Source organism: Micromonospora echinospora, from assembly GCF_014203425.1.
GTDB classification, from domain to species: Bacteria; Actinomycetota; Actinomycetes; order Mycobacteriales; family Micromonosporaceae; genus Micromonospora; species Micromonospora echinospora_A.
Window position 1 is genome coordinate 687826 of the sequence record NZ_JACHJC010000001.1, and the last position, 223516, is coordinate 911341.

Here is a 223516-nt window from a genome sequence, read left to right on the forward strand (position 1 = left end):
ATGATTGACATGGCCTCCGCGCCGCCGGCCCAGAGCGCGTTGACCACCGCCTGGACATCGCCCTGGTGCACGACCAGGTCGTCGTTGCTGGCGCCCTTGGGTAGCGGCTGGTCGGGCCGGCGGTCGGCGTCGTTCAGCTCGACCGTCACGCCGCTGCCGGTGAGCGCTGTGAACCCGGCGGCCTGCCGGCTCGCGGCGGCCCGGTCCCGCTCGGTCTTGATCGGCCCGTCGGCGCCGGCCAGCGCGGCGGTCTGCTCCTCCACCTCGGTGCGGAGCCGGGCGGCCTTCGCCTCACTCGCCGCGACCTGCTCGCGGCGGTCCTCGATCAGCTGGGTGAGCTGAGGGCGCCGGTCCTCGCGCAGCGACGTGCCGCCCGCGGTGGTGGCGGTGGTGGTGAAGAGCAGCCCGGCCGCGGCGGCGATCAGGGGTACGCCGATCGACCAGCCCGGGCGGCGCTGGCGGGCGCGCCGGGGCAGCAGGGCGGCTACCGCGCGGCGGAGGGCCTTCTGCCAGGAGGCGGCGCCGGACGTGTACTCCACCGGGCGTTCCCTTTCCCGTCGTCTCGTTGCGGCTCGCGCCGATGCGAACCGACCTGATCGACCCGGAAAGTCCGCTCTTTCCGGTTACTGAGTGCACCGGCCTGGCCCCATTCGTGGCCTGGACGGTCCGTCGGGACTACGCTAGCTGTCGAACATTATTGGCCATGGACCGTCGCCCTCGCGCCCGGTTGTCAGGCCGGACGAGGTCGTACCCCCCTCTGGAGAGCGTCGTGCCCAAGTCTCAGGTCCGTAAGAAGAAGGTGTACACCCCGCCCACGGACGTTCGTCCGACGGCGACGGCGTCGACGCGCAAGCCTAGCCCGGTCTGGCTGCCGGTCACGGCGGTCGCGCTGATCGTGGTCGGCATCGGGTGGCTGGTGCTCTACTACCTGTCCGAGCAGGCCTACCCGGTCGCCACCTGGGGTTACTGGAACCTCGCTGTCGGCTTCGGCGCGATGGTCTCCTCGCTGATCCTGCTGTCCCGCTGGCGGTGAGCCGGCTGCCCGTCGACCCGGCGTAGGTCACGCCACGCCGCCCCTGCCAGGCGCTTCGTCGCCGCTGCACCTAAGGTGTGCGCAGGGCGGCGTGGCCTGGTGCGAGAAGACTCACGTTACTGCTGGGTAACCTTGCGCGTAGGCTGCACGGACAAGCAGCAGACCGGGAGGCCAACTCGATGGGCAGCGTCCAGATCGTCACCACGATCCTCGCGGCCGCCATCACCGCTGTCGCGGTGTGGCTTGCGGTGCGCGCGGTCATGAAGATGACCGCCGTCATCCGGCTCGGCCAGCCCGCGCCGGAGCGCTTCGGCGACAAGGGCGCGCGTACGAAGACGATGCTGGTGGAGACCGCAGGCCACACCCGCATGCTGAAGTGGAGCGTGGTCGGCGCCGCCCACTGGTTCGTGATGGTCGGCTTCATCGTCCTGTCGCTGCTGGTGCTGGAGGCCTACTTCGAGGTGGTCTCGACCGGTGGCGGGCTGCCGATCATCGGGCACTGGACGATCTTCGGTCTGGTCACCGAGTGGATCGGCATCCTCGGTCTGGCCGGCATCCTGGTGCTGATGGCGATCCGCCTGCGCAACCGTCCCGGTCGCGCGGAGAACCGGTCCCGGTTCACCGGTTCGAGCATGTGGCAGGGCTACTTCGTCGAGTGGGTCGTCCTGCTGGTCCTGATCTTCGGGTTCGTGATCCGGGGCTTCAAGGTCGCCACCGACCACTTCGAGTACCCGGTCTGGGCCGCCCCGCTCAGCCACGCGATCGGCTCGGTGCTCCCGAACTGGGAGGCCGGCGTCAGCGTGGCCGCCCTCATCAAGATCTGCATCTCGATGACCTGGCTCATCGTGATCTCGCTGAACGTGACCATGGGCGTGGCCTGGCACCGCTTCCTGGCCTTCCCGAACATCTTCTTCAAGCGCGACCCGGAGAAGCCGGCCGGCTCCGGCCTCGGCCCGCTGCGCCCGATGACCAGCGAGGGCAAGCCGCTCGACTTCGAGGAGGCCGACCCGGAGAAGGACCAGTTCGGTGTCGCCCAGGTCGAGCAGTTCAGCTGGAAGGGCCTGCTCGACTTCAGCACCTGCACCGAGTGCGGCCGCTGCCAGTCACAGTGCCCCGCCTGGAACACCGGCAAGCCGCTGTCGCCGAAGCTGCTGGTGCTGAGCCTGCGCGACCACGCGTACGCCAAGGCGCCGTACCTGCTGGCCGGTGGCGGCAAGGACCTCACCGGCGAGGAGAAGGCGACGCAGGAGCAGCTGGCCGGCGTCGACGTGCTCGCCATGGCCGAGGCCGACCGGCCCCTGATCGGCACCGCCGAGGAGGGCGGCGTCATCGACCCGGACGTGCTCTGGTCCTGCACCACCTGCGGCGCGTGCGTCGAGCAGTGCCCGGTGGACATCGAGCACGTGGACCACATCGTCGACATGCGCCGCTACCAGGTGCTGATCGAGTCGAGCTTCCCGTCCGAGGCCGGCGTCATGCTCCGCAACCTGGAGAACAAGGGCAACCCGTGGGGCGCCCCGCAGAACACCCGCGAGGACTGGACCAAGGGCCTCGGGTTCGAGGTGCCGCGGGTCGGCGAGGTCGACGACTTCGAGTACCTGTTCTGGGTCGGCTGCGCCGGCGCGTTCGAGGACCGGGCCAAGAAGACCACCCGCGCGGTCGCCACGCTGCTCAACGAGGCCGGTGTCAAGTTCGCCATCCTCGGTGAGGGCGAGACCTGCTCCGGTGACCCGGCCCGCCGCATCGGCAACGAGTTCGTCTACCAGATGCTCGCCCAGCAGAACGTCGAGACGCTGAACGAGGCGTTCGAGGGCCGGGAGAAGAGCAAGCGGAAGATCGTCGCCACCTGCCCGCACTGCTTCAACACGCTCGGCAACGAGTACGGCCAGCTCGGCGGCGAGTTCGAGGTCGTGCACCACACCCAGTTGCTGGCCCACCTGGTCAGCGCCGGCAAGCTCACCCCGGTGCAGCCGGTGGACGGCGGCGTGACCTACCACGACCCGTGCTACCTGGGCCGCCACAACCGGATCTTCGCCGCCCCGCGCGAGGTGCTCGGCAGTGCCATCGGAGATGGCCGCGGTGGCGCAGCCTCGGATTCCGGTGCAGGCCGCGACAGCGGCCTCGTCGAGATGCCGCGCAACAGCGAGCGCTCCTTCTGCTGCGGCGCCGGCGGCGCCCGGATGTGGATGGAGGAGAAGATCGGCAAGCGGATCAACGTGGACCGGGTCGAGGAGGCCATGTCCACCGGGGCGAAGACCATCGCGGTCGGCTGCCCGTTCTGCTCGACGATGCTGAACGACGGCGTGAACGGCAAGGGCGCGGGCGAGCAGGTCGAGGTGGTCGACGTGGCCAGCGTGCTGCTGCGCTCGGTCAAGCCGGAGGCCCCGGCCGGTGAGCCCGAGGTCGCGCCGAGCGCGAGCTGAGGCGTACCCCGGCAGAAGTCGGACCACGACGGCGGCGGCACCCCTGCGGTGCCGCCGCCGTCGCGTTCAGCTGGTCGTGGTGGTCATGATGGCAGCGCTCGTCCCGGCCGTCATCGCGACCAGCAGCGCGGCCTGCATCTCCTCGATCGCCTTCTTGACGGCGGCCGACGCCCAGTCACCCGCCGCGATCTCGTCCATCCGGGCCTTGACCCGCTCCTTCGGCAGCTCGCGGAAGACCTTGCGGTCCAGGCCGACCGCGCGGGTCAGCGTGAGCAGCGCGGCGGTCCGGGCGTCGACCGGGCCGTCGGTGGTGAGCGCCGCCGCCATCCGCTCCCGGGCCGCCGTCTCCACCGCCGGTTCCGCGCCGGTCGGCGAGGGATAGCGGGTACGCGGGAAGACCAGCAGCACCCGGTCGGACTCCCGGCGCAGCACCCCCGCGGCCACCAGCCCGTCGAGCACCCGCTCCGGCAGGCCCCTGGCCAGCTTGCCGATCCAGTCCTTCGGCTTGCGTGGGCGGCCGGAGCCGACAGTCGCCAGCGCCTCGTCCAGCAGCGGCACGCCGGTCGGCGCGGGATCGGTCACCACGAGCCGCTTGTCCGCCACCTCGACGCGCCGGGCGAGCGCCAGTTCCAGCAGCACCGCCCCGGCGAGGCCGTAGCCGAGGTGCGGACTGCCGAGGCGGCTCGTGCCGCTGTCGTCGTACGCGAGCAGGACCAGTTCGTCGGTGAGCAGCAGACCGTCCATGCGTTCCACGCTACGGGGGGCCCACCATCGGCGCTCGCGTGCCACAATCACGCCCATCGACGGCCTTCTCCTTCTGACGCTGTTGCCCCTGGCCGGTTTCGTGCTGCTGACCGCGGGCAACGCCTTCTTCGTCGCGGCCGAGTTCGCCCTCGTCACGGTGGACCGGGCGGAGATCGACAGGCGCGCCGACGAGGGCGACGGCCGGGCCGCCACGGTACGCCGCGCGCTGCGCGAACTGTCCTTCCAGCTCTCCGGCGCGCAACTCGGCATCACCCTCACCGCGTTGCTCACCGGCTACCTCGCCGAGCCCGCGCTGGCCCGGATCTTCGCCCCGCTGCTGCATCCGCTCGGCGGCGCGGAACGCTTCTCCGGCCTGCTCGCGCTGGCCCTGGCCACGCTCATCTCGATGCTCTTCGGCGAGCTGGTGCCGAAGAACCTGGCGCTGGCCCGGCCGATGCCGGCGGCGCTCGCCACCGCCGCGCCGATGCGCGCGTTCTCCCGCACGTTCGGGTGGCTGATCCGGCTGCTGAACGAGTCCGCCAACCGGCTGGTGCGCCGCCTCGGCGTGGAACCGCAGGAGGAGCTGGCCAGCGCCCGCTCCCCGGAGGAGCTGGGTCTGCTCGCGGCCATCTCGGCGCGGGCCGGCGCGCTGCCGCCGGACACCGCGATGCTGCTGCGGCGCACGATCCGCTTCGGCGACAAGCGGGCCGCCGAGGCGATGACGCCCCGGGTGGACGTCACCGCGCTGCGGGCCACCGCGTCCGTCGCCGACCTGCTGGACCTCTCCCGGCAGACCGGCCGGACCCGGTTCCCGGTCTACGAGGAGACGCTCGACCTGGTCACCGGCGTCGCCGGGGTGCCCGACGCACTGGGCGTCCCGCTGGCCCGCCGGGCCGCCACCTCGGTAGCCGCGGTGGCCCGGGAACCGGTGTACGTGCCGGAGAGCCTCAACCTGAACGGCGTGCTGGCCGCGCTCAAGGCCGCCGGGGCGGACCTGGCGATCGTGGTGGACGAGTACGGCGGCACCGACGGCGTGGTGACAGTGGAGGACCTGGTCGAGGAACTGGTCGGGGAGATCGCCGACGAGTTCGACCCGGACGCGGTCGACGACGCCGGGCCGGTGGAGCTGACCGTGCCGGGCGGCGAGCGGACCGTCCTGGCCGACGGCGTGCTGCGCGCCGACGAACTGGTCGAGCAGACCGGGTTCCGGCTGCCCGACGGGCCGTACGAGACGCTGGGCGGCTTCCTGATGGCGCGGCTGGGCCGCATCCCGGTGCCGGGCGAGACGGTCGACGAGGCCGGGTACGAGTTCACGGTGGTGGAGGTCGACCGGCACCGGATCGAACAGGTGCGGGTGGTGCGCCCCGAGGAGCCCGACGACGGTGCCTGAGCTACTTGTCGCGGTGGTGCTGCTGCTCGGCAACGCGTTCTTCGTGGGCAGCGAGTTCGCGCTGATCGCCTCCCGGCGTACGGTGATCGAGCCGCTGGCGGCGACGTCGAAGCGGGCCCGGTGGGCGCTGGCAGCGATGAACCAGATCCCGCTGATGATCGCCGGGGCGCAACTCGGCATCACGGTCTGCTCCCTCGGCCTCGGCGCGATCGCCGAGCCGGCGCTGGCCCACCTGCTGGAAGGGCCGTTCGCCGCGCTCGGGCTGCCCGCCTCGGCGGTGCACCCGGTGACCTTCGTCATCGCGCTGGCAGTGGTGGTGTTCCTGCACACGGTGGTCGGCGAGATGGTGCCGAAGAACATCACGCTGGCCGGTCCGGAGCCCTCGGCGCTCTGGCTCGGCCCGGCGATGCTGGCGTTCTGCCTGGTCACCAAGCCGCTGCTGCTGGCGATGAAGTGGGCGTCCCGGCAGGTCCTGCGGTGGTGGCGGGTGGAGGCGACCGACGCGGTGAAGACCGTGTTCACGGCCGAGGAACTGGCCGGGCTGGTCTCGCAGGCGCGTACCGAGGGGTTGCTGGACGCCGAGGAACACGCCCGGATCACCGGCGCGCTGGCCCTGCACAGCCGTACGGCGGCGGACGCGCTGCAACCCTGGTCCACGGTCACCACAGTGGCCGAGGACGTCTCCCCGGCGTCGCTGGAGGTGCTGGCGACCCACACCGGCCGGTCCCGCTTCCCGGTGGTGCAGCGGACCACCCGCCGGGTGCTCGGTTTCGTGCACGTGAAGGACGTGCTCGGGTACGCCGGCGCGAGCCGCCGGGCGCCGGTGCCGGCCGATGTCTACCGGCCGCTGGCGGTGGTGCCGCCGGACCGTACGCTCGCCGACCTGCTGCTCGCGATGCGCCGTGAACGCCGCCACATGGTGCTGGTCAGCGACGGACGGCGGCCGATGGGTGTGGTCACGCTCGACGATGTATTGACAGCCATCGTCGGGAGATGAAATGAATACCCTTTGTGTGCAACCGATTGCGGATACGTGATTGAACAAACGGTCGCCTTGATTCCACCGGACGCCTTCCCTAATGTGGGGCACCGACCGCTGTGGGTCGTCTGCCTCGAATCTTCCCTCTCGCGAGGCGCCCGGCGGTCGGTTGCAAAGGAGTCCGTGCCGGTGGCAACCACGCCCCCTCAACGTCACGCCCCGAGCGCTCCACCCGGCCGGCGGGCCGGGTTCCAACGGATGGCACGCCGTCTGGTCACCCTGGTGGCGGCCGCCGCGGTCGGTGCCGGGATGCTGACGGCTCCGGCGCACGCGGCGCCGTCGGTGGACGAGATCGACGCGCAGATCGACAAGCAGTGGGAGCAGCTCGAACCCACCATCGAGCAGTTCAACAAGGTCCGCTCGCAGCTTCGCGCCAACCAGAAGAAGTCCAAGGCGCTGAAGGACAAGATGGTGCCGCTGGAGCTGGCCTCCACGCTCGCCATGAACAAGGTCGGCGACATCGCGGCCCGCTACTACATCCAGGGCCCGTCGCAGGAGCTGGGCGCGCTGCTGGTGAGCACCAAGCCGGGCACGCTGGCCGAGCAGCTGGTCATGCTGGACCGGATCGCCGACGACCAGCGCCGCCAGATCGCCGGTGTGCTCAAGGTGCGGGACGAGTACAACAGGCAGAAGGAGAAGCTCGACGCGCTGATCGAGCTGGAGACCAAGCAGCAGAACGATCTCGCGGCGAAGAAGAAGCAGATCGACTCGGAGATCAAGCGGCTCACCGCCATGCTGCCGGTGACCTCGATCCGCCCGGCGGGCTGCCCGAAGATCGACGGCGTGGTGAGCAGCGCCGCGCGGACCGCGATCGCGACGGCGTGCGCCCAGGTCGGCGACCCGTACGTGTGGGGCGCCACCGGCCCGAACTCGTTCGACTGCTCCGGCCTCACGCAGTACGCGTACAAGGCGGCGGGCATCTCGCTGACCCACTTCACCGGCGCGCAGTGGAACGAGGGCCGCAAGGTGTCCCGCTCCGAGGCACGCCCCGGTGACCTGGTCTTCTTCGGCTCCGATCTGCATCACGTCGGGCTCTATCTCGGCAACGGGGTGATGGTGCACGCGCCCCGGACAGGCAAACCGGTCCAGGTGTCGAGCATCAACACCCAGCCGCTGGCCGGCTTCGTCCGGGTCACCTGACCTCGGTCACACCGAAAGGCCCCCGGTCCGCAGGGACCGGGGGCCTTCGCGTTCTCGTGGAAAGGTCAGCGCGGCGCGCCGACCGGGGACGGCAGGATCAGCACGTCGTCCAGGTTCACGAACATGATCCGGTGGCCGAACTGGACCTGCACGTACCGGTTCTTCCCGCGTACCACGGTCCGGTCACCCGGGGCGGAACCGTCGAACGAGACCGCCCGGTAGTACTCGCCGGGCAGCACCCCGCCCACCGCGTACCGCTGGCCGGCGGCGAACGTGTACTGCAGCGGCGAGATGGTCTGGTACGGGATGGTGTCCGGGTAGGCGGCCTGCTCCGGGTAGGCGCGGCCGTACACCGGGATGGTGGCCTTGCCGGGCCGCGGGGTCACCACGAAGCCGGTCGCCCACTTGGCAGTGGGCGCGGAGGCCGGGTTGAGGAACCACGCCTTCTGGCCGAGGTACCAGATCGCCGTCCAGTCGCCCTGCCGGCCGGCGAGCGCGTACGTCTGGCCGGCGGAGGCGCGGGCGCCGTGGTCGGAGATGTACATCGTGTCCGGCGTGCCGTCCGGGCGCAGCCCGAGGTCGTTGACGAGCGGGGCGTCCGGGCTCGGCGCGGTCCGCAGGACCACCGCCGAGGAACCGCGCGACGGGCACGGCTCGGCCGGCGGCCGGGGCGTCGGGACGCCGGGCGGCTGCTGGTTGCAGCCGACGAACGCGGGCCGGTTGGTGGCGAAGTCCGGGTCGATGGTGACCAGGCCGGTCCGCGCCGTGCCGGTGCCGCGGAACGGCGCCTTCATCAGGTCGAAGTAGTGCGACCAGTCCCAGTACGGTCCCGGGTCCCAGTGCATGCCGCCCACCGCGCCGGCGTTGATGCCGGGCACGTTGTCGTGGCCGATGATGTGCTGCCGGTCCATCGGGATGCCGAACTTCAGTGCCAGGTGGCGGACCAGCTTGGCGGAGGTGCGGTACATCGCCTCGGTGTACCAGGTGCCCTGGCCGGCGAAGCCCTCGTGCTCCAGGCCGATGGACTTGGCGTTGACGTACCAGTTGCCGGCGTGCCAGCCGACGTCCTTGGTCTTGATGTGCTGGGCGATGTAGCCGTCCACCGAGCGCAGCGTGTAGTGCCAGCCCAGGTAGTCGGCCCGCTTCACCAGGTCGACGCTCGGGCCGAAGTAGCCCTCGGTGTCGTGGATGACGATGTACTCGATCTTCTGCTGCTTCGGCCGGTCGCCCAGGTCGTGGTTGCCGTAGTCGCCCGGGTCGTCGCTGAGCTGCTCGTAGGGCGCGGGAATCCACTCGCAGGCCAGCCGGACCGGGCACTCCAGCCCGTCCGGCCGTTCGGCGTTGCGCAGACCGAGCCGGGCCAGCCGGGAGCGGTCCGGCTTCGCGGCGGTGGCGGCGAGCGTGACCCGCTGGCCGTCGTCGGTGGTCCGGGTGGCGCCTTGGCCGAGCTGGTCGTAGACCTCGTCGGCGAAGGCCGCCGCCGCGTCGGAGGTGTCCGCGCCGGAGTAGCGGGCCACCGCGGCGTACCAGGCCGCCGGGTCGGTGCCGGCACCGACCGGCCCGCCCAGTGCCTTCTGGTACGACGCCAGCAGCGCCGCGCCACCGCGGATGTTCGCCGCCGGGTCGGTCCGCAGCGTGCCCGCGTCGAGCCCGGTGAGCGCGGCGGCGGCGTCGAGCGTCTGGAGCGAGGCGCTCGGCAACGAGGTCTCCCGCTTCGGCGCGGCGGCCGTGGCCGGGTCGAGTTTCAGCGGGCGGGAGTCGTCGCCGCGCGGGTCCTCGTCCTCGTCGACATGGGCGCTGCCCGGTGTGGCGAGGATGTGCGCGGCGTCGGTCAGGTGCATCGGGCCGTAGCCGCCGCTGGTGCTGGGCTGACCCGGGTGGGTGTCCCACCGGGACTCCAGATAGGAGACACCGAGCAGAACGTTCTGCGGCACGCCGTACTCGGCCGCGGCCGCAGCGTACTGTTGTTGGCGGTCGCCGGCGGGCGCTGTCGCGTCCGGCGCGGCGACCACCGGGCCGGTGGTCGCCAGCGCGGTGGCGGTCGCCACGGCGGCGGCGAGCAGTATCCGTCTGCCCGACGGCAGGGCGGAGAGGTGCATCGAACCTCCTGGACAGGGATGGGGGTCACTGCATTCTCACCCTCACTCCGCGCACCCGCGAGGGTCAATACCTTTCCGCCAGGTAATCAAGATTGAAAGAAAACTTCACCTCCGCGCGGGGGTGCGGCCGTCATCGCGTACGGAGTGTCACGTCGCCGGAAGTTGCGGATCGATAACGGTGGTCCCTACTCTGGTCAAGCGTCGGCCGCATGTCTCACCGTCCAACCCGGTCGGTGACGGTCCGACACCGCCGAGTCGCCCACGGGCGAGCCGGGGAACCAGGTACCTGGGGTGAATCCGCAGCGCTGCTGCGGTAGGGCGGCTCCCTTCCCGCCCGAATCCGTCAGCTAACCCGGTAGGCGGTACGGAAGAAGGAGTACGGACGCCCGGTGGCACTCCATGCCCCGCGGCCGTCGTCGAACCGGTCGGTCGACCGGTCCAGCGTCGCGCCGCGTTCCCGCTGGTCCCGCTTCACCACAGCCCTCGCCGCGCTGGTCGGCACCGCCGTCGTTCTGACCGGCGGCGCCACTGCGGCACACGCCGAGCCCTCGGTCGCCGAGATCGAGGCCCAGATCGACCGCGACTGGAACAAGCTCGAACCGGTCATCGAGCAGGTGAACGCCGTACGCGAGCAGCTCGCCGCACGGCGCAAGCAGGCCGACGCGCTCGGCCGGCAGATCGCACCCCTCCAGGCCCGGGTGGACGCCGCTCTCGGCCAGGTCGGCGGCCTCGCCGCCGACGCCTACAAGGGCGACAACCTCTCCACAGTCAACGTGCTGCTCGGCAGCCGCTCGCCCGGTGAACTGGTCAACGGCCTGGAACTGCTCGACCGCTTCGCGCACCGGCAGCACGAGCAGGTGCGTTCCGTCGCCGCGCTGCGCGACGAGCTGGCGGCGAAGAAGAAGCCGCTGGACGAGATGATCGCCGGGCTGGCGCGCACCGAGGCCCAGCTCGCGGCGAAGAAGAAGCAGATCGACGCCGAGATCGCCAAGCTGCAGAAGCTGCGGCTCAAGGTGTACGGCAAGGGTGGCGGCGGCCCGCTGCGCCCGGCGCCCTGCCCGGCCGGCTATCCCGGCGGCCCGGCCGGGGCGGCGGTGAAGTTCGCCTGCGCCCAGATCGGCAAGATCTACGTCTGGGGCGCAGCCGGCCCGGACCACTTCGACTGCTCGGGCCTCACCCTGGCGGCCTGGGCCAAGGGCGGAGTCTCGCTGCCGCACAACGCGCGCCAGCAGCACGCCGTGACGAAACGGATCAGCCGCGCCGACCTGCGCGCCGGTGACCTCGTCTTCTACTACAGCGACCTGCACCACGTGGCGATGTACGTGGGTGACGGCTGGGTGGTGCACGCCTCCCAGTCCGGCAAGCCCATCACGATGAAGCGGGTCGACGACGGCGACATCAACAGCTACGGCCGCGTGTAAGGAAGGGCCCCCTGTTAACGCCTCCGGCAGAGGAGGGGGCCCTTCTTAACAACTGCGGGCGCCGTCAGCGCGTCGGCCAGGTGCGCCAGCTCTGCCAGGACCGGCTCGGCGTCGGGCCGCGCTGCCCCTGGTAACGCGAGCCGTAGACGGCCGAGCCGTACGGGTGCTCGGCCGGCGAGGAGAGCCGGAAGATGCAGAGCTGGCCGATCTTCATGCCGGGCCAGAGCGTGATCGGCAGGTTCGCCACGTTCGACAGCTCCAGCGTGACGTGACCGGAGAAGCCCGGGTCGATGAAGCCGGCGGTCGAGTGGGTCAGCAGACCCAGCCGGCCCAGGCTCGACTTGCCCTCCAGCCGGCCGGCGAGCTGGTCGCCCAGCGAGATCACCTCGAGCGTGGAGGCGAGCACGAACTCGCCCGGGTGCAGCACGAACGGCTGCCCCTCCGGCACCTCCACCATCGAGGTCAGGTCGTCCTGCTGGATCGACGGGTCGATGTGTGTGTAGAGATGGTTGTTGAACACCCGGAACAGCCGGTCCAGGCGTACGTCGATGCTCGACGGCTGCACCAGCGTGGGCTCGAAGGGCTCCAGCGCAAGCGTGCCGGCCTTGATCTCGGAGACCAGGTCGCGGTCGGAGAGCAGCATCGGAACACCATAGCGACCGGTATGGGTGACCTGCGTGTCGCACTACATCTTCGTACACGTGTTCGATAGGATGTCCGCATGGCTTCCTGGTCCGAATTCGCCGCCGACGAGCCCCGCCTCGCCGACGAGATCCGCCTCCTGATGCAGCAGTACGGGCCGGGCTTCGGCTACCTCGCCACGGTCCGCGCCGACGGCGGCCCCCGCGTCCACCCGGTTTCCCCGGTGATCACCGACGACGGCCTCTGGTGCTTCGTCATCGACTCGCCGAAGCGCCGCGACCTCGAACGCGACGGCCGCTACGCGCTGCACTCGTTCCCGCCGGAGGAGAGCGACGACGAGGCGTACATCGCGGGGCGCGCGCGGCCGGTGACCGACCCGGCCACAGTGGCCCACCTGGCCCGGATCGCGCGGGCGTCGCCGCAGGGTGACTGGCGGCTGTTCGAGTTCACCGTCGAGGCGGCGATGCTGACCCGGCGCGACCCGGTGGCCCAGCCCGGCGCCGCCCCGCCGCAGGTGCGGGTGTGGCTCGACCCGCTCGGGGCCGAACCGGCCCGGCGTGAGCCGGTAGCCGCCGAGGGCCGGCGCGGGCGGCACGGCTTCGACACCCGCCGCCCGGCCGCCTGACCAGAGCCCCGAAACGAGCGGTGCCGGCCCGTCCGAGGACAGGGCCGGCACCGGTACGTGGTGCGAGAAGGTCAGGCTGCGCGGTAGGCGTTCCACGCGGTGAGCATGCGGCTCGCCTGTCCGGCGGTGAACTGGTACATGCAGGAGTCGTACGTGTAGTCCATGAAGTTGGTGATCGGGTCCTTGCCGGTGGCCGAGCAGGTGTCACGGCCGGTAGGGCACTGGTACGCCGGGGACGCCTCGGCCGGGGTGTCGGAGACGCTGTCGCCGGAGCCGGAGCAGCCGCCCTGGAAGGTGTGGTAGAGGTTCAGCCAGTGGCCGACCTCGTGCGTGCCGGTGTCGCCCTGGTTGTAGTTGGTCGACGTGCCGCCGGGCAGCGACTCGCTGAGCACTACCACGCCGTCCATCTTGTCCAGCGTCCGCTTCGGGAACGTGGCCCAGCCCAGCAGGCTGTCGCTCAGCTCGCCGAGGTAGATGTTCAGCGTGTTCTTGCCGCCCTGACGCAGCGAGGTCTTCATCGAGCGCTCGGCGGAGGAGCCCTGCACGATCGGGTACCACGACGGGTTCGTCACCCGGTTGATCTTCGTGAGCTGGAACCCGAAGGCGGTGGCCGCGCCGCCGGTCGAGCCCGCGTACGACTGGTTCAGCACGGTGATCTGCTGGTTGATCATCGAGTCCGGGATGTTGCCGCCGGCCCGGGTGCTGTTCTCCTGGATGACGTGCACGACGACCGGGATCGTCACGGTGGCCAGCGGGGTGACGGCGCCGGCCCGGAAGTTGGTCCGCTCGCGCTGCGCCGCGGCGAGGTCGGCTTCCCGGTCCTGGACCTGCTTGGCGGTCAGGTGGTTGGGGTCGAGCTTGGCGTTGCCGCCCTTCGCGACGCGGGCGTTCGAGTGCTCGTCGGCGTGGGCGTCAGCAGGCTCGGCGCAGACGCCGGCCGGGGCGGCCGAGAAGGCCGAAGCAGCGGGGACGACGCCGACGGCGGCGGTGCTGAGCAGCAGCGCGAGGGTCGACGTCGCGACACCGGCGGTACGCCGGGTCAGCAGGTTGGGACGGAGTCCCATGGGCCCACCTCTTTCTGACGGCGTGCCAGGGGGTGTGTCACGCCGGTGCGGAAACGTGGGCCAGACGTTACATCTCATCGACGCATTTGAGAACGCCCATATGTTGCCGACGTGCAACTTCGCGCCCGGCGACCCCGGTGTGTGCTTGATCCACTCCAGTTCGGGGAGATGGCGGGGTCAACCGCCCGCCGACGCCGCCACCTCGCCGAGGTGGCGCGCGCACCTGACTGCACGGGGGTGGTGACCTTCAGGTAGAGTGGTGCCGCCTGCGGGTGTAGTTCAATGGCAGAACATCAGCTTCCCAAGCTGACAGTGCGGGTTCGATTCCCGTCACCCGCTCCGGGTTGAGGCCCAGGTCAGGACACGTTTCCGACCTGGGCCTCATTCATGCCGGTCACTTCTTGGTCTTGCCGTGCCCCTTGCGTGCCCGATCGCGGCTCTTCTTGATCTGGTCGCTGAGGCCGCCGGCGATGTGCTGGTCACGCTCCTGGGCGGTGTGCTGGTAGATCAGCGCGGCGCGGGTCGAGGCGTGGCCCATGCGGGCCATCAGGTCGGCGAGGCTGGCCCCGGTTCGTGAGGCGAGCGTGTTGCCGGTGTGCCGCAGGTCGTGGAAGTGGAAGCCCGGCAGGCCAACCGCCGCCACGGATGCCCGCCAGTTGCAGGTCCGTTGGAAGTTGGAGCGGCGCAGGACCGCGCCGGTAGCGCCGGTGAAGACGAGCGCGTCCTGGTCCTCGTCGACGAAGTCGTCCAGGTGTGCGCGGACCTCGCGGCGGATCGCCGCCGGGATGGTGACGGTGCGCAGGCCGGCATCGGTTTTGGGCGGGCCGAAAGTCAGGGTGCCGTCCTGGCGCTCGACCAGAGTCGCGCGGACCGTCAGGGTCCGACAGCGCGGGTCGAAGTCGCGGCGGCGAAGGGCGGCCAGCTCTCCGTAGCGGAGGCTGGCGAAGGCGGCCAGCAGGATGAGGACGCGGAGGCGTCGAGGCACGAGGTCGGCGAGCTGGAAGACCTGGGCGACGGTGGCGGTCGGTCGTTCGGCCGGCCGTTCGATGCCCGCGCCTTGGATGCGGCAGGGGTTGCGTTGGATCAGTTCGTCGTCAACGGCGGTGTTCAGCACGGCGCGGAGAAGGCGATACGCCTTGGCCGTCATGGTGGGGCTGACTCCCTCGGTTACGAGGTCAGCACGCCAGGCCCGGATGGCACCGGGGGTGAGGTCGGTGAGGAAGTAGTCGCCGAGTCTCGGCGCGATGTACTTGCGGTGGAGCCAGCGATAAAGATCGAGGGTGCGAGGTCGCAGACCCGGCCGGTGGTCGATCCACTCGGTCAGGTAGTCGCTGAGGGAGATCCGGCCGAGGTCCGGGTTGCGCCAGGTGCCCCGGATCATGTCCGCCTCGATCGCGGTGAGCCATCGGTTGGCGTCTGTCTCGGTAGCGAAGGTGCGGGGCGCAGGTCGGTCGATGCCGTTGGGATCGGGGTAGCGAGCTTGGAAGCGGCCGGACGGCAGTTTACGGACGCGGCCGAAGCGGCGCTTCTTAGGCGGCATAACGGGTTTCTCCCTTCGTGTACGTGAGGACCGGTCGGATGGGTTCGACCTGCCCTTGTTGGATGTAGTCGGCCACGTCGTCAGGGTCGAACCGGACGTACTTGCCGACCTTGTAGAAGCGGATGCGGCGCTCGGCGACGATGCGGCGCACGAAACGCACTCCCGTGCCGAGGCGTTGCGCGGCTTGCTCGACGGTGAGCATGTCGACGTCATGGGGTTCGTTCAGGGCGATCTCCTTCCAGACCGATCAAGCAGCGGCCGGCACGATGCCGGTCGAGGTGCCGAGTTCGTGGGCGAGCTCTTCGCGTCCGGCGGCGTGTCGTGCGCGGGCGAGAGCGGCGGCGGTGTTGGCGAGCAGGGCGTCTCCGGTGGTGTGCCAGCCGACGCCGGCGAAGGTGAGGGTGCCGACGATGAGGGTGGTGTCGTCGAGGTGGTCGACCGCCCGGATGGGTTCGCCGGCGCCCTGGTCGTGGTCCTCGCTGCGGCGGTAGGTGACGCGGGTGTCGCGCAGGAGTTGGAAGGTGACGGAGTAGCGGCGGGCTTTGGTGAGGAAGTGGCCGCCGAAGCCGAGCATGTGTGCCCACCGCCGCAGCCGGGCGTAGGGGTTGCCGTTGGCTGGTTTCGTCGATTCGGCGTCAAGGCTGGCTTGACGGTGGGCGATGCAGACGGGGCAGGCGGGATAGCGGGTGTGGGTGCCGCAGTCGGGGCAATCCCAGCGGTCGACGAAGCCGGGGCGGGGCCGGAGGTCGCGGGGCCGCTCGGACAGCGGGGCGGGGGTGTGGGTGGGTCGGCCGATGCGCCAGCAGGCGTCGATAAGGCGGGCGGTGTGGTCGCCGTCGGGGTCGGCGTAGTCGCCGATGCTGTCGGCGTCGAGGCGGGTGGAGCGGTGTCCGGTGGCCTCGGTGCTTTTGGTGGCGTACTTGGCGAGGTAGCCGGCGACCATGCTGTCGGTAACCTCGCTGTGTCCGGTCAGCGTGATGACGCGAATGTCGAGCTGTGCGCCCCAGACGATGCGCCAGCCGGCGGGCCGGTCGGGGTGGCCGGGGGTGGTGTAGTCGACCTGGGCGGCGGCGTGGCGGATCGCATCGTCAAGGTCGGCGGCGGTGAACCCGGCCGGTGGGGGGATCACGGCGGCCGGGTCGTACGGGTCGACGCCGTCCAGGCGCACGAGAGCGTGGAAGTGGACCGCGCCGCGTGCTTGGAACTCGGCGGCCTTGCCGTGTGACAGCCGGACGGGGGGAACTTTGCGGATCTTCCCGGACGGGGTGACCAGCTCGACCGGGGGGATGCCGCGTCGGCGGGCGAGTTGGGCGAGCCACCGTTCCGCGGCTTGCTTGGTGCGGTGCCACAGCATGCCGGAGAACAGGTTCCACACGACCTGGTGGTCGTGGTCGTAGCAGTCGAGGCAGAACGGCTGTCCGAGGACGGTGTCTGCGGGTTCGTGGCGTGCCCAGCACACGGCGGGCCGCCCGTGGATGCACAAGCCGGCGTTGCGGCGGGCGTGGCAGGGGTCGGGCCGGCAGTCGCACCGCTTGCGGTTGGTGCAGGTGTGCCGACTGACCACGCGCGCGTGGACGGTGCCGAAGGACGGGGCGGTGAAGGTCGGGAAGACCGCCGGGTGCCGGGACACGGTTGCGGGGACGCCTTTGCCGCCGATGAGGCCGGCGCGCAGGAGTTGGTAGGCGTCGCGTTGGTAGGTCTGGGCGCAGGAGGGGCAGACGGTGGCGCGGCGGTTGCCGCACGCCTTGTAGATGGCGGCGTCGGGCATGGCGTCGGTGTGTCGGGCGTCGAGGAGCCTGCCGGTGGCGGGTTCGACGGTGTAGAGGCTGCCGGCCAGCCGGATGGGTCGGGTGCAGCCGGCAGCAGCGCGGACGTGTTCGATCCAGCCGAAGTAGTCGGGCTGCTGTGCACGTTGGAAGGCGGAGCCGGCGGCGGTGTAGCCAACGAAGGGGTTGGTGGTGTCGGCGTTCGAGCCCACACCCCGGGCCAGAGCGGTCCGGGGTGTGAGGTCCAGCGTCGAAACCATCAGGCGGCCTCACCAGTGAGGTGCCGAGTGGTGATGGTGTGTTGGGTGACGATGATCCGGCAGGCCCCGCACTGGCGGTCGGCCGGTTCGTGCCGGTAGCAGGGGATGACGGCGGTCGTGTCGCCGCAGCGGATGGTGACCGGGGTCCGGCAAGGACCGCCGGGGATGACGTCGATGACGGTCCTGCGGGTGTCGTAAGGGTGCGGCTCGTCCGGCCAGGCCGGGCAGGTGTGAGTGAAGTGCTGGATGTCGACGACGTGGATGGTCATCGGGCACCACCGGCGACGGGGGTGCCGTTGACGGCCGTGGTGTGGCCGTTGATGGAGTGCAGCAGTTCCCGGGCGATGGCCGGGGTGACGGAGAGCAGGGCGGCGAGTTCGTCGGCGGTGATGGGTCGGCCGTGGGTCTGCTCGTGCTGGCGGGTGGCGAAGCGGGCGGTGGGCACCAGGTGCGCGGGGACCTCCGGCCGGGCGGCCGGGATCGGGGTGAGCGCGGGTGTGGCGATGGCGACCGGCGCGGCGGCCGGCGGGGTGTCGACGACGGCCGGCGTCTCGACGGGTTCAGGGGTGGGTTCGGTGGTCTGCTCGGCCTTGTCCGCCAAGTCGCGGGCGGCGGTGAGCAGGGCGGCGGCTTCGGCTTGGATGGCCGCGAAGTCGGGTCGGATGCGTCCGGCGACGAGTTCCACGCCTATGACGAGGACGACGACCAGGGCGAAGACCAGGCGCAGGCCGAGGCTGCCGGGGGAGGCGAAGTTGATGGTTGCCGACAGCAGCGCGGCGCAGGCGAACACCACCAGGGCTCCACGCTTGGCGTCCTTGGCGATGCCGGAGGTGCGGACGACGGTGAGCATCGACACCATGGCGGCGTCGAAGATCAGCGGCACCAGGTAGGCGAAGTAGCCGGCCTTTTGGGTCCACAGGTAGTGGCCCTGGTGTAGGTAGCTGGTGGCGAGTGCGCCGAGCAGAACGAAGCGGTTGTACCGCTTGACGGAGGCGATTGCCTTGAGCATGGCGGGTACGGCGTTGCGGGCGTACTCGGCGGCGAACTGTTCGGTGACGGCGGCGGGGTCAGTGCTCGACATGGGGAGTCACCTCCGGTGCCGGGACGGTGTCGAGGGGGATGAGGTCGACTACGCCGGAGCAGTGGGCGCACATGATCGGGGCTAGGCCCTTGGCGGCGAGCTGGTCGCGGAAGCAGGGCAGGCAGGTGAAGTCGGCCGGGAACAGCCCGTCGCCCTCGCAGAGGGTGCAGGCACCGATGCAGACGGGGCAGGGCTTGTAGACCGGGCCGACGATGTCGTGGATGCCGGCAGGGCTACTGCCCTCGATGCACCAAAGGCACGGGTCCGACAGGTGGAAGCTCACGACGGGTTCCCTTCGTGGCAGTCGAAGCAGCAGCCGTAGCGGCGGGGGATGTAATAGGGCTGCACTTGGCCGCAGACGCGGCAGGTGCGGCGGGCGCGCAGTGCCTTGGCAATGGCGGCCCGCTGGGCCTCGGTGGCGGTGCGCTTGGGCGCAGCCAGGTCGAGGCGGTAGAGGTAGGCGACGCGCTTGCCGCGACGCCAGAGGATCTGGGCAACCGGGTAGTTGCCTCCGGGACGGAGGCCGGCGGCGCGCAGTTGCCGGCGGGTCGCCAGCCCTTGCGGGGCGAGGCGATAGCGGTAGGTGGGGAACTCTTCGTCAGTTCCCGCGAAGTGGTAGGTGGTGGTCACGGCTTCTCACCGCCCCAGCGCTGCTGGGCGGCTTGCTTGGAGATGCCAAGCCGGGTGCCGATCTCGGACCAGGAGTAGCCGAAGGCCCGCAGGCCGACGACGGCCTCACCGATGGCCTCGTCGAGGTTGGCCGACAGGGCGACCAGGTCGCGGAGGGCTTCGACGTCACCGGCGGCGACGCGGCGGCCGTGGGCGCGGATGATGCGCCGGGCGAACGCGGCGAAGGCGTCGTTCTCGACGACCTCGCGGCGCTTCTGACGGGGGATGCGCGTCAAGGACGCCTTGACGGTGAACATCAGTCCTCGCCTCCGTCGGTGTGGAGGCGGTCCCACTCGTCGGCAGCGGCCTCAAGGGCGGTGATGACCTGCTCGGCGGTGCGGCCGGGAATGTCGTTCCAGGAGTAGGGAAGGCAGCCGGAGTCGTCGTCGAGAACGAACCCGAGTTCGTCGGTCCAGTAGGCCGGCGTGTCGGTGTCGAGGTAGTCGGTGAACACGCGGACGGCGAAGAGGTAGTCGACCAGGGCGTCGGTGTCGAGCTGGGCGAATTGCTCGATGCGGTGGCCGGTGCAGGCGATGCCGATGGCCCCGACGGCGCAGGCCGGCGGGGTGGGGGTGTCGGTGGTGGCGTAGTAGCTGCCCTGGTGCCAGCCGTGCCGGCGCAGGTAGAGGGCAGCCATCCGCAGCAGGTCAGCAGTGGTGACTGGTGCGGCGGTGGGTGGGTTGTGGGTAGCCTTCATGGCAGCCACGTCCTTTCAGATGGGCTTGGTGGGTGGTCGGCAGGACCAGAGCTGCTGCCAGGCGGGACCTGGTCCTGTCGGCCGATTCAGGTGGTGCGCAGCCGCAGGTAGCGGCGTTGGCGGGTGTCGTCGCCGCCCATCGAGCGCGGGGCGGACAGGTAGACGAGTCGGCCGCTGGCCGAGGCGACCTGGACCATGGCGGCGATGTCCTCGGGACGCCCGACGATCCACAACTCGGTGAACTGGGCAGCCCGCTGGTTGTTGGCACGCGCGTAGGTACGCTCGCGGGTGGTCATGCCGCCATCTCCCATCCGGTCGGGTCGACGGCCGGGGTGCTGGTGCCGGCGGGGCGGCGGGTCCAGGCGGCGTAGTCGGCGATGTTGTAGATGTCGGTGTCGGTGAGGTAGGCCGCCTTGATGCGCCGGGGAACGCCGCCTTCGGCCAGGAGGTAGGCAGCGCCCTGGTTGGTGGGGGCGATGTCGGAGGCGGTGTAGCCCTGCTCGGCCCAGCCCTGGCCGAGGATGATGTTCGAGCTGTTCAGCGAGGTGCACCGGAACGCGGCCCGGTAGCCGAACAGGTCCCGCAGGCTGGCAGGGATGATGTCCCACGACGGCCGCTGCGTTGCGGCGACCACCGGCATGCCGCAGGCGCGGCCGAGGGAGACGAGGCCGCGCAGGAGGGTGGAGAACTCTTCCTGCTGGGCCTTGGTCCCCAGCACCGTAGAGAACATGGCGAGTTCGTCGATGACGGTGAGGATGACCGACATGCCGTCACCGGGGGCGAGCTTGCGGCGCCGGTTGGCGAGCAGCCAGGTGTAGCGGTTGGTCGCCACGACCAGGAGGCGGCGCAGCACGTCGATGCCCTGGTCGATGTCGGGGCCGATGAACGCATCGGCCAGGTCGCGCCAGGGGCCGAGTTCGACGAGCTTGGCGTCGAAGAGCACGAGGCGGGTGTTGTCGCACAGGACGCCGTGGCCGCAGATGTTGTTGACCAGGCCGGACTTCCCGCCTCCGGGCTCACCGGCGGCGAGCAGGTTGTGATAGACGACGTCGAGGTAGACGGGCTGGCCGAACTCGTCGATCCCGATGAACACCGGGTCGAACATCGACAGGCCAGCACCCACCGGCACCGCGTCGGCGGTGGTGGGAATCGTGGTGGTCATGGGATGCGCTCCTTAGGTGGGCGCGGAACCCCAACAGGTGGAGACTCCGCGCCCGTCGAGACAGTCAGTCGGAAGGGGTGCAGGTGTGCTCGCGCTGCGAGCCGTGGCAGCCGCAGGCGAGGTAGCCGCCGGTGTCGAGCAACGGAAGCTCGGGGCCGGTGTCGCAGTGGCCGTTGACGAGGCCGGACGAGTTGTGCTCGCGCACGTCCACGCCGCACTCGCGGGGGCAGGAGATGTAGTCGGATCGGTTCATCGGGGTTGCTCCCGTCAGATCCAGTCGGAGGTGTCGTCGTCCGGCAGGGACGACGCGGAGGAGGCCGCGGGCTTGCTGCCGTTGGCGGTCGTGGCCGGCTTCTTCGCCGGCTTGCCCTGGGCCGGGAGGGTGATCGTCGGGGTGTCGACGTCCGGCAGGTCCAGGGCGGTGGGCACCGTCAGCGGAGACGCCGAAACCGGCGCGGTCCGGTCGATCACGTCGACCAGCGGGGAGTTCACCTGAGCGTTGAGCACCTCGCGGCGCTTGATGTCGAACCGCAGGTACGCGGCGTTGCTCTCCCCGGCGCGCTCGATGAGCACGGTCGAGGCGTGGCAGGTGACCGCGATCTTGTCGAGGCGGGATTCCAGGTCCTTGGCCGACAGGCCAGGACGCAGGTACACCCAGACCCGCTCACCGACCGGCGTGGGACGAGCCCACAGGATTAGCGGCAGCGAGCCGGACTGGTTGGCGATGATGAACTGCGCGAAGCACACGCGCAGCCGGTGGCGCACCACGAGGCACCATCCCCATGCCTTGACCTGGCGGCGAACCGGGCCGATGGCGGCTGGAACGCCGACGACCAGGGCGACCACGAGCAGGGTCACCACGGTCGGGGTGTGGTTAGCGAGCTGCACCCAGCCGGTCAGCAGTCCGGCACTCAGCAGGGTTTCCGGGGTCCACCACCACAGCAGCCGGATGACCGGCCAGATCCGCACGAGCAGCCACATGAGGCCGCCGGTCGGAACGCCGATCAGGGCACCGACGAACAGGGCCACGATCGGGTGCCAGTAGGCGGCGGCTACCACGGCCGACAGGACGCCGACGATAACGGCGGTGAGGATGAACGCCATGCGGGCGTTACGCGCGGAGGAACGGTGAACCTTGGCCTCGATGACCGTCACCGTTCCGGTTGACTTGCCGCCGAAGCGGCGGGGGCTAGACTTGGACACGACGAGTCCTCCCAATGCCAGTTGGGTTGGATGAGTAGGCGGCACCGGGGTCGGCAGACGTAGGAGTCAGTACCGACCCCGGGCCATTTCTTCGGGGTTGTCGCCACTGCCAGGTGGCGACCGGACCGGGAGAAGTAGGAGTCAGAGACAACTCCCGGAACCGCATGAGGGTTGGTTCAGCGGACCATCAGGCCGCTTGCGCGGTGGCCACGGACACCGTGTGGCACACACAGCACGTCGTGCGATGGACTTACTTGGCCGCAGAACCGTTCTTCGGCTTCAGGGACACCGCCCGGAACGCGACGCCGTTACGCCCGTTGGTCGCCCACGGAATGGCCTCCAACTGCTCGACGGCCAGGAAGTCGCCCACCTTCACGTTCGGCTTCTCTCCCGCCGTGGTGATGGTGATGACCTCCCCGCCGTTCTCGTCGAGCACGAAGACCTGGGTGGACCACATGAGCCGGCCCGTGTTCTTCTCGGACTTCTGGTTGCCGTTCTGGTCGTTCTTCGGCTCCGGGTCCTTCGACGCCGTCACCTGCTTGCTCGTGGTGTCCACGTACAGCTTCACAACAGACCTCCTGTGTCTAGGCGCATCCCTTGTTGGATGACTGCCTCACCATCAAAGTACCAACTGAGTTGGTACTACGCCAGGTCATCAACGGACTTTCTTCCGGTGTTCTGCTGGCACTCACAACGATGACCTTCGTCGCGGTAGAACGACAGGTGTCACTGCGGTGACAGGTCGAAGTCCCCTCGCCATGTCCCCGAGCCGGAGCGATACTGGCTACATGGCTGATGTAGCTACTGACCTCGATCGACCCGTCTGGGCTTCCCGGCTGAGAGCTGAGCGCACTGCGCGAGGCTGGTCCCAAGGTGAGGCCGTGCGAGCGATGCGAGTGCACGCCGTCGAGCAGCTACCCGCCGACAGCACCCTCCTGCGAAACTGGAAGAGGTGGGAATCCGGGAGTTCGGAGCCTGACGCCTTCTACAAGGCGTTGATTGCGAAGACGTTCGGAACTGTCACGGCCGCCTTCTTCCCGCCCACCGTTTCCCGTGACGCTGATGCCGAGCTGATCGCCGGAACGGGCATGGAGACGGTCGAAATTCTTGCTCGTTTGCGAACTTCGGACGTCTCCAACGCGACCTTGGAAGCGCTTCGGATCACAGCCGATCGCCTTTGCAGCGAGTACCCGTACATGTCACCCGATCAGCTCCGGGCCGAAGGCCGATCGTGGTTGCGACGGATCACCGCTCTGATGGACCGCCGGCTAACTCTCGCTCAGCACCAGGAGGTGCTGACACTTGCGGGATGGGTAGCGTTGCTCGTCGGTTGCGTCGAGTACGACATGGGTCTACGCCGCATCGCCGAGGGAACCCGCAAAGCGGCGTTGACGCTCGGCGAGGAAGCGGGAAACGCGGCGGTGTCGGGCTGGGCGTATGAGATGCGGGCCTGGTACTCGCTCACACAGGGCGACTACCGAGGTGTCATCGCAGCGGCCGAGGCGGGCGAGTTGATCGCAGCCGGTAGTAGCGCAGCGGTGCAGCTCGCCGGCCAGCGTGCCAAGGCGTGGGCTCGACTTGGTGACAGGCGACAGGTAGAGATGGCTCTGGACAAGGGCCGGACGCTGCTTGAATCACTGCCATACCCGGAGAACACCGATCACCACTTTGTCGTAGACCCGGCAAAGTTCGACTTCTATGCGATGGACTGCTACCGGCTGGCAGGCGAGGATCGCCTAGCAGAGATGTACGCCGAGCAGGTCATGCAGTCGTCGATAGACCCCGACGGGACCGAACGTAAGCCAATGCGGATTGCGGAAGCGCGGGTCACGCTCGGAGTGGCCGCTGCCCGGGCGGGCGACCTCGAACGGGCCGTTGCTCACGGACGGCAGGCGCTTGAAGGCGACCGCAAGTCGTTGCCGTCTCTCCTGATGTGCTCGAAGGAACTCGCGACGCTTCTACGGGCGCGGTACCCGAAAGACCCGCAGGCGCTGTCGTACCTGGACGAACTTCGGACCCTCAGCGCGAGCTGACGCCGGAACCGCTCTCATCGGTGTTCACGGGGCTGGGGCGACCGCCGACGCCAGGACGCGGACGGCTCTCGTGCCAGGACACGATCCGGCTGGGACGCCACATGTGGGTACGCCCGACCGTCGCATCGGGCTCCGGCATCTGGCTCCGCTTGCGGTAGTTGGAAACGGTCGCCACCTTGACTCCGAGGTACGCAGCTACGTCGGAGGTCGTCCACCACTCCGCGGTTGTGTCTGGGCCAGCTCCCACGCTCATCATTCTGGCATTCCTTTCCGGTGTGGCACCTCCTACTTGCCGCTGTCGAACATGTGTACGATCCTCGCGTGGCAAAGGAGCTGGTCACACGCTGGTGGAACGGCACGTGGGGACGACTGACTCGACGTGATGTGTGGCTTGCCCGCGAAGTGCGGTGGCACGTTATCGCCAGGGCCGGCGACTCCGAGACGGGCAGGGTGCTCCGGTGGGAGTTCGACACCGAGGACGAGGCACGCCGGATGGCGCAGCGTCTCGTCCAGGCAGACGGCGGCCAGTGGCGAGAGCAGTCCCGCGATGTAGCCACGCAACCACCGGAGTAGAGGCCGGGCGGCCGGACTGCCGGCGATGTTGTGCAAAGTTTCTGTACGTCTTCAAGGCGGCCCGAGACGGGCCGCAAGCGCCGCCGCCTGGGCGCGCGTCCGTCGCTCCGCTGGCGCTCCGACTCCGGCCACGCAGGACGCCCGGCGGCTGGCGCGGGAAGCGGTGAGCCCGGGGCCGCCGCAGACGGTGGGGCCGAGGGTTGTTGGTGTTCGTGGGCCGGCAGCCGGCCGGGCCGCGCCCCGAGCGGCGCGGCGCAGCGAAGGGCACGCCGGGTCCGCGCGGCGGGTCGCGGCGGCGAGCTGGTCGCGGTTACCGCGCCTCCGGCGGGGGCGCAACGACTCCGAGATGGTCGGGGGTCCGTCGGCGGGTCGCGGTCCGTGGGTGGTTGCGCAGGGCCATCCCGCCAGCCGCCGACCCGGGCGAGCCGAGCAGACCACCGCCCGGCCCGCCAGCGTCCGAACGTGCGTCAAGGTCCGCTTGACGTGGCGGACCGGGCGGCGGCCCGCTCCCCAGAGGGCGGGTCGGCGGCAGACGGGATGGCAAACACTGCGTGGCTCGTGGGCGTGCCCGATGCGTGCCCGAAGACCGGGTTTACAGGGGTCAACACCACCGAAGGCAGCGCCGCAAGACTGACGCTCTGTAGTTGCTACCTCGTGGAGGATTGGTCGTTTGTCTACCGACAGTGACGATCAACCCGATTCCCAAGCTGACAGTGCGGGTTCGATTCCCGTCACCCGCTCCAACGTGAGGCCCCAGCTCAGGACAGGTTTCTGGCTGGGGCCTCAGTCGTTACTGCCGCTTCTTGTTGTGGCCGTGCCCGCTACCGCAGTGCTGCTGCAAGGTCGGCGGCGTTGTCGAACGCGGGTGCCGCCCTTTCGGATTCGTCTTCCGTGAGCGTGACGGACTGGGCGCGGGCCAGCATCTCGGCCGCAGTCTTCGGATCGTCCAGCACCATCGCGAGTTCGGCGCGGTAGACCAGGACCTCTACCTGCTCGACCGGGTCGTCGTCGGTTTGCGGGCGGGCCAAGGCGCTGTCGAGGATCCGAACGGCCTGTCCGACGCTTCCCCTGGAATCGGCCTGCACGACAGCATTCGCCAGAGCCTTGGCCAGCCGCCCGGCAGGCGTGGTGGCCGGCATGGGCGCGGTGGCGGCGTGCCGAAAGACGCGGATCCAGTTGCCGCCCGGGTCGATGACGCTGAACCCGCCCATCCCGTCGGCGTTCTTCCGCGCCCTGGGCCGGGTCATCCGCGGCGTTCCGGACACCAGTACCTTGCCGTACGCGGCGCGCATGCCGGCTGCGAATGCCCGGTGTAGTCCCTCGATGTCCGCGGTGAGTACGAGACAGGAGCCATAGGACTGCTCCGGGTCAAACCCGGGGATCTCGAAGAACTGCAGATTGAGGTCTTCCCGCTGCACCCCCACACACGCGTTGGGCTTGCGTTGCTTGTACGTGGTCCGGAAACCGAGAACTCCATAGAAGGTTTCGATGTCGTCAATGGATGCGCACGGAAGCAGGGGAACGGTCACCTCGTTGGTCATGCCTCCTTCCTAAGCGCCGCAGGGTGTCCGTCGCACATGGAAAGAGCCGATCATCGCCTTCGGTTATCCGATCGGCTGATGACCCAGAGCGCAACGTGGCCCGGCCGAACCATCGGCGGTGCCTTCCTGCCTGCCACATGTCTCGCCAGGATCAGGCGCCTGGATCTGCCGCGCCCCGCCAGATCGGCCGCCCGCTCTCGGTGGCGAAACGCCAAGCTCCGGAAACGCCTCGGGTTGCTGCCCGAACCCGGCCCTCCTCGGAGATCATCCGCACCAGTTCCGACTTTCCAGCCACCTGGCTCTGGAACACACGCCCGCCGAACACCGAGAGGTCCCTTGGTCGAAGCCGCCGCCCCGCGGAGCCTTGGCGGGTGCGGGATCATGCCTGTCATGACTTCGGAAGAGGTTCGCTGGTCAGATGTCGCCTGCTTCGTCGGGCGATCCGATTAAATTCCGTCGGCGCTCGCAGACCTCTCATCCCCCGACAAGCAGGTTCGCTCGAAAGCGCTCAGGTTGCTGACGCACGACCTTGTTTGGAACGAGAACGTCTGGGAAGCAACGCCATATGCAATTCGCGAAATCGTGCAACGCCTGGAGCGGCGTGAGATCGCAAACCCTGAAGAGGCGCTGGCGCTGCCGATGAGCGCACGTTCTGATCCGGAGCCATTCGTGGTTACACGTACCATCGGGACGTGCGACCTACTGAGCCGGTGCGCTCCGGTCCGCCCGCTTGGGACATCGCGGTCCCGGCACGACCGGGCCGGTTGGCGGGGGTCACCATGGCGGGGTTCAGCGATCGGGCTGACACTCCGGTCGAGGTCGAGGTGGTGCCGCATCCCGCTCTCATGGTGCTCTTCGACCTCGGTGACCAGCCGCTCGTCGTTGACGACGGCAGTGGGCAGCAACGGCGAGGCTCCGTCACCGCCGGGCTCGCGCCTCCCCACGGTGCTCGCGGACGAGGCCAGGCCGGAAGCTCCGTGTGCCTTCAGGTGCGGCTGTCGCCCGTGGTCGCGTACGCGGTCCTGAGCGGCGCGCCGGAGTTGAGTGGGGCCGTGACGACCCTTGACGACCTGTGGGGGCGTGACGCCGCGCGGGTCCAGGAGCAGTTGCGCGCCGCCCGGTCCTGGGACGACCGTTTCGCGATCGTCGAGGTGGCGCTGGTCCGACGTCACGACGCGAGCCGCGCGGTCGATGCGGAAGTGGCCTTCTGCTGGAGGCGGATGGTGGCGAGCCGGGGGCAGGTGCGGGTCGAGCGGCTGGCGGCTGAGGTCGGGTGGAGCCGCAAACGGCTGTGGGCCCGGTTCCGGTCCCAGATCGGTCTCACCCCCAAGCGGGCCGCGCAGCTCATCCGGTTCGATAGTGCGGCTCATCGCCTCGCCGCGGGTCACAGCGCCGCTGCGACGGCGGCGGACAGCGGTTACGCCGATCAGTCCCACCTGCATCGCGAGGTAATGACCTTCACCGGAGCGACGCCGGCGACAGTGGCGAGCGCGCCGTTCCTGGCCGTCGACGATGTCGCGTGGCCCGCCCGGGCCGGCTGACGTCCGTCCTGACATTCGTTCAATCCACCGGGACGCAACGGCTGTGACAGTGAGCTCACAGCGTCTGCATCCCGGAGGACACCATGAGAGGCAAGGCTCCACTGGGCACCCGGCTCCTGAGGGACAGCCAGGACTGGGAGGCTCTGACCGACGACGAGTTGATCGCCGCGCGCGACAAGGCGAACCGCGTGGCGTCGTCGCGTGCCGCCCGGGTCATCACCGGCCGGCCGGATCGCGGTGCGTATATCGAGCAGACCTCGATCGATCTTCCGGGCCGCCGCCTGATGCTGCGGGTTCACCGTCCGAAGGACGCCAGCGGACGCCTGCCGCTGGTTGTCTCGTTCCACGGCGGAGGTTTTTTCGCGGGCACCGCTGCGCAGAACGACTGGCTCAACAGCCACCTCGCGGCGCGGTGCCCCGCGGTGGTCGTCTCGGTGGAGTACCGCCTCGCTCCGGAGCACCCGCTGCCCCAGCCGATAGACGACGGCTATGACACTGTGGTCCGGCTCGTCGACGACGCCGCCCGGTGGGGCGTAGATCCCGCATCCGTCGCGGTCATGGGTGAGAGCGCGGGCGGCACGATCGCCGGACTTGTCGCCCTGCGTGCCCGTACGGACGGCCCACCGCTGCGCGCCCAGGCGCTGATCTACCCGGGCACGGACTGGACGGAGAGCATGACCGAGTACTCCTCGGTCACCGAGAACGCCGACAATCCCACGCTGTCGTTGTCCCGGCTGCGCGTCGCCCGCAAGTTGAGCGTGCCGCCCACCCTCGACCCGCGCAGCGTGTCGCCCGTCAAGTTCGACAGCCTTGCCGGACTGCCGCCGACACTGGTCGTCACCGCCGCGCTGGATCCGCTGGCCGACCATGGACGCCGCTACGTCGAGCGACTTCGCGAGGACGGCACCGACACCCACCTGACCTGCTACCCGAGGGCCACCCACACCTTCCTGAGCATTCCTGGCCTCGTGCCGGCCGCCCGGCCGGCGCGCCGCGAGATCGTCGCCTTCCTGCGCGGTCACCTTCATCCGGCGCCGTGAAGCGGGCGGCCGCCCGACGAATCAGGGGTTCAGGCTCGCCCACTGCGCCTGGGTGGGCAGCTCCCCGTGGTTGAGGCGGTCGGCTACCGCCTGCTTCGCGGCCCGGTCCAGCGTCTCGGGCAGCCGGTCGAACGACGCGGGCCAGACGTCGAGCAACGAGAAGATCTCCTGACCGTCGCGCACGGTCAGCAGCAGCATGCACCGCCAGTGCGGGCAGAACTCCGGCCGCCGGCCCGCCCTGTGCACCAGGAACGGGTGTAGGTAGTGCAGGGCGTGCGGGGCGGCGTGCTCCGCGAGCCAGCCGTGGCCGTGATTGCGGCTGAACCCGTACTCGATCGCCTGGCTGTCGAGTTGGATGAGCGTGGCGGTGTCGACCGCCTTGACGGTCCGGGGCACGGGAGACGGCACCCCGGAAGCATTCCATCGACCGGGCGGGCAGAGCGATGAGTCGCGGGCCGCAGCCGGGTCTGACGGGGGAAAGCAGCGGAAACCGGAGGAGCAGACCCATGGGTACGTTGATCGTGACCGAGTTCCTGACCCTCGACGGCGTGGCGCAGGCGCCCGGCGAGCCCGACGAGGACCGCGAGGGCGGCTTCAGCCACGGTGGCTGGCAGATGCCGCTGCTGGACGACAAGTCCGGCGCGGTGATGTTCCAGCGGGCGAGCAGCATGGATGCGCTGCTGCTGGGCCGCAAGACGTACGACATCTTCGCCGGCTACTGGCCCAAGGCGCCCGCGGACATCCCCTTCACCGGGCTGCTCAACGGCGTGCCCAAGTACGTGGCCAGCCGCACCCTGACCGAGCCGCTGGCCTGGGCGAACTCGACGCTGGTGAGCGGCGACCTGGCCGAGCGGGTGACCGAGATGAAGGCCCGCCACGACGAGATGCACGTGATCGGCAGCCTCGACCTGGTGCAGTCGCTGCTGCGCGCCGGCCTCGTGGACCGGCTCAACCTGTGGGTGTACCCGGTGCTGCTCGGCACCGGCAAGCGGCTGTTCGGCGAGGGGACGGTGCCGAGTGCGCTGCGGCTCACCGAGTCGGTCACCCACGCCCACGGCACGCTCCAGCTGACGTACGAGCCGGCCGGCGCGCCCGCCTACGGGGACGCGGCCGCGTAGCGCGCGTCGAGGTCGAGCACGTGCCGCAGGCCGGGCTCCCCGTCCAGCTCCACCGGACCGTCGGGTACGAATCCGGCACGCCGGAGCACCGCCAGGGAGGCCGGGTTCGCCAGTGCCGCCGAGGCGACCAGCCGGCGCAGCCCGTACTCGGTGCTGGCCAGTGCGCAGACGCGCCGTACGCCGTCCCGGGCGAGCCCGCGCCCGGCGGCGCGTTCGGCCACCCGGTAGCCCAGCTCGGCGCTGCCGCCTGCGACGTCGACCAGGTTGAACCGTCCGAGCACGGCGCCGTGGTCGCCGACCAGCACGTGGAAGTGGCAGGTGCCGCGGTCCTGCTCGTCCAGCAGGGCCGCGTGCCGGGCGGCGTACCGGGTGAAGAAGTCGTCGCCCCGGTCGGGTACGTACCGGGCGAAGTACGCACGGTTCTCCCGCTCGAACCGCAGCACGGCGGGTGCGTGGTGAGCGGCGAGTCGTTCCAGCTCCGGCATCGGGCCAGGTTAGGCGTCGGCCGGGTAGGAGCGCAGTTCGATTGTGTTGCCGTCCGGGTCGCGGACGTAGATCGAGGTGCCGGTGCCGCGCGCGCCGAAGCGCGGTACCGGGCCGGTCAGCACCGTGAAAACCCCGGAGCCGATCACCCGCTGCCAGTCGACCGGCTCGACCACCAGGCAGAAGTGGTCCACGTTGGACCCCGCCGGGTCGCCCTCGACCAGGTCGATGATGGTGCCGGCGTCGACCCGTACGGACGGGAAGGGCGCCTCGCCGGCCCGCCACCTGTCGACCCGCACCGGGGCCAGCCCGAGCGTGCCGCAGTAGAAGTCGAGGGAGCGCTCGACGTCGCTCACCGAGAGCACGAGATGGTCGAATCCGGTCACCGTCACGAGATCGTTCCGCATGCGTCAACCCTGGCCCGGCGCGGCGGCGGGGCCAACCCCCGATCGCACTACGATCGTTTACTCACGGGCAACGACGGAGGTGCCTTGTGCTGGAGCGGTACGAGATCGAGACGTTCCTGACGCTGGCCGGGGAACTGCACTTCGGGCGGACCGCCGAGCGGCTGCGGGTGAGCACCGGACGGGTCAGTCACGTGGTGCGCAAGCTGGAACGCCGCATCGGCGCGCCGCTGTTCGAGCGCACCAGCCGGGTCGTCCGGCTCACCCCGATCGGCGCCCGCCTGGCCGAGGAGATGCGCCCGCTGGTGGCCGGCATCGAGGAGGCGGTCCAGCGGGCCGTGGACGCCGGGCGCGGGCTCACCGGCGGGCTGCGGGTGGCGTACGTCGGCGAGTCGACAGCGCCGGTGCTGCTGCGCGCGGTGGCCCTGTTCACCGAGCGTCACCCGGACTGCGAGGTGCACGTGCACGAGGCACCGCTGGCCAGCACCCGGTCGAGCCTGCTGGACGGCACGATCGACGTGCTGATCGCCTCGTACCCCTTCGACGGGATGGCGAACGGCCCGGTGCTGCTGCGCGAGCGCCGGGTGCTCGCGGTGGCCGCTGATCATCCGCTGGCGGCCCAGGAGTCGGTGTCGCTGGAGGTGCTGGGTGACCATCCGGTGGTGCAGTACCCGGCGGTGACGTCGGCCGCGTTCAAGCAGGACCGCACGCCGGACCGCACCCCGTCGGGCCGTCCGGTGCCGAAGGGCCCGGTCGGCGGCAGCTTCTCCGAGATGCTGGCGCTCGTCGCGCTGGGGCGCGGCGTGCTGCCGGTGGGCGAGCAGGCCCGGCAGTTCTACGCCCGTCCGGACGTGGCCTACGTGCCGATCCACGACGCGCCGCCGATCTGTCGCGGCCCGGTGTGGCCGGCCGGGAACACCACGTCCCGGGTACGTGAGTTCGTCCGCGCGGCGGCCGACGCCAACCCGCTCCCGCCCGACGCGGCTTGACCCGGCCCCTGCGGCAAGGCCCAGCGTGGTCAGTGCCGGTCGCGGTGACCGGCACGAGGAGCGCGAGGGAGGACACGTGCGACTGCTGACCATCGGGGCGTTCGCCCGCGCGACCGGCCTGAGCGCCAAGGCGCTGCGCATCTACGACGACTGCGGGCTGCTGCCCCCGGCGGCGGTGGACCCGCACTCGGGCTACCGCTACTACGCGCCGGAGCAGGCGGACCGGGCGCGGCTGATCGCCGGGCTGCGCCGGGCCGGGATGCCGCTGGCCGAGATCCGTACCGTCTGCGGTCTGCCGCCCGCTGCCGCCGCCGAGGCGCTCGACGCCTGGTGGCGGCGGGTCAGCGCGGACACCGCGGCGCGCGGCCGGGCCGTCGCGCTCCTCGTCGACAGGCTCAGCGAGAGGGGCACCACCATGTCCGAGACGACCTTCCGGTACGCGACGCGCTGCGAGACCGGCGCGGTCCGCGACTCCAACGAGGACACCGCGTACGCGAGCGCCACGCTGCTCGCGGTCGCCGACGGCGTACGCGGTCCGGCCGGGTCCACCGCGAGTGCGGAGGCGGTGGACGCGCTGCGGCCGCTGGAGCAGGCGGACGAGTCGCAGGCCGATCTGCTCGCCGCGCTCGCCGACGCGGTCACCCGGGCCGACCGGGCGGTACGCGCGCACGCCACCGACGCCGATCAGCCCGCCACCACGCTCACCGCGATCGTGCGGCGCGGCACCCGGCTCGCGCTGGTGCACGTCGGGGACAGCCGGGCGTACCTGCTGCGCGGCGGCGAGCTGTCCCGGCTCACCCAGGACCACACGTACGTGCAGACGCTCGTGGACCAGGGCCGGCTCACCCCGGCCGAAGCCGGGACGCACCCGCAGCGGGCACTGCTGGCCCGGGCGCTCGGCGCGGGCGTCGAGGTGGAGGCGGATCTGGCGCTGCGTACCGCACTACCGGGCGACCGCTATCTGCTCTGTTCCGACGGCCTCTCCGCAGTGGTGGACCCGGGCGCGCTGCACGCCGCGCTGACGGAGGCGGACGATCCGGGGACCGCCGTCGAGCGCCTGGTCGAGCTGGCGTACGCGGCCGGCGCGCCGGACAACATCGCCTGCGTGGTCGCCGACCTGGCGGCGTGATCCCCGCGACCCGGGTCGGCATGTCCGACCCGGGTCGTACCCTGGCGATCATGCGAATCGGCATCGTGATCCTGCCCGACCAGCGCTGGTCGGAAGCGCGTCGGCGGTGGGCGCAGGTGGACGAGTGGGGCTTCGACCACGCCTGGACCTACGACCACCTGGGCTGGCGTGACCTGGTCGACGGCCCGTGGTTCGACTCGTGGACGACGCTCACCGCGGCGGCGGGCGTGACATCCCGCGTCAAGCTCGGGACGCTCGTCGCGTCGCCGAACTTCCGGCATCCGGCGGCGTTCGCCCGGCAGGTCACCGCGCTCGACGACGTGTCCGACGGCCGGGTGCTGCTCGGCCTGGGCGCGGGCGGCATCGGCTTCGACTCGGCGGTGCTCGGCGGGGAGACGCTGCCGCCCCGGCAGCGCGTCGACCGGTTCGCCGAGTTCACCGAGCTGCTCGACACGATCCTGCGGGAGGACGGCACGACCTGGCGCGGGGAGTGGTTCACCGCCGTGGACGCCCGCAACAACCCGGGGTGCGTCCAGCAGCCCCGGGTGCCGTTCGTGGTGGCCGCGAACGGTCCCCGCTCGATGCGGCTGGTCGCCCGGTTCGGGCAGGGCTGGGTCACCACCGGGCTCGGCGGCGACGACATCGAGGCGTGGTGGGGCACGGTGGCGGAGCTGTCCGACCGGATGACGCGGACGCTGGAGCAGGCCGGGCGCGACCCGGCGACGCTCGACCGCTACCTGTCGCTGGACTCCGCTCCGGTGTTCTCGCTCACCAGCGCCGACTTCCTCGCCGAGCAGGTGGCGCGGGCGGCCCGCCTGGGCTTCACCGACGTGGTGACGCACTGGCCCCGGGCCAGCAGCTGGTACGCCGGTGACGAGGCGGTGCTGGTGGAGGCGGCGGCGCTGCTGCCGGAGCTGCGCCGGGCCGGCTAAGGCGTGTTTCGTAACTCGGGGTTGGCCGGTTGAAGTCACGGCGTGGCGGTGATCGATAACTGAAGAGGTCTCCGGTACTTGGTACAACGACCAAGAAGCACCATGCACCGGAGACCTCGTGGCCACCTTAGCGGTGACGAGGCGGCATGACCTGACTGACGCGCAGTGGGCTGTCCTGGCCCCGTTGCTGCCTGCTGCGTCGTCTACCGGTCGGCCGCCGAAGTGGGAGAAACGGCAGCTCATCGACGGGATTCGGTGGCGGATCCGGATCGGTGCGCCGTGGCGAGACGTGCCAGCGGAGTACGCGCCCTGGCCGACGATCTACGGACTGTTCCGTCGGTGGCAGCGCGATGGCACGTGGGACCGAATCTTGTCAGCGTTGCAGGCGCAGGGCGACGCCCGGGGACGCATCGACTGGACGGTCAGCGTGGACTCGATGACCAGTCGCGCTCACCAGCACGCCGCAGGTGCCCGCACCGACGGTCATCTGCAGAAGGAACCACCCGGCGGGGTTCATGACGAGCCGGCCGATCACGGGCTGGGCCGCTCCCGTGGCGGGCTGACGACCAAGACGCATCTGGCCTGTGAGCAGGGCCAGAAAGTCTTGTCCCTGATCGTCACCGCCGGGCATCGCGGGGACAGCCCGCAGTTCATCCCGGTCCTGCGCCGCATCCGCGTGAACCGCCTCGGTGTCGGCCGGGCCAGGACCAGACCGATGCTGGTGCTGGCCGACAAGGCCTACACCAGCCGCGCCAACCGCAGATACCTGCGCTCTCGCGGGATCCGGGCGTGCATCCCGAGCAAGAAAGACCAGGACGCCCACCGCAAAGCCAAAGGCTCCCACGGCGGGCGCCCACCGGCGTTCGACCCGCAGCTCTACCGGCTACGCCACGCTGTCGAGAACGGCATCAACAGGCTCAAACGCCACCGCGGCGTCGCCACCCGCTATGACAAGTTGGCCGTCCGGTTCCACGCCGTCCTGACCATCACCATCATCACCGAATGGCTCTGACCGGCTTATGAAACACGCCTTAGGTGCCGACGCTGCCTTCGGTGGAGACCAGCCGGAACCGGAGGCAGACGATCCGGGTGTCGTCGGTGACCGGGGTGCCCTGCCGGGCCCAGTAGGCGCCGTGGCCCTCGCGCCACTCCTCGATCGACCGGTCGCCCTCGCCCTCGGCGCGGGCGAAGTCCCACGGCACGTCGGCGAAGCGCACCACCTCGACGCCGGTGACCTCCACGACGCCGACGAGCGCGTCGTTGTCGTCGACCAGGACCAGTCGCTCGCCGACGTACTCCAGTTCCTCGTTCTCGTCGTCGTACTCCTGGACCAGCCCGGCGGTGGCGGTCTTCACGCCGGAGAGCACGAGGGTGTTGAGTCGGGTGCGCAGCTCACCGGGCGTGCCGAGGGCGAGCGCGCGCAGTCCACCGATGCGGGGCCACATGCCGTGGACGCTACGGCACCGTCCCGCCTCACGGCAGTTCGTCGCCGGTGAGCAGGGCGCGCAGCCTCAGCCGCTCGCGTACCTCGGGCGGGCAGGTCGCCACCAGCGCCGCGGCACCGATCATGTCGGCTCCGGCGTCCCCGACGACCCGGCACAGCGCGTCCAGTTGCGCGCCGGTGTCGACCCAGTCGTCCACCAGCAGCACCCGGTCGCCGGGGCCGAGTCGCCGGCCGTCCACGCCGACCCGCAGCCGCCGTCCCCGGTAGTCGGGGGGTGTGTCGGCCCAGCGCGTCGGCCCGGCCCGGCGTCGCTCGCCACCGTCCTTGTACGCGGGCAGGAAACCGGCGCCGGCGGCGACCGCAACGAGCGGGCCGAGCAGCAGCCCGGTCACCTCGGGCGCGATGACGACGGTCGGGCGGGCGTCCGGAAAGAGCCCGGCCAGCGCGGGGCCGACCTGCGCGAGCACCTCGGGGTCACGCCACCAGCCGGAGATGTCGCTGACCAGGTGGGTGCTGCCCGGCCCGGGGTCGATCCACCGGAACAGCTCGACCAGGCGACGGTTCAGCACGGTTTCCATCCTCGCGGATCGGTGGGCCGTTCGGCCGATCGACTGTGGCGTGATCGGCTACACGTACCGGGGTAAATACGGGCATAGCACCATGATCACGTTGACTTCGGAAGTGCTTCTCTCGTTACGGTCCGGGCCGGTTTGTTCAGTTGACGAAAGGACCGGGCCGGTGGCTGCTAGGCACCTTCGTACCCGCAAGTTCTCCTCGCCCGCCGCCATCGCCGCGACCGCGGCGGTCGGCGTGGCGCTCGCGGTCGGCGGTACCGTCGGCGCCGTGCGGCTCACCTCCGCCGAGCCGCCCGCCGAGCAGGTCGCGGTCGAGGCCGTGCCCAGCACGCCCGCCCCCACCTCGGCCGCCCCCTCGCCGAGCGCGTCGCCCTCGCCGACGGCGAGCGTCAGCCCGTCGCCCAAGGCCACCGCGAGCCCGAAGTCGAGCCGTACCCAGGCGGCCTCCCGGAGCAAGGCCCGGACCGCCTCTCCGAAGCCGACGGCGAAGAAGACGAGCAGCCCGAAGGTCGTGGACAGCGGCTCGTGCGGCGCGTCCTTCTACGCCGAGGGCCAGATGACCGCGAACGGCGAGTCGTTCAACCCGAACGCGCTGACCGCCGCGCACAAGACGCTGCCGTTCAACACCAAGGTCCGGGTCACCAACCCGGACAACGGCAAGTCGGTGGTGGTGCGGATCAACGACCGGGGCCCGTTCATCGAGGGCCGCTGCCTGGACCTGTCCCGAGCCGCGTTCGCGTCCATCGCCGCCACCGGTCTCGGCCACATCCAGGTCCGGTACGAGGTCCTCGGCTGACCGTCCACTCGGCCAGAACTTCCACGGCCGACGGGCCAGGTTCATTCTCCCGTTCACGTCCATCAGGCATGCTGTCCGATGTACGCACGCAACCCTTCCAGCCGGGCCGCGGCCCGCTGAGCCCCGGATCCCGCGCCGGCCTCGGCGCGGCCCTCGGGCTGCTCGCGATCGTCGCCGCGGCGGAGCTTGCCGACGGTCGCCCGGCGCACTACCTCGCGATGATGGTCGTCGCGCCGTTCCTCGCGGCGGCGCTGGCGTCCTGGCGGGTGGTGCTCGCCGTGGGTGGGCTGGCCACCGCCGTCGGCGTCGCCTTCGCCCTGGCCGAGCGGGGCACCCCGCTGGTGACCGCCGTCAACGTGACGGCCATCGCGGTGGCGACGGCGGTCGCGGCGGCCACGGCTGCGGTACGCCAGCGGCAGGTGGACCGGATCGCGGAGCTGTCCCGGCTCGCCTCGGTCGCCCAGCAGGCGGTGCTGCGCCCGCTCGGCCCGCAGGTCGGCACGCTCGCGGTGGCCGCCCGGTACATCTCCTCCACGGCGACCGCCGAGATCGGCGGCGACCTGTACGAGGCGATGGACACCCCGTACGGCGTCCGCATGATCATCGGTGACGTCCGGGGGAAGGGGCTGGACGCGGTCCGCCTGGCCAGCATCGTGCTCGGTTCCTACCGGCACGTGGCGTACGAGCGGGCCGACCTGCGTGCGGTGGTGACCGACCTGGACCGGGCGGTGGCCCGCAACGTCGGCGACGAGGACTTCGTCACCGCGGCGCTGGTCGAGGAGCGCGGCGGCACGCTCACCATCGTCAACTGCGGGCACCCGCCGCCGTTGCTGCTGCGCCGGGGCAAGGTGATCCCGCTGGAGCCGCCCGCGCCCGCGCCGCCGCTCGGGTTCATGCCCGTGGTCCGGCCGCGGGTGGAGCGGCTGGAGCCGGGCGACCGGCTGCTGCTGTTCACCGACGGGCTGGGCGAGGCGCGGCGGGACGGGGAGTTCTTCCCCACCGCCGACCGGGCCTGGCGGCTGCTCGGCCACGGCACCGTCGCCGACGGGCTGGCCTCGCTGGAGACCGCCCTCGTCGAGTGGGTGCACGGCCGGCTCGACGACGACATCGCGCTGGTCCTGATGGAGTACGCCGGCCCGTACAGCGCCACCGCGACGCCGGTGCCGAGCTGGGAGGTCGGCGCCGCCGAGGGGTGAACGGGAAGTGTGTAATCGCTGTCACTTCCGAGATCCGCTTGTCGTTGCCTACCGACGAGTAATACAGTCTGGAGTTACTGATCGGTAACACCTGTCCGGAAGCGGGGCCAGCGAGCATGACCCACTACAAGAGCAACGTTCGGGACCTCGAGTTCAACCTGTTCGAGGTCTTCGGGGCGGACCGGACGTTCGGCCAGGCGCCGTTCACGGACCTGGACGTCGACACCGCCCGCAGCTTCCTTGCCGAGGTCGACCGCCTCGCCCGCGAGGATCTGGCCGCCAGCTACTCGGACAGCGACCGCAATCCACCGGTCTTCGACCCGGCGACGTTCACCGCGCCGCTGCCGGAGACGTTCAAGAAGTCGTACAAGGCGTTCATGGACTCGGAGTTCTGGCGCCTCGACCTGCCGGAGGTCCTGGGCGGCACCAACGCCCCGCGCGCCCTCTGGTGGTCGCTCGCCGAGCTGGTGCTCGGCGCCAACGCCCCGATCTGGATGTACGCCTCCGGCCCCTCCTTCGCCCACGTGCTGCACGTCGAGGGCACCGAGGAGCAGAAGAAGTGGGCCCGGCTGTTCATCGACAAGCAGTGGGGCTCGACCATGGTCCTCACCGAGCCGGACGCCGGCTCGGACGTGGGCGCCGGCCGCACCCGGGCGATCCAGCAGCCGGACGGCTCGTGGCACATCGAGGGCGTGAAGCGCTTCATCACCTCCGGTGAGCACGACCTGAGCGACAACATCGTCCACTACGTGCTGGCCCGTCCGGTCGGCGTCGAGGGCGTCGGCGGCCCGGGCACCAAGGGCCTGTCGCTGTTCGTCGTGCCGAAGTACCACTTCGACCCCGAGACCGGCGAGCTGGGCGAGCGCAACGGCGCCTTCGCCACGAACGTCGAGCACAAGATGGGTCTGAAGGTCTCGAACACCTGCGAGGTGACCTTCGGCGAGCACGGCGTACCGGCCAAGGGCTGGCTGCTGGGCGAGAAGCACGACGGCATCCGCCAGATGTTCATGATCATCGAGTACGCCCGGATGCTTGTCGGCACCAAGGCGATCGCCACGCTCTCCACCGGCTACCTGAACGCGCTGGAGTACGCCAAGAACCGGGTGCAGGGCGCCGACCTCACCCAGATGGCCGACAAGACCGCCCCCCGGGTGACCATCACCAACCACCCGGACGTGCGCCGCTCGCTGCTGCTGCAGAAGTCGTACGCCGAGGGCCTGCGCGCGCTGGTCTGCTACACCGCCAGCTGGCAGGACAAGGTGGCGGTCGCCGAGGCGGCCGGCGACGAGAAGGCCACCAAGCTGGCCAAGCGCGTCAACGACCTGCTTCTGCCGCTGGTCAAGGGCGTCGGTTCGGAGCGGGCGTACGAGCTGCTCGGTCACGAGGCGCTGCAGACCTTCGGCGGCTCCGGCTTCCTCCAGGACTACCCGCTGGAGCAGTACGTCCGGGACGCCAAGATCGACACCCTGTACGAGGGCACCACCGCGATCCAGAGCCTCGACCTGATCTTCCGGAAGATCGTCCGGGACAACGGCAAGGCCCTGATGGCGGTCGCCGCCGAGATCCAGGAGCACATCGCCTCCGAGGCCGGCAACGGTCAGCTCAAGGAGGAGCGGCAGGCGCTCGGCAAGGCGCTCGCCGAGATCCAGAACATCCTCGGCGTGATGACCGGCTGGCTGGGCGAGGCCCAGGGCGGCGACACCCGCGCCCTCTACAAGGTCGGCCTGAGCAGCCGCCGGTTCCTGCTCGCGATCGGCGACCTGGTGGTCGGCTGGCTGCTGCAGAAGCAGGCGGACGTGGCGCTCAAGGCGCTGGCCGGCGAGGTCTCCGCGGCCGACAAGTCCTTCTACACCGGCAAGGTCGCCGCCGCCCGGTTCTTCGCCCGCGAGGTGCTGCCCCGCATCGGCGCCGACCGGCGGATCATCGAGGGCACCGACCTGGAGATCATGGACCTCCCGGAGGAGATCTTCTGAGCCCTTCCGGGGCCTTTCTCCCCTGAAGCGTCACTCTCCCCCTCATGACGACGGCCGGCGGGCACCAGCCCGCCGGCCGTCGTCGTCAACGGGCCCGAGGTGGATAGGCGGGCCCGGTGGCGGGTAACCGTCGCGGACCACGACCGGAGTACGCCCAAGGCCATCGCACGGGGGAGTGCAGCGCACATGGGCATTGGTAGCGCCATCTTTCTCATCGCGCTCGGCGCGATCATGACCTTCGCCATCCGGGCCAACGTCTGGTGGATCGACCTGCGCGCGGTCGGCTGGGTCTTCATCCTGGCCGGGCTGGGCGTCCTGCTGACCACGCTGTGGTTCTGGCAGGACCGCCGCAAGCGGGCCCGTACGCTCATCGTGGAGGAGAACCGGCTCTCGCATCCGACCGCGATGATGCCGCCGCCGCCCGACCCGCCGCCGCCGACGGCCCCGCCGTCCTGACGCCGCGTCTCAGCGGCCGATCCGGTCCAGCTCGGCAAGATCGTCGCCGGAGAGGGACAGGCCGGCGCCCGCGACGTTCTCGCGCAGGTGCGCGACGGACTTCGTGCCGGGGATCAGCAGGATGTTCGGGGAGCGGCGCAGCAGCCAGGCCAGGGCGACGCCCATCGGCGTCGCCCCCAGGCGCTCGGCGACTGCCGACAGCGCCGAGGACTGCAGCGGCGTGAACCCGCCGAGCGGGAAGAACGGCACGTACGCGACGCCCTGACTGGCCAGGTCGTCGATCAGGTCGTCGTCGCCGCGGTGCGCCAGGTTGTACTGGTTCTGCACGCAGACGATCGGCGCGACGGTCTGTGCCTCGGCGACCTGTTCCCGTGTCACGTTGCTCAGGCCGAGGTGGCGGATCACGCCCTCCTGCTGGAGCGCGACGAGCGTTTCCAGCGCCTCGGCGAGCGAGCCGGGCTTCGGTCCTTCCGCGTCGCCGAGCCGGAGGTTGACCAGGTCGAGCGTCTGCACGCCCAGCGTCTCCAGGTTCTCCCGGATCTGCCGGCGCAGGCTCTCCGGGTCGCGTGCCGTGGGCCAGCCGCCCTGCTGGTCCCGGTCCGCGCCGACCTTGGTGACGACGTGCAGCGACTCCGGGTACGGGTGCAGCGCCTCCCGGATCAGCCGGTTGGTGACGTGTGGCCCGTAGGCCGCGCTGGTGTCGATGTGGGTGATGCCGAGCGCGACCGCCTCGCGCAGGACCGCGAGGGCGCCGTCGTGGTCGGCGGGCGGTCCCATGACCCAGGGGCCGGCGAGTTGCATCGCGCCGTAGCCGAACCGGGTGACGGTCAGGTCTCCCAGCGTCCAGGTGCCGCCGGGAAGGGTGGTGGGGGCCATGCGTGTACCTCTGGCTCTCGTCGTCCGTCACGGGCGCCGCCGGATCACGGTGCCCGGCCTCCACTATCGGGGTGTAACTTTCCAGCGGGAAGTAGGCACCTGAAAGTGCGTAGCTCACCGAGGCGGCAGGAGCACAGATGAGCAAGGCGGAGTACGACGCGTTCCTGGCCCAGTGCCCCAGCCGGCAACTGCTCGACCGGATCACCGACAAGTGGGTCGCGCTGGTGCTGGCCGCGTTGCGCAGCGACGGCTCGCACCGGTTCGGGGCGGACTGCGCGGGCGACCCGCGCCCGAGGCGATACTCCGAGCTGTTCCGCACGCTCCCCGGGGTCAGCCAGAAGATGCTCACCCAGACGCTGCGCGCCCTGGAACGCGACGGTCTGATCACCCGCACCGTGGAGCCGACAGTGCCGGTGACAGTCACCTACGAGCTGACCGACCTCGGGTTCTCCCTGCACGAGATGATCCGGGGCCTGAAGTCCTGGGCGGAGACGCACATGGACGACGTGCTCGCCAACCGGGCGGCGTACGACACCCGCGTCGGCTGAGCCTCAGGCGCGGGCGGTGTGGCGGCCGGTGATCGGCGCGTTTCCCGGCGCGAGGTCGGCCCAGCGGGTCGTCGGCCGGTGCACCACCAGGTCTGTGGTCCGCAGGCCGTCCGGGTCGGCCCGCTGCGGGTCGAGCAGTGCCGACAGCAGAGAGATCCCCGGGTTGTGGGCGACCAGCAGCACCGTGCCGGCGGTCGGCTCGACGGTCCACAGCAGCTCCAGCAGCTGATCCGGAAGCGCGTCGTACGCGGTCGCCTCGTACCGCACCGCGGGCGCCGAGCCCGCCGGACCGCCTTCCGCCGGGGAACCGCTCATGCCCATCGCCACGTCGTGCCAGGTCTGCCGGGTGCGCCGGGCCGGCGAGCAGAGGACCACGTCGGGAAGCAGCCCGTGCCGGGCCAGCCAGGCGCCGGCGGTGGCGGCGTCGGCGTGCCCCCGCGCCGTCAGCGACCGCTCCGCGTCCGGGGCGTCCCCGGACGGCTCGGCCTTGGCGTGCCGCAGCAGCACCAACGTCCGCTGCCCGTTCCTGCCGTCCGTCATACCGCCCAGCTTGCCTGATTGACGATCAAAGCGCCTGGGTATGTCGATGGGTGCCGCTACCTGATCCATGGCCGCGGCGGGCAGGAAACGCCAGCAGGACGCCAAGGAGGCGACGTCATGGGCATCGGTGCCAGCATCTTCCTCATCGCGCTCGGCGCGATCTTCGCGTTCGCCATCGACGCCAACCTGGGATGGCTGAACCTCAACGTGGTGGGCTGGGTGCTCATGCTCGCCGGCGTCGCCGGCCTGCTCACCACGCTCTACTTCTGGAACAGCCGCCGCCGCGTCGTGGCCGCCCCGGTTCGCGAGCGGGTCGTCGCCGAGCCGGTCGCGCCGGTCCGGGAGGACCGCGTCGTACGCGAGGAGTACCGCGAGGTGCGTGGTCCGGGCTCGGGCTACCCGGTCTGACCCGTACCCCCCGAACCCGAGGGCCCCGCAACGGCGCGGGGCCCTCGCGCGTGTCCGGGGCCCGTCAGGTCCTGGCGCGGCTCGGCCTCGGCTCAGGCGAACAACGCGAAGTAGATCGCGATGTGGTGGCAGATCGCCGCGACGAGCGTGCAGGCGTGGAAGAACTCGTGGTGGCCGAAGACCGTGGGCCACGGGTTCGGGCGGCGCAGCGCGTAGAAGACCGCGCCCACGCTGTAGATCGCGCCGCCCACGCTGAGCAGCACCAGCGCGGTGACGCCGCCGGAGTGCAGGATCTGCGGCAGCATGGCCACCGCGACCCAGCCGAGCGCGAGATAGAGCGGGGCGGAGACCCAGCGCGGCGCGTGCGGCCAGATCAGCTTGACCGCCACGCCCGCGATCGCGCCGCCCCAGACCAGGCTCAGCATGATCGTGGCCTGCCGGTTGTCCAGCAGCAGGGCGCAGAACGGCGTGTAGGTGCCGGCGATGAACACGAAGATCATCGAGTGGTCCATCCGGCGCATGATCTGGTAGCCGCGTTCGGACCAGACCCGCCGGTGGTAGAGCGCGCTGGTGCCGAAGAGCCCGCACACGGTGAGGCTGTAGATCAGACAGCTCACCAGTGGCGCCCAGCCGGGACGGCCGGCGGCGATCGAACAGAGCACGATGCCGCAGACGAGAGCGGCGAAGAACGCGTACGCGTGCAGCCAGCCGCGCATGCGCGGCTTCCCGATGTCGGCCGGCCGGAGCCGGAACGGTGCGGATGTGGTCACGTAAACAGGTTACGACGGCGTAGGTTACTTGCAAGTAGTGTGGACCGTCACCTCAGCCGGCGGGAGGATGACCGGATGCGGATCCGGCCGGTCGGGACCCATGCCCTGCTGCTCGACTGCGACGACCCCGAGCAGGTCGAGGCGTGGCGGGCCGAACTGTGGCACCGGCGCGCGAGCGGCGAGCTGACCGCCACCGAGATCGTCCCGGGCGCGGTCACCGTGCTGCTCGACGGCGTACCGGACCCGGAGGCGGCCGCCGCCCGGATCGCCGGCTGGCGTCCACGGGCCGCCGACTCCGGCGCAGCCACCGAGGAGGTCCGGGTGCCGACCGTGTACGACGGCGAGGACCTGCCTCGCGTCGCCGCCCACTGGGACACCGACGTGCCCGCTGTGGTCGACCGGTTGCGGCGTACCGAGTTCCGGGTCGCGTTCTGCGGGTTCGCGCCCGGGTTCGCGTACCTGACCGGGCTGCCGCCCGAGCTCGCAGTGCCCCGGCTCGCCACGCCGCGTACCCGGGTGCCGGCCGGCTCGGTCGCGCTCGCCGGCCCGTACGCGGGCATCTACCCCGCCGCGTCGCCCGGCGGCTGGCTGCTGGTCGGCCGGACCGACCTGCCGCTGTTCGACGTACGCGCCGACCCGCCGGCCCGGCTCACCCCCGGCACCCGGGTCCGGCTGGTCGACGCGCCGTGATCGAGGTGCTGCGGGCCGGGGCGCTCACCACAGTGCAGGACCAGGGCCGCCCCGGCTGGGCGCACCTCGGCGTGCCCCGCTCCGGCGCGCTCGACCCGGCCGCGCTGCGCCTGGCCAACCGCCTCGTCGGCAACGACGAGCACGCCGCCGGGCTGGAGATCACCATGACCGGCTGCGTGCTGCGCTTCACCCGGGCCGTAGCGGTCGCGCTCACCGGCGCCCCCGCCGAGGTGGTCGTCGAGTGGCCGCCGCCCGGCGCGCGGCGGCGTCCGGGGGACGTGGGACGGCCGCTGGCGCTGCCGGCCGGGGCGGTGCTGCGCGTCGGGCCGGCCCGGGCCGGGGTGCGCACCTGGCTGGCGGTGAGCGGCGGGATCACCGTCGAGGCGGTGCTCGGCAGCCGATCCACCGACACGCTCTCCGGGCTCGGGCCGCCACCGCTGCGCGACGGGGACCGGCTGCCGCTCGGCATCCCGGACGGTCCCCCGCCCCCTGTCGACCTCACCGTCACCGAGCCGTTGCCGGACGAACTGCGGCTGACCGTGCGTCCCGGCCCCCGGCAGGGCTGGTTCACCCCGCAGGCGCTGTCCCTGCTCTGCGGCAACGCGTACACGGTGAGCCCGGACAGCAACCGGGTCGGCGCGCGGCTGGCCGGCGCGGCACTGCCCCGCGCGGTGGCCGGCGAACTGCCCAGCGAAGGGCTGGTGCTCGGCGCGGTGCAGGTCCCGCCGGACGGCCAGCCGCTGGTCTTCCTCGCCGACCACCCCACCACCGGCGGTTACCCGGTCGTCGGGGTGGTGGACGACGTGACCCCGCTCGCCCAGGCCCGGCCAGGCGCTACGGTGACGTTCCATGGACCTCAACGCTGACCTCGGCGAGGGATTCGGAAGCTGGCGGCTCGGCGACGACCACGCGCTGCTCGACCTGATCAGTTCCGCGAACGTCGCATGCGGCTTCCACGCCGGCGACGCGCCCACCATGCACCGGGTCTGCGCCGCCGCCGCCGAACGCGGCGTCGCGGTCGGCGCGCAGGTCGGCTACCGGGACCTCGCCGGCTTCGGCCGGCGGCACATCGCGTACGACTTCGCCGAGCTGCGCGACGAGACGATCTACCAGCTCGGGGCGCTCGACGCCTTCTGCCGGCTGTACCGCACCCGGGTCCGCTACCTCAAACCGCACGGCGCGCTCTACCACGCGGCCGCCCGCGACGAGGCCCAGGCCGCCGCGCTGGTGGCCGCGATCAGCGGGTACGACCACGAGCTGCCCGTGCTCTGCCAGCCCGGCAGCGTGCTCGCGCAGCTCGCGACCGGCGCCGGGCTGCGGGTGGTGGCCGAGGGGTTCGCCGACCGCAACTACCTCCCGAACGGCACGCTGGTGCCGCGCAGCTCACCGGACGCGCTGGTGACCGACCCGGAGCAGGTCGCCGTCCGGGCGGTACGGATGGCTGTCGAGCAGACGCTCGTCGCTGTCGACGGGACGGTGATTCCCTGCCCGGTCGAGTCGATCTGCCTGCACGGGGACACGCCTGGTGCGGTGCGGTGCGCGGAGCTGGTGCGGGCCGCGCTTGTCGATGCCGGGGTCACGCTCACTCCGTTCGCGTGAAAGGAAGGGCCCCCTGTTAACGCCTCCGGTAGAGGAAGGGGCCCTTCTTAACACGCGCTGTCAGGCGTCCATGCCGCGTAGGACCAGCGGCACGCGGGTCGCGCCGCCGGTGACCACCCGGACCGGCACGCCCCAGTCCTGCCGCGTCAGGTGGCAGGCCGCGTGCTCCACGTCGGCGTCGCACGTCGCCGCCTGGGCGGTCACCTGGAGCACGCCCTGAGCCACGTCGCCGCTGACCACCAGCTTGCGGGACAGGTCGGTGGTGGTGCCCGCGCCCTCGACCAGCAGCTCCGGCGGGGACGCCGAGACCACCAGGCGGGTCGACGGCCCGTACGTCTCGTCGAGCTTCTGCCCCGGCGCCGGCGTGAAGATCACGTCCAGGGTCAGCTCCCCGGCCGTCACGTCGGTCGGCTTGCGCTCCAGCCGGTGCCGGGGGCCGTCCACCGTGTTCGCCCCGGCCGAGGTCAGCGCGCCCGGCGCCAGCCGGGTCAGCCGGTGCGCGGCCGACTCGACCACGAGCACGTCGCCCTCGCCGGTGAGCACCAGGTCGCTCGGCTCGGCCAGCCCGTCCGCGACGGTGCCCACCTGCCCGGTCTCCGGGTCGAAGCGGCGCACCGCCCCGTTGTACGTGTCGGCGATCAGCACCGAGCCGTCGGGCAGCGCGCACACGCCCAGCGGGTGCTGGAGCAACGCCTGGTCGGCAGGGCCGTCGACGTGCCCGAAGTCGAACAGGCCCTGACCGACGGCGGTGTGCATCACGCCGCCTTCGACCCAGCGGATCGCGCTGGTCTCGCTGTCGGCGATCCAGAGCCGCGAACCGTCGGCCGACACGGACAGACCGGACGGCTGCGCCATCCACACGTCCGGCAGCGGGCCGTCGCGCAGCGCCTCGACAGTGGTCCCGGCGTACATGCCGGCGGTCCGCTTGATCGGGTCGAACCACCAGAGCTGGTGAATGCCGGCCATGGCGACGATCACCCGGTCGTCGTACCAGGCCACGTCCCACGGGGACGAGAGGTCGACGGCGCGGGCGTCGTGCGCGTGGTCGTCGACGGTCGAGCGCCACTGCCGACCGGTGCCGGCCACGGTGACCACCTCGCCGGTGGACAGCCGTACGCCGCGCAGCAGGTGGTTGACCGTGTCCGCGATCACCACGTCGTAGCCGGCCACCTCGGCCACGTGCGGCGGCAGCAGGCAGACCCCTTGCGGCTCGGCGAACGTGGCGGCGGTGGCCGGGCCGTCCGTCCGGCCCCGGGAACCGGCGCCGATGCGGCGGACCACCGTCTCGCCGTCGGCGGCCAACTCGACCAGGGAGTGCCGGGCCGAGTCGCTGACCAGCAGGTTTCCGCCGTCGAGCGGCAGCGCCTTGCCGGGGAACCGCAGCACGGTGTCCGGCTCGGCCGGCGGCACATACGGGCCCTCGCCCCGGTGCAGCGTGCCCTTGGCCTCGTGGGCCGCTGTCAGCTGGTCGATCAGCCGGGCGAGACCTTCGGCGTGCCCTTCGCCGGCCATGGTGGCGACCACGTAGCCCTCCGGGTCGACCACGGCCAGGGTCGGCCACGCCTTGGCCGCGTACTGCTGCCACATGTCCATGTCGGCGTCGTCGAGCACCGGGTGGTGCACGCCGTACCGTTCGACGGCCGCGGCCAGCGCCGCCGGGTCCTTCTCGTGCTCGAACTTCGGCGAGTGCACCCCGATCACGACCAGGACGTCGCCGTACTTCTCTTCGAGTGGCCGCAGCTCGTCCAGCACGTGCAGGCAGTTGATGCAGCAGAAGGTCCAGAAATCCAACAGGACGATCTTGCCTCGCAGGTCGGCCAGCGTGACGGCCTTGCCGCCGGTGTTCAGCCAGGACCGGCCCCGCAGTTCCGGTGCCCGTACGCGTGCGCTCATGCCCCCATCGTGCCGCACCGGCCGGGCGCGCTCCCGGCGATCCCGGGGTGAACAGACGCACACCGAAACGGCGCGGAGCGCCCACCCCGGCGAGGGGTGGACGCTCCGGCGTACGTGCGGTTACTGGCCGGCGGGCTTCAGGCAGAGCACCCGGGTGGTACCGCCGCTGTCGACGGAGACCGTTGGCTGCGTCAGATCGGCGCACTTGTCCTTGTTGTCCACCTTCGACACCACGCTGAACGCGCCCTGCTCCCCGCAGTCGGCGGCCACGGCGGTCTCGCCGGACTGCTTGACGCAGGAGCCGACCGCCGGGTCGAAGCCCGCCGGCTTGTCGTCGCCGACCTTGCCGAGCAGCGTGAGCAGACCGAGCGGTACGGCGAGGATGAGCACCGCCGCGATCAGCACCGCGGCCAGCACCCGTCCGTTGCGTACCTTCGGCGGGGGCGCCTCGGTCTGCGGCTCGGCGGCGTCCGGCTTGAACGCGTCGAACCGGCCCTGCTCCGGCTCACCGGACGGTCCGTCCTGCGACCAGGCCGGCGGGGCCTGCTGCGGCGCCGGGAACGGGCTCGTGTCTCCCGGCCGGCCCTGGCCGGGCACTGCGACGGAGGCGCGCCCACCGGCCGACGGGCCGAACTGGTCCGGCTGGCCGCCGAACGGCTCGGGACGGCCGGCCGGGCTGCCGAACGCCTGGTGGCCGCCGGGAGAACCGAATGGATCCTGGTGGCCGCCGGGAGAACCGAACGGGTCCTGGCGGCCGCCCGGCGGGCCGAACGGGTCCTGGTGACCGCCCGGGGTGCCGTACGGGCTCTGCGGGCCGTCGAACGGGTCCCGGACCGCGCCGGGCTGCTCGCCGCCCGGGTGCACCCCGTTGGCGGGGCGGGTGTTCGCGGGCGGGTCCATGAAGGACGGCACACCGGCCGGGAACGGCGGCGGCGCGGCCGGCGACGACGGCGGCACGGCGGCGTACCCGTGCGGCCCGTCGGCGTCCTCGGCACGTGACTGCGGGCCGGGGAAGCCGTTGTCCGGGCCGAATCCGGACGGCCCGTCCTGGTCGGGGAAGCCGTGCCCGTCCCGCTCGGGCGCGTCCTCGGGCTCCGGGCGGGCCGGCCGGCCGTACACCCGGGGCTGCGGCGCCGGGGTGCCGGTCGGCAAGGGCTGGTCGGACGGCGGGGTGACCCGGCTGGTCACCGGGACCGACGCGCTGGCCGAGACCGGGCCGCCCTCCGGGGAGGTACGCGGGCCGGGCACGGACGCCGACTGCGGCTCGTCGTTGCCGGGGCGGGACGCGCCCCACGCGCCGTCGCCGCGCTCCGGCTCGTACCCCTGGGGTTCGGCCGGCGCGGGCGGGTGGTCGGCGGGCGACGACGCGGCAAGCGAGGCACCGGGCACCCGCTGCTGCTGTGCGGGCAGCGGCACGGCGTTGCCCGGCGAGATGCCCGGCGCGGGAGCGGGCTGGTACGCCGGCGCGGAGTCCTCGGAGCGGCCCCACGCCTCGGCGGGCGACCACGGCTCGGCGGCCGGTACGGCCGGGCGGTCGTCCTGGTTGCCGCCCCAGCCGGTGGGCGCGTCGGGAGCCGGTACGGAGACGCTCGCGCGGGCTGCCGGCGCCTCGGCCGGTGCGGCGGCGCCCCAGCCGGGCTGTGCCGGCTCCTCCGCCGGCCGCCCGGTCTCCTGACGCTGCGGCACGGACGCGGCGCCGCTCCAGGCGCCGGCCTGCTCCTCGGAGTCACGCTGCTGCGGTACGGCGGCGGCACCCCAGCCGCCGGGCTGCCGGCCCTGGTCCGGCTCGCCCCAGCCGCCCGGCTGCGCCGCCTCGGCCGGGTTGGCGGCGCGGCCCGCGGCCCAGCCACCGGAACGGTCCGGGTCGTCAGGGCGGACAGGCTCGTCCCAGCCACCTGCGCGGTTCTCGGGCTGCGGGGCGGGCCAGCCGCCGGAGCGGTGCCCCTCGTCGTGCTGCGGTCCTCCCGTCGGACGCCAGCCGCCGGAGCGGTGCGGGTCGTCCTCGGGAGCGGCGGAGCGGTTGTCCTGATCGGACTGCTCCGGAGTGGACCACGGAGTGTCCGGCCGGGTGGCGCCGGGCACCGAGACCGCGGCGGCGGCCCGGGCGGGCGGATCGGCCGGCGGCCAGGTGGCGCCGGTCTGCTGACCCGGGGGCGCCCAGGCCGGCTGGCTCTCGCGCGGCGTCCAGCCGCCGGAGCGGCCGGGGTCGTCGGCCGCGGCGGGCTGCTCGTCACGCGGGTTCCAGCCGCCGGAGCGGTTCGGGTCGTCCGGCGGCGCGGCGGCGGGGGGCCAGCCACCGGCGTGTCCCGGGGCGTCGTCGTGCTGCCCGCCGGTGGGCGCGAAGCCGCCGGAGCGGTGCGGGTCGTCCGGCGGGGCGGGCGTGACCCAGGTCTCGTTCGGCACGGTGGCCGGGGCGGGGACGTAACCGGTGCCGCGAGCGGCCGGGTCGCCGGACGGCGACCGGACCGGCTGCTCGCCGGAGCCCCACCCCTGGCGGTTCTGCTCCGCGGCCCAGGCCGGCGCCGTCGGCTCGGCAGGGCTGCCCGGCGGCGTGGCGGCCCAGGCGGGCGGCGCCGGGTCGGCGGAGCGGTCCGGGCGGGGCTGCTCGGGTGCGCCCCACGCGGGGCTGCCCTGGCCGGGGCCGGCCCAGGCGGGGGTGCCCTGGTCGGTGCCGCCCCAGGCGGGCTGCTGCCCGCGCTCGGCGGGCGGTGGGACCTGGGCGGTGGCCCGGCCGGTCACCGGCTGGCCCGCGGGCGGGGCCCACGGGGGTGGCTGTTCGTCGTTCGCGGCCCAGGCCGGTTGCGCGGGCCGACCGGCCGGCGGGGGCGGTGCCCAGCCGAGGTCGGGCGCGCCGTTGTACCCGTTGTCCTGCTGCGCCGGCTGATCGCCGTACGGCACCGGTCCGCCGGTGCCCGGCGACACCTCGCCCGGCTCCTGGCCGGGGCGGTGCGGAGCCTCGGACGTCATGGGTGCGCCTCCTCCATCACAGGTCGGCCGCCGATGCCGGTCGGGGGAACCGTCGGCATGGTTGCCGGCGTCGCCGGCGGGTACCGGCCGTGCGGGCTCCCCGCACCGTATCCGGTGGTTGCCCGGAGCCGCCCGGGGGAGCATCGGCCGTCACCGAAAGTCACCGGACGACGTCGATGAGTGTCACTTGCTCGCGTCGGCCCGGAACCACCGGTTGGCGACCGTGCCAACCGTACCGGGCGCTGCGGCGAGGTGGAATCCCGGTGCCGACCGATGCCGATACGCCGAAGACCCGCCCGGTGTCGGGCGGGTCTTCGGACTGGAGGAGGTGAGAAAGGTCTGTGGCGTCAGCTCATGTGACGCTGGGCGATGGCGAGAAGCTCCTCGCGGACCGCGGGCGAGTTCGCGGAGCGCAGGGCGTGCTCGATGGCACGGGCCCGGCGGTTGGCGTCGCGGCGGGTGCGGATTCGCTCGATCATGCTCATCTTGGGTCTCTCCTCCTGGCTATTCGGTTGTCAGCCCCTTGATGTCTCTATTTAAGCGCATCGGGCCGCCGATCGCCATCGATTATTAGGTGAGCTGAGCCACGTGCCTAAGGATCGTAGGTCCAGAGCGGCTTCGATCCTATGATTCGGTTCCCAAAACGGTCACGGCCGGTGTGCCGGGCGCTCACCCGTGGCACACCGGCCGTGACCGGAGCGGTGGTACGTCACGTCCAGGCGAGCAGCGCCGCCTCCGGGTCGGCGAGGAACTCCCCGATGTCGCGGAGGAACTTCGAGCCCAGCTCACCGTCGATGATGCGGTGGTCGAAGGAGAGGCCGAGCGTGGTCACCAGGCGCGGCTTCACCTTGCCCTTGTGCACCCACGGCTGCTCCCGTACCGCGCCGAAGGCGAGGATCGCCGACTCGCCCGGGGGCAGGATCGGCGTACCGGTGTCGACGCCGAAGACGCCGACGTTGGTGATGGTGAGCGTGCCGCCGGACATGTCCGCCGGGGACGTCTTACCCGACTTCGCGGTCTGCACCAGGTCGGTCATCGCGTCCGCCAGCTCGCGCAGCGAGAGCCGCCCGGCGTCCTTGATGTTCGGCACGATCAGGCCACGCTCGGTGGCCGCCGCGATGCCGAGGTTGACGTACTCCTTCACCACGATCTCGTCGCCGGCCCAGGTCGAGTTGACCATCGGGTGCCGCTTGACGGCCAGCAGCACCGCCTTGGCGACCAGCAGCAGCGGCGAGACCCGGACGTCGCGCCACTCGCGCCGGTCGCGGAGCCGGTCCAGCGCCTTCATCGCCCGGGTCACGTCGACGGTCAGGAACTCCGTCACGTGCGGGGCGGTGAACGCCGAGCGGGCCATGTTCTCCGCGGTGAGCTTGCGTACCCCCTTGACCGGGATGCGCTGCTCGCGGTCCGCGCCGAAGCTCGCGGCCGACATGGCCGGCGCCGCGACCGACTGCGGCTCGGCCGCCGCCGGGGTCGCGGTCGCCGCCCGCTGTACGTCCTCGCGGGTGATCGAGCCGAGCGGACCCGAGCCGGTCAGCGTGGCCAGGTCGATGCCCAGGTCCTTCGCCAGCTTGCGGACCGGCGGCTTGGCCAGCACCGGACCGGTGACCCGGCCGTTGCCGTTCACTGTCGGAGCGGTCGCCGGCGCGGGAGCGACCGGCGCGGGTGCCACCGGGGCAGCGGCCTGAGCCGGTGCCCCGGCCGGCGCGTCACCCTTGCGCGGGCGGCGCTTGGCCGGCGCGTTGCGCGGGCCGTAGCCGACGAGCACCGCGGTGCGCCCACCCGGGGCGACACCACCGATCAGACCCGGCTCGACCATGCCCTCGGCGGGCGCGACCTGGACCGCTGCCAGCGACGCGGCCGACGGCGTGGGCAGCTCCGACGCCGGGGTCGCGGTCGTCGACTCCTCGATCGGCCCGGCGCCCGGGTCGGTGTCGATCGCGATGATCGGCACGCCCACCTCGACAGTGGACCCCTCCGGGTGGAAGATCGCCTGCACCCGGCCGGCCCACTTCGCCGGGATCTCGACCGCCGCCTTCGCGGTCTCCACCTCGACGATCGGCTGGTTCAGCTCGATGTCGTCGCCGACCTTGACCAGCCAGGCGAGGATCTCGCCCTCGGTCAGGCCCTCGCCCAGGTCGGGAAGGTTGAACTCCTTGATCCGGGACATGCCGCTCACCAACCGAAGGTGCGGTCGACGGCGTCGAGCACCCGGTCCAGGTCGGGCAGGTACTCCTCCTCCACCCGGGCGGCCGGGTAGGGCGTGTCGAAGCCGGTCACCCGCAGCACCGGGGACTCCAGGGAGTAGAAGCACTCCTCGGTGATCCGGGCCGCGATCTCCGACCCGAGACCCAGGTTGCCCGGGGCCTCGTGCACGACCACGCAGCGGCCGGTGCGCCGCACCGACTCGTACACGGCGGTCAGGTCCAGCGGCGAGAGCGTCCGCAGGTCGATGACCTCCAGCTCGCGGCCGTCCTCGGCGGCGGCGGTGGCCGCGTCGAGCGCGGTGCGCACCATCGGGCCGTACGCCAGCACCGTCGCGTCCGTGCCGGGCCGCACGACCCGGGCCGAGTGCAGCGGGTACGCGTCGGCGATCGGCGCCTCCAGGTCCACCGGACCCTTCTCCCAGTAGCGCCGCTTCGGCTCCAGGAACACGATCGGGTCGTCCGAGGCGATCGCCTGCTGGATCATCACGTACGCGTCCTGCGGGTTCGCGCAGCTCACCACCTTGAGACCGGCGGTGTGCGCGAAGTACGCCTCGGGCGACTCGGAGTGGTGCTCGACAGCGCCGATGCCGCCGCCGAACGGGATGCGGATGACCATCGGGATCCGCACCTTGCCCTGCGAGCGGTAGTGCATCTTCGCCACCTGCGACACGATCTGGTCGTACGCGGGGTAGACGAAGCCGTCGAACTGGATCTCGCAGACCGGCCGGAAGCCACGGATGGCCAGGCCGACAGCGGTGCCGATGATGCCGGACTCGGCCAGCGGGGTGTCGATCACGCGCTGGTCGCCGAAGTCCTTCTGGAGGCCGTCGGTGATCCGGAACACGCCGCCGAGCTTGCCGACGTCCTCGCCCATGATGACGACCTTGGGGTCGTTCTCCAGGGCCCGCCGCAGGCCGGTGTTGAGCGCCTTGCCGAGGGTGAGCGTCTCCGTGGCCATCAGTGGGCGCTCCCCTCGAACGACTCCATGTACTGCGAGAACCGGGCCCGCTGCTCGTCCAGCTCGGGAGACCCGTTGGGGTAGACGTGGTCGAACATGCTGACCGGCTGCGGGTCGGGCATCGCGAGCACGCGCTCACGCAGGTGCACCGACTCGGTGCGGGCCTGCTCGTCGACCTCGGTGAAGAACGACTCGTCGGCGATCTTCTGCTTGGTCAGGAACGCCTTCATCCGGGCGATCGGATCCTTGGCCTGCCACGCCTCGACCTCGCTGGCGATGCGGTAGCGGGTCGGGTCGTCGGAGGTGGTGTGCGCGCCCATCCGGTAGGTGTACGCCTCGATCAGGCTCGGGCCCTGGCCGTTGCGCGCGTTGTCCAGCGCGTGCCGGGTCACCGCGTACGACGCGAGCACGTCGTTGCCGTCCACCCGGACGCCGGGGAAGCCGAACCCGCCGGCCCGGCGGTACAGCGGGACGCGGGTCTGCCGCTCCAGCGGCTCGGAGATGGCGTACTGGTTGTTCTGGCAGAAGAACACGAGCGGGGCGTTGAAGACGCTGGCCCAGACGAACGACTCGTTGACGTCGCCCTGGCTGGTGGCGCCGTCGCCGAAGTAGGCGATGACCGCCTCGCCGTCCTCGCCGCCGGTCTTGCCGTCCATGGCGACACCCATGGCGTACCCGGTCGCGTGCAGGGTCTGCGCCCCGATCACGATCGTGTACATGTTGAACTTGAACTCGTTCGGGTCCCAGCCGCCCTGGTCGACGCCGCGGAACAGGCCCAGCGGCATGATCGGGTCGATGCCACGGCAGTAGAGCACGCCGTGCTCACGGTAGGTCGGGAAGGCCATGTCCTGGGTACGCAGCGCCCGGCCGGAGCCGACCTGCGCCGCCTCCTGACCCAGCAGGCTGGCCCACAGGCCCAGTTCGCCCTGGCGCTGCAGGGCGGTGGCCTCGGCGTCGAGCTTGCGCACCAGGACGAGATCGCGGTAGAGCCCGCGGTACTCCTCGTCGGTGAAGTCGACGCGGTACTCGGTCCCGTCCGGGCCGAGCGCGGTCTCGATCCGCTCACCTTCCGGCGTGAGCAGCTGTACGAGTTCCGGTTCACCGGCCGCGGCGGCGCGCCTGGTGCGGGGTGCGGCCCGCTTGCTGCGGGCGGCGGCCCCGGGGTCGCCCTTTGCCATCCGTCTCTCCCTGTCTGTCTGCGCCGGCACCGGGGGTTACCCGAGCCGCGCACCTCGTGCGCCCGCCCCGGCTGATGCCGGGCCGGTCCCTGGCGACCGCGCCTGACCCCGGTGGGGGTTGCCGCGCGGCGTGAGCCCGGGATCCGTCGCGGACGGACCCAGGCCCGGGAGCGCCGGCGTCGTTCCGCACCAGCCGCGGGGTACGCGGAGGTGGCGGCTGCGTTGCCGTCGTGCCTGAATGATTGCAGAGGAGGTGAGCGGGCCCACAGTATGGCCTCCCCCACGAGCGAGGTTCCATCTGGTTCATGACGGATAGCCGTCTTTGTCGCCAGTGGTGCGATCGGCTGACGTACAAAATGTGTGTCGACACGCGGTTGCGACTGGTGAACTGAACGTCACTGGGTCAAGCTTGCAATGAGCTTTTGCGCGGCATTTGTCCGATATCCGCGCGGGCTCTCCCCGTCCCCGTCCGCGCGTGAGGAGTGTGCCGGTGTCCGAACCAGAGGGTCCCCCCGGCACGCCCTTCCTCGGCCGCCACCGGGCGCTGCCCGCCTCCCCGTACCGCCGGGTGATCGGCGCGCACCGCGCCCCCGGGGCGGGTGGACCCAGCCGGGGCTACCTGCTCACCGTGGCGCTGCTCGCCGGCACCGCGTCGATGCCGATCCTCGCCGCGGTCAGCACCGGATCGGCGACCGTGGGCAACAGCGCGCTCCCCGACACCAGCACCCCGTTCCTCCCGACGCCCTCGGTCGGGCCGGTGGTCATCCCGGTGCCCCAGGCGACCCAGCCCGCCGTGCCGTCCACGCCCACGCCCGCGGTCGACGTCACCTCCGTACCCCCGGCGCGGCCGGTGCTCCCGGCCGCGCCGAGCCTGCCCGACGACAGCGACCTGGCCGCCCGCCACCGCTCCCGGCCGGTGGCCGCGCCGCGGCCACCGGCCACGCCGGTCCGGCCCACCCCGGTCCGGCCGCCGCGCCCGTCCCCGGTGCCGTCGCCGTCACCGTCGCACTCGCCGTCCGACCCGGGTACGCCGACGCCCGAGCCGAGCCCCAGCCCTGAGCCGTCCGCCACGTCCGTCGAGCCGACGCCCTCGACGGGTTCGTCCGAGCCGTCCGGCCCATCGGGTACGTCCGGTCCCGCCGAGCCGTCGGGTCCTGCCGATCCGTCGGGTCCTGCCGATCCGTCCGGTCCCGCCGAGCCGTCCGCCACCTCCGCTACCTCCGAGCCGTCGGGTCCCGCCGAGTCGTAGGGTCCTGCCGGGCCCCGCCACCTCCGCTACTTCCGACGCCAGCCCGTCGGCTCCGTCCGAGCCGTAGGCCACCTCGTCCGGTTCCACCGCCGAGCCGACGTCACTCGCCGGCCGTTAGGGAGCGCGGTCTCGCGCCCGCACCCCTCATGATCGACACCACCCCGGCGTAGTGGTGCAGTCCCGACCGGCCCGATACAGCCACTTCGCCGAGATGGTGTCGATCAACGAGGTTGTGGGTCTTCCCGGGACATGCCCCTGCCATTGCGGCGGGGTGGTCCGGAGCGCGCAGACCACATGATCGACGCCATTACGCCGTGGTGGTGCGGTTCCGGCGGGCCCGATGCCGCCACCTCCCCGAGATGGTGGATCAACGAGGGGGAGGCCGGACAGGGCAGGCGCATGATCGACACCATTACGGCGTGGTGGTGTGGTCACGGCCGGCTTGAGGCAGCCACTTCGGGGAAGTGGTGGATCAACGCGGTCCGGGGGCATGCCCTCACGTCGGGCGGGGTGATCCGGCCAGCCTGCATGATCGACACCACTTCGGCGAAGTGGCTGGATCAGACCGGTTGCGACCACGCCACCTCGCCGAGGTGGCGGCGAGGTGGCGGCGATCATGCGGGCGCGACTGCCTAGGCCGGGTCGTCGGTCAGGCGGTGGCGGTTCGCCTCGATCCAGGCGTTGAGCGCCTCCGGGTCGTCCGGATCCACGCCGTCCGCCATGAGCTGGGCCACCGCCGCGGTAGCCGGACTGCGCCGCTCGCCGGTGCTGTAGAGCCGCGCGAACTCCGGGACCATCTCGGTGATCGCCTCGTCCGTCCGGGCGGCGGCCGGCTGCGACAGCCCGCGCTGCCGGGCCGCGTACGCCGCCCAGGCGCGCAGCACCCGGGGCAGCATGGCCGCGTCGTCCATGTCCAGCACGGCCCGCCGGTGCACCCAGTCGAGCAGGAACAGCTCGGCGACCATCGGGCTCCACCGCATCGGGTCGGCGTCCGGGAAGCTGGCCGCGTGGTCGAGCAGCAGGCCGAGGCAGAAGTGCAGCGAGGCCAGCTCGCCGTCGGCCACCTCGGGCAGGCCGAACCGGGCCGCCTCGGGCGAGTCGAGGAACGCGCGTACCAGACGGGTGCGCTCCTCGTCGGTGGGCGGCGGCACGACAGCCGGCCCGGCCGGCGGGGTCGGCCCGGGCAGTACGGCCAGCCGCGCGCCCACGAGCGCCCGGTCGGTGGCCAGTGAGCCCTGCGCGGGCAGCTCGGTGAGATCGTCGGTGACCGCCAGGTGGCGGCTCACCTCGGCGTGCATCCGGGCCGGGTCCTCGGTACGGAACCAGGTGAACTCGTCCTCGGTGCAGATCTCCCGGGCCTGCTCCACGATCCGGGCCGCCGGGCCGCCGACGAAGACGTCCTTGGTGATGCCGATGTTGTGGTCGACCAGCGCCACCAGCGCGTGCTCCGGCCCGCCCTGCTCCTCGTCGTCGTAGGCGAACGTGGCGAGGTAGGACGTCTGGTCGCCGTACACGTCGCCGTACGCCCAGGCGCCCGTGACGTGCACCCGGCCGAGCTGGGCGGTCCACGTCGGGGCGTACGCGCCGGGTCGGACCCGGGCGGCGCCCTCGGCGTCGGGCACCAGGGCGGCGAAGACGGCGCGCAGGGTGGTCGCGGCGGCGCTGCGCCGCCGGGACGTGGCGGCGAGGAAGCCGGTGACGAACTCGCGGACGGCCTGTTCCCGGTCGTGTTCCGCGACGGCGTAGACGCTGCCCAGCAACGCGGCGCCGAGCATCTCCGCGTCCAGGGCCGAGTCGAGCCTCGTCACGTCGCGCGCGGCGTGCAGCACCGCGTCGTAGGGGGTCTGTGGCGTGGCCATGCATCGACCCTACGCCGCGCGAGCCGCCCCCACACCGGTCAGCACGCCGGGTTCAGCGCCGCCCGGCCTCGCGCAGCGCGTCCCGGCCCGTGCCGTAGCGGGTCAGCACCGCCCACACCGGGTCCAGCACGTACTTCTCGCCGACGCTGCCCACCGAGGTGAGCAGGCGTCGCTCGGCCCGCGCCCGGGCCCGCCGGGCCGCCCATCCGACCACCGGCCGGGTCAGCGCCGCGATCAGCAGCCCGGCCAGCAGGCCACCGAGCAGCAGGACGGTGGGCCATGGCACCACGCCGAGCGTCGGGTGTTCCAGCGGCGGCAGGCCGAGCAGGCGCACCGCGTACCCGAGGAGCAGCCAGAGCAGGCCGGCCAGCGCGGTGAGGGTGACCACCCACTGGAGCACGCCGACCACCCGCCACCAGGCCGGCCGGCGGTCCATGCCCAGGTCGGTCGCGGCGACCGCGTGGTCGAGCGCGCCCGGCAGGTCGGCCTGCCGGGACCGGGCCGCGGCGGTCACCGCGGCCGGCCACGGCGTCGGCAGACCGGCGCCGTGCCGGTCGGCCACCGCGCGGATCGCCAGCGTCAGCGACGAGCGCTGCGCGGCCGTCGGATCGGGTACGGAGGTGGCCGCGACCAGGCTCTCCCCCGGCGCGTCCGGGTCCCGCCCGGGCAGGTGCAACCGGCGCAGCGGGTCCGGTCGCAGCTTGCGCCAGCTCCGCAGCAGCGGCCAGCCGGTGTTGCTGACGGCCCGGTGCCGGTACGCACCCTCGACCGCCTGAGCCACAGTCGGCACCCCGGCCGCCCCGGCCAGCGCCCGGGTCAGCTCCTGCGCCGAGGCGTCACCGGGCCTGGTGCTCGGCGGTTCCGGCCCGACGAGCGGTTCGAGATCGGCCACCACGGCGTCCACGTCGCCGGAGAGCCGGCGCAGGGCGGCCTGCCGTTCGGCGACCGTACGCTCCAGCTCGGCCCGCAGGCCGCTGAGCCCGTTTGGGTCCACCGCTACCGTCGGCAGCAACGGCACCCCGCCCAGCCCGTCCTCGTCGAGCAGCCGGCGCAGGTCGTCGAGGACCTTGGGCAGCTCGGTCGGGTGCAGCCGGTCGGCCTGGTTGAGCACCACGACCGTGACGTCCTTGTGCCTGTGGAATTCGCGCAGGTAGCTGGTGTGGATCACGCGGTCCGCGTATTTCTGTGGGTCGACCACCCAGACCACCAGGTCGACCAGGCCCAGCAGACGGTCCACCTCCAGCCGGTGGCCGTGCTGCACCGAGTCGAAGTCGGGCAGGTCGAGCAGGACGAGGCCGTGCAGCATCGACTCGTCGTCGCCGTCCAGCGGGCTCTCCCGGACGAACCGGTGCCGGGGCAGCACGCCGATCCAGTCGAGCAGCCGGACCGCGCCGTCCAGCGGACCCCACACGCAGGCGTGCGCGACGCCGGTGGTCGGCCGGCGCACCCCGACCGGGGAGAGGTCGAGCCGGGCCAGCGAGTTGAACAGGCTCGACTTGCCGCTGCCGGTCGCGCCGGCCAGCGCCACCACCGTGTGCCGCCCGGAGAGGGCGAGCCGGTCACCGGCCCGCTCGACCACCGTGTGTGCGGCGACCAACTGGGCGTCGGGCACGTCACCGTCCACCGCGCTCAGGAACCGCTGGATCGCCTGGAGGCGCTCGATCAGCACGTCCGGGTCGACCCGCTGCTCGCTGCGCAGCGCGTCACGCATCCGTCCGACGACGTTGCTCACGGTGCCTTCCTCGTTCGTGACTGCGGGGCTCGCAGGACCGGCTCACTCCTCGCGCTCACGGTGCCTTCCTTGCTCGCGGCTGCGGGGCTCGCAGGACCGGCTCACTCCTCGCGCTCACGGTGCCTTCCTTGCTCGCGGCTGCGGGGCTCGCAGGACCGGCTCACTCCTCGCGCTCACGGGCGACCGCCCTGCTCGGTGGCCGGGAACAGGCCGCTGCGGTGCCGGGCCCGCTCGACCTCCAGAGCGGCCCAGCGCAGCGCCGCGCCGGCGTTGTCGGCCGGGCGTTCGGCCTCGGTGCGGGCCAGGAAGCGCTCGGCCTCCTCGGCCATCAGCTTGCCGACCCGGTCGAGCAGGTCGACGCGGGCCTTGCGGGACAGGTTCCGCACCGCCTGGTCGCCGAAGATCGCCTGGAGCACTGTCTGCCCGGCGACCGCGGTGCCGGTGCCGGCCGCGACCTCCAGCCCGGTGGGGATGAACGCGGTGGAGGCGAACACGCCGATCATGACGACGAGGCCGGTGGCGTTCACCGCGTACGCCGCAGTGCGGGCCACGAAGCGCCGGTCGCCGCCCTCGACCCGGACCAGCTCCAGCACACCGCGCTGCCAGTCGCGGACCAGCTGCTCGGCCCGCTGCGGCAGGTCGGCCGAGGCGTGGGCCAGGTCCGGCTCCAGCAGCGCCGCGCCGGCCGGGTGCGCCTTCCAACCGGTGTACGCGTTCTCCGCCGCCTCGTCGGCCACCCCGCGCAGCAGCGTGACGAGCTGCGACTCGATCGCGGTACGCAGTTCCGCGGCGGGCGCGGGCCGCCCGGTGACCGCCGCGACGACCCGGTCCCGCAGCCGGCCGATCCGTGCCTCCAGGCCCCGGAAGAACTCGCCGGTGCCGATGAACTCCTGCCAGCGGGCCAGAACCTCGCCGCGCAGCAGCCGGCCGTCCCTGAGCCCCTGGTCGACTGTCCGTTCCGCGCCCCGGTACGCGGCCCGTACCCGCTCGTCCAGCGCGTCGGCGGCGGTGCACTGCTCGTCGGCGGCCTCGGCGAGCGCCTCCACCACCGGGTGCAGCGCGGCCAGCGCGCCGTCGAGCGTCTGCCGGACCACCGCGGCGCGGGCGTCGGCGTCGGCGGCGAGCCGGGTGAACCAGTCGCTGAGCGGCGCGGTGATCCGGTCCGGCAGCAGCCCCTGCCCGTCCACCCAGGTCTCCGGCAGGACGAACAGCGGCGCCGCGCCCAGTTCCTGCTCGGCGAGCATCTCGGACAGGTGGGCGGCGACCTCGTCGGCTGCCTCCGGGGGTACCCGGTCCAGCACCATCGCCACCGCCGTGCCCCGGGCGCGGGCGCTGCGCAGCAGCTCCCAGGGGACGGCGTCGGCGTACCGGGCGGCGGTGGTGACGAACAGCCAGAGGTCGGCGGCGGCGAGCAGCTGCCCGGCGAGCGCCCGGTTGGCGTCGACCACGGAGTCGATGTCGGGCGCGTCGAGGAAGGCCAGGCCGGGCGGGAGCGCCGGGGCGGTGACCAGGTGCAGGGTGCCCGGCTGCTCGCTCGGCTCGGTGGTACGGGTCAGGCCGGGCAGCAGCTCGCCCCGTCGGAACCAGGACGCGTCGCTGGGACTGCACACCAGCACCGGTGAGCGGGTGGTCGGGCGGAGCACCCCGGCCGCGCTGACCCGTGCCTGGACCAGGCTGTTGACGAGCGTCGACTTGCCCGCGCCGGTGGAGCCGCCGACGACCACCAGGAGCGGGGCGTCGAGCCGGGCCAGGCGGGGAAGCAGGTAGTCGTCGAGCTGGTCGGTGAGGCTCGTGGCGGCGTGCCGGGCCGGCTCGGCCGAGGGGAGGGCGAGCGGGAAGCGGGCCGTGCCGATCGCCGACCGCAGGCCGGTGAGCGCGGCGGGCAGGCCCTCCGCGGCTTGCGCAGGCTGGTCGGCGCCGGTGGTGGCTCCGGTGCGGGCTGCGACGGCGGGCGCGCCGGCACTGGTGGCGGAATCGCCATGCGTCGTCACCGCTAAAGCGTGCCCGACCGACGCAAGGTAAGACAACCGGGCAGTAGTAACGGTCGGGTTGCGCCGGGTCCGCTCAACCTCGACTTGCGGATTGGCGATGGCGTGGCAGTATTGAGTCAAGTTCACTCAACTTGTGGTGCGACCGCTTCCGGGCGGTCCCCCGGGCAGGCCGTCTGACCTGCTCACCCGTTACGAAGCGAGGAAGCGAACATGGCACGTGCGGTCGGCATCGACCTCGGCACGACGAACTCCTGCGTCAGCGTTCTCGAGGGCGGTGAGCCCACCGTCATCGCCAACGCAGAGGGCTCGCGTACGACTCCCTCGATCGTCGCGTTCGCCCGCAACGGCGAGGTGCTCGTCGGTGAGGTCGCCAAGCGCCAGGCGGTGACCAACCCCGACCGGACCATTCGCTCGGTCAAGCGGGAGATCGGCACCAACTGGACCGTCGACATCGACGGCAAGAAGTACACCCCGCAGGAGATCTCGGCCCGCACGCTGATGAAGCTGAAGCGGGACGCCGAGGCATACCTGGGCGAGCAGATCACCGACGCCGTGATCACCGTCCCGGCCTACTTCAACGACGGACAGCGCCAGGCCACCAAGGAGGCCGGTGAGATCGCCGGCTTCAACGTGCTGCGGATCGTGAACGAGCCGACCGCGGCCGCCCTGGCGTACGGCCTGGACAAGGGTTCCAAGGAGCAGACCGTCCTGGTCTTCGACCTCGGTGGCGGCACCTTCGACGTGTCGCTGCTGGAGCTGGCCGAGGGCGTGGTGGAGGTCAAGTCCACCAGCGGTGACAACCAGCTCGGCGGTGACGACTGGGACCAGCGCATCATCGACCATCTGGTGAAGACGTTCCGCGGCGAGCACGGCATCGACCTCTCGCAGGACAAGATGGCGTTGCAGCGGCTCAAGGAGGCGGCCGAGAAGGCCAAGATCGAGCTGTCCGCCGCCACCACCAGCAACATCAACCTGCCGTACATCACCGCCGGTTCGGCCGGCCCGCTGCACCTCGACGTGACGCTGAGCCGCGCCGAGTTCCAGCGCATGACGCAGGACCTGCTGGACCGCTGCAAGGGCCCGTTCGAGCAGGCCGTCAAGGACGCCGGGATCAAAATCTCCGACGTCGACCACGTCATCCTGGTCGGCGGCTCGACCCGGATGCCGGCCGTCACCGACCTGGTCAAGCAGCTCACCGGCCGTGACCCGAACAAGGGCGTCAACCCGGACGAGGTCGTCGCCGTCGGCGCCGCGCTCCAGGCCGGTGTGCTCAAGGGTGAGGTCAAGGACGTCCTGCTGCTCGACGTGACCCCGCTGAGCCTGGGCATCGAGACCAAGGGCGGCATCTTCACCAAGCTCATCGAACGCAACACCACCATCCCGACCAAGCGCTCCGAGGTCTTCACCACGGCCGACGACAACCAGCCGTCGGTGCTGATCCAGGTGTTCCAGGGCGAGCGGGAGATCGCCGCCTACAACAAGAAGCTCGGCACCTTCGAGCTGACCGGCCTCCCGCCGGCCCCGCGCGGCGTGCCGCAGATCGAGGTCACGTTCGACATCGACGCCAACGGCATCGTGAACGTGCACGCCAAGGACCTGGGCACCGGCAAGGAGCAGAAGATGACGATCACCGGCGGCTCCTCGCTGCCGAAGGACGACATCGAGCGGATGCGCCGGGACGCCGAGGAGCACGCCGACGAGGACAAGCGCCGCCGCGAGGAGGCCGAGACCCGCAACGTGGCCGAGGCGCTCCAGTGGCAGACCGAGAAGTTCCTCGCCGAGAGCGGCGACAAGCTGCCCAGCGAGAACCGTGACCAGCTCAACGAGGCACTCGGCGAGCTGCGCAGCGCGCTCGGCGGCCAGGACATCGAGAAGATCAAGTCCGCGCACGAGAAGCTGGCACAGGTCTCCCAGCAGGCCGGCTCGCTGCTCTACGCCCAGCAGCAGGAGGGCGAGCAGGCCGCGCCGGGCGGCGCGGCCGGGCCGGGCGCCGGCGCGGGTGCGGCCGGTGGCCCGAAGGCCGGTGGCGACGACGACGTGGTCGACGCGGAGATCGTGGACGAGGACAAGAAGTGACATCCGGTCCCGGACACGATGCGCACGGCAGAGGGATGAGGTAACCGCATGACGGACAAGCCACGTGCGGCCGACCCGGGTGCCACTGGGTCGGCGCCGGGCGCCGGCAAGCACGCCGGCGACGAACCCCGGGTCGTCATCCGCGACAAGCGCAAGCTCGGCAAGGTGACCGAGCAGCCGGCGAACAACGTCTCGGCGGCGGACGCCGCTGCCGACGCGCCCGCCGAAGGGCTGGTCGAGGAGGCCGAGGTCGTGGTCGACGAGATCGGCGGCGAGGCCGAGGTCAACGGGCCGACGGTGGTCGACTCCCCGGCCGAGCCGAGCGGGGAGACCGAGGCGAGCGCGCCGCTCGGCGCCGAGCTGGAGTCGCTCCGTACCGACCTGGAGGAGCGCACCCGCGACCTCCAGCGGGTCACGGCGGAGTACGCCAACTACCGCAAGCGGGTCGACCGGGACCGCAACCTGGTCCAGGAGCAGGCCACCGGTGCGGTGCTCAGCGCGCTGCTGCCGATCCTGGACGACCTGGACCGGGCCCGCGAGCACGGCGATCTGGTGGGCCCGTTCGGCAGCGTGGCCGAGCAGCTCACCGGCGCGCTGGGCAAGTTCGGCCTGACCGCCTTCGGCGAGAAGGGCGACCCGTTCGACCCGACCCGGCACGAGGCGGTGGCGCACCAGACCTCCGCCGACGTGACCGAGTCGACCTGCGTGCAGGTCATGCGCCGGGGTTACCAGCTCGGTGAGCGGCTGCTGCGGCCCGCCATGGTCGCGGTCGCGGACCCGGAGTAGTGCCGACCCGTGACGTCCCGCCCGCCCGCACCGGGCGGGCGGGACGGCCGGGCTTCGACCCGTGGAAGGGGGTGGACCGGTGAGTTCCAAGGACTGGATCGAGAAGGACTACTACGCCGCGCTGGGCGTGGAGAAGTCCGCCTCCTCGGACGAGATCAAGAAGGCGTACCGCAAGCTGGCCCGGGAGTCGCACCCGGACCACAACCCCGGTGACACCGGGGCCGAGGAGCGGTTCAAGACCGTCTCCGAGGCGTACGCGGTGCTGGGCGACGAGAAGAAGCGGCGCGAGTACGACGAGATGCGCTCGCTGTTCGGCTCGGGCGCCTTCCGGCGTAACGCCCGTGGCCCGGGCCAGCCGGGCGGCGCGCCGTTCGACGTCTCCGACCTGTTCGGCGGCGGGGCCGGCGGCGGCGACAACCGGTTCGGCGGTGGCGGTTTCACCGACCTGTTCAGCTCGATCTTCTCCGGCGGCGGCGGGGGCGGCGCGGCGCGTCCGCGCGGCCCGGCGCGTGGCCGGGACGTCGAGACCCAGGTGGCGCTGGACTTCTCCGACGCGGTCCGCGGCGTCACGCTGCCGCTGACGCTGCGCGCGCCCGGCGTCTGCGACACCTGCCACGGCAACGGCGCGAAGCCGGGTACGCAGCCGGCGCCCTGCCCGGTCTGCCACGGCGCCGGGGTGACCACGCGCAACCAGGGGTCGTTCAGCTTCTCCGAGCCGTGCCGCAACTGTCAGGGCGTCGGCACGATCGTCGAGGAGAAGTGCCCGGAGTGCCACGGCACCGGCGGGGTCACCAAGACCCGCACGCTCAACGTGCGCTTCCCCGCCGGGGTGGCCGACGGGCAGCGGATCCGGCTGGCCGGCCGGGGTGAGCCCGGCGAGCGGGGCGGTCCGGCGGGCGACCTGTTCGTGCAGGTGAAGGTCCGCCCGGACGAGCTGTTCGGACGCACCGGGGACGATCTGACCCTGAACGTCCCTATCACGTACGCCGAGGCGGTTCTCGGCACCGACCTGCGCGTCCCGACCCTGGACGGGACTGTGACGCTGCGGGTGCCACCGGGTACGCCGAGCGGGCGGGTGCTGCGCGCCCGCGGCATGGGCGTCGTACGCAAGGACGGCCGCGCCGGTGACCTGCTGGTCACGCTCGACGTGGTGGTCCCGGCGAAGGTCTCGGACGAGGCGCGGGCGGCGCTGGAGACCTTCGCAGCGCAGACTCCGCCCGCCGCGCGGGAACATCTCGACGCGCGGGTACGTCGATTCAGTTGACGGCGGCAGCGGAGGTGAGCGGGCATGTCGGAGGAGTACGTCGGCTCAGTTGACCCGGCCTACGAGGCCAAGGTCTTGATGATCTCGGTGGCTGCGCGGATGGCGGGGATGCACCCCCAGACGCTGCGCCAGTACGACCGGCTGGGCCTGGTGCAGGCGGGCCGGGCGTCCGGCGGTGGTCGCCGGTACAGCGTCCGGGACGTGGTGCTGCTGCGCGAGGTGCAGCGGCTCAGCCAGGACGACGGGATCAACCTGGCCGGGGTCAAGCGGATCATCGGGCTGGAGCGGCTGCTCGAAGAGGCGCAGCAGCGGGTGGCCCGCCTGGAGGCGGAGCTGGACGCCGCGTACCGGCGGATCGCCGAGCTGGAGTCGCTCGGTGGCTTTCCCCGCGGCGATCTCGTGCCGACCAACCGCACGTCCACCGCGCTCGTCGTGTGGCGACCGCGCCGCGCTCCCGACCGCTGACCTTCACCGGAAGGCCGGCGCGCCCCGCTCCCCCGGGGCTGCGCCGGCCTTCGTGCGTCCACGGTTCGGGGGCGCTCGGCGGAGGAAAGCCGGATGCGGCAGGGCGCTGTCGACTAGGCTCGCCGGTAGGGCTAAAACCCCTAAATCGGACGCCGAGCTGGCAGGGGGAGCCATGGCGGAACCGGCGAAGAAGGTGGCGGAACGCGCCGAGGAACGGCTGGAGAAGGTGGCCGAGAACGTCCGCGAGCGGTTCGATCGGGTCACCGAGGGACGCTTCAGCGACAAGGTCAAGGATGGGCGCTTCGCCGACCAGACGGACCACGGCGTGGACCGGGCCCGGGACGACGAGAGGCGCAAGAAGCAGGGCGGGGCGACCTGACGATCCGCCGACGAGCTGGGCCGGGATCCACGGGGGATCCCGGCCCGTTCGTGTGCTCGGGATCGCGGCCCGTTCGTGTTCCGGGGGGCGAGGTGTCAGAGGCGGCGGTTCTCGCGGACCAGGCCGCCTTCGCACCAGTCCCGGTAGACGAAGAGGTCCGGCCGGGCGAGCAGCACGCGGCTGTTGTGCGCCCAGTTGCGCATCAGGTCGTCACCGGCGCGTTCGGCCTGCTCGACCAGCTTGCGGAACCGGCGCTTGGGATGGGCGCGGAAGTTCGTCCGGATGCCGTCGGCGGCGTAGATGTAGAGGCAGTGCAGCGCGAACCGGCGGGCCGGGCAGCCCTGGTCCATCGCCAGGTCGAACAGCGTCTGCACCAGGCGGTCACCGGCGACCAGCAGGTCCCAGTCGGGCGGCATCGAGGTCAGCGGCACCGAATCCGGTTGATAGGCCCACGCCCGGAGTTCGGCGGGCGAGGGATCGACCGGATTGGCGAAGCCGTGGAACGTCTCTTCCTGCACGTTCACCGGCCGACCTTCCGCTTGCGCTGGCGGGGGCACCGGCCACCCGCGGACCCTGGCTGCTGGGGCGAAACGTTAACGCGGCTGAGCGGAGCAGTGGTAGACCTTCCGGGGATCAATTTGACAACGCCGGGCCGGATCTGCCCTACGGCGGACCCGGCCCGGCCCCGGTCAGTCTCCGGTCGGCGCGGGCAACGGCGCCGGCGTACGGGCGGCGGCTGCGGCGCGGGTGCGCAGCCACTGCTTGAACCACTGCGTGTCGGGCAGCCGGGCGAGCAGCGGACCGGTCACCACGGTGATCAACACGTACGCGGTGGCGAGCGCCGCCAGCTTCGGGTCCACCGGGTAGAGGGCGGAGACGGCCAGCCCGGCGATGACGATGGAGAACTCACCGCGCGGTGTCAGCGCCAGGCCGGTCCGCCAGCGACCGGGCTCGGCGATCCCGACCCGGCGGGCGGCCAGGTAACCGGTGGCCACCTTCGTCGCCATGGTGACCACTGCCAGCAGCAGCGCGGGCAGTAGCACCGGCGGCATGTCCAGCGGGTTGGTGACCAGCCCGAAGAACACGAAGAAGACCGCGGCGAAGAGATCCCGTAGCGGGGAGAGCAGTTCGGTGGCGTGGTGCGCCACCGGCCCGGACAGCGCGATGCCGACCAGGAACGCGCCGACGGCGGCGGAGACCTGGAGCTTGGCCGCGACGCCCGCGATGAGCAGGGTCAGGCCCAGCACCCCGAGCAGGAGCGCCTCCGGGTCCTTGGCGGACAGCGCGGCGGAGATCAGGTGGCCGTACCGGATCGCCACGGCCAGCACGACGACCACGGTGAACACCGCGATGGCGAGCGCGATGCCGCCCTTCATCAGGCCGACCCCGGCGAGCAGCGCGGTGACCAGCGGCAGGTAGAGGGCCATCGCCAGGTCCTCGATCACCAGGACGGAGAGGATCACCGGTGTCTCCCGGTTACCGACCCGGCCCAGGTCGCCGAGCACCTTGGCGATGACGCCCGAGGACGACACCCAGGTGACGCCCGCGAGCACCACGGCGGCGACCCAGCCCCAGCCGAGCAGCAGCGCGAACCCGAAGCCGGGCAGCGCGTTGAGCACCGCGTCGATCAGACCGGCGGGCGCGGCCGAGCGGAGGTTGCCCACCAGTTCGTTGGCGCTGTACTCCAGGCCGAGCATGACCAGCAGCAGGATCACGCCGATCTCGGCGCCGACGGCGAAGAACTCCTCGCTGGCGTTGAGCGGCAACAGGCCGCCGTGCCCGAAGGCGAGGCCGGCGAGCAGGTAGAGCGGGATGGGCGAGACGCCGAAGCGACGGCTCAGCCGGCCGAGCAGGCCGAGCAGGAGCAGCAGCGCACCGACCTCGATGAGCAGGATTGTGGTTTCGTGCATACGCGTCAGACGTCCGGGTCGGTCTCGGCGAGGATTGCGGTCACGCCGTCGAGCCCCTGGCGGGTCCCGACCACGACGACCACGTCGCCGGCTTCGAACCGGAAAGTGGGATCCGGCGAGACGTTCACCGTGCCCTGACGCAGCACGGCGACGATCGACGCACTGGTCCGGGCCCGCGCCTTGGTGTCACCCAGCCGCTTGTTGACGTACTTCGACCCGGCCGGGATGGCGATCTGCTCGGTCAGCAGCCCGGCGGCCTGCTCGCGCAGCCCGGAGAGCTGACCCAGCATCAGCGACGCGCCGAGGATGTCGGCGAGCGCCTCCGCCTCGTCGTCCGTGAGGGGGATGTCGTGTTGGCAGGAGTCGGGATCTTCCGGGTCGTACAGGACCAGGTCGCGACGGCCATTGCGGTGTGAGACCACTCCGAGCCGGCGGCCGGACTCCGTCATCAGGTCATGACGTACGCCGATACCCGGCAGGGCGGTCTGTTCGACACGTACTCGCACGCCGGTGAGGCTACCGCTGCCGCGCACGCGTTCTCGTCGGGGTCGATGTCTTTCAGTCGGCCCGGCGAGTGGTGACTCAGGTCACACAAGTGGAGTTGAGCGGAATAGACTCAACTCTGGTTGTGTCATGACCAGTGGACACGCCGATCCGGGGGAGCCCATGAACACGGAACGACTCACCACCAAGAGCCGCGAAGCCATCACCGGTGCCGTCGCGCTGGCGAACCAGCGCGGTCACGCCACCGTGGAGCCCTGGCACCTGCTGCTGTCACTGCTGGACACCGAGGGCTCGACCGCCGCGGGTCTGCTGCGCGCCGTCGGGGCCGACCCCGCCGAGCTGCGCCGCGTCGCTCTGCGCTCGGTCGACGCGCTGCCCGCCGCGCGCGGGTCGAGCATCGCCGAGCCGACGCTTGCGCGCGAGTTCGTCAACGCCATCGGCGCCGCCGAGCAGATCGCCCGGCCGCTGGGCGACGAGTACACCTCCACCGAGCACCTGCTGGCCGGGCTGGCCCGCGTCGGCGGCGCGGTCTCGGTCGCGCTGAAGAACTCCGGCGCCACCGAGGAGAACCTGGTCGCCGCGTTCCCGACCGTCCGGGGCGGGGACCGCCGGGTCACCACCGCCGACCCGGAGCAGACCTACCAGGCCCTGGCCAAGTACGGCGTGGACCTCACCGCCAGCGCCCGCGACGGCAAGATCGACCCGGTGATCGGCCGGGACTCGGAGATCCGCCGCGTGATCCAGGTGCTGTCCCGGCGTACCAAGAACAACCCGGTGCTGATCGGCGAGCCGGGCGTCGGCAAGACCGCGATCGTGGAGGGCCTGGCCCAGCGGATCGTGGCCGGCGACGTACCCGAGTCGCTGCGGGACAAGAAGCTCGTCTCGCTCGACCTCGGCGCGATGGTCGCCGGCGCGTCCTACCGCGGCCAGTTCGAGGAGCGGCTGAAGTCCGTGCTGGAGGAGATCAAGAACTCCGACGGCCAGGTCATCACGTTCCTCGACGAGCTGCACACAGTGGTCGGCGCGGGCAAGGGCGAGGGCTCGATGGACGCCGGCAACATGCTCAAGCCGATGCTGGCCCGCGGCGAGCTGCGGATGGTCGGCGCGACCACGCTCGACGAGTACCGCGAGCACATCGAGAAGGACCCGGCCCTGGAGCGCCGCTTCCAGCCGGTGCTGGTCGGCGAGCCGACCATCGAGGACACCATCGGCATCCTGCGCGGGCTCAAGGAGCGCTACGAGGTGCACCACGGCGTACGGATCACCGACGCCGCGCTGGTCGCCGCCGCCGCGCTCTCCGACCGCTACATCACCGACCGGTTCCTGCCGGACAAGGCGATCGACCTGGTCGACGAGTCCGCGTCCCGGCTACGCATGGAGATCGACTCGCGCCCGGTCGAGGTGGACGAGATCGAGCGGGCGGTACGCCGCCTGGAGATCGAGGAGATGGCGCTGGCCAAGGAGCCGGACGCCGCGTCCGCCGAGCGCCTGGAGCGGCTGCGCAAGGAGCTGGCCGACAAGCGCGAGCAGCTCACCGCGCTCTCCGAGCGCTGGCAGACCGAGAAGAGCCACATCACCAAGCTCTCCACCGCCAAGGAGGAGCTGGAGCGCCTCGGCGGCGAGGCCGAGCGGGCCGAGCGCGACGGCGAGCTGGAACGCGCCGCCGAGCTGCGGTACGGCCGGATCCCCGCGCTGCGGACCGAGCTGAAGCAGGCCGAGGAGGAACTGGCCCGGCTCCAGGCCGACGGCGCGATGCTCAAGGAGGAGGTCGGCGCGGACGACATCGCCGCGGTGGTCGCCGCCTGGACCGGCATCCCCGCCGGCCGGCTGCTGGAAGGCGAGACCGCCAAGCTGCTGCGGATGGAGGAGTCGCTGCGCGCCCGCGTGGTCGGCCAGGCCGAGGCGGTCGGCGCGGTCTCCGACGCGGTCCGCCGTGCCCGGGCCGGCGTCGCCGATCCGGACCGGCCGACCGGCAGCTTCCTGTTCCTCGGTCCGACCGGCGTCGGCAAGACCGAGCTGGCAAAGGCGCTCGCCGAGTTCCTCTTCGACGACGAGCGGGCCATGGTCCGCATCGACATGAGTGAGTACGGCGAGAAGCACTCGGTGGCCCGCCTGGTCGGCGCCCCGCCCGGGTACGTCGGCTACGAGGAGGGCGGCCAGCTCACCGAGGCGGTACGCCGCCGCCCGTACTCGGTGATCCTGCTGGACGAGGTGGAGAAGGCACACCCCGACGTCTTCGACGTACTGCTCCAGGTGCTCGACGACGGCCGGCTCACCGACGGTCAGGGCCGTACGGTCGACTTCCGCAACGCGATCCTGATCCTCACCTCGAACCTGGGCTCGTCGGTGATCAGCGACCTGACGCTGACCGAGAACGAGCGCCGGGAGGGCGTGCTCGCGGTGGTCCGGTCCCACTTCAAGCCCGAGTTCCTCAACCGGCTCGACGACATCGTGGTGTTCGCCGCGCTCCAGGGCGAGGACCTGCGGTCGATCGTGGACATCCAGCTCGACCGGATGCGAACCCGTCTTGCGGACCGCCGGTTGGCACTGGACGTCAGCGACTCCGCACGCACCTGGCTGGCCGAGCACGGGTACGACCCGATCTACGGCGCCCGCCCGCTGCGCCGGCTGGTGCAGTCGGCGATCGGCGACCAGCTCGCCAAGGCGCTGCTGTCCGGCGACATCCGCGACGGCGACACGGTGCGCGTCGACCTGTCCGACACGAAGGAGTCCCTGGCGGTCACCGCCGCCTGACCCGCTCCACCCCGCGAAGGCCCGGCCCCTCAAGGCCGGGCCTTCGCCGTCCCTCGCGCCCCCGCCCCCGACCCCGCGCCCCGCCTGCGCCCGCGCGTCGTGCGGTGTTAATAGGGGGCCCTTCCTCTACCGGAGGCGTTAATAAGGGGCCCTTCCTTGCACTCGGGAGGGGTGAGGGGTGAGCGGCGTGGGCACATAGTGGGGTATGAGCGGGACGTGGGAGCGGGAACTGGACGAGGCGGCGCGGGAACTCGACCGCGCGGACACTCTCGCCTTCGGCGGGGTGGGGCTGGCGGGGCAGATGCTGCCCGCGACCGAGGCGTACCGGCGGCTGGAGCAGGGGTTGCGGGAGCACCCGGAGGCGGCCCGCAAGCGGGTCGACAAGCTGCTCCGCAAGGGTTCGCCGGCCGGCCGGGCGTACGCGGCGACGCTGCTGGAGGCGGTCGACCCGGCCGCCGGGCGGGCGGCGTGGACCCGGCTGCGCGACGACGACGGCGAGTTCACCACGTTCTCCGGCTGCCTGATGGGCCGGGCCACGCTGGGCGAGTATGCGGCCGACCGGCTCGCCGGCCATGCAGGTAACTGAGCGAACACTCAGCGTCTAGGGCTTCAGCAAGCTTGTCTGCGGTTGTTACCGTTCCCGCCGAGCATGTTGGGGGAGGCGGTCGTGAACGGTTCGTTGGCGTACGTGGTGACCACGCTGGGGTGCCTCGTCGGGGTGGCCGGTGTGGTGATCGCCGTGATTGCGATGCGGAGATCCCGGTCCGCGTCCGGCCCGAAGACGAAGGCGGCGCCGGGTGACCCGTTCCGGGACCGGGACGCGGACGCGCTGCGTGGTGACCCGCGCGCGCTCAAGCCCGGCGACATCGTCGAGATCCGCGCCGTGCCGTACACGGTGCGCGGCTCGGTGCACCTGGTCGAGGGCGGCTGGAGCTGGGCGGAGCACCTGCTCGACGACGCGGGCGGGGTGAAGCGCTGGCTCTCCGTCGAGTCCGACCCGGATCTGGAGCTGGTGCTCTGGACCAGCGAGCCGGGGGCCACCGTGACGCCGGGCGCCCCGACGCTGGAGATGGCCGGCCGCCGCTACAACTGGGACGAGTCCGGCCAGGCCCGGTACACCGCGACCGAGGGCACCGGCCTCGATCCGCACGGCACCATGCGCTACTACGACTACCAGGCGCCCGGGGGCGCGCGGCTGTCGTTCGAGGCGTACGGGGAGGCCGGCTGGGAGGTCAACCTCGGTGAGGAGCTGCGCCACGCCGAGGTGATGATCTACCCGCAGGGCGGCCCGGAGACGGTGCGCTGACGTGCTCGTCTGCCTGGATGCGCCCTACGTCGACACCAGCGCCGCCGACCTGAGCCTGGCCCTCGGCGGCCCGGAGCTGCCGGCGCTCGCCGTACGCGACATCGACCTGCCCGGGCTGCCCCGGCTGCGGCTGCGCCTGCTCGGCGCCTCCCACCAGGTGATGCTCGGCAGGCTCACCGAGACGGTCGCCTGCCTGCCCGGCCGCCCGCCGCACCTGCCGGACGCGCTGCACGACGAAACTGCCGGCTACCGGTTCATGGCCACTGTGCTCCGGCCGGACGGCGACGGCCTGCGTACCCGGGTCGCGGCGCTGCGCGCCGAGCTGGCCGAGGACCCGTACGCGCTGATCGGGGTCTTCCCCGGCGACGAGGACGCGGTCACCGCGCTCTCCGTCCGGCCCCGCCCGCCGGACGGTCTGCTCGCCTGGCGTACCTGGCACGTCTACCCCCAGACGAACGAGCTGGTCCTGACCGAGACCGTGGTGGAGGAGCTGTGACATACCGACGGTGGTTCGTGGTGGGCGTGGCGGTCGCCGTCGTCGGCGCGCTCGTCGCCGCCTTCACGATCTTCTACGGCAACTTCTCGCCCCGGGGCTACGTGGAGGACAACTTCTCCCGCGCCTCCGGGCGGGACATCGGCTCGAACGCGATCGCGTACACCTCCAGGAAGACACCGAGCGAGGTGTCGAAGCAGATCACCGACGCATGGAGGCCGGCCGACCAGTACGTCGACGGCAGCGGCGTCTACCTGCGCTACGACGACGACTCGGTGGTGATCCTCCCGCTCGCCGTCGGCTCGGTGATCCTGCTGGAGAAGATGACCACCGCCTACCCCCGCTACCACACCGTCGTCGGCAACAGCTGGGGCTGGGGCCGAGGCAGCACGGTGCGGGGCGGCGGCCCCGGTTCCGGTAAGTAGCCCCCTTCGCCCCCTCACCCTGGAGTCTTCTGTGCAGCATCTCGTCACCGATCTGCTGGTCACCCTCGCGTACGGCGTGGTCGGCGTCGTTCTGATGGCCATCGGTTACGTCCTGGTCGACGTGGCCACCCCGGGCAAGCTTCACGAGCTGATCTGGGTCGAGCGCAACCGCAACGCGGCGCTGTTGCTCTCGTCGAACCTGGTCGGGGTGGGCACCATCGTGGTGGCCGCGATCGTGGCCAGCGACAACGATTTCAGGCTTGGGCTGATCGGCGCGGGCGCGTACGGCATCCTCGGCCTGGTGATCATGGCGGTGGCGTTCATGCTGCTCGACGCCGCCACTCCGGGCAAGCTCGGTGAGCTGCTGGTCGACCCGGAGCCGCACCCGGCGGTGTGGGTCTCGGCCACCGTGCACCTCGCCACGGGCGCGATCATCGCAGCCGCAATCATCTGATGGACGGCTGGAGCGCCACGCCGCCAGAGCAGAAGGAGAAGCTCAAGAAGGCGTTCTTCTGGGTCGTGACGGTGATCGTGGTCGCCATCTGCCTCATCGGCAACTTCGGCACCGACTCGGACACCTCCGTCCCCGCCCCGACGGCCGACGAGCGCTCCGGCACGGTGCCGATCCTCAAGGCGGCCACCGACAGCCAGGGCATCTGCTACGGCTGGAGGCTGTCCACCCGGTGGGACGACGTGAGCGTCGGCTCCAACCACGGTGACGGCGTGCCCGTCCCCGGCGCGCCGGGCTGCACGCGCTGGATCGAGGTGACCACGATGGTCAGGTACTCCTCCATGACGAGCGAGAACGACGAGGACTCCGTCGTCGTCTCGATCGAGGGTTCGGACGACATCAGGTACGCCGACCGCACCGCGATCGAAACCGGGCTGGGCCGCTTCGGGCTGGACCCGGACGCGTTCCTCGACGACCCGGGCTGGGCCGTCACCCGGGCCGCCACGATCCTGCCGCTGCTCGCCGCCGAGCGAGGGCTCGCCGGACCGGCGGCGGCGCCCACCGCCGGGCCGTCCACCGTCGCCGCGCCGCTGCCGGACGCCGGCAACGACTTCTGGCGGGACCGGTGGCTCTACATCCTCAGCTCCGTCGGGTTGTTCCTGCTCGCCGCGCTGTTCATCGCCGTGGGCGTGCGGCAGCGCCGCAGCCACCGGGGACGGGTGCCCGCGCAGCGCGCCGGGGCGGGAGCCGCCGGACGTACCTGGACGGGACAGTGACCGCCGACGTGGCCGCACGGCCGCGGTGGCGCCTGGCCCGCGCGGCGGTCCTGCTCGCGGTCTTCGTCTGCGCGGCCTGCGGCCTGGTGTACGAGCTGGCGCTGGTCGCGCTCGGCAGCTACCTGATCGGCGACACGGTCGGCCAGGCGTCGATCGTGCTCGGCGTGATGGTCTTCGCGATGGGCGTCGGCGCGCTGGTGGCGAAGCCGTTGCAGTCCCGGGCGGTGGTCTCGTTCGCGGTGATCGAGCTGACGCTGGCGCTGCTCGGCGGCCTGTCCGTGCTCGGCCTCTACGCCGCGTTCGCCTGGCTCGACCTGTACGGCCCGGCGCTCGTCGGTACCGCGTTCGTGCTCGGCCTGCTGATCGGCGCGGAGATCCCGCTGCTCATGGTGATGCTGCAACGCATCCGGGAGCAGTCCGCGGGCAGCGCGGTGGCCGATCTGTTCGCCGCCGACTACGTGGGCGCGCTGCTCGGCGGGCTCGCCTTCCCGTTCCTGCTGATCCCGGTCTTCGGCCAGCTCAAGGGCGCGCTCGTGGTGGGCGCGGTGAACGCGGTCGCCGGTGTGGTGCTCGTCTTCACCGTGTTCCGCGCCGAACTCAGCCGGCGGGCGCGGGCCGCGCTGGGCGCGGCCACCGTCGTGGTCGGCCTGCTCCTCGGGTACGCGTGGGTGACCGCCCACGACTTCGAGGTGACCACCCGCCAGCAGCTCTACCGTGACCCGGTGGTGCACGCCGAGCGCAGCCGCTACCAGGAGATCGTGCTGACCCGCTCGGTGCGCGAGCCCGGCCACGCCGCCACCGACCTGCGGCTGTTCCTCAACGGCGACCTCCAGTTCAGCTCGATCGACGAGTACCGCTACCACGAGGCGCTCGTGCACCCGGCGATGCGCGGGGCGCACGGCGACGTGCTGGTGCTCGGCGCCGGGGACGGGCTGGCCGCGCGGGAGATCCTCAAGTACCCGGACGTGCGCTCGGTGACGCTCGTCGACCTCGACCCGGCCGTGGTCGAGCTGGCCCGCCGCGAACCGCAGCTGCGCGAGCTGAACGGCGGCTCGCTCACCGACCCCCGGGTACGGGTGCTGAACCTGGACGCGTTCGCGTGGCTGCGTACCGCCACGGACCGCTTCGACGTGGTGATCGCCGACCTGCCCGACCCGGACGAGACGGCCACCGCGAAGCTCTACACGATCGAGTTCTACACGCTGATCCGGCCGGTGCTGGCCCCCGGCGGGCGGCTCGTGGTGCAGTCCGGCTCGCCCTACTTCGCGCCCCGGTCGTACTGGTCGATCGAGCGGTCGATCCGCGAGGCCGGTTTCGCCACCGTGCCGTACCACGTCGACGTGCCGAGCTTCGGCGACTGGGGCTTCGTGCTCGCCGCGTCGGGGGGCGTCGCGCCGGAGCTGGCGCTGCCGGACGACCCGCCGCCGCTGCGCTTCCTCACCCCGGCGGTGCTGGCCGCCGCCGCCGCGTTCCCCGCCGACCGGGCCCGGCTGGACGTGCCGGCCAACACGTTGTTGCGGCCCAGGGTGCTGGACTACGCCCGCGAGGAGTGGCGCGGCTACTAGGTTTCGGGGCATGCCACCCGAATCGCCGCGCTACCGGCCGGGGATCGGCTGGCTGGTCCGCCGGCTGCCGACCCGGGCGATCCAGGCGGCGTCCTACCTCCAGGCGTTCGTGCTCTCCGGCGTGGTCACCGTGCTGGCCGTGCGCGCGTACCTGAAGGCCACCGACTATCCGCAGCTCGGCGGCGGCGGACTGCACATCGCGCACGTGCTCTGGGGCGGTCTGCTGCTCGCCGTGGGCCTGGGGATCCCGCTGGTCTTCCTCGGCGGCGGCGCCCGTACCGGCGGCGCGATCGTCGGCGGCATCGGGTTCGGGCTGTTCATCGACGAGGTGGGCAAGTTCGTCACCACCGGCACTGACTACTTCTACGCCCCCGCCGCCGCCATTATCTACGTCGCGTTCGCGTTGCTGGTCCTGCTCACCCAGGCGGTACGCGGGCGCACCGGCCGATCCCGCCTCACCCCCGCCGAGCGCACCGCCAACGCGCTGGACGTGGTGCTCAGCGGCCTGCCCGCCGGGCTGACCGACAGGCGGCGGATCGCCGTGCTGCGTCTCGTGCAGGGCACCGGACCGGCCACCGAGACCGCAATGGCGCACCTGCTGGACGCCGTACCCCACCGGGAACCGCCGCCGGTGCGGGTCTGGCAGCGCGCGGCGGACCGGGCCCGACGTCTCGCCGCCTGGGCGGCCGGACGCCGCTGGCTGGTCTGGCCGGTGGTGGTCTACCTGGTGGTGGAGCCGGTGCTCACAGTTGTCGCGGTGGTCCTGGACGGCGTCACCGGCCACCTGGACCAGGAACGGGAGTGGGGCGCGGTGCTCGGCGTCAGCGCCACCGCGCTGATCACCGCCGTGCTCGGCCTCTGGGCCGCCTGGCTGCTGCGGCGGAACCGGGCCGAGGCGTTCCGGCTGTTCAAGCTGGCGCTCCTGGTCGACCTGCTGTTCGGGCAGGTCTTCAACTTCACCGTCAACCAGTTCGGCGCGGTCTCCGCGGTCGCGCTCGACCTGGCGCTGCTCGGCGTGGTCACCGCCGAGCACCGACGGCTGCGCCGCGCCGAGGACCGGTGAGCCGGTCCGGCGTGCTGACCTGGTGCGAGATCGCTACGGTGGTCACCTGATCCAGGAAGGGAGAATCATGGCCGATGCTCCGGGCACCGCGCCCCGCGTGCGTCCCAGTGTGGTGACGCTTTCCAGTTGGCTGCTCATTCTCGTCGCCGTGATCCAGGTGGTGAACCTGATCGTGGCGCTGTCCGTCGTGGGCACCGTCCGCGACGTCCTCACCGACGCGTACGCGGGCACCTCGGCCGAGGGCGCCGCCGACATCGCGTACGTGTTCAGCATCGCCACGGCGATCCTGTCGCTGCTGTTCGCGGCCGGGCTCGTCGTGCTCGCGCTGCTGAACAACAGGGGCAAGAACGCCTCCCGGATCACCACCTGGGTGCTGGGCGGCATCCTGTTCTGCTGCACCGGCGGCGGGCTGCTCACCGGCCTCACCGGTGGCATGACCGGCGGCGGCACCACTGGTGACATGCCCAGCCCGGACGAGATCCAGCGCCGGCTCGACGACGCTCTGCCGTCCTGGTACACGCCGGTCAACCTGCTGCTGGGCCTGGTGGCGCTGCTCGCCCTGCTGGCCGCGCTGATCCTGCTGGCGCTGCCGAAGGCGAACGAGTTCTTCCGCAAGCGCAAGGCCGGCTGGGAGCCACCGGTACCGGGCGGCGCGTACCCGGCGGCCCCGGGGCACCCGGGTGAGCCGTCGTACCCGTCGTACCCGGGCCCGACCGGCGACCCGGCGTACCCCCCGGCTCCCGGCACCCCACCGCCGTCCACGCCGGGCGGTCAGCCGCCGTCGGCCGGTCAGCCGCCGTCGGCCGGTCAGCCGCCGTCGGCCGGTCAGCCGCCGGCCGGGCCGGGCGGTCAGCCGGGCGAGCGCCGCGACCCGGAGCCGCCGCCCGGAAGTTGACGTCCGGATTGCGGCGACGCCGACGATCCCTCCGAGTAGGTTGCAACCCGACGCCTACCGGAGGGATCAGTCGTGTCGTACCCCGATCGGGCCGCACCCCGGCGGCCGGGCACGGTCCTCGCCGCGGTGGCGGTGCTGCTGGCAATGGCGGTCGGCGCCGTGGCGTACGCGGTGGCCAACCTCGCCGTCACCGGCGGCACGGTGGAGCGGTTCCGGGCCGCCGCGGCGGACGAGACCGGCGCGAGCGGCGGCGACATCGACCAGGTGGCCGGCCTGCTGCGCGCCTCGACCTACCTGGCCGCCGTGTTCGGCGTGCTGGCCGCGCTGCTGCTGGTCGGGCTGGCGCTCGGCCTGCTCGCCGGCCGGTCCGGCGCCCGCGTGGGAACCTGGGTCGTCGCCGGCACCGGCCTGCTCTGCGGCTGTTGCGGGCTGGCGTTGCTGGTCGGCCAGCGGGCCGCCCCGCTGCAACTCGGTCCCGAGGACCGGATCACCGCCGACCTGCTGGGGCTGGTTGGTGACGCGTACCCGGCGTGGTGGATTCCGGTGAACGCGGCGGTGTCGGTGGCGCAGATCCTGGGCTACCTGGTGGTCGCCGGGCTGCTCACGTTGCCGTCGGCCGGCGCGTTCCTGCGTCGCGGCACCGGACCGGCCCGGCCGTCCGGCTACGGCGTCACCGTGTCCGGCGCGCCCGCCTCCGGGCCGACGCCCTGGGGACCGCCGCCCGGCCTGCACCAGCCGTCCGCGCCGCCGGCGCCTCCGGCGTCCGCCCCGCCCGCGTCGCCGCCCCCGTCCGCTCCGCCGTGGGCGCCACCGCCGGCGACCTCGCCGCCCCCGTCCGCTCCGCCCGCGCCGCCGAGCGGGTTCCCGCCGCCTCCCGAGGACCGCCCATGACAGGTGAAACCCACCCCTCCCGGCGCCGCGCCCTGGTGACCGGCGCCAGCCTGGGCATCGGCGAGGCGTTCGCCCGGCGGCTCGCCGCCGACGGCTGGGACCTCGTCCTGGTGGCCCGGGACGCCGCCCGGCTCGACGCGCTGGCGACCGAGCTGACCGGCCGGCACGGCGGCGACGCGGAGACGATCGCGGCCGATCTGTCCACCGAGGACGGTTGCGCGACGGTCGAGCGCCGGCTGGCCGACGGCCCGCGGGTCGACCTGCTGGTGAACAACGCGGGGATCAGCCTGAACACCTCGTTCGTCCGCTCGCCGGTGGCCGAGGAGGCGCGGCTGGTCCGGCTCAACGTGCTCGCGGTGCTGCGCCTGACCCACGCCGCGCTCGGTCCGATGATCGAACAAGGTGACGGGGCAGTGATAAATGTCTCTTCCGTTGCGGGCTTCGGTGTCCCCATGCCGGGATCCACGTACTCGGCCAGCAAGGCGTGGGTGACGAATTTCAGCGAGTCGATCGGCCAGTCCGTCGCGCCGCTCGGCGTACGGGTGATGGCGCTCTGCCCCGGCTACACCCGCACCGGCAACCACGAGCGGGCCGGCATCGACATGTCGCGCCTGCCCGCCTGGGCCTGGCTGCGCGCCGACGATGTGGTCGCCGAAGGGCTCCGTGACCTGCATAAAGGCAAGTTTGTGAGTGTCCCGGACTGGAAGTACAAGGTCGCGGTGGCCGGGTTGCGGTACGTGCCGAAGCGCCTGCTGCGGGGCTTCAACCGGGACACCCGGGGCGCGGTCGACCGGCGACGCGGCTGAGCGGTGTGGGCCGGATCGGCGGCCGGCCGGGATGGACGGTCGCGCAGCGTAGCCGCTCATCGCCACCCATCGGTCGCCCACTGGGTTGACCAGGGCGGACCCCAAGCACGGCGCTCAGACTTGCGAAGTACGCTCTTGGGCCATGGGCGACCGCGACGACCTGCGCAAATTCATCAGTGACCTGGCTGTGGTCCACGGCCGGGTCGTGCTCTCGTCGGGTCGCGAGGCGGACTGGTACGTGGATCTGCGCCGGGTCACGCTCCATCACGAAGCGGCTCCGTTGATCGGTCGGGTCATGCTCGACCTGACCGCCGACTGGGCGTACGACGCGGTCGGTGGGCTGACCCTGGGCGCCGATCCGGTGGCCGCCGCCATGTTGCACGCCTCGGCCGGCACCGACGACGCGGTGGACGCGTTCGTGGTCCGCAAGGAGGGCAAGGCGCACGGCCTTCAGCGCCGGATCGAAGGTCCGGACGTGGCCGGTCGTCGGGTCCTGGCGGTCGAGGACACCTCCACCACTGGCGGAAGTGTGTTGACGGCGGTCGAGGCATTACGCGAGGCGGGGGCCGAAGTGGTGGGTGTGGCGGTTATTGTTGATCGAGGCGCCGGCGACGCGGTGCGAGCCGCCGGATTGCCCTATCGGGCGGCCTATACGTTGGCTGACCTCGGCCTTGTGGCGTAAAAGTCTGCCGATTCGGATCTGCTGATATGCAGGCGGATCGATGCTGCTGGTGGAAGGATGGAATACGTGGGAACTGCGTTGGCTGAAATGACCATGCCTCAGATCTCGCCGCTTGCCGGCGAGCCGATCGAACGCGCCGACGCCGAGCGGCTCGCGGGGGTCCTCAAGGCCCTCGCGGACCCCGCACGGCTGCGGCTGCTCAGCCTGATCCAGTCGGCTCCCGAGGGGGAGGCGTGCGTGTGTGACCTCACCGCGCCGCTCGGCCTCTCGCAGCCGACGGTCAGCCACCACCTGCGAATCCTCACCGAGGCCGGCTTGCTGGAGCGGGAGAAGCGCGGGGTCTGGGCGTACTACCGGCTGGTGCCGTCCGCGATCGCCACGATCGCGGATCTGCTCACCCCGCCGCGGAAGCGGGCCACCAAGAAGGCTCGCTGAAACCTTCGGGCCGACCCGACGAGGGTCGTCCCGGCCGGGTGCCCGGTGGCGTGCGAGGGGTGGCGCCATCAGCGCACGATGACGGCTGCGGCCGTTTGTGTGACCCGGTTCGATGATTCATGCCGAAAGCCGGTCCTCGCCCGAGGGCCGGCTTTCGGTGTCTGAACGCGCTCAGCGGCGGTGCTGCCCGCCGTCTCCGTGGCCGGGCCGGTGCTCCTCGATGCCCTCGCGAGCCGCCTCCACAGTGCCGGCCACGGTCGCCGCGGTGATCACCGCGACCGCCTCGCCGCGCTTGCGCGCCCGCCGGTCCCGCAGGAACTCGAAGAAGATCGGCAGCACCGAGATCACGATGATCAACGCGACCACCGGCAGGATGTACCTGTCGATCTTGTCGCCGATGGCGTCGTAGATCTGCCGGGCCAGCAGGTAGCCGATCAGCAGGATGCCGTCCACCCAGAGGACCGCGCCCACCACGTTCCACACGAAGAACTGGCGGGCCGGCATGCCGAGCACCCCGGCCACCGGGTTGAGGAACGTCCGCACGATCGGGATGAACCGGGCCAGCACCACCGCCTTCGCCGGCCCGAACCGCTGGAAGTAGTACTCCGCCTTCTCCACGTACTCCCGCTTGAACAGCCGGGAGTTGGGCTTCTCGAACATGCGGCGGCCGTACCGGGCGCCGAGCCAGTGCCCGAGCTGCGCGCCGACGATGGCGCAGAGCGGCCCGCCGATCATCAGACCGGCCAGGGACAGGCGGGTGCCGTCGCCGAAGATGGCGTCGGCCACCGGGGAGGCGGCCACCCCGGCCAGGAACAGAAGCGAGTCGCCCGGGAAGAAGAAGCCGACCAGGAGCCCGGTCTCGGCGAACAGAATGACCCAGACGCCGATCATGCCGAAGGTGTGGATGAGGTCCTTCGGATCGAGCGGGTTCAGAGCCACGCTCTCGGAGAACATCCGTGTCTTCTCTGCTGTGTCCACGGCCACACAGGGTACCCCGGCCCGGTCCGGCATTTCGGCCGGACCGGGCGTCCTCGTCAGAGGCGGGGATCGACGGGCTCGGACTCGCAGGCGAGGATCGCGAACACCAGCTCGTGGCGACGCCAGAGCGGCGCGTCCTCGGCCAGCGCGTCCAGGGCGGCCAGGCCCAGGCCGTGCTCGCGCAGCGCGAGCCCGCGCTTGCGGCCCAGCGAGCGACGGCGCAGCGCGGCGAGCTGACCCGCCTCCGTGTAGCCGGGACCGTAGATGATCCGCAGGTACTCGCGGCCCCGGCACTTGATCCCCGGCTGCAGCAGCGAGCCCTTCGGGCCACGGGCGGCCAGGCCTGCGTACGGCTTCACCACCATGCCCTCGCCGCCGGCCGCGGTGAGCGCCAGCCACCACTCGGTCGCCTCCGCCACCGCCGCCTCGTCGGCCAGCTCCACCACCCGCCGACGGGTCGGCGTGAAGAACTCCGGGTCGGCGGCGCAGAGCCGGTCGGCCAGCGCCAGGTGCCAGCCGTGGTCGCGGTCGGCGTAGCTCACCCCGGCCCCGGCCAGCACCGCGAACGGCGCCAGCGTCACCCCGCGCAGCCCGTCGGTCGGCCGGACGTACGCCCGGTACGCCGCCGAGTAGGCGGTGACCTCGGCGGCCCGGTCGGCCATCCGGGCGTGCAGCCCGTCCACCGGCAGCCCGCGCCCGGCGGCGGTGTCCAGCGCGGCGAGCACCGCCGGCAGCGCCGCCCGCCCCGCCGCGCCGACCCCGGCGTACTGCTCGCGGATCAGCCCGCTCGCCTTCGCCGACCAGGGCAGCAGCTCGGCGTCGAGCAGCAGCCAGTCGGTGCCCAGCTCGGCCCAGAGACCGGCGGCGGTGACCGCGGCGCGCACCCGCGCCAGCAGCTCGCCGTCGAGCGGCGGGTCGAAGAACGGCCTACCGGTACGGGTGTGCACCACCCCGCCGTCGAACCGGCCCGGCTCCCGCTCCACGAGCACAACCGCTCGCGAGCCCATGTGCTTCTCCTCGCAGACCACCCGGTCGACACCGGCAGCCCGGTAGTCGGCGAACGCCTCGGCCGGGTGCTCCAGGAACCCCTCGACTGTCGACGTGGAGCAGGGCGCCATGGTCGGCGGCAGCCACACCAGCCGGCCCGGGTCGACGGCGAACCGGCTCATCACCTCCAGCGCGGCGGCGGCGTTCTCGGCCGGCACTGTCAGCGACCCGTACTGGTGGGTCACGTGGCGTCGCCCGGTCACGTCGGCCAGGTCCAGCACGGTGTCCGGCCGCGTCGGCGCGACCGGGACCAGCGGCCGGGCCGGGGCGTACCACTCCTTCACCGCCGGTACGGCGACCAGCTCCTTCTCCGGGTAGCGCAGCGCGGTGAGCTTCCCGCCGAACACGCAACCGGTGTCCAGGCAGATGGTGTTGTTCACCCACTCCGGCTCGGGAGTCGGCGTGTGCCCGTACACGACCATGGCCGAGCCCCGGTAGTCCCGCGCCCATGGGTAACGCACCGGCAGGCCGTACTCGTCGGTCTCGCCGGTGGTCTCGCCGTACAGCGCGAACGACCGCACCCGGCCGGACGCCCGCCCGTGGTACGCCTCCTTCAGTCCGGCGTGCGCCACCACCAGCCGGCCGCCGTCGAGCACGAAGTGGCTGACCAGTCCGTCGATGAACGTCTCCACCCCGGCGACGAACTCCGGCGGCTCGGTGGCGAGCTGCTCCATCGTCTCGGCCAGGCCGTGGGTCAGCCGGACGTCCCGGCCGCGCAGCTTGCGCAGCAGCTTCTGCTCGTGGTTGCCCGGCACGCAGATCGCGTGGCCGGCCGCCACCATGCCCATCACCAGGCGGAGCACGCCGGGCGAGTCCGGGCCGCGGTCCACCAGGTCACCGACGAACACCGCGGTACGCCCCGACGGGTGCGCCGCGTCCACCGGGCGGCCCGCGTCGTCGCGGCGCAGCACGTAGCCGAGCCGGGACAGCAGCGCCTCCAGCTCGGCACGGCAGCCGTGCACGTCCCCGACCACGTCGAACGGCCCGGTCAGCTCGCGCCGGTCGTTGAACATCTTCTCGTAGCGGATCTCCGCGGCGTCGATCTCCTCCACCCCGCGCAGCACGTGCACCTTGCGGAAGCCCTCGCGGGCCAGCCGCCCGAAAGACTGCCGCAGGTCGCGGCGCATCCGGTTGAGCACCTGCCGGCCGAACGTGCGGTCGGCGCGAGCCTCGGTACGCTCCCAGGCCACCGCCTCCGGCACGTCCAGCACGATCGCCACCGGCAGCACGTCGTGTTCCCGGGCGACCCGGATCAGCCCGGCGCGGGCGTGCGGCTGGAGGTTCGTCGCGTCGACCACTGTCAGCAGTCCCCGCCGCAGCCGGATGGCGGCGACGTGGTGCAGCGCGTCGAACGCGTCGGCGGACGCCGACTGGTCGTTCTCGTCGTCGGCGACCAGCCCACGGAACGTGTCCGAGGAGAGCACCTGGCTGGGCGCGAAGTGCCGCCGGGCGAACGTCGACTTGCCGGAGCCGGAGACGCCGACGAGCGCCACCAGTGCCAGCTCGGGGATGTCCAGGACGGTCATCGGTTCGTCGCCTCCTTCCGGTCGTTGCTGGTGTTCTCATCGCGGTCGGCGCGGGTGAGCACCGCCATCTGGGTCGGCGCGCCCACCTCCGGGTCGTCGTCGCCGACACCGCCGAGCACCGCCGTGTAGCCGTGCGCCGCCGCCACCCGCTCCACCCAGGCGGCGAACTCGGCACGGGACCACTCGAACCGGTGGTCCGCGTGCCGGAACCGGCCCGGCCCGAGCCCCTCGTAGCGGACGTTGTACTCGACGTTCGGGGTGGTCACCACCACCGTGCCCGGCCGGGCGTGACCGAACACCGCGTCCTCAAGCGCCGGCAGGCGCGGCGGATCGAGGTGTTCGACGACCTCCATCAGCACCGCCGCGTCGTACCCCCGGAGCCGGTCGTCTCGGTACGTCAGCGCCGACTGCCACAGCCGGATCCGGTCCCGCTGCCGCTCCGGCAGCCGGTCCAGGCGCAGCCGCCGGGCCGCCAGGCCGAGCGACCGGTCGGACACGTCGACGCCCACCACCTCGGTGAACCGCCGGTCGGCGACGAGCGCGGTGAGCAGCGCGCCGCCACCGCAGCCCAGGTCCAGCACCCGGCTCGCGCCACTGTCCCGCAGCGCGGTGAGCACCGCCTCGCGTCGCCGTACCGCCAGTGACGCGCGGCGGACGTCCTCCGCCACCGGGGCTTCTCCGGGCGCGGGGTCGATGCTGTCGTCTGCGGGCGGCTCGTCGGCCAGGCGCAGTTCGGTCAGGCGGGCCATCGCCACGCCCGCGAGCGCCCGGCGGTGTGCCAGGTAGCGCCGCGTGATCAGGGCCCGCTCCGGATGACCGGCCAGCCAGCCGGCACCCGCGCGCAGCAGCTTGTCCACCTCGTCCGGCGCCACCCAGTAGTGCTTCGCGTCGTCGAGCACCGGCAGCAGCACGTACAGGTGGTTGAGGGCGTCCGCGAGCCGCAGCGTGCCGGTCAGCGTCAGGTCGACGTAGCGGCTGTCGCCCCAATCCGGGTACGTCTCGTCGAGCGGGATCGGGGTGGCCGTCACGGTCCAGCCCAGCGGGGCGAAGATCCGTACCGCCAGCTCCGCGCCGCCCCGGCAGCGCAGCACCGGCACCCGTACGGTCAGCGGGATCGCGGTCGCGGCCAGTTCGGGACGGTCACGCGACTCGCCGCGCAGGGCGGAGCGGAACACCTTCGACAGCGCCGACGAGAGCAGGCTGGAGGCCGCGTACGGGCGGTCGTTGACGTACTGCCCGAGCGCGAAGCCCTCCGGCGCGCGGTTCCGACGGCCGCCGCCCAGCTTGAGCGGATCGACCTCGACCAGCAGCGCCGCCGTGCAGCGCGCCTCGTCCGCCTCCGGGTAGAACACATGCGCGGTGCCGGCGGGCAGATCGAAGGTCTGCACGCGGTCCGGATGCTTCACCAGGAGGTGGCCGAGGTCGGTTGCGGGGCGGTGGGTCGTGGTCAGGGTCAGCAGCACTTGTCGATGATCTCTCGGTTTGTTGGTCTGTGTCGTGGGGGTTTCCGGGGGAGCCCGACCCGCGCAGGGATCAAGCCTGACCGCCCGGAGCGGGTCGGGCTCCCCCGGAAACCCGACCTGGTCCGGCTTGTCTCATCCGTGCTGCTGGGTGTCTTTCGCTTCTATGTGGCGGTGCCCCGCCGACCTTTGGTCGACGGGGCACCTTTGTGCTTCGGGTCAGGCTACGAAGCGGGTCCTGCGGCGGCGGGTCAGCACGTAGCCGACCGCGCCGGCGGCGAGCAGCAGCGCGCCGACGCCGGCGATCAGGCCGGTGGAGGAACCGGTGATCGGCAGCGTGCCGCCGTCACCGCCACCCTGGCCACCGTCGCCGCCACCCGGCGCCGCGTTGACGACGACCTTGGCGGTGTCGTTGGCCGGCTTCAGGTCACGGTAGAAGCCACCGTCGCACTCGCACGGCACGTTGATCTTCACGAGGCCGGTGTCGTTGGCGATCACCTTGTCGATCTTCAGGCCGAAGTCGAGCGTGACGGTCTCGCCGGCCTTCAGCAGCGAGCCGAAGTAGCAGCGGTAGTGACGCCCACCCGGCTGGCCGGGCTCACCCCACTCGTCGCCCTTGACCGGGAAGCAGTTCTCCGGAACGGCCGTCGTGGTGGTGCCCTTCGGCACGTCGAAGGTCAGGTAGGTGACCGAGCTGCCGGAACGGCTGTAGTCGAGGGTGGCCGGGCCGTTGTTGCGCAGACCGATGGCCGCCTTGACCGTCGCGCCGGCCTTGCCGGTCACGGCGGCGCCGAGCGCCTCCAGGTCGGTGCCGTTGTTGCCGGTGACCTTCACCTCGAGGTACGTGCCGTTGTTCTCCGGCCGGGGGTCGGCCTGGAAGCCCCGCGCCGTGGCCTTGCCGGCGGCCTCGGCCAGCGTCAGCTTGCCGTCGGTGCCCGGCTCGCCGATGGTCACGTCGTAGTTGTCGAGGTAGCCCTCGAAGTCCTCGAACTCGTTCGGCGTCATCCAGATGATCTCGCCGTACTTGGAGCCGGGCGCCATGCTGTCCGCGCCGAGCGCGTACGGCAGGGTCGCGCCGAACGTACCGCCGGCGGGAAGCTCCTCGTCGAACCGGCAGGTGCGCAGCTCGTCGCCGACGTACGTGCAGTTGCTGTAGTGCTTGGTGGAGTTCAGGCCGTAGTCGTTGTAGAAGATGACGGCGGCGCCCTTGGCGGTTGTCTCGCCGACGTTCGTCACCTTCAGCGGCGCGGTGAAGCTCTTGCCGGGGGCGGCAGACACCGTGGTCTCCGGGCCGGCCGCCAGGTCGACGCCCTCACCGACGCGCACCTTGGCCTCGTGCGAGACGCCGTCGAAGCCGTTCGCCGACAGCGTCACCTTGATCGTGCCGGCGTCGCCGTCCGCGGCCTTGTCGGTGGCCTTGATCTGCACCGGGAAGAGCCCGCCATGGCCCCACTCGTCGACCTCCACCTCCCACGGCGACGTGCACACGAGCACGTTCGCGGAGGGCGAGGTGCAGTCGGCGGAGGTGTCCTCATCCTTGCCGACAGTCACCTTGCCGGCGAGGCCGGTGAAGTCGTAGCGGACGGTGAGGTCGTGCAGCACGACCGGGGCCGAGCTGTGGACGGTGCTGGACTCGATCTTGCCGTCCGAATCGGTGGCGATCGTCGTGTCGCCGAAGTAGACGCCGAGCTTGACCTTGGGGTCCGCCGCGAAGCCGGGTGTGGCGGAGGCTGCGACGAACGCGCCTGCGACGCCCAACCCGGCGAGCAGACGCCGGCTGGAGTTGCTGAGCATGTGGGGGGTCCTCCCGTGGGGGTGATCAGGTGGAGCCCACGGAGCTTAAAGATTCCTTAAGGGATCGCGTTGTCCCAGATGATGAATATTGACCGAACGGATGATCGTCGTCGCCGCAATGTTCCAGCTGCCCGGGACCGTCCTTCAAACGGACACCGGGAGGTGCAGTGACGTACGAGGAGTTCGCCGACGCGCGGTTGGGCGCCCTGCTGCGGTACGCGGTCATGCTGACCGGAGACCCGCACCAGGCCCAGGACCTGGTGCAGGAAACCATGGTCCGGGTCCAGCTCCACTGGCGGCGGGTGGCTCGCAGCGACGTCCCGGAGCGGTACGTGCGCCGCATGCTCACCAACCAGTTCATCGACTGGCGGCGCGGCTCGTGGGCGCGGCGGGTGCTGCTGCGCGGCGAGGTCGACGACTCGGTGCCCGCCACGGCCGACCACGCCCAGTCCACCGTGGACCGGGACCAGGTCCGGTCCTGGCTGTCCCGGTTGCCCCGGCGGCAGCGCGCCGCCCTGGTGCTGCGCTACTACGAGGACCTGCCGGACGGGGAGATAGCCGAGATTCTCGGCTGCGCCGTGGGCACCGTCCGGTCCAGTATCTCGCGCGCGCTGGCCACCCTCCGAGCCGAACTCGTGGAGGTCTCCTGATGATCGAGGACGAACTGCGGGCCGCGTTCGCCCGCATCGAGGAGTCGACCCCGCCCGTCGGCCCGGTCCGGGCCGCCGTCGACCAAGCGGTGATCACTCGCCGTCGACGCCGCCGGCGGGTACGCCTGGCCGGCACGGCGCTGGCGGTCGCCGCCGTCGCGCTCGTCGGCTTCACCGCCATGGCGCCCCGGCCACCGGCGCCCACGGCGGCACCCATGCTCGCCACGCCGGAGCCGGAGCCCGGCGGCGCGTTGAACGTGCTGCTGCTCGGCGTCGACCAGGCCGCCGGCAGCCGCCGTGCCGACTCGATCCTGCTGGTGCACGTGCCGGCCGACCGGAGCCGGCTCTTCCTGGTGTCGCTCCCGCGCGACCTGCTGGTGCCCATGCCGCCGCAAGGCGGGCTGGAGAAACTCAACGCGACCTTCTCCCGCGCCGCCGGTTCGGGCACCGACCTGGCCGCCGGCTTCCGGGCGACCCGCCAGGCGGTCGCCCGGCTGACCGGGGTACGCGTCGACGCCGGCGCGGTGCTCACGTACCCGGGGGCACGTGCGTTGACCGACGCGGTCGGCGGCGTACCGGTCTGCCTGCCGGAGCCGGTTCGCTCGGTGCACACCGAGCGGCGTTTCCCGTCCGGATGCCAGCGGCTCGACGGCGCGGCGGCGGTGGACCTGCTGCGGCAGCGGTACGGCCTGCCCGACGGCGGACTGGACCGCGACCGCAACGCGGCGCGCTACGCCGCCGGCCTGCTCCACCAGATGCGGGAGCAGGGGACGGCGACGGACCCGGCGCAACTCGGCCGGCTGCTCCTGCGGGTCGGATCGGACGTCACTGTCGACACCGGCGACCTGTCGCTGTCGGCGCTGGTGGCCGCGAGCAGCCGCGCAGCCGCGGCGGAGCCGGTCGCGGTTGCCTTCCCGGTGCTCGCCGAGTGGAACGGTCGCGGCTACGAGCCGGACCCGGAACTCACCCCGGGGCTCCTGGACGCGCTGCGGGCCGACCGGCTGGGGGAGTGGGCCGTTGCCCACCCGGCCTGGGTCACCAGCCTGCGGTGACCCGGTGCCGGATCAGCGGTAGTCGTCCTCGTCGGCGGTGACGACGCGGGCCTGCTCCATGGCGTCCCAGTCGTCGACCTCCATGCCGCGACGCGGCTCGCCGTCGCTGTCGTCGGTCACCGTGGTGGCCTGCTCGACCGCGTCGGCCGGTTCGGCCTCCAGATCCCGCTCCTCCGGGGCGAGGTGGTCACTGGGCGCGAAGTCCTCGTCGGGCTGACCCATCGTCCCTCCCTGATCTCCGTGCGGGCATCGTCCCCACCACCGTACGGGCTGGTCCGGGCCGCCGCTGGGTGGCGGGCGGAACGCCGAGTCGGCGATTGTCCCGCTCCCGGCGCGCGGCCGGTGCCAGGATGGTTGCCATGGGCTTTCTGATCCGACTGGCGATCACCGCTGTCGCGTTGTGGATCGCGACGCTGATCGTGCCCGGGGTGGACGTGAGCGGCCGTAACACCGGCAACAACGTGCTCACCCTGATCGTGGTGGCGCTGGTCTTCGGTGTGGTCAACGCGGTGCTCAAGCCGCTCATCAAGGTGTTCGGCTGCGTGTTCTACCTGCTCACGCTCGGCCTGTTCGCGCTCGTGGTGAACGCCCTGCTGTTCCTGCTGACCGACTGGATCGCCGGCGTGCTGAAGCTGCCCTTCCACGTGGACGGGTTCTGGGCCGCCTTCTGGGGCGCCATCGTGGTGGCGGTGGTGAGCTGGCTGATCAGCGTCGTCGTGCCGGACCGGCTGGAGAATCGGTGAGCGGCGTCCGGGCCGGTTGTGCCCCGCTCGCGCTCCTACGGGATACTGCCCGCGGTGGACAGCGCGGTCCGGCGCACCCGTGGACGTCAGCGGCCGGAACGGTCGCCTCCATGGAAGACAGCGGCCTGCACGGCCGAGAGCGGTAAGTAAGGAGCGTTCGACATGCCCATCGCTTCCCCTGAGGCTTACGCGGAGATGCTGGACCGGGCCAAGGCCGGCCGGTACGCGTACCCCGCGATCAACGTGACCTCCTCGCAGACGCTGAACGCGGCGCTCAAGGGCTTCGCCGACGCGGAGAGCGACGGCATCATCCAGGTCTCCACCGGCGGCGCGGAGTACCTGTCCGGCCCGTCCGTGAAGGACATGGTGACCGGCGCGGTGGCGTTCGCCGCGTACGCGCACGAGGTCGCCAAGAAGTACCCGGTGAACATCGCGCTGCACACCGACCACTGTCCGAAGGACAAGCTGGACAAGTTCGTCCGGCCGCTGATGGCCATCTCCCAGGAGCGCGTCAAGTCCGGCCAGGAGCCGCTGTTCCAGTCGCACATGTGGGACGGCTCGGCCGTGCCGGTGGCGGAGAACCTGGAGATCGCCGAGCAGCTGCTCGCCGAGGCCGCCAAGGGCAAGATCGTCCTGGAGATCGAGGTCGGCGTCGTCGGCGGCGAGGAGGACGGCGTCGAGAACGCCATCAACGACAAGCTCTACACCACGGTCGAGGACGGCCTGGCCATGGTCGACGCGCTCGGCCTGGGCGAGAAGGGCCGCTACATGGCGGCGCTGACCTTCGGCAACGTGCACGGCGTCTACAAGCCGGGCAACGTCAAGCTGCGCCCCGAGGTGCTCAAGCAGATCCAGGACGCGGTCGGCGCCAAGTACGGCAAGGACAAGCCGCTCAGCCTGGTCTTCCACGGCGGCTCCGGCTCGCTGCTGTCGGAGATCCGGGAGGCGCTGGACTACGGCGTGGTGAAGATGAACATCGACACCGACACCCAGTACACCTTCACCCGCCCGGTCGCGGACCACATGCTCCGCAACTACGACGGCGTGCTGAAGGTCGACGGCGAGGTCGGCAACAAGAAGCTGTACGACCCGCGCGTCTGGGGCAAGGCCGCCGAGGCCGGCATGGCCGCCCGTGTGGTCGAGGCCTGCGAGCACCTGCGCTCCACCGGCACCACCATGAAGTGACACCCCTGATGTAAGGAAGGGCCCCTTGTTAACCGCTGTGGTTAACAAGGGGCCCTTCCTCTACCGGAGGCGTTAAAAGGGGGCCCTTCCTTTCACCGCACCAGGAGGGTGACTGCCTCGCGGGCGTCGTCGGTCAGGTGGATCGTGTGCGACAGGTCGCCGAACGGGGACGCGGCGAACAGCGGCCGCAGCAGCGACTCCACCGGCAACTCCGTGGTCCAGTACGTGCGGTCCAGGAAGACGTACGCCCCGCTCGCCCCGTCTGTGCCGTAGAACGTCTTCGTGGCCGCCTGGAACACCTCCTGCACGGTGCCGGCCCGGCCGGGCGCGAACACGATGCCGCCCCGGGCCAGCCGCAGGATCGTGTCCTCCCGGATGGCGTTGGAGAAGTACTTGGCGATCCGGCCCGCGAACAGGTTCGCCGGCTCGTGGCCGTACAGCCAGGTGGGGATGGCCAGCCCGCCGGAACGGGCCCACTCGGTGCCGGGCGCCGACGGGCGGGGCGAGGGCAGCGACGGGCCGTCCGCGTACCGCTTGCGCACCGCCAGCGCCGCCGCCGTGTACCGCTCGTGGTCGGTGAAGTCCGGCGCGACGGCGAGCGTGTCGATCGCGGCGGACAGCTCCTCGGCCGGCCAGGCCGCGAGGAACGCGCCGAGGTTCGCCGCCTCCATCACGCCGGGACCGCCGCCGGTCACCACTAGGCGGTCGGCCCGCGCCAGCTCCCAGCCCAGCACCGCCGCCATCCGGTACGCGGCGCTGCCGCGCTCTACCGCGTGCCCGCCCATCACACCCACCACCGACTGCGGCCCGTGCGCGGCCAGCCACGACCGGGTGGCGTCGGCGAGCGCGTTGTCCACGCCGTGGTCGTGCAGCCGCTGACCGAGCGCCTCGCGTACGTCCGGCAGCGCGCCGCCGTGCGCCCGGAAGTGCGCGTACACCCGGGTGTCGTACATCCCGGCGAACCCGCCCTCGGCGAACCCGGCGGCCAGCTCGTCGGCGGTGTAGAGGTGCGACGGCTGGGTCGGGTAGGGCAGCCCGGAGAAGGGCGGGACCACGTTGGCGCCCCGCCGGACCAGGTCCGCGCCCACCTCGCGGCCGGCGAAGCGGCAGCCCACGAAGAGCGTGCCGGTGACGTCGACGTCGCGCAGGTCGGGAACCGGGTCGAGGTCGAGGCGGAGGCCCTGCACGGTCAGCCCGGCCAGGGTCCCTCCGGCCAGCCGCTGCTCGAACGCGGTGCGGGTCTCGATCTCGTTGACGTGGGGGGCGTGCGGCTCGATGACGTCCGCGGGTGGTGGGGTCGGCACCCCGTCATCCTGCCCCCGCACGGCAAGGGCCGAAACTGGGGCGGGAACGACAGGAGCCCGGCGGGCACGCCGCCGGGCTCCTGCGTAACCGGGTCCTGGGGAGGCTCCGGATCTGTATTTGTAGTGCAAGAACCACGCCGGCGGCATGGGCCGCGGGTACGTGCGCTCCCGCCGCAGGCGTGACGAAACCCTCAGCCGTTCAGCCAACCGTACGGGCGAGGCCCCTCGCGTACCCGAGGGCGAAGCGGGTTGAATGGGGCGATGCAGAACCTGTTGCCTGAGCCACCGGCCACCCTGCTCCCGACCCACGAGGAGGCCGACGCCGCGCTGGCGGCGGCGGCCGAGCAGGGCACCGACGAGGCGTACGCCGAGGTCGCGGCCCGCTTCCCGACCTACAGCGCGGCCTGGGGGGCGCTGGCCGGCCGCTCGCTCGCCGCGGGTCAGGTCGTGACGGCGTACGCGTACGCCCGCACCGGCTACCACCGGGGCCTGGACCAGCTGCGCCGCAGCGGCTGGAAGGGCCACGGCCCGGTGCCCTGGTCGCACGCGCCCAACCAGGGCTTCCTGCGCTGCCTCTACGTGCTGTCCCGCGCCGCGGGGGAGATCGGTGAGGCGGACGAGGCGGCCCGCTGCGCCCAGTTCCTCCGCGACTGCGACCCGGCCGCCGGGGACGCGCTGTCCGGCGACTGACCCGCCCCGCGACGGCCGGCATCTTGCGGCCGGCCGTCGCGTCCGTCCCTACAGCCCTTCCGCCACCGACGCGGCGATCTTCAGCCAGGCGTCGCGGGTGGCGGAGGAGAGCTGCCCGTACCGCAGCGGCTCGCCGGTGTCGATGAGCCGCTCGTACGGCGCCAGCAGCACCGCCCGGGTCCGGGCCGCGAAGTGGGCCTGGATGGCCGGCAGGTCGATCTCCTTGCGGGACGGCGGCATCGACACCACTGTCACGGCCTGCCGGACCAGCCGCTGCCGGCCGCTCTGCTCCAGGTGGTCGAGCATCCGGGCGGCGGTCTCGGCCGAGTCGTTGCGGGCCGACATGGTCACCACGAGCTGGTCGGTGGCGTCCATCGCGGCCTGCCAGTTCTGCGCCCGGACGTTGTTCCCGGTGTCCACGAAGATCAGCTTGTAGAACCGGCTGACCACCTCGCGGATCTCCGCGAACGCGGCAGCGGTGAGCATCTCGCCGCCGGTCGCCGACTCGTCCGAGGCGAGCACGTCGAACATGCCCTCGCCCTGCGAGCGGACGTACTGCGACAGGTCGCCGACCCGGCCGTGCGGCCCCTGGAACTGGGCCAGGTCACGCAGCATGTCGCGCACCGTACGGGCGTGGAAGTCCTGCTGCGCCCGCATGCCGAGGGTGCCCTGGGTCTCGTTGTTGTCCCAGGCCAGCACGTATCCGCCGCGCTTCTGGCCGAACGTCATGGCGAGCAGCAGGATGGCCACCGTCTTGCCGGCGCCGCCCTTCGGGTTGACCACTGTCACCTGGCGCAGCCCGCCGAAGTTGCGGCGGACCATCTCGATGTCGCGCTTCACCTCCTGCTCGTGCCGCCCGGGCGCGAGCCGGACCAGCCCGATCTTGTTGACCACCGCGCGTACGCCCATGGTTGCCACCGGGTCGACCGGGCGGACGTGGCGGCGGCGGGCGAAGTCCTCGGCGGTCGGTGGCACCGCCTGCTGCGGCGTCCAGCTTTGCTCCGGGTACGCCGGCGGGGGCGCGGCCGGACCGGACACCGGCGGGGCGGTCGCCTGCGGTGGCACCGGGGCGCCCGGCTGCGGCGCGCCTGCCTGCGGTGGGCCGGCCTGCGGCGTCCAGCCGGGCGGCGGGTACCAGCCGGGCTGGCCGGGTTGCGGCTGGTACCCGGCCTGGGGGTAGCCGTTGCCGTAAGGCGAGGGCGGCGCCGGCACGCCCGGCGACGGTGGGAACGGCCCGAGGCGCGGCGGTTCCGGCGCGGGCTCACCCGACAGTGGCGTGTCCGGCCCGTGCGACGAGGCCCCGGTGACCGACGCCCGGCCGGAGGCCGGGGCGGTGTCGGGCGGCGGGAGCGGTGTTCCGGTGACCGAGGCCCGGCCGGAGACGGTGCCGTCGGCCCGCACGACCCTCGGCGCGTCGGTGCCGGGCGTGGCGCCGTCAGCGGGAGCGGGGTCCGGCGCGGAGTCGGCGGTGGCTCGCTGCGGCGGCTGGGCCCACGGCGACGCCGCCCGGCCGTTCCCGCCGCCCTCGCCGTCCGGGTCGGCCGTTTCCGGCGTGGCGGCCGAGTGCGCCGTTGTCCGCGTGTCGTTCGGGTCGGCTGTTGTCCGCATGTCAGCCGGGTTGACCGACGTCCGCGTGGCGGCCGCGCCGGGATCGGGCGCGGCCTGCGATGTGGGATACGCGGCGGCCGTGACCGGTGAGCCGGGTGACGCTGGCCCCGGCTGGGCCGGCGCCGGGCCGGAAGGCGGCTGGTCGAGCGTGAACGGCAGGTCCAGGTCGACCGCGGGCGCCGGTGGCCCCGGGACGTCCGCCGCCGACGGCGTGGCAGCGTCGGCCGGTGGGAGCGGCCAGGGTACGGCCGCCCAGGGCGGGGCGGTGACCGCCGCACCGTCGGTCTCCTCCGGCGGCCAGAGCGGCTCGACGTCCCGCTCCGGCACCTGCCCTCGACCCGGCACGTGGGCCCGGTCGTCGTTGTCGTGCACCACGGTTCCTCCCCATTCCTTCCGCCGAGGATAGGCGGTACGGCCAGCGGCGCGAGCCGGGCGGGGATCGACCGAGGTCAGCCCGTCCAGACCGCCCAGGCCCCCGGCTCGGTCCACCAGGAGCGTTTGCGGGTCAGCTCGCCCTCGACGCCGTCGTCGAGGAAGGGCACCTTCTCGTCGCGGGGCACCACCGCCACCGCACGTCCCCGCGCCCGGCGTACCTCCAGCCGGACCTTCTTCCGGCCCAACGCCGACCGGGTCACCACTGGTACGGCGACCCCGACCGTCACCCGGCCGTCGGCCGGGTCCGGACCGGCCAGCAGGTCCACCTCGCCGAGGCGCGCGTACCCGCCCGCGTTGCCGATCGCGCAGGCGGTGATCGGCTCGGAGCCGTCGCTGAGCACCGTGCCGTCGACCTCGACCCGGGCCCGCCAGTGCAGCGGTCGGCCGGCGTCGTCGGCGGCGCCGAGCAGCGCGCCGTCCAGCGTCACCGAGCCGCCGTCGTTGCGCAGCAGGTCCAGCCGCCGGGGGGTGCCGTCCAGCACCGCCGCGGCCACCCCGGCCGGGTCCCGGGGCAGCCCGAGCTGCGCGGCCAGGTCGCGCGCCGTCCCGGACCGGGCCGGATCGAGCGGGAGTACGCCGACCGGGGGCAGGTCGGGCACCGTCCGGTTCTCGGCCAGGTCCGCGGGGCGGCGGCTCGGCGGCGGAGCGTACCTGCGCACCAGCCGGCGCAGGACGGCGCGCAACTGACCGTCACTCGCAGTGGCGACGATCAGCCGGGTCTTGCCGTCGGGGTCCGGCCAGGTGAGGCCGTCGGCGCGCGGCGGGCCGTCGAGCCGGGCCAGCACCTCGTCGATCTCGGCGTCCGACCGGGCGGTCACCGTGCTCACCCGGGCGCCCCGGGCGGTCAGCTCGTCCGCGCAGGCCAGTACCGGTACGCGCGGCGTCTCGCAGCGCTCCTCGCCGGTCTCGGCGGCGGTGTCGTCCGCGCCGCCGCAGCAGGCGCCGCCGTTGCCGCAGCCACCACCGGGAGCGTCCCGCTCCGAGCCGAGGGTGAGCAGCACCACGTCGTACACGAAGGAGCCTCCTGCTTCTCGACCAACCCCTGCTGGTCCCGCCGTCACTACTTGTTAGCCTGACACCCCGGGCTCGCAGACCGGTCGCCACCTGGCACCCGAGCCTTCTGGAGGCGGAAAAGATGCCAGCGATCGTGCTGCTCGGCGCCCAGTGGGGCGACGAGGGCAAGGGCAAGGTTACCGACCTGCTCGGTGAGCGGGTCGACTACGTCGTGCGCTACTCCGGCGGCAACAACGCAGGCCACACGGTGATCACGCCGGACGGCCAGAAGTACGCGCTGCACCTCATGCCGTCCGGTGCGCTGTCACCGAGCGCGATGATCGTGATCGGCAACGGCGTGGTGGTCGACCCGAAGGTGCTGCTGCAGGAGATCGACGGGCTCGCCGAGCGCGGCGTGGACGTGTCCCGCCTGCGCATCTCCGGTGACGCGCACCTGATCATGCCGCACCACCGGGCGCTGGACCGGGTGGTCGAGCGCTACCTCGGCAGCTCCCGCATCGGCACCACCGGCCGGGGCATCGGCCCCGCGTACGGCGACAAGGTCGCCCGGATGGGCATCCGCCTGCAGGACCTGCTCGACCCGGGCATCCTGCGCAAGAAGCTGGAGCTGGCGCTCCGCGAGAAGAACCAGCTGCTGTTCAAGATCTACAACCGCAAGGCGATCGACGTCGAGGAGACAGTCGAGGAGTACCTCCAGTACGCCGAGCGGCTGCGCCCGTACATCGCCGAGACCCGGGTGATGCTCTGGGACGCGCTCGACCGCGGCGAGACCGTGCTGCTCGAGGGCGCCCAGGCCACCATGCTCGACATGGACCACGGCACCTACCCGTTCGTCACCTCGTCGAACCCGACGGCCGGCGGGGCGTGCGTGGGCGCGGGCATCCCGCCGACCGCGATCACCAAGGTCATCGCGGTGAGCAAGGCGTACACGACGCGGGTGGGCTCCGGCCCGTTCCCCACGGAGCTGTTCGACGACAACGGGCAGCACCTGCGCAAGATCGGCCACGAGTACGGCACCACCACCGGCCGGGAGCGCCGCTGCGGCTGGTTCGACGCCGTGGTGGCCCGGTACGCGTGCCGCCTCAACGGGGTCACCGACCTCGTGGTCACCAAGCTGGACGTGCTGACCGGCCTGGCCAAGGTGCCGATCTGCGTCGGGTACGAGATCAACGGCGAGCGGTTCGACGACATGCCGATGACGCAGACCGACTTCCACCACGCCACGCCGATCTACGAAGAGCACGACGGCTGGTGGGAGGACATCACCAAGGCGCGGACCGAGGACGAGCTCCCCGAGAACGCGAGGCGCTACATCGCCCGCATCGAGGAGCTGACCGGCACCCGCGTGAGCGTGGTAGGTGTGGGCCCGGGCCGAGAGGAAAACGTCCTCCGCCACCCCCTCCTCCCCTAACCCCTCCCCGGGCCCTCGGCCCTCCCGGTCCTCGGGCCCTCCGGGCCCCACACCGGTGATCAAGGAGTTTGTGTCCAGTCCGGCGTCGGATCCGGACACAAACTCCTTGATCACCGGGGCGGGTGGGCACGGGGTGGAGGCGGGACGGGCTGCAGGAGGGCGGTTGTCCACAGGGTTGTCCACAGGGGTGTCGGCTGTGGGGTGGCGCGGGGGAGCCTGCGCGTGTGGGTGGATTCGACGAGCTGACGCGGCTGGCCGCCGGGCAGGGCGGGTTTGTCACCGCTGGGCAGGCGTTGCGCCTGGGCCTCGGCCGGGAGCAGATCCGGTACCTCGTCCGGGCCGGACGATGGACGCGCGTCTCGCGCGGCTGCTACCTCCCGTCCGCAGGGTCGACGGCGGTGGTGCTGCGGCGTGTCCGCATCCGCGCCGCGATCGCGAGCCTGGGGCAGGGCGCGGTCGCCGTACTCGACACCGCCGCCGAACTGCACGGCATCAGCGGCCTTGCGCCGACGGCGGCGATCCACGTCTCGGTGCCACCCGGTCGGCCGCACGTGCAGCGCCGGGCGGAGCCGGGACTGACGGTGCACCAGTTGACGCTCGCCGACGCGGACGTGTGCCGGGCCAGCGGCGTACCGGTCACCACACCGGCGCGGACCGTTGCCGACGTGTTGCTGCGGGCTCGGCGCTACCCGGCGGTGTGCGTTCTCGACTCCGCGCTCAACCAGGGGATCCTGGCCGAGGACGACCTGTACCTGGTGCTGGCGCATCTCGCGGGACGCCGAGGGGCGGTCGCCGCGCGGGGGTACCTGGCCGAGGCGGACGGCCGGGCGCAGTCGCCCCTGGAGACGCGCGCCCGGCTCCGGTGTGTCGACGGCGGCGTCCCGCCGGACGCCCTCCAACTGCCGGTCCGGGACGAGGACGGTTACCTGCTCGGCATCGGGGACCTGGCCTGGCGGGGCGCACGCCTGATCGCCGAGGCGGACGGCCGGGCCCCGCACCTGACCCCCGAGGCGGTCTACGCCGACCGCTTCCGGCAGAACCGCCTGGTCAACGCCGGCTGGCGAATCCTCCGCTTCACCTGGTCCGACACCCTGCGCCCCGACTACATCCCCCAGACGGTCAGACGCGCCCTGCGCCAGAGCCGCCAGCGCGGTTGATCAAGGAGTTTGCGGACTCCCGCCCCCGAATCTGGGACGCAAACTCCTTGATCAACGGGGTGGGGTGGGGTGGTCAGTAGGATGCGGGGTCGTGCGCGTACTTCTTGTGGGTGGTGGTGGGCGGGAGCACGCTCTCGCGCTCGGACTCGCCGGGGATCCGGCTGTCGAGGCGCTCGTCGCGGCTCCGGGGAATCCGGGGATCGCGGCCGTGGCGCAGCTGCGGGAGGTGACACCCACCGACCCGGCCGCCGTGGCGGCCCTCGCCGTCGAGGTCGCGGCGGACCTGGTGGTCATCGGGCCGGAGGCGCCGCTGGTGGCGGGCGTCGCCGACGCGGTACGTGCCAAGGGCATCGCGGTGTTCGGCCCGAGCGCGGAGGCGGCCCGGCTGGAGGGCTCGAAGACGTTCGCGAAGGACGTGATGACCGCCGCCGGCGTGCCGACCGCCCGCGCGTACACCTGTGACGACGCGGCGGCCGTGGCGCGGGCGCTGGACGAGTTCGGCGCGCCGTACGTGGTGAAGGACGATGGGCTCGCCGCCGGCAAGGGCGTGGTGGTGACCGACGACCGGGCCGCCGCCGAGCGGCACGCCGCGGAGTGCGGCCGGGTGGTGATCGAGGAGTACCTGTCCGGCCCCGAGGTCTCCCTGTTCGTGGTCACCGACGGCGAGGCGGCGGTGCCGCTGCTGCCCGCGCAGGACTTCAAGCGCGTCGGCGACGGTGACACCGGCCCGAACACGGGCGGGATGGGCGCGTACGCGCCGCTGCCGTGGGCCCCGCCGAACCTGGTGGACGACGTGATGCGCGACGTGGTGCACCCGACGCTCGCCGAGCTGCGCCGCCGGGGCACCCCGTTCGCCGGCCTGCTCTACGTGGGACTGGCGATCACCCCGTCCGGTCCGCGCGTGATCGAGTTCAACGCGCGCTTCGGCGATCCGGAGACCCAGGTGGTGCTCGCCCTGCTGGAGACGCCGCTGGGCGGGCTGCTGCACGCCGCAGCCACCGGCACGCTGGGCGCGCACCCGCCGCTGCGCTGGCGCGACGGTGCGGCGGTCACCGTCGTGGTGGCGGCCGAGGGCTACCCGGCGGGCCCGCGTACCGGTGACGTGATCACCGGCGTGGACCGCGCCGGGATCATCCACGCCGGGACCCGCCGCGACGCCGACGGCACGTTGCGGTCCGCTGGGGGCCGGGTCCTCTGCGGTACGGCGACCGGCCCGGACCTGGCCGCCGCGCGCGACGCCGCCTACGAGTTGGTACGCGAGGTCGAGCTGGCCGGTTCCCACCACCGCACCGACATCGCGGCGGCGGCGGTGGACGGCCGGATCACGCTTCCCGGCTGACGGGCGGCGCCCCGCGGCGGGACCGGCTCGCGGGGCGCCGCCCGTCAGTCGAAGTAGCGGCGCAACTCCCGGCTCAGCACCTTGCCGGTGGCGTTGCGCGGCAGGTACTTGACGAACACCACGTCCCGGGGCACGGAGAAGCGGGCCAGGTAGCGCCGGACGTACTCGCGGACCGCCTCCGGGTCGAGCGTCTCGCCCGGCCGCAGCGCCAGGAACGCGGCCAGCCGCTGGCCGTAGTCGGGGTCCGGTACGCCGATCACCGCGACCTCGCGGACCTGCGGCAGCCGGGCGATCAGGTCCTCCACCTCGGACGGGAACACGTTCTCGCCGCCGGAGACGATCATGTCGTCCGCCCGGCCGTCCACGAAGAGCAGGCCGTCGGCGTCGAGCCGGCCGAGGTCGCCGGTGTCCAGCAGGCCGTCGCGGCGCTCCCGCCCCGCGCCCGAGGTGTAGCCCTCGAAGAGCATCTCGTTGCCCACGAAGATCCGCCCGACCTCGCCGTCCCGGACGGGACGGCCGTTCTCGTCCAGGATCGCCAGCCGGGTGCCGTGCGGCGGCCGGCCCGCCGTGGTGGGCGCGGCGCGCAGTTCGCGCGGGCCGGCGATGGAGGCCCAGGAGACCTCGGTCGAGCCGTAGAGGTTGTACAGCACGTCGCCGTAGCGGTCCATGAAGGCGATGGCCAGGTTGCCGGGCAGGGCGGATCCGCTGACCGCGACCACCTTGAGCGGGGGCCGGGGCTGCGGCGGCTCGACCTCCATGAGTCGTTGCAGCATCACCGGTACGGCGAACATCGCGTCGCACCGCTGGGCGACGAGCGCGGTCAGCGTGGCGGCGGGGTCGAAGCGGCGGTGCAGCACGACTGTGGCGCGCAGCGCGAACGAGACCTGGAGGGCGGCGTACCCCCAGGTGTGGAAGATCGGCGCGGCGATCATGGTGGTGTTCCGCGTGTGCAGCGGGATGCGGTCGATGATGGACACCAGCGGGCCGAAGCCGTGCGGGGTGGGGCGGCGGGCGCCCTTGGGCGCGCCGGTGGTGCCGGAGGTCAGCACTATGGTGCGGCCGTCCCGCTCGGGCGGCTGGAGCTGTTCGCCGGGGACCGCGGCGGCGATCAGCTCCTCGTGCCGCCGCTCGTCGACCCGGTGCACCTCGCCGGGGAGGCCGAGGACGCGCTCGGTGAACTCGCCGTCGTGGACCAGGACGCGCAGGCCCTGTTCCTCGGCCACGGTGCCCAGCTGTGCCGCGGACAGGCCGGTGTTGACCAGGACGGCGTCCGCGCCGAGCAGCATCGCGGCGACTATCGCCTCGATCAGGCCGTGGTGGTTGCGGCAGAGCACGCCGACCCGGTCGCCGGCCTGTACGCCGAGGTGGGACCGGAGTGACCGGGCCAGCCGCTCGGAGCGCTCCAGCAGTTCCTGGTACGTCATGGTGGCGCCGCGCTCGTCGACCACAGCGACGCGGCCGGGGTCGCGGGCGGCTGCCTGACGCAGCTCCCCGGCGAGGCTCCAGCCCCACCGGCGCAGCGCGTTCAGCTGCGAGACGACCCGGATCGGGCGGCCCGGGGTGAGCAGTCCACGGCGGGTCAGCGTGGCGGCGATGAACGGCAGGTCCAAGGCGCAACTCCTTCGCGTTCGTGGTTCGTCGACCAGGCTCCGGACGGGTCAGCCGTCCGGTTTTGCGTGATCTTGCGCCCGATCGCGGGTCGGGCCGGCCAGGCGGGGGCGCCCGGCCCGCGACGGCACTTCCTGTCGTCACGGGCCGGGCGGCGGCCGCCGGCGGTCAGCGGATCTGCATCCCGGAGATGGCCCGGGAGATGACCAGCCGCTGGATCTCGGAGGTGCCCTCGAAGATGGTGTAGATCTTGGCGTCGCGGTACCACCGCTCGACCGGGTGGTCGCGCAGGAAACCCGCGCCGCCGAGGAGCTGGACCGCCTTGTCGGTCACCGAGACGGCCACCTCACCGGCCTTGAGCTTGGACATCGAGCCCTCACCGGCGGTGAACGGCCGGTTGTTGCGGCCCATCCAGGAGGCGCGCCAGACCAGGAGCCGGGCCGCGTCGATCTCCATCTTCATGTCGGCGAGCGCGAACGCGACCGCCTGGTTGGCGATGATCGGCCGTCCGAACTGGACCCGCTCCTTGGCGTAGTCCAGGGCGTACTCGTAGGCGGCGCGGGCCACGCCGAGCGCCTGCGCGCCGACTGTCGGACGGGACAGTTCGAACGTCCGCATCGCCGCCTGGCCGGAGGCGCGCTGCCCGGACCGGGCGCGGGCCAGGCGCTCGTCGAGCGCGTCCTTGCCGCCGAGCAGGCAGCGGCCCGGCACCCGGACGTCGTCGAGGAAGACGTCCGCGGTGTGCGAGGCGCGCAGCCCGAGCTTGCGCAGCTTGCGGGTGGCGGTCAGACCGGAGGTGCCCGGGGGTACGACGAACGCGGCCTGCCCGCGCGAGCCCAGCTCGGGGTCGATCGAGGCGGTGACCACGTGCACTCCGGCGATGCCGCCGTTCGTGGCGTACGCCTTCTGCCCGTTGAGCACCCACTCGTCGGCGGCCTCGTCGTAGACGGCGCGGGTACGCATCGACCCGACGTCGGAGCCGGCTTCCGGCTCGCTCGTGCAGAACGCGGCGACGGCTGGCTGGTCGACGTCGCCGAAGCACTGCGGCACCCATTCGACGAGCTGGTCGGGGGTGCCGGCGCCGTAGATCGCGGCGACCGCGAGCGAGGTGCCGAAGATGCTCAGGCCGATGCCGGCGTCACCCCAGAAGAATTCTTCGCTGGCGATCGGCAGGGAGAGGCCGGTGGGGTCGGCCCAGCAGGTGGCGAGGAACTCGAAGCCGTACAGGCCGACCTTCGCCGCTTCCTGGATGATCGGCCACGGGGTCTCCTCCCGGGCGTCCCACTCGGCCGCGGCCGGGCGCACGACCTCGGCTGCGAAGCCGTGCACCCAGTCGCGTAGATCCCGCTGTTCCTCGTTCAGGTCGAGCGAGAACTCGGCCATGTCAGCTCTTGGGGATGTCGAACAGGTTGGCGATGTTGGCGGCCAGGCCCAGGTCGCCCTTGGCCTTCAGCTTGCCGGTCATGAACATCATCACCGGGTTGGCGCCACCGGAGACGATCTTCAGGAACTCGACCGGGCCCATGGTGAGGCTCAGCTTCGGGTCGCGGGTCGGGGTCTCCGAGGCGGTGCAGGTGCCGTTCTCGATGACGATCTCGTACGTGTCGGTGCCACCGTCCGGGCGGCCGGTGATGTTCCAGTGGATGACCGCGTTGGTGGCACCGGCGCGGTCGGCGCGGAACAGCGCGGGCATCCGGTTGAAGACCTCGCTGAGGATCTTGCCGCGCGCCTCACCGGACATGATCTCGGCGAGCTTGGCGTCCGGCGTGGACTTGACCAGCTGCGCGAACTCCTTGGGGCCGACGTTCGCGAAGTTGGCCGGGTCGAAGTCAGTCATAAGGGATTGCACCTCTCGGGCGGGTCCGACTTAGTTACTCTGGCGTAACCTTACGCACGGGTAGGTATGCTCGCAAGAGTGTCCAGCACGCCGACCTTCAAGCGCCTTCCCCGCGCCGTACGCGAGCAGCAGATGCTCGACGCGGCGGTGAAGGTGTTCTCCCGCCGCGGCTTCCACGCCGCCAGCATGGACGAGATCGCCGACGACGCCGGCATCTCCAAACCGATGGTCTACGCCTACCTCGGCACCAAGGAAGAGCTCTTCGTCGCCTGCCTGCACCGGGAGAGCACCCGGATGATGGAGGCCATCGCCGGGGCCGCCGCCCCCGACCTGCCCGCCGACGAGCGGCTCTGGCGCGGACTGCGCGCGTTCTTCGGCTTCGTCGGCGCGCACCGGGACGGCTGGGCCGTGCTCTACCGGCAGGCCCGCGGCTCGCAGCCGTTCGCCACCGAACTCGCCGCCATGCGGGGACGGCTGGTCGAGGTGGTCGCCGGGATGCTCGACCACGCGCTGCACGCCGCCGGACGGGAGGTCGGCGCCACCGACCTGGAGGTGGTCGCGTACGCGCTCGTCGGCGCCTCCGAGTCGCTCGCCGACTGGCTGGCCGACCACCCGGAGGCCGACGCGGGCAAGACCGCGACCCGGATGATGAACGTGGCCTGGCTCGGTGCCGACCAACTGTTGCGCGGCACCACCTGGCACCCGGGCGCTGTGTAAGGAAGGGCCCCTTCTTAACGCCTCCGGTAGAGGAAGGGTCCCTTGTTAACAGTCGCGCCGAGCGGCCGCCCGGGCGTGTGCCCTGCGCCGACCCCACCGGACGGCCTCGAACAGGCCGGTGACCGCGAGCGAGATGGCGACCCCGGCGAGGAGCCCGGAGACGGGGTTGTGCTCGAACGCCAGGCCGCCGAAGTAGCCGAGCAGCGCGCAGTAGATTCCCCAGGTCGCGCAGGCCAGCGAGTCGTAGAGCAGGAACATCCGCGCCGGGTAGCGGACCGCGCCCATGGTCAGCGTGACGGCGGTCCGGCCGCCGGGGACGTACCGGGCGGTGGTCAGGATCATCCCGCCGCGCCTGTCGACGGCCCGGCGGGCCCACTCGGAGCTGGCCCGCCGCCGGCTGTCCGCGGGGAGCCGGGCGAGCCGGTGCGCGCCGCCGCCGCGCCCGATCGCGTACGAGATGTGATCGCCGACGAGCGCGCCGAACGCGGCGGTCACGATCACCAGCACCAGGTTCGGCTCCCCGCCCGCCGCGAAGACCCCGGCCGTGATCACCACCGTCTCGCCGGGCACCGCCGGGAAGAACGCGTCGATCGCGGTGACCGCGATGATCACCAGATACACCCACGGTGAGGTCACCGTGTGGTGCAGCAGGTCGAGCACGTCCCCCATGCACCCATGCTCGGGGGTGCGGTGTTAAGCAGGGGCCCTTCCCATACAAAAGGCGTTAACAAGGGGCCCTTCCTTCTCCTCGGCCGTGGGCCCGCGCGACGTGAGCACCACCGGCGCGCCCAGCGCCTCCGAGACCGCCGCCGGCCAGTCGCCCGGCGCCTCCTCCAGCACCGGCCGAGCCCGCAGCAGCCGCTGCGTGAGCGTCGCCTGCCGGTCCAGGTCACCGGCCGGCCCGGGGACGAGCCGGTCCAGCCCTTCGTACCGGCGGCAGATCCGCAGCTCCGGGCCGGCCAGGTCGAGGTGGGTCAGCGCCAACCCGTCCACCCCGCCTGCCACCTCCAGCGCGTACCGGTGGGCGACCGCGTCGAAGTGCCCGAACCGGAACCGGCCCTGCCAGGGGTTCGTCCCGTTGTGCCGGTCGGTGAACGGCAGCGCCGCGTCCTCGGTGACCAGCGGCCCGGGGCCGTGCCGGGTGGTGGTCGTCCGCAGCACGCCGAGCCGCTGCGCGGTCCCGGCCAGGCCCGCCTCGGCGAGCAGCGTCTCGGCGTTGGCGAACGTCGTGGTGCTCCACGTCGTGTACGGGTGGAAGCCGTGCCACTCGTCCAGCAGCACCCCCTGCGCGCCCTCGAACACGCAGGTGCCCTCGCGCAACGCAGATGCCAGCCAGGTCCGGTCGACGATCGCCACCCGGCGCGCGAAGGCCGCGTACGCGGGCAGGCAGTCCTCCACCGGCGGCGCGTCCAGTGGCCCCAGCTCGGCGGTGAGCCGGTCGCGCAGCGCGGCCAGCCGGCGGCGCAGCACCGCCGGGCGGCGGCAGTCCACCACCCGGGGCGCCTCGTCGGGGTGGGCGAGACCGTACGCGACGGCCTCGCCCACCCCGAGCCCGCAGGAGCCGTGCCGGTCGGCTCCCCGGGCGATCTCCCGGGCGCGGTTGGCGGCCCGGTGGTACGGGGTGGCGAGCAGCGCCTCCCCGTCCACTGTCAGCCGGTCGAGCGCGTCGGGCACGCCGACCGACGTGAGGTGGTCGGCCTCGGCGGCCAGCGCCAGCGGGTCCACCACGACGTGCCGCGCCAGGTGTGTCCGTACGCCCGGACGGAACGTCCCGGAGCCGAACTGCGCGAACGTGTGGTGCCGCCCGTCGCGCAGCACGACGTTGTGCGCCGCCTGCGCGCCCCCGTTGAAGCGGATGACCGTGTGCACCTGCCGGGTGGCGCAGAGCAGGTCCACCACTGTGCCCTTGCCGGCGTCGCCGTAGCCGAGGTCGACCACCATCACGTGGTTCACAGCCGGGTGACCCCGCTTGCGCCGTCGGCCGGGCTGAACGGCAGCGTCGCCACCGCGCGTCGCTCCGAGCCGAGCCGGGCCAGCGCCTTCGAGACGGTCCGGGTGGCGGTGGAGCCGGCCCGGTCCAGGTCGCGCAGTCCGGCGTCCAGGTCGATGGCCTGCTCGCCGAGGCCGACGGTGAGCGCGATCGTCTCGCAGACCGCGTCCAGGTCGTCCAGCTCGACAGCGTTCTGCCCGAGCAGGCCGCGCCAGAAGTCCAGCACCTTGCGGTTGCCCGCGTAGTGGCTGCCGGCCGGGAGCAGGTAGTAGGTGTCCCAGCGCGCGGTCACCTCGTCCACCATCTGCCGGACCGGCATGTCCTCGCGCAGGTCGTCGCCGATCAGCCGGGCCACCTCCGCGGCCTTGACCCCCGGGTACGCCAGTTCGTCGCCGATGATGAACAGGTAGCCGCGCCGGCCGCGCTTGTCCCAGCTGTCGGTGGCGGTGTGCCGGGCCATGAAGTAGAGCGCCAGCTCGTACGACTCCATCATCTGGCCGCCACCGCCGCCCTCCAGCACGATCCGGCCGAGGTCGTCGTCCATCCGGTTGTCGGATTCGAACTGCCCGACCTGCAACGGCACCCGGTCGCAGGTGGCGTCGCCGATCGCGCCGAACATGACCTGCGGGTCCTTCGCGTACCCCTGGCGCAGCAGCAGGCCGAGCAGCTGCGGCAGCTTGCTCTGCAGCACCCGGGGCACGTGCCCCATCGAGCCGGTGACGTCGAACAGCACGGCGATCGGCGTCGACTGCGGGTGCTCGGCCGAGTCGCGGCTCTCCCGCAGCGCGTCGCGCGGGTCGAGCGCCGAGTGCACCTTGCGGGCACCGCTGTCGCTGTACGAGAACGCGCTCTTGCCGGTGCGGCGCCGGTAGCGGTCGGCGGCGTCGTACACGTCGGTCGACCAGATTCCACTGCCCATGGCAGCCTCCCTAGGGGTTGAGGGTGAAGGGTCGGAAGGTGCGCGGCCCGTACAGCCGGTGCAGCACCTCGTCGAGTTCGCGCAGCAGCCGCCAGGCGTCGTCGGGCCGGGTGGCGAGCGCGGCGCCCTGGCAGCCGTCGGCGAAGGCCCGCAGCTCGCGCGGCGCGCGGTCGCCCATCAGCCAGGTCATGCAGCGGGCGGCGAGCGCGATGTCGGTGCCCGGGCCGCACTGCCGCTTCGCGACGACCTCCGGCGGATACCAGTCCTCGTGGCCGGGCACCAGCGCCGGCACGAGCCCGCCCGGCTCGGCCGAGAAGCACCAGTCGACGAGCACCAGGCCGTGCGCGTACGGCTCGATCAGCACGTGCCGGGGCAGCACCGCGCCGTGCACCACGCCGGCCCGGTGGGCCAGGCCGAGCGCCACGAGCAGCCGCCGCCACATCCAAGAGGCGTCGCGCGGGTCCAGCCCGTCGGGGTACGCGCGGCGCACGTCGTCCAGGCTGTGCAGACCGGGTACGGTCGCCAGCTCGTTCACCTGCCGTTGCACTCCGGTCGACGGGTCGCGCGCCGGGTAGGAGTCGACCAGCCTCGGCACGTACGCGAGGTGCTTGGCGTCGCCCCGCTCGGCGATCCGGCGCAACGCGCGCGCCTCGCGGGCCATCAGGTCGTTGTCGCCGGGGTGCCGGGCCACCTTCGCCAGGTGATAAGAAGGGGCCCTTCCTCTACCGGAGGCGTTAACAGGGGGCCCTTCCTTACGTTCGTGCAGGGTGGCGACGTCGCCGGTGTACGTGGGGGCCGGGGTGCGCCAGCGCGTGGTGACGGTGATCAGCGCGTCGGCGGCGGCAGCGCGTACCCCGGGGTCGGCCGCGCCCAGCCGGTCGGGGTGCAGCGCGCCGACCAACTCGCGGTAGCGGCGGGCCGGCTCGTCCGCGCCGAACAGGTCGGCGTCGGTGCGCGCGGCAGTGACCAGCCGGATCGCCTCTTCGGTCCTCACCGCACCGTCTCCTCCCGCGCGGGGCGCAGCAGCGCCGGGTGCAGCAGCCGGGCGTCTCCGGCGCGGTAGAGCTTGGCCCGGGGGCCGCCGCGCGCGCCGCCGCGTTCGGTGCTGGCGCCGGTGCTCTCCACGAAGCCGGGCACCGAGAGCACCTTGCGGTGGAAGTTGCCGGCGTGCAGCGGGTGGCCCCAGACCGTCTCGTAGACCTCGCGGAGTTCGGTGACGGTGAACTCGGGGGCGAGGAATCGGGTGGCCAGCGGCGTGTACTCCAGCTTGGAGCGGGCCCGCTCCAGCCCGTCGTCGATGATCCGGGCGTGGTCGAAGGCGAGCTGCCGGCTGGTCAGCGCGGTCACCGGCAGCCAGATCGCCTCGTCGGCGTCGGTGTCGGCGACCGGGTCGGGCAGGTCGGGGGCGAACGCCAGGTGCGCGACCGAGACCACCCGCATGCGCGGGTCGCGGTCCGGCGCGCCGTAGCTGCCGAGCTGTTCCAGGTGCACCCGGCGCAGCCGCTCGCCGCCGAGGCCGGTCTCCTCGGCCAGCTCGCGCCGGGCACCGGTGGTCAGGTCCTCGTCCGGCTGGACGAAACCGCCGGGCAGCGCCCAGTGCCCCTCGTAGGGCGGCGCGCCCCGGCGGATCAGCAGCAGGTGCAGCGCGCCCTCGCGGATGGTCAGCGCGACCACGTCGACGGTGACCGCGACCGCCGGGTAGTCCCGGGGGTCGTACCCGGCGAGGAAGTCCTGCTCGTTCACGGCCGCTCACTCTCTCAGGTTGAGAATAACTCAATCTGAGAACAACTTAGCGCCGAAAAGAGGGGACGGCAAGTCCCCTCTTTCACTCAGCGCACGGAACCGGTCAGGTGCGGTCTCCCGTCCCGGGCGCTGTGCAGCGCGAAGTCCCAGCCCGCGCCCGCCGCCGAGGCGCTGAACGCCACAGTCGACGGCAGCGGCACCGGCAGCTTGAACGACACGTCCACCGTGTACGCCTCGGGTAGCCGCGGCTCCAACGCGGCCAGGCAGCGGGCCTTGCTCCACATGCCGTGCGCGATCGGGCGCGGGAAGCCGAACAGCCGCGCGCCCAGCTTCGAGGTGTGGATCGGGTTGTGGTCGCCGGAGACGCGCGCGTAGTCGGTACCCACGCGCGGCGTCACCCGCCACTGCGCGGAGAAGGCCGGCGGCGCCGGACGGTCGTCCCGGTCGCGCCGCGGGCCGCCGCCGGACGCGCGCTCCTTCCCGAGGTACGTGGACACGCCGCGCCAGACCTCCTCGCCGCCGATCGACCCGATCAGCACCACGTCGAGCTGGCGGCCCCGCTCGTGCGGGCGCAGGTTCTCCGCGTACGTGTGGAAGTCGACGCGCTCGCCGACCTCGACCGGCCGGCGCACGGTGATCCGGTTGGCCACGTGCACCACGCCGGTGAGTGGGATCGGGAAGCCCGGACTCGTCATCAGCCGCAGCGACAGCGGAAACCCGAGCACGTGCAGGTACGTCGCCGGCAGCCGGTCGGTCAGCCGGAACCCGCACACCCGGTCGTAGTCCGCCAGGTGCCGCTGATCCACGGCCACCCCGCCGACGGCGAGTTCAAGCCCCGGCACGTCCGCCCCGCGCCGCCCCCCAACCCCAGGCACCGCTCCCAGCAACGCACGGCGATAAAGCGCCCCACTGGCAGGCAGCCGCTCCAGCTTCACCCGCCGCCGCCCCTCCGGCCCCGCCCTCTCACCCCGTTGATCATGAGGTTGGCTGCCTTGTGGATCTCCCGAAGTGCCGTCAACTTCATGATCGTCGGAGGCCGGGCGGGCCTGGATGCGGGCGAGGGCGGCGGCGCGGGCGGAGGTCAGGTCTCGGGTGGGGCCCTCGATCAGGTCGTGCAGGGTCAGGTCGTCGTCCTCGTGGTCACGGGGTGCCATCACGCCCCCAGCAGGCTCTGGCCGCAGACCCGGACCACGTTGCCGCTGACCGCGCCGCTCGCCGGCCAGGAGAGCCAGCCGATCGTCTCGGCCACGTCCACCGGCAGGCCGCCCTGGGCCATGCTGTTCATCCGGCGTCCCGCCTCGCGGATGGTCAGCGGGATGCGCGCGGTCAGCCGGGTCTCGATGAAGCCCGGCGCGACAGCGTTCAGGCTGATCCCGCGCTCACGCAGCACCGGGGAGAGCGAGTCGACAAGGCCGATCACGCCGGCCTTGCTGGTGGCGTAGTTGGTCTGCCCCCGGTTGCCGGCGATACCGGCGATCGAGGAGACCGACACGATCCGGCCGCCGGCCGGGATCAGATCGCGCTCCAGCAGCACGTCGTTGATGCGCTCCTGACTGGACAGGTTGACGTCGATCACCGAGTCCCACCGGTCGGCGTCCATCCGGCCCAGCGTCTTGTCCCGGGTGATACCCGCGTTGTGCACCACCACGTCGACCCGCCCGTGCCGCGACGCCAGATGCTCCGCCAGCCGGATCGGCGCGTCCGGCGCGGTCAGGTCGAGCTGCACCGCGCTGCCGCCGATGTCGTTGGCGACGGCGGCCAGCTCGTCCCCGGCCGCCGGGATGTCCAGCGCCACCACCTGCGCGCCGTCGCGGGCCAGCACCTTCGCCAGCGCCGCGCCGATGCCCCGGGCCGCGCCGGTCACCAGCACCACCTGCCCGTCCAGCGGCCGGTCCCAGTCGGCGGGCGCGACGGCGGTGCCGGCACCGACCCGGATCACCTGGCCCGAGACGTACGCGGACCGGCCGGAGAGCAGGAACCGGAGCGTGGACTCCAGGCTCACCGGAGTGCCGGCATCACCCTCGCGGGTCACGTAGACGAGCTGGGCGGTGACGCCCCTGCCGAACTCCTTGCCGATGCTGCGGGTCAGGCCCTCCAGCGCGCGCTGGGCGGTAGCCTCCCGAGGGGAGCCGCACTCGGCCGGCGGCGTGCCCAGCACGATCACCCGGCCGCTCGGCACCAGCGAGCGGGCCTGCGGGTGGAAGAAGTCGTACAGCTGGCGCAGCCCGCTGGAGTCGGTGATGCCGCTGGCGTCGTACACCAGGGCCGCGAAGCGGCGGTCGGCGTCGTGGGCGGCGACCGGTTCGGCCAGCTCGACCCCGGCGGCGGTCAGAATCTTCCCGGCCGGCTCGGCGATCCGGCCCCGGGCCGAGGATCCGAGCAGGACCGGCCCGGGAACGAGCGGGTCGCCCGGCGTGTGCCGGCGCAGTCGGGGCGGGTCGGGCAGCCCGAGGCGCTTGACCAGCGCGCGACCGGCCCCCGTCTGGACGAAGCTCGCGTACCTGTCGGTCATAGGCGTAGCCTACTGGCGAGTAGGGTTGGGGCAACAGTTTCGAGGGAGGCCGATCGTGCAGAGTGTCCGGCGGGTCGCGGTCATCGGGGGCAACCGCATCCCCTTCGCCCGGTCCAACTCGCGCTACGCGCACGCGTCGAACTCCGACATGCTGGGCGCGGCGCTCGACGGGCTGGTCGCCCGGTTCGGGCTGGCCGGCGAGCGGGTCGGCGAGGTGGTGGCCGGCGCGGTGCTCAAGCACTCCCGCGACTTCAACCTCACCCGCGAGGTGGTGCTCGGCTCCCGGCTCGACCCGCACACCCCCGCGTACGACATCCAGCAGGCGTGCGGCACCGGTCTGGAGGCCGCCATCCTGGTCGCCAACAAGATCGCGCTCGGGCAGATCGAGGTCGGCATCGCCGGCGGCGTCGACACCACCTCGGACGCGCCGCTCGCCGTCAACGAGGACATGCGGCGCACCCTGCTCCAGCTCAACTCCGCCCGTACGCTCGGCGAACGACTCAAGATCGCGGCGAAGCTGCGCCCGCACCAGCCGTTCAAGCCGGACATCCCGCGCAACGCCGAGCCGCGTACCGGACTGTCCATGGGCGAGCACGCGGCCCGGACCGCGCTGCGCTGGAACGTCGACCGGACCGCCCAGGACGAACTCGCGCTGCGCTCGCACCAGCGGCTCGCGGCCGCGTACGACAAGGGGTTCTTCGACGATCTGATGACCCCCTACCTGGGGCTGACCCGCGACCAGAACCTCCGCCCGGACACCAGCCTGGAGAAGCTCGGCTCGCTCAAGCCGGTCTTCGGCGCCTCCGGCGCGGACGCCGAGCAGGCCACCATGACCGCCGGCAACTCCTCGCCGCTCACCGACGGCGCGTCGACGGTGCTGCTCGCCTCCGAGGAGTGGGCCAAGGCGCACAACCTGCCGGTGCTCGCCTGGTTCTCCTGGTCCGAGACCGCCGCCGTCGACTTCGTGCACGGCGACGAGGGCCTGCTGATGGCCCCCGCGTACGCGGTGCCCCGGATGCTGGCCCGCGCCGGGCTCAGCCTCCAGGACTTCGACTACTACGAGATCCACGAGGCGTTCGCCTCCCAGGTGCTGGCCACTCTCGCCGCCTGGGAGTCGCCGGAGTTCTGCAAGGAGCGCCTCGGCCTGGACGCGCCGCTCGGCTCGATCGACCGGGAGAAGCTGAACGTCAACGGCTCCTCGCTGGCGGCCGGCCACCCGTTCGCCGCCACCGGCGGCCGGATCGTCGCCACGCTGGCCAAACTGCTCGACCAGAAGGGGAGCGGGCGCGGCCTGATCTCCATCTGCGCGGCCGGCGGGCAGGGCGTGACCGCGATCCTGGAGCGCTGACGGCTTCGGAGCAGGGCTGCGGTCCCGGCCGCAGCCCTGCTCCACGCTCTGTCGGTGCCCGGAGCAACCCGACGGCGGCTCAGCCGCGTCACCTGGGCATGAGGCGTACGAGAGGCTTCGGGACGTGAACCGGGCCGAGGAAGACGAGTACCGGCAGTTCGTCACCGCCCGGCTGGAGTCGTTGCGCCGCACCGCGTACCTCCTGTGCCGCGAGTGGCACACCGCCGACGACCTGGTCTCCATCACGATCGGCAAGCTCTACCGGCACTGGCGCCGGGTCCGCGCGGCGGAGAACGTCGACGCGTACGTGCGCGGAATGCTCACCAACGCCTGGCTGGACGAGCGGCGGCGGCCCTGGCGGCGCGAGCGGGCGACCGACGAGGTGCCGGAGCAGGTCGATCTGGCGTTGCCGTACGCCGCCCTGGCTGACCGGCAGGCGCTGCTCGACCTGCTGGACCAGTTGCCGGCGCGGCGGCGGGCGGTGATCGTGCTGCGCTTCTACTGCGACCTGTCCGTGGAGCAGACCGCCGAGGCGTTAGGAATCAGCCCCGGCACGGTGAAGAGCCAGGCGGCCCGCGGTCTCGACACGCTCCGCGTCCTCGCCACCAACGCGTCGGGCCGACCCATGGAGGAGTGGGCATGAGCTACCGGCAGCTTCTGGACGAGGCCATCGGCGACTCGCCCGCCTCGACGATCGATGTCGACCAGGTGATCGGGCGGCAACGCCGCAATCGCAGGCTGCGTCGCTGGGGGGTCTGCGGCGGCGCGGCGGCGACGGTGCTGGGTGTGATCGCCACGGCAGTCCTCGTGCTGCCGTCGGCCGGGCGGCAGCCGGCCCCCGCTGAGCGCCCGCGGATCACCACCATGGCCGGCACCCCGGAGGACGTCGCGCGCCTGGACGCTGCGGTCATCGCGGCGGTGACCCGCCAGGCGCCGGAGGTGAAGTGGGATGGCTCCCCGCCGCGGTGGCGGCAAGGGGGCAAGCCGCCGAACACGATCGAGCACTACTTCGGGCAGGGCGGGATCGCGGTCGACGGGGTCGAGGGGCACCTCATGGTGCAGATCGAACGGTTCGCGAGTCGACGAACCCGCATGTCCTGTCCCTACAGTTCCCATCACGAAAGCTGCCAGGACAGTGTGGAATCGAACGGCGAGCGGATCCAGGTGTCGACCAGCGGCCGGACCGACAAGGACCGGAATGGCCGGCAGTTGGTTTCGAGCACGCGACTCGCGACGGTGCTGCGGCCGGGCGACATGTTGGTGTCAGTGACCTTGATGAGTAACAGGTCGCGGCTCGACGGCGCGCTGCCGCTCACCGTCGAGCAGCAGACCGCGATCGCGCTCGACCCGGCCCTCGCCCTGGCCCCGGTGCCGCCCGGCGTGGTGCTGACCCCGCCGCCGCTGCTCTCCGAGGCACCGGCTCCGCCGCCGAGCCCTTCCCCGCCCAGCGGCCAGTTCGACCCGGCCGAGCAGAACCGCATCGACAACGCCGTGTTCGCGGCGCTGCGACGGCATGCACCAGGGGTCAAGGGTGCAGACGGTGCCGACGAGACCCCGACCGACCTCGCGTCGGTCTGGGACGAGAGCGGCGGGGAGAACACGGCCGACGCCTACTGGGGGCAAGGCCGGCTCCTGGTCGGCGGCACGACCGGACTCTTCTCGGTCCAGATCTGGCGGACCGATCCAGGCTTCTTTGGGGATCTGACCTGCGGGAAGCCGACCAAGGTCTACAGCTGCAAGGCGGGGGTCGGGCCGCACGGTGAGCGGTATCGCACCGTCACCCGTACCCGTCGGGAGGGTTCGGGCGTTGCGGGCGAGCGGGAGGTCGACGTCCGGCGCAAGGACGGCTCGTGGCTTTCGGTCACCCTCGCTGGCGACTCGCCGAGCGGGAAGTACCCGCTGACCGCCGCGCAGCAGCAGGCCGTCGCTTTCGACCCCGCGATAGCGCTCGCTCCCCTGAGGTAGCCGCCACGGGGGCAGCGGTCGTGAACGGGACCGCTGCCCTGGCCCTCGATCGCGGCGGCAACCGGGTCAGGCGGTGGCGCCACCGTCGATGGCGATCGACGCGCCGGTAATGTGCCGCCCGCCCTCGCCGACCAGATGGCTGACCGTCGCCGCCACGTCCTCCGGCGTCCCGTACCGGCCCAGCGCGATGTGCACCCGCTGAGCGTCGGCCCCGGCGCTGTCCGCCCGGTTCATGTCGGTGTCGGTGGAACCGGGGAGGACCACGTTGACGGTGATCCCGCGCGGGCCGAGCTCCCGGGCGAGCGCCCTGGTCAGGCCGTTGACCGCGGTCTTGGTCATGGCGTAGACGCTCACCCCGGGGGCGGGGACCCGGCTGGCGAAGCTGCTGCCGATGTTGACGATCCGCCCGCCGGCGGGCATGTGGCGTACCGCCGCCTGGGTGGCCAGGAACGCCCCGCGGACGTGCACGGCGATGGCCCGGTCGAGGTAGTCGAGGCTGACCTCCTCGATCGGCGCCGACGCGAACACCCCGGCGTTGTTGACCAGGATGTCCAGCCGTCCCAGCTCGGCGACGGTCCGCTCGACCGCGCCGACCACCGCCGCCCCGTCGGTGCTGTCGGCCTGGATCGCCAGGCCGGTGCGGCCGTACGCCTCGATGTCGGCGACCACGGCTTTCGCGCTGTCCGCCGCCTCGCGGTAGGTGAACGCGACGTCTGCGCCGTCCCCGGCGAGGCGGCGCACGACGGCGGCGCCGATGCCGCGGCTTCCGCCGGTGACCAGGGCGACGCTGCCGGTAAGTCTGGACATGCTTTCCCAATCCGGTCTGTCGACTCAGGAGGATGAGGATGATCACCATAACCGGCGCCCTGTCCGCGCTGCCGGGGGCGTGCGTGGGCTCCCGCGCCGGGTTGCCGGCAGTTTCTACCGTGGACGCCAGCCCGCTCGGACGTCACCCGCGGCGGCACCCCGAAATGGAGTGGTCATGACCGGTCCAGTCCTGCTCCGTACCACCGTCGCCGCGCTGATCGTCGCGCTGGCCACGGCCGGCTGCACGTCCACCGGCACGAACGGCACGGAGTCCACCGCCCCGACCGCCGTCACCGAGGTTGCCGACGACGCGACGGCGGCGCCCGCGTCCGCCGCGCCGGGCAGCAGCGCGGCAACGCCGGCCGGCAGCGGCACGACCGGTGGCGGCAGCAAGGGTGGGCAGCCCGCCGGCAAGCTGGCCACGAGCGCCCCGAAGGCCACCGGACCCACCATCGGTTACTTCCGGGTCGCCCAGAAGCCGTCCTGCCCGAGCGGCACCAACATCAACCCGATCGCCGGCACGCCGGTCGTCCTGGAGTGGAAGACCAGCAACGTCGACTCCGTCGCACTCTCCGTCGACGGGCCGGGGGTGTACGCCGACAACTACCCGCCCACAAGCAGCGAGACCCTGAACTTCCCCTGCTCCGGCACGGAGGGCGACGTCCAGCGGCACACGTACCTGCTGACCGTGCGCAACGCCCACGGCAAGCAGACCAGGACCCTCGTGGTGACCGCGACCGTGCACGAGATCAAGCAGGTGTGACGTAACCCAACCGGGCGCCGGCCGGCGGGTGCGCGAGAATGAGGGCCGTGACGACGATCCCGAACGTGCTCGCCAACCGGTACGCCTCGCCCGAACTGGTCGCCCTCTGGTCGCCGGAGGAGAAGGTCCGGATGGAGCGCCGGCTCTGGCTGGCGGTGCTCAAGGCCCAGCGTGATCTCGGCGTGCCGGTGCCGGACGGTGTGGTCGAGGCGTACGAGCGGGTGGTCGACGACGTCGACCTGGCCTCGATCGCGGCGCGGGAGCGGGTCACCCGGCACGACGTGAAGGCCCGGATCGAGGAGTTCAGCGCGCTCGCCGGGCACGAGCACGTGCACAAGGGGATGACCTCCCGCGACCTCACCGAGAACGTCGAGCAGCTCCAGATCCGTGCCTCGCTGGAGCTGATCCGGGACCGGGTGGTCGCCACGCTGGTCCGGCTGGGCTGGCACGCGGGCGAGTACTCGGCGCTGGTGATGACCGGCCGGTCGCACAACGTCGCCGCGCAGGCCACCACGCTCGGCAAGCGCTTCGCGTCCGCCGCGGAGGAGCTGCTGATCGCGTACGAGCGGCTGGAGGACCTGATCGGCCGCTACCCGCTGCGGGGGATCAAGGGGCCGGTGGGCACCGCCGCCGACCAGCTGGACCTGTTCGACGGCGATGCCGGGAAGGTGGCCGAGCTGGAGCGCCGGGTGGCCGGGCACCTGGGCTTCAGCCGGGTGCTGGACAGCGTCGGCCAGGTCTACCCGCGTTCGCTGGACTTCGACGTGCTCTCCGCGCTGGCCCAGGTGGCCGCCGCGCCGTCGTCGCTGGCCACCACGATCCGGCTGATGGTGGGGCAGGAGCTGGTCACCGAGGGCTTCAAGCCGGGCCAGGTCGGGTCCAGCGCCATGCCGCACAAGATGAACACGCGCTCGTCGGAGCGGGTGAACGGCTTCGCGGTGATCATCCGGGGCTACCTGTCGATGGTCGGCGAGCTGGCCGGTGACCAGTGGAACGAGGGGGACGTCTCCTGCTCGGTGGTGCGCCGGGTGGCGCTGCCTGATGCGTTCTTCGCCGCCGACGGGCTGTTCCAGACGTTCCTCACCGTGCTGGACGAGTTCGGCCCGTACCCGGCGGTGATCAACCGGGAGCTGGAGCGCTTCCTGCCGTTCCTCGCCACCACGAAGATCCTGGTGGCAGCCGTACGCCGGGGCGTCGGCCGCGAGGTCGCGCACGAGGTGATCAAGGAGCACGCGGTCGCCGTGGCGCTGGCCATGCGGGAGAAGGGCGCGGCCGAGAACGATCTGTTCGACCGCCTGGCCGCCGACGGCCGGCTGGGCCTGACCCGGGCCGAGATCGACACCCTGGTGGCCGACCGCAACGCCTTCGTCGGCGCCGCCGCCGACCAGGTCAACCGCGTGACCGCGAGGATCACCGGTGTGGTCGAGTCCCACCCCCAGGCGGCGACCTACTCCCCACCCCCCATCCTCTGACCCTCGCCCTCTTCTCGGTGATCAAGGAGTTTGTGTCCTGCACGGAGCGCCGCAGTGACACAAACTCCTTGATCAACAGGGTGGTGGGGCGGTCAGGTGCCGGTGGGGGTTTCGGCTGCCGAACTCAGGTTGGGGGCGCTCGCCGGTTCGGCGATGCCGCCGGGCGCGGAGGCGATCTCCGGCTCGTGGGCGGTCTCGGCGGCGATCGCCGGCTGGTCCGGCGGCATGACGTCCGGCATCTTGGGCGCGACGATCACCGCCGTGCCGTACGCGCAGATCTCCATCCACATCTCGCCGCAGTCGCGGCTGTCGAAGCGCATGCCGATCACCGCGTTCGCGCCGAGGCGGCGGGCCTCCTCGCCGAGGCGGGCCACCGAGTCGGTACGCCACCGGGTCAGGTTGTCCGGCGCCAGCGGATCGTAGGCGCCACCGCGCAGGTTCTTGACCCCCTCGCGGTACGGGTTGCGGGTCCTCGCCATCGAGGAGACCACTTCGCCGAGGATCTGGCGGATCTCGTAGCCGGGCAGTTGATCCGTCGTCACGACCAGCACGTTTCCGATGCTGTCAGTCCCCGGCCGGGTGGTTCGCGAGCCGTGTTCAGCTGATCGCATGCTGAAAAACGACGCGGCGCGGACGCCCGGGCTGCACCCGGCCGATCCGCGCCGCATCGGCATCAACCGTCAGACACCGGCCGTCGAGGTGATCCAGGACCGGTTGTACGCGACACTGCCGTAGTTCTGGATGCTCTGGCCGTCGGCGGTGGAGGCGACGCCGACCTGCTGGCCGTTGTAGAACTGCGGGCCGCCCGAGTCGCCCCGCCAGGCGTTGCCGTTGACCCGGGTGCTCCGGATCGCCTGGCCGCCGTACGCGTCGGTGACGCTGGTGCTGGTCACCCGTACGCTCGCGGTCTTGAGCTGGGGCGACGCGCCGCAACCGCTGTAGCAGGTCATGCCCCAGCCGTAGATGGTGTTGGTCGAGCCGACCGGCGGGTTGCTGCGGGCCAGCGTGACCGCGGAGGTGCTCACCGTGCTCGACAGGCGCAGCAGGGCCAGGTCGTAGCGGGTGTAGGAGGCGCTCACCGTGCGGGTGACGCCGCCCGAGGCGTAGTAGACGCTGCCGACCCGCACGGACATGGTGCCGCTGACGCAGTGCCGGGCGGTGAGCACCCACTGGGGCGCGATCACGCTGCCGGAGCAGGTGAACGAGCCGTTGCTGAAGACGGCGGCGGCCCACGGGGCGGACGAGACGGTGCCGCCACCGATGATCGGCTGCGGGCCGGCCGGCGCGGCGGTGGCGCCGGAGGCGGTGGCCAGGACACCGGCCAGCGCGGTGGTCAGCACGGCGAGCAGGGGACGGAGGCGCATGTCGGGGCTCCTTCTGCGCGACGCCCGGGGTTGCCGGGCAGGGGGTGACACCCGCCGGGTGGGGTGAGCCGGCGAGAGGCGTCGATCGAGTGCATCGACATCTGACGATGCATGCTACGGGTGTGCCATGCGGTGTCACAAGAGATGAATCGAACAACGCCGATGGCGTGATGTCCGACGCGCGCCGCGCCGACGCGCTGTCGGATACCTGTCCAAGCTGGGGCGTTTCGCGGCAGAATGCCTGCTAGGAGGGGGTGCGGAGGGTCACCCACAGGCACCGAGCGCAACGAATTCGCATCGACGCCGCAACGAACGGGCAACGGTGTCCGGCCGGCGTCGCCGGTCCCGCCGAGCACTGCCGGAAGTGCCCCCGGCCGGTTCGGGCCGGGCGGTATCTGCCAGGTAGGCTGGCTGCGCTCGCCCGATAGTGGGCCGGCACCCAACTGCGTACACAGTCAGGAGTGCCCCGTGCCTCGCGTCGTAGTCGACGTCATGCTCAAGCCCGAGATCCTCGATCCGCAGGGCCAGGCCGTCGCAAACGCGCTGCCCCGGCTCGGCGTCAGTGACGTCGCCTCGGTTCGGATCGGCAGGCGGATCGAGATCGAGTTCACCGGCGAACCGGACCTGGACCGGGCCCGCGAGATCGCCGACAAGCTGCTGGCCAACCCGGTCATCGAGGACTTCACCGTCCGCGTGGTCAACGCCGACGAGACCGCGGGCGCGCAGTCGTGACCGCCCGGGTCGGTGTGGTGACCTTCCCCGGCTCGCTCGACGACGGGGACGCGGCCCGGGCCGTGCGGATCGCCGGCGCCGAGGCGGTCCGGCTCTGGCACGGCGACCCGGACCTGCACGGGGTGGACGCCGTCGTCCTGCCCGGCGGCTTCTCCTACGGTGACTACCTGCGCTGCGGCGCCATCGCCCGGTTCGCCCCGGTGATGGAGACGATCGTCCAGGCCGCCCGCGGCGGCCTGCCGGTGCTCGGCATCTGCAACGGCTTCCAGATCCTCTGCGAGGCGCACCTGCTGCCCGGCGCGCTCACCCGCAACCAGCACCTGCACTTCCGCAACCGGGACCAGGTCCTGCGCATCGAGGGCACCGGCACCGCCTGGACCAACGCGTTCCAGCCGGGCCAGGAGGTGCTCATTCCGGTCAAGAACGGCGAGGGCTGCTACGTCGCCGACTCCGCGACGCTCGACCGGCTGGAGGGCGAGGGCCGCGTCGTCGCCCGGTACGTCGGCGGCAACCCCAACGGATCGCTGCGCGACATCGCCGCGATCACCAACGAGGCCGGCAACGTGGTCGGCATCATGCCGCACCCCGAGCACGCGGTGGAGGCGCTCACCGGCCCGTCCCTGGACGGCCTCGGCTTCTTCACCTCGGTGCTCAAGCACCTGGTGGGAGCGCCGGCGTGATGGTGGCCGTGATCATCGGTCGGCTCATCCGCCGCACCGGCGGCGAGCGCAACAAGGAGACGTCATGACCACCCATCCGGACCCGGCCCTGCGGGAGCCGCAGGGCGGCCCGACCGACGAGTGGGCGCCGGGCGTGGACACCGTCCCCCGGGCCGCCGAGACGCCGGAAGAGCTTCAGCCGTACGCCGAGCTGGGCCTCCTCGACGACGAGTACGACCGGATCCGGCACATCCTCGGCCGCCGGCCGACCCAGGCCGAGCTGGCCATGTACTCGATCATGTGGAGCGAGCACTGCTCCTACAAGTCGAGCAAGGTGCACCTGCGCCAGTTCGGTGAGAAGGCCCCGCCGAGCGACCGGCTGCTCGCCGGCATCGGGGAGAACGCCGGCGTGGTCCAGGTCTCCGACGAGCTGGCGGTGACCTTCAAGGTCGAGTCGCACAACCACCCGAGCTTCGTCGAGCCGTACCAGGGCGCGGCGACCGGCGTCGGCGGCATCGTCCGCGACATCCTCGCCATGGGCGCCCGCCCGGTGGCCGTGATGGACCCGCTGCGCTTCGGCGCGGCCGACCACCCGGACACCGCCCGGGTGCTGCCCGGCGTGGTCGCCGGCGTCGGCGGCTACGGCAACTGCCTCGGCCTGCCCAACATCGGCGGCGAGGTCGTCTTCGACCCCTGCTACCAGGGCAACCCGCTGGTCAACGCGCTCTGCCTGGGCGTGCTGCCGGTCGACCGGCTGCAGAAGAAGGACGCCACCGGCCCCGGCAACATCGTGGTGCTGATGGGCGCCAAGACCGGCCGCGACGGCATCGGCGGCGTGTCGGTGCTGGCCAGCGCCACCTTCGACGAGGGCAGCGAGCAGCGCCGCCCGTCCGTGCAGGTCGGCGACCCGTTCATGGAGAAGCTGCTGATCGAGGCGTGCCTGGAGCTGTACGACGCCGAACTGGTCGTCGGCATCCAGGACCTCGGCGGCGCCGGTCTGACCTGCGCCCTCACCGAGACCGCCGCCTCGGCCGGCACCGGCATGCGGGTGTGGCTGGAGCGCGTGCCGCTGCGCGAGCCGTCGATGGAGCCGCACGAGATCCTGGCCAGTGAGTCCCAGGAGCGGATGCTGCTCGTCGTCTCCCCGGACAAGCTCGACGCGGTGCTCAAGACCGCCGAGAAGTGGGGCGTCTGGGCCACCGCCATCGGCGAGGTCACCGCGCCGTCCCCGGACGGCCGGCCGGGCCGCCTGGTCGTCACCTGGCGCGACCAGCTCGTGGTGGACGTGCCGCCGGGCTCGCTCGTCGACGACGGCCCGGTCTACGCCCGGCCGATGCGCGAGCCGGCCGACCTGATCCTGCTCCAGGCCGACCGCGCCGAGACCCTGCCCCGGCCGAACACCCCGGAGGCGCTCCGGGAGACCGTGCTGCGCATGATCGCGTCGCCGAACCTGGCCGACAAGACCTGGGTCACCGAGCAGTACGACCGCTACGTGCTCGGCAACACCGTGCTCGCCCAGCCGGAGGACTCCGGCGTGATCCGGATCGACGAGCGCAGCGGCCTCGGCGTCGCGCTCTCCGTCGACGGCAACGGCCGGTACGCCCGCCTCGACCCGTACCACGGCACGAAGCTGGCGCTGGCCGAGGCGTACCGGAACGTGGCGGTGACCGGCGCGAAGCCGATCGCCGTGACCAACTGCCTGAACTTCGGCTCGCCGGAGGACCCGGGCGTGATGTGGCAGTTCGCCGAGGCCGTGCGCGGCCTGGCGGACGGCTGCCTGGAGCTGGGCATCCCGGTGACCGGCGGCAACGTCAGCTTCTACAACCAGACCGGCGCCGCGGCCATCCACCCGACCCCGGTGGTCGGCGTGCTCGGCGTGCTCGACGACGTGGCGAACCGGGTGCCGATGGGCTTCGTGCCCCGGGCGGCCGGTGACCACGACCAGCTCTTCCTGCTGGGCGAGACGCACGTCGAGCTGTCCGGCTCGGAGTGGGCCTGGGTGACCCACGAGCACCTGGGCGGCATCCCGCCGCAGGTCGACCTGGCCCGCGAGCGTCAGCTCGCCGAGCTGCTGGCCGAGGCGGCCCGCGTCGGGCACCTCAGCTCGGCGCACGACCTCTCCGACGGCGGCCTGGCGCAGAGCCTTGTCGAGTCGGCCCTGCGCCAAGGCGTCGGCGCCCGGGTCGTCGTGCCGGAGCACTTCGCCGGTGGCTCGATGCCGTTCGTCTTCCTGTTCAGCGAGTCCGCCGGCCGGGCGCTGGTGTCGGTGCCGCGCGGGCACGAGAAGGCGTTCACCGCCCTCTGCGCCGAGCGCGGCGTGCCGTGGGAGTTCGTCGGCGTCACCGACCCGGCCTCCGGCGCGCTGGAGGTGCACGGCCAGTTCCGGATCGGCCTGGACGAGCTGCGCGAGGCACACACCGGCACGCTGCCGCGCCTGTTCGGCGCGGCCGAGGCGGCGCGGGTGGAGGTGGCGGCCACCCGTACCGGGACCACCACCGTGGTCCCGGCCACCGCCGAGCAGCCGATCGGTGTGGACCCGGCCGAGGTCGTCTCCGAGCCGATCGCCGAGGCGGGCACCGACGACTCGTCGGCCGGGGCGCCCGCGCCGGACGCGGCCGGCGCGGGCGCCCCGGCCGCGTCCGAGGCTGACTCCGGCGTACCCGCTGCGGCGGAGCCCGCCGCCGAGGCGCGGGACGAGACCGCGCCGGCCGCCGACACGAACCCGGCGCAGGACGGGTCCGACGGCCCGGCTCCCGGTGAGCCGGCGCCGGACCAGCGCTGAGGCCCGGGCCTTGGCCGTTTTCGCCCAGCCCGGCGCCGGTGCCCGGTTCGACTGGGGACTGACCGGGGCGGCGGAACTCGGCCGGGTCTGCGCCGCCCTGGTGGTGGTGGACGTGCTGTCGTTCACCACCGCCGTGGAGGTCGCGGTGAGCCGCGGTATGCGGGTGCACCCGTTCCCGTGGGGCGAGCAGGCCGCCGACTACGCCCGCCGGATCGGCGCCGTCGCGGCGGTGGGCCGCCGGAGGACGACAGCGGAGCACCCGTGGTCGCTCTCCCCGGCGGCGCTGCGGGCCGCGCCTGCCGTCGCCGACCTGGTGCTGCCGTCGCCGAACGGCTCGGCGATCAGCGCCGCCGCGAGCACCACCGGCGTGCCGGTGGTCGCGGCCTGCCTGCGCAACGCGCGCGCCGTCGGGCACTGGCTCCGCACCCAGGGGTACGGTTCGACCGACGCTCCCGTGGGTGTCGTGGCGGCCGGGGAACGCTGGCCCGACGGGTCACTGCGGCCGTGCGTGGAGGACCAGCTCGGCGCGGCCTGCGTGCTCGACGCGCTCGCCGGGGTACCCGGTGGGCTCTCGGTGGAGGCCGCGATGGCGCTGGCCGCGCTCGCCAGCACCCCTGATGTGCCGGCGGCGGTGCGGGGGTGCGTGTCCGGCCGGGAACTCGCCGAGGGTGGCTTCGCCGAGGACGTCGACGTCGCGACCGAGGTCGGCGTCTCCGACGTGGTGCCGGTGCTCCGCCAGGACTACTTCGCCGCGGCCTGAGCCTCCGCTTCCGCTGCCCGCGCGACGGGGCGTATCGACAACTGTGGCCGCCCGCAAGCGCGGGCGGCCACAGTCGTGCGTGCTGATTCGGGTCAGTCGTCGAGCCAGTCGAGTCGCCGCCCGGCGCGGTCCCCCTGCGCGTCCGGGCGAGCGCGACCGGCCTGCGCCGGGTCGTTGGGGTAGGCGTCGTCGTAGCCGGCACCGCGCTGCTGCGGCGGCTCCTGGCCGTAACCACCCTGCTGGCCGTATCCGCCCTGCGGGGACTGGCCGTAACCGTCGCCGTATCCGGCGCCCTGCTGGCCGTATCCGCCCGCCTGGTGTCCGCCGTCGTACCCGCCGCCGGTGTTGCCGTAGCCGCCACCGGCCGGGCCGTTGTCGTAGCCGCCCTGCTGCCGACCGTCGTAGCCGCTGGCCGGGCTGTCGTAGCCACCGGCCGGAGCGTCGCCGTATCCACCCTGCTGGCGGCCGGCGTCGTAGCCACCGGCCGGGGCGTCGTAGCCGCCTGCGGGCGCGTCGCCGTATCCACCGGTGGCCCGGCCACCGCTGTAGCCCGCGTCGCCGTACCCGCCGGCCGGGGCGTCGCCGTAGCCACCGGCGCTGCCGTAGCCACCCGCCGGGGCGTCGCCGTATCCGCCCTGCTGGCGGCCGCTGTCGTAGCCGCCGGTGGGCGCGTTGTCGTAGCCACCCGAGGCGGCGCCGTACCCGCCGCCGGCGCGGTAGCCGTCGCCCTGCTCCGCGCCGCGGCCGTACGCGGCCGGACCGGACTGGTCGTAGCCGCGATCCTGCTCCGGCTGGTAGGTGCTGGTCGGGTACGGGTCGGCCGCCGGCGCGTACTGGGTGCTGTCGCCGGTGTAACGGCCGGTCGGCTCGTCGAAGCGCTCGTTGCCGTACCCGCCGCCCTGGGCCGCGTATCCGGCCGCCCCGGCCGCAGCGCCGGCGGCGTAGTCCGGGCTGCCGTAGCCGGCGCCGGAGGACGGACCGTTGCCGTAACCGCTGCCCGAGGAGGGCGCGGTGCCGTATCCGCCGCCGGAGGCAGGCGCGTCGCCGTAGCCGCTGCCGGCGCCGTAGCCGCCCTGACCGGGCGCGTCGTCGCCGTAGCCGTACCCGGCCTGTCCCGCGCCGACGCCGTACGCCGGTCCGGGCGGCGCGCCGTACGGGTCCGGCGGGACGTCGTCCACGACCGGCCGCTGGAGCATGGTGGGGGCCTCGCTGATCGACGGGCCGCCGACCATCGTCGCGGCCGGCCCGGCGCCCATGCCGTTCACTACCCGGGTCTGGTCGTCCGTGCCGTGGTACGCGCCCCGGGCAGCGGGGATCGCGCCGGCCGCCGCTGCGCCGCCGGGGCCACCCGGACCGATCGGCCCGCCCGGGCCGTCGCCGTCACCGTCGTCGCCCTCGTTCTTGCGCCGCATGTAGAGCAGCACGATGGTGCCCACACCGACGGCGACGAACAGGCCGCCGAGCAGGATCAGCAGCCAGGAGCCGAAGCCGCCGGAGTCCTCGTTCGCGGTCGGCTGCTGGGCGGCCGGCGCGTCGGTGGCCGGGGTGTCGGTCGCCTCCTCGTCGAGCGGTTCTTCCGACGGCGGGGCGGACTCGCTCGCCGACGGGGTGGCGCTCGGGCTCGCCGACGCCCGCACCTGGATGCTGAGCCGGATGCCGGTCACCGACGCACCGGCGGCCGCGTTGATCGACCTGGCGCTCGGGGCGGCGCCGTCCGTCGACGCGCCCAGGTCGATCCGGCCGGGCGCGATCGGTTCGGACGCGGAGCCGCTGAAGCTGAAGTTGCCGTTGCCGCCGGTGTTGGTGCGGCGCTGCTTGCCCGCGCTGTCGCGCAGCATGACGAGGGCGCCTTCGATCGGCTCGCCGTCGGCGTTGACCACCTTGCCGGACACCGTCTTGACCGTCTGCGGCTGGTCCGGCGTCGGCGGGGCGGTCGCTCTGACGGTGACCCGGAGCGGACGTTCGCTTCCGCTTACCTTGATCGTCGCCTGCGAACTGTTTGCGGCCGGTGCATTGGGGGCAGCTGAAAGGTTGAGGACGACGGCTTTCGTCTGCTGCCCGCCGAAGTCGATAGGGCCGCAGCCTCCGCAGGTGACTCCGTCCGGCAGGTCGGTCACGTCGATGTCGGCGGATGTCTCGTCCCCGCCGAGGCGGACGAGCACGTTGACACGGCCGGCCCGACCGGCATCGATCGTCACCGAGTTATCCGCAGTGACGATGCTGGCGGCGAGGGCGGGGGTGGCGGGGACGGTGAGCAGGGCGCCGAAGACCAGCGCAACGACCACACCGGCCCGCTGCTTCCAGGCACGTCGGTGTGTTGACACGTCCACCGCCTTCCGGGTCTGATCTCTCCGCCGACCGCTCGGCCGAGGTTGATCACTCACGGTACGAACAACGCCGTCGGCAACTATGCCTTGTCTGACCGGATCATCTCTACCCAGGGCCGCCGGAGGGCGGCCTTCTGCCGGGTCGTATCGTCCCGTCGTGTCCTCTCCGCACGCTTATTCCGAAGCGGTACTCGCCGCGCTGGCGGCGCTGGACGAGGGGCGTACGCCCGAACGGCCGGTCCTCCGGGAGGCGGTCCGGACCCTCTTGGCTGCCCTCACGGATCGCGCCCCCGGCCGATCGGTGGAGGTGCGCGTCCCACCCTACGGTGCGGTGCAGTGCGTGAGTGGCCCACGACACACCCGGGGCACGCCCCCGAATGTGGTGGAGATGGACCCGCCGACGTGGCTGGCGCTCGCCACCGGACGCCTCGACTGGGAGCGGGCGGTCACCGACGGTCGCGTACGGGTGTCGGGGAGCCGGGCCGACCTCTCCGCGTACCTCCCGATTTAGTCGGCGGGAGGCGGCGACGCCTCCTCACCCTGAGCGGGGGCTCCGTGACTGTCGGTATCGACTGCTGTTCGCGTACACTGAGAGCCGACGACGGTCCCGGCCCATGCGTGCGGAGCTGACCCCCGGCTCCGCCAGGCCAGTCCAGACCCCACTGCGAGGGAGCGGCAGGTGCCCCGAGGCGATGGCCGGCTGAGCCACGACCTTGACCCCCAGCGACCCGGCCCCCAGGACGCGTGCGGCGTCTTCGGCGTCTGGGCGCCCGGGGAAGAGGTCGCGAACCTCACCTACTTCGGGCTGTACGCCCTCCAGCACCGCGGCCAGGAGGCCGCGGGCATCGCGGTCAGCGACGGTTCCGGCGTCGTGGTCTACAAGGATCTCGGCCTGGTCGCCCAGGTGTTCGACGAGCCGACGCTCGCCAGCCTGCGCGGGCACGTCGCGATCGGGCACGCGCGCTACTCCACCACCGGTGGCTCGACCTGGGAGAACGCCCAGCCGACGATCCGGGCCACCAGCGCCGGCACCACTATCGCGCTGGCGCACAACGGCAACCTGGTGAACACCGCCGAGCTGCAGCGCGAGGCGGCGGCGCGCGGGCTGGACTCCGACGGTTCGACGAACGACACCTCGCTGGTCACCATGCTGCTGGCCAGCCGGCCCGACCTGTCGGTCGAGGCGGCCGCGCTGGAGGTGCTGCCGCAGCTGCGCGGCGCGTTCAGCTTCGTCTTCATGGACGAGTCGACGCTCTACGCGGCGCGGGACGCGCACGGCGTACGCCCGCTGATGCTCGGCCGGCTGGAGCGCGGCTGGGTGGTGGCGAGCGAGACCGCCGCGCTGGACATCGTCGGCGCGAGCGTGGTCCGCGAGGTGGAGCCGGGCGAGCTGATCGCCATCGACGAGAACGGGATGCGTTCCAGCCGGTTCGCCTCGCCCGAGCCCAAGGGCTGCCTCTTCGAGTACGTGTACATCGCCCGGCCGGACGCCACCATCGCCGGCCGTAACGTGCACGCCGCACGGGTGCAGATCGGCCGCCAGCTCGCCAAGGAGCACCCGGTCGAGGCCGACCTGGTGATCCCGGTGCCGGAGTCCGGCACCCCGGCCGCGATCGGCTACGCCGAGGAGTCCGGCATCACCTACGGCCAGGGCCTGATGAAGAACCCGTACGTCGGGCGCACCTTCATCCAGCCCTCGCAGACGCTGCGCGCGCTCGGCGTCCGGCTGAAGCTGAACCCGCTGCGGCAGAACGTGCGCGGCAAGCGCCTGGTGGTGGTGGACGACTCGATCGTGCGGGGCACCACCCAGCGGGCGATCGTCCGGTTGCTGCGCGAGGCGGGCGCTCTTGAGGTCCATGTCCGGATCTCCTCGCCGCCGGTGAGCTGGCCCTGCTTCTACGGAATCGACTTCGCCACCCGGGCCGAACTGCTGGCCAACGGGCTGGACAACGAGGGAATCCGGCGCTCGATCGGCGCCGACACGCTCGGGTACGTATCGCTGCCCGGTCTCATCGCCGCGACCGAGCAGCCGAAGAGCCGGCTCTGTCGGGCGTGCTTCGATGGGGAGTACCCGATCGAACTGCCGGCCGGAAACCTGATCGGCAAGCACGTGCTCGAAGGAGTGGGACGCCGGGTCGCCGCCGAGGCTGCCGGGCCGACCGGTCCGCTCGTCGCCACACCGACCCACCACCCGTAGCACCACCGACGCGGGTCCGGCCGCTCCGGGCTCGCGGGAACCACAAAGGGGAGAACCGTGACGCACGTGTCCGAGCGCAGCGGCGCAGGATCCAGCCCGTCGGGCGCCGGCGGCGACCGCCAGCCCTGGTCGGCGGGGTCCGGCCGGACGCAGCGCAAACGCTCGGTCTCGTACGCCGACGCCGGGGTGTCGATCGAGGCGGGCGACCGCGCGGTCGAGCTGCTCAAGTCCAAGGTCAAGCAGACCCGGCGCCCCGAGGTCATGGGCGACCTGGGCGGCTTCGCCGGCCTGTTCCGGCTGGACACCAAGAAGTACAAGAACCCGATCCTGGCCTCCTCGACCGACGGCGTGGGCACCAAGCTGGTGATCGCGCAGCAGCTCGACATCCACGACACGGTCGGCATCGACCTGGTCGCCATGGTCGTCGACGACCTGGTCGCCTGCGGCGCCGAGCCGCTGTTCCTGCTCGACTACATCGCCACCGGCGAGGTCGTGCCGGACAAGGTCGCCGAGATCGGCGCCGGCATCGCGGACGGCTGCCGGTACGCCGGTTGCGCGCTGCTGGGTGGCGAGACCGCCGAGCACCCGGGCGTGCTGCGCCCCGACGAGTACGACATCTCCGCCACCGGCGTGGGCGTGGTGGAGGAGAGCGACATCCTCCGCCCGGAGCGGGTGGAGGTGGGCGACGTGGTGATCGCCATGCGTTCCTCCGGCCTGCACTCCAACGGCTACTCCCTGGTTCGGCACGTGCTGCTGGGCGCCGGCCGGATGCGGCTGGACGTGGTGATCGACGACTTCGGCCGCCAGCGGACGCTCGGCGAGGAGCTGCTCACCCCGACCAAGATCTACGCGCAGGACTGCCTCAAGCTGATCGCCGAGGCCGAGGTGCGGGCGCTGGCCCACGTCACCGGCGGCGGCATCCCCGGCAACCTGGTCCGGGTGCTGCCCGAGAACGTCGACGCCGTGGTCAACCGCTCCACCTGGAAGCCGCAGCCGATCTTCGACCTGATCCAGTCCAAGGGCCGGATCGAGGACCCGGAGATGGAGGCGACCTTCAACATGGGCGTCGGCATGTTCGCGATCGTCTCCGCCGAGGACGCCGACCGCGCGCTGGCCACCCTGACCGGCCGGGGCGTGGACGCCTGGCAGGCGGGCGAGATCATCGAGGGGTCCGGCAACGTGCAGATGGTCGGGCAGCACACCCGGGGCTGATCACCCTGCGCCGATCGGCCGGGCACCTGATCGGGGGTTCACCCGAGCGGTCGCCGCGGCCTAGCCTGGAGGTTCGGTTTTCAGGCAGGCGGGGGAGGTGCTGATGGCTGCGCGCACGCCCGAAGGGATGCGGGGCATCGCCGCCGTCCCGTCGTATGTGGTGATGCAGCCGACGACGCTGTGCAACCTCGACTGCGCCTACTGCTACCTGCCGCTACGGGCGGCCGACAGGCGGATGCCGGTGGCTGTCGCCGAGGCGGTGGCGGCGTCGGTGAACCCGTGGGCGGCGGGTGGCCGCTTCTCCGTCGTCTGGCACGGCGGCGAGCCGCTCGCCGCCGGCCGGGAGCATCTGGCCGCCCTGCTGGCGCCGTTCGGGCCGGACGTCGAGCACCACGTGCAGACGAACGCCACGCTCGTCGACGACGCCTGGTGCGCGTTCTTCGCCGAGCACCGGGTGCGGGTCAGCGTCAGCGTGGACGGGCCACGGGCCCGCAACGCCGAGCGGGTCACCCGGGGCGGACGGCCGGCGTACGACCGGATCGTGGCCGGGGTGGCGGCGCTGCGCCGCCACGGCGTGCCGTTCTCGGCGCTGGCTGTGGTGTCGCGGCCGGAGCCGGGTCTGGCGACCGAGTTGTACGACTACTTCCTCGACCTGGGCTGCGACGTGCTCGGCGTCAACATCGAGGAGACCGAGGGCGTCAACACCCGGACGAACGCCCGGGACGCGGGCGCGGTCACCGGGTTCTGGGCGGAGCTGGTGGCGGCGTGGCGCCGCGATCCCCGGATCCATCTGCGCGAGGTGGAGTGGTCGCTGCGGTACGCGGGCGCGGTCCTGGCCGGCACCGCCGACGACCTGCTGCCCCGCCGCCTCGACCCGATCCCGACGGTCGGGCACGACGGCTCGGTGGTGGTGCTCTCGCCGGAGCTGGCCGGCTTCACGGACCCGCACTACGGCGACTTCGCCAGTGGGAACGTGCTCACCACCCCGCTGGGCGAGATCCTCGCCGGCGCGGCCGGCACGCCCTGGGTGGGGGAGTTCCTCACCGGCGTGGAGGCGTGCCGGACGTCCTGCGCGTACTTCGGCTTCTGTGGCGGTGGGCACGCCGCCAACCGCTACTTCGAGCTGGGGCGTTTCGACGGCACGGAGACCGAGCACTGCCGGAACAGCAAGATCCGCCTACTGGAGGGAGTGTTGGAGCATGCCCGAGACCATCAGTGACACCGACCGGGGGGCCGTGGCCGACCGGGTGCGGGACGCCGCTGCGGGGCTTACCGCTCTGCTCCGTGAGGCGGAGGCGGCGCGGCTGCTGCGGGCGGAGGTGTCGGGCGGCGACGGCGCCAACGCGGTCTGCGCGTGGAACCACTTCGAGAACATCCCGACGTTCTACAACTGGAACAACCGGCCACGCTGAGGAGACGGTTCCGCGATCAGGGACCTGTCGGCGAGTCGGGGCGGCACCCCGGCGCGGCAGGTCCCTGATCGTCGGTCGTACGCCGGCTCAGCAGAGCACATGCGTGAGCACGCGGGGGTTACCGCGTGCTCAGATGTGACCGGAGGTCAGCGGGTCGGACGAGCCCAGGTGTCCGGGTCGTCGTCCGCATGGTCCTCGTCATCGTCGTCGACATACTCTTTGTAGTCGTCGTCGAAGTTGTGCTCAGACTTCCCACTGCCCGCAAGTTCGCGCTGCAAGGCGGTTAGGTCGGTGTTCGGGGAGTGGTACTTCAACTCCCGGGCCACCTTCGTCTGCTTGGCCTTAGCACGGCCGCGCCCCATGGCTCGACCCCCTCGCACAGAATGCGGGGCAGCCCGAAGGCGGGCCCCGATGACGTCAGGCATCTCTCGTGGCTCTTACGGTACATGGGGATGCCATCGTTCGGCACCTCGGGTCACCGTCGACCGGACCTGCGCGTCGCAGTTGTCCAGCCGTCACCAAGTGTACCCGGTAAGGGGTAAGGTCCGGGGCTGGCCGTGACAGCGGACAAATCGGTAGAAAGTAGCCCGAGCGTCAGCGTACCGCGCGGGTCCCCGAGGGCGGAGGGGGTCGGTCGCCCTCGGGGGTGAGCTTCACCGCAGATGGATCGCGCGCAGCCGGCCGACGTCGGCCATCCGCCGCTCGGCGAGCCGGTCCGCGGCCACCGCCGGGGGCACGCCCTCGTCCTCGGCCAGCTGGAGGATCTGCCGGGTGGTGTCGAAGATCCGGGTGGCCCGCAGCTTGGCGCGCTCGAAGTTGAAGCCCTCGATCTCGTCCGCCACCTGGATCACGCCGCCCGAGTTCACCACGTAGTCCGGGGTGTAGAGGATGCCCCGGTCGGCGAGCACCTTCTCGATGCCCGAGTGGGCGAGCTGGTTGTTCGCGGCCCCGGTGACCACCTTCGCCCGCAGCACCGGCACGGTCTCGTCGTTCAGCGCGCCGCCGAGCGCGCACGGGGCGTACACGTCGATGTCGGAGGCGACGAGCGCCGCGGTGTCGTCGACCAGGGTGACCTGCGGGTGGGTGGTGCGCGCCCACTCCAGGGCGCGGGGGTTCACGTCGGTCGCCACCACCTCGGCGCCGTCGTCGAGCAGGTGGGCGGTCAGGTACTTGCCGACCTTGCCCAGCCCGGACACGCCGACCCGCCGGCCGGCCAGCGTCGGGCTGCCCCAGACGTGCTCGGCGGCGGCCCGCATGCCCTGGAACACGCCCCACGCGGTGAGGATCGAGGAGTCACCGGCGCCGCCGTGCTCCACGCTGCGGCCGGTGACGTACCGGGTCTCGCGCGCGATCACGTCCATGTCCGCGACGTACGTGCCGACGTCGCAGGCGGTGTAGTAGCGGCCGTTGAGCGACTCGACGAAGCGGCCGTACGCGCGCAGCAGCGCCTCGCTCTTGATCTGCTCGGGGTCGCCCCAGATGACCGCCTTGCCGCCACCGAGGTCGAGGTTCGCCAGGGCGTTCTTGTACGCCATGCCGCGCGAGAGGTCGAGCACGTCGGCGAGGGCGTCCTCCTCCGTCGCGTACGGGTAGAACCGGGTGCCGCCGAGCGCGGGGCCCAGCGCGGTGGAGTAGATCCCGATGATCGCCTTCAGGCCGGACTGCTTGTCCTGGCAGAACACGACCTGCTCATGCCCCGTGGAAACGGGGTCGTCGGTGCTGGCGAATACGCCCATGGCTGACTCCTGTGTCGGTGAGCGCCCTTGTGGGGAGCGGAACCTGGTGGCACGCCGGCGGGATGGTGCCGGTGTCTCTGAGCCTAATATCGGCCGGGACCGTACTGTCGCGCACGTCACGCCACGGGCTTGCGGGCGGCGACGGGGGGTCCCGTCTCGTGGGAGGATCGCGCCGTGCCGTCGCTCTTCGCTTCATACCTGCGCGTGTACGAGCCGTTGACCGCCTTCGACAGGGACCGGCAGTCGTACTGGCGCCGGTACGTCAGCGAAGGCCGGGCGATCGCCCCGCTGGAGGGGCCGGTACGACAACGGACCGCGGTGATCGAGGCGCTGGGCGCGGGCTGGACCCGATTGCCCGACCTGCCCGACGAGGCGTACGTCCTGGAGTCGGACGACTCGTTGCTGGTCTGCCCCTGGAACCTGCGTATCCGGGTCGCCGAGGCGGCGCTGAGCGCCCGCGACGGCGTGCCCTCGGTGTTGGCCGACGCGTTCGTGCCGCCGGTGCTCGCCGGGCAGGCCAAGGCCGTGGTGGAGGACTGGCGCAGCGGCGCCCGGGTGCTGGAGCACGGCGTGCCCAGGGTGCACGAGCAGATCGCCACCTGGGGCGTGCCGCTGCGCTGGTTCGTGCTGTTCGAAGCCGGCGAGCGGCACCTGGTCACCGAGCCGGAGCGGCGCGCGCTGCGCTACCGCACCGAGATCTCCAAGGCGCGCCGCCGGGCCTCGCGGGCGCTGTCGGTGCTGCGCAAGTCGATCGGCGAGGCGCCGATCACCGAGGCGGTCGAGGAGGCCGCCCGGTGGCTGGAGGAGTTCCACCCGCGCTCGGTGGTCGAGCTGGACTACGGCGGCCTGGTGCAACTGCTGCCGGACGAGACGCTCGAGGCCGACGACTCGACCGATCTGGTGGCCACCGGACTGTCCGGACTGGGCCGGGGCGAGGCGGAGGAGGCGTCCGCCGCGTACGACAAGCTGGTCGCCCGCTGGCGCGCGGTGCAGCTGCTGGAGCGCTGCAATTGACGCCCGGTTTGCCCCTTTAAGTGGCCTTAGACACGAGAGTGTCTCGTAGTTGATGCGTCACGACCCGTGATCATGAGTCCGAATAAGGTACTTTCTGCGGCATAAAAGTCGTAAAAATCGGGCATGCTTCATCCGTCCGTCTAGGGACCTTCAGCCGTTCGGCCCATGTCGGACATCGGGGACTAGCCGGACCATGGGAGACGCGTCGGCCGGCGGGACCCCGGCCGATGTCTATACATGTGGAGGAGTGACCCCGATGGCATCGCGAACGCACGAACCTGAGCCGCTACTCACACCGGCCGAGGTGGCGTCGATGTTCCGTGTCGACCCTAAAACGGTGACCCGGTGGGCCAAGGCTGGCAAGCTCAGCGCCATCCGGACCCTTGGCGGTCACCGCCGCTACCGTGAGTCAGAGGTTCGGGCCCTGCTGCAGGGGCAGATCCCCCAGCAGCGCCAGGGAGACTGACGAACCGGCGTTCTCCGGCGTTCCCGATCAGGGGCGGTGCCGTCGCGGCAGCGACGATCCACCGCCCTTAATCGCGTCCGGGCTCAATCGTGTCCGGGGGCCGCGCCGTCCAGCACGATCCGCAACCCCACAGTGCCCCCCTCGCCCCGGCGCAGCCGGCTGCCCAGCAGGCTCAGCCGCCCGATCAGCCGGTACTTCTGCTTGAGCAGGCCCCGCACCCGCTGGGTGCTCTCCGGACCGGCGATCGTCGCGTGCCCCGGCACCGCCTCGCCGTGCGGCCGCCCGCGCACGTCGCACGGCGCCACAGTCACCCGGCCGTCGCGCCGGATCCGCTTCACCTTGCCGGAGTCGGACACCGTCCACACCGCCAGCGAGTCACCGTCGCGCACCGCCCACACCGGTGTCGCCACCGCCCGGCCGTCCTTGCGGAACGTGGTGAGCAGGACGTACTTCTCCGCCGCCAGGCGGTCCAGGTCGGTCACGCCGCCCAGGATACGGCGGCGACAGCCCGGCCGAGCACGGATAGCGTGCTCACATGACCGGGGAACCCGAGATCGGCGACGTGTTCGGCGAGATGATCCGCGACGCGTACGCGGTCGCCACCGGGATCGGACCCCGGCCGATGGCAGGTGGACGCCTGCCCCGCCCGGTCATCGAGATCATCGAACGGGACGACGGGCTGATCAACGGCGCGCCCGCGGGGCACTACCTGGACCCGCCGCAGCTGTGGCAGCCGCACGACCACCGGGCCGTGGACCGGGTACGCGGGCACGTGCTCGACGTCGGCGTCGGCGCCGGACGGATCGCGCTGGAACTCCAGGAGCGCGGCGTGCCGGTCACCGGCCTGGACACCTCGCTGGGCGCGCTGCGGGTCAGCCGGCACCGGGGCGTACGCGACCTCGTCCACGGCACCGTCGACGAGCACGCCGCCGACGGACCGCGCTACGACACGTTCCTGCTGCTCGGCAACAACCTCGGACTGTTCGAGGGGCGGGAACGGGCGCCAGCGATGCTGGCCGCGCTCGCCGCCCTGGCGCGCCCCGGCGCCCGGGTGATCGCCCATGGCACCGACCCGTACGGCACCACCGACCCGGCGCACACCGGCTACCACGAGCGCAACCGGCAACGGGGCCGGCTGGGCGGGCAACTGCGGCTGCGGCTGCGCTACCGGCTGCTCGGCACCGGGTGGTTCGACTACCTGGTCTGCTCGCCCGAGGAGTTCGCCGAGCTGGTCCACGGCTCACCGTGGCAACTGGCCGACGTGGACGACACCGACCACCCCTACTACCTCGCCACCCTGGCGCTGCGGCGTTAGGAAGGGCCCCTTTCAAGCGCCTACGCGTTAACAAGGGGCCCTTCCTTACCGCTCAGACCTGGACGGTGGGGATGGTCTGCTCCGGGGGCAGGCCGCCGTCGCCGTCGACCACCTCGTCCGGCGTGCCGTCCTCGTCGATGTCCACCATGGTGATGTCCACCTTGCCGTCACCGTCGGTGTCGAACTGGAACAGGTCGGCCTTGCCGTCGCCGTCGGTGTCCACCACCCACACGTCGGTCTTGCCGTCGTTGTTGGTGTCCGCGCGGAGCAGGTCCACCCGCTCGTCGCCGCGGGTCTCGACCGTCTCGGTGTTCTCCGCGCTCTCCGGTGCCTGGCTCATCTCGTTCCTTCCTTCGGCGTTGACGGCCGTCCTTACCCCGTCCGCTCCGCCCCCACTCATTCCGGCGGCCCGGCCCTGCATAGGGTCGCATGCAGGAACGAGCGAGCGGACGGGCCCGGCGGCGGAGACCCCGCGCGCCCCCGCCGCGGCGAGGGGACATCGATGAGTGGTCGTTTTGTGGTCGTCGGGGCCGGCACCATGGGCCTCGGCATCGCGTACGTGGCGGCCGGCGCCGGGTACGCGGTCGAACTGGTCGAGGTCGACCCCGCCCGGGGCGCCGAGGCCGTCCGCCGGCTCGGCGAGCTGTGGGACCGGGGCGTGCAGCGCGGCAAGCTGACCGAGGAGGCGGCCACCGCCAACCGCGAGCGCGTCACGTTGCGGTCCGGGCTCGCCGAGGTGGCCGAGGGCGCCGACGTCATCGTGGAGGCGGTGCCCGAGCGGCTCGACCTGAAGCGTGCCGTGCTGCGCGAGGCGGAGAGCCGCCGGCCGGTGCTGCTGGGCAGCAACACCTCCAGCATCGCCATCGCCGAGCTGGCCGCCGGGCTGGACCGCCCGGCCGGCTTCGTCGGGCTGCACTTCTTCAACCCGGTGTGGGCGATGGCGCTGCTGGAGGTCGTGGTCGGCCCGGCCACCGCGCCGCAGACCACCGAGGCGGCCGTCGCGCTCGCCGGCCGGCTGGGCAAGGACCCCGTCGTCGTACGCGACATGCCCGGCTTCGCCACTTCCCGGCTCGGCGTCACGCTCGGCCTGGAGGCGATCCGGATGGTGGCCGACGAGGTGGCGAGCCCGGCCGACATCGACAAGGCGATGGTGCTCGGCTACCGGCATCCGATCGGCCCGCTGGAGCTGACCGACCTGGTCGGGCTGGACGTGCGGCTCGACATCGCGCGGACGCTCCAGGCCGCGTACGGGGACCGCTTCGCGCCGCCGCCGCTGCTGGTCGAGATGGTGGCCGCCGGGAAGCTGGGCAAGAAGTCCGGGCAGGGCTTCTACACCTGGGAAGGCGGTGTACGGCAGTGAGCGCGAGGAGTGAGCTTGCGAGCCCCGCAGTCGCGAACGAAAGGCTGGCACAGCAGTGACCGGACTGCGGATCGAGGAGCTGCCGGACCGGCTGGTGGTCACGCTGGACCGGCCGGAGAAACGCAACGCGATCGACGCCGACCTGGTGGCCGAGCTGCACGCGGTCTGCGCCGACCTGGAGGCGCGCCCCCGGCTGCTGCTGCTCACCGGCGGCGCGGCGGGGATCTTCGCCGGGGGCGCCGACATCGCCCAGCTCCGCGAGCGCGGCCGGCTGGACGCGCTGGCCGCCATCAACCAGGGCGTCTTCGCCCGCATCCGGGCGCTCCCGATGCCCACTGTGGCCGCCGTCGACGGGCCGGCGCTGGGCGGCGGCGCCGAACTGGCGTACGCCTGCGATCTGCGGGTGTGCACGGAGCGCGCGGTCTTCGGCCAGCCCGAGGTGCGGCTGGGCATCCTGGCCGGCGCCGGCGCCACCTACCGGCTGCCCGCGCTGATCGGTGAGGCGCGGGCCAAGGAACTGCTCTTCACCGGCCGCCGGGTGGACGCCGCGGAGGCGCTGCGGATCGGGCTGGTGAACCGGGTGGTGGCCGACCCGGAGGAACTGCTGCCCACCGCGCACGGCCTGCTCGACGAGATGGCAAAGGGCTCCGCGCTGGCCCTGCGGCTGACCAAGCTGGCAGTGGACGCCCCGGCGGCCGCGCACCCGCAGCTCGACCTGCTCAGCCAGGCGGTGCTCTTCGAGGACGAGGAGAAGCACCGGCGGATGACCGAGTTCCTGGACCGGCGCAGGGCGCGCTGAGCCGGATACGACGCGAGGGCCGCGCCGGTGTTCCGGCGCGGCCCTCGTCGTCGGCGCTTCTCAGCGTCTGATCTGGACTCCGGCGTCGGCCAGCGCCGGGATCGCCGGCGCGGACTCGGCGAAGCCGATGAGCAGCAGCGCCTCCGGCCCGTACGCCTTGATCTCCTGGGCGATGCCGGTGAAGTCGACGGGGGTCTTCGGGTCCTCCGGCGGCTCGTAGGTCAGCAGCTTGACCCGGTCCGCGCCGATGCCGGCCTTCTCCAGCTCCGAGCGGACGTTCTCCTGGAGGCCCTCGCCGTAGGAGTCCTTACGGGCCAGGATCGCGATCTTGCGCGGCCCGTCCCGGAGCATCACGTCGGCCAGCGCCCGACCCTGGAGGCTGTCCGGCGGGGCGGTACGGAAGTAGAGGCCCTTGTCGTCCACCTCGCTCAGCCCCGCGTCGGTGTTCGACGGCGAGAACAGGATCCGCCCGGCGGCCACCACGTCCGGCAGCACCGCCCGGGAGATGCCGGATCCGCCCGCGCCGATGATGACCTGGACGCCCTCCCGGACGTGCGAGGCGACGGTGGCCTTGGCGACCGCCGGGTTGGTGCCGTCGTCGCCCTCGATCCACCTCACCGGCTCGCCGAGCACACCACCGGCGGCGTTGACCTCGCGCAGGGCGAGCGTGGCGCCGGCGGCCAGCGGCGGGTACGCCAGAGCCAGGTCACCGGTCCTCGGCAGGAGGCCGCCGAGGACCAGCGGCGCGTCCTTCGCCTTCCCGTCGCGCAGCTTGCGACCACGCGGCGGCGTCTTGCTGCTCGCCCCGGACTCCTCACCGGCGCCGACGAACTCGGTCTTGCTGTCGTCGATCTTCTGGTTGTCGAAGTGCATGGTGCCGTAGCTCGCGGTGGCCGGCTCGCCGGTGTCGGTGAACCCGGCGCGGGTGAGCGACACGCCCCGGTACTCGATGTCCTGACCGGCGCGGGCGAGCTGAAGGCAGGCCGCCACGTCGTCACAGCGCTCGCCGCCGGTGGTCACCCCGACGATCTGCTTGGCGATCTCGGCCGGCGCGGTGGTGCCGGCGAGCTGGGCGGCCAGCGCGCTGATCACGACCGCGTCGTAGGACTCGGCGGAGTAGAGGAAGTCACCCAGCTTCGCGTCTACGGCGAGTAGTCGTTCCTTGAAGCTCTCGGGCAGCGGAGTGAGGGGCGTGGTGCCCTTCATCCCGTTCACCAGATCCGCCCGATCCTTCAGCTCGGCTGGGTATGAATTGAGCATGTTGCCGTCGGTGCCGTAGAGGCGCACCTGGGTGGCGGGCGCTTCTTCCGGCTCGTCGCTCCCGCAGGCGCTCGTGGCGAGCAGGAGCGCCGCGCAGGCCATGGACAGGGCCGCGCGCGACGTGCGTGTTCTCAGCATGGTCGTCCTTCCTCCGGCGAAGGTCCGCTGCGCACCTTAGCGTGCCCACGCGGCAGGCGGGACTGTGGAGTCGGCTGCGTCGGCACCCCGACTGCGGGTGTCACGCTCCGTGTTCATCGAGCGATTTCCGGGTCACGGCTTGACCCCCGACGCTACTGTTCCGCGGGTGAACGACGAAGCACAGCAGACGCTGGACGACGCGACCGCCGTGCTCCGTTCCGCCCTGGCCGGCGACGGCGCCGGGGTGGTGGGCACGTTCGACGCGGTGGTGGACCGCTCCGGCATGGCCGGCGCGTACGGGGTGGCCTGGTGCCTGGCCGCCACCATGCTCGGCGACGACGCGCCGGCCGGCGGCGCCGCCCTCGACTTCCCCGGCATCGACCAGGCCGACTACGACACCCGCTGGGTGGCCCGCTTCGTCAGCGCGTGCGCCAACGACGACGCCGACACCGGCGAGGCGCTGTTCGGCGCGGCGGCCGCCGACGGGCTGCTGCCCGACTGCCTGCTCACCCTCGCCGGCTCGACAATCGCCACGCTGCGCAGCCGGTCCGACTGAGCCCGCCGCGCCGCGCCGCGCCCCGGCTGTGATAGCTCTGGGGCATGTCCGAGGCGATGCTCAGCAAGGTGCGCAAGCTGCTCGCCCAGGCCGAGGACCCGGCCTGCACGCCCGCCGAGTCGGCCGCGTTCATGGCCAAGGCCACCGAGCTGATCGCCCGTTACGGCGTCGACCGGGCGCTGCTCGCCGTCCGCGACCCGGCCGTCGACCCGGTCGGCGACCGGACGGTCGAGGTGGTCGCGCCGTACGCCCGGGACAAGGCCGGACTGCTGGCGGCCGTCGCCGAACCGTTGCGCTGCCGCTGCGTACGCCGACGGCAGGGCAACGGCTTCGCCATGCACCTGTTCGGCTTCGCCAGCGACCTGGAACGCGTCGAGCTGCTGTTCACCTCGCTGCTGGTGCAGGCCGCGCACGGACTGGTGGGGGCCGCCGTGCCGGACGGGGAGCACCCGGCAGCGTTCCGGCGTACCTGGCTGGCCGGCTTCGCGTACGTCGTCGCGGAACGACTGCGCGCAGCCGAGAACAAGGCGGTGGCGGAGTCGGGCGGTCCCTCGACGGCCCTGGTGCTCGCCGACCGCTCCGACCGGGTCCAGCGTCGGGTCGCCGAGGCGTACCCCAGGTTGCGCACCGCACCGCGACGGCGCCTCGCGGGCGGTGGTTTCGGACCGGGCGCGGCCGCCGGCCGCCGCGCCGACCTCGGCGGCACCGGCGTGGCCGGCGCCGGAGCGACCCCGGGCATCGCCGGCTGATCCGGACCCACCCGACGGGTACGGGTCAGGTGGTGCGGGCGACTGTCGCCAGGTAGCGGCAGAGCAACTCGTGCCAGCCGGCCGTGAGCGCCTCGCGGTAGCCCTCGGCCGCGGTGCCGTGCCGGTCGAAGTAGCGGTGCTCGACCTCCACCCGGGTCAGCTCCGGGCCCTCTGGGTGGAACAGGACCTCCACCTCGCTGGCGCCGGCCGGGTCCGGCACCGGCACCCGGTCCGGGCCGATCTGCCAGGTGAAGACCAGACGCCGGGGCGGATCCCAGGTCAGCACGCGGCCCCAGTCGTTGCGGAAGCCGTACGGACCGATCTCGTAGAGCATGCCGCCGGCCCGGGGTTCGACGCCGAGCGCGGCGAGCGCCTGCGGGCCGGACCAGGTGTACTCGCGTACCCACCAGTCGGCGAGCGATCCGGTGAACACGGCGTATGCCCGCTCGGCCGACGCCGGGACGAACAGGTTGCTGCGGAGGGAGAAGCGGTCGGATTCCTGCCGGACCTCATCCGGATCGGCCATCTCCTGTCCCATAGGTCCGGACCATACCGGCTCATGTCTCGGTGCGCAGCTTCCGTTGCGCCCGCTTCCGGACACCGGGAACGCCGCTCCACGACAGCGCTGAGTGGCGGGACAGGCGCGCTGCGCAAGGTGCGGCGACGCTTCGGGGAGGTCAGGCGGGCGACCGCGAGGGATGCCGTACCGGAAAGCGGGTAAGCGCCGCCGACCGGACCGACTGGGAGAGCGGGGAGCATGACCGACAGCCGAGCCACCGAACCAGTGCCGGACCCCGGCTACGAGCCGCCCACCTCGCCGATCGATCCCGAGTCGGAGCCGGACGTCCTGCTCGACGTCCCGGAGCTGACCGTCGACGAGATCCGGCTCACGGTGGACGGCCTCGACGCCGACCTGTCGTTGCGAGCCCGGCTGGCCAACCTGCTCCAACTCGACGCCGGAGTGCGGGTGCACCTGGAAGGCGTCGAGCTGGACATCACCGGGGTGAGCGCCGAGGCGCTGCTCAAGGTGCGGCTGGAGAAGCTGGTGCAGATCCTGGACCGGGCGCTGACCACCATCGACCGCAACCCGCAGCTCATCGACGCGCTGGCCCGCTCGGCCGGCGTCGCCCTGGACGACGTGCACCGGCTCGCCGCGCCGGTCGTGGACCAGGCCGGGCGTACGGTGGCCGCGGCCGGCGAGGTGGTCGAGCGCACCGGTCCGGCGGTGGTCGATCGGGCGGCGCCGGCGGCCGGTGAGGTGGTCGATCGGGAGGGTCCCGCTGTGTCCGGCCCGATCGAGGCACCCGAACCGCCCCAGCGCCCGGCTCGGACGGAGTCGCCACCGCCGGCTGGTGGCGGGCGGGAAGGTAAGGCGGAGTCCGAGCGCGCTGCCGGTCCGGGGCCGGGCGCCGGCGCGGGCTCGTCGGCCGATCGTCCCGGCGAGAAGAGCCGCGGTTCGGAGCGAACGGGCCAGCCGGCGAGCGCCGCGGCCGAGGCGGCGCAGCTGGCGGGACAGGCCGGACAGGCGCTCCGGCAGGCAGGCCGAAGCGTCTGGGAGGCGATCCAGGGCAGCCCCACCCAGAACCGCCGCTCTCCGAAAACCTGACCCCGCCCCATTTCGTTGATCAAGGAGTTTGTGTCCGGCTCACCCGCCCTGGATGACACAAACTCCTTGATCACCGAGGCGGGGCGGAGCCGTCCGGACCGACCGCCGTGGCGGCCTGCTGGTGGCGGCGGAGCAACTCCTGGAGGGCGGCGATCTCGGAGTGCAGGGCCTGACGGCCCTCCTGGGTGATCCGGATCCACGTCCGTGGACGACGGCCGTGGTAACCCTTCTCCACCTCGATCAGGCGTGCCTCTTCCAGCACGGTGAGGTGCCGGGACAGGTTGCCCGCGGTGAGTTCGAGGGCCTCCCTGAGATAGGCCACCTCCACCCGCTCGCCTTCGGCGGCGATGGTCAGGATGCCGAGCCGGTGCCGTTGGTGGACCGTGTCGTCGAGGCCGTTCGTCGGGAATGGCCCGCTCGCGCGAGGATCGTCCACGGTGCTCACGATTACCGATTGTGCTGCTTCTTCGCGGCGGCGAGCGCCAGACCCCCGCCGATCAGCAGGATCGGTGCCGGGAGCAAGGCGGCGAGCATGAAGCTGAACCGGGTCAGGTCGCCCGGTTGCAGGTCGGAGACCTGGAACCAGGCGTTCACGGCGACGAGCACGACTGTGTAGAGACCGACCACCACCCACAGGCGTCGGCTGCGTTCCAGGTGGGCGAGAACCGCCAGACCCACGGCGATCACGAGGTGCGGCAGCATGCCCCGGTTGGCGAGGCCGAGCAGCGGACCGGTCAGCCAACTGGTGCCGCCCGACACGGGTGCGCTGGTGTTGAACAGCAGGAACTCCAGGACGATCGGAAGGGCGAGGCCGACGAGCGTGCCCGCGATGCCGGCGACGACGTACGCCCGGGTCGGCGTCTGGACGCCGGCTCGCCGGCCGTGCCAGCGGTACCAGGCCAGGCCGGCCAGATAGCCGCCGACGAGCGCGGCCAGCCAGTACCAGCCCAGAGTGGCCGACTTCTCCAGGAAGCCGCCGCCGAGACCGGTCAGGGCGGGGCCGTCGGACCCGGCGCGCAGCGGGGCTGGTTCCACCGACTCGACGTACAACGGCGCGGCCGCCGAGATGAGCAGCCCGAAGAGCAGGAGCGGAAGCCAGTACGCCTGACGGGCCGCCCGGGCCTGCCGCCGGAGGGTGGTCATCGAGGCGAGCAGTTCCTGAGCACTGTCCTCGTGGGGTGACTCGGATGGCACGGTTCCTCCCGACAGTCGAAGCACTGCGACCCAAATAGATTTGCATTGCAAACCTGTTGGCGCAAGAGGCCGGGGCTGGTGTGCCTCAGTCGCGGCCGAGGTCGGCTAGCAGGGCCTCGACCCGGGCCCGGATCTCGTCGCGCACGCCTCGCACCACGTCCAATGGCTGACCCGCAGCCAGGCGGTGGCCATCTGGGAGCGGCCGGCGTTGTGCACGCAGACGAACAGGACGCTTGGCTTGTCGTTCATCGAGCTTCGGTCTCCCGGGTGAGGTGCGGTACGACCACGTCGCCCGCGGTGTCGGCGGCGTGCGGGTACCAGAGGGCGAGGGCGGCGACGGCGAGCACGCCGCCGGCCAGTTGGGCGGCGAGGAAGCCGGGCACCGAGGCGGGCGCGATGCCGGCGAACGTGTCGGTGACGGCCCGGCCGACGGTGACGGCGGGGTTGGCGAACGAGGTCGACGAGGTGAACCAGTAGGCCGCGCCGATCCAGGCGCCGACGGCGGCCGGCGCGGCGGCGGTACGGCCGGACCGGGCGAGCGCGAAGACGAGGACCACCAGACCGGCGGTGGCGACCACCTCGGCCAGCAGGAGGTGGCTTCCGCCGCGTACGGTGCGGGACCAGGTCGCGGCCGGCAGGCCGAACATCAGGTGGGCGAGGACGGCCCCGGTGATCGCGCCACCGACCTGCGCCACGGCGTACGTGACGAGGTCCCGCCCGGTGAGGCCGGTGCCGGCGCGGCGGCCGAGCCACCAGTCGACGGCGGAGACCATCGGGTTGAGGTGGGCGCCGGACACCGGGCCGAAGATCAGGATGAGCGCGCCGAGCGCCAGCGCGGTGGCGATCGCGTTCTCCAGCAGTTGCAGCCCGACGTCGGACGGGGAGAGCCGGGTGGCCGCGATGCCGGAGCCGACCACGGCGGTAACCAGCAGCGCGGTGCCGGCGAACTCCGCCGAGGCGCGCCGGGGCAGGGCGAGCGTCACGAGTCGTGGGCGGGGATCTGGAGCAGCGCGCCCAGTTGGCGGAACACGTCGGGGCGTACCCGGTACCAGACCCAGGTGCCGCGCCGCTCGGAGTCGACCAGCCCGGCCTCCCGCAGCACCTTGAGGTGGTGCGAGATGGTCGGCCCGGACAGGTCGAACGCCGGGGTCAGGTCGCAGACGCAGATCTCCGGCACCGAGGCGATCATCGACATCAGGCGCAGCCGGATCGGGTCGCCGAGTGCCTTGAACATCGGCGCCACCACTGCCGCCTGGTCCGGCTCCATCGGGCGGACGGACATCGGCGGGCAGCAGGCGACCGCGTCTATGTCCACCACCGGCAGCGCTTGTTTCGACATTCCTCTAGGTTGACAGACTTCAAAACAGCGAGCAAGGTGGAGCCTGCTTCGACATTCATCTAGACAGGGGTTCACATGTCCCGCGTCCAGCTCGCCCTGCGCGTGTCCGACCTCGAAGGCTCAGTCGCCTTCTACAGCAAGCTGTTCGGCGTCGAGCCGGCCAAGCGCCGCCCCGGCTACGCCAACTTCGCGGTGGAGAACCCGCCGCTGAAGCTCGTACTCCTCGAAGGTGAGCCCGGCCTGCCGACGGTGATGGACCACCTCGGGGTCGAGGTGACCACCACCGACGAGGTGAACGCCGCGACCAACCGGCTCACCGAGTCCGGCCTGATCACGCTGGAGGAGAACGACACCGAGTGCTGCTACGCGCTCCAGGACAAGGTCTGGGTACGCGGCCCCGGCGACGAGCCGTGGGAGGTCTACACGGTCAAGGCCGACTCACCGCAGCTGGAGAAGGTGACCGAGAGCGCCTGCTGCACCTCGGACGCCGCCGAGCAGCCCGCCGCCGTCTGAGCCGGACACCGCGAGATCCTCACCGGCGGACGCGCCGGTGAGGATCTCTGTCGTACGGCGAAGGCTCAGGTACCGAGATTCCGCATGACCCAGGTGGGCAACGGCTCCGCGAAGGCGTGCACCACCTCCCAGCCGGCGCGCCGGTACACCTCCACGTTGTCCGGGTTGCTGGTCTCCAGAATCGCCGGCAGGCCGTCCGCGGCGGCCCGGTCCAGCCCCACCCGCATCACGGCGTGGCCCCACCTGCGGCCGGCGTGGTCCGGGTGCGTACCGAGCACCCCCAGGTACCAGAACGGCGCCGCCGGCAGCGCGGCGTGCACCGCCTCGTCGTAGGCGCGGACGCGGTGCAACACGTCGGCGGGAAGCTGGGCGGCAAGATCGTCGTCCGGCTGTGCGCCCTCGGATGCCGGCGGCTCCCAGATCGCCACCGACGCGCCGTGCCCGATCGTCCAGATCGTCTCCTTGTGCACCCGCTTGTCGAACAGGTGCCCGAAGAACGCCGCGGCGTACCGCGCATAGGTCGCCTCGTGGGGGAACAGGTGCCGCAGGACCGGACCTTGGTGAAGGCGGCGACCAGCGAGGTGACCACGCGGCCACGGTCTTCCGGCGTCGCAACGGTGATCTCAGGCCCTGTCACAGCGTGCAACATATCGTGCGGCCGATACCCGGGGCGTCCCCTGCGACCTGAGCCGGCCGGCGACTACCGTGCTTCGGCGAACCTCAGCCGTCTGAAGGCCTCGACGCAGAAGAACCGCTTGCCGTCCGGAGAGAAGCTCGGGTGGTACGCGCGGGCGCCGTCGGCAATCCTCGTCTTCTTTCCGGGAAGCGCAACCGTCGCGAGCCCCAGCGGGACCGGACCACGGCCGTGACCTCGACCTCGAGCACAGCGCCCGGCAGGAAGAGCTTGCTGATCTCGACAGTCGTGCTCGCCGGCGGCGGCGTGCCCGGGAAGATCCGGCGCCGGACGGCCGCGTACGCCGGCAGGTCAGCCAGGTCCGTCATGAACGTGCGGATGTGCAGCACGTCGTCGAAGCGCGCGCCGTGCGCCGCGAGCACGCCGTCCACGATCTCGAAGATCCGTTCGGCCTGGGCGCCGGGGTCTCCGGGGGCCACCACCTTGCCGTCGTCGTCGACGGCGACCTGTCCGGCGAGCATCAGCATCCCTTCAGGAAGTCGGCTGAGACGAGGGAGGAGACATCGGCGTCCTGGTCCGGCGCGGCCTGCATCAGGTTGAGGGCGGCCTCCAGCACGGGAGCCGGCACCGGGCGGCGCAGCGCCAGCCGCGCATCCTTCGCCGCCATCGCGACTGCGAACGAGGCGCCCGGCGCTGTGACCCGTCCGACCGCCCCGGAAAGGGCCCCACGGCTCAGCACGTCGAGGGCGGTCTGCCTGTCGACACCGAGCGCCGCGGCGACAGCCAGCGCGTCGTGCAGCGCGGCGACAGCCGTCACCAGGCCCGTGTTCGCGACGAGCTTGACGGCGGCGCCTGCGCCGATCGGACCGCAGTGACGGACCGAACCGAGTTGTTCCAGCACCGGAACCGCGCTCGCCACGGCATCGGCAGAGCCGCCCGCGAAGATCACCAGAGTGCCGGCCTGGGCGGCGTTGACGCTGCCGCCGACGGGAGCGTCGAGGAGTGAGACGCCCGCCGGGAGGCGACCGGCCACCGCTCGGACTTCGTCCGGCCCGATCGTCGACATCTGCACCACGACCGTCCCGGGTCGGAACGTGGTGGCGGCGCCGTCCGGCCCGAACAGCACCGTCTCGACCGCGCCGGCGTCGGCGAGCATGACGACGACGACGTCGGCTCCGTCGACCGCGGCGGACGGGCTCGCGGCCACCGTCGCGCCGACCGCGGCGAGCGGCTCCGAACGCTCCGGGCTGCGGTTCCACACTCTGACCCGGTTGCCACCGGCCAGGAAGCGGCGCGCGATCGGCGTACCCATGTGTCCTGTCCCGAGGACCGCGATGATCTTCACGCCGTAACGCTAGGCCGGTGAAAGCAATGCGGCCAACGAATGTATCGCATGTCTGCCATGCGCGAATACCATGCCTGCCATGGAGACTCAGCTGCTGGAGGTGTTCCGCACCGTCGCGCGGCACGGCTCGATCACCACCGCTGCCCGCGCCCTCCGCTTCACCCAGTCGGCTGTCTCCCGGCAGATCGCCGCGCTCGAGGCCGACATCGGCGCTCGGCTCTTCGACCGGCTGCCCCGCGGCGTCGCCCTCACCGAGGAGGGACGGGAGCTGCTCCCGCACGCCGAGGCGGTCCTCGACCGGCTCGCCGCGGTCCGGCGTGACCTTGAGGACCTGCGCGGGCTCGGCCGAGGGCGGCTGCGTGTGGGCGCCTTCCCGACCGCTGTCGCGGCTCTCGTACCCCGGGCGATGGCGTCGTTCCGCTCGGCCTACCCGGAGATCTCGCTGTCGCTGGTCGAGGGTGTGACGCCGCGGCTGCTGGAGCGCCTGCTCGCGGAGGAGGCGAATGTGGCAGTGGTCAGCACCTCGCCCACCGGTGAGCTGGACCGCGAACGATTCGACCTGCGACATCTGCTCGACGAGCGGCTCCTGGTCGCGGTCGCGCGTGACCACCGGCTCGCGCGCCGCCGCTCGGTGCGCCTGGCGGACCTCGCCCAGGACGCGTTCGTCGTGGGCTCGGCCACCGCGGAGAACAGCCTGCTCCGCGCAAGCCTGCCCAGCGGTTTCTCGCCACGCATCGACATCGTCGCGGCCGAGTGGACCGGCAAGCTGGGTTGCGTTGCCGCCGGGTTGGGGGTGGCTCTGGTTCCGGCCCTGGCGGTACGCGGAACCCCGCCGGACATCGCCCTGCTACGCCTGCACCCGGACGACGAGTCGGTACGGCAGATATTTGCGGCAACCGTGCGGGGCAGGACGCCGCCGCCGGCGGTAACGCACTTTCTTGAGCATCTGCGGGCGGAGGCGGCCCACCTGGGCTGACCACCTCGACGTCATCCCTGCCCGGACCGGACAGACGGGCCCGCCGGGCCGCAAAGCAGAACGCCGACCTGCGTCTCCGCTGGTCGGCGTTCCTGTAGCCCGGCGAAAGGCTATGTGGCCAGGGGCGGGGTCGAACCGCCGACCTTCCGATTTTCAGTCGGACGCTCGTACCAACTGAGCTACCTGGCCGTGGTGCTCGGCACATGCTACCGCACGAGCCGATACGCAGAACGCCGCGCATTGAGCTGCGCGGCGTCAGCGCTTGCGGTCCTGACGGGACTTGAACCCGCGACCTCCGCCTTGACAGGGCGGCGAGCACTCCAACTGCTCCACAGGACCTGGCTGGTGTTGCATCCGGCGCGAGCCGGACCGTGCCCCCAACGGGATTCGAACCCGTGCTACCGCCTTGAAAGGGCGGCGTCCTGGGCCGCTAGACGATGAGGGCGGCCCCGCCATCATTGCACACTCGCAACTTCAAGCGGACTTGCTCCCATCCGGCCCCGCCGGAGGCAGGAGAAGCATATGTCATGCCTGCACGGACGGCCAAACCGGTATGGGCACGGCTGTGGAGCCGGGTAAAACCGCAGGTCAACGGAGGTGTGCGATCCCGTACCGCCGCTTCAGGTCCGGGATCAGGCGCCGGCACGCAGCCATCGTCTGGGCCCGGTCACCGCCCGCGTCGTGCATCAGCACGACCGAGCCGTGCCGGGTGGCACCCGTCACCCGCTTGATGATCGTCTTCGCCGGTGGGTGGTCCCAGTCCTGCGGGTCCACGCTCCAGTGCAGCGGGCGCAGGCCCATCTGCCGGGCCACCACGATCTCCTCGGCGGTCCACCGGCCGCCGGGCTGGCGGAACCAGGTGATCGGCGCCTTGGGCGCGGCGGCGCGGATGGCGTCGTTGGTCCGCTCCAGGTCGGCCCGGATCTCGGCGGCCGACCGCCGGCCGAGGTTCACGTCGTGGTGCCAGCTGTGGTTGCAGAGCTGGTGACCCTCGCGGACGATCCGGGCCACCAGTTCCGGGTAGCGCTTGGCCTGCTGGCCGACCACGCAGAACGTCGCGGTGACGCGGGCCGCCCGGAGCTGGGCCAGGATCTGCGGGGTGTAGCGGGGGTCCGGCCCGTCGTCGAAGGTGAGCACCACCCCGGCGCTGCCGCTGGTCCGGTGCAGGCCCGCCGGGAGCTTCTTGGGCACCGGGCGCAGCTTCGGCTTCGCGGGGGTGGTGGTGGGGGTCGGCGAGGGCTTCGTCACGGGTGTCGGCGACGCCGAGGCCGACGGCGAGGCCGCCGCCTGCTCGGGTGACTTGCCGGTCTCGCCGCAGGCGGTGGCGAGGAGCGCCAGGCCCAGGACGAGCGCCGGCAGGGCGCGTGGACGCATTCGTCGCTCCCGGAGGGGTCGGGGTCAGACGGACTTTCCGACCGTAGTGGACGCGCCCCGGAGCGGAAAGGGCCGTCAGCCCGTGGTCGACTGGTCCAGCGAGTCCCGAACCGCCACGGCGAGTGAGAGCGCCTCGGCCAGATCCACCGGCCGGACCACCCCGGCCGGCAGCGAGTCGGCCCGCCAGCCGGGCCCGGCGGCGAGCACCAGCAGCGGCCGGCGCGGGACCGTCAGCAGCGCGGTGAGCTGGCACGGGTCGGCGGTCGAGCGGGTGTGCGACCAGAGGACCACGGCGGCCGGCCCGGTCCGGTTGACCGCCTCCACGAGGGCGGGCACCGGCACCCGGGCGCCGAGCATGCGACAGCTCACCCCGGCCTCCGCGAGCGCGGCGGCGAGCGCCTCCAGCGGCAGCGAGTGCTGTTCCTCGTCAGCGCAGGAGAGCAGGATCCGGGGCGGCCCGCCGTTCGGGTGGGCCCGGATCACAGTGGCGAACGCCACCGAGACGCACCGGGACATCAGGTGTTCCACCTCGATCAGGCCGGCGGTGGCGGCGTGCCGTTCCCCGATGCCGGTGAGCACCGGCCGGAGCAGCCCTTCCCAGGTCGCCACCACCCCGTCGGCGGCGAGCGCGTCGGCGATGGTCCGCGCGATGGTCACCGAGTCCAGGCGCATCGCGGCGCGGGCCAGCCCTCGTGCGGCGGGCCCGGCCCGGCCGACCGGGATGGTCGTGCCGCCGCCGTCGCGTACCGTCGAGGTCCGTGCCTTGAGCGCGAGCCGGTCCGGAGGCAGCACGGCCGGGGCCTGCCGGGCCCAGCGGGCCGCCTCTGCGGGCGCCACCCCCTCGGTGGTCAGCCGGCGCATGATCTCCAGGCGGGCGAGGTCGGCGGGCGTGTAGCGCCGGTGGTGGCCCGGCACATGCTCGCTGGGACCGAGGCCGTAGCGCTGGTGCCAGGTGCGCAGCGTGGTGACCGCCACACCGAGTCGGCGTGCCACGGCCCCCGCGCTCAGCGCCTCATCGGCCACCCGACCGCTCCGGTGCCTCGGAGGCTGCGACGCCCGGCCGGGCCGGGCCCGCCGGATGCAGCAGCCGGTTGACCACGCCGCCCAGCCACGGGGCGTACGCCCGGGGGTCGGCGTCCAGGTCGGCCACCACCGCATCGGGGTCGGCCCAGCGCAGGTCGGCCACCTCGTCCGGATCGGGCCGCGTCACCAGGTCCGCGGGTACGTCGGCGCGCAGCACGTGGTCGTACTCGAACTCGACGCGGCCGGTGGCCGGGTCCTCGGCGTAGTAGATGTAGACGCCCACCTCGGTGAGCGCGACCGGGCCGAGGCCCAGTTCCTCGGCGAGCCGCCGGTTGGCGGCCTCGGTCAGCGACTGGTCCGGCAGCGGGTGCCCGCAGCAGGAGTTCGCCCAGCGCAGCGGGAACCGCGTCTTCACCGCGGCCCGCTGCTGCAACAGCACCCGCCCCTGCGGGTCGACGAGGAGCACCGAGAAGGCCCGGTGCAGCCGGCCGGGTGGCTGGTGGGCGGTCGCCACTGTGGTCTCGCCGAGCACCTGCCCGTCGTCGCCGACCAGCTCGACGAGGTGTTCCTCCCGCTCGCTCATGCCGTCGCCCCGGTGATCCGGGCCGCGGCGAGCTTGCCGCTGATCAGCACCATCGGTACCCCCACGCCCGGCTGCGTGCCGGAGCCGACGAAGACCACGTTGTCCAGCTTCCGGTGCAGGTTGGAGGGGCGGAACGGGCCGGTCTGGAAGAGGCTGTGGGCGGCGGCGAACGGCGTGCCGGCGGCCATGCCCTGTGCCGCCCAGTCGGCCGGGGTGACGGCCTCCATCACCTCGATGCCGTCGCCGAAGCCGACGTAGCCGCGTTCCTCCAGCGTGCCCACGAGCTGTTCGGCGTACCGCTGCGTGAGGTCGCCCGTCCAGTCGAACGGTGCCCGCTCCAGGTTCGGCACCGGCGCCAGCACGTAGTAGGTGTGCTTCCCGGCCGGCGCCACCGACGGGTCGGTGCGGCTCGGGTTCGTCACCAGCAGCGACGGGTCGGTCATCAGCTCGCCTCGGCGGATCACCTCGTCGAACGTGCCCTTCCAGGACCGCCCGAAGTGAATGTTGTGGTGGGCGATCTTGCCATAGCCCTGCGTCGAACCGATGTGCAGCACCACGCAGGACGGCGAGTAGGTGAGCTTGCGCTGCCGGCTGGGCGGCAGCAGGTCCTCGTAGGCGACCGGCAGGTCCGGGTTGAGCACCACCGTGTCGGCGGGGACGAAGTCGCCGTCCGCGGTGATCACGCCGGTGGCGCGGCCGTTGGCGGTCTCCACCCGGGTCACCGTGGTGCCGTACCGGAACTGCACGCCGTGCTTCTCCGCCGCGCCGGCCATGCCGCGGGAGACCGCGTGGATGCCGCCGCGCGGGAAGGACACCCCGGCCACCGAGTCGAGGTACGCGATGACCGTGTAGATCGCCAGCGCGTCGTGCGGCGACAGGCCCGCGTACATGGCCTGGAAGGAGAAGATCCGCTGGGTACGCGGGTCGCGGAAGAACTGGTTGATCTTCGTCTGGAGTCGCCGGAAGGCGCCGTTGGCGAACAGCTTCAACAGGTTGCCGGTGAGCAGGTCGGTCGGCGCGTCGAGGTTGCGCTCGATGAAGTCGGCCCGTTCCCACTGCCACAGGTTGCGGGCGTAGTCGACGAAACGCAGGTAGCCGTCGGCCTCCCGGGGGCCGCAGACGCGGGCGATCTCGGCCGCCATCCGGGTGGTGTCGGTGATGACGTCGAGCGTCGACCCGTCCGGGTAGTAGGCGCGGTACGCCGGGTCGAGCGGGCTCAGGTCGAGCCAGTCGGTCAGCTCCTCGCCCACCGCGCCGAGCGCCTCGGCGATCAGGTCGGGCATGGTGAGGACGGTCGGGCCGGTGTCGAACTCGTACCCGTCGACGCTGAGCCGCCCGGCGCGCCCGCCCGGCACCGGCTCGCGTTCCAGCACCGTCACCTGCCGGCCACTGCCGGCCAGGTGCAGCGCGCATGCCAGCCCACCCAGCCCGGCGCCGACCACTACCACCCGGTCGGTCCGTCCCTTGACGGTACGCATTCCGGCCCCCTTGCTCACGAAGTTGCTCATCATGCCCGCCGCGCGGTGGCGGCGGTGGCGAGACCCGTCAGCGCGGTGCGCGCGGTCTCGTCTATCGGTGCGGTGCCGAGCGCGGCGAGCGCCTCGGTGACCCGGTCGGCGATCATCCGCTCCACCCGGGCCGCGGCACCGGTGTCGCGGACCACGTCGGCCAGCCGGTCCACGTCGCGTGCCGTGGTGACCGAGCCGGCCCGGTCCAGCACCCGGCGCTGCGCCGGGTCGGCGAGCTGCCGGGCGAGCATGAGCAGCGCGGTCGGCTTGCCGGTACGCAGGTCGTCCCCGGCCGGCTTGCCGGTGGTCTCCGGGTCGCCGTAGACGCCGAGGAGGTCGTCGCGGAGCTGGAACGCCTCGCCGACGGCCAGCCCGTACCGGGTGTACGCGGCGATGAGCGGGTCGTCCGCGTCGGTGCCGGCCAGGCAGGCGCCGAAGAGCAGCGGCCGCTGGACGGTGTAGCTGGCGGTCTTGTACCGGGCCACGCGCAGCGCCCGGTCGACGGTCCAGTTCCCCGCGTCGTTCTCGCCGAGCACGTCCAGGAACTGCCCGGCGACCGTCTCCACCCGCATCTGGTCGTAGCAGCGGCGCACGTCGAGCAGCCGCTCCGCGGGGACTGCCGCGTGGCTCATGAGGCGGTCGGCCCACACCATGCAGAGGTCACCGATGAGTACGGCGACTGCTTCGCCGTACCGGTCGGGGTCGCCCGAGTGCCCGGCGGCCCGGTGCCGGGCGGCGGCGGCCCGGTGCGCGGTCGGCATTCCGCGCCGGGTGTCGGAGGCGTCCATCACGTCGTCGTGCACGAGCGCGAACGTGTGCAGCAGTTCGAGGGCGGACAGGGCCGGGAGCACCGAACACATCGGTTCCTCCCCGCCGACCGCGCCCCGCCATCCCCAGTACGCGAACGTGGGGCGGACCCGCTTGCCGCCGGCCAGCACGCAGTCGCGCGCGGTCGCGGCGAAAGCACCCATCGCTGCGTCGATCTCGGTGAGCGAGTCGACTTCCGCGGCCAGGAACGCCACCAGCGTCTCATCGACCCCTTTGATCAGGTCTTTCGTGAACGCGGCCAGTACGCCGCGGACCGGATCGTCCGTCGCCCCGGGCTGAGCCGGCGCGACGCGGAGCGCATTACCCGCAACTGCGTCGTTGGCCATGTGGGCGAGCGTACCCTAGGGTTACGAGTTGCGTCGATTACTGCGTCGAAACCGAGGAGGGCTGATGGACGTGGATCTGGCCGCCGCCTATGACCGTTGCCGCGAGTTGCACCGGCGTCACGGCCGTACCTACTATCTCGCCACCCGACTGCTCCCCGCCTGGAAACGGCGGCATGTGCACGCCTTGTACGGATTCACTCGCTACGCGGACGAGATCGTCGACCGCACCGAGGACCTGCCGCCCGCCGAGCGCGCGGCCCGGCTGCGCGAGTGGTCGGATCGATTCGTGGCCGGGCTGCACGGCGCGTCGGTCGACGACCCGCTGCTCCCCGCCGTGCTGCACACCATCGCCGTGTTCGACCTGGACCGGGACGACTTCGCGTCGTTCCTGCGCAGCATGGCGATGGACCTGACGGTCATGTCGTACCCGACCTACGACGACCTGCTCGACTACATGGAGGGCTCGGCGGCCGTCATCGGCACCATGATGCTGCCGATCCTGGGCAGCTCCGACCCGGCCGCCGCCCGGGAGCCCGCCCGCCAGCTCGGCTTCGCGTTCCAGCTCACCAACTTCATCCGGGACGTCGCCGAGGACCTCGACCGGGGCCGGACCTACCTGCCCGACGAGGATCTGGCCAAGTTCGACGTCACGCGCGCCGACCTGGTCGCGGCCAAGGCCGCCGGGCGCACCACGCCGCGCATCCGAGAGCTGATCGAGTACGAGGTGACCCGCGCGCAGGCCCACTACCTCGCCGCCGCCCCGGGCATCCCGCTGCTCAACCCCGCCTCGCAGGCGTGCATGCGCACCGCGTACGCGCTCTACGGCGGCATCCTGGACGAGGTCGCCGCGCAGGACTACGACGTCTTCGTCCGCCGGGCCCTGGTGCCGCAGCGGCGCCGGATGGCGGTGGCCGCGCGGGCGCTGCTCACCCCGGCCGGCACGCCGGTGCAGGTGCCCGGCCCGGCGCTGGAACCGGCCCTGGCCGGATGACCGGCCGGACGGCGGTCGTGCTGCTCACCCGCGACCTGCGGGTGCACGACCACCCGGCGCTGGCCGCCGCCTGCTCCGCGTTCGAGCGGGTGGTGCCGCTCTACGTGCTCGACCCGGCGTTGCAGAAGCTCTCGGCGAACCGCACCCGGTTCCTGCACCAGAGCCTGGCCGACCTGCGCGAGGCGCTGCGCGCACTCGGCGGCGACCTGGTGGTCCGGCGCGGCGACCCGGTGACCGAGACGGTCGAGCTGGCCCGGAAGGTGGGCGCCGAGGGCGTCGGGCTCTCCGCCGACGTCAGCCGCTACGCCCGCCGCCGGGAACGCCGTTTGCGCGCCGAGTGCGACCGGCACCGCATGTTCCTGCGGCTGTTCCCCGGCCTGACGATCGTCGAGCCGGGAGCGCTGCGCCCCAGCGGCGGCGACCACTACCGGGTGTTCAGCCCCTACTTCCGCGCCTGGCAGGGCGTGCGCCCGCGGGACGAACTCGCCGCGCCGAAGCGGGTCCGGCTGCCCGACGGCGTCGACCCGGGTCGCCTGCCCGACCCGCCGAAGGGCGACAGCCCGGCCGCCGCCGCGGGCGGGGAGAGCGTCGCCCGCCGCCGGCTCACCGCCTGGCTGCCCACCCTCGACCGGTACGACGACATCCACGACGACATGGCCGGTGACGAGACCTCCCGGCTCAGCCCGTACCTGCGCTTCGGCTGTGTCTCGCCGCTGACCGTGGCGAACCGGGCCGGTGACCGGGACGGGCCGTTCGTCCGGCAGCTCTGCTGGCGCGACTTCTACCACCAGGTCGTCGCCGGATTCCCTGACCTGTCCATTACTGCCTACCGGCGCGGCGCCCGGGAGGACTGGCGGTACGACGAGCACGCGCTCGACGCCTGGGCCGAGGGACGGACCGGCATGCCGATCGTGGACGCCGGCATGCGTCAGATGCGCGCCGAGGGCTGGATGCACAATCGGGCCCGCCTGATCACCGCCGGCTACCTGACCAAGCACCTCGGGCTGGACTGGCGGCCCGGCCTGGAGGTCTTCTTCCGGTGGCTGCTCGACGGCGACCGGGTCAACAACTCGGGCAACTGGCAGTGGGTGGCCGGCACCGGCAACGACACCCGGCCGTACCGCGGCTTCAACCCGGTACGGCAGGCCGAGCGTTACGACCCCGACGGCGCGTACGTGCGGCGGTGGGTTCCGGAGTTGGAGTCGGTGGCGGGCAAGGCGGTGCACCAGCCGTGGCGGCTGCCCGACGGGGTACGCCGCACGCTCGGCTACCCGCCGCCGCTGGAGGTGCCGGGCGCCGACCCGGTCTGGCTCCGCTGACGCCGCTCGCTGACATCGCCGACGCAGCTCGCGCGGGTCGCGGACGCTGCTTCATGGTTACTTGCAGTGATTGCGCCGCTCGCCAGGCCATCCACCTCCGGTCTCCTTTGCTCTGCAGCCATATCCGCACCGGTTGCGGAACGTGACCGCCCGGACCTTGCGCGGTTTTCGGGCGGTCCCGCCCGCCGAATGCGCTGCGTGACGATGCCCGGGAATCACCGAACGTGACTGATGGTCAGAGGCAGGAGTGCAGCGCCTCGACCAGATCCTCCACCCGATCGTGGTCGGCCAGCCGGGCGGTCGCGTACGCGAAGGTGTAACCCCGCTCCGGATCCGCCCAGGCGCTGCTGCCGCCGATCCCGCCCATGCCCCAGCTGCCGTCCGGCTCCCACTGCATGCCGAGCGTCCAGTCCACCGGACGGTCCAGCAGCAGGTCCGGGCCGGAGTACTGCACCCGCGTCGCCTCGGCGACCAGTTCCGGGCTGAACAGACGTACCCCGTCCAGGGTGCCGCCGGCGAGCAGGCCCGCGTACAGCCGGGCCAGCGCTCCGGCGGTGGCGTGCAGGTTCACCGCCGGGATCTCGGCGGCCCGCCACAGCTCGCTGTTCACCATCGCGACGTCCATCCCGCCCGGCGGATTGTCCAGCGCCCGCGCCCGCAGCGAGCCCGGCTCGCCGCGCATCTGGTCCGGCCAGGCCGGATCGGCGTACGACAGGTCGGCGCACCGCCGCCGGTCCGCCGCTTCCAGCCCGAAGGCCAGGTCCAGGCGCCACGGACCGGCGATCTCCTCGGCCAGGAACCGGCCCACCGGCCGCCCGTCCACCCGGCGGACCAGCTCGCCCACCAGATGCCCGTACGTCCAGGCGTGCTCGCCCGCGACGGTGCCCGGCGTCCACTCCGGGTCCGCCGCCGCCAGGTCGGCGCAGAGCAGGTCCCAGTCGGCGATCGCCGCGGCGGGCCGGGGCGCCGGGAAGGCGGGCAGCCCGGCCGTGTGGACGAGCACCTGCCGCACTGTGGCCGGGGTGCGGAACTCCGGCCAGTACGCCGACACCGGCGCGTCCAGGTCGACGCGGCCCCGGTCGACGAGCAGCAGCAGGCAGAGCGCCACCACCGGCTTGCCGGTCGAGTAGACGTCCACGAGCGTGTCCGGCCGCCACACGCGGTCTGCCCCGGAAGCCGGCACGACCGCGCCGGGCGGGACCGTCGCCGCCGTGCCGCCCACCAGGTCGATCACCGGTACGCCGTCGTGCCACACCGCCAGCGACGCGCCCGTCTCCCGGCCGGTGCCGAACAGGTCGTGGAAGCAGTCCCGGACCGGGGTGAAGCGCGTGTGCATGCGGGCCACGGTAGGCGGTCGCGTCGGTTACCGGCGCGGGAATTCAGGCCCGGCGCGGTGGCCGGTGTCCCGCAGGTACGGAATGCTTGCGGAATGGCGGAGCCGGAACAGGTGGACGTAGTAGTGGTCGGGCTCGGCGTCGGCGGCGAGGAAGTGGCCGGGCGGCTCGCCGAGGCCGGCCTCACAGTGGTCGGCATCGAACGGGACCTGGTCGGGGGCGAGTGCCCGTACTGGGGGTGCGTGCCGAGCAAGATGATGATCCGGGCGGCGAACGCGCTGGCCGAGGCGCACCGCGTCAACGAGCTGGCCGGTTCCGCCCAGGTGCGGCCCGACTGGGCGCCGGTGGCGAAGCGGATCCGGGCCGAGGCCACCGACACCTGGGACGACAAGGTGGCGGTGGAGCGGTTCACCGGCAAGGGCGGCCGGTTCGTCCGGGGCAGCGGGCGGCTCGACGGCCCGAACCGGGTATGCGTCGGCGACCAGGTGTTCCAGGCCCGGTACGGGGTGGTCCTCGGCACCGGCACCCGGCCCTCGGTCCCGCCGATCGCCGGACTGGCCGGCACGCCGTACTGGACGAATCACCAGGCCATCGAGGTCGAGGAGCTGCCCGGGTCGCTGCTGGTGCTCGGCGGCGGCGCGATCGGGCTGGAACTGGCCCAGGTCTTCGCCCGTTTTGGCGTCCGGGTGACGGTGATCGAGGCGGCCGACCGGGTGCTGGCCGTCGAGGAGCCGGAGGCGTCGGCGCTCGCCGCCGACGCGCTGCGCGCCGACGGGGTGCAGATCCACACCGGGGTCAGGGCCGGCCGGGTCAGCCACGACGGGGCAGCGTTCACCGTGCACGCCGACGGCTCCGAGTTCACCGGCGAGAAGCTGCTCGTGGTGACCGGCCGCAAGGCGCACCTGGAGGAGCTGGGCCTGGACACGGTGGGGGTGGACGCCGGACAGCGCTACCTGCCGGTGAACGACCGGATGCACGTCACCGACGGGATCTGGGCGGTCGGCGACCTCACCGGCGAGGGCGCGTTCACCCACATCGCCATGTACCAGGCCGGCATCGTGGTGGCGGACATGCTCGACCACATGCGGCGTACCAAGGGCGGCCCGGACGCCAGCGGCACCGCGAGCGTGGTCGGCGGCGCGGCCGGTGTGGTCAGCTCGGTCGGCGGCGCGATGAGCGCGGGCGGGTCGACGGCCGCGCCCGGCAGCGTCCCGGTCGCCGACTACCGGGCGCTGCCCCGGGTCACGTTCACCGACCCCGAGGTCGGCGCGGTCGGCCTCACCGAGCAGCAGGCCCGCGAACGCGGGATCAACCTCCAGGTCGGATACGCCGACCTCACCTCGTCGACCCGCGGCTGGATCCACAAGACCGGCAACGCCGGGTTCATCAAGCTGATCGCCGACGCCGACCAGGGCGTGCTCGTCGGCGCCACCTCGGCCGGACCGGCCGGCGGGGAGGTGCTCTCCGCGCTGGTCGTGGCGGTGCACGCGGCAGTGCCGATCAGCCAGCTCCGGCACATGATCTACGCGTACCCCACGTTCCACAGGGCCATCGAGGACGCCCTGCGCGCCCTGAAGTGACGCCTCAGCCGGCCGGTGCCCCGTGCCGGCCGGCCCCGGCGGCGAACCGCCCGGCGCCGCGTACCCCGTCGACTGTCAGCGACTCCGTGCCGTAGGCCAGCTCGGTCGCCATCGCCTCCGGCTCCGGCCGGCCCGCGCCGTCCAGCACCGCCGCCCGGTCGTTGCGCAGGCACGTCTGCGGAAACCGGGCGATCCCGGCGGCCAGCTCCTCGGCCGCCGCGCGGGCCGCACCCGGCGCGACCAGCCGGTTGACCAGACCCATCGCGTACGCCTCGTCGGCCGGCACCGGGCGGCCGGTGAGGATCAGGTCCATCGCCCGGCTCTCGCCGATCAGCCGGGGCAGCCGGACCGTCCCGCCGTCGACCAGCGGCACGCCCCACCGGCGGCAGAACACGCCGAGCGTCGCGTCCGACTCGGCGACCCGCAGATCGCACCAGAGCGCCAGCTCCAGGCCGCCGGCCACCGCGTACCCGGAGATCGCCGCGATCACCGGCTTGGACAGCCGCATCCGGGTGGGGCCCATCGGCCCGTCCCCCTCGGGCTCGACCCGGTTGCCGCGCGGCGTGCCGACGGCCTTCAGGTCGGCGCCGGAGCAGAACGTGCCGCCCGCGCCCCAGAGCACGGCGACCGCCGCGTCCGGGTCGGCGTCGAACGCGCGGAACGCGTCGGCGAGCGCCCGGGCGGTCGGCCCGTCCACGGCGTTACGCGCCTCGGGCCGGTCCAGGATCACAGTGGTCACGGCACCGGCGTGCTCGACGCGTACCCCCATGCGCTCAGCATGCCCGCGACGGCGCTGCCGCGGCTACGGCCTATTTGATCGTGTCGGGTCGGGTCAGCCAGCGCATCGGCTGGCCGGTGACGGCGCCGACCTGGTCGAAGTCCCGGTCGTAGTGCAGCAGCGAGAGGCCGTGGTATTCGGCGGTGGCGGCGATGAGCAGGTCGACGGCGCCCGCCGAGCGGTGCGTACCCCGCGCGGTCAGCTCGCCCTGGATCTCGGCGGCGCGCTCGTAGATCCGGTCCGGCATGACCACCCAGCCGAAGGCGGCCCGGAGCTGCTCGGTCAGGCGCGTCCGGTCGGCGACCGACCGGGCGGTGTAGAGGAATTCCAGCTCGACAAGCGGGCACACGGCGAGCAGGCCCGCTGTCACCTGTTGTTCCCAGCGAGCCAGCACGTCGGGATCACGCAGGAGCCGGACGAGGGCGCTGGTGTCGATCAGGTAGTCGGCCAGCTTCACGAGCGGTAGGCGCCCTTGTCGAGCAGTTCGTCGAAGTCACCGGCCTGCCCGCGTTCGGCCAGCTCCGCCAACGCCCGGGCGCGGCGCAGTCTCGCCGCGCCCTCGCGGAGAGCGACGTTCACCGTGTCCTTCTTGGTCTTCGTGCCGAACGCCTCGGCGGCATCCGCCAGCGCCTCGTCGTCGACGTCCACCAGGATCTTGGTCATCGCGGCTCCCTATATACGACCAGCCGTCCGAGTATATCCAGCGGGGAGGCCGTGCGAGGGAATTCCGGGGCGTCCGGTTTGGGGGCTCTCCTGCCGGGAAGTCGGAACGGGTGCGCGAACTACTGACGAAGATCGAACAGGCCAGCGGCCTCGACCGGGTGGGTGACCGGTTGCAGCGCGCCGTCCAGGGCACGCTGCGTTCCCAGCGGGTACGCGACGCGCTGCACGGCGTGTGGCTCGGCCATCCGCTGCACCCCGCGATGGTGCAGGTGCCGGTCGGCGCGTGGATCTCCGCCGCCGTGGTGGACCTGCTGCCCGGCCAGCGCCGGGCCGCCACCGCGCTGGTGGGCCTCGGCACGGTCAGCGCGGTGCCCGCAGCCGTAGCGGGGCTCAACGACTGGGCCACGCTCTCCCGCGACCAGCGCCGGATCGGGCTGGTGCACGCCGCCGCCAACACGGTCGGCCTGGCGCTGTACGCCGGCTCGCTGGCGGCCCGCCTCAACGGGCGGCACGGCCTCGGTCGGGCGCTGTCCTACCTCGGCCTGTCCGCCGCGAGCGGCGGCGCGTACCTGGGCGGGCACCTCGCCTACAAGCAGGGCGCCCAGGCCAGCCAGAGCGTCTCCGAGCTGCACCTGATCAGCGACGGGTGGCACCGGGTCGGCGACCTGAGCAGCCTGCCCCGGCACGAGCTGGTCACCAAGAAGATCGACGAGGTCTCGGTGATCCTCTACCGGGACGGCGACGACGTCACGGTGATGCTGGAGCGCTGCCCGCACCAGAGCGGCCCACTCGGCGAGGGCAAGGTGGAGCAGATCGACGGTCACGCCTGCGTGGTCTGCCCCTGGCACGGCAGCGCGTTCCGGCTCAACGGCGGCGAGGTCGTGCACGGCCCGGCCGCGAACGACCAGGTCGTGCTCCCCACCCGTGTGGTGGCCGGCCAGGTCGAGGCCCGGCTGCCCTGACTCAGTCCCGCCGGTGCCGCCCGCTGGACCCCGCGCGGGCGGGCACCGGCCGCTTGCGCAACCCGAGCAGCGCGCCGATCTGCGCGCCCACGATGCTCGCGACCGCCAGCACCGCCGAGATGGCGAGCGGACGGTTGATGCCCTCCTCCGCGGTGGGCCGGGACGCGCCCGCCGACATGGCCGGCGGCTGACCGACCGGCGCCTCCACGGTGGGCGTCGCGTCCCGCGGGGTGGGCTTCGGCTTCGCCTTCGGCGCGGTCGAGGACGCGCCGCCGCCACCCGGCTTGACCGGCGCGGTCTGGGCCGGCTTGGTGACCACCAGCCGCCCGGTGGCGTGCCGCCGGGCGCCGGAGTCCGTCGCGCCGTCCGGCAGTGTGATGAGCTGACCCGGGCGGATCCGGTCCGGGTCGGCGAGCCGGTTCAGCCGGGCCAACTCCCGGTATCTGTCGAAGTCGTCCAGGTAGCGGTCGGCCACCTCGCCCAGGTAGTCGCCCTTGGCGACCCGGTACACCGCCGGGTCGCTGGTCTCCGCCGCGACAGGGGCCGGCGGCGCGACCTGGCTCGTGGCCACGGCCGGTGAGGTGACGGCGGCGACCGCCGGGTGCGGCGCGGTCAGCGCTGCGGCGCTCGCCGCGGCCGGGCTCGCGGCCAGAATCAGCGCGACCGAACCGACGAGCGCGGCGGCCGCCTTCTGCTGGCGGTGCATGCCGGGCAGCTTCGGCGCCGGCCGGCGTACCGCCGCCGCGAGCAGTTCCACCACGACGGAGAACGCGAAGGTGGCCCAGCCGAACCAGCCCACCACCGCCAGCGCCCGCAGGAAGAGCTGACCGTCGTCGCGGCTGGTCAACGTCGTACCGATCTCGGCGAACGTGGGTAGGTGATCCGGCAGCGGGTTGCCGGCGAACGCCAGCAACGCGACCGGCCCGCCGGCCAGCACGCCGACGAGCACGACGAGGGCGCCGAGCCCGGTGAGGACCTGGCCGGCGCGGCGGACGGGGGAGCGTCGGGGTGCGCCCATGGCGGCCTTCCTTCCTACGGTGGTCCGGTGAGCGCCCGAGCGGTGGCCTCACCGGAGACGATGGCGGTTTTCTGCATGCCGAACAGACCCAGCAGGTCCCGGCTGTAGGTGATCTGCACGCTCACCCGGATCTGGGTCTCGGCGCCGACCACGGGGAAGTCGACCTCGTGGTCGGCGACCCCGCCCGCGGCGTCGAGGTAGGCGGCGACCGCGGCGCGGGCGGCGACCTGGTCGATCTGCTTCGGGCCGCCCTCGATGGCCCGCGCGCGGTCGATCATCTGGCCGCCCGCGCGCGCCGCCTCGGCGGCCAGGTTGTCCGCGCGCTGGAGCGTGCGTAGTTGACCGGCGCCGTCGTAGGCGAGGCCGATGATCGCCAGCACGCCTGTCATCGCCACGGCCAGGAAGAGGCTCACCCGGCCGTTCTCCGCCTCGCGCCGCCCGGTCATCCGCGACTCCGGTAGGTGTCCAGCGGCGAGGTGAAGCGCGCCGAGACGGTCTTGCCACCCGGCACCCCGGGCAGGCCGGGCGCGCTCAGGTCGTCGAAGGAGACGGTGCAGGTCACAGTGACCGTCACCGTCGCGGGCACGCCTGCGGCGCTCTGGTACGCGGCGGCGAAGCTCGTCGCCGTCCCGGCCACCGAGCCCGCGAGGTCGAGCTGGGGTGGGCCGGTGCAGTTCAGTCCCGCCCAGCCGAGCTGGTCCCGGGCCGCGTCCTCGGCGGCCTCCGCGCCGTCGTCGGCGTTGCGGGCGAGCGAGGCGGCCCGGGCGGCGTCGTGAGCGGCCGACTCCACCGCCTCGTCGGCGACAGCGGTCCGCCCGGCGACCCCGGCCAGCACCATCAGCCCGATGAAGGCGGGCGCGAGCACCGCCACCTCGATCGAGACGGAACCCTGCTCCCGCCGCGGCCCGGCGCTCATCCGGTGGTCCAGCGTTCGGCCGGGCCGTGCGCGGTCTGCGTGACCTCGAACGAGACTCCCGGGATGACCGACAGGGAGCGTCCCTGCACCGTGCAGGTGACGGCGGTGGCGGTCTCGACGCAGGTCGGTCCGGTCTGCTCCCAGTCGACCAGCCAGTCGCCGGACTGTCGCAGGAAGCTGATCGCCCGTTCCCGGCCGGCGTCCGGCCCGGCGTCGATCGTGCGCTGGGCGTTCACAGCGGTCTGCGCGGCGTTCAGCGCTGTGGACCGGGCCACGAACCAGACGGCGACCTGGATCGAGCCGAACAGCATCACCAGGATCACCGGCATCACCACGGCCAGCTCGACCGGGTTGGCGCCCCGCTCGCCCTCGGCCAGACGGGCGCGCAGGGCGGCGGCGATCCGCCCCGGACCGGGCGGACCGGCGGGCCGGCCGGCGTGCGCCGGCCGGCTCCGGACCGTACGGGCGGGGCGCGGCATCACGGGGCCTGCGGCGCCGTGTTGTTCGGGATGGCGTTCATCCAGTTGTTCGCCTTGGCCAGGGCGAGTCCGGTGACCGCCATGGCCACCGCGACCAGGCCGAAGATGATCACCGCGGTCGGCACCGGGCTGTCGCCGCGCTCGGAGTCCCGGCGCAACTCGGCGAGGCGGGTGCTCACCGCCACGTACAGGTAGGCGTAGAGGTGCATGGTCGTCTCCTTCTCGAAGGTGGGTTCACAGACGGGCGAGGAACGGATAGACGGCGAAGCCGAGCAGGACGAACACCAGCAGCGAGCCGGGGATGTCCAACTTGCTGGTGACCCCCTCGGCCCGGGCCAGGTTGTCGGTACGGATCTGGTCGCGCAGCGAGTCGGCACGGGACCGCAACGTCTCGTGCACCTGGGCGCCCTCGCTGCCGGAGGAGCGCATGATGGCGCCCACGTCGCCCAGCTCCGGGATGCCGATCCGGTCGGCCAGTTCCTGCAACTCGTCCCAGGGCGAGTGCATCTGGAGCTGGGCGAGCCGCAGCGCCTCCCGGATCCGGTCGAAGACCCAGCCGTCGCAGACCGCCGCCGCGCGTTCCAGCGACTGCACCGGGCCGTGCGCGGCGGACAGCTGCAACGCCACCAGGTCGAGGTAGGTGCAGACCGCCTGCCGGAACTCGTCCCGGGCGGCGTCGGCCTTGGCCAGGACCGCGCGGTGCGCGAGCAGTCCGGCGCCGAGCGCCAGGCCCAGGCTGGCCAGCACCGGTACGGCCACCGGCAGCGCCACCCCGCCGACGAAGAGCACTGCCGAGGCGACCGCCGGGGTGGCGAACCCGACGAGCGTGGAGAGCAGCACGGAAAGGGCGTACTGCTCGGGGGTGCGGTCGAGCAGGGCGAGCTGCCGGTGCGGCGGGCGCAGCCAGCGGGCGAACCCGCCGAGCCAGTCCGGCCCGGCGCCGGCGGCCGGGGCCTGGCCGGGCGGCTGGTGCAGCCGGCGCAGCGCCGGGCCGAGCGCCGGGGTGGCCGGCAGCGCCTCGCGGACCACCATGAACAGTCCGAGCCCGACCGCGCACCCGCCGAGCACCGCGATCGCCATCTGCCAGTTGAGGATCATGCGATCGCCTCCTCCAGGTCGGGCGCCGGCAGGAAGCGCGCGGGCCGGGGCGGCTGGCTCATCGAACGCACCCAGACCAGCAGGCCGACGAACGCCGCGCCGAGCACCGCCATCATGAGCTGGCCGGTCACGGTTCCGTAGGGACGGATGTAGTCGCTGTTCACCAGCCCGTACGCCAGCGTCGCCAGCGTCATGCCGGTGAGGAAGCGGACCGCGAACCGGGGCTGGGTGCGCTTGGCCTCGACCTCCCGCCGGGTCGCGACCTCGGCCGACGCGGCGGTGGCGATCGACCCGAGCACGTCGCCGAGGCGCTCGCCCCGGTCGGTGAGGTGCAGGATCAGCGCTGCCACCACCTGGTCGGCGACCGGGTCGGCGATCTCGTCGGCGAAGGCGAGCAGCGCGGAGCGCGCCAGCCAGCCGGCCTGGAGGCGGGCCGCGAGCGTGCGTACCTCCTCCTGGATCTCCTCCGGCGCGGTGGCGATGGTGCCGATGATCGCCTGCTGGAGTCCCTGGCCGGTGGCCGAGATGTCCTTGAGCCGACGGGTCCACTCGCCTACGGCTTCGACCCGGGCGATGGCCCGCTGCTCGGCCCGGCCCACCGCGAACAGCCACGGCACGCCCGGCACCGCGAGCGCCACCAGCAGGCCGACCACCGGCAGCCCGGTGAGCAGGAACGCCGCCGCTCCGGCGACCACCGCGGCGCCGAGCAGGAGCTGGTAGCGGCGCTGGTCGGCGCGGCTCGCGCCGGAACCGGTCCAGAGCCGGCTCAGGCCCGGCCCGGCGCCCGGTGCCGGACCCGGCGGGCGGCGGGTGCCGACGAGCGCGACCACTGTCAGCACCAGCCCGGCCACGCAGGCCGCGCCGGAGACCAGGGCGATCAGTTCGATCTGCGTCACGCCGGGCCTCCGCTCGGCCGCGCCCCGAGACGGGTGTGCCGGGGCCGCCGCCACGCGCCCACACCGGCCTCCACGAACCGGGTGAGCAGCCGGGCGTCGTAGCCGACGCGCAGCAACTGCTCGCGGATGCGTTCGGGCAGGTGGCGGGGGACCGCGCGGCCGTCCGGCCCCGGACCGAAGACGGTCGTGGTGGTGATCCGGTTGCCCTCGCCGACGCCGATGACCTCCTCGACGTGCGAGACGAAGCGGTGCTTGCGCCCGCCGATCGCGGTCTCGTCCTCGACGGTCACGTAGACGATGAGGTCGAGCGCGTTGCCGGCCATCCGGCGGGCCTGGTCGACTGTCATCTCCCGGCCGTGCGACAGCGCCAGCTCGATGATGCGATCGCTCACCCCCGAGGGGGTGCGCGCGTGGATGGTGCACATCGACCCGCGGCTCGTCGTCATCGCCTGGAGCATCGGCACGATCTCCCGGGACCGCACCTCGCCGACGATGATCCGCAGCACGCCCATCCGCAGCGACACCGGGATCAGGTCGGCGATGCTGACCTCACCCGCCGGCCGCCCGTCCGCGCCGCGCTCGCCGTGCCCCTCCCGGGACTCGAAGCTCATCACCGCCCGGTGTTTGTGCCCACGCCGGGCCGGCAGCAGTTCCCGGCTCTCCTCCAGCAGCACGTACGGCTCGTCGGCCGGGATCTCGTCCATCAGCGCCCGGATGACAGTGGTCTTCCCGGCCCCGGCGAGCCCGGCGACCATGATGTTCAACCCGGCCCGCATCGACGCGCGGAAGAAGTCGCGCAGCAGCGGATCGATCATCTCGTCCAGGTCGGGCCGGCCGCCCGCGATGTCCTCCAGGCTCACCGCGAGCGTGTTGTGCTTGCGGATCACCGCGTACGGGCGGTGGCTGACCAGGAACACGGCGGCGAGTCGGCTGCCGTCGGGCAGTTGCAGGTCGAGCGTGGGCTTCGAGGTCGACAGCGAGCGTTCGGTGGCCCCGGCCCGGCGGGCCGCCGCCTGGAGGATCTCCACCAGCTCGTCGTCGGTCTCGGCGATCGGCTCGGCCCAGTCGACGCCGCCGCCGTGCCGGGTGATGCGCACCTGGTCGCAGCCGAGGATGTGCACCTCCTCGATGCTGTCGTCGACGAGCAGCGTCTGGAGCCGGCCCAGCCCGACGAGTTCGGCTGTCACCTGGTCGAGCAGCAGCCGTTCGGAGTCCGCGGCCATCGGCGTGCCGGACCGGCGTACCGAGTCGGCGTACGCGGAGACCACTGTGACGGCCAGCCGGGCGCGCTCGACCTCCTCGGCGTCGGCGTCGAACTCGCGGCCGCGCTGCCAGTGGGTGAGCCGTTCGCTCAGCTCCCGGCGCAGCTCGCGGACCACAGCGAAGTCGATCCGGGGGCGCGGCGGCGGCGGGGGCGCGGCGGGGAGCGGGCCGGGGACGTGGTGCCGGCCGTTCGGCGGCGCCAGCGGCGGGACCGTGGAGACGACGCCGGGCTGCTGCCCGCGCGGGTCGTGGGAGACCGGCTCAAACCGCACCGGACACCCCCGGCGCGCTCGGCGCGGTCACCGCGCGCGGTGTGGTCGCGCCCGGCCAGGCGAGCCGGGCCCGCCGCCGGTCCAGCAGCGCCCGGACCGGCACCTCCAGGGCGCCGGCCGCGCGCATCAACGGCCGGTTCGCGCGTACGGTGCCGCCGTGGCCGAGCACCTCGGCGGTACGCGGGTCGTGCGGCAGGCGGGCGATCACCGGCAGCCGCAGCGCCTTGCTGATCTCGCTGGTGCCGTGCCCGTCCCCGACCACGAGCAGCCGCAGCGTGCCCGGCGGTACGCGGTGCTCGGTGAGGTCCCGTTCGATCGCCCGGGCGGTGGCCCGGGTGGCGGAGAGGTCGGGCAGGTTCGCCCGGGTCACCAGCAGCACCACAGTGGCGGCGCGGAGCAGCGGCCACGGTGGACCGCCGACGGCCAGCCGGCCACAGTCGACGAGCACGTCGTAGGGCGGTTCGCCGCGCTCCAGCCCGGTGAAGTAGTCGGCGAAGCGCTGCCACAGCGGAATCACGCTGCCGGCCTGGGCCGGGTCGACCACGCCGGGTAGCAGCAGCCGCTCGCGCCGGGGCGCGTCCAGGTCGACCAGCTGGGACCAGAACGCCTGTTCCAGGCTGCCGTCGCGCAGCTCGCCCACCGCCAGCTCGCCGATGCCGCGCGGGCCGTCCAGGGTCCCGCCGAGGTAGCCGGCGAGGATCGAGCCGCCCGCCGGGTCGCACTCGGCCAGCACGAGCCGCCGATGCCAGCTCAGCGCGGCGGCGAGCGCCGCGGTGGTGACGCCCGGCGAACCCTTCGCCGAGACCAGGGCGATGATCGCCATCAGGCCGCCTCGGTGAGCACGAGCGCGATCCGGTCGTCGGCGGCGAGCGCCACGACCGCCGGCACGTCCCGTACGGTCAGCGCCAGGTAGACCACCACGTCGCCGTTCTGCGGCGTGGCGGTGTCGATCACGGTGCCCTCGAACCGGGTTCCGCCGCCGCGGGACGCGTCGGAGCCGTTCGTGGCGTTGCTCGGCGTGCTGACCAGCAGCACCTTGTCGCCGGGGTTCAGCTTGCGGGCCGGCACCTGCTCGGGTTCCAGTCCCAGCGCGATCTGCTGCTGGCCGGGGCCGAGCAGCGGGGCCTCGGTGAGCTGCGCCGGGGTGAGCAGCGTGCCCGGGGTGAGCTGGACGGCCGCCCGCAGTCCCAGCACCTCGTCCATCCGGTCGGCCGGAACCGGCTGGAGTTCCCGTCCGCCGGAGACGCGCACCGGCACCAGGTCGTCGGCGGTGAGTTGCCGGCCCACGTCGACCGGCCGGGCCACCGCCAGGTACGTGCCGGTGGAGCGCACCGAGGTGACCGCGAACGCCGCGCCCAGCCCGCCGAGGGCGATCAGCAGGATTGCCAGGCCGAGCAGGCCGGGCCGGACACGTCGCTGCCGGACCACCTTCGGCGGCGCGATCGGCGCCTCCATCGGGGTTCCGTTTCGGGATGCCACCACACTCATCGGGTCACCACCTGAAGCTCGTTGATCTGTACCGGGATGACGCCGCTGGACCGGCTCTGGGCGATCACGCCGCTCTCGCCGCCGCCGGACCACTCGACTGTCCAGAACGTGGTGGCGCTCACCTGGTAGGTGGCGGCCTTCGGATAGCCCTGGTCGAGACCGCAGTCCGGCGAGGTGGAGCCGGCCCGCGGCCCGTCGGCCCGGTACGGCGTGCCCGGCCCGTGGCAGGTGACGTCGATGTCGTCGGACATGTGCCAGACGATCCGGTCCACCCGGGCGGTGATCCGGACGGTCAGCCCGCGGTCCGAGGCGGAGGCGTTCAGCGGCCCGAAGTACGAGGTCCCTGGGCTGGCCCACATCCAGACCGGCAGCCCGACCAGGCCCGGCCCCTGACTGCGCCGGGGCGCGACCGAGGCCCGGGGCGGGAGCAGCGAGATGGAGGCCAGCGCGCGCCGGGCCAGTTCCTCCGGGTCCGGCGGCGCGCCGTAGCCGGGCGGCGGGGCGTCCAGGAGTTCCTGTCGCATGCTGCCCGTGTCGCCGCCGTTGCAGGTGAGCTGGTACCACTGCTTGCCGGGGGGCGCCTCGTCCTGCGGCTCGGCGAGTTTGTAGTAGCAGCCGTCGGCGTTGTTGAACCAGCCGAGCGCCTCGTTGTAGCAGGGGATGACGCGGCCGTTCCACTGGCACTTCGGCGCGCCGCCGCCGTTGCCGCCACCGCCGCCGTTGTCCCCGCCACCACCTGGTCCGCCCGGTCCGCCGGGGGTGCCCGGGTCGTCGTCCCACACGTCGCAGTCGGTCTGTTCCGGCGGGCACGAGCCGCCGGGATCGGCGGCACGCGCGGGCGCGCCGGTGAGCGTCAGCAGCGCGGCGAGGCCGGCGGCGAGCAGCAGCCGGCGGAGCGTCCCGGCCCGGGGCTGGCGGGCCGGGACACCCCTTCCTCCCCAGGTCAGCACGGCTGGTCCTGGTGCGCGGCGCCGCCGTTGATCAGCCACCGGCCGTCCGGGAAGCGGACCGCGGTGGCGGTGGCGAGGTAGCGCCCGCCGCGGGTGCCCGGCACGGCCTTGCGGTCCTTGGCGTAGACGAGCCGGTAGCCGCTCGCGTCCAGGCAGTCCTGGATCTCGACGGTGGGCGGGCGGGCGGCCAGGTCGACCGAGACCACTGTGGGATCGGAGACCAGTTTCCCGGTACGCATCGCGCCGTGCTCCTTCGCGTCGAGAATTGCCATTCGCACCCGGGTCAGCAGCGGATCAGCCAGAAAACGGGCCAGAGCGGGATGGGATGGATCGCTTCGGGCGCTCGCCGCCCGGGACGCGTCGAGATAGCCGGAATAGGCGGCAAGCGCTGCCTTTTCGGCTTCCTTATCCGCCTCGGCGGAATGGGTGGCGGGGGCGGCGGCGCGGCCGGTGAGCGGGCGGGTGGCCGCCTCCGGCTCGGTGCCGCAGCCGGCCGCGCCGACCGCCAGCGCGAGGCTGAGCAGGTAGATTTCCCATCGGCGGGATTGCCGTGTGCGCAACGCCGATCCCTCCTCGTGCCGGCCCGGGGCGATCACGCCGACCCGCTCCGGGCATGCGGAAGCGCACCCGGAACTGTCACTCCGGGTCCCCGTCGCCACCACTGGTATTGACCTGTACTGATTGCTGCGGACTCGTGCCCTGACTCCTCCGACGCCAATTGATCGGGGGTTGCGTCGTACCCAAGGGGCGAGCATAAGCTCACGTCCGCCGATGCAACAGAGGCAATTCACGTGAACACGGTGAGTGAAGACGGGAGGTGGTGGCCGGTGTGTGTCGTCACGATGACGAGCGGGCTTCCGGTGGGCTCCGGCCCGGCGGGCGTGTGCTCACCCGTACGCGCCGCGCCGGTGGCGACGAGCCGTCGGTATGGGTGGGGAGCGTGCCGCTCGTCCGATCCGTCCCGTCGTCCACCCGGGCCGGGGTCTCGGTGCGCTCCGGCCCGCCGCGCGTCGCGCCGCACGCCGGTCCGGGTCTCACCCGTCACACGTGGACGGACCAAGAATCACTCTGCGTGCTCCACGACGGAACCGTGGGCAACTGAACGGGGGAGCCGGCGTGACCGCTGAACGGGTGCGGCGTACCGGACCGGTGGCCGAGGTCCGCCGTCCGGTCGTCCGGCTGCTTGCCGCCCTCGCGGTCGTACCGCTGCTCCGGCTGGCGGTGGCGCGTTACGCCGTACCCCCGGATTCTCCGGACCGCGCGGCCTGCGACGGCTGCGCCGCCCCGATCGGGCTGGACCGGCCACTGCCGGCGCTCGGGCCCGGCGCCCGCTGCCCGGTCTGCCGGGCCCGGATCGGCGCGGCCCCCGCAGTGATCGAGGTGGCGTTGCTGCTCGCGGTGGCCGTGCCGGTGCTCACCGGCGGCGCGGCCGCCGCGCGGCTGGCGCTCGCCTGGTGGCTGCTCTGGGCGGTACCGATGACGATCGTGGACGCGATGGCGCACCGGCTGCCCGACCGGCTCACCTGGCCGGCCGCGGCCGGAGCGTGGGCGCTGCTCGGGGTCGCCGCGCTTACTGGCCCGGGCGCGGACCCGTGGATCCGCGCCACAGTCGCCGCTCTGGCGCTCGGCGGCGGCTTCGCCGCGACCACACTGCTGCTCGGGCGGCGCGGTTTCGGTCTCGGCGACGCCAAGCTGGCCCTCGGCGCGGGCGCGCTGCTCGGCTGGTACGGCTGGCCGGTGCTGGTGGCCGGTCTCGTGCTCGCGCTCGTCCTCGCCGGGCTGGCCGGGGTGGCGCTGCTCGCCGCCCGGCGGGTCCGCTGGACCGGGCACCTGCCGTTCGGGCCGTTCCTGGTGCTCGGCACCGCCGCCACGCTGGTGCTCGTCACCGTGTGATCGGCCACCCGCAGGTGCGGGCGGGGTTCGCCACGGGTATCGGAGTCCCAGCCGCCTCCCAGCCGGGTCTGGTTCGGTGGCGGTCCAGGCTTCGGACTCGGGAGGGCACGTGTCGCACGGCGACGACGGTTGGCGGATCCGGCGCACCAGCGCGGACCTGGACCGGCTGGGTGAGACCGAGTCGGTCTTCGCGCTGGCGAACGGCTGGGTGGGCTGGCGCGGGACGCTCGACGAGGGCGAGCCGTGTGGCATGCCGGGCAGCTACCTCAACGGGTTCCACGAGCAGCACGAGCTGAGCTACCCGGAGAGCGGATACGCCTTCCCGGAGCGCAGCGACACGGTGATCAGCGCCCCGAACGCCGCCCTGATCCGGCTCTGGGTCGACGACGAGCCGCTCGACCTGCGTACCGGCACGATCCGGCGGCACCACCAGGAGCTGGACCTGCGCGCCGGCGTGGTCCGCCGGGAGACCGAGTGGATCTCGCCGGGCGGCCGGGGCGTCCGCGTCCGCAGCACCCGGGTGGTCTCGCTGACCCGTCGTCCGGTCGCCGCCGTCGACTGGGCGGTCGAGCCGCTGGACGAGCCGGTCCGGCTGCGGGTCGGCGCCGACCTGCTCGCCAACCAGCGGGTGCCGGAACGCGCCGACGACCCCCGGGCCGCCTCGGTGATCCACGATCCGCTCACCGGCGAGGTCCGCCGCCACGACGGCCTCGACGGTGTGCTGGTGCACCGGACCGGGCGCAGCGGCCAGCGGGTCGCCGTCGCCGTCGCGAACCGGGTCGAGGCCCCGGACGAGATCGCCACCGACACCGAGCTGACCGCCGACCGGTTCCGGCTGGCGCTGTCCGGCCCGGTACGCCCCGGCGAGCACATCCGGGTCACCCGGTTCGCCGCGTACGAGTGCGCGGAGGTCGACGGCACGCCGCCCGGTGAGCTGGCCGACCTGGTCGTCGCGGAGGCGGACGCGGCCCGGGCCGACGGATTCGACGCCCTGCTCGCCGAGCAGCGCGCCGCGCTGGACGCCGCGTGGGCCACCGCCGACGTCGAGCTGGACGGCGATCCAGAGCTGCAACTCGCGGTGCGGTTCTCCGTGTTCCACCTGCTCCAGTCGGGGCGCGCCGACGGTGACCGGACCATCCCGGCGAAGGGGCTGACCGGCAACGGCTACGACGGGCACGTGCTCTGGGACACCGAGGGCTACGTGCTGCCGGTGCTGACGTACCTGAGGCCGGAACTGGCCCGCTCGGCGCTGCGCTGGCGGCACGCCCACCTGCCCGAGGCCCGGGAACGCGCGGCCGAGCTGCGCCTGACCGGCGCCACCTACCCCTGGCGGACGCTCAGCGGCCGGGAGTGCTCCGGCTACTGGCCGGCCGGCAGCGCGGGCCTGCACGTCAACGCGGACATCGCGGACGCGATCCTGCGGTACGTGGCGGCCACCGGCGACACCGCGTTCCTCGCCGAGTGCGGCGCCGAGGTGCTGATCGAGACCGCCCGGCTGTGGCACGGCTACGGCCACTTCGACGACGGCGGCGCGTTCCACCTGACCGGCGTCACCGGGCCGGACGAGTACTCCGCGCTGGTCGACGACAACGTCTTCACCAACCTGATGGCGCGGCGCAACCTGCGTGGGGCCGCCGACGCCGCCGAGCACTGCCCGGAGGTCGCCGCCCGGCTGGGTGTCGACGCCGCCGAGGTGGCCGGCTGGCGGGCCGCCGCCGACGCGGTGTTCGTCCCGTACGACGGCAAGCGCGGCGTGCACGAGCAGTCGGCCGGTTTCACAGCGCAGCCGGAGTGGGACTTCGCCGGCACCGGCGAGGACGACTACCCGCTGCTGCTGCACTTCCCCTACCAGGAGCTGTACCGCAAGCAGGTGGTCAAGCAGGCCGACCTGGTGCTGGCCATGCTGCGCTGCCCGGGGGAGTTCACCGCCGAGGAGAAGACGCGCAACGTCGCCTACTACGAGGCGCGGACCGTCCGGGACTCGTCGCTGTCGGCGTCCGCGCAGGCGATCCTCGCCGCCGAGGTCGGGCACCTCGACCTGGCGTACGACCTGTTCGCCGAGACGGCGTTGCAGGACCTCGCCGACCTGGGCGACAAGACCGCCGACGGGCTGCACCTGGCGTCCCTGGCCGGCGCCTGGCTGGTGGTGGCGCAGGGCTTCGGCGGGCTGCGCGACGACCGGGGCGTGCTCTCCTTCGACCCGCGGCTACCAGGGCGGATCACCCGGCTGGTGTTCCACCTGCGTTGGCACGGGCACCGGCTGCGGGTCACGCTGACCGGGCAGGAGGCCCGCTACGAGCTGCCGGACGCCGGTCCGGGCGACGCGGTCGAGCTGTGGCACCACGGCGAACAGCTCCGGGTCACCGGCGACGAGCCGGTCACCCGGCCGATGCCGCCGGCACCCGACCCCGGCCCGGAGCCGCAGGCCCCGCCGGGCCGCCGTCCCGAACGACGCGCTCAGGAGGAGGCGGGCGACGACGACTGAGCCGGTAGGCCGGACATCCGCGCGACGACCTCCTCCAGCGCCTCGAACGCGTACGCCCAGTTGTGGCACTTGAAGCTGCGCAACCCGGTGATCGGGGTCCGGCAGTCGGCACAGTGGACACCCGGGATCGCGTCCGGCACCTCGGTGTTCACGTACTTGCGTTCGCCGAGGATCACCCGGGCGATCATCGTGCGGTCGTGCACGCCGTGCAGCGCGGACGCGACGATGTCGTACCAGGTCGCCCGCCGCCCGCACTTCGGGCAGTCCGGCTCGTCGCCGCTGACCCACAGCGGCGCGCCGATGCTGCGCGCCGGCATGTTCAGCAGCTTCTCCAGCCGCCGCACGTCCGCCTCCGGGGTGGTCCACCGGTGCCGCCCCGGCAGCGAGGCGGGCGAGTCGTAGACGGCGCGGAACACCACCGGATCGACCTCCACTGTCTCCCGTCCACCTGTCATCGGTACCTCCTCGCGACGGCGTGTCCCACCGTCGTACCAGGTGGACGGCGGGATCGGCCGGATCATCGACACGACGGGTCAGCGGTGTGTCGCCCAGAGTGCTAGACAACGAGGCGTGACGGAGGCTGAGAACCGACCCAATGTCGCCCGGATGTACGACTACTACCTGGGCGGCTGCCACAACTTCGCCGCCGACCGTGCCGCCGCCGAGGAGATCCTGAGGATCTTCCCGGACACCGGGGTCGCCGCGCAGAGCAACCGCGCGTTCCTGCGCCGGGTCGTGCGCTGGGCCGCCGAGCAGGGCATACGTCAGTTCCTCGACATCGGCGCCGGCCTGCCCACGCAGGGCAACGTGCACGAGGTGGTCCGCGCGATCCGCCCCGACGCCCGGGTGGTCTACGTCGACCACGACGAGGTGGCGGTCGCGTACGCCCGGCGGCTGCTGCCCGTCGACGGCCGCACCGTGGTGCTCCGGGGTGACCTGCGGCGCCCCGATGAGTTGCTGGCCGATCCGACGCTGCGGGCCACCATCGACCTGACCGAGCCGGTGGCGGTGCTGCTGCTCGCGGTGCTGCACTTCGTGCCGGACGCCGACGACCCGTACGCGGCGGTGGCGACGCTGCGCGACGCCACCGTGCCGGGCAGCGTGCTCGCGCTGTCCCACCTCACGCTGGACGGCCTGCCGACGCTGCCCACCGAGCAGGGCACCGCGATCTACCGCCGCAGCAGCTCACCGCTGGTGCCCCGCACCCGCGACCAGGTGGCCCGCTTCCTCGACGGGTACGAGCTTGTCGAACCGGGCCTGGTCAAGGTGGCCCAGTGGCGGCCCGACGGCGAGCCGCAGGCCGCGGTGTCGCACGGGTACGGCGGGGTGGGCGTGCGCCGCTGAGGGCGGTCGGTCCAGCGCAGTTCCTCCGGCGATCGTCGCACGATCGCGTGCTCACCGGCGCAGCGTCGTTTCCCGGGTCATGCGGGACAGCTTCTCCGGGTTGCGCACCGCGTAGAGGCCGCTGATCCGGCCGTCGTCGAGGCGTACCGCGACGACGGTGTCCAGCTCGCCGTCGAGGCGTACCAGCAGCGCCGGGTAGCCGTTGACCTGCACCGGCTCCATCGACGCCACCGCCGCGATCCGGTGCCATCCGCCGGCCAGCAGCCGGGCCACCTTGTCGCCGCCGGTGACCGGACGGGCGAGCGCCTGCTTGATCCCGCCGCCGTCGCCGACCAGCACCGCGTCCGGGGCCAGGACGCGGAGCAGCCCGTCCAGGTCGCCGGTCTCGACCGCCCGCCGGAACGCCTCCAGGGCGTCGCGGGCCTCGGCCGCCGGGACGGTACGCCGGGGGCGGCGCGCCGCGACGTGGGCCCGCGCCCGGTGCGCGATCTGCCGCACGGCGACGGGAGTCCGCTCGACCGTCTCGGCGATCTCGTCGTAGCCGACGTCGAACACCTCACGCAGCACGAACACGGCCCGCTCGGTCGGTGTGAGCGTCTCCAGCACCAGCAGCATCGCCATCGACACGCTCTCGGCCAGCGCCACGTCGTCTGCGACGTCGGGCGCGGTGAGCAGCGGCTCGGGCAGCCACGACCCGACGTACGACTCCTTGCGCCGGCCCAGTGTGCGCAGCCGGGACAGCGCCTGGCGGGTGGTGATCCGCACCAGGTAGGCGCGCCGGTCCCGCACCTCGCCGAGGTCGACGCCGGCCCAGCGCAGCCAGGTCTCCTGCACCACGTCCTCCGCGTCGGCCGCCGAGCCGAGCATCTCGTACGCGACGGTGAAGAGCAGGTTTCGGTGCGCGAGAAAGTCCTCGGTGGCCTGGTCCGCCATGGCTGGCTCCTCCACTGTCCGGCTGCGCTCCCCACCAGACGCCGCCCGCCGCCGCCGTGTGACATCGGGTCGCTGTGGTGGTCCTCACCCGGCCCCGCCGTCACGCCGGGCGAGCCGGCGACATCTCGTGTTCGTCCGACACCACGCCAGCAGAGAGGTCGCCACCATGCAGACCCGATTCAACCTGTTCGACAACCAGGTCGCCATGACGTTCATGAAGCGCTTCGCCGGCGCGGGCCTGGTGATCCACCAGTCGTCGCTGCCCCGCACCGTCCAGGAGCTGGTGTCGCTGCGGGCCAGCCAGATCAACGGCTGCGGCTGGTGCATCGACATGCACACCAAGGAGGCGGTGGCCGGGGGCGAGAGCGCGGTCCGGCTGAACCTGGTCGCCGCCTGGCGCGAGTCGACAGTGTTCACCGACGCCGAGCAGGCGGCGCTGGCGTTCGCCGAGGAGGGCACCCGGCTCGCCGACGCCCATCAGGGCGTGTCCGACGAGACGTGGGCGCAGGTGCGCGAGCACTACGACGACGACCAGATCGCCGCGCTCGTCTGCCTGCTCGGGCTGATCAACGCGGCGAACCGGTTCGCGGTGCTCGTGCACCAGCGCGGCGGCTCGTACGAGCCGGGGATGTTCGCGGCGGCGATGAGCTGAACGCCGCGGCGGTGGTCCGGCCCGGGTTGTCCCGGGCCGGACCGTCGCCGGAAAACGCGGCGACACCCGTGCTCCCCGGTGGCCATACTGCTCGCCATGAAGATTGCGGAGGCCCTTGCGCTGCGGGCGGATGCGGCGCGACGCGCCGAACAGCTCCGTGCCCGCATCACCGCGAGCGCCCGCTACCAGGAGGGCGAGACGCCCGCCGAGGACGCCTCGGCGCTGCTCGTCGAGGCGGCCGGGGTGCTCGGTGAGCTGGAGACGCTGATTCGGCGGATCAACCGTACGAACGCCGCGACTGTCGTGGACGGTGGCACCCTGACCGACGCGCTCGCGCGTCGCGACGTGCTGCGCCTGCGGCACGGCGTGGTCACCGCGGCAGCGGACGCCGCCGCGGGCGAGGGCCAGCGCGGCTACCGTCAGCTCCGGTCGGAGCTGAAGATGGTCCCGGCGTTGCCGGTGGCGGAGCTGCGCCGGCAGGCCGACGAGCTGGCCCGGCAGATCCGCGAGGTGGACACCACGATCCAGCGGACGAACTGGGAGGTCGATCTGCTGGACTGACGAGTCGCGGAGCAGGTAGCCGACGTGGAGGCGTGCACGCCCCGAGAGCCGGCGGGCAATCCGGCTCACTCCTGGCGCGCCGAGGGCAGGCGCAGGGGTTCGACTCCCCGGCACACAACGCATGCCCAGCACGGGACACAGGTGACGGCGCACAGGGCACGGCACACCACCAGGTGCAGATCCACGACGGTGAGGGTGGGACAGGGGACTTCCGCGACTCGTCCCAGGCGTCATCGCAGGTTCCAGAAGAACGACCGGACGTCGTCGACGAACAGGTCCGGCACCTCCAGCGCGGCGAAGTGGCCGCCCCGGTCGAACTCGCTCCACTGCCGGATCGTGTACGTCAGCTCGGCGATCGGGCGGACGGACCGGGTGATGTCGTGCGCGAACACGGCTACCCCGACCGGCGGCGGGCAGGGCGCGGGCGGTCCACCGAACGCGCTCTCCCGCACCAGCCGCGCCGACGACGCGGCGGTGCCGGTGAACCAGTAGACCGAGACGTCGGTGAGGATGCGATCCACGCTGACAGTGGAGCGCGGGTCGGCCCACTCGGTGAGCTTCTCGGCGATCCACGCGAGCTGCCCGACGGGTGAGTCGTGCAGTGCGTACGAGACGGTCTGCGGGCGGCTGGCGTAGAGCACCTGGTGCGGGTGCCGCTGCGTCTTGAGCCGCATGATCCGGGCGAGCCGGTCCCGGTCCTCGTCGGACAGGCCGGCCTCGCCGGTCCACCCGGGCGGCGGGGGCGTGGGCAGGTAGTTGAGGTGCACGCCGACGACGTGTTCCGGGTCGATGCCGCCGAGCCGGGTGGAGATCACCGAGCCCCAGTCGCCGCCCTGGGCGCCGTACCGCCGGTAGCCGAGCCGGCGCATCAGCTCGGCCCAGGCGCGGGCGACCCGGTCGACGTCCCAGCCGCGTTCCCGGGTCGGGCCGGAGAAGCCGAATCCGGGGATCGACGGTACGACCAGGTGGAACTGCTCGGACAACGGGCCGAGCACGTCGAGGAACTCCACGATCGAGCCGGGCCAGCCGTGGGTGAGGATCAGCGGCAGCGCGTCCGGGTCGGCGGCCCGTACGTGCAGGAAGTGGACGCTCTGCCCGTCGATGATGGTGGTGAACTGCGGATACCGGTTCAGCTCGGCTTCGGCCGCCCGCCAGTCGTACGTGGTGCGCCAGCGTTCGGCCAGCTCGCGTACGCGGGCCAGCGGGATGCCGTAGTCCCAGTCGGCGCCTGGTAGCTCGTCGGGCCAGCGGGTGCGGGCGAGGCGGTCGGCCAGGTCGTCGAGGTCGGCCTGGGGGACGTGGACACGGAACGGTTCGATCACGGCTGCCGTCCTTCGTTGGTCGCACAAACGTTAGGGGGGCCAACGGTAGCGCGAATCATTGGGGACGCCAACGTTTCCGGATAGGCTGGGCACGTGGAGAACCCGGAGCCGGACCTCGTACCGACCCGCCTGGCCGGCCTGCCGAGCTGGCTGATCACCCAGACCGCCGTACGCGCCGGCCGGCTGGTCGCCGACGGGCTGGCGGCGGCCGACGCCCGCGGTTACCACTTCCGGCTGCTCGCCACGCTCGACGAGTTCGGCCCGGCCAGCCAGGCAGCCCTGGGCCGGCGCAGCGGCATCCACGTCAGCGACGTGGTGGCCGCACTCAACGAACTCGCCGAGCGGGAGTTCGTTGTCCGCGCCCCGGACCCGGCCGACCGGCGGCGCAACGTCGTCACCATCACCGCCGCCGGGCGGCGGCAGTTGCGGCGGCTGGAGAAGCGCCTCGCCGCCGTCCAGGACGAGCTGCTCGCGCCGCTGACGCCGGACGAGCGCGCTGACCTGACCCGGCTGCTGGCGCGGGTGCTGGCCCACCACACCCGCCTGTCCGTCTGATCGTCCGGCCTTCGCGCCCCGGTCGCTCCACCCTCTACCTATATCGCTCTCGATAGTGATAACGTCCGGCCATGGCGATGTCGATGGAGCGGTGGGCGGAGGTGGCGCTGCACCCGGTGCGGCTCCGCGTCCTGCGTGCCGTGGCGGGCACCCGGGTGACCACTCACGACCTGGCCGAGCTGCTGCCCGACGTCCCGCACGCCACGCTCTACCGGCACCTGGCGACGCTCGTGAAGACCGGGATGCTCGACGTGGTGGAGGAGCGCAAGGTGCGCGGCGCCGTCGAGCGGGTGTACGCGCTGCCCGCGCACGGCGCGGCGCTGGACCCGGCGGCCCTGGCGACGGCGACGCCGGAGGACCACGCACGCTACTTCACCGCGTTCGTGTCGAGCCTGCTGTCCGAGTTCTCCCGCTACCTCGCCCGGGAGTCCGTCGACTTCGTCGCCGACGGGGTCGGATACCAGCAGCTCGTACTGCACCTGACGGACGCCGAGCTGCACGAGTTCGCGGCCGGGCTCAACGCGCTGGTCGGCCCGCTGCTCGCCAGAGGGCCCGGCGACGGTCGGATCCCCCGGCTGCTGGCGACCATCCTGATGCCCGCCGATCGCCAGGCGACCCCCGGCGACACGCACACATCGGCGCACGACTCCGACACGACGAAGGGCGACGACTGATGGCCTCCGTAATGCTCAACGGCGATGTGATCGACATCCGGTTCACCGGATGGGAACGGATGTGGGCCGGGCGGGAGCGGTTCGCGCTGCGCCTGGCCGCCGTGCGGCACGCCGCCCCGGTGGACGAGCCGATCCGGCTGGCCCGCGGCGCCCGGCGCGGGTACGCCGTGTCCGGCTTCGCCAAGATCGGCGTCTGGGGGCTGTTCGGTGGTCCCCGGCAGCTCGTGGCGGCCCGGCGGGGTCAGCCCGGCCTGCACCTGGTGCTGGACCGCGCGGCGGCCGGCGGGGAGTTCGACGAGGTGGTGGTCTCCGACCCGGCCGCGTCGGGCCTCGCCGAGACGATCGAGCGTGCGACGCGGGGCCGGCCGTGACCGGCGACCACCTGGCGATCGAGGCGTCGGGCCTGACCAAACGCTACGGCGACGTCACCGCCGTACGCGATCTGACCTTCACCGTGCGACCCGGCGCGGTCACCGGCTTCCTCGGCCCGAACGGCGCCGGCAAGACCACCACGATGCGCATGCTGACCGGTCTGGTGACGCCGACCAGCGGCGCCGCCACCATCGGCGGGCAGCCCTACGGCCGGCTGGCCCAGCCGTCACGGACCGTCGGCGCGGTGTTCGACGGCAACGCGTTCCACCCCGGCCACACCGCCCGTGACCACCTGGGCGTCTACGCCGCGATGGCAGGTTGCCCGGACAGCCGGGTCGCGGAACTGCTGGATCTGCTCGGCCTCGCCCACGCCGCCGACCGTCGTACCCGAGGGTTCTCCACCGGCATGCGGCAACGGCTCAGCCTCGCCACGGCGCTGCTCGGCGACCCTCGCGTCCTGCTGCTCGACGAACCGGCGAACGGCCTGGACCCGGAAGGCATGTCGTGGCTGCGCGGGCTGCTGCGCCGGCTCGCCGACGAGGGCCGCACCGTGCTGGTCTCCAGCCACGTCCTGCACGAGGTCCAGCAGGTGGTGGACGACGTGGTGGTCATCCGGCGCGGGGAACTCGTCGCCGCCGGGCCGTGGTCCCGGCTCACCGGCCCGCCGACGGTGCTCGTCACCTCGCCGGACGCGACAGCTCTGGCCGCCGCGCTGGCGGCCGCCGCCGGGTCCGTCGAGGCCGCCGGGCCCGGCCGGCTGCGGGTACGCGGACTGGACGCGCCGGGCGTCGCCGACCTCGCCGCGGCCCATCGCGTGCGGGTCCACGAGCTGGTCACCGAGACCACAAGCCTCGAACAGCTCTTCCTCGACCTGACCACCGACAAGGCGGAGGCCCGATGAACCTGCTCAGAGCGGAACTGCGCCGGGTGCTGGCGACCCGGATGTGGGGTGCGCTGCTGCTCGCCTCCGTCGCGCTGGGCGGCGGCCTGGTCGGGATGATGGCGCTGGTCGGGCCGGAGAACTTCGACCCGCCGATGCCCGGCCTGCACACCGAGGAGGGCCTGCGGTCGATCCTCGGCATCCTCGGCTTCACCGCCTTCGTGCCGGCCGCCGCCGGCGCCCTCGCGGCCACCTCCGAGTACCGGCACGGCACCGCCGCCGTCACATTCGTGTTCGCGCCGCGCCGAGGGCGGGTGCTCGCCGCCAAACTCGCCACCCACGCGGTCGTCGGCCTCGCCTACGGCCTCGCGCTCGCCGTCGCCGCGGCGGCAGCCCTGTTCACAGTCGCCGCCGCGCGTGGCGTGCCGCTGGGCCTGCCCGCCTCCACGGTGCTGGCGCTGCTCGCCCGCATCGGCGTCGCGATGGCTGTCTACCTGCTCGTCGGCGTCGGCGTGGGCGCCCTGCTCCGTAACCAGGTCGCGGCCGTCTGCGTGGTGGTCGGTTACCTGTACCTGGCCGAGCCCGTCCTGATGATGATCCCCGGCGTCAACGCGCTCTACCCGCTCCTGCCCGGCGGGGCCACCGCCGCGCTCACCGACTTTACCTACGTCGCCGACGCGATGTCCGCGCAGCTCGGCAACGACGCCGTCGCGCTCCTGCCACCGGCGGCCGGCGCCCTGCTGCTGACCGCGTACGCGCTGACCGCAGCCGCGATCGCCGTGGTCGTCCCGATGCGCCGCGACATCACCTGAGCGTCGCGAGCCGGACGATCTCCTCCGCGGTCAGCGGGCTGCGCGGATGGTGGGTCAGGCACATCGGCGCCTGCATCTTGACGAACCGGGCACCCTCCACGGTGGCGTAGAACTGGCCGGTACGCAGTTTGCCGATGTCCGGGACGTCGGTGCCCTTCGCCCTGGCCACGTCCCGGGCCGCCTCGATCTGTACCGGCACGGTGAGCAGGCCGAAGAACTGCGTGGCGGCGTTGCCGGGGATCTGGTTGTGCAACGCCTTCGGCGCCTGGGTGGCGAAGACCAGCCCCAGCCCGTACTTGCGGGCCTGCGAGGTCAGCGCGAGCGTGCTCTGGGTGCAGGCGGTCACGGCGCCGGACGGGGCGAGCGTCTGTGCCTCGTCCATGACGAAGAGTCCACCGAGTGGCCGGTCCCCGGCCGGATGGCGCTTGATCCAGGTGAACAGGGCGAGCTGCAACTGGTTGACGAAGCTCTGCCGCTGATTCTCCTCGGACAGCCCGGCGAGGTTGATCACCGAGACCCGGGCGCGGTGACCGGGTGGCGGGGTGAGTAGTTCGCCCGGGTCGACAGGCGTTCCGACGCCGCCCAGGAGCGGGTCGTTGATCAGGGCGGCCTTGAGCAGTTGTGCCATGCCAGCGGCCAGCTTGGGCGCGCTGTCGAGCTGACTCACCCCGTCCGGGAGGTCGTTGAGGACGTCGGTGAACTCACGCAGGTCACTTGCGCCGCTGCGGGCGTAGCCGATCAGGGCCTCGCGCAGCACGGCGCGGCCGAGTCGGGCCTTGTCGGTTCCGCCGTCCACCCGGGCGTGCGGGGCGAGCGTGGCGACGGCGGCGTTGACGGCCGAGGCGAACCCGTCCGGGTCGTCGAGCACGTCGGCGAAGGCCGGCAACGGCTGGAAGCTCAATGGTCGACCGGCCTGCCGTCCCGGCGTCCAGACGACCACGTCGGTGCCGGCCAGATATTCCGCTGCGCGACGGGCGTCGTCGGCGCCCCAGCCCGGCGGCGGCTCGGGCCAGGCCTCGCCGAGCCGGGCCAGGTCGTTGTTGGGGTCGAGCACGATGGCCGACACGCCGCGTAGGGCGCACTCCTCGATCAGGCGACGGATCAGGACGGTCTTGCCGGAGCCGGAGCCGGCGAAGATGACCGTGTGCCGGCGCAGCGCTTCGAGGTCGATGCCGACCGGGTCCGGCCGCCCGGTGACCGTGCCGATCTCCATCCGCTCCGGGTCGATGCCCGCCACCGGCGGCAGGGGAGCGATCATCGGCGGAACCGGGCCGGAACCGGCGGACCGCGGCGCAGGGACGAGACTGGCGGAGCGCGATGCGGGGACGGGACCGGCGGAGCGCGGCGCAGCGGTGACCGGCGGTGGCGTCCCGACCGGGGGTCGGTCCGGCACCTCCTCCGGCCGCTCCTCGGCCCGGACGGCTTCCGGCGCGCCCGGCCAGTCGCCCAGCGCCTCCCGCAGGCAGGTGATGTCGGAGGCCGGCCGGCGATCGGCGAACCAGGGTCGCAGCGTCTCCCGCCCGTAGTCCTGGATGAGTTGTTCGAGCGCGACCATCCGGGCGACGTCCGGCGTGTCCAGGGGGAGCCTCCGGCCACCGGCCCGCTCGAACGCGTCCAGCACCTCGCGGGTACGGGCACCGGCCGACCACTCCGCGCTGCGTAGCAGGAAGAGCCGGCGTTTGGCGACCCCTTCGGTGAGCCCGGCGGTCGTGATCGCGTTGCGAATCCGGTTGAGCACAGCGATGTGGTGCGGCGCGGAGATCGCCCGGAACGACCAGTGCTCCTCGTCCTCGCTGTCCTCGCTCAGGCTGTGCCGTAGCCGAGCGTGCAGCGCCGGCTTGGTCCCGGCGGGGATCGGGTCGAGGCTGAACGCGTCGACGGCCGTCCCCTGCGCGGCGATCCACGCGGTCAGGCCGGCTTCGAGCAGGCGCGGGACACGGCCGTCCTCTGACTCCGGGGATACGGCAGAGCCGGTGTCGGCGGCGGCGATCAGCTCCGCGTACCGGGCGTCGATCTTGCTGAATCCGTTCGCCCGGTTCTCCGGCGGCGGCCCGGTGACCGGGGCGTGGACGAGCCCGTCGGCGACGCGATCGCCGCTGGCGTGCAGCAGGTGCCGCAGCTCCCGCGCCTCGCCGTCGGCCAGGCAGGCCCGGACGTGTGTGTCGATCCGCCGCAGCAGCTCACGCGGGGTGAAGCCGACGACCTCCTGGAACGCGTCCGGGTGGACCGGCCAGGTGGGATGGGGCGGCATGAACCCGAGGCCCTCGAAGAGCACCGCGAACCGCTTCTCGACCAGCTCGCGGCCCACCTCGACGGAGGGGATCTCCTTGAGCGGGGCAGCCTCCCGGAACCGGTCCTGGACGGTGTCCGTCGCCTGCTGCTGGATGCTGCGCCATGTCTGCGGCAGGCACGAGACGACGGACAGGGTCCGGCGGGTGGTCTCGCGCAGCGCCATCAGGCCGCTGGCGACCTGTTCGAGCAGGAGCGAGGTCTGCCAGTCCGCCTCGCCCCGGGCGTCCTGGTTGGTCGCCTTCACGGACTGGGCGATCATCAGGTCGATCTGGTCCACCGCGATCACGGTCGGGCCGACGACGGCGAGCAGCCGGGAGATGTCCCGGACCACCTCCTGGGGCGCACGTCGGTTTCGCCGCAGCCCCCATCCGGCCCGCTGGCCGGGTTCCTCCTCGTCCATGGAGGACAGGAAGTCGTAGCCGATGTCCTGCACGGCGGACTGCTCGGCCGCGTAGAGCACCAGGGCACGCGCGGTGTCCTGGCACTCCGTACCGATCTGGCGGTCCTTCTTGCGGATCAGGTCGACGAACGCGTCGAGCGTGGAACGGCTGAGTTCGGTCTCGCCGGCGACCGCGCGGCGTACCGTGCGGGGCGCCCTCACTTCGTCGGCCAGCCGGCGCAGGAACGTCCGCAGCTGGGTGGTCTCGTCCGGCATCGGCCGGACCAGGCCCTCCAGCATCGAGATCGCGGTGCGTTGCCAGAACGTCCGGGCCTCGAGCAACTCGACCAGGAAGAAGAAGCCGCCGCGCCCCTGTACCTGCTGGCGGACCGTGCCGATGAGGTGGGTCTTGCCGGTGCCGCGCTGGCCGAGGATGGCCACCCCCACCGGACTGGAGTCGGTGCTGGCCTGAGCCTCCGCGAAGCTGTCCAGCACCGTCGAGACGACGTCGTGGTGCAGGCCCTCGACGTGGAAGGGAGTCGGTTTCCAGACGTCGTCCGGGGTCGGAGCCCAGTTGAACCTCAGCGCCGCCAGGGCGCGGCGTTGCTCGTCCCCGATCATGACGAGATGGCGACCAGATGCTTGTCCTGGTTGCCGATGGTCACCGCCGCCGCCCGCTCCTGCGGCTTGAGCACCTTCTGGTTGGACTCGGGCACCAGGTTCACGCCGCGCTCCCGGTTGAGCGTCACCAGCGCGGCGTCGAACTCGTGGCGGGGCAGATCGGCGAGGGCCTCGCGAAGGTCTGCCAGCATGACGTAGTCACCGGGCTTGGCGGCCAGCTCGTGGTACGCCTGCCGGATCAGCGCCACCGCGTCGACGGCCGCGGATGCCGGCGACGCCACCGGCGGCGCGACGACCTCGTCCCGGTTGATCTGCATCCGGAACAGGTCGTCGGCGCGGATCCCGGAGTGGTCGATCAGCCGGCGCAGGAAGTCGAGCGCGACGTAGAGGGTTCCGCCCGCCGTGCCCGCGCGCTTTGGCGGCTCTGCCCCCAACTCCTCGGTAGCCCGATTCCAGCCCTTGTCGGTGAGGGTCAGAACAATCCTCGGCTTCTCCGTGACCTCGATCAGACCGAGTGATTTAAGTCGGCTGCGGTGCTCCGGCTTCAGACTGATTCCGGCGACGTTCTTGAAGTAGGTCTGTGGCAAAGGTGCCGCCTTCACCATCAGCGTGACAAGAATGCACCGGTCGACTAGGGTCAGTTCCTTTTCCGGCATGCGGATGCTCCTCTGCGGCACGAGCTCCCACCGCGTCGACGGTGTGATCGAAGGCTCGGAAGGGGTGGCCATGATCGAGGTGGGCAACGGGGACGGCCCCGGCGCACGGGCCGATTCTGCCGACGGTCTCCGGCTCGCGCAAGGTCACCGATCTCGCTGACGAAAGCCGACAGGACAGCACAGTGGATCTCCGACGGTCCTGCGTGGACGGCCCGGCTGAAACGCCTGTTCGACCGATTCGGCGCGGTTCGCTGGCCGGACCATTGCGAAGTGACAAGGGCAACGGGCAGCATGGCAGACCGGCGGGAGGGCCGGAGTTCTGCTCCGCCGCGAACCCTCCTGCCCGTTCCCCTGAAATACGTCACGGAGGTGACCGTGCAGTCTGAGGTGGTCCGCTACCAGGTCGACGACGAAACGGTTGCCTTGATCGAAGTCGAGCCGACGCCAGGTTTCCAGCCCGCCGGCTTCGGCGACGTCGCCGGCTGGGTACGCGAATCCGCGGCGCCGGCAGTCGCCGCCGCCCGGGAATTGCTGGAACAGGTCAAGACCGTCTCTCCCGATGCGGTGGAGGTGCGCTTCGGGATCAAGGCCACCGGCACGGCGAGCTGGGTGGTGGCGAAGGCGACCGGAGAGGCGAACTTCGAAGTCACGCTCGCCTGGCAGCCGGACGGCCCCACCGATCGCGGTGCCGGCCCACGGCGCTGACGGACGGGTCGGCCCGTGACAACGGCCCCGGACGAGTGCTCGTGGGCGGTGGCCCTGCACCGTGAGGCGGACCCGCACAAGGCGCTCGGCACCGGCATCGTCATCGCCACCAACCTGGTGCTCACCTGCCACCACGTGGCGTTCGCCGCCGACGGCACCCTCCGGCCCGATCTCACTGTCGCCTTTCCGCGCGCGCCCAGGGTCGCCTACTTCGATCGGCGCAAGGTCCGGCGGTGCCGGCACGACGGCATGCGGGAGGCGCACGTCGACCTGGTCGTGCTCGAACTCGTCGAGCCGGTGCCGGCCGCCGTCACCCCGGCGCGGTTGCGTTGCCTCGCCCCCAAGCCGCTGCTCGACCGGCCGTTCTGGGCGTACGGCTTCCCGGACGGAGTGGTCGGCGGCCTCCAGGCGACCGGTTCCGTCGTCGAAGCCGGCGGGTACGGCCGCGTGACCATCGACAGCGGCGCCGCCGGGCCGCTCAGCAAGGGGTTCAGCGGGGGCGCTGTTTGGTCCCCGGAGTATCAGGCGGTGGTCGGCGTGGTCGTCACGGCCGACGGCAAGGGCAAGGGCCAGGCGGTCACCCTGAGCCACGCCGACGAACAGGTGCCGGCGATGGCGTTGGGCGCGTTGTCGGCCTGGCGGGTCGAGGACGCCGACGACGCCGCCCTCTCGGCCTGGGGGTGGACGTTGAGCACCGACGGCGAGGCCGGCCGGCACTGGCTGCCCCGGGCGCGGGGGGTCGCCGTGGACACCGAGGGCGGTGCGCGGTTTCGGGGTCGTACGGCTGCGCTCCGGCGGATCGTCGACTTCATCGACGGGGAGGCGCCTGCCATCCGACCACTGATCGTCACGGGCTCGCCCGGGGTCGGCAAGTCCGCTGTCCTGGGCCGCGTGGTGACCACTGCCGATCAGCAGATCCAGGCCAGCCTGCCGGGCGGCGACATCGCCGTGCGGGCCACGGTCGGCTCGGTGTCCTGCGCCGTGCACGCCAAGGGCAAGACCGCACTCGAGGTGGCGATCGAGATCGCACGGGCCGCCGCCGTCGACCTGCCCGGCGCGCCGGCCGACCTGATGCCGGTGGTGCGGGAGCGGCTGGCGCGTCGTCCGGCTCGCTTCGCGCTGGTCATCGACGCGCTGGACGAGACGGCCGACCCGGGTCAGGCGCGGCAGGTCATCGACGACGTCCTGCTGCCGCTGGCCCGGGAGTGCGGCCGGTACGGCGTCCGGGTGGTCGTCGGCACCCGGCGCGGCGACGACCGGGGCGACCTGATCGCCTGCTTCGGTGATCCGGCCGAGCTGCTGGATCTGGACACGCCGGAGTACTTCGCCGAGGCCGACCTGGTGAACTACGCCCTGGCGACCCTGCGGCTGCTCGGCGCGGAACGGTCGGGCAATCCGTACACCGACTCGGCGGCGGCCGCCCCGCTGGCCCGACGCATCGCCGAGCTGGCGAAGGGAAACTTCCTGGTGGCCGGTCTCGTCGCCCGGGCACACGCGCTGCGCGACATCGAGCCGGTCGACCCGGCCTCGGTGTCGTTCACCGCGACAGTGGCCCATGCGCTCGACTCCTACCTGGCCGGGTTGCCGGCCGCCGGCTCGGCCTCCGCCCGGCTCGCCCTCACCGCTCTGGCGTACGCCGAGACGCCGGGTCTGCCGCTGTCGCTCTGGCGGATCGCGGTGACCGCACTCGGCGGCACGGTCACCGAGGACGAACTCCTCGCGTTCGCCCGTACGTCGGCGGCGAACTTCCTGGTCGAGACCGGCGGCGGCAGCCAGCCCGCGTACCGCCTGTTCCACCAGGCCCTCAACGACGCGTTGCTGGCCGGGACATCACGCCGGGACGACCAGCGACGGCTGGTCGCCGCCTGGACGGAGCTGGCGGCCGAGGTGGGATGGGCCTCGGTGCCCGACTACCTGCGGCGCTCCCTGCCCCAGCACGCCTCCCGTGCCGGGCTCGTGGAACGGCTCCTCACCGACGAGGGCTATCTCCTGCACGCGCACCTGGAGCGGTTGCTCTCGGTCGTCGACATGGAGAAGCCGCTGGAACCGCTGTCCCGATCACGGGTGCGGCTGCTGCACCGCACGCCGCTCGCGGTCGCGGCGGCGCCGGCCGAGCGCGCCGCCCTCTTCTCGGTGGTCGACCGGCTCGACGGGTTGGGCAGCGGGATCGAGGCCGACGCCGCGCCGTACCGCGCGCGCTGGGCGCACACGCCGCCCCGGCAGGAGCGCAGCGTGCTGGACGGGCACTCGCAGGCCGTCTACGACGTGGCGGCCGTCGAGCTGGACGATCGGTGGTTGCTCGCCTCCGCCGGTGACGACGGCACGGTCCGGCTCTGGGACCCGATGACCAACCAGGCCGTGGCGGTCTTCACCTGTCACGACGACACGATCCGCGGGTTGTGCGCCGTCCGTACCGGCGGTGGCGAGACGCTGATCGCCACCGCCAGCCACGACGGGACCGTCGGCCTCTGGGATCCACGAACCGGTCAGCGCCGGCACGAACTGCGCGGGCACGACGACTGGGTCCGCAACATCTGCGTCATTCCGCTGCCGGACGGCGACCTGCTCGCCTCGGCGGGCGACGATCGGACGGTCCGGATCTGGGATCCGGTGACCGGGACGCAGCGCTATGCGTTGACCGGGCACTCGGGCTGGGTGACCGCCGTGACGTACGTCCCGGCGGGCGGCCGGCACCTGCTCGCCTCCACCGGTTTCGACGGCGTCGTCCGGGTCTGGGAGCCGACATGCGACACGCGCCCGACGTTGACCCTCACCGGACACGTCGGCTGGGTGACCACCCTCTACGCCGTTCGTGCGCCGGGCGGCACGTTGCTCGCCTCGGCCGGCTACGACGGCACGGTCCGGCTCTGGGATCCGCAGAGCGGCGAATGCGTCCACGTCCTGGAAACCGGCGGACCCGTCACCGATCTCTGCACGGTCGAGGTCGACGAGGGCTGCCTGCTCGTGTCGACGGGTGAGGACGGGCTCATCCGTGTCTGGGACGTGCCGACCTGGACCACCCGGCCGAGCCTGCGGGGACACGCGAGCTGGATCCGCGCGGTCTGCGAGCTGCGTACGGCGAAGGACCGGATGCTGGCGACGGCGGGTGACGACGGCACCGTGCGACTGTGGGACCCGGCCGGCGGCCGGCCGGACACCGTCGCCGAGCGGGACCGGCTCGGGCCCGTGCACAGCCTCTGCGCGGTCCCCGGCGAGCGGCCGGGTCTCGTCGCCTCCGGCGGTGCCGACGGTCGGGTGGGAGTCTGGGACGCCGCGACCGGCGAGCGGTTGCGGGAGATCCCGACACCCGGCGGGCCGGTCAACGCGATGTGCGCGGTCGCCGACGTCGAGGAGCCGCTGCTCGTCACCGCGCAGGACGACAACACGGTCGGGACCTGGAGTGTGCGGCACAGCGCATTGGTGGGGGAGATGAACGAGCACCACGCTCCGGTGGCGGCGGTCTGCCCGATCGTCATCGGCGGTGAGACGCTCGTCGCGTCGGCCGGCGACGACCAGGCCATCCGGCTGTGGCACCCGCAGAGCGGCGCCGTGCGGGCGGTCCTGCTCGGGCACGTCACCCGTGCCTGGGTGACCGCCCTCGCGACGGTCCGGTGGCCCGAGATGGAGGCGCTCGCGTCGGCCGACAAGAGCGGCACGGTGATGCTGTGGGGCGGTGGTGACACGCCGGTATGGACCCGGCAGGGACACCAGGACGCTGTCACCGCGCTCTGCGGTCTTGTCGTGGCGGGCCGCCGGATGCTGGCGTCGGCCAGTGCCGACCACACGATCCGTCTGTGGGACGCCGAGTGGGGCGAGCCCGTGGACGTGTTCACCGGTCACACGGCTGCCGTCACCGGGCTGAGCGTGGTGCGGGTCGGCGGGCGGGACCTGCTCGCCTCGACCAGCCGCGACCGGACGGTGCGGATCTGGGACCCGTCCACCGGACGGGCGCTGCACACCATCCCCGTCTATCACCCGGCGCTCACCTGCTGCACTGTCGACGGGACCTTGCTCGTCGGTCTGGATCAGGGCCTGCTGGCGTTGGACGTAGACGGCCGGAGCGACCTGCCACCCGAGGCCGCGGACCGCGCGGTCGCTCGGGTGGCGGTGCGCTGCTGATCAGGGACGCAGGACGTAGCGCCCGCGTACCCCGCCCTTGGCCGTCTCCCGGTGCGCGTCCGCCACCCGGTCCAGCGGCACCACCGCGTGCACCCGCGCCGGCAGCTCACCGGCAGCGGTGCGGGCGAGCAGGTCGGCCAGACGTACCCCGTCGGCGTGCACCTCGACCGCGCGCACCGTGACGCCGCGCTCGGCGGCCGGGTGGGCGTTCGGCCGGACCCCGACGAACACGCCGCCGTCACCCACCAGCGCGAGCCCTCGGTCCTGGAGCGCCGCGGCGTCGGCTACCGCGTCCCAGCCCGGCTCGGCGGCGGTGGTGAAGTCGGCGCCGAGCCCGCGCACGAACTCCTCGTCCTCGGCCCGCGCCAGGCCGGTCACCCGCCATCCCCGATCCCGGGCGAGCGGCACGACGTAGCCGCCCACCGCGCCGGCCGCGCCGGTGACCAGCAGCCGGCCGCCGGCGGGCGGGTCGCCGAGCAGGTCGACGATCTGCGCCGCGGTCAGGCCGTTGAGCGGCACTGTCGCCGCCGCCACCAGGTCCAGATTATCGGGTACGACGGCCAGGTCGGCGGCGGGCACGACGAGCTGCTCGGCGTACGTGCCGAAGTCGCGGTCGAACCCGACCACCAGACCGGCGACCCGGGTGCCCACGGCGAGGTCGACGCCCGCCCCGGCCGCGGCGACGACACCGGCGAAGTCCCAGCCCAGGCCGGTGTGGTGCGGCTGGTGGATGAGCCCCAGCGAGTGGAAGAAGCCGCCGACGACGCCGAGGTCGACCGGGTTGACCGGTGCCGCCGCGACGTCCACCCGGACCTCGCCGGGCCCCGGCTCGCGCTGCGGAACGTCGATGACCTCGATGGCGTCGGGCCCGCTCGGGGTGCGGACGACTGCGGTGCGGAAGGTACGCGTACCCATGGTTCTGTCTCCTTGGTCGTGAGGGATGCCCTGCTCCACGATGGAGGGGTAACTTTCCATCGGGAAGTACGCACTTCGGAGTGCGTTGGGTACCCCCGGGTAGGAGGCGCGGACGATGCCGACGCAGACGGCGGCGCAGAAGCGGGCGCAGGCGCGGGAGGAGTACGACGCGTTCCTCGCCGGCTGCCCGAGCCGGCAACTCCTGGACCGGATCTCCGACAAGTGGGTGGCGCTGATCCTGGCCGCGCTCGGCCGTGACGGGCCCGACCGCGACGCGGGGCCGCAGGTCATGCGCTATTCCGAGCTGTCGCGGCGGCTGGCCGGGGTCAGCCAGAAGATGCTCACCCAGACGTTGCGCTCGCTGGAGCGCGACGGCCTGGTCACCCGCACCGTGACGCCGAGCGTGCCGGTGACTGTCACCTACGAGCTGACCGGCCTCGGTCAGTCGCTGCACCAGCTGATGTACGGCATGAAGTTGTGGGCCGAGGCGCACATGGACGAGGTGCACGCCAACCGCGAGCGGTACGACGCCGCGGCCGGTCGCTGACCGGATTTCCGAAACTTTCGGTCCGCGTCGCGCTTCTGCGGGCTCGGCCCGCGCGCCGTGCCGCGAGGGACATCCGTGGGCTGGTGCCCTGATCGGCCGTATCGGGTCCATGTTGACCTTAACATCGACATTGACCGATCGTGCCGTCGCGGATATCTTCCCAGGGAAGTTACCGGTACATCTTCGAAAAGTTTCAGGGCAGTGACGCGGGATCGAGCGCACCTCGGCTCCCACCCGCGTCAAGCCGGGCATCGCCAGCGCATCATCGTCCGATATGCAGAGGAGTGTCATGAAACATCTACCGAGGCGCAGCCACCGCGTGGTGCTGGCCGCCGTCAGCAGCGCGCTGGCTCTCGCCGGCGCCGCGCTCGTGGTGCCCAGCATGGCCCAGGCGGCGGCGAGCACGCTCGGTGCCGCCGCGGCACAGTCGGGCCGCTACTTCGGCACCGCCATCGCGGCGAACCGACTGAGCGACTCGACCTACAGCACCATCGCGGCGCGTGAGTTCAACATGATCACCGCCGAGAACGAGATGAAGCCGGAAGCGCTCCAGCCCAACCGGGGCCAGTTCAACTTCAACTCCGGTGACCAGATCTACAACTGGGCCACCCAGCGCGGTCTCCAGGTCCGCGGCCACACGCTGGCCTGGCACGCGCAGCAGCCGGGCTGGATGCAGAGCCTGAACGGCAGCAACCTGCGTCAGGCGATGATCGATCACATCAACGGCGTGATGGCCCACTACCGGGGCAAGCTGGCCGCGTGGGACGTGGTGAACGAGGCGTTCAACGAGGACGGCAGCCGCCGCAGCTCCAACCTGCAGGGCACCGGCAACGACTGGATCGAGGTCGCGTTCCGCACCGCGCGGGCGGCCGATCCGTCGACGAAGCTCTGCTACAACGACTACAACATCGAGAACTGGTCGTACGGCAAGACGCAGGGTGTCTACAACATGATCCGGGACTTCAAGTCCCGGGGCGTGCCGATCGACTGCGTCGGCCTGCAGACCCACTTCACCGGCGGCAGCTCCCTGCCGAGCAACTTCCAGACCACGCTGCAGAACTTCGCCGCGCTCGGTGTGGACGTGGCGCTGACCGAGGTCGACGTCACGAACTCCTCGACCAGCCAGTACGCCGGGCTGACCCAGGCGTGCCTGAACGTGCCGCGCTGCATCGGCATCACCGTGTGGGGTGTCCGTGACAGCGACTCGTGGCGTTCGAACGAGAACCCGCTGCTGTTCGACGGCAGCGGCAACAAGAAGGCCGCGTACAACTCGGTCCTCAACGCCCTCAACGCCGCGACGCCCAACCCCACCCCGACCGTGACCCCGACCGTGACGCCGACCGTGACGCCGACCGGCGGACCGACCACGCCGCCGCCGACCAGCGGCGCGAGCCGAATCGTCGGCAGCCAGTCCGGCCGGTGCATCGACGTGCCGAACTCCTCGCAGAGCAACGGCACCCGGGTACAGCTCTACGACTGCCACGGCCAGACCAACCAGCGGTGGACCCACACCTCCAGCCGGCAACTGACCGTGTACGGCTCGATGTGCCTGGACGCCGCCGGCTCCGGCAACGGCTCGGCGGTCCAGATCTACAGCTGCAACGGCCAGACGAACCAGCAGTGGAACGTCAACTCCAACGGCACCATCACCGGAGTCCAGTCCGGCCGCTGCCTCGACGTCTGGGGCACCGGCAACGGCCAGCAGGTGCAGCTCTACGACTGCAACGGCCAGGCCAACCAGCGATTCCAGCTCGTCGCGACGAGCTGACCTCCTCGTACGGACAACGGCTCACCGTTGCGGCCTCGGCCGCGGCGGTGAGCCGTTGCGTTGTGCCGGGTTCGCGGCCGGTGTCAGCCGATCAGCAACTCCGTGCGGTAGTCCGCAGCCAGCGCGGCGGCCCGGCTCCGGCGCTCGGCCTGCTCCTCCTCGGTGAGAGCCGGCGGCGCCGCCGTGGGACCGTCGACCCGGTCGCCGACGCGCAGGAAGTACTCGTCCTGCCCGGCCGGCGTGCACATGCACAGCAGCCGCGCCGGCTGGTCGAAGGAGTTGCGGAAGAAGTGCGGCGCGTTCGCCGGAATGTTCACCGTCTCCCCGGCCCGCGCCGTGACCTGCTCGCCCCGGAACGTGAACTCCACGGCCCCGTCGAGCACCGTGAACATCTCCTCGAAGTCGTGTCGGTGCGGAGGCGGCCCACCACCGGGCGGAACCCGCATGTCGATCAGGCAGTACCGGCCGGCCGTCTGCTCGCCGGTGACCAGGATCGTGTAGGTGCCGCCCGCGATGGCGAGGTGCGCAAGGCCGGGGTCGTCGGGCCGGGCGTGGACGAGGGTACGGGTCGGATCGTCGGACGGGATCGCACCGCTGGCCATCGGCTCTCTCCTCGATCGTCGGTCTGCGGATCGATTTCCCTCATAGCCATCCGGCAAGCTGCTAAACCTGGGGCGTTTCCCGTGGTGGGGCCGTCATGCCGGTCGGCGGGCGACAACCGCCAGGGCCATGCCGAAGAACTTCAACGGCGAGCGTTCGATCGCGTCGGTCACCGGCCGGATGCGACGCCCGAAGCGGGACCTGTCGAACGGCGGCATGATGTAGTCCACCGCTACCGGCTCCAGCCCGGCCTGCCGGAGCTGCCCGGACAAGCCACGGGCGGTGAAGGAACGGGCGTCGGCGAGCCGACGGTGCAGCGGAACGATCCACGGCAGGAACGGACCCCGCGCCGGCCGGTACCGCCGGCCGCGGATCAGGAAGCCGTGCGTCTCGAACGGGAACCACCGGTTGGGCGTCGTCAGCGCGAACCGGCCGCCGGGTACGAGCACGCGGTGGACCTGCCGCAGGGCGGCATCCAGGTCGTCGATGTGCTCCACCACCTCGATGGCGGTGACCAGGTCGAAGCTGCCGTCCGGGTAGTCCAGCTCGGTGGCTGACAACTCCCGTACGTTGATCTTCTGGGCCGCCGCCGGGTCGTCAGCCAGCCGTTCCCGGAACAGCTCCAGCCGATCCTGCTGGATGTCCACGGCCTCGATCTGCGCGAACGCGTCGACCAGCCGCATCGTGTACGTGCCGTCCCCGCAGCCGATCTCCAGTAATCGCCGGCCGGTCAGCGATGTGTGCCGGCCTAATGTGCCGAGCCTCTTCGCGACCCCACGCTCGCCGAACGCGCTGCCGTGCCCCAGCCCCAGATTGCGATTCGTATTCACCATGGTCGCTGACCATAGACCTAACGAGCGTTAGCGTGGGGGCACCCGATCGAGCGGCGGTGCCGGCCCTTATGGCGTCCTGATCTCTGACGCCAGAAGGGCCGGCCGCGTACCGCGTCGTCGTCAGCCGCCGTTGGACACGTGGATGTAGTAGCGGGTGACATCGGTGTCCGTGCCGTCCGCCTTGTGACCGGTCACCGACAAGGTGTACGTCTGGAAGTTCTGCGTCGGCGTGAAGGTGATCGACGCCTTCCCCTGGCTGTCAGCCGGCACGTCCGTCGACGGTCCGTCGTCGATCTGCCAGGTGAAGGAGACGATTCCCGGGGTGCCGCCGCTGAACTCGAAGGTGCCGGGAACACCGGCGCCGCCCGACCAGGTGCCGTCCGGATACTGGGCGCTCACGACGTAGGGCGCGTTGCCGACGGTGAACTCGAAGTCCGTCACGGGCGAGAACTCACCGTCCGCCGTACGGCTCCGCACGTGGATCGTGTTGGTGCCGTTGCGTTCGAACGGCACCGCGACCCGCGTCGACGTGCCCTCGGTGCTCGCCGGCAGGACCTGCTCCGGGCCGTCGTTGACGCGGTAGTGGTACTCGGTCACCTCGCCGAACATCTGGGTGTGGAAGTAGAAGTAACCGGTCCAGCCGATCCCCACCCGCGACCAGTCGTAGGTGCTGTACACGCTGACCCTGTTGTCCCGGACGCTGAAGGGCGCGATCCGCAGCTCCGACTCGGTGCCGTCCGTACCGACGCTCGTGACCCGGACGTCGTTGTAGCCCCACGAACTCGGCGTGTACGTGACAGTCGCGGTGCCGTCGGGACCGGCCGCGATCGTCTGCTCGTCGGCACCGCCCAGCGAGTAGCGGTAGGAGGCGACGTCCGGCAGCCCGGGACGGAACGTGAACGTCACGGGCCGGCCGACAGTGCCCTCGCCCTCCGGTGTCTGCGTGACCAAGGGCCCGGACCAGATGCGGAACGTGTAGGTGGTGGCTGGTGATCGGGTGCCGTCCGACAGCAGCGCCTGGACGACCACCGTGTTGTCGCCGGCGTGCTGCGGCGTGACAGTGACGTAGACGTACGGGTTGCCCCCGCTGGACACGGTCTGCTCGGCGCCGCCGTCGAACCGGTAGACGAAGCCGGTCAGGTTCGGCAGCTGGCTCCCCAACTCGATGCTCAACGGCACGCCGACCCCGTCCCGGCGCGGCCAGCTGGTCAGGTCGTGGGCGTAGGCGGTCGGGCGCGCGTCGATGACGAAGAACTGATAGTCGGTGACCATCGACGTGGAACCGTCCGCCTTGACCGACCGGACGACCATCGAGTGCCAGCCCGGCGTCGCCGTCCACGACAGCACTGCGGTGTCGTCCTCGGCCGCCGGAACGGTCTTCCACTCGTCGTCGAGGTTGTACTGGTAGGCGACGACATCGCTGTTGCGCGGGGTGAAGCGGAACGTGCCGACCTTGCCCGCGACCTGGTCGGTTTCCAGGTTGAACTCCGCCGACTCGACGCCGGGGGCGTCGGTGACCCAGACATTCAGCGTCTCCTGCCCGATCAGCTTGTTCCGGGCGTAGCTGCGGACAGCCATCTCGATCTGGCCCGCGGTGGTGAACGTGACCGGACCGGTGGCCCGGCCGTCGACAGCCGGGAGGCGGACCTCCGCGCCGTCCTTGAGCTGATACCCGAACGCGGTGGTCTCGGGCTTCGACGCGACAAACGTGATCGTGCTCGGCAGGCCGACGCCGTTCACCACGACTTCGGCGTACGGCGCGGTCTCGGCGACCCGGAACCGGTAGTTCTTCTCCGGCCCGCGGTTGCCCGCCGCGTCGACGGACGCGACGTAGAGGTCGGTGCTGAACCGCAGCTTCGGGGTGTACTTCAGGATCCCCGTGCCGCCCGGGCGCCGGGCGGGAACCTGCCCGTAGTACCCCCAGGAGTCACGCCAGGCGAACGCGACCACGTCGCGGTCACCGGCACCGTCGAAGCGGAAGGTGCCCTCGATGCCCGTGCCACCGCCCGGGGAGTCGCCCTCCGGATAGGTCCGCGACGAGACCTGCGGCGGATTCGCCGGAGCGGTCACGTCCATGACGATGTAGCAGGTCCTGCTCCACGGCCCCTCGTCGTCGTAGTCGCTGGCCCGGGCCTGCCACGCGAGGACCGTGCCGTCGGCGTACTGGCTCAGGTCCGTGCCGTAGTAGTCGTGGAACTCGCGACGCTGCTCGGGATGGTCGACCGGCCAGATCGCGTACAGCACGCTCGTGTAGTCGCCCTCGTCCCGATCGCTGGCGGTGGCCGCGAACACCGTGTTCCGCGCCGCGGGCGACGGCTTGGCCGGCGTTCCGCACGGCCGGTCCGGGGACTTCAGCTGCAGGCTCGTGATGGTGGGCGGATGGTTCGCCGTGGCACTGAGCACCGGCTTCGCGAAGGTGCGACCGGTCCGCACGTCGGCCTCCTGAGCGGCGGCGACCCGAATCTCCACGGTGATGCTCCTGTCGCGCCGGCTCAGCGCCGCGTTGAGCGTGGCCACCATGTCCAGGCCCAGGTAGGCCGGGCAGGAGGCGCCGGCCCCCCGAGTGGCGGTCAGCAGCTTCTCGACCTCGGCCGGCGGGCGCAGCCAGGTGGTGTTGTCAGTGACCGGGCGGGTCCGCCACACCTCGATGGTCGCCGGGGCGGAGCAGTCGGCGACCGTCTTCTCGACGGTCCACAGGTACGAGTTGTGGACGACAGTGCCCTTCAAGTTGCTCAGGTCGTACGTGAAGTAGGAGCGGTAGGTGTGCGTCCGGCCGGCCGCGTCGCGGGACGTGCCGACCGGCGGGTTCACGTCCGCGTCGACGAACTTCGCCCTGGGGCTTTGCGAGTCGAGATAGGCCCAACTCTTCAGCGGAACATCGTAGGAAGTGGCGGCTGAGGCCGGAGAGCCGACGGTGAGCCCGGCGGCGACGACGGCGAGGACCGTGATCGGGACAGCAGCTTTGAGGCGTTTCATGTGGACGCTTACCTCCCCCGTGGCGGCGCCTCTATCGACGCCGACGGGCGTCATCGTAGCGAGGGAAATCCATGCGATGGGGGGCGGTCGGCTGTCGTCGTTTTTCCAGGACAACGCCACAATCGGCGTCAGCCGACCGAGCCGGGTCGTCCTTTGAGATCCGATACGCGAGCTCGTGTTCGCGATCGGTGCGGCGGGGATCAGAAGCCGGACAATTCCGTCCTTCTCAAGGTCCGCCAGCGCAGACCAGTCGCCGTGGCTAGACCTGCTGGATCCCTCTGGTCGGCGAACAGGAAGCACGGACGACGCCAGAAGCTAGAGCCGTAGAACATGTTGTTCGACACTGATAGCCATGGAACGCATCAGTGTCCGGGAGCTGAACCAGAACACGAGCCAGGTGTTGGCTCGGGTGAGTGGCGGCGAGACCGTCGAGATCACTGACCGCGGTCACCCGATCGCCCGACTTGTCCCGGTTGGCGGCGACAGATCAATCTTGGTCAAGTTGGTAGCGGCGGGGCGAGCCGTCGCCCCCACCGGCGGCGGCTCCGTTCCAATCCCACCGAAGCTCGGTGACGAGAGTGTGGACGTGGCGGCCTCGCTCGCTGCGATGCGTGACGAGGAACGCTGCTGATGTATTTCGATTCAGATGCCGTCGTCAAGCTGGCTCGGCAGGAGGTGTGCAGCGCCGACCTTGTCTCCTGGCTCGACAAGCACGACGACGGACCGCTGGTTCCCTCCGCGCTCGTCGAGGTGGAAGTACTCCGGAGCGCTGCGCCGATCAGCTCCGCAAGCTACCGGTCGCCGTAGTGGTATCGGCAGGCGATGATTTCGACGTCGTCCTTGGTGATCCGGTACACCAGCCGGTGCTCGCGATCGATCCGGCGGGACCAGAAGCCGGACAGCTCTCCCCGCAAGGGCTCCGGCTTGCCGATGCCCTCGTATCCGTTGCGCATCACGTCCGTGATCAGGTCGTTGATGCGCTTGACCAACTTGCGGTCGGTGTGGCTGAGGTACTGATTCCAGGCCGTCGCGGTGAAGACCAGCCTCACGCGACGTCTCGCACGGTGGCCGGGTCGATGAGGTCCCGCTCAGCCGCGTCACCCTGCTCAAGCTCGGCGATCGATCGGCGCAGGGCTGCGGCGTTGGCCGGATTGCGCAGGAGGTATTCGGTTTCCTTCATCGCCTCGTACTCGGCAAGCGGGACGATGACCACCGGTTCGTGGCCCGAGCGGGTCACCACCACTTCCTCGGCGTCGTTGATGACGCTGTCGAGTTCGGCGGCCAGGTTCTGGCGTAGTTGGGTGAAGTTCACGGTCCGCATGACCACCTCCAGGGCAGGTACAGAAAACTGTACCTCAGGCGGGCGATGTTGGCCCACTCCAGGTCGCCTGCTGTACGGCGCCGGGATCGCGGTTCGACAGGCGTCCGGAAGGGCCGCTGACCTGCGGAAGAGTGGGCCGCCAGGGACTCGAACCCTGAACCTATGGATTAAAAGTCCACAGCTCTGCCATTGAGCTAGCGGCCCGCCCGCTCAGGTTACCGGAACCCACCCGCCCTAAGCTCGCGGCTTCCGCCGCCTGTCGATCTTCAGACCCGCACCAGGCGACGTGCCGGACGCGAGGCGTGAACCTCCCCACCCGGGGAACCGAGGCAACCATGCGAGTGACCAGCACCGCCGCCGTCGCGGCGTCCCGCGAGGTTCCGGGCGCCGACGGCGTACGCCGGCCCGGCGGTGAGGTGCACGCCTGGTTGCCGGGCCAGAACCAGACGCTGTGCGGGCTGCCGCTGAGCCGTACCCGCCTGCGCCGCTTCCCGCACGTGCCGTTCGACTACTCCGGCACCGACGTCCTCACCGAGGCCGACCCGGAGGGCTGGGTCTGCCCGCGCTGCCTGGCCGCCACGTCGGGTCGCCGCGATCGGGAGAAGGGCTGGGTGCGCACGAACCCCCGTCCGTGAGCGGTTGCTGCCCGGTTCAGCGGGTACCGCACCGGACATGCGCATCGTGATCGTGGGAGCGACCGGCAACGTGGGGACGGCCGTGCTGCGCCGGCTGCGGCGGGAGACGGGAGCGGAACTGGTTGGGGTGGCGCGCCGGCTGCCCGGACCGGACGCCGGTGAGCCGTACGCGGACGTGGAATGGCACTCCTGCGACATCGGCGCGCCCGGCGCCGCCGACCAGCTCGTGCGGATCTTCGCCGGGGCGCGGGCGGTGGTGCACCTGGCCTGGCAGATCCAGCCCAGCCACGACCGCCGAACGCTCTACCGGACCAACGTCGGCGGCAGCCGCGCGGTGATCGAGGCCGCCGTCCGGGTCGGCGTTCCGGCCCTGGTGTACGCCTCGTCGGTCGGCACCTACGCGCCCGGCCCGAAGAACCATCCGGTCAGCGAGAACTGGCCGGCGACCGGGGTGGAGTCGTCGTCGTACAGCCGGGACAAGGCGGAGGTGGAGGCGCTGCTCGACGGCGTGCAGCGGGAGCACCCGAAGCTCCGGGTGGTACGCCTGCGGCCAGGGCTGATCTTCCAGCGGGAGGCCGGTACGGAGATCAGCCGCTACTTCCTCGGCCCGCTCGCGCCGGTGCGCCTTCTCCGGTACGGCCGCATTCCGCTGGTGCCGTCGAACAAGCGACTGCGGATGCAGGCGGTGCACGCCGACGACGTGGCTGACGCGTACGCCCGGGCGGTTCTGGGGGACGCGAGTGGCGCCTTCAACGTGGCGGCCGACCCGGTGCTGACGCCGGAGTTGGTGGCCCGGCACTTCCACGGCTGGACGGTGCCGGTGGCGACGCCGGTGCTGCGCGCGGCAGCGGCGCTGACCTGGCGGGCGCGGCTGCAACCGGTCGACACGGGCTGGGTCGACCTGGCGCTGAACGTGCCACTGATGTCCAGCCAACGCGCCGAGACCGAACTCGGCTGGACGCCGGCGGTCGACACGGTGACCGCCCTGAAGGACCTGTTCACCGGCATGGCCACGAGAGCCGGCACAGACGCCCCACCGCTGTCCCCGGACCCGACCCTCCCCGGCCGCCCCACAGCCCTGACCAGAGGCCGCCTCCCCGGCCACCCCAACCCCTACTGACCGCGCCCCCACTCCGGCCCGCTCCGGTTCACCGCCACCCCGTCCTGATGATCAAGGAGTTTGTGTCACCCGAGGAGATCCACTAGGACACAAACTCCTTGATCACCGGGGAGAACGGGAGCTGGGCGAAGAGGGGGAAGTCAGGAGATGCGGGCGCCCAGGAAGAAGATGCCGGGGTGGCCCTTGGTCTCGAAGCCTCTGCTCGGGTTGCGGCGCAGCGTCGAGCTGTCGATCGCCAGCGTGCCGGTGCGGTTGTTGCTGACGAAGAAGATCGCGCCGCCGCCCTCGTTCGCGCTGTTGTCCTCGATCACCGTGCCGGCGATCCGTACCGCGAACTCGTTGCCGTCGCAGTAGATCGCGCCGCCGCTGCCGCCGCCGGGGGTGCCGCCCCGGGCCGGGTTCGCGCCGGTGCCGACCGCCCGGTTGTCCCGGAAGACGCTGTTCAGCACCGTCCAGGAGACGCCGATGCTGCTCAGCGCCCCGCCGTTGGCGCACACTCCGCCGGTGAAGGTGCTGCTCACCACGTACACCGGTTTGTTCTCGAACTGGCTGAGCACGCGCACCGCCGCGCCGCCCAGGTCGGGGCCGGTACGGTCGCAGCGGTTGCCGATGAACCGCGAGTTGACGACCTTGAACCGCCCGCCCCGGACGAAGACCGCGCCGCCCCCGCCGCCCTCGGTCCGCTCGCCGGTGGAGTCGCCGTCGGTGAACGTCAGGTTCTGCACGGTGAGCTGCGGATGGTCCTGGTTCTGGCAGTGCGAGGTGGTGAAGCCCTGCGCCTGGTCGCAGGTGTTCATGTAGAGGATGCGGCGCTTGCCGCCGCCGCTGAGCGTGACCCTGCCGCCGCCGTCCAGCACGATGCGCGGGCCGTGCGAGTTCACCACCTTGGCGGTGGCCTTCATGGTGATGGTCACCGGCGCGGGCCCGCAGTCGAAGGTGATGACGCCGCCGGCCGCGACGGCCTTCACCACCGCCTCGGACGTGCAGCTCGCCGGGGTGCCGCTGCCGACGGTACGGGTCGGGCGCGAGGTGTCCACCGCCCGCGCCTCGGCCGGCACGCTCGCCCGGCCGGCGGGGTTGCCGGCGCGGAACGCCACGGTGGCGGGGGTGGGGCTCGGCCGGGCGCTGCCCAGCCCGGCCCGGCTGCTCGGGGACGCCGCCGGGGCGGCATCCGGGGCAGCCGGCGTGGTGGCAGCCGGGGCGGAAGCGGGGGCCGGATCGTCGCCGCAGGCGGGGAGCGTCGCCGTCGCCAGGGCGAGAACGAGCAGAGTGACAGCCGACTTCACGCGCACCGCCCGATGCTAGGAGGACCGGCCGCCCGGGCACGACTCCACAGCCGATCCTTAACCCGCCGCTAAGCCGCAGCCGGCGGCCGCGCGGCGGCAGGCAGCGCCCCCGGCGCCGCGCGCGACGGTCAGGCGTGCGACAACGCGAACGCGACCAGGAAGCCGAGCACGGTGATCAGACCGACCAGCAGGTGCGCGTCCGCGAACGCCTCCGGGACCATGGTGTCGGTGATCATCGCGAGGATCGCGCCCGCGGCGAGCGCCGTGATCGTCGCCAGCACCTCGGGCGGCGCGCCGCCGAGCAGCGTGTACCCGGCCAGCGACGCCGCGCCGGAGATCAGCGCGATGGCCGCCCACAGCCCGAACACGTAGCGCCGGGTGCGCCCGGCCTGCCGCATCCCGGCCGCGCTGGAGAGCCCTTCCGGCACGTTGCTGAGGAACACCGCGATGACGGTGACCAGGCTGACCGGTCCGCCGGCCAGGAGGCTCGCGCCGATCACCACCGATTCGGGTACGCCGTCGAGCAGGGCGCCGACCGCTATCGCCGTACCCGAGCCGGGCTGCTCCCGCTCGGAGGGCTGCTCGTCGCCGGAGCGCTTGCGGTGCCGCGCGCCGTGCCGGGCCAGCAGCACGTTCGCCCCGGTGTACAGCAGCGCGCCGGCCGCCGCGCCGATCACCACCGGCAGCAGCCCGCCCTGCTCGTGCGCCTCGTCGATCAGCTCGAACGAGACGGCGGAGAGCAGCACGCCTGCCCCGAACGCCATCACCGAGGCGGTCACCGGGCGCGGTACGCGCGCGAAGAACCCGACGGCCGCCCCGATCAGCAGGGCCGACCCGGCGAGCAGGCCCCAGAATCCCGCTTCCAGCCACTCCGGCACGCGCTGGACCCTACCCCCGGACGCGTGCCGCCAACCGGGTCAGAAGTCGGCGAACAGGTGCGGCAGCTCGCGCGGGAAGAGGCGGCGCAGCTCACCTGCTGCGTCCACCGGGACGTCACCCAGGCCGCGTACGACCACCTCGGCCGGGTCGAGCACGCCGTACGCCAGGGCGGACAGCCCGGCGGCGGTGAGCCGGGCGGCCGGCAAGCCGCCCTCCGCGGTGGTCTGCGCGGGCAGCACCGCCAGTTTGCCGGTGGTGCCGTCGAGCAGGTGCCTCCCGGCGAGCCAGCGGTCGCCGACCAGCTCGACCAGCACCCGGCCGACCCCGACCGGCTGGTCGGCGAGCGCGTCCAGGCTGAGCAGCCGGGCCATCGGCGCGGTCGGGTCGGGCCGGGCCACCCGTGCCTCCACCTGTACGTCGAGGTCGGTGAGCCACAGCTCGGGCAGTTCGTCAGGGGGAATCTGGACGCTGATCCGGGCGACCTGGTCGACGTGCCGGGCGAAGAACTGGAGCACCGACGTCCGCGCGTGCGGGTCGTCGACGAGCAGGTCGTCGGCGTGCAGCGTGCCGGCGTGGTCGTCGATGCGGTAGGTGACAGCGCCGACCGTCTCGCCGCCGCGCACCACGCTGACCAGCCAGCGGTCGTCCCGGTCGCGCAGCCCGACCGCCCGGAAGTCCGGGAAGACCGCGAAGCCGTGCCGTTCGCGCAGGCAGCGCTCGGTGTACGCGCGCCACCGCGCGTACCCCGCGCCGATCCGCTCCCAGACCAGCTCGTCGGGCAGTTCGGCCCGCAGCAGCGGCGCCAGGTCCGCCGGGTTGAAGACAGCGGTACGCCGCCGGGGCAGCCCGATGTAGCCGAAGCGCTCGTAGAACGAGGCGCGGAACGGGTGCAGCGCGCTGAGCTGCTGCCCCTCGTCCCGCATGCCGTCGAGGAGCTGCTGCATCAGCGTGCGGACGTGCCCGCGCCGGCGGGCCAGCGGATGGGTGGCCACACCTGCGACACCGGCCATCGGCAGCACCGCGCCGCGCAGGTTCTGCCGCATCGGGATCGCCGAGGCCGCCGCCGCGGTGACCCCGTCCTCCTCGGCCACGAGCGTCGTGTTCCCGGCGTTGTACGGCAGGTAGGCGCGGAACTGGTCGGTCCGGGAGGCGCCCATCGGCGAGGCCTCGAACGCGTACGCCTGGAGCGGGAAGCTGGTGGTCAGTCGTTCATCGGCGGCCAGCCGGCGGATGTGCATCCATTCATCCCAACCGCACCGGGCGCGGTCCGCAACCGGAAAGGCCGCCCGCTCATGCCTCGGTGACGTCCGAGATGACCACCGTCACGTTGTCCGGCGCGCCGGCCTGGTGGGCCAGCTTCACCAGTTGCTCGCCGCACTGCTGGCGGTCGCCGTACGTGGCGAGCGCCGCCGCGATGGCGGCGTCCTCCACGTAGTCGGAGAGGCCGTCGCTGCACAGCAGCAGCCGGTCGCCGGGGAACACGGTGAGCGCCCCGACTGCGGGTGGCGCGTCGGAGCCCTGCACCGCTCGGGTGACGAGTGAGCGCTGCGGGTGGTGCCGGGCCTGGTCGCGGGAGAGCGCGCCCTGGTCGACGAGCGCCTGCACGAACGTGTCGTCGCGGGTGAGCTGGGTCAGCTCGTGGTCGCGCAGCAGGTAGCAGCGGGAGTCGCCGACCTGGGCGAGCACCAGGGTGTCGCCGGCGAGCAGGGCGGCGGTCAGCGTCGTACCCATGCCGTCCCGGGCCGGGTCGACAGTGATGGCCGCGCGGATGCGCTGGTTTGCGGTGCTGACCACGGCGCGCAGCGCGTCGGCCGCCTCGTCGGCGCCGGTGGGCGGGGTCAGCTCGTCCAGGATCCGGATGACGATCTCGCTGGCCACCTCGCCGGCGGGGAGCCCGCCCATGCCGTCGGCCACCGCCACGAGGCGGTCACCGGCGAGGGCGGAGTCCTCGTTGTTGGTCCGGACCAGGCCGACGTCGTTGAGGATGGCCGAGCGGAGGATGAGCGTCATGAGGACAAGCTTGCCAAGAAGAACGGCTCCGCGTCTCTACGCGGTGGCGGGTCTGCTGAAAGAAATGTCATCCGCTTGCATCCTGGGTATGTGTCAACTGTCCGGTGTGGACGGCCGAGGATAACGCAGCAGCAGGCTCGCGTGGACCTCCTCCTCGCCCACCACCGCGTACGTGTGCGGCACGTCGGAGATCCACCGCAGGTAGCCGCCCGGACCGGCGGTCAGCGGGGCGTCGACCGGGCCGGCGCGCAGGACGCCGGAGAAGACGGTCACATGCTCGGTCACGCCGCTGGAGTGGGCGGGGGAGAGCTGCGCCGGGCCGGGGGTGACCCACATCCGGTACAGCTCGTAGGTCGCCTCCCGGTCGCCGAAGACCTCCAGCAGCGTTGCGCCGACAGCGGCCCCGCGTACCGTCGGTGCCTGTTCGGGTGCGGAGAGTACGGCGGTCAGCGGCACGCCGAGCTGCGCGGTGATCGCGTACAGGGTCTCCAGCCGGGGGTTGCGTACGCCGTTCTCCAGGCCGGAGAGCGTGGCCTTGCCGACGCCCGCGAGGCGGGCCAGCTCGGACAGGGAGATCCCACGTTCCGCGCGCAGCGCGCGGATGCGCCGGCCGACCTCCTGTGCGCTCCGGTCACCGGCTGGTGGGGCACCTGTCATGGGGCTATGGTGCTACACCGTGCCGTTCCGTAAACGGAACGGGCGGAGGGGGGAAGCGTGGCCGGTCGACTCCAGCCTGTGCTGGCCGGCGTGGTGACCGCACTGGTCGGCTTCGCCAGCTCGTTCACAGTCGTCCTGGCCGGGCTGCGCGCGGTCGGCGCCGACCGGGACCAGGCGGCCTCCGGCCTGCTCGCGCTCTGCGTCGCCAGCGGCGCCTGCGCGGTCTGGCTCGGCCTGCGGCACCGGCTGCCGCTGTCGATCGCCTGGTCCACGCCGGGCGCGGCGCTGCTCGTGGCCACCGGACCGGTCACCGGCGGCTGGCCCGCCGCGGTCGGCGCCTTCCTGCTCGCCGGCCTGCTGATCGTCGCCGCCGGGCTGATCCCCGCGCTCGGCCGCGCGGTCGCCGCGATCCCCGCCCCGATCGCCTCCGCCATGCTCGCCGGGGTGCTGCTGCCGTTGTGTACGGCACCCGTACGCGCCCTCGTGGAGGTGCCCCGGCTGGCCGGGCCGGTGGTGCTGGTCTGGCTGCTGCTGCACCGGTTCGCCCGCCGCTGGGCGGTACCCGGCGCGCTCGCCGTGGCAGTGGTGGCGATCGCGCTCACCACCTCCGGCCCGGCGCGGTTGGACGCCGCGCCGGTCGTCGCGCTCACCGCGCCGGCCTGGACGCTGCCCGCCGTCGTCGGGCTCGCGCTGCCGCTGTTCCTGGTCACCATGGCCGCCCAGAACGTGCCCGGCACCGCGGTGCTCGCCGGGTACGGCTACCGGGCCCCGCTGGGCTCGGCGCTGCGGGTGACCGGGCTCGCCACCGCCCTCGGCGCTCCGGCCGGCGGGCACGCGGTGAACCTGGCCGCGATCACCGCCGCCCTGGCCGCCGGGCCGGACGCCCACCCGGACCCGGAACGGCGCTGGATCGCCTCGGTCACCGCCGGGATCGGCCTGGCGCTGCTCGGCCTCGGCGCGGGCGTGGCCACCACCCTGGTGCTGCTCTCCCCGCCGGTGCTGGTCGAGGCCGTCGCCGGCCTCGCGCTGCTCGGCGCGCTGGCCGGGGCGGTCGCGGCGGCGGTGGCCCAACCGGACGCGCGGGAAGCAGCGGTGGTGACGTTCGTGGTCACCGCCTCCGGGATCAGCCTGCTCGGGGTGGGCGGCGCGTTCTGGGGTCTGGTGGCCGGCTGGCTGATGCTGCTGCTCTTCCGGCGCCGCGCTGCAGTGCCCCCGCCGGCCGGGCCGCCCGAGGCGGAAGCCGCCTCGCCGCTTCCCAGCCGGACCGGGTGACAACAGTCATCCCATGGCGGTCTGCTGAGGCGGCAGCCGCAGTTCGAGCTCGATGCTCTGAACCTCCTCCTGACCCACAGTTATCGGTTCCGGCCGCCCGATCTGATAACCCTGGGCGAAGTCGACCTCCGCGGCGCGCAGAAGGTCAAGGGTCTCCTGGTCCTGGACGTACTCCGCGGCGACCCGGATGCCGAGCGTGTGGCACAGCTCGACGAGCGCCGACACCACAGCCCGATCGGCCGGCGACCGGCAGAGGTCGACGATGAACGCGCCGTCGATCTTCACCAGGTCCACCGGCAGGTATTTGAGTTGGGCGAGAGCGCCGTATCCGGTGCCGAAGTCGTCGAGCGCCAGGTGGCAGCCGACTTCTCTGATCCCGGTGGCGAATGCCACCGCCTCGTTGCGATTCTCGATGAGCGCGGTCTCGGTGATTTCGAACGTCAGGCATTCCGGCTTGACGTGATGCCGGTGGATCGCCTCGGTCACGAAGGCGAGCAGTCCCGGGTCGGCGAGCGACTTCCCGGAAATGTTTACCTGGTAATGGGAGGTCTGTGCCCCGCGGCCGATCAGTTCCAGAGCGTGGTCAATCACCCACTTGTCCACCGACAGGATCTCGCCGACCCGCTCGGCCATGTCGAGAAAGGCCCACGGCGCGACCGGCTCGCCGGTGTCGCTGCGAACGCGCAGCAGGATCTCGTGGCGGGCGACCTGATTGAGCCCGAGATCGATGATGGGCTGGGCGTAGAGGGCGAACCGGTTGGCCGCGACGGCGCGACGAATCCGCCGTCGGCACCGGTCCGTCCGTTCCCTCTCGGCGACCGGCTGCTCCAGCACCTTGACGGCGGTGGCGTTGCGGTGCGCGTCGCGGGCCGCGTGCTCGCCGTCCACGAGAAGGTCGAATCCGGTGTCCGGGATGTCGTTGCCGAAATGGACCACACCCGCCGAGGTGTTGAGCCGCAGTGGCTTCTGCCGGACGCTGAAGAGATGGTTCCGGAACTTGTCCACGATCCGGGCGGCCAGGGTCTCGGCGGTCTCCGCGTCGTCGCGGGGGGCGAGCAGTAGGCCCCACGAGCCGGAGCCCACCAGGCCGCTGGTGACGTCGTCCCCGACGACTGTGCGCAGGGTCCGGGCGATCTCCGCCGTCAACTGGTCCCGGTCCTCGTCGGTGAGCGGCGCGTCGGGCAGCCGGGTGGCCGGCTCGGTCGCCACGACGATCAGGGCGCCGCCCGTGGTACGCCGCGCCCGGTCGACCTCGTCGATCACGTAGCCGCGAGTCTGGAGCCCGGTGAGCACGTCCCGTACGGCCGGGTCTGCGCCGAGCATCCGGCTGCGCACGGCGAGCCGGCGCTGCTCCTGGCGGGCGAGTTCGAGCGCGGTGATGTCCTCGCCCGTGGCGATGACGCCCACCGGCCGACCCGCGTCGGTCAGGAGCTCAAGGTGGCAGTACACGTGGCGGATGCTGCCTCCGGGCTGGACCACCCGGAAGCCGATCTCGTCGGGGCGGCCCTGCTCCCACGCCGTCCGCGCCGCGGCGAGGACGCGCTCGACATCGGCGGGATGAACGAGTTCGAAGAGCGCCCGCGGGGTGAGGCGGAGCGTTCCCGGCGCGTGTCCGACGATCATCGCCATCTCGTCGGACCAGGAGAGCCGCTCGAAGCGCTCCGTCCTGCCGTCACCGAACAGCCAGGTGACGGTGCCCTGCTTCGCCAACTGGGCGGCGCGGGTGACCCGGGTGGCCTCGTCGGCGTCCCAGGTCAGGGGATCGGCAAGGTCGGTGTCCACGATGATCTGGTAGCCCTCGGAGAGGGAGAGGTCGTGCTGACTCTGCACGGTCCGCGCGACACGGCGGGCGCGGGCGAGCTCCAGAGGGCTGGGCGTGGTCTCGGCGAGCGCCAGGATGTCATCGAGATCCACGGCTGGCCCCCTGCCGTCGGTCGCTCTCCGATCGGGTGAAGCCGGCTTTCTCCGCCAGTTCGCACAGCCCTTTCTTGGCGGCGGCCTTGTAGGAGCGGACGCTGTTCTCGGTCAGTCCGAGGATGCGGGCGATCTCCTGGTTGGAGAAGCCCTCCTTCGACATCTGGAACACTTCGGCGTGCCGTACCGGCAGCTGGTGCAACCAGCCGCGCAGCGTCTCCTGCGCCTCCCACGCGTCCGCGATGTCCGAGTGGGACGAGGGCGGGAGGTCCTCCGGCGCCACCGCGGCTTCCCGCTGGCGCCGGTCGTGATCCTTCATGATCTTGAATCGGGCCGTGCGGATGATCCAGCCGATCGGCCGGACGTGGTCACGAAGCTTGGGCCATTCGACCAGACCGTGCAGAAAGGCTTCGTGAAGCGCGTCCTCCACCGCCTGGCGATCCCGGCATCTCGCCCTGAGGATCCGTTCCACTGTGTGGTACGAGCCTTCGGTGAATTCGGCGAACTCCCGGTCGTGAACGGCCTTCAGGCGGGCCGCCTCGGCCTCGCGCAGAGCGTCGTTGTCGTCGGGATTCGGCGTCAGAGCGGCTGTGCCCTTGATGTCGGTCACGCCGCCTCCTCGACGGCCCCGGGCTTCGACGCGCTGCGCCCGCCCAGCTCGACCTCCCGATGTCCGTCGCGATCGCGCTCCACGATCCGTACGACGTCGTGGTCGGCCTCCGCGAGCCGGATCAGCCACGTCACCCGGGCTGTGGTGCGTGTTGTCGCCTCGCGTTCCTCGTTCATTCGGGCGCGGTGTGCCACGTAGGCTCGCACCAGGCCCGCCACCGCTCCGGCGACGGCAGTGGCAACGGCCACCACCTGATATCCGGTGAGCGGTTCCGCCAGCGCTTCGTTCATTGTTCCCCCTCGGCCCCCTTGGTTCGCCAATTACTATCCGTGGCGAGAGGCCGATGTAGATACCAGAACACGCGCAATGTTTTTGAAGATCAACGATCAAGTCGTTCATCAGCGATTAAAGCGCAAAGTCATGGCATTGGGACTCTGCGCAAGGGGATTGACGGGCGGCTTTTCCGGGCAACTTGCATTGATCACCTATTACTGCGGGTGACAAATCCATCACCTCGGCGGGCGTCACTCCTCGGCGGGAAGCTCCGCGGCCGGAACGGTGAGGCGTACCGCGCCGTCGCTCACCGCCGCGATCCGGTCGGCGAGTACGTAGACCGCGCCGGTGCGGACCAGATCGGTGGAGACCTTGAGGTAGCCGTCGCGCAGCAGCCGCGCGGCCAGGTCGGCCGGTACGTCCGGCTCCTCCACCGCCGCCGACTCGATCAGCTCGTCCAGGCTGCTGCCCGGGTCGACAGGGGCGGGCGCCTGCACGGTCACCGCGGCCGGGTCGCCGCGCTGGACGAGATCGACTGTGCCCACCTCGACGCCCGCGGAGTCGACCACCCGCATGCCGGTGGTGATCCGGGAGACGGTGTCCTGCTGCTGGCTCATGCAGCAGCGGTTCCCGGGCCACGCGGACGCTAAACGGACGGGGCCCAGCCGCCCGGCGGGCGGGGGGACAGCTCGCGCCAGGTGTCGGTGCCGTCCAGCAACGCCCGGACCGTCTCCTCCGCCTCCTCGACGCTGGCGTGCTCGTAGAACCGGGAAACTCCCTCGGCGCCGCCGGCCCGCTGCTCCACGTGCCAGCGGTCGCCGTCCACCCGGAGGAAGACGTCGCGCCGGGCGAGCCGTCCCCATTTCCCGTTCCACCAGTGCCTACGCTGCTCCATGCCCGGACTCTATCGAACATGTGTTCGATACACGTCGGCCCCCGCGGGATTCCCGCGAGGGCCGATCGGTTATGGCGTCAGCGCGGCGCGGGCGGCTCCTGCCGGCGGCCGAGCACGTCGTCCAGGGCGCTGCGCTGCCCGGGCGTGCCGTGGTTGCCGGCGAGCAGCGCGTCCCGGATCTCGGTGAGCAGCTTGACCTCCTCGCTCGGGGCCGAGGGCGGCGGCTCCTCGCCGCGCTGCCGGCGCTCGGCCAGCTTGTTCATCGGGAAGACCACCAGGAAGTACAGAACGGCGGCGGTCAGCAGGAAGGTGATCGCCGCGTTGACGAAGTCCACCCAGGGGAACTTCACGTCACCGATCGTCCAGGTTCCCGACTTGAGTTCACTGCCACCGCTGGCCAGCTTGATCAGCGGCTTCAGGAACGAGCCTGTGAAGGCCGTGACCACGCCGGTGAACGCGGCGCCGATGACGACACCGACCGCCAGGTCGACGACGTTGCCGCGCATGATGAAGTCTTTGAAGCCCTTGAGCATCCGTACTCCTGTGCCCTGATGAGTCTGTGTCGGGGACAACCTATGCCGTTACCCATCGCCGGCTCTAGTGAGCTCGCGATCGGTAGTCCTGCCTTGCGGCCGGACGGTCCCGGTCTGACCCGCTGAGGCAGCGCCGGGTTGACGCTTCACTGCCACCAGCCCAGCATGCTGGGTCTTACGGACGGCTCCACGTCCAGCCACCGGACCACTCCCGGTGGTGTGACTCGCGACTAGGGCGGCCAGATTGCGGGCAGCGTTGAGATCCCTATCAAGTACCAGGCCGCACGTTGTGCAGATGTAGGTCCGCTCGGCTAGGGCCAGCTTGGCTTTCGCCGCACCGCAACCCGAGCAGGTTTTCGATGAGGGATACCAACGGTCGGCCAGAATCATTTGGCCGCCGTACCACTCGGCTTTGTATGCCAGTTGCCGGCGCAGTTCGGCAAAACCGGCATCGGCGATATGCCGCGCCAGCCGTCGATTGCGCAGCATCCCGGCGACGTTGAGGTCTTCTAGCACGATCGTGCCGTGTTCTCGGGCGAGGCGGGTGGTGAGCTTGTGCAACCCGTCGCGACGCAGGTTTCTCACCCGTGCGTGAGCCCGGCTGAGGCGGGCGGATGTCCGTTCCCACCGGCCGGACGGGTGGCGGCTGGCGCACCGATCCGGTCCGGCCTTTCGGGCCAGCGCTCGGCTGAAACGCCGCAACCGCGCCTGTGCACCAATCAGGTGCTGGGGGTTTGGTGCCTTCTCACCGGTCGAGAGCACCGCGAGATGCTTGATGCCAAGGTCGACACCGACCACCGACAGGGGTTGGGTCGGGCGGCGATCGGTTCGCTCGACCTCGCAGGTGAAGGCCACGTGCCACCGGCCGCCGTCACGGCGCACGGTGGCGGACATGATTCGGGCGGTCCCGCTGTCGATGCGGCGGGCGAGCTTACGGGCGGACTCGTGTAGCTTCAGCCGGCCTAGCCGTGGAAGCACTATATGCTTCCGGTCCAACTCCGCCTGGATCGTGCCAGTGGTGAAGCGAACGCTCGGCGCAGTGCGTCGGCGGGACTTGAACCGGGGAAAACCGGCGGGTCGGCCGGCTCGGTGCCCGCTGCGGGAATGGGTCCAGTTCCTCAGTGCTCGGGCGAGTGCGTCGAGACCCGTATTGAACGCTTCTTTGGAGCACTCCGCCCACCATGGGGCGACCTGCCGCTTAGCGGCGTTCCATTCCTTGCGCAGCCCTGGAAGCGACCACGACAGCGCCGGGGTGAGTTGATTATCCGGGATGCCGTAGGTGCGCTCCGCAGCCCGTTGACACATCACTGCTCTGACTCGTGCGAGCGCCCAATTGTGCGCCACACGGGCGGCTCCGGCGTGCGCAAGTGCTGCGCGTTCCTGCGTCGGGGTGAGATCGAGGGCGTATCGGTACGCCTGGATCGTCTTCACGCGGAACCATCGGGAGGTGACGGCGCCGGCCAGGATGCCGTGGCCACTACCTGCTCCTTCGGGTCTCCCGTCATGTCAGGAAGCTAGCGGGTGCCAGTGACATTTTGCGTGCGTCAGCAGCCGCTGCCCCCGGCGGGCCCTTCGAGAAAAGCACCGGCCTCGATCGCCGCCCGCTGCGGGTGGCCGGCCCGGATCGCCTCCACCAGCCGGCCGTGATCCACGTACCGCTCCGGGGTCAGCGCCTCGCCCATCGCCTGGGCCACCGTGCTGCGCAGCGCGGCGCCGACCGAGGCGTACAGCTCGGCGAGCATGGCGTTGTGCGCGGCCGCCACCACTGCTGTGTGCAGCGCGGCGTCCGCCTCGACGAACTCGTCCACCCGGCCGCCGCGCCAGGCGGCCTCCCGGGCCGCGAGCGCGCCGTCGAGCGCCGCCAGGTCCTCGGGGGTACGCCTCAGCGCGGCGAGCCGGGCGGCCTCCACCTCGAACGCGCGCCGGACCTCGATCACCTCGGTCATCCGGTCGTCGGTGAGCCGGCGGGCCACCACCGGCGCCAGCTCGTCTGTCGACACCACGTAGGTGCCGGAGCCCTGCCGGCACGCCAGCACCCCGGCGTGCACGAGCGCCCGGACCGCCTCGCGGACCGTGTTGCGCCCCACGCCCAGCTCGGCGACCAGTTGCGGCTCGGTGGGGATGCGCCCGCCCACCGGCCACTCGCCGCCGAGGATGCGCTCCCGGAGCTGCTCGATGGTCTGGCGGACCCGGTGACCGCGCGGCGGCACGGCGACGGAATCCACGGCGGGTGTCACGGGTTACACCTCATGCCGAAATTCATCCCATGATTGTAGGTTCGAGGTCATGACTCCGCCACCTGCGCCCGCCGCGACAGTGCCCGCCCCGGGCGTCGCGTCCGCGGTCACCCCCACCCCGGCGCCGCGCGCGGTCCGGGGTGGTCTGCTCGTGCTGACCGGGATGCTGCTGGTCGCGCTGAACCTGCGGGCGGCGGTGACCAGCCTGGGCGCCCTGCTCGACGAGGTCCGGGTCGGTCTGGGTCTCTCCGGGGCCATGGCCGGCCTGGTCACCACGCTGCCCACCATCGCGTTCGCCGGGCTGGGCGCGCTCACCCCGTGGCTGGTCCGCCGCTGGGCCGCGCCCCGGGTGCTGGTGCTCGCCATGCTGGCGCTCACCGTCGGGCAGGTGCTGCGCGCGCTCACCGGCTCGGCGGCGGTCTTCGTGCTCACCAGCGCGCTCGCGCTCGCCGGCATCGCGGTGGCGAACATCCTGCTGCCGATGCTCGTCAAGCAGCACTTCTCGCACCGCACCGGGCTGGTCACCGGGGCGTACACGATGGCCCTGACGGTGGGCACGACGGTGGCCGCCGCCGCGGCGGTGCCGGTCGCGCACGCCTTCGGCTCCTGGCGGGCCGGACTCGGCGTCTGGGCCGGGCTGGCCGCGCTGGCCGTACTCCCGTGGGTGCCGCTGGCGCTGCGGGCCCGCGCCGCGCGACGGGCCGCGCCCCCGGCGGTGGCGGTCGCCGCCCCGGCGCGGGTGCGCCCGGAGCGGACCCGGCTCGGCTGGGCCATGGCTGTCTACTTCGGGGCGCAGTCCCTCAGCGGGTACGCGATCATGGGCTGGCTGGCCCAGCTCTTCCGGGACGCCGGGTACCGCCCGGAGGCGGCCGGGCTGCTGCTCGCCGGGGTGACCGCGCTGGGCGTGCCGGTGGCGCTGATGATGCCGACGCTGGCCGGCCGGCTGGCCACGCTCCGGCCGCTGGTGCTGTCACTCACCGTGTTCTCCGCTGCCGCGTACACCGGTCTGGCGCTGGCCCCGCGCGGCCTGGCGCCGCTGTGGGTGCTGCTGCTGGCGCTCGGCCAGGGCGCGTTCCCGCTCATCCTGACCACGATCGGGCTGCGCGCCCGGACCGCCGAGGGCACCGTGGCGTTGTCCGCGTTCGCGCAGAGCACCGGGTACGTCATCGCCGCGCTCGGGCCGCTGCTGGTGGGCATCCTCTACGAGGCGACCGGCGGCTGGACCGCCCCGATCGGCTTCCTGCTGGTGGCGCTGGCCGTGCAGACGGCTGCGGGCATGGTGATCGCCCGTCCCCGCTACATCGAGGACGAGCGCTGAGCAGGACCGGTCAGGAGGAGGTCGTGGTGGGTTCGCCCGCGACGGCCTCTTCCACAGTCGGGTACGTGTGCAGCACCTCGACCAGCCCGCTGACCTCGAGGATGCGCAGCACGCCGCGCTGCGGGGCGGCCAGCCGGACGACGCCGCCGGCCTCGTCGCAGTTGTTCTTCGCCCGGACGAACACGGACAGGCCTGTGGAGTCGCAGAACGACACCTCGGCCAGGTCGAAGACCAGGCGGTTGCGTCCCTTGTCCAGCAGATCCGTGATCTGGTCCTGCAGTTGCGGTGCCGTGGCCATGTCCAGCTCGCCCGCGACTGACACGACGACCACGTCGCCGCGCTGTTCCGTGTGCACCGTCAAGGACATTCGTCGACCTCCTGTGTTCGGAGGAACGGTATCCCACGTCGAGTCCGCCGCGCAGAACGGGAGCGGTACAGGTGCGGGCGATCATTTCTTTGCTCCGCGACAAGTAGTCCACCAGCCTCCGGTGATAGAGTCCGCCCGTCCAAATCAGGGAGGTCAACCATGGCGTTGAGCGCCGAACAGGGTGATCGGCTCGCCCACCTGCTCACTGAGCACGCGGAGCGGTTGACCAGTCGCTGGACCGAGATCGTCGCCGGTTCGCTGCGTGGTCGTCTGAGCCGGGCCGAGCTGGCTCGCCAGGTGCAGGAACTGCACCGCGCGCTGATCGACGCCGGCCGGCATGGCGTCTCCGACCTGGCCGGCGAGCACGCCGGTGAGCTGCGCGCGGTGCTGTCCGAGCTGTCCACGAACCGGGCCCGGCAGGGGTTCTCCGCGACCGAGACCGCGATCAGCGTGTTCGCGTTCAAGGACTCGCTGCTGGAGCTGATGGAGGACGAGAAGGGCGACAACACCCTTCGTGACTTCGTCGCCTACTCCGCGCTCGTCGACCAGATGGGCCTGTTCACCTTCGAGACGTTCGTCCGGGCCCGCGAGAGCCTGATCGCCGACCAGGCGGAGCAGTTGCTGGAGCTCTCCACCCCGGTGGTCAAGCTCTGGGAGGGCGTGGTCGCCGTCCCGCTGGTCGGGACGCTGGACTCGGCCCGCGCCCAGGTCGTGATGGAGCGGCTGCTCCAGACCCTGGTCGACACCGGGTCGCCGTACGCGATCATCGACATCACCGGCGTGCCGGCGGTGGACACCCAGGTCGCGCAGCACATCCTCAAGACCGTGGTGGCCGCCCGGCTGATGGGTGCCGACTGCATCATCTCCGGCATCCGCCCGCAGATCGCCCAGACCATCGTGGCCCTCGGGATCGAGTTCGGCGACATCGCCACCAAGGCGAGCCTCGCCGACGCGCTGCGCCACGTGCTGCGCATGACCGGGGTCGAGACCCCCGCTCGCCGCCCGCGCCGGGAGTCCTGATGGAACGGGTGCCGATCCTCAAGATCGGCGACATCCTGCTGGTCTCCATCCAGCTCGACATGTCCGACCAGACAGCGATCCAGCTGCAGGAGGACCTGGCCGAGCGGATCGTCGCCACCGGCTGCCACGGCGTGATCATCGACATCACGGCGCTGGACATCGTCGACTCGTTCGTCGGCCGGATGCTCTCCACCATCGCGTCCATCTCCAAGGTGCTGGACGCCGAGACGGTGGTGGTCGGCATGCGCCCGGCCGTCGCCATCACGCTCGTCGAGCTGGGGCTGTCGCTCAACGGCATCCGTACCGCGTTGAACGTCGAACGCGGCATGGAGCTGATCGCGGCGAGCCGCGCCGACGAGTGGGACGAGGCGGCCGACGAAGAGGGCACCGACACGACGGCGACGGCATGACCACCGGCGTCGACCTCGGCGTGCCGGCGACGCAGGCGATCCGCAGCGACGAGGACGTGGTGCGGGTCCGGCAGTTGGTGCGTACCACCGCCGTCGCGGTCCGGCTCACCCTGGTCGACCAGACGAAGCTGGTGACCGCCGCCAGCGAGCTGGCCCGCAACACGCTGATCTACGGCGGCGGGGGCCGCGCCGAGGTGAGCACCGTCTCCGACGGGCGACGGCGCGGCGTGCGGATCCTCTTCGCCGACGAGGGGCCGGGCATCCCCGACCTCGACCTGGCGCTGACCGACGGCTACACCACCGGGGGCGGACTGGGCCTCGGGCTCAGCGGGGCCCGCCGGCTCGTGGACGACTTCGACATCCAGACGGCTGTCGGTGAGGGGACGCGGATCACCGTCACCAAGTGGTCGCGATGATCGGCGACGTGGTCCCCGACCACGGGATGTGGTTCCGGATCGACAACGGCGCGACCGCCGGCGGCGTACGCCGGGCCGCCGAGCGTCTCGGCCGGCAGCTCGAAATGAGCGCCGAACGTGTCGCGGACCTGGCCATCGTTACCGCCGAGATCACCAGCAACCTGGTCAAGCACGCCCGCGAGGGCGCGCTCCTGATGCGTCCGGCGCGCCGGGCCGGACTGGCCGGGGTGGAGCTGGTGGCCATCGACTCCGGCCCCGGCATGGCCGACCTCACGCTGTCCTCGGTCGACGGCCACTCCACCGCCGGCACGCTCGGCATCGGCCTCGGCGCGATCGTCCGGCAGGCGAGCCGGTTCGACGGCTACTCGATGCCCGGCCGGGGCACCGTCCTGGTCGTCCAGCTCTGGGACGTCGCACCGCCGGAGCCGGACTGGGCGGGCGGACTGACCCGGCCGATCACCGGGGAGCAGAGCAGCGGCGACGGGTACGCGGTCCGCGAGGTCGACGGCCGCCGCCAGGTGCTGGTCTCCGACGGCCTCGGCCACGGGCCACTGGCCGCCGCCGCGACCGGAGCCGCCGTGTCCGCGTTCCGCTCCGCTCCCGACGGGCCGCCGGACGTGGTGGTGCGGCACCTGCACGCCTCCATGTCGCACACCCGGGGCGCGGCGCTCGCGGTGGCCGAGCTGGATCCCGCCGCCGGGCTGCTCCGCTACGCCGGCCTGGGCAACATCGCCGCGATGATCGTCACACCGGGCGAGCGGCGGCGCGGGCTGGTCTCGCTGCCGGGCATTTCCGGGCACCAGCGTCCGACGATCCGCGGGTACGACTACCCCTTCTCGCGCGACGCCACCCTGGTCATGCACAGTGACGGGGTGGTGGATCGCTGGGACCTGGACAACTATCCCGGGCTGGCCGGGCGCAACCCGTTGCTGGCCGCCGCGACGCTGCTGCGTGACGCCGGCACCCGTCGCGACGACGCCTGCGTCCTGGTGGCGCGGGGGGCGGCATGAGCGAGCCGCTCCTGCACCTCGCACTCCGGGTCGAGCAGGACATCTTCCTGGTCCGGCAGCGTGGCCGGGAGGTGGCCGCGGCGGTCGGGCTGGAACACCAGGACCAGGTGCGGATCGCGACCGCGCTGAGCGAGGTGGCCCGGGAGCTGCTGCGCGGGGCCGACGGCGCGGACGTCACGTTCGCCCTCGCCTGGGACGCCGTGGGCCGCAGGGTGCTTCAGGTGGACCTGTCACCGCTGCGTCCGCTGCCCGGCGGCCGGTACGAGCCGCAGTCCGGCGCCGTCGCGCGTCTGGTGGACACGTTGCGGGTGGTGGCCGTCGAGGGCGATAGCGTCGTGAGGATGTCCAGACGGGTGCCCGACCACGCCGAGGAGCTGACGCCGGAACGCGCCGGCCGGCTCCGCGCCGAGCTGGCCGAGCGTGCTCCGGGCTCCGCGCTGGACGAGCTGGCCGCGCAGAACTCCCAGCTCATCGCGGCCCTCGACGAGGTACGCAGCCAGCGCGACGAGCTGGAGGTGCTCAACTCCGAACTGCAGGAGACCAACCAGGGCGTGATGGCGCTCTACAACCAGCTCACCGAGGAGCTGGAGGAGACCAACCGGGGCGTGGTGGCGCTCTACGCCGAGCTGGAGGAGAAGTCCGCGCAGCTGCGGGCCGCGAGCGAGTCGAAGAGCCGGTTCCTGGCCAACGTCAGCCACGAGCTGCGCGCGCCGGTCACCGCGATCATCGGACTGGCCCGGCTGCTCGCCGACTCCGCCTCCGACCCGCTCACCGGCGAGCAGGCCCGCCAGGTGGGGCTGATCCGGTCCTCGGCGGGCGACCTGCTGGGGCTGGTGAACGAGCTGCTCGACCTGGCGAAGGCGGAGTCGGGCCGGATCGAGCCGGAGTGGTCCGAGGTCGACCTGCGCGCGGTGTTCGGACAGCTGCGCGGCACGCTGCGGGCGCTCACCACCCGCTCCGAGGTAGAGCTGGTGGTCGAGGAGCCGCCGGCTCCGGCGACGCTCCGCTCGGACGAGGTGCTGCTCGCCCAGGTGCTGCGCAACCTGCTGCACAACGGCCTGAAGTTCACCGAGCGCGGCGAGGTACGCCTGCGGGCCGAGCGCCGGGGCGAGCAGTGGATGCTCTTGGTCACCGACACCGGCGTCGGGATCCCGCCCGAACTGCACGAGCGGGTCTTCGAGGAGTTCTACCAGGTGCCCGGCACGACGCGGGTCGGCGGCACCGGGCTCGGCCTGCCGTACGCGCGACGGCTGGTCACGCTGCTCGGCGGGACGCTGGAGCTGAGGAGCGAAACCGGCCGGGGCAGCACGTTCACGGTGCTCCTTCCTGCGGGCGGAGCGTGACGGTGGACAGCGGGGCGGTGACCGTGCTTGTGGTCGACGACAGCGGCCCCAAGCGGTACCTGCTGGTGAACTGGCTCACCCGGGCCGGCTTCGTCACCATCGAGGCCGAGAACGGCACCGAGGCGTTGGACCGGGTGGCCCGGGAGCACGTCGACCTCGTGGTGCTCGACGTGCGGCTGCCCGATATGAGCGGCTTCGAGGTGTGCGAGCGGATCAAGGAAACGTACCCGTACATCCCGGTCATCCACGTCTCCGCCCACGCGGTGGACGTGGTCGACCGGGCGCAGGGTCTCACCCGGGGCGCGGACGCCTACCTGGCCGAGCCGATCGAGCCGGAGGAACTGGTCGCCACCGCGCACGCGGTGCTGCGCTACTACCAGGCCCGGCTGCGTGCCGAGCAGCTCGCCGAGCGGCTCGCCGCGCTCGCCGACGCCACAGTGGAGATGCACGCGACGCCGAACTTCGTCCGGCTGCTGGAGGCGGCCGCGAGCGGCGCGGCACGGATCTTCAAGGCTCCCGCGGCGGTGGTCGCCGAGACGTTCGACGGGGACTGCCTGGCCGGGGTGGCGGTCGACCCGCACACGCCGGCCAGGATCGTGCCGTGGGTGGTGGACGACACCGGAGTGCCGATCGGCACCCGGGTACGCGTCGACGACCCGGGCAACTGGGCGCTGACGGACTGGCCGGACGGTGACACGGTGACAGTGGCCGCCTCCCGGCTGCGGGAGGACCGGGCCCCGCTGTACGTGGTGGTACCGACCGCCACCCAGACCGTCCGTACGCCGGTGCTGGTGCAGCTCGCCCAGGCCGTCGCCTCGGCGGTGGAGGCGCAGCGGTCCTTCGACGAGGAGCACCGGATCGCTGTGACGTTGCAGCGCAGCCTGCTGCCGCAGCGCCTGCCTGACGTCGTGGGCCTGGACCTGGCCGTGCGGTACGAGCCGGCGAGCGCGCAGACCGAGGTGGGCGGCGACTTCTACGAGCTGGTGATGCTCGACGGGCACCTGCTGGTGGCGATCGGTGACGTGGCCGGGCACTCGCTGCACGCCGCCACCGTGATGGCCGAGTTGCGGCACGCGGTGCGCGCGTACGCGGTCGAGGGCCATCAACCCGGGGTGATCCTGGACCGGGTCAACGAGCTGATGCGCAACCTGCTGCCGACCGAGCTGGCCACCATCTGCGTGCTGCTGCTCCACCCGCCGACCGGGCTGGTCCGGCTGGCCAGTGCCGGGCACCTGCCGGCATTGCTGAGTCGCGACGGCCGGGTCGAGTTCGTGTCGCAGTCCGCGCCGCTGCTCGGGGTACGCGCGCGGCGCCCGCCCGATCTGGAGTTCGTGCTTCCCGCCGGGGCGACGCTCGTGCTCTACACCGACGGGCTGATCGAGCGGCGGGACGCCACCATCGACGACGGGATGGCGGCGCTCGGTATGGCCGCCGCCCGGGTGGACGACGACCTGGATGAGTTCTGCCAGCGACTGTTGGTCGAGCTGGCGCCGCCGGAGATCCAGGACGACGTCGCGGTGGTCGCGGTCCGCCGCCGCTGACGCGCTCCCGGTCACGTACCGTAGCTGAGCTGCCTGTCACGTTGCGTCACCGTCGCCGCGGGTGAGCGAGTGGGCCTGCTGCCGACTTTGCTCTGCAGCCATCGGCGCAGCGGGCGCCTGAGCAGGTGCTACCTGTTGACCATGGTCGACGGCGTCGCGCCGCCACCGTCACCGTCGGTGTGCGCTGCGTCAGTGGGTGCAGAGCAAGGTCGGCGCGAGGTGAGGCCCGCCGCTCCGCCGACTGTCACCGTTCGTGACTGCGGAGTGAGGGTGGGCAAGGCGACGGCCCGCGCTCCGCAGGGCGCCTGACCCGCGTCACTGTCTCAGGGACGCCAGCGAGCGGGCGTACGCCGCGGGCGAGACCCCGGCGACGGCGGTGAACTCGCGGACCAGATGGGCCTGGTCGGCGTACCCCAGGTCGGCGGCGACCCGCGACCAGTCCAGCGGCCCGGCGGCGGCCTGTTCGATCGCCTCCTGGAGCCGGTAGCGGCGGATCACCCACTTCGGACCGACGCCCACGTGGTCGAGGAAGAGGCGCTGGAGCCGGCGGACGGAGACGCTCCGCCGCCGCGCGAAGTCGGTCACCCGCAGCACGGTCCGGTCGGCACGGATCTCCTCGACCAGCGCGGTGGCCTCCGCGGCGAGCGGATCCGCGACCGGCGACCACGAGGTCAGCAGCTCGTCCAGCCTCGCGCAGCGCTCGTCGTCGGTCCCCGGGCAGATCGGCCCGTAGGTGATCGGTACGCGCCGGCCGGTCAGCTCGGCGACCGGACGC

226 protein-coding genes, 5 tRNA genes, 3 pseudogenes and 1 riboswitch (2 of these 235 running past the window's edge) are annotated in these 223516 nt (G+C 72.3%); of the genes and pseudogenes, 108 read left to right on the top strand and 126 right to left on the bottom strand.

Annotation, left to right across the window (positions count from 1 at the left end; all coding sequences use genetic code 11):
• Positions 1 to 539 carry the 5' portion of a DUF881 domain-containing protein gene (locus FHU28_RS03215; protein ID WP_184680695.1) on the bottom strand. The gene continues 268 nt to the left of window position 1, outside the view, so only the first 539 of its 807 coding nucleotides appear in the window; it begins with the start codon at positions 537 to 539; its stop codon lies off the left edge, out of view.
• 230 nt (positions 540 to 769) lie between these two features.
• On the opposite strand from FHU28_RS03215, the gene FHU28_RS03220 reads away from it, so the two are divergent.
• A complete protein-coding gene (locus FHU28_RS03220; RefSeq protein WP_043327616.1) occupies positions 770 to 1033 on the top strand; it encodes a cell division protein CrgA in 264 nt (87 codons plus the stop codon).
• A gap of 179 nt (positions 1034 to 1212) precedes the next feature.
• A complete protein-coding gene (locus FHU28_RS03225; protein ID WP_184680697.1) occupies positions 1213 to 3456 on the top strand; it encodes a (Fe-S)-binding protein in 2244 nt (747 codons plus the stop codon).
• Positions 3457 to 3522: 66 nt separating this feature from the next.
• Here the strand turns inward: FHU28_RS03225 and FHU28_RS03230 are convergent, their stop codons facing one another.
• Positions 3523 to 4200: a GOLPH3/VPS74 family protein gene (locus tag FHU28_RS03230; protein ID WP_260412837.1), complete on the bottom strand. Its 678-nt coding sequence runs from the start codon at positions 4198 to 4200 to the stop codon at positions 3523 to 3525.
• A gap of 82 nt (positions 4201 to 4282) precedes the next feature.
• Between FHU28_RS03230 and FHU28_RS03235 the strand changes: the two genes are divergently transcribed.
• The 3 genes from FHU28_RS03235 to FHU28_RS03245 all read left to right on the top strand — a co-directional run bounded on the left by FHU28_RS03235 (position 4283) and on the right by FHU28_RS03245 (position 7769).
• Positions 4283 to 5590, top strand: coding sequence for a hemolysin family protein (locus FHU28_RS03235; RefSeq protein ID WP_221453098.1), 1308 nt, complete (start codon positions 4283 to 4285; stop codon positions 5588 to 5590).
• Positions 5583 to 6587, top strand: a complete 1005-nt coding sequence (locus tag FHU28_RS03240) for a hemolysin family protein (protein WP_116503125.1) — start codon at positions 5583 to 5585, stop codon at positions 6585 to 6587. Before FHU28_RS03235 ends, FHU28_RS03240 begins: the two co-directional genes overlap by 8 nt.
• 171 nt (positions 6588 to 6758) lie before the next feature.
• Entirely contained in the window at positions 6759 to 7769 is a 1011-nt protein-coding gene (locus tag FHU28_RS03245) for a C40 family peptidase (RefSeq protein WP_073827086.1), read from the top strand.
• Positions 7770 to 7834: 65 nt separating this feature from the next.
• Here the strand turns inward: FHU28_RS03245 and FHU28_RS03250 are convergent, their stop codons facing one another.
• Positions 7835 to 9868 (bottom strand): N-acetylmuramoyl-L-alanine amidase, encoded by a 2034-nt coding sequence (locus FHU28_RS03250; RefSeq protein ID WP_184680701.1) that lies wholly within the window; start codon positions 9866 to 9868, stop codon positions 7835 to 7837.
• A 238-nt stretch (positions 9869 to 10106) separates the two neighbouring features.
• A riboswitch (cyclic di-AMP (ydaO/yuaA leader) is annotated at positions 10107 to 10244 on the top strand.
• Between the two features lie 13 nt (positions 10245 to 10257).
• On the opposite strand from FHU28_RS03250, the gene FHU28_RS03255 reads away from it, so the two are divergent.
• Positions 10258 to 11289: a C40 family peptidase gene (locus tag FHU28_RS03255; RefSeq protein ID WP_184680703.1), complete on the top strand. Its 1032-nt coding sequence runs from the start codon at positions 10258 to 10260 to the stop codon at positions 11287 to 11289.
• Between the two features lie 64 nt (positions 11290 to 11353).
• Here FHU28_RS03255 and dcd read toward each other — a convergent pair whose 3' ends face one another.
• A complete protein-coding gene (dcd, locus tag FHU28_RS03260; RefSeq protein ID WP_013283324.1) occupies positions 11354 to 11932 on the bottom strand; it encodes a dCTP deaminase in 579 nt (192 codons plus the stop codon).
• 78 nt (positions 11933 to 12010) lie between these two features.
• Between dcd and FHU28_RS03265 the strand changes: the two genes are divergently transcribed.
• Positions 12011 to 12556 carry a pyridoxamine 5'-phosphate oxidase family protein gene (locus FHU28_RS03265; RefSeq protein ID WP_073826899.1) on the top strand — a complete coding sequence of 182 codons (546 nt, stop codon included), beginning with the start codon at positions 12011 to 12013 and terminating at the stop codon, positions 12554 to 12556.
• Between the two features lie 71 nt (positions 12557 to 12627).
• Here the strand turns inward: FHU28_RS03265 and FHU28_RS03270 are convergent, their stop codons facing one another.
• Positions 12628 to 13620 carry a zinc metalloprotease gene (locus tag FHU28_RS03270; RefSeq protein WP_184680705.1) on the bottom strand — a complete coding sequence of 331 codons (993 nt, stop codon included), beginning with the start codon at positions 13618 to 13620 and terminating at the stop codon, positions 12628 to 12630.
• 268 nt (positions 13621 to 13888) lie between these two features.
• Between FHU28_RS03270 and FHU28_RS03275 the strand changes: the two genes are divergently transcribed.
• A tRNA-Gly gene (locus FHU28_RS03275) sits at positions 13889 to 13959 on the top strand.
• Between the two features lie 55 nt (positions 13960 to 14014).
• Here the strand turns inward: FHU28_RS03275 and FHU28_RS03280 are convergent.
• The 14 genes from FHU28_RS03280 to FHU28_RS03345 all read right to left on the bottom strand — a co-directional run bounded on the left by FHU28_RS03280 (position 14015) and on the right by FHU28_RS03345 (position 22566).
• Entirely contained in the window at positions 14015 to 15160 is a 1146-nt protein-coding gene (locus FHU28_RS03280; RefSeq protein ID WP_184680707.1) for a tyrosine-type recombinase/integrase, read from the bottom strand.
• Positions 15150 to 15362, bottom strand: coding sequence for a helix-turn-helix domain-containing protein (locus FHU28_RS03285; RefSeq protein ID WP_184680709.1), 213 nt, complete (start codon positions 15360 to 15362; stop codon positions 15150 to 15152). Before FHU28_RS03285 ends, FHU28_RS03280 begins: the two co-directional genes overlap by 11 nt.
• A 45-nt stretch (positions 15363 to 15407) precedes the next feature.
• Positions 15408 to 17186, bottom strand: coding sequence for a replication initiator (locus tag FHU28_RS03290; RefSeq protein ID WP_184680711.1), 1779 nt, complete (start codon positions 17184 to 17186; stop codon positions 15408 to 15410).
• Positions 17186 to 17455 (bottom strand): hypothetical protein, encoded by a 270-nt coding sequence (locus tag FHU28_RS03295; RefSeq protein WP_184680713.1) that lies wholly within the window; start codon positions 17453 to 17455, stop codon positions 17186 to 17188. The genes FHU28_RS03290 and FHU28_RS03295 overlap by 1 nt, the downstream gene beginning before the upstream one ends.
• Entirely contained in the window at positions 17452 to 18267 is an 816-nt protein-coding gene (locus FHU28_RS03300; RefSeq protein ID WP_184680715.1) for a DUF2637 domain-containing protein, read from the bottom strand. The genes FHU28_RS03295 and FHU28_RS03300 overlap by 4 nt, the downstream gene beginning before the upstream one ends.
• Complete coding sequence (locus FHU28_RS03305) at positions 18254 to 18550, bottom strand: hypothetical protein (protein WP_184680717.1); 297 nt, start codon at positions 18548 to 18550, stop codon at positions 18254 to 18256. The genes FHU28_RS03300 and FHU28_RS03305 overlap by 14 nt, the downstream gene beginning before the upstream one ends.
• The gene (locus tag FHU28_RS03310) at positions 18547 to 18897 is read right to left on the bottom strand and encodes an RRQRL motif-containing zinc-binding protein (protein WP_184680719.1); all 351 of its coding nucleotides are present in this window, start codon (positions 18895 to 18897) and stop codon (positions 18547 to 18549) included. Before FHU28_RS03310 ends, FHU28_RS03305 begins: the two co-directional genes overlap by 4 nt.
• Positions 18894 to 19193, bottom strand: coding sequence for a hypothetical protein (locus tag FHU28_RS03315; RefSeq protein ID WP_184680720.1), 300 nt, complete (start codon positions 19191 to 19193; stop codon positions 18894 to 18896). Before FHU28_RS03315 ends, FHU28_RS03310 begins: the two co-directional genes overlap by 4 nt.
• Positions 19193 to 19633, bottom strand: a complete 441-nt coding sequence (locus tag FHU28_RS03320) for a DUF6197 family protein (RefSeq protein WP_184680722.1) — start codon at positions 19631 to 19633, stop codon at positions 19193 to 19195. The genes FHU28_RS03315 and FHU28_RS03320 overlap by 1 nt, the downstream gene beginning before the upstream one ends.
• Positions 19634 to 19719: 86 nt before the next feature.
• Positions 19720 to 19929 carry a hypothetical protein gene (locus FHU28_RS03325; protein ID WP_184680724.1) on the bottom strand — a complete coding sequence of 70 codons (210 nt, stop codon included), beginning with the start codon at positions 19927 to 19929 and terminating at the stop codon, positions 19720 to 19722.
• Positions 19926 to 20795 carry an FtsK/SpoIIIE domain-containing protein gene (locus FHU28_RS03330; RefSeq protein ID WP_184680726.1) on the bottom strand — a complete coding sequence of 290 codons (870 nt, stop codon included), beginning with the start codon at positions 20793 to 20795 and terminating at the stop codon, positions 19926 to 19928. The genes FHU28_RS03325 and FHU28_RS03330 overlap by 4 nt, the downstream gene beginning before the upstream one ends.
• A gap of 64 nt (positions 20796 to 20859) precedes the next feature.
• Positions 20860 to 21048, bottom strand: a complete 189-nt coding sequence (locus FHU28_RS03335) for a hypothetical protein (protein WP_184690086.1) — start codon at positions 21046 to 21048, stop codon at positions 20860 to 20862.
• A 14-nt stretch (positions 21049 to 21062) separates the two neighbouring features.
• Positions 21063 to 21950 carry a hypothetical protein gene (locus FHU28_RS03340; RefSeq protein WP_184689178.1) on the bottom strand — a complete coding sequence of 296 codons (888 nt, stop codon included), beginning with the start codon at positions 21948 to 21950 and terminating at the stop codon, positions 21063 to 21065.
• A gap of 298 nt (positions 21951 to 22248) precedes the next feature.
• On the bottom strand, positions 22249 to 22566 hold the full coding sequence (locus FHU28_RS03345; protein WP_184680728.1) for a hypothetical protein: 318 nt from the start codon (positions 22564 to 22566) through the stop codon (positions 22249 to 22251).
• Positions 22567 to 22786: 220 nt separating this feature from the next.
• Between FHU28_RS03345 and FHU28_RS03350 the strand changes: the two genes are divergently transcribed.
• Entirely contained in the window at positions 22787 to 24031 is a 1245-nt protein-coding gene (locus FHU28_RS03350; RefSeq protein WP_483403771.1) for a helix-turn-helix domain-containing protein, read from the top strand.
• Between the two features lie 1394 nt (positions 24032 to 25425).
• On the opposite strand, the gene FHU28_RS03355 is transcribed toward FHU28_RS03350, so the two are convergent.
• On the bottom strand, positions 25426 to 26145 hold the full coding sequence (locus FHU28_RS03355; RefSeq protein WP_184680730.1) for a VOC family protein: 720 nt from the start codon (positions 26143 to 26145) through the stop codon (positions 25426 to 25428).
• A 779-nt stretch (positions 26146 to 26924) separates the two neighbouring features.
• Here FHU28_RS03355 and FHU28_RS03360 point away from each other — a divergent pair.
• Both FHU28_RS03360 and FHU28_RS03365 read left to right on the top strand, forming a co-directional pair.
• Positions 26925 to 27686: a helix-turn-helix domain-containing protein gene (locus tag FHU28_RS03360; RefSeq protein ID WP_184680732.1), complete on the top strand. Its 762-nt coding sequence runs from the start codon at positions 26925 to 26927 to the stop codon at positions 27684 to 27686.
• Positions 27687 to 27829: 143 nt separating this feature from the next.
• Entirely contained in the window at positions 27830 to 28726 is an 897-nt protein-coding gene (locus tag FHU28_RS03365; protein ID WP_221453481.1) for an alpha/beta hydrolase, read from the top strand.
• Positions 28727 to 28747: 21 nt separating this feature from the next.
• On the opposite strand, the gene FHU28_RS03370 is transcribed toward FHU28_RS03365, so the two are convergent.
• Positions 28748 to 29122, bottom strand: coding sequence for a hypothetical protein (locus FHU28_RS03370; protein ID WP_221454926.1), 375 nt, complete (start codon positions 29120 to 29122; stop codon positions 28748 to 28750).
• Between the two features lie 110 nt (positions 29123 to 29232).
• On the opposite strand from FHU28_RS03370, the gene FHU28_RS03375 reads away from it, so the two are divergent.
• On the top strand, positions 29233 to 29844 hold the full coding sequence (locus FHU28_RS03375) for a dihydrofolate reductase family protein (protein ID WP_184680738.1): 612 nt from the start codon (positions 29233 to 29235) through the stop codon (positions 29842 to 29844).
• On the opposite strand, the gene FHU28_RS03380 is transcribed toward FHU28_RS03375, so the two are convergent.
• Both FHU28_RS03380 and FHU28_RS03385 read right to left on the bottom strand, forming a co-directional pair.
• Positions 29823 to 30329 (bottom strand): GNAT family N-acetyltransferase, encoded by a 507-nt coding sequence (locus FHU28_RS03380; protein WP_184680740.1) that lies wholly within the window; start codon positions 30327 to 30329, stop codon positions 29823 to 29825. The two genes, FHU28_RS03375 and FHU28_RS03380, sit on opposite strands and share 22 nt — an antisense overlap.
• 9 nt (positions 30330 to 30338) lie before the next feature.
• Positions 30339 to 30734 (bottom strand): VOC family protein, encoded by a 396-nt coding sequence (locus FHU28_RS03385; RefSeq protein WP_116503141.1) that lies wholly within the window; start codon positions 30732 to 30734, stop codon positions 30339 to 30341.
• 86 nt (positions 30735 to 30820) lie between these two features.
• Between FHU28_RS03385 and FHU28_RS03390 the strand changes: the two genes are divergently transcribed.
• The 4 genes from FHU28_RS03390 to FHU28_RS03405 all read left to right on the top strand — a co-directional run bounded on the left by FHU28_RS03390 (position 30821) and on the right by FHU28_RS03405 (position 34793).
• A complete protein-coding gene (locus FHU28_RS03390; RefSeq protein WP_184680742.1) occupies positions 30821 to 31720 on the top strand; it encodes a LysR family transcriptional regulator in 900 nt (299 codons plus the stop codon).
• Between the two features lie 76 nt (positions 31721 to 31796).
• Positions 31797 to 32849 (top strand): MerR family transcriptional regulator, encoded by a 1053-nt coding sequence (locus FHU28_RS03395; RefSeq protein WP_184680744.1) that lies wholly within the window; start codon positions 31797 to 31799, stop codon positions 32847 to 32849.
• 20 nt (positions 32850 to 32869) lie between these two features.
• On the top strand, positions 32870 to 33781 hold the full coding sequence (locus FHU28_RS03400; protein ID WP_083664626.1) for an LLM class flavin-dependent oxidoreductase: 912 nt from the start codon (positions 32870 to 32872) through the stop codon (positions 33779 to 33781).
• Positions 33782 to 33914: 133 nt separating this feature from the next.
• Entirely contained in the window at positions 33915 to 34793 is an 879-nt protein-coding gene (locus tag FHU28_RS03405) for an IS5 family transposase (RefSeq protein ID WP_376700856.1), read from the top strand.
• Positions 34794 to 34812: 19 nt separating this feature from the next.
• Here FHU28_RS03405 and FHU28_RS03410 read toward each other — a convergent pair whose 3' ends face one another.
• Both FHU28_RS03410 and FHU28_RS03415 read right to left on the bottom strand, forming a co-directional pair.
• Positions 34813 to 35226 (bottom strand): ASCH domain-containing protein, encoded by a 414-nt coding sequence (locus FHU28_RS03410; protein WP_151500991.1) that lies wholly within the window; start codon positions 35224 to 35226, stop codon positions 34813 to 34815.
• Positions 35227 to 35254: 28 nt separating this feature from the next.
• Positions 35255 to 35803, bottom strand: a complete 549-nt coding sequence (locus tag FHU28_RS03415) for a phosphoribosyltransferase family protein (protein ID WP_184680747.1) — start codon at positions 35801 to 35803, stop codon at positions 35255 to 35257.
• A gap of 160 nt (positions 35804 to 35963) precedes the next feature.
• On the opposite strand from FHU28_RS03415, the gene FHU28_RS03420 reads away from it, so the two are divergent.
• From FHU28_RS03420 to FHU28_RS03435, 4 genes are all read left to right on the top strand, one after another.
• Positions 35964 to 36596, top strand: coding sequence for a septal ring lytic transglycosylase RlpA family protein (locus FHU28_RS03420; protein WP_116503148.1), 633 nt, complete (start codon positions 35964 to 35966; stop codon positions 36594 to 36596).
• 68 nt (positions 36597 to 36664) lie between these two features.
• Positions 36665 to 37792 carry a PP2C family protein-serine/threonine phosphatase gene (locus FHU28_RS03425; RefSeq protein ID WP_184680749.1) on the top strand — a complete coding sequence of 376 codons (1128 nt, stop codon included), beginning with the start codon at positions 36665 to 36667 and terminating at the stop codon, positions 37790 to 37792.
• Between the two features lie 116 nt (positions 37793 to 37908).
• The gene (locus FHU28_RS03430) at positions 37909 to 39765 is read left to right on the top strand and encodes an acyl-CoA dehydrogenase (protein WP_184680751.1); all 1857 of its coding nucleotides are present in this window, start codon (positions 37909 to 37911) and stop codon (positions 39763 to 39765) included.
• Positions 39766 to 39951: 186 nt separating this feature from the next.
• Positions 39952 to 40221: a DUF6458 family protein gene (locus FHU28_RS03435; RefSeq protein ID WP_013283345.1), complete on the top strand. Its 270-nt coding sequence runs from the start codon at positions 39952 to 39954 to the stop codon at positions 40219 to 40221.
• Between the two features lie 9 nt (positions 40222 to 40230).
• Here the strand turns inward: FHU28_RS03435 and FHU28_RS03440 are convergent, their stop codons facing one another.
• Positions 40231 to 41097 (bottom strand): aldo/keto reductase family oxidoreductase, encoded by an 867-nt coding sequence (locus FHU28_RS03440; protein ID WP_184680753.1) that lies wholly within the window; start codon positions 41095 to 41097, stop codon positions 40231 to 40233.
• Between the two features lie 137 nt (positions 41098 to 41234).
• Between FHU28_RS03440 and FHU28_RS03445 the strand changes: the two genes are divergently transcribed.
• Positions 41235 to 41645 (top strand): winged helix-turn-helix transcriptional regulator, encoded by a 411-nt coding sequence (locus FHU28_RS03445; protein ID WP_184680755.1) that lies wholly within the window; start codon positions 41235 to 41237, stop codon positions 41643 to 41645.
• 3 nt (positions 41646 to 41648) lie between these two features.
• Here the strand turns inward: FHU28_RS03445 and FHU28_RS03450 are convergent, their stop codons facing one another.
• A complete protein-coding gene (locus tag FHU28_RS03450; protein ID WP_184680759.1) occupies positions 41649 to 42185 on the bottom strand; it encodes a SixA phosphatase family protein in 537 nt (178 codons plus the stop codon).
• A 117-nt stretch (positions 42186 to 42302) separates the two neighbouring features.
• Between FHU28_RS03450 and FHU28_RS03455 the strand changes: the two genes are divergently transcribed.
• Positions 42303 to 42593 (top strand): DUF6458 family protein, encoded by a 291-nt coding sequence (locus FHU28_RS03455; protein WP_184680762.1) that lies wholly within the window; start codon positions 42303 to 42305, stop codon positions 42591 to 42593.
• A 92-nt stretch (positions 42594 to 42685) separates the two neighbouring features.
• Here the strand turns inward: FHU28_RS03455 and trhA are convergent, their stop codons facing one another.
• Positions 42686 to 43363 carry a PAQR family membrane homeostasis protein TrhA gene (trhA, locus tag FHU28_RS03460; protein WP_184680771.1) on the bottom strand — a complete coding sequence of 226 codons (678 nt, stop codon included), beginning with the start codon at positions 43361 to 43363 and terminating at the stop codon, positions 42686 to 42688.
• A 75-nt stretch (positions 43364 to 43438) separates the two neighbouring features.
• On the opposite strand from trhA, the gene FHU28_RS03465 reads away from it, so the two are divergent.
• Genes FHU28_RS03465 through FHU28_RS03475 form a run of 3 tightly spaced genes read left to right on the top strand, consistent with a single transcriptional unit; the run spans position 43439 to position 45652 of the window.
• On the top strand, positions 43439 to 44053 hold the full coding sequence (locus FHU28_RS03465; protein ID WP_184680773.1) for a 5-oxoprolinase subunit B family protein: 615 nt from the start codon (positions 43439 to 43441) through the stop codon (positions 44051 to 44053).
• Positions 44050 to 44919: a 5-oxoprolinase subunit C family protein gene (locus tag FHU28_RS03470; protein WP_184680776.1), complete on the top strand. Its 870-nt coding sequence runs from the start codon at positions 44050 to 44052 to the stop codon at positions 44917 to 44919. The genes FHU28_RS03465 and FHU28_RS03470 overlap by 4 nt, the downstream gene beginning before the upstream one ends.
• Positions 44903 to 45652 (top strand): LamB/YcsF family protein, encoded by a 750-nt coding sequence (locus FHU28_RS03475; protein WP_184680778.1) that lies wholly within the window; start codon positions 44903 to 44905, stop codon positions 45650 to 45652. The genes FHU28_RS03470 and FHU28_RS03475 overlap by 17 nt, the downstream gene beginning before the upstream one ends.
• Positions 45653 to 45712: 60 nt before the next feature.
• Here FHU28_RS03475 and FHU28_RS03480 read toward each other — a convergent pair whose 3' ends face one another.
• The 6 genes from FHU28_RS03480 to pdhA all read right to left on the bottom strand — a co-directional run bounded on the left by FHU28_RS03480 (position 45713) and on the right by pdhA (position 54855).
• Positions 45713 to 47545 (bottom strand): NHL domain-containing thioredoxin family protein, encoded by a 1833-nt coding sequence (locus FHU28_RS03480; protein ID WP_184680781.1) that lies wholly within the window; start codon positions 47543 to 47545, stop codon positions 45713 to 45715.
• Between the two features lie 120 nt (positions 47546 to 47665).
• The gene (locus FHU28_RS03485) at positions 47666 to 50512 is read right to left on the bottom strand and encodes an LppU/SCO3897 family protein (RefSeq protein WP_184680783.1); all 2847 of its coding nucleotides are present in this window, start codon (positions 50510 to 50512) and stop codon (positions 47666 to 47668) included.
• 347 nt (positions 50513 to 50859) lie between these two features.
• A complete protein-coding gene (locus FHU28_RS03490; RefSeq protein WP_013283356.1) occupies positions 50860 to 50997 on the bottom strand; it encodes a hypothetical protein in 138 nt (45 codons plus the stop codon).
• 224 nt (positions 50998 to 51221) lie between these two features.
• Complete coding sequence (locus FHU28_RS03495; RefSeq protein WP_184689183.1) at positions 51222 to 52682, bottom strand: dihydrolipoamide acetyltransferase family protein; 1461 nt, start codon at positions 52680 to 52682, stop codon at positions 51222 to 51224.
• 5 nt (positions 52683 to 52687) lie between these two features.
• Positions 52688 to 53677 (bottom strand): alpha-ketoacid dehydrogenase subunit beta, encoded by a 990-nt coding sequence (locus tag FHU28_RS03500; protein WP_184680785.1) that lies wholly within the window; start codon positions 53675 to 53677, stop codon positions 52688 to 52690.
• Positions 53677 to 54855, bottom strand: coding sequence for a pyruvate dehydrogenase (acetyl-transferring) E1 component subunit alpha (pdhA, locus tag FHU28_RS03505; protein ID WP_184680788.1), 1179 nt, complete (start codon positions 54853 to 54855; stop codon positions 53677 to 53679). The genes FHU28_RS03500 and pdhA overlap by 1 nt, the downstream gene beginning before the upstream one ends.
• 490 nt (positions 54856 to 55345) lie before the next feature.
• Here pdhA and FHU28_RS03510 point away from each other — a divergent pair, with 490 nt between their 5' ends.
• On the top strand, positions 55346 to 56104 hold the full coding sequence (locus FHU28_RS03510) for a hypothetical protein (RefSeq protein WP_184680791.1): 759 nt from the start codon (positions 55346 to 55348) through the stop codon (positions 56102 to 56104).
• A 294-nt stretch (positions 56105 to 56398) separates the two neighbouring features.
• A complete protein-coding gene (locus FHU28_RS03515) occupies positions 56399 to 56740 on the top strand; it encodes a hypothetical protein (protein ID WP_184680795.1) in 342 nt (113 codons plus the stop codon).
• On the opposite strand, the gene FHU28_RS03520 is transcribed toward FHU28_RS03515, so the two are convergent.
• The 3 genes from FHU28_RS03520 to FHU28_RS03530 all read right to left on the bottom strand — a co-directional run bounded on the left by FHU28_RS03520 (position 56737) and on the right by FHU28_RS03530 (position 61686).
• Positions 56737 to 57963: a hypothetical protein gene (locus FHU28_RS03520; protein WP_184680797.1), complete on the bottom strand. Its 1227-nt coding sequence runs from the start codon at positions 57961 to 57963 to the stop codon at positions 56737 to 56739. The two genes, FHU28_RS03515 and FHU28_RS03520, sit on opposite strands and share 4 nt — an antisense overlap.
• Before the next feature lie 52 nt (positions 57964 to 58015).
• Positions 58016 to 59674 carry a GTPase gene (locus FHU28_RS03525; protein ID WP_184689191.1) on the bottom strand — a complete coding sequence of 553 codons (1659 nt, stop codon included), beginning with the start codon at positions 59672 to 59674 and terminating at the stop codon, positions 58016 to 58018.
• Positions 59675 to 59868: 194 nt separating this feature from the next.
• Positions 59869 to 61686 carry an ABC transporter gene (locus FHU28_RS03530; protein ID WP_184680800.1) on the bottom strand — a complete coding sequence of 606 codons (1818 nt, stop codon included), beginning with the start codon at positions 61684 to 61686 and terminating at the stop codon, positions 59869 to 59871.
• Positions 61687 to 61896: 210 nt separating this feature from the next.
• Here FHU28_RS03530 and dnaK point away from each other — a divergent pair, with 210 nt between their 5' ends.
• The 5 genes from dnaK (at position 61897) to FHU28_RS03555 (ending at position 66656) form a co-directional block, all read left to right on the top strand.
• The gene (dnaK, locus tag FHU28_RS03535) at positions 61897 to 63762 is read left to right on the top strand and encodes a molecular chaperone DnaK (RefSeq protein WP_184680808.1); all 1866 of its coding nucleotides are present in this window, start codon (positions 61897 to 61899) and stop codon (positions 63760 to 63762) included.
• Positions 63763 to 63810: 48 nt separating this feature from the next.
• The gene (grpE, locus tag FHU28_RS03540) at positions 63811 to 64548 is read left to right on the top strand and encodes a nucleotide exchange factor GrpE (protein ID WP_073826859.1); all 738 of its coding nucleotides are present in this window, start codon (positions 63811 to 63813) and stop codon (positions 64546 to 64548) included.
• A gap of 79 nt (positions 64549 to 64627) precedes the next feature.
• Positions 64628 to 65812 carry a molecular chaperone DnaJ gene (gene dnaJ / locus FHU28_RS03545; RefSeq protein ID WP_184680816.1) on the top strand — a complete coding sequence of 395 codons (1185 nt, stop codon included), beginning with the start codon at positions 64628 to 64630 and terminating at the stop codon, positions 65810 to 65812.
• A gap of 24 nt (positions 65813 to 65836) precedes the next feature.
• Positions 65837 to 66277 carry a heat shock protein transcriptional repressor HspR gene (locus tag FHU28_RS03550; RefSeq protein WP_184680818.1) on the top strand — a complete coding sequence of 147 codons (441 nt, stop codon included), beginning with the start codon at positions 65837 to 65839 and terminating at the stop codon, positions 66275 to 66277.
• Between the two features lie 172 nt (positions 66278 to 66449).
• Entirely contained in the window at positions 66450 to 66656 is a 207-nt protein-coding gene (locus FHU28_RS03555; protein ID WP_184680820.1) for a hypothetical protein, read from the top strand.
• A 95-nt stretch (positions 66657 to 66751) separates the two neighbouring features.
• Here the strand turns inward: FHU28_RS03555 and FHU28_RS03560 are convergent, their stop codons facing one another.
• From FHU28_RS03560 to FHU28_RS03570, 3 genes are all read right to left on the bottom strand, one after another.
• Complete coding sequence (locus FHU28_RS03560) at positions 66752 to 67180, bottom strand: hypothetical protein (protein WP_184680822.1); 429 nt, start codon at positions 67178 to 67180, stop codon at positions 66752 to 66754.
• 165 nt (positions 67181 to 67345) lie between these two features.
• Positions 67346 to 68566 carry a cation:proton antiporter gene (locus tag FHU28_RS03565; protein WP_184680824.1) on the bottom strand — a complete coding sequence of 407 codons (1221 nt, stop codon included), beginning with the start codon at positions 68564 to 68566 and terminating at the stop codon, positions 67346 to 67348.
• Positions 68567 to 68571: 5 nt separating this feature from the next.
• On the bottom strand, positions 68572 to 69072 hold the full coding sequence (locus tag FHU28_RS03570) for a cation:proton antiporter regulatory subunit (RefSeq protein ID WP_184680825.1): 501 nt from the start codon (positions 69070 to 69072) through the stop codon (positions 68572 to 68574).
• Positions 69073 to 69232: 160 nt separating this feature from the next.
• Here FHU28_RS03570 and clpB point away from each other — a divergent pair, with 160 nt between their 5' ends.
• The 14 genes and pseudogenes from clpB (at position 69233) to FHU28_RS03640 (ending at position 81612) form a co-directional block, all read left to right on the top strand.
• Positions 69233 to 71824, top strand: a complete 2592-nt coding sequence (gene clpB, locus FHU28_RS03575) for an ATP-dependent chaperone ClpB (RefSeq protein ID WP_184689193.1) — start codon at positions 69233 to 69235, stop codon at positions 71822 to 71824.
• Between the two features lie 205 nt (positions 71825 to 72029).
• A complete protein-coding gene (locus FHU28_RS03580) occupies positions 72030 to 72410 on the top strand; it encodes a hypothetical protein (RefSeq protein ID WP_184680827.1) in 381 nt (126 codons plus the stop codon).
• Between the two features lie 81 nt (positions 72411 to 72491).
• Entirely contained in the window at positions 72492 to 73130 is a 639-nt protein-coding gene (locus FHU28_RS03585) for a DUF4178 domain-containing protein (protein WP_184680829.1), read from the top strand.
• A gap of 1 nt (position 73131) precedes the next feature.
• Positions 73132 to 73626 carry a DUF2617 family protein gene (locus FHU28_RS03590; RefSeq protein ID WP_184680831.1) on the top strand — a complete coding sequence of 165 codons (495 nt, stop codon included), beginning with the start codon at positions 73132 to 73134 and terminating at the stop codon, positions 73624 to 73626.
• The gene (locus FHU28_RS03595; RefSeq protein ID WP_184680833.1) at positions 73623 to 74048 is read left to right on the top strand and encodes a DUF4247 domain-containing protein; all 426 of its coding nucleotides are present in this window, start codon (positions 73623 to 73625) and stop codon (positions 74046 to 74048) included. The genes FHU28_RS03590 and FHU28_RS03595 overlap by 4 nt, the downstream gene beginning before the upstream one ends.
• Positions 74049 to 74079: 31 nt before the next feature.
• Positions 74080 to 74502 carry a DUF350 domain-containing protein gene (locus tag FHU28_RS03600; RefSeq protein WP_043327571.1) on the top strand — a complete coding sequence of 141 codons (423 nt, stop codon included), beginning with the start codon at positions 74080 to 74082 and terminating at the stop codon, positions 74500 to 74502.
• Complete coding sequence (locus tag FHU28_RS03605; protein WP_184680835.1) at positions 74502 to 75275, top strand: hypothetical protein; 774 nt, start codon at positions 74502 to 74504, stop codon at positions 75273 to 75275. The genes FHU28_RS03600 and FHU28_RS03605 overlap by 1 nt, the downstream gene beginning before the upstream one ends.
• The gene (locus FHU28_RS03610; protein ID WP_184680837.1) at positions 75272 to 76840 is read left to right on the top strand and encodes a polyamine aminopropyltransferase; all 1569 of its coding nucleotides are present in this window, start codon (positions 75272 to 75274) and stop codon (positions 76838 to 76840) included. The genes FHU28_RS03605 and FHU28_RS03610 overlap by 4 nt, the downstream gene beginning before the upstream one ends.
• A gap of 64 nt (positions 76841 to 76904) precedes the next feature.
• Entirely contained in the window at positions 76905 to 77903 is a 999-nt protein-coding gene (locus tag FHU28_RS03615) for a hypothetical protein (RefSeq protein WP_184689195.1), read from the top strand.
• 67 nt (positions 77904 to 77970) lie between these two features.
• Positions 77971 to 78798, top strand: coding sequence for a preprotein translocase subunit SecG (locus tag FHU28_RS03620; RefSeq protein ID WP_184680839.1), 828 nt, complete (start codon positions 77971 to 77973; stop codon positions 78796 to 78798).
• A 72-nt stretch (positions 78799 to 78870) separates the two neighbouring features.
• Positions 78871 to 79440: pseudogene (locus FHU28_RS03625) on the top strand (hypothetical protein); the annotation flags it as partial.
• Between the two features lie 245 nt (positions 79441 to 79685).
• The gene (locus FHU28_RS03630) at positions 79686 to 80495 is read left to right on the top strand and encodes an SDR family NAD(P)-dependent oxidoreductase (RefSeq protein WP_184680843.1); all 810 of its coding nucleotides are present in this window, start codon (positions 79686 to 79688) and stop codon (positions 80493 to 80495) included.
• A gap of 142 nt (positions 80496 to 80637) precedes the next feature.
• Complete coding sequence (pyrE, locus tag FHU28_RS03635; RefSeq protein WP_030500558.1) at positions 80638 to 81177, top strand: orotate phosphoribosyltransferase; 540 nt, start codon at positions 80638 to 80640, stop codon at positions 81175 to 81177.
• A 57-nt stretch (positions 81178 to 81234) separates the two neighbouring features.
• Complete coding sequence (locus FHU28_RS03640; RefSeq protein ID WP_007454255.1) at positions 81235 to 81612, top strand: ArsR/SmtB family transcription factor; 378 nt, start codon at positions 81235 to 81237, stop codon at positions 81610 to 81612.
• A gap of 171 nt (positions 81613 to 81783) precedes the next feature.
• Here FHU28_RS03640 and FHU28_RS03645 read toward each other — a convergent pair whose 3' ends face one another.
• The 4 genes from FHU28_RS03645 to FHU28_RS03660 all read right to left on the bottom strand — a co-directional run bounded on the left by FHU28_RS03645 (position 81784) and on the right by FHU28_RS03660 (position 88417).
• Positions 81784 to 82623: a DedA family protein gene (locus tag FHU28_RS03645; protein ID WP_116503200.1), complete on the bottom strand. Its 840-nt coding sequence runs from the start codon at positions 82621 to 82623 to the stop codon at positions 81784 to 81786.
• 23 nt (positions 82624 to 82646) lie between these two features.
• Positions 82647 to 85163 carry a polynucleotide kinase-phosphatase gene (locus FHU28_RS03650; RefSeq protein ID WP_184680845.1) on the bottom strand — a complete coding sequence of 839 codons (2517 nt, stop codon included), beginning with the start codon at positions 85161 to 85163 and terminating at the stop codon, positions 82647 to 82649.
• Complete coding sequence (locus FHU28_RS03655) at positions 85160 to 86626, bottom strand: 3' terminal RNA ribose 2'-O-methyltransferase Hen1 (protein ID WP_184680847.1); 1467 nt, start codon at positions 86624 to 86626, stop codon at positions 85160 to 85162. Before FHU28_RS03655 ends, FHU28_RS03650 begins: the two co-directional genes overlap by 4 nt.
• 216 nt (positions 86627 to 86842) lie before the next feature.
• Positions 86843 to 88417, bottom strand: coding sequence for an LPXTG cell wall anchor domain-containing protein (locus FHU28_RS03660; RefSeq protein WP_184680849.1), 1575 nt, complete (start codon positions 88415 to 88417; stop codon positions 86843 to 86845).
• 167 nt (positions 88418 to 88584) lie between these two features.
• Here FHU28_RS03660 and FHU28_RS03665 point away from each other — a divergent pair, with 167 nt between their 5' ends.
• Positions 88585 to 89067 (top strand): SigE family RNA polymerase sigma factor, encoded by a 483-nt coding sequence (locus FHU28_RS03665; RefSeq protein ID WP_184680851.1) that lies wholly within the window; start codon positions 88585 to 88587, stop codon positions 89065 to 89067.
• Positions 89067 to 90119 carry an LCP family protein gene (locus FHU28_RS03670; RefSeq protein WP_184680853.1) on the top strand — a complete coding sequence of 351 codons (1053 nt, stop codon included), beginning with the start codon at positions 89067 to 89069 and terminating at the stop codon, positions 90117 to 90119. Before FHU28_RS03665 ends, FHU28_RS03670 begins: the two co-directional genes overlap by 1 nt.
• Positions 90120 to 90131: 12 nt before the next feature.
• Here FHU28_RS03670 and FHU28_RS03675 read toward each other — a convergent pair whose 3' ends face one another.
• Complete coding sequence (locus tag FHU28_RS03675; RefSeq protein WP_184680855.1) at positions 90132 to 90341, bottom strand: hypothetical protein; 210 nt, start codon at positions 90339 to 90341, stop codon at positions 90132 to 90134.
• 137 nt (positions 90342 to 90478) lie between these two features.
• Here FHU28_RS03675 and FHU28_RS03680 point away from each other — a divergent pair, with 137 nt between their 5' ends.
• Both FHU28_RS03680 and fbaA read left to right on the top strand, forming a co-directional pair.
• A complete protein-coding gene (locus tag FHU28_RS03680; protein ID WP_184680857.1) occupies positions 90479 to 90862 on the top strand; it encodes a phage holin family protein in 384 nt (127 codons plus the stop codon).
• 162 nt (positions 90863 to 91024) lie between these two features.
• Positions 91025 to 92047, top strand: coding sequence for a class II fructose-bisphosphate aldolase (gene fbaA / locus FHU28_RS03685; protein ID WP_184680859.1), 1023 nt, complete (start codon positions 91025 to 91027; stop codon positions 92045 to 92047).
• A 92-nt stretch (positions 92048 to 92139) separates the two neighbouring features.
• Here the strand turns inward: fbaA and FHU28_RS03690 are convergent, their stop codons facing one another.
• Positions 92140 to 93351 (bottom strand): LOG family protein, encoded by a 1212-nt coding sequence (locus FHU28_RS03690; RefSeq protein ID WP_184680861.1) that lies wholly within the window; start codon positions 93349 to 93351, stop codon positions 92140 to 92142.
• Between the two features lie 261 nt (positions 93352 to 93612).
• On the opposite strand from FHU28_RS03690, the gene FHU28_RS03695 reads away from it, so the two are divergent.
• On the top strand, positions 93613 to 94041 hold the full coding sequence (locus FHU28_RS03695) for a DUF3151 domain-containing protein (RefSeq protein WP_184680863.1): 429 nt from the start codon (positions 93613 to 93615) through the stop codon (positions 94039 to 94041).
• Positions 94042 to 94089: 48 nt separating this feature from the next.
• Here the strand turns inward: FHU28_RS03695 and FHU28_RS03700 are convergent, their stop codons facing one another.
• Positions 94090 to 96024: a MinD/ParA family ATP-binding protein gene (locus FHU28_RS03700; protein WP_184680865.1), complete on the bottom strand. Its 1935-nt coding sequence runs from the start codon at positions 96022 to 96024 to the stop codon at positions 94090 to 94092.
• Positions 96025 to 96098: 74 nt separating this feature from the next.
• Entirely contained in the window at positions 96099 to 97097 is a 999-nt protein-coding gene (locus FHU28_RS03705; RefSeq protein WP_184680867.1) for a diacylglycerol kinase family protein, read from the bottom strand.
• Positions 97098 to 97219: 122 nt separating this feature from the next.
• Between FHU28_RS03705 and FHU28_RS03710 the strand changes: the two genes are divergently transcribed.
• From FHU28_RS03710 to purD, 3 genes are all read left to right on the top strand, one after another.
• Entirely contained in the window at positions 97220 to 98509 is a 1290-nt protein-coding gene (locus FHU28_RS03710; RefSeq protein WP_184680869.1) for an adenylosuccinate synthase, read from the top strand.
• A gap of 224 nt (positions 98510 to 98733) precedes the next feature.
• Positions 98734 to 99666 (top strand): type IV toxin-antitoxin system AbiEi family antitoxin domain-containing protein, encoded by a 933-nt coding sequence (locus tag FHU28_RS03715; protein ID WP_184680871.1) that lies wholly within the window; start codon positions 98734 to 98736, stop codon positions 99664 to 99666.
• A 91-nt stretch (positions 99667 to 99757) separates the two neighbouring features.
• A complete protein-coding gene (gene purD, locus FHU28_RS03720) occupies positions 99758 to 101005 on the top strand; it encodes a phosphoribosylamine--glycine ligase (RefSeq protein ID WP_184680873.1) in 1248 nt (415 codons plus the stop codon).
• A 44-nt stretch (positions 101006 to 101049) separates the two neighbouring features.
• Here purD and FHU28_RS03725 read toward each other — a convergent pair whose 3' ends face one another.
• The 3 genes from FHU28_RS03725 to FHU28_RS03735 all read right to left on the bottom strand — a co-directional run bounded on the left by FHU28_RS03725 (position 101050) and on the right by FHU28_RS03735 (position 104450).
• The gene (locus tag FHU28_RS03725; RefSeq protein ID WP_184680875.1) at positions 101050 to 102615 is read right to left on the bottom strand and encodes an AMP-binding protein; all 1566 of its coding nucleotides are present in this window, start codon (positions 102613 to 102615) and stop codon (positions 101050 to 101052) included.
• Positions 102616 to 102781: 166 nt separating this feature from the next.
• Positions 102782 to 103996, bottom strand: coding sequence for an acyl-CoA dehydrogenase family protein (locus FHU28_RS03730; RefSeq protein ID WP_184680886.1), 1215 nt, complete (start codon positions 103994 to 103996; stop codon positions 102782 to 102784).
• 1 nt (position 103997) lies between these two features.
• The gene (locus FHU28_RS03735; protein WP_184680889.1) at positions 103998 to 104450 is read right to left on the bottom strand and encodes an SCP2 sterol-binding domain-containing protein; all 453 of its coding nucleotides are present in this window, start codon (positions 104448 to 104450) and stop codon (positions 103998 to 104000) included.
• A 78-nt stretch (positions 104451 to 104528) separates the two neighbouring features.
• Here FHU28_RS03735 and FHU28_RS03740 point away from each other — a divergent pair, with 78 nt between their 5' ends.
• Entirely contained in the window at positions 104529 to 105167 is a 639-nt protein-coding gene (locus FHU28_RS03740; protein WP_184680891.1) for a TetR/AcrR family transcriptional regulator, read from the top strand.
• Between the two features lie 45 nt (positions 105168 to 105212).
• Here the strand turns inward: FHU28_RS03740 and FHU28_RS03745 are convergent, their stop codons facing one another.
• From FHU28_RS03745 to FHU28_RS03775, 7 genes are all read right to left on the bottom strand, one after another.
• A complete protein-coding gene (locus FHU28_RS03745; protein ID WP_184680894.1) occupies positions 105213 to 105836 on the bottom strand; it encodes a DedA family protein in 624 nt (207 codons plus the stop codon).
• 24 nt (positions 105837 to 105860) lie between these two features.
• Positions 105861 to 107120 carry an adenylosuccinate synthetase gene (locus FHU28_RS03750; protein ID WP_184680896.1) on the bottom strand — a complete coding sequence of 420 codons (1260 nt, stop codon included), beginning with the start codon at positions 107118 to 107120 and terminating at the stop codon, positions 105861 to 105863.
• The gene (locus FHU28_RS03755) at positions 107117 to 108076 is read right to left on the bottom strand and encodes a hypothetical protein (RefSeq protein ID WP_184680898.1); all 960 of its coding nucleotides are present in this window, start codon (positions 108074 to 108076) and stop codon (positions 107117 to 107119) included. The genes FHU28_RS03750 and FHU28_RS03755 overlap by 4 nt, the downstream gene beginning before the upstream one ends.
• Positions 108077 to 108086: 10 nt before the next feature.
• Positions 108087 to 109070, bottom strand: coding sequence for a BUD32 family EKC/KEOPS complex subunit (locus tag FHU28_RS03760; RefSeq protein ID WP_184680900.1), 984 nt, complete (start codon positions 109068 to 109070; stop codon positions 108087 to 108089).
• Positions 109067 to 109819 carry an NUDIX hydrolase gene (locus FHU28_RS03765; protein ID WP_184680902.1) on the bottom strand — a complete coding sequence of 251 codons (753 nt, stop codon included), beginning with the start codon at positions 109817 to 109819 and terminating at the stop codon, positions 109067 to 109069. The genes FHU28_RS03760 and FHU28_RS03765 overlap by 4 nt, the downstream gene beginning before the upstream one ends.
• Before the next feature lie 86 nt (positions 109820 to 109905).
• Positions 109906 to 110973: a MaoC/PaaZ C-terminal domain-containing protein gene (locus FHU28_RS03770; protein ID WP_260413279.1), complete on the bottom strand. Its 1068-nt coding sequence runs from the start codon at positions 110971 to 110973 to the stop codon at positions 109906 to 109908.
• Positions 110973 to 112331: a 3-oxoacyl-ACP reductase gene (locus tag FHU28_RS03775; protein ID WP_184680904.1), complete on the bottom strand. Its 1359-nt coding sequence runs from the start codon at positions 112329 to 112331 to the stop codon at positions 110973 to 110975. Before FHU28_RS03775 ends, FHU28_RS03770 begins: the two co-directional genes overlap by 1 nt.
• Before the next feature lie 55 nt (positions 112332 to 112386).
• Between FHU28_RS03775 and FHU28_RS03780 the strand changes: the two genes are divergently transcribed.
• The 3 genes from FHU28_RS03780 (at position 112387) to FHU28_RS03790 (ending at position 115644) form a co-directional block, all read left to right on the top strand.
• Positions 112387 to 113679, top strand: coding sequence for an acetyl-CoA C-acetyltransferase (locus FHU28_RS03780; protein ID WP_184680906.1), 1293 nt, complete (start codon positions 112387 to 112389; stop codon positions 113677 to 113679).
• Between the two features lie 124 nt (positions 113680 to 113803).
• Complete coding sequence (locus tag FHU28_RS03785; RefSeq protein ID WP_184680908.1) at positions 113804 to 114322, top strand: SigE family RNA polymerase sigma factor; 519 nt, start codon at positions 113804 to 113806, stop codon at positions 114320 to 114322.
• Positions 114319 to 115644, top strand: coding sequence for a hypothetical protein (locus FHU28_RS03790; protein ID WP_184680911.1), 1326 nt, complete (start codon positions 114319 to 114321; stop codon positions 115642 to 115644). Before FHU28_RS03785 ends, FHU28_RS03790 begins: the two co-directional genes overlap by 4 nt.
• Positions 115645 to 115710: 66 nt before the next feature.
• On the opposite strand, the gene FHU28_RS03795 is transcribed toward FHU28_RS03790, so the two are convergent.
• A complete protein-coding gene (locus FHU28_RS03795) occupies positions 115711 to 116451 on the bottom strand; it encodes an SDR family NAD(P)-dependent oxidoreductase (RefSeq protein WP_184680913.1) in 741 nt (246 codons plus the stop codon).
• Between the two features lie 175 nt (positions 116452 to 116626).
• On the opposite strand from FHU28_RS03795, the gene FHU28_RS03800 reads away from it, so the two are divergent.
• Both FHU28_RS03800 and purB read left to right on the top strand, forming a co-directional pair.
• Entirely contained in the window at positions 116627 to 117214 is a 588-nt protein-coding gene (locus FHU28_RS03800; RefSeq protein ID WP_184680915.1) for a hypothetical protein, read from the top strand.
• A gap of 47 nt (positions 117215 to 117261) precedes the next feature.
• Entirely contained in the window at positions 117262 to 118686 is a 1425-nt protein-coding gene (purB, locus tag FHU28_RS03805; RefSeq protein WP_184680917.1) for an adenylosuccinate lyase, read from the top strand.
• Between the two features lie 92 nt (positions 118687 to 118778).
• Here the strand turns inward: purB and FHU28_RS03810 are convergent, their stop codons facing one another.
• Together FHU28_RS03810 and FHU28_RS03815 are read right to left on the bottom strand one after the other, a co-directional pair.
• Positions 118779 to 119354, bottom strand: a complete 576-nt coding sequence (locus FHU28_RS03810) for a YbjQ family protein (RefSeq protein WP_184680919.1) — start codon at positions 119352 to 119354, stop codon at positions 118779 to 118781.
• 12 nt (positions 119355 to 119366) lie between these two features.
• Positions 119367 to 120050, bottom strand: a complete 684-nt coding sequence (locus FHU28_RS03815) for a S1 family peptidase (RefSeq protein ID WP_184680921.1) — start codon at positions 120048 to 120050, stop codon at positions 119367 to 119369.
• A 468-nt stretch (positions 120051 to 120518) separates the two neighbouring features.
• Between FHU28_RS03815 and purS the strand changes: the two genes are divergently transcribed.
• From purS to FHU28_RS03835, 4 genes are all read left to right on the top strand, one after another.
• Entirely contained in the window at positions 120519 to 120782 is a 264-nt protein-coding gene (gene purS / locus FHU28_RS03820) for a phosphoribosylformylglycinamidine synthase subunit PurS (RefSeq protein ID WP_184680923.1), read from the top strand.
• Positions 120779 to 121462, top strand: coding sequence for a phosphoribosylformylglycinamidine synthase subunit PurQ (gene purQ, locus FHU28_RS03825; RefSeq protein WP_184680925.1), 684 nt, complete (start codon positions 120779 to 120781; stop codon positions 121460 to 121462). The genes purS and purQ overlap by 4 nt, the downstream gene beginning before the upstream one ends.
• 64 nt (positions 121463 to 121526) lie before the next feature.
• Complete coding sequence (gene purL, locus FHU28_RS03830) at positions 121527 to 124223, top strand: phosphoribosylformylglycinamidine synthase subunit PurL (RefSeq protein ID WP_184680927.1); 2697 nt, start codon at positions 121527 to 121529, stop codon at positions 124221 to 124223.
• 10 nt (positions 124224 to 124233) lie between these two features.
• Positions 124234 to 124983, top strand: coding sequence for a 2-phosphosulfolactate phosphatase (locus tag FHU28_RS03835; protein ID WP_184680929.1), 750 nt, complete (start codon positions 124234 to 124236; stop codon positions 124981 to 124983).
• A gap of 92 nt (positions 124984 to 125075) precedes the next feature.
• Here the strand turns inward: FHU28_RS03835 and FHU28_RS03840 are convergent, their stop codons facing one another.
• Complete coding sequence (locus FHU28_RS03840) at positions 125076 to 127307, bottom strand: carboxypeptidase-like regulatory domain-containing protein (protein ID WP_184680931.1); 2232 nt, start codon at positions 127305 to 127307, stop codon at positions 125076 to 125078.
• 160 nt (positions 127308 to 127467) lie between these two features.
• Here FHU28_RS03840 and FHU28_RS03845 point away from each other — a divergent pair, with 160 nt between their 5' ends.
• From FHU28_RS03845 to amcA, 5 genes are all read left to right on the top strand, one after another.
• Positions 127468 to 127821 carry a sterol carrier family protein gene (locus FHU28_RS03845; protein WP_184680933.1) on the top strand — a complete coding sequence of 118 codons (354 nt, stop codon included), beginning with the start codon at positions 127468 to 127470 and terminating at the stop codon, positions 127819 to 127821.
• Between the two features lie 168 nt (positions 127822 to 127989).
• Positions 127990 to 129507 carry an amidophosphoribosyltransferase gene (gene purF / locus FHU28_RS03850; protein WP_184680935.1) on the top strand — a complete coding sequence of 506 codons (1518 nt, stop codon included), beginning with the start codon at positions 127990 to 127992 and terminating at the stop codon, positions 129505 to 129507.
• Positions 129508 to 129564: 57 nt separating this feature from the next.
• Entirely contained in the window at positions 129565 to 130719 is a 1155-nt protein-coding gene (purM, locus tag FHU28_RS03855; RefSeq protein ID WP_184680937.1) for a phosphoribosylformylglycinamidine cyclo-ligase, read from the top strand.
• Positions 130720 to 130846: 127 nt separating this feature from the next.
• Positions 130847 to 131938: a cyclophane-forming radical SAM peptide maturase AmcB gene (gene amcB / locus FHU28_RS03860; RefSeq protein ID WP_184689199.1), complete on the top strand. Its 1092-nt coding sequence runs from the start codon at positions 130847 to 130849 to the stop codon at positions 131936 to 131938.
• A complete protein-coding gene (amcA, locus tag FHU28_RS03865) occupies positions 131919 to 132131 on the top strand; it encodes a multiple cyclophane-containing RiPP AmcA (protein ID WP_030500600.1) in 213 nt (70 codons plus the stop codon). Before amcB ends, amcA begins: the two co-directional genes overlap by 20 nt.
• Positions 132132 to 132277: 146 nt before the next feature.
• Here amcA and FHU28_RS03870 read toward each other — a convergent pair whose 3' ends face one another.
• Positions 132278 to 132493 (bottom strand): DUF3073 domain-containing protein, encoded by a 216-nt coding sequence (locus FHU28_RS03870; protein ID WP_013283429.1) that lies wholly within the window; start codon positions 132491 to 132493, stop codon positions 132278 to 132280.
• 291 nt (positions 132494 to 132784) lie between these two features.
• Positions 132785 to 133867 (bottom strand): Glu/Leu/Phe/Val family dehydrogenase, encoded by a 1083-nt coding sequence (locus FHU28_RS03875; protein ID WP_184680939.1) that lies wholly within the window; start codon positions 133865 to 133867, stop codon positions 132785 to 132787.
• A gap of 174 nt (positions 133868 to 134041) precedes the next feature.
• Between FHU28_RS03875 and FHU28_RS03880 the strand changes: the two genes are divergently transcribed.
• Together FHU28_RS03880 and FHU28_RS03885 are read left to right on the top strand one after the other, a co-directional pair.
• The gene (locus FHU28_RS03880) at positions 134042 to 134881 is read left to right on the top strand and encodes a DUF8083 family protein (protein WP_030500602.1); all 840 of its coding nucleotides are present in this window, start codon (positions 134042 to 134044) and stop codon (positions 134879 to 134881) included.
• 256 nt (positions 134882 to 135137) lie between these two features.
• Positions 135138 to 135347, top strand: a complete 210-nt coding sequence (locus tag FHU28_RS03885; protein WP_007073996.1) for a BldC family transcriptional regulator — start codon at positions 135138 to 135140, stop codon at positions 135345 to 135347.
• An 83-nt stretch (positions 135348 to 135430) separates the two neighbouring features.
• Here FHU28_RS03885 and FHU28_RS03890 read toward each other — a convergent pair whose 3' ends face one another.
• Positions 135431 to 135829: a PPOX class F420-dependent oxidoreductase gene (locus FHU28_RS03890; protein WP_184680941.1), complete on the bottom strand. Its 399-nt coding sequence runs from the start codon at positions 135827 to 135829 to the stop codon at positions 135431 to 135433.
• A 53-nt stretch (positions 135830 to 135882) separates the two neighbouring features.
• Between FHU28_RS03890 and FHU28_RS03895 the strand changes: the two genes are divergently transcribed.
• On the top strand, positions 135883 to 136662 hold the full coding sequence (locus FHU28_RS03895; RefSeq protein WP_184680943.1) for a class I SAM-dependent methyltransferase: 780 nt from the start codon (positions 135883 to 135885) through the stop codon (positions 136660 to 136662).
• Positions 136663 to 136714: 52 nt separating this feature from the next.
• Here FHU28_RS03895 and FHU28_RS03900 read toward each other — a convergent pair whose 3' ends face one another.
• Positions 136715 to 137002 carry a hypothetical protein gene (locus tag FHU28_RS03900; protein ID WP_184680945.1) on the bottom strand — a complete coding sequence of 96 codons (288 nt, stop codon included), beginning with the start codon at positions 137000 to 137002 and terminating at the stop codon, positions 136715 to 136717.
• 162 nt (positions 137003 to 137164) lie between these two features.
• On the opposite strand from FHU28_RS03900, the gene FHU28_RS03905 reads away from it, so the two are divergent.
• Positions 137165 to 138022, top strand: a complete 858-nt coding sequence (locus FHU28_RS03905) for a 3-hydroxyacyl-CoA dehydrogenase family protein (protein ID WP_184680947.1) — start codon at positions 137165 to 137167, stop codon at positions 138020 to 138022.
• A 55-nt stretch (positions 138023 to 138077) separates the two neighbouring features.
• Positions 138078 to 138821, top strand: a complete 744-nt coding sequence (locus FHU28_RS03910; protein ID WP_184680949.1) for an enoyl-CoA hydratase/isomerase family protein — start codon at positions 138078 to 138080, stop codon at positions 138819 to 138821.
• 60 nt (positions 138822 to 138881) lie between these two features.
• Here the strand turns inward: FHU28_RS03910 and FHU28_RS03915 are convergent, their stop codons facing one another.
• A complete protein-coding gene (locus tag FHU28_RS03915; protein ID WP_184680951.1) occupies positions 138882 to 140219 on the bottom strand; it encodes an ABC transporter substrate-binding protein in 1338 nt (445 codons plus the stop codon).
• Between the two features lie 166 nt (positions 140220 to 140385).
• On the opposite strand from FHU28_RS03915, the gene FHU28_RS03920 reads away from it, so the two are divergent.
• On the top strand, positions 140386 to 140775 hold the full coding sequence (locus FHU28_RS03920) for a hypothetical protein (protein ID WP_184680953.1): 390 nt from the start codon (positions 140386 to 140388) through the stop codon (positions 140773 to 140775).
• A gap of 44 nt (positions 140776 to 140819) precedes the next feature.
• Positions 140820 to 141524: a DUF2786 domain-containing protein gene (locus tag FHU28_RS03925; protein WP_184680955.1), complete on the top strand. Its 705-nt coding sequence runs from the start codon at positions 140820 to 140822 to the stop codon at positions 141522 to 141524.
• Positions 141525 to 141549: 25 nt separating this feature from the next.
• Here FHU28_RS03925 and FHU28_RS03930 read toward each other — a convergent pair whose 3' ends face one another.
• The gene (locus FHU28_RS03930; protein WP_184680957.1) at positions 141550 to 142062 is read right to left on the bottom strand and encodes an SRPBCC family protein; all 513 of its coding nucleotides are present in this window, start codon (positions 142060 to 142062) and stop codon (positions 141550 to 141552) included.
• 219 nt (positions 142063 to 142281) lie between these two features.
• On the opposite strand from FHU28_RS03930, the gene FHU28_RS03935 reads away from it, so the two are divergent.
• Positions 142282 to 143130: a hypothetical protein gene (locus tag FHU28_RS03935; RefSeq protein WP_184680959.1), complete on the top strand. Its 849-nt coding sequence runs from the start codon at positions 142282 to 142284 to the stop codon at positions 143128 to 143130.
• A 70-nt stretch (positions 143131 to 143200) separates the two neighbouring features.
• Here the strand turns inward: FHU28_RS03935 and FHU28_RS03940 are convergent, their stop codons facing one another.
• The 4 genes and pseudogenes from FHU28_RS03940 to FHU28_RS03955 all read right to left on the bottom strand — a co-directional run bounded on the left by FHU28_RS03940 (position 143201) and on the right by FHU28_RS03955 (position 145663).
• A complete protein-coding gene (locus tag FHU28_RS03940) occupies positions 143201 to 143575 on the bottom strand; it encodes a winged helix-turn-helix domain-containing protein (RefSeq protein WP_184680962.1) in 375 nt (124 codons plus the stop codon).
• Positions 143576 to 143577: 2 nt separating this feature from the next.
• The gene (locus tag FHU28_RS03945; RefSeq protein ID WP_184680964.1) at positions 143578 to 144324 is read right to left on the bottom strand and encodes a hypothetical protein; all 747 of its coding nucleotides are present in this window, start codon (positions 144322 to 144324) and stop codon (positions 143578 to 143580) included.
• A gap of 171 nt (positions 144325 to 144495) precedes the next feature.
• Positions 144496 to 145307 (bottom strand): annotated as a pseudogene (locus tag FHU28_RS03950) (aquaporin); the annotation flags it as partial.
• Positions 145304 to 145663 (bottom strand): ArsR/SmtB family transcription factor, encoded by a 360-nt coding sequence (locus FHU28_RS03955; protein ID WP_184680969.1) that lies wholly within the window; start codon positions 145661 to 145663, stop codon positions 145304 to 145306. The gene FHU28_RS03955 and the pseudogene FHU28_RS03950, both read right to left, overlap by 4 nt.
• A 75-nt stretch (positions 145664 to 145738) precedes the next feature.
• Here FHU28_RS03955 and FHU28_RS03960 point away from each other — a divergent pair, with 75 nt between their 5' ends.
• Positions 145739 to 146176, top strand: coding sequence for an ArsI/CadI family heavy metal resistance metalloenzyme (locus tag FHU28_RS03960; RefSeq protein ID WP_184680971.1), 438 nt, complete (start codon positions 145739 to 145741; stop codon positions 146174 to 146176).
• A gap of 65 nt (positions 146177 to 146241) precedes the next feature.
• Here FHU28_RS03960 and FHU28_RS03965 read toward each other — a convergent pair.
• The 3 genes and pseudogenes from FHU28_RS03965 to FHU28_RS33010 all read right to left on the bottom strand — a co-directional run bounded on the left by FHU28_RS03965 (position 146242) and on the right by FHU28_RS33010 (position 148155).
• Positions 146242 to 146825, bottom strand: a pseudogene (locus tag FHU28_RS03965) (GNAT family N-acetyltransferase).
• A gap of 71 nt (positions 146826 to 146896) precedes the next feature.
• Positions 146897 to 147331, bottom strand: coding sequence for a RidA family protein (locus FHU28_RS03970; protein ID WP_260412839.1), 435 nt, complete (start codon positions 147329 to 147331; stop codon positions 146897 to 146899).
• Positions 147331 to 148155, bottom strand: a complete 825-nt coding sequence (locus tag FHU28_RS33010; protein ID WP_221453107.1) for an NAD(P)-dependent oxidoreductase — start codon at positions 148153 to 148155, stop codon at positions 147331 to 147333. The genes FHU28_RS03970 and FHU28_RS33010 overlap by 1 nt, the downstream gene beginning before the upstream one ends.
• Before the next feature lie 79 nt (positions 148156 to 148234).
• Between FHU28_RS33010 and FHU28_RS03980 the strand changes: the two genes are divergently transcribed.
• Complete coding sequence (locus FHU28_RS03980) at positions 148235 to 149131, top strand: LysR family transcriptional regulator (RefSeq protein ID WP_184680975.1); 897 nt, start codon at positions 148235 to 148237, stop codon at positions 149129 to 149131.
• 115 nt (positions 149132 to 149246) lie between these two features.
• Here FHU28_RS03980 and FHU28_RS03985 read toward each other — a convergent pair.
• The 8 genes from FHU28_RS03985 to FHU28_RS04020 form a co-directional block, all read right to left on the bottom strand.
• A tRNA-Phe gene (locus tag FHU28_RS03985) sits at positions 149247 to 149320 on the bottom strand.
• Positions 149321 to 149396: 76 nt separating this feature from the next.
• Positions 149397 to 149470: transfer RNA gene (locus FHU28_RS03990), tRNA-Asp, on the bottom strand.
• Positions 149471 to 149503: 33 nt separating this feature from the next.
• Positions 149504 to 149576, bottom strand: a tRNA-Glu gene (locus FHU28_RS03995).
• 143 nt (positions 149577 to 149719) lie between these two features.
• Positions 149720 to 150505 carry a polysaccharide deacetylase family protein gene (locus FHU28_RS04000; protein WP_184680978.1) on the bottom strand — a complete coding sequence of 262 codons (786 nt, stop codon included), beginning with the start codon at positions 150503 to 150505 and terminating at the stop codon, positions 149720 to 149722.
• A 75-nt stretch (positions 150506 to 150580) separates the two neighbouring features.
• Complete coding sequence (locus FHU28_RS04005) at positions 150581 to 151528, bottom strand: MerR family transcriptional regulator (protein WP_184680981.1); 948 nt, start codon at positions 151526 to 151528, stop codon at positions 150581 to 150583.
• Entirely contained in the window at positions 151518 to 152111 is a 594-nt protein-coding gene (gene idi, locus FHU28_RS04010) for an isopentenyl-diphosphate Delta-isomerase (protein WP_184680983.1), read from the bottom strand. Before idi ends, FHU28_RS04005 begins: the two co-directional genes overlap by 11 nt.
• Positions 152108 to 153589 (bottom strand): phytoene desaturase family protein, encoded by a 1482-nt coding sequence (gene crtI / locus FHU28_RS04015; RefSeq protein ID WP_184680985.1) that lies wholly within the window; start codon positions 153587 to 153589, stop codon positions 152108 to 152110. Before crtI ends, idi begins: the two co-directional genes overlap by 4 nt.
• 29 nt (positions 153590 to 153618) lie before the next feature.
• Entirely contained in the window at positions 153619 to 154773 is a 1155-nt protein-coding gene (locus FHU28_RS04020; protein WP_184680988.1) for a polyprenyl synthetase family protein, read from the bottom strand.
• Between the two features lie 64 nt (positions 154774 to 154837).
• On the opposite strand from FHU28_RS04020, the gene FHU28_RS04025 reads away from it, so the two are divergent.
• Together FHU28_RS04025 and FHU28_RS04030 are read left to right on the top strand one after the other, a co-directional pair.
• Positions 154838 to 155764: a phytoene/squalene synthase family protein gene (locus tag FHU28_RS04025; RefSeq protein ID WP_184680991.1), complete on the top strand. Its 927-nt coding sequence runs from the start codon at positions 154838 to 154840 to the stop codon at positions 155762 to 155764.
• The gene (locus FHU28_RS04030; protein ID WP_184680995.1) at positions 155761 to 157083 is read left to right on the top strand and encodes a cryptochrome/photolyase family protein; all 1323 of its coding nucleotides are present in this window, start codon (positions 155761 to 155763) and stop codon (positions 157081 to 157083) included. The genes FHU28_RS04025 and FHU28_RS04030 overlap by 4 nt, the downstream gene beginning before the upstream one ends.
• Before the next feature lie 235 nt (positions 157084 to 157318).
• On the opposite strand, the gene FHU28_RS04035 is transcribed toward FHU28_RS04030, so the two are convergent.
• Entirely contained in the window at positions 157319 to 158419 is a 1101-nt protein-coding gene (locus FHU28_RS04035; protein WP_184680997.1) for a serine hydrolase domain-containing protein, read from the bottom strand.
• 93 nt (positions 158420 to 158512) lie between these two features.
• Here FHU28_RS04035 and FHU28_RS04040 point away from each other — a divergent pair, with 93 nt between their 5' ends.
• The gene (locus FHU28_RS04040; RefSeq protein WP_184680999.1) at positions 158513 to 159997 is read left to right on the top strand and encodes a dihydrolipoyl dehydrogenase family protein; all 1485 of its coding nucleotides are present in this window, start codon (positions 158513 to 158515) and stop codon (positions 159995 to 159997) included.
• A 4-nt stretch (positions 159998 to 160001) separates the two neighbouring features.
• Here FHU28_RS04040 and FHU28_RS04045 read toward each other — a convergent pair whose 3' ends face one another.
• The 3 genes from FHU28_RS04045 to FHU28_RS04055 are packed head-to-tail and all read right to left on the bottom strand — an operon-like array spanning position 160002 to position 161438.
• Positions 160002 to 160766 carry a crotonase/enoyl-CoA hydratase family protein gene (locus tag FHU28_RS04045; RefSeq protein ID WP_184681001.1) on the bottom strand — a complete coding sequence of 255 codons (765 nt, stop codon included), beginning with the start codon at positions 160764 to 160766 and terminating at the stop codon, positions 160002 to 160004.
• A gap of 40 nt (positions 160767 to 160806) precedes the next feature.
• A complete protein-coding gene (locus FHU28_RS04050; RefSeq protein WP_174532918.1) occupies positions 160807 to 161232 on the bottom strand; it encodes a PIN domain nuclease in 426 nt (141 codons plus the stop codon).
• Positions 161229 to 161438 carry a type II toxin-antitoxin system VapB family antitoxin gene (locus FHU28_RS04055; protein WP_030500628.1) on the bottom strand — a complete coding sequence of 70 codons (210 nt, stop codon included), beginning with the start codon at positions 161436 to 161438 and terminating at the stop codon, positions 161229 to 161231. Before FHU28_RS04055 ends, FHU28_RS04050 begins: the two co-directional genes overlap by 4 nt.
• 110 nt (positions 161439 to 161548) lie before the next feature.
• Between FHU28_RS04055 and FHU28_RS04060 the strand changes: the two genes are divergently transcribed.
• Positions 161549 to 162400, top strand: a complete 852-nt coding sequence (locus tag FHU28_RS04060; RefSeq protein WP_184681011.1) for a Rieske (2Fe-2S) protein — start codon at positions 161549 to 161551, stop codon at positions 162398 to 162400.
• Between the two features lies 1 nt (position 162401).
• Here the strand turns inward: FHU28_RS04060 and FHU28_RS04065 are convergent, their stop codons facing one another.
• From FHU28_RS04065 to FHU28_RS04120, 12 genes are read right to left on the bottom strand one after another with little or no spacing between them, the layout of a single operon-like run.
• A complete protein-coding gene (locus tag FHU28_RS04065; protein WP_184681013.1) occupies positions 162402 to 163418 on the bottom strand; it encodes a LysM peptidoglycan-binding domain-containing protein in 1017 nt (338 codons plus the stop codon).
• Between the two features lie 14 nt (positions 163419 to 163432).
• Complete coding sequence (locus FHU28_RS04070; protein ID WP_184681015.1) at positions 163433 to 163864, bottom strand: pilus assembly protein TadG-related protein; 432 nt, start codon at positions 163862 to 163864, stop codon at positions 163433 to 163435.
• The gene (locus tag FHU28_RS04075; RefSeq protein WP_184681017.1) at positions 163861 to 164334 is read right to left on the bottom strand and encodes a TadE/TadG family type IV pilus assembly protein; all 474 of its coding nucleotides are present in this window, start codon (positions 164332 to 164334) and stop codon (positions 163861 to 163863) included. Before FHU28_RS04075 ends, FHU28_RS04070 begins: the two co-directional genes overlap by 4 nt.
• Complete coding sequence (locus tag FHU28_RS04080; protein WP_260412840.1) at positions 164331 to 164813, bottom strand: TadE family protein; 483 nt, start codon at positions 164811 to 164813, stop codon at positions 164331 to 164333. Before FHU28_RS04080 ends, FHU28_RS04075 begins: the two co-directional genes overlap by 4 nt.
• Positions 164813 to 165022, bottom strand: coding sequence for a hypothetical protein (locus FHU28_RS04085; RefSeq protein ID WP_013283462.1), 210 nt, complete (start codon positions 165020 to 165022; stop codon positions 164813 to 164815). The genes FHU28_RS04080 and FHU28_RS04085 overlap by 1 nt, the downstream gene beginning before the upstream one ends.
• Before the next feature lie 25 nt (positions 165023 to 165047).
• Positions 165048 to 165911: a type II secretion system F family protein gene (locus FHU28_RS04090; protein ID WP_184681019.1), complete on the bottom strand. Its 864-nt coding sequence runs from the start codon at positions 165909 to 165911 to the stop codon at positions 165048 to 165050.
• Positions 165908 to 166861: a type II secretion system F family protein gene (locus tag FHU28_RS04095; RefSeq protein ID WP_376700620.1), complete on the bottom strand. Its 954-nt coding sequence runs from the start codon at positions 166859 to 166861 to the stop codon at positions 165908 to 165910. Before FHU28_RS04095 ends, FHU28_RS04090 begins: the two co-directional genes overlap by 4 nt.
• Positions 166804 to 168342 carry a TadA family conjugal transfer-associated ATPase gene (locus FHU28_RS04100; protein WP_184681023.1) on the bottom strand — a complete coding sequence of 513 codons (1539 nt, stop codon included), beginning with the start codon at positions 168340 to 168342 and terminating at the stop codon, positions 166804 to 166806. Before FHU28_RS04100 ends, FHU28_RS04095 begins: the two co-directional genes overlap by 58 nt.
• Positions 168332 to 169165, bottom strand: coding sequence for a CpaE/TadZ family protein (locus FHU28_RS04105; protein WP_184681025.1), 834 nt, complete (start codon positions 169163 to 169165; stop codon positions 168332 to 168334). Before FHU28_RS04105 ends, FHU28_RS04100 begins: the two co-directional genes overlap by 11 nt.
• Positions 169165 to 169830, bottom strand: a complete 666-nt coding sequence (locus FHU28_RS04110; protein WP_184681027.1) for an SAF domain-containing protein — start codon at positions 169828 to 169830, stop codon at positions 169165 to 169167. The genes FHU28_RS04105 and FHU28_RS04110 overlap by 1 nt, the downstream gene beginning before the upstream one ends.
• Positions 169827 to 170780 carry a hypothetical protein gene (locus FHU28_RS04115; RefSeq protein ID WP_184681029.1) on the bottom strand — a complete coding sequence of 318 codons (954 nt, stop codon included), beginning with the start codon at positions 170778 to 170780 and terminating at the stop codon, positions 169827 to 169829. Before FHU28_RS04115 ends, FHU28_RS04110 begins: the two co-directional genes overlap by 4 nt.
• Positions 170774 to 171340: a hypothetical protein gene (locus FHU28_RS04120; protein WP_184689205.1), complete on the bottom strand. Its 567-nt coding sequence runs from the start codon at positions 171338 to 171340 to the stop codon at positions 170774 to 170776. The genes FHU28_RS04115 and FHU28_RS04120 overlap by 7 nt, the downstream gene beginning before the upstream one ends.
• Positions 171341 to 171896: 556 nt before the next feature.
• Between FHU28_RS04120 and FHU28_RS04125 the strand changes: the two genes are divergently transcribed.
• Both FHU28_RS04125 and FHU28_RS04130 read left to right on the top strand, forming a co-directional pair.
• Positions 171897 to 172673 (top strand): prepilin peptidase, encoded by a 777-nt coding sequence (locus FHU28_RS04125; RefSeq protein WP_184681031.1) that lies wholly within the window; start codon positions 171897 to 171899, stop codon positions 172671 to 172673.
• 109 nt (positions 172674 to 172782) lie between these two features.
• Entirely contained in the window at positions 172783 to 175158 is a 2376-nt protein-coding gene (locus FHU28_RS04130) for a glycoside hydrolase family 65 protein (RefSeq protein WP_184681033.1), read from the top strand.
• Here FHU28_RS04130 and FHU28_RS04135 read toward each other — a convergent pair.
• Entirely contained in the window at positions 175131 to 175613 is a 483-nt protein-coding gene (locus tag FHU28_RS04135) for a hypothetical protein (RefSeq protein ID WP_184681035.1), read from the bottom strand. The two genes, FHU28_RS04130 and FHU28_RS04135, sit on opposite strands and share 28 nt — an antisense overlap.
• Positions 175614 to 175728: 115 nt before the next feature.
• On the opposite strand from FHU28_RS04135, the gene FHU28_RS04140 reads away from it, so the two are divergent.
• Positions 175729 to 176502, top strand: a complete 774-nt coding sequence (locus FHU28_RS04140) for an SAM-dependent methyltransferase (protein WP_184681037.1) — start codon at positions 175729 to 175731, stop codon at positions 176500 to 176502.
• A gap of 51 nt (positions 176503 to 176553) precedes the next feature.
• On the opposite strand, the gene FHU28_RS04145 is transcribed toward FHU28_RS04140, so the two are convergent.
• Positions 176554 to 177435, bottom strand: a complete 882-nt coding sequence (locus FHU28_RS04145; RefSeq protein WP_184681039.1) for an RNA polymerase sigma-70 factor — start codon at positions 177433 to 177435, stop codon at positions 176554 to 176556.
• A 166-nt stretch (positions 177436 to 177601) separates the two neighbouring features.
• On the opposite strand from FHU28_RS04145, the gene FHU28_RS04150 reads away from it, so the two are divergent.
• Positions 177602 to 178087 carry a carboxymuconolactone decarboxylase family protein gene (locus FHU28_RS04150; RefSeq protein WP_184681042.1) on the top strand — a complete coding sequence of 162 codons (486 nt, stop codon included), beginning with the start codon at positions 177602 to 177604 and terminating at the stop codon, positions 178085 to 178087.
• Between the two features lie 96 nt (positions 178088 to 178183).
• Positions 178184 to 178648: a DIP1984 family protein gene (locus FHU28_RS04155; RefSeq protein ID WP_064448468.1), complete on the top strand. Its 465-nt coding sequence runs from the start codon at positions 178184 to 178186 to the stop codon at positions 178646 to 178648.
• A 230-nt stretch (positions 178649 to 178878) separates the two neighbouring features.
• Here FHU28_RS04155 and FHU28_RS04160 read toward each other — a convergent pair whose 3' ends face one another.
• Positions 178879 to 179970: an epoxide hydrolase family protein gene (locus FHU28_RS04160; RefSeq protein WP_184681046.1), complete on the bottom strand. Its 1092-nt coding sequence runs from the start codon at positions 179968 to 179970 to the stop codon at positions 178879 to 178881.
• 93 nt (positions 179971 to 180063) lie between these two features.
• Between FHU28_RS04160 and FHU28_RS04165 the strand changes: the two genes are divergently transcribed.
• The 5 genes from FHU28_RS04165 to FHU28_RS04185 all read left to right on the top strand — a co-directional run bounded on the left by FHU28_RS04165 (position 180064) and on the right by FHU28_RS04185 (position 183263).
• Positions 180064 to 180525 carry a MarR family winged helix-turn-helix transcriptional regulator gene (locus FHU28_RS04165; RefSeq protein WP_184681058.1) on the top strand — a complete coding sequence of 154 codons (462 nt, stop codon included), beginning with the start codon at positions 180064 to 180066 and terminating at the stop codon, positions 180523 to 180525.
• Positions 180526 to 180596: 71 nt separating this feature from the next.
• Entirely contained in the window at positions 180597 to 181199 is a 603-nt protein-coding gene (locus FHU28_RS04170; protein ID WP_260412841.1) for a helix-turn-helix domain-containing protein, read from the top strand.
• Complete coding sequence (locus FHU28_RS04175) at positions 181199 to 181570, top strand: hypothetical protein (RefSeq protein ID WP_184681061.1); 372 nt, start codon at positions 181199 to 181201, stop codon at positions 181568 to 181570. The genes FHU28_RS04170 and FHU28_RS04175 overlap by 1 nt, the downstream gene beginning before the upstream one ends.
• Entirely contained in the window at positions 181567 to 182472 is a 906-nt protein-coding gene (locus tag FHU28_RS04180; RefSeq protein ID WP_184681070.1) for an ABC transporter ATP-binding protein, read from the top strand. Before FHU28_RS04175 ends, FHU28_RS04180 begins: the two co-directional genes overlap by 4 nt.
• The gene (locus tag FHU28_RS04185; protein WP_184681072.1) at positions 182469 to 183263 is read left to right on the top strand and encodes an ABC transporter permease; all 795 of its coding nucleotides are present in this window, start codon (positions 182469 to 182471) and stop codon (positions 183261 to 183263) included. The genes FHU28_RS04180 and FHU28_RS04185 overlap by 4 nt, the downstream gene beginning before the upstream one ends.
• Here the strand turns inward: FHU28_RS04185 and FHU28_RS04190 are convergent.
• Positions 183256 to 186555: a helicase HerA domain-containing protein gene (locus FHU28_RS04190; protein ID WP_184681080.1), complete on the bottom strand. Its 3300-nt coding sequence runs from the start codon at positions 186553 to 186555 to the stop codon at positions 183256 to 183258. The two genes, FHU28_RS04185 and FHU28_RS04190, sit on opposite strands and share 8 nt — an antisense overlap.
• The gene (locus FHU28_RS04195; RefSeq protein WP_184681082.1) at positions 186552 to 187211 is read right to left on the bottom strand and encodes a hypothetical protein; all 660 of its coding nucleotides are present in this window, start codon (positions 187209 to 187211) and stop codon (positions 186552 to 186554) included. Before FHU28_RS04195 ends, FHU28_RS04190 begins: the two co-directional genes overlap by 4 nt.
• Before the next feature lie 375 nt (positions 187212 to 187586).
• On the opposite strand from FHU28_RS04195, the gene FHU28_RS04200 reads away from it, so the two are divergent.
• Both FHU28_RS04200 and FHU28_RS04205 read left to right on the top strand, forming a co-directional pair.
• Complete coding sequence (locus FHU28_RS04200) at positions 187587 to 187916, top strand: CU044_2847 family protein (protein ID WP_013283485.1); 330 nt, start codon at positions 187587 to 187589, stop codon at positions 187914 to 187916.
• Between the two features lie 15 nt (positions 187917 to 187931).
• Positions 187932 to 192035, top strand: a complete 4104-nt coding sequence (locus tag FHU28_RS04205; RefSeq protein ID WP_184681084.1) for a trypsin-like peptidase domain-containing protein — start codon at positions 187932 to 187934, stop codon at positions 192033 to 192035.
• On the opposite strand, the gene FHU28_RS04210 is transcribed toward FHU28_RS04205, so the two are convergent.
• Entirely contained in the window at positions 192036 to 192950 is a 915-nt protein-coding gene (locus FHU28_RS04210) for an NADP-dependent oxidoreductase (protein ID WP_184681086.1), read from the bottom strand. It lies immediately after the preceding gene.
• Positions 192951 to 193065: 115 nt separating this feature from the next.
• Between FHU28_RS04210 and FHU28_RS04215 the strand changes: the two genes are divergently transcribed.
• Both FHU28_RS04215 and FHU28_RS04220 read left to right on the top strand, forming a co-directional pair.
• Positions 193066 to 193497: a winged helix-turn-helix transcriptional regulator gene (locus FHU28_RS04215; protein WP_184681087.1), complete on the top strand. Its 432-nt coding sequence runs from the start codon at positions 193066 to 193068 to the stop codon at positions 193495 to 193497.
• Between the two features lie 289 nt (positions 193498 to 193786).
• Positions 193787 to 195265, top strand: coding sequence for an endo-1,4-beta-xylanase (locus FHU28_RS04220; protein WP_184681089.1), 1479 nt, complete (start codon positions 193787 to 193789; stop codon positions 195263 to 195265).
• Positions 195266 to 195348: 83 nt separating this feature from the next.
• Here the strand turns inward: FHU28_RS04220 and FHU28_RS04225 are convergent, their stop codons facing one another.
• The 3 genes from FHU28_RS04225 to FHU28_RS04235 form a co-directional block, all read right to left on the bottom strand.
• Positions 195349 to 195867 (bottom strand): cupin domain-containing protein, encoded by a 519-nt coding sequence (locus FHU28_RS04225; RefSeq protein ID WP_184681091.1) that lies wholly within the window; start codon positions 195865 to 195867, stop codon positions 195349 to 195351.
• Positions 195868 to 195960: 93 nt separating this feature from the next.
• Positions 195961 to 196698, bottom strand: a complete 738-nt coding sequence (locus FHU28_RS04230; protein WP_184681093.1) for a class I SAM-dependent methyltransferase — start codon at positions 196696 to 196698, stop codon at positions 195961 to 195963.
• A gap of 120 nt (positions 196699 to 196818) precedes the next feature.
• Positions 196819 to 199674 carry a hypothetical protein gene (locus tag FHU28_RS04235; protein ID WP_184681096.1) on the bottom strand — a complete coding sequence of 952 codons (2856 nt, stop codon included), beginning with the start codon at positions 199672 to 199674 and terminating at the stop codon, positions 196819 to 196821.
• Between the two features lie 352 nt (positions 199675 to 200026).
• On the opposite strand from FHU28_RS04235, the gene FHU28_RS04240 reads away from it, so the two are divergent.
• On the top strand, positions 200027 to 200305 hold the full coding sequence (locus tag FHU28_RS04240) for a type II toxin-antitoxin system Phd/YefM family antitoxin (RefSeq protein WP_184681099.1): 279 nt from the start codon (positions 200027 to 200029) through the stop codon (positions 200303 to 200305).
• Positions 200306 to 200465: 160 nt separating this feature from the next.
• On the opposite strand, the gene FHU28_RS04245 is transcribed toward FHU28_RS04240, so the two are convergent.
• The 3 genes from FHU28_RS04245 to FHU28_RS04255 form a co-directional block, all read right to left on the bottom strand.
• Positions 200466 to 200723 carry a Txe/YoeB family addiction module toxin gene (locus tag FHU28_RS04245; RefSeq protein WP_184681101.1) on the bottom strand — a complete coding sequence of 86 codons (258 nt, stop codon included), beginning with the start codon at positions 200721 to 200723 and terminating at the stop codon, positions 200466 to 200468.
• On the bottom strand, positions 200720 to 200995 hold the full coding sequence (locus tag FHU28_RS04250; RefSeq protein WP_102657755.1) for a type II toxin-antitoxin system Phd/YefM family antitoxin: 276 nt from the start codon (positions 200993 to 200995) through the stop codon (positions 200720 to 200722). Before FHU28_RS04250 ends, FHU28_RS04245 begins: the two co-directional genes overlap by 4 nt.
• 132 nt (positions 200996 to 201127) lie before the next feature.
• A tRNA-Lys gene (locus FHU28_RS04255) sits at positions 201128 to 201199 on the bottom strand.
• Positions 201200 to 201330: 131 nt separating this feature from the next.
• On the opposite strand from FHU28_RS04255, the gene FHU28_RS04260 reads away from it, so the two are divergent.
• Entirely contained in the window at positions 201331 to 201630 is a 300-nt protein-coding gene (locus FHU28_RS04260; protein ID WP_043327456.1) for a hypothetical protein, read from the top strand.
• A gap of 37 nt (positions 201631 to 201667) precedes the next feature.
• Positions 201668 to 202750, top strand: coding sequence for an NAD-dependent epimerase/dehydratase family protein (locus tag FHU28_RS04265; RefSeq protein ID WP_184681104.1), 1083 nt, complete (start codon positions 201668 to 201670; stop codon positions 202748 to 202750).
• A gap of 140 nt (positions 202751 to 202890) precedes the next feature.
• Here FHU28_RS04265 and FHU28_RS04270 read toward each other — a convergent pair whose 3' ends face one another.
• The 5 genes from FHU28_RS04270 to FHU28_RS04290 form a co-directional block, all read right to left on the bottom strand.
• Complete coding sequence (locus FHU28_RS04270; protein ID WP_184689209.1) at positions 202891 to 204036, bottom strand: hypothetical protein; 1146 nt, start codon at positions 204034 to 204036, stop codon at positions 202891 to 202893.
• 128 nt (positions 204037 to 204164) lie between these two features.
• Positions 204165 to 204914: a ZIP family metal transporter gene (locus tag FHU28_RS04275; RefSeq protein ID WP_184681106.1), complete on the bottom strand. Its 750-nt coding sequence runs from the start codon at positions 204912 to 204914 to the stop codon at positions 204165 to 204167.
• 39 nt (positions 204915 to 204953) lie between these two features.
• Positions 204954 to 206153, bottom strand: coding sequence for a GNAT family N-acetyltransferase (locus FHU28_RS04280; protein ID WP_184681108.1), 1200 nt, complete (start codon positions 206151 to 206153; stop codon positions 204954 to 204956).
• Positions 206154 to 206205: 52 nt separating this feature from the next.
• Entirely contained in the window at positions 206206 to 206925 is a 720-nt protein-coding gene (locus FHU28_RS04285) for a PP2C family protein-serine/threonine phosphatase (protein ID WP_013283512.1), read from the bottom strand.
• 93 nt (positions 206926 to 207018) lie between these two features.
• On the bottom strand, positions 207019 to 207582 hold the full coding sequence (locus FHU28_RS04290; RefSeq protein WP_184681111.1) for a helix-turn-helix domain-containing protein: 564 nt from the start codon (positions 207580 to 207582) through the stop codon (positions 207019 to 207021).
• A gap of 57 nt (positions 207583 to 207639) precedes the next feature.
• Here FHU28_RS04290 and FHU28_RS04295 point away from each other — a divergent pair, with 57 nt between their 5' ends.
• Entirely contained in the window at positions 207640 to 208854 is a 1215-nt protein-coding gene (locus tag FHU28_RS04295) for a benzoate/H(+) symporter BenE family transporter (protein ID WP_184681114.1), read from the top strand.
• 6 nt (positions 208855 to 208860) lie between these two features.
• On the opposite strand, the gene FHU28_RS04300 is transcribed toward FHU28_RS04295, so the two are convergent.
• From FHU28_RS04300 to FHU28_RS04335, 8 genes are all read right to left on the bottom strand, one after another.
• A complete protein-coding gene (locus tag FHU28_RS04300) occupies positions 208861 to 210768 on the bottom strand; it encodes an EAL domain-containing protein (protein ID WP_184681116.1) in 1908 nt (635 codons plus the stop codon).
• Entirely contained in the window at positions 210755 to 211378 is a 624-nt protein-coding gene (locus tag FHU28_RS04305) for an RNA polymerase sigma factor (RefSeq protein ID WP_184681118.1), read from the bottom strand. Before FHU28_RS04305 ends, FHU28_RS04300 begins: the two co-directional genes overlap by 14 nt.
• Entirely contained in the window at positions 211375 to 211668 is a 294-nt protein-coding gene (locus FHU28_RS04310; protein ID WP_184681120.1) for a hypothetical protein, read from the bottom strand. Before FHU28_RS04310 ends, FHU28_RS04305 begins: the two co-directional genes overlap by 4 nt.
• A gap of 234 nt (positions 211669 to 211902) precedes the next feature.
• Positions 211903 to 212268: a hypothetical protein gene (locus FHU28_RS04315; RefSeq protein ID WP_116503364.1), complete on the bottom strand. Its 366-nt coding sequence runs from the start codon at positions 212266 to 212268 to the stop codon at positions 211903 to 211905.
• A gap of 29 nt (positions 212269 to 212297) precedes the next feature.
• Complete coding sequence (locus tag FHU28_RS04320) at positions 212298 to 212546, bottom strand: hypothetical protein (RefSeq protein ID WP_026268772.1); 249 nt, start codon at positions 212544 to 212546, stop codon at positions 212298 to 212300.
• Positions 212547 to 212623: 77 nt separating this feature from the next.
• Entirely contained in the window at positions 212624 to 213079 is a 456-nt protein-coding gene (mscL, locus tag FHU28_RS04325; RefSeq protein WP_184681122.1) for a large conductance mechanosensitive channel protein MscL, read from the bottom strand.
• 48 nt (positions 213080 to 213127) lie between these two features.
• Positions 213128 to 214510: an IS607 family element RNA-guided endonuclease TnpB gene (gene tnpB, locus FHU28_RS04330; protein WP_184681124.1), complete on the bottom strand. Its 1383-nt coding sequence runs from the start codon at positions 214508 to 214510 to the stop codon at positions 213128 to 213130.
• Positions 214511 to 214623: 113 nt separating this feature from the next.
• On the bottom strand, positions 214624 to 215316 hold the full coding sequence (locus tag FHU28_RS04335; RefSeq protein ID WP_184681126.1) for a FadR/GntR family transcriptional regulator: 693 nt from the start codon (positions 215314 to 215316) through the stop codon (positions 214624 to 214626).
• Between the two features lie 49 nt (positions 215317 to 215365).
• Between FHU28_RS04335 and FHU28_RS04340 the strand changes: the two genes are divergently transcribed.
• Entirely contained in the window at positions 215366 to 216634 is a 1269-nt protein-coding gene (locus FHU28_RS04340) for an MFS transporter (protein WP_073826538.1), read from the top strand.
• 10 nt (positions 216635 to 216644) lie between these two features.
• On the opposite strand, the gene FHU28_RS04345 is transcribed toward FHU28_RS04340, so the two are convergent.
• On the bottom strand, positions 216645 to 217001 hold the full coding sequence (locus tag FHU28_RS04345) for an STAS domain-containing protein (RefSeq protein WP_073826535.1): 357 nt from the start codon (positions 216999 to 217001) through the stop codon (positions 216645 to 216647).
• A 159-nt stretch (positions 217002 to 217160) separates the two neighbouring features.
• Here FHU28_RS04345 and FHU28_RS04350 point away from each other — a divergent pair, with 159 nt between their 5' ends.
• Genes FHU28_RS04350 through FHU28_RS04375 form a run of 6 tightly spaced genes read left to right on the top strand, consistent with a single transcriptional unit; the run spans position 217161 to position 222741 of the window.
• On the top strand, positions 217161 to 218021 hold the full coding sequence (locus tag FHU28_RS04350) for an STAS domain-containing protein (RefSeq protein ID WP_184681128.1): 861 nt from the start codon (positions 217161 to 217163) through the stop codon (positions 218019 to 218021).
• Positions 218021 to 218431, top strand: coding sequence for an STAS domain-containing protein (locus FHU28_RS04355; protein WP_184681130.1), 411 nt, complete (start codon positions 218021 to 218023; stop codon positions 218429 to 218431). The genes FHU28_RS04350 and FHU28_RS04355 overlap by 1 nt, the downstream gene beginning before the upstream one ends.
• Positions 218428 to 218847 carry an ATP-binding protein gene (locus FHU28_RS04360; protein ID WP_184681132.1) on the top strand — a complete coding sequence of 140 codons (420 nt, stop codon included), beginning with the start codon at positions 218428 to 218430 and terminating at the stop codon, positions 218845 to 218847. The genes FHU28_RS04355 and FHU28_RS04360 overlap by 4 nt, the downstream gene beginning before the upstream one ends.
• Complete coding sequence (locus FHU28_RS04365) at positions 218844 to 219857, top strand: SpoIIE family protein phosphatase (RefSeq protein WP_184689213.1); 1014 nt, start codon at positions 218844 to 218846, stop codon at positions 219855 to 219857. Before FHU28_RS04360 ends, FHU28_RS04365 begins: the two co-directional genes overlap by 4 nt.
• Positions 219854 to 221200, top strand: coding sequence for an ATP-binding protein (locus FHU28_RS04370; protein WP_184681134.1), 1347 nt, complete (start codon positions 219854 to 219856; stop codon positions 221198 to 221200). The genes FHU28_RS04365 and FHU28_RS04370 overlap by 4 nt, the downstream gene beginning before the upstream one ends.
• A gap of 2 nt (positions 221201 to 221202) precedes the next feature.
• Complete coding sequence (locus FHU28_RS04375; protein WP_184681136.1) at positions 221203 to 222741, top strand: SpoIIE family protein phosphatase; 1539 nt, start codon at positions 221203 to 221205, stop codon at positions 222739 to 222741.
• A gap of 315 nt (positions 222742 to 223056) precedes the next feature.
• On the opposite strand, the gene FHU28_RS04380 is transcribed toward FHU28_RS04375, so the two are convergent.
• Positions 223057 to 223516: the 3' portion of a helix-turn-helix domain-containing protein gene (locus tag FHU28_RS04380; RefSeq protein WP_184681138.1), read on the bottom strand. 329 nt of this gene lie beyond the right edge of the window; only the last 460 of its 789 coding nucleotides appear in the window; its start codon lies beyond the right edge, outside the window; it ends in the stop codon at positions 223057 to 223059.

Coding starts and splice junctions, on each gene's coding strand:
- FHU28_RS04345 (WP_073826535.1), bottom strand. CDS start 217,001: ATGTCCTTGACGGTGCACACGGAACAGCGCGGCGACGTGGTCGTCGTG.
- FHU28_RS03435 (WP_013283345.1), top strand. CDS start 39,952: ATGGGCATTGGTAGCGCCATCTTTCTCATCGCGCTCGGCGCGATCATG.
- FHU28_RS04240 (WP_184681099.1), top strand. CDS start 200,027: ATGGAACGCATCAGTGTCCGGGAGCTGAACCAGAACACGAGCCAGGTG.
- FHU28_RS03290 (WP_184680711.1), bottom strand. CDS start 17,186: ATGGTTTCGACGCTGGACCTCACACCCCGGACCGCTCTGGCCCGGGGT.
- FHU28_RS03580 (WP_184680827.1), top strand. CDS start 72,030: ATGAGCGGGACGTGGGAGCGGGAACTGGACGAGGCGGCGCGGGAACTC.
- FHU28_RS03490 (WP_013283356.1), bottom strand. CDS start 50,997: ATGAGCATGATCGAGCGAATCCGCACCCGCCGCGACGCCAACCGCCGG.
- FHU28_RS04365 (WP_184689213.1), top strand. CDS start 218,844: ATGATCGGCGACGTGGTCCCCGACCACGGGATGTGGTTCCGGATCGAC.
- FHU28_RS03445 (WP_184680755.1), top strand. CDS start 41,235: ATGAGCAAGGCGGAGTACGACGCGTTCCTGGCCCAGTGCCCCAGCCGG.
- FHU28_RS03960 (WP_184680971.1), top strand. CDS start 145,739: ATGTCCCGCGTCCAGCTCGCCCTGCGCGTGTCCGACCTCGAAGGCTCA.
- FHU28_RS03710 (WP_184680869.1), top strand. CDS start 97,220: ATGCCAGCGATCGTGCTGCTCGGCGCCCAGTGGGGCGACGAGGGCAAG.
- FHU28_RS03385 (WP_116503141.1), bottom strand. CDS start 30,734: ATGCGGAACGATCTCGTGACGGTGACCGGATTCGACCATCTCGTGCTC.
- FHU28_RS03790 (WP_184680911.1), top strand. CDS start 114,319: ATGAGCTACCGGCAGCTTCTGGACGAGGCCATCGGCGACTCGCCCGCC.
- FHU28_RS03270 (WP_184680705.1), bottom strand. CDS start 13,620: ATGGGACTCCGTCCCAACCTGCTGACCCGGCGTACCGCCGGTGTCGCG.
- dnaK (WP_184680808.1), top strand. CDS start 61,897: ATGGCACGTGCGGTCGGCATCGACCTCGGCACGACGAACTCCTGCGTC.
- FHU28_RS03925 (WP_184680955.1), top strand. CDS start 140,820: ATGTCCGAGGCGATGCTCAGCAAGGTGCGCAAGCTGCTCGCCCAGGCC.
- FHU28_RS03695 (WP_184680863.1), top strand. CDS start 93,613: ATGCAGAACCTGTTGCCTGAGCCACCGGCCACCCTGCTCCCGACCCAC.
- FHU28_RS03410 (WP_151500991.1), bottom strand. CDS start 35,226: ATGTGGCCCCGCATCGGTGGACTGCGCGCGCTCGCCCTCGGCACGCCC.
- FHU28_RS03495 (WP_184689183.1), bottom strand. CDS start 52,682: ATGTCCCGGATCAAGGAGTTCAACCTTCCCGACCTGGGCGAGGGCCTG.
- FHU28_RS03900 (WP_184680945.1), bottom strand. CDS start 137,002: ATGAGCCAGGCACCGGAGAGCGCGGAGAACACCGAGACGGTCGAGACC.
- FHU28_RS04265 (WP_184681104.1), top strand. CDS start 201,668: ATGCGCATCGTGATCGTGGGAGCGACCGGCAACGTGGGGACGGCCGTG.
- FHU28_RS03670 (WP_184680853.1), top strand. CDS start 89,067: ATGATCGAGGACGAACTGCGGGCCGCGTTCGCCCGCATCGAGGAGTCG.
- crtI (WP_184680985.1), bottom strand. CDS start 153,589: ATGCGTACCGTCAAGGGACGGACCGACCGGGTGGTAGTGGTCGGCGCC.
- FHU28_RS03455 (WP_184680762.1), top strand. CDS start 42,303: ATGGGCATCGGTGCCAGCATCTTCCTCATCGCGCTCGGCGCGATCTTC.
- FHU28_RS03935 (WP_184680959.1), top strand. CDS start 142,282: ATGACCGACAGCCGAGCCACCGAACCAGTGCCGGACCCCGGCTACGAG.
- FHU28_RS04210 (WP_184681086.1), bottom strand. CDS start 192,950: ATGGGTACGCGTACCTTCCGCACCGCAGTCGTCCGCACCCCGAGCGGG.
- FHU28_RS03605 (WP_184680835.1), top strand. CDS start 74,502: ATGGACGGCTGGAGCGCCACGCCGCCAGAGCAGAAGGAGAAGCTCAAG.
- FHU28_RS04250 (WP_102657755.1), bottom strand. CDS start 200,995: ATGCGGACCGTGAACTTCACCCAACTACGCCAGAACCTGGCCGCCGAA.
- FHU28_RS03500 (WP_184680785.1), bottom strand. CDS start 53,677: ATGGCCACGGAGACGCTCACCCTCGGCAAGGCGCTCAACACCGGCCTG.
- FHU28_RS04315 (WP_116503364.1), bottom strand. CDS start 212,268: ATGAGCCAGCAGCAGGACACCGTCTCCCGGATCACCACCGGCATGCGG.
- FHU28_RS04135 (WP_184681035.1), bottom strand. CDS start 175,613: ATGACAGGTGGACGGGAGACAGTGGAGGTCGATCCGGTGGTGTTCCGC.
- FHU28_RS03660 (WP_184680849.1), bottom strand. CDS start 88,417: ATGCTCAGCAACTCCAGCCGGCGTCTGCTCGCCGGGTTGGGCGTCGCA.
- FHU28_RS04175 (WP_184681061.1), top strand. CDS start 181,199: ATGGCCTCCGTAATGCTCAACGGCGATGTGATCGACATCCGGTTCACC.
- amcB (WP_184689199.1), top strand. CDS start 130,847: ATGCGGGGCATCGCCGCCGTCCCGTCGTATGTGGTGATGCAGCCGACG.
- FHU28_RS04220 (WP_184681089.1), top strand. CDS start 193,787: ATGAAACATCTACCGAGGCGCAGCCACCGCGTGGTGCTGGCCGCCGTC.
- FHU28_RS04360 (WP_184681132.1), top strand. CDS start 218,428: ATGACCACCGGCGTCGACCTCGGCGTGCCGGCGACGCAGGCGATCCGC.
- amcA (WP_030500600.1), top strand. CDS start 131,919: ATGCCCGAGACCATCAGTGACACCGACCGGGGGGCCGTGGCCGACCGG.
- FHU28_RS03970 (WP_260412839.1), bottom strand. CDS start 147,331: ATGCTCGCCGGACAGGTCGCCGTCGACGACGACGGCAAGGTGGTGGCC.
- FHU28_RS04080 (WP_260412840.1), bottom strand. CDS start 164,813: ATGCCGCGCCCCGCCCGTACGGTCCGGAGCCGGCCGGCGCACGCCGGC.
- FHU28_RS04070 (WP_184681015.1), bottom strand. CDS start 163,864: ATGACCGGGCGGCGCGAGGCGGAGAACGGCCGGGTGAGCCTCTTCCTG.
- FHU28_RS03350 (WP_483403771.1), top strand. CDS start 22,787: ATGGCTGATGTAGCTACTGACCTCGATCGACCCGTCTGGGCTTCCCGG.
- FHU28_RS03770 (WP_260413279.1), bottom strand. CDS start 110,973: ATGGCACCCCGTGACCACGAGGACGACGACCTGACCCTGCACGACCTG.
- FHU28_RS03300 (WP_184680715.1), bottom strand. CDS start 18,267: ATGTCGAGCACTGACCCCGCCGCCGTCACCGAACAGTTCGCCGCCGAG.
- FHU28_RS03680 (WP_184680857.1), top strand. CDS start 90,479: ATGGGCTTTCTGATCCGACTGGCGATCACCGCTGTCGCGTTGTGGATC.
- FHU28_RS03555 (WP_184680820.1), top strand. CDS start 66,450: ATGGCGGAACCGGCGAAGAAGGTGGCGGAACGCGCCGAGGAACGGCTG.
- FHU28_RS03915 (WP_184680951.1), bottom strand. CDS start 140,219: ATGCTGAGAACACGCACGTCGCGCGCGGCCCTGTCCATGGCCTGCGCG.
- FHU28_RS04285 (WP_013283512.1), bottom strand. CDS start 206,925: ATGACGCTCATCCTCCGCTCGGCCATCCTCAACGACGTCGGCCTGGTC.
- FHU28_RS03810 (WP_184680919.1), bottom strand. CDS start 119,354: ATGCGGCGCGGATCGGCCGGGTGCAGCCCGGGCGTCCGCGCCGCGTCG.
- FHU28_RS04045 (WP_184681001.1), bottom strand. CDS start 160,766: ATGGGGGTACGCGTCGAGCACGCCGGTGCCGTGACCACTGTGATCCTG.
- FHU28_RS03745 (WP_184680894.1), bottom strand. CDS start 105,836: ATGGGGGACGTGCTCGACCTGCTGCACCACACGGTGACCTCACCGTGG.
- FHU28_RS04215 (WP_184681087.1), top strand. CDS start 193,066: ATGCCGACGCAGACGGCGGCGCAGAAGCGGGCGCAGGCGCGGGAGGAG.
- mscL (WP_184681122.1), bottom strand. CDS start 213,079: ATGCTCAAGGGCTTCAAAGACTTCATCATGCGCGGCAACGTCGTCGAC.
- FHU28_RS03930 (WP_184680957.1), bottom strand. CDS start 142,062: ATGGGACAGGAGATGGCCGATCCGGATGAGGTCCGGCAGGAATCCGAC.
- FHU28_RS04090 (WP_184681019.1), bottom strand. CDS start 165,911: ATGATCCTCAACTGGCAGATGGCGATCGCGGTGCTCGGCGGGTGCGCG.
- FHU28_RS04085 (WP_013283462.1), bottom strand. CDS start 165,022: ATGCACCTCTACGCCTACCTGTACGTGGCGGTGAGCACCCGCCTCGCC.
- FHU28_RS03885 (WP_007073996.1), top strand. CDS start 135,138: ATGGCATCGCGAACGCACGAACCTGAGCCGCTACTCACACCGGCCGAG.
- FHU28_RS04110 (WP_184681027.1), bottom strand. CDS start 169,830: ATGAGTGTGGTGGCATCCCGAAACGGAACCCCGATGGAGGCGCCGATC.
- FHU28_RS03520 (WP_184680797.1), bottom strand. CDS start 57,963: ATGGCCACGCCACAGACCCCCTACGACGCGGTGCTGCACGCCGCGCGC.
- FHU28_RS03650 (WP_184680845.1), bottom strand. CDS start 85,163: ATGACCGTCCTGGACATCCCCGAGCTGGCACTGGTGGCGCTCGTCGGC.
- FHU28_RS04185 (WP_184681072.1), top strand. CDS start 182,469: ATGAACCTGCTCAGAGCGGAACTGCGCCGGGTGCTGGCGACCCGGATG.
- FHU28_RS04065 (WP_184681013.1), bottom strand. CDS start 163,418: ATGGGCGCACCCCGACGCTCCCCCGTCCGCCGCGCCGGCCAGGTCCTC.
- FHU28_RS03360 (WP_184680732.1), top strand. CDS start 26,925: ATGGCGGGGTTCAGCGATCGGGCTGACACTCCGGTCGAGGTCGAGGTG.
- FHU28_RS04055 (WP_030500628.1), bottom strand. CDS start 161,438: ATGACCAAGATCCTGGTGGACGTCGACGACGAGGCGCTGGCGGATGCC.
- FHU28_RS04030 (WP_184680995.1), top strand. CDS start 155,761: ATGACCGGCCGGACGGCGGTCGTGCTGCTCACCCGCGACCTGCGGGTG.
- FHU28_RS04290 (WP_184681111.1), bottom strand. CDS start 207,582: ATGACAGGTGCCCCACCAGCCGGTGACCGGAGCGCACAGGAGGTCGGC.
- fbaA (WP_184680859.1), top strand. CDS start 91,025: ATGCCCATCGCTTCCCCTGAGGCTTACGCGGAGATGCTGGACCGGGCC.
- FHU28_RS04280 (WP_184681108.1), bottom strand. CDS start 206,153: ATGCACATCCGCCGGCTGGCCGCCGATGAACGACTGACCACCAGCTTC.
- FHU28_RS04075 (WP_184681017.1), bottom strand. CDS start 164,334: ATGAGCGCCGGGCCGCGGCGGGAGCAGGGTTCCGTCTCGATCGAGGTG.
- FHU28_RS03730 (WP_184680886.1), bottom strand. CDS start 103,996: ATGGCCGAGTTCTCGCTCGACCTGAACGAGGAACAGCGGGATCTACGC.
- FHU28_RS03335 (WP_184690086.1), bottom strand. CDS start 21,048: ATGAACCGATCCGACTACATCTCCTGCCCCCGCGAGTGCGGCGTGGAC.
- FHU28_RS04150 (WP_184681042.1), top strand. CDS start 177,602: ATGCAGACCCGATTCAACCTGTTCGACAACCAGGTCGCCATGACGTTC.
- FHU28_RS03565 (WP_184680824.1), bottom strand. CDS start 68,566: ATGCACGAAACCACAATCCTGCTCATCGAGGTCGGTGCGCTGCTGCTC.
- FHU28_RS03475 (WP_184680778.1), top strand. CDS start 44,903: ATGGACCTCAACGCTGACCTCGGCGAGGGATTCGGAAGCTGGCGGCTC.
- FHU28_RS03955 (WP_184680969.1), bottom strand. CDS start 145,663: ATGTCGAAACAAGCGCTGCCGGTGGTGGACATAGACGCGGTCGCCTGC.
- FHU28_RS03280 (WP_184680707.1), bottom strand. CDS start 15,160: ATGCCGCCTAAGAAGCGCCGCTTCGGCCGCGTCCGTAAACTGCCGTCC.
- FHU28_RS03645 (WP_116503200.1), bottom strand. CDS start 82,623: ATGCCGGACCGGGCCGGGGTACCCTGTGTGGCCGTGGACACAGCAGAG.
- FHU28_RS03325 (WP_184680724.1), bottom strand. CDS start 19,929: ATGACCACCCGCGAGCGTACCTACGCGCGTGCCAACAACCAGCGGGCT.
- idi (WP_184680983.1), bottom strand. CDS start 152,111: ATGAGCGAGCGGGAGGAACACCTCGTCGAGCTGGTCGGCGACGACGGG.
- FHU28_RS04340 (WP_073826538.1), top strand. CDS start 215,366: ATGACTCCGCCACCTGCGCCCGCCGCGACAGTGCCCGCCCCGGGCGTC.
- FHU28_RS03870 (WP_013283429.1), bottom strand. CDS start 132,493: ATGGGGCGCGGCCGTGCTAAGGCCAAGCAGACGAAGGTGGCCCGGGAG.
- FHU28_RS03415 (WP_184680747.1), bottom strand. CDS start 35,803: ATGGAAACCGTGCTGAACCGTCGCCTGGTCGAGCTGTTCCGGTGGATC.
- FHU28_RS03295 (WP_184680713.1), bottom strand. CDS start 17,455: ATGACCATCCACGTCGTCGACATCCAGCACTTCACTCACACCTGCCCG.
- FHU28_RS04230 (WP_184681093.1), bottom strand. CDS start 196,698: ATGGTGAATACGAATCGCAATCTGGGGCTGGGGCACGGCAGCGCGTTC.
- FHU28_RS03450 (WP_184680759.1), bottom strand. CDS start 42,185: ATGACGGACGGCAGGAACGGGCAGCGGACGTTGGTGCTGCTGCGGCAC.
- FHU28_RS04040 (WP_184680999.1), top strand. CDS start 158,513: ATGGCGGAGCCGGAACAGGTGGACGTAGTAGTGGTCGGGCTCGGCGTC.
- FHU28_RS03375 (WP_184680738.1), top strand. CDS start 29,233: ATGGGTACGTTGATCGTGACCGAGTTCCTGACCCTCGACGGCGTGGCG.
- FHU28_RS04260 (WP_043327456.1), top strand. CDS start 201,331: ATGCGAGTGACCAGCACCGCCGCCGTCGCGGCGTCCCGCGAGGTTCCG.
- FHU28_RS03355 (WP_184680730.1), bottom strand. CDS start 26,145: ATGACCAACGAGGTGACCGTTCCCCTGCTTCCGTGCGCATCCATTGAC.
- FHU28_RS03550 (WP_184680818.1), top strand. CDS start 65,837: ATGTCGGAGGAGTACGTCGGCTCAGTTGACCCGGCCTACGAGGCCAAG.
- FHU28_RS04190 (WP_184681080.1), bottom strand. CDS start 186,555: ATGATCGGGGACGAGCAACGCCGCGCCCTGGCGGCGCTGAGGTTCAAC.
- FHU28_RS04320 (WP_026268772.1), bottom strand. CDS start 212,546: ATGGAGCAGCGTAGGCACTGGTGGAACGGGAAATGGGGACGGCTCGCC.
- FHU28_RS04145 (WP_184681039.1), bottom strand. CDS start 177,435: ATGGCGGACCAGGCCACCGAGGACTTTCTCGCGCACCGAAACCTGCTC.
- clpB (WP_184689193.1), top strand. CDS start 69,233: ATGAACACGGAACGACTCACCACCAAGAGCCGCGAAGCCATCACCGGT.
- FHU28_RS03230 (WP_260412837.1), bottom strand. CDS start 4,200: ATGGACGGTCTGCTGCTCACCGACGAACTGGTCCTGCTCGCGTACGAC.
- FHU28_RS03675 (WP_184680855.1), bottom strand. CDS start 90,341: ATGGGTCAGCCCGACGAGGACTTCGCGCCCAGTGACCACCTCGCCCCG.
- FHU28_RS03380 (WP_184680740.1), bottom strand. CDS start 30,329: ATGCCGGAGCTGGAACGACTCGCCGCTCACCACGCACCCGCCGTGCTG.
- grpE (WP_073826859.1), top strand. CDS start 63,811: ATGACGGACAAGCCACGTGCGGCCGACCCGGGTGCCACTGGGTCGGCG.
- dcd (WP_013283324.1), bottom strand. CDS start 11,932: ATGCTGCTCTCCGACCGCGACCTGGTCTCCGAGATCAAGGCCGGCACG.
- FHU28_RS04105 (WP_184681025.1), bottom strand. CDS start 169,165: ATGGCGATCATCGCCCTGGTCTCGGCGAAGGGTTCGCCGGGCGTCACC.
- FHU28_RS03425 (WP_184680749.1), top strand. CDS start 36,665: ATGCTGTCCGATGTACGCACGCAACCCTTCCAGCCGGGCCGCGGCCCG.
- purL (WP_184680927.1), top strand. CDS start 121,527: ATGACCACCCATCCGGACCCGGCCCTGCGGGAGCCGCAGGGCGGCCCG.
- FHU28_RS03225 (WP_184680697.1), top strand. CDS start 1,213: ATGGGCAGCGTCCAGATCGTCACCACGATCCTCGCGGCCGCCATCACC.
- FHU28_RS04195 (WP_184681082.1), bottom strand. CDS start 187,211: ATGCCGGAAAAGGAACTGACCCTAGTCGACCGGTGCATTCTTGTCACG.
- FHU28_RS03285 (WP_184680709.1), bottom strand. CDS start 15,362: ATGCTCACCGTCGAGCAAGCCGCGCAACGCCTCGGCACGGGAGTGCGT.
- FHU28_RS03620 (WP_184680839.1), top strand. CDS start 77,971: ATGGCCGATGCTCCGGGCACCGCGCCCCGCGTGCGTCCCAGTGTGGTG.
- FHU28_RS03465 (WP_184680773.1), top strand. CDS start 43,439: ATGCGGATCCGGCCGGTCGGGACCCATGCCCTGCTGCTCGACTGCGAC.
- FHU28_RS04000 (WP_184680978.1), bottom strand. CDS start 150,505: ATGCGTCCACGCGCCCTGCCGGCGCTCGTCCTGGGCCTGGCGCTCCTC.
- FHU28_RS04025 (WP_184680991.1), top strand. CDS start 154,838: ATGGACGTGGATCTGGCCGCCGCCTATGACCGTTGCCGCGAGTTGCAC.
- FHU28_RS03250 (WP_184680701.1), bottom strand. CDS start 9,868: ATGCACCTCTCCGCCCTGCCGTCGGGCAGACGGATACTGCTCGCCGCC.
- FHU28_RS03875 (WP_184680939.1), bottom strand. CDS start 133,867: ATGGGCGTATTCGCCAGCACCGACGACCCCGTTTCCACGGGGCATGAG.
- FHU28_RS03515 (WP_184680795.1), top strand. CDS start 56,399: ATGATCGACGCCATTACGCCGTGGTGGTGCGGTTCCGGCGGGCCCGAT.
- FHU28_RS03895 (WP_184680943.1), top strand. CDS start 135,883: ATGACCGGGGAACCCGAGATCGGCGACGTGTTCGGCGAGATGATCCGC.
- FHU28_RS04235 (WP_184681096.1), bottom strand. CDS start 199,674: ATGAAACGCCTCAAAGCTGCTGTCCCGATCACGGTCCTCGCCGTCGTC.
- FHU28_RS04155 (WP_064448468.1), top strand. CDS start 178,184: ATGAAGATTGCGGAGGCCCTTGCGCTGCGGGCGGATGCGGCGCGACGC.
- FHU28_RS03525 (WP_184689191.1), bottom strand. CDS start 59,674: ATGCGTGACGCGCTGCGCAGCGAGCAGCGGGTCGACCCGGACGTGCTG.
- FHU28_RS03400 (WP_083664626.1), top strand. CDS start 32,870: ATGTCCGACCCGGGTCGTACCCTGGCGATCATGCGAATCGGCATCGTG.
- FHU28_RS03430 (WP_184680751.1), top strand. CDS start 37,909: ATGACCCACTACAAGAGCAACGTTCGGGACCTCGAGTTCAACCTGTTC.
- FHU28_RS04310 (WP_184681120.1), bottom strand. CDS start 211,668: ATGAACGAAGCGCTGGCGGAACCGCTCACCGGATATCAGGTGGTGGCC.
- pyrE (WP_030500558.1), top strand. CDS start 80,638: ATGGGCGACCGCGACGACCTGCGCAAATTCATCAGTGACCTGGCTGTG.
- FHU28_RS03315 (WP_184680720.1), bottom strand. CDS start 19,193: ATGTTCACCGTCAAGGCGTCCTTGACGCGCATCCCCCGTCAGAAGCGC.
- FHU28_RS03755 (WP_184680898.1), bottom strand. CDS start 108,076: ATGGGCAGTGGAATCTGGTCGACCGACGTGTACGACGCCGCCGACCGC.
- FHU28_RS03485 (WP_184680783.1), bottom strand. CDS start 50,512: ATGACGTCCGAGGCTCCGCACCGCCCCGGCCAGGAGCCGGGCGAGGTG.
- FHU28_RS04355 (WP_184681130.1), top strand. CDS start 218,021: ATGGAACGGGTGCCGATCCTCAAGATCGGCGACATCCTGCTGGTCTCC.
- FHU28_RS04370 (WP_184681134.1), top strand. CDS start 219,854: ATGAGCGAGCCGCTCCTGCACCTCGCACTCCGGGTCGAGCAGGACATC.
- FHU28_RS03815 (WP_184680921.1), bottom strand. CDS start 120,050: ATGCGCCTCCGTCCCCTGCTCGCCGTGCTGACCACCGCGCTGGCCGGT.
- FHU28_RS04020 (WP_184680988.1), bottom strand. CDS start 154,773: ATGGCCAACGACGCAGTTGCGGGTAATGCGCTCCGCGTCGCGCCGGCT.
- FHU28_RS03735 (WP_184680889.1), bottom strand. CDS start 104,450: ATGACTGACTTCGACCCGGCCAACTTCGCGAACGTCGGCCCCAAGGAG.
- FHU28_RS03775 (WP_184680904.1), bottom strand. CDS start 112,331: ATGACCGACAGGTACGCGAGCTTCGTCCAGACGGGGGCCGGTCGCGCG.
- pdhA (WP_184680788.1), bottom strand. CDS start 54,855: ATGGCAAAGGGCGACCCCGGGGCCGCCGCCCGCAGCAAGCGGGCCGCA.
- FHU28_RS03480 (WP_184680781.1), bottom strand. CDS start 47,545: ATGAGCGCACGCGTACGGGCACCGGAACTGCGGGGCCGGTCCTGGCTG.
- FHU28_RS04035 (WP_184680997.1), bottom strand. CDS start 158,419: ATGCACACGCGCTTCACCCCGGTCCGGGACTGCTTCCACGACCTGTTC.
- FHU28_RS03980 (WP_184680975.1), top strand. CDS start 148,235: ATGGAGACTCAGCTGCTGGAGGTGTTCCGCACCGTCGCGCGGCACGGC.
- FHU28_RS03440 (WP_184680753.1), bottom strand. CDS start 41,097: ATGGCCCCCACCACCCTTCCCGGCGGCACCTGGACGCTGGGAGACCTG.
- FHU28_RS03800 (WP_184680915.1), top strand. CDS start 116,627: ATGACCGGTCCAGTCCTGCTCCGTACCACCGTCGCCGCGCTGATCGTC.
- FHU28_RS03640 (WP_007454255.1), top strand. CDS start 81,235: ATGGAATACGTGGGAACTGCGTTGGCTGAAATGACCATGCCTCAGATC.
- FHU28_RS04225 (WP_184681091.1), bottom strand. CDS start 195,867: ATGGCCAGCGGTGCGATCCCGTCCGACGATCCGACCCGTACCCTCGTC.
- FHU28_RS04350 (WP_184681128.1), top strand. CDS start 217,161: ATGGCGTTGAGCGCCGAACAGGGTGATCGGCTCGCCCACCTGCTCACT.
- FHU28_RS03265 (WP_073826899.1), top strand. CDS start 12,011: ATGGCTTCCTGGTCCGAATTCGCCGCCGACGAGCCCCGCCTCGCCGAC.
- FHU28_RS03630 (WP_184680843.1), top strand. CDS start 79,686: ATGACAGGTGAAACCCACCCCTCCCGGCGCCGCGCCCTGGTGACCGGC.
- FHU28_RS03320 (WP_184680722.1), bottom strand. CDS start 19,633: ATGAAGGCTACCCACAACCCACCCACCGCCGCACCAGTCACCACTGCT.
- FHU28_RS03330 (WP_184680726.1), bottom strand. CDS start 20,795: ATGACCACCACGATTCCCACCACCGCCGACGCGGTGCCGGTGGGTGCT.
- FHU28_RS04170 (WP_260412841.1), top strand. CDS start 180,597: ATGGCGATGTCGATGGAGCGGTGGGCGGAGGTGGCGCTGCACCCGGTG.
- FHU28_RS03905 (WP_184680947.1), top strand. CDS start 137,165: ATGAGTGGTCGTTTTGTGGTCGTCGGGGCCGGCACCATGGGCCTCGGC.
- FHU28_RS03795 (WP_184680913.1), bottom strand. CDS start 116,451: ATGTCCAGACTTACCGGCAGCGTCGCCCTGGTCACCGGCGGAAGCCGC.